Source organism: bacterium (Candidatus Blackallbacteria) CG13_big_fil_rev_8_21_14_2_50_49_14, from assembly GCA_002783405.1.
Taxonomy (GTDB): Bacteria; Cyanobacteriota; Sericytochromatia; order UBA7694; family UBA7694.
Genome location: PFGG01000064.1, coordinates 188,200 through 373,569 on the forward strand (window position 1 = coordinate 188,200; position 185,370 = coordinate 373,569).

General features: G+C 48.1%; 144 protein-coding genes, 1 tRNA gene, 3 pseudogenes and 1 CRISPR repeat array (1 of these 149 only partly in view). Of the genes and pseudogenes, 81 read left to right on the top strand and 67 right to left on the bottom strand.

All coding sequences use genetic code 11. From position 1 onward, the window contains the following. A pseudogene (gene kynU, locus COW20_16185) lies at positions 1–695 on the bottom strand (kynureninase); it reaches 494 nt to the left of the window's first position. 53 nt (positions 696–748) lie between these two features. Next, positions 749–943 (bottom strand): hypothetical protein, encoded by a 195-nt coding sequence (locus COW20_16190; GenBank protein ID PIW46458.1) that lies wholly within the window; start codon positions 941–943, stop codon positions 749–751. On the opposite strand from COW20_16190, the gene COW20_16195 reads away from it, so the two are divergent. The 10 genes from COW20_16195 (at position 942) to cas6f (ending at position 12,947) form a co-directional block, all read left to right on the top strand. Then, complete coding sequence (locus COW20_16195) at positions 942–1,577, top strand: hypothetical protein (GenBank protein ID PIW46459.1); 636 nt, start codon at positions 942–944, stop codon at positions 1,575–1,577. The genes COW20_16190 and COW20_16195 overlap by 2 nt on opposite strands. Then, the gene (locus tag COW20_16200; GenBank protein PIW46460.1) at positions 1,574–2,869 is read left to right on the top strand and encodes a hydroxymethylglutaryl-CoA reductase, degradative; all 1,296 of its coding nucleotides are present in this window, start codon (positions 1,574–1,576) and stop codon (positions 2,867–2,869) included. Before COW20_16195 ends, COW20_16200 begins: the two co-directional genes overlap by 4 nt. After that, positions 2,866–3,816 (top strand): mevalonate kinase, encoded by a 951-nt coding sequence (mvk, locus tag COW20_16205; protein PIW46461.1) that lies wholly within the window; start codon positions 2,866–2,868, stop codon positions 3,814–3,816. The genes COW20_16200 and mvk overlap by 4 nt, the downstream gene beginning before the upstream one ends. Next, positions 3,809–4,834 (top strand): type 2 isopentenyl-diphosphate Delta-isomerase, encoded by a 1,026-nt coding sequence (locus COW20_16210; protein ID PIW46462.1) that lies wholly within the window; start codon positions 3,809–3,811, stop codon positions 4,832–4,834. The genes mvk and COW20_16210 overlap by 8 nt, the downstream gene beginning before the upstream one ends. Before the next feature lie 35 nt (positions 4,835–4,869). After that, a complete protein-coding gene (locus COW20_16215) occupies positions 4,870–5,835 on the top strand; it encodes a subtype I-F CRISPR-associated endonuclease Cas1 (GenBank protein PIW46463.1) in 966 nt (321 codons plus the stop codon). Beyond that, a complete protein-coding gene (cas3f, locus tag COW20_16220; protein ID PIW46464.1) occupies positions 5,832–9,140 on the top strand; it encodes a type I-F CRISPR-associated helicase Cas3 in 3,309 nt (1,102 codons plus the stop codon). The genes COW20_16215 and cas3f overlap by 4 nt, the downstream gene beginning before the upstream one ends. A 65-nt stretch (positions 9,141–9,205) precedes the next feature. Further along, the gene (gene csy1 / locus COW20_16225; GenBank protein PIW46465.1) at positions 9,206–10,453 is read left to right on the top strand and encodes a type I-F CRISPR-associated protein Csy1; all 1,248 of its coding nucleotides are present in this window, start codon (positions 9,206–9,208) and stop codon (positions 10,451–10,453) included. Continuing rightward, entirely contained in the window at positions 10,450–11,340 is an 891-nt protein-coding gene (gene csy2, locus COW20_16230) for a type I-F CRISPR-associated protein Csy2 (GenBank protein ID PIW46466.1), read from the top strand. The genes csy1 and csy2 overlap by 4 nt, the downstream gene beginning before the upstream one ends. Positions 11,341–11,342: 2 nt before the next feature. After that, positions 11,343–12,365, top strand: coding sequence for a type I-F CRISPR-associated protein Csy3 (gene csy3, locus COW20_16235; GenBank protein ID PIW46467.1), 1,023 nt, complete (start codon positions 11,343–11,345; stop codon positions 12,363–12,365). A 3-nt stretch (positions 12,366–12,368) separates the two neighbouring features. Next, positions 12,369–12,947, top strand: coding sequence for a type I-F CRISPR-associated endoribonuclease Cas6/Csy4 (cas6f, locus tag COW20_16240; protein ID PIW46468.1), 579 nt, complete (start codon positions 12,369–12,371; stop codon positions 12,945–12,947). 130 nt (positions 12,948–13,077) lie between these two features. After that, a CRISPR array of direct repeats spans positions 13,078–16,768; the repeat unit is 28 nt; unit sequence GTTCACTGCCGCACAGGCAGCTTAGAAA. Between the two features lie 13 nt (positions 16,769–16,781). Here cas6f and COW20_16245 read toward each other — a convergent pair. From COW20_16245 to COW20_16255, 3 genes are all read right to left on the bottom strand, one after another. Then, positions 16,782–18,056 carry a glutamate-5-semialdehyde dehydrogenase gene (locus COW20_16245; protein ID PIW46469.1) on the bottom strand — a complete coding sequence of 425 codons (1,275 nt, stop codon included), beginning with the start codon at positions 18,054–18,056 and terminating at the stop codon, positions 16,782–16,784. A 118-nt stretch (positions 18,057–18,174) separates the two neighbouring features. Further along, the gene (locus COW20_16250) at positions 18,175–20,373 is read right to left on the bottom strand and encodes a hypothetical protein (GenBank protein PIW46470.1); all 2,199 of its coding nucleotides are present in this window, start codon (positions 20,371–20,373) and stop codon (positions 18,175–18,177) included. A 5-nt stretch (positions 20,374–20,378) separates the two neighbouring features. Then, positions 20,379–22,769 (bottom strand): hypothetical protein, encoded by a 2,391-nt coding sequence (locus COW20_16255; protein PIW46471.1) that lies wholly within the window; start codon positions 22,767–22,769, stop codon positions 20,379–20,381. Between the two features lie 183 nt (positions 22,770–22,952). Between COW20_16255 and COW20_16260 the strand changes: the two genes are divergently transcribed. The 3 genes and pseudogenes from COW20_16260 to COW20_16270 all read left to right on the top strand — a co-directional run bounded on the left by COW20_16260 (position 22,953) and on the right by COW20_16270 (position 25,795). Further along, on the top strand, positions 22,953–23,444 hold the full coding sequence (locus tag COW20_16260) for a hypothetical protein (protein ID PIW46472.1): 492 nt from the start codon (positions 22,953–22,955) through the stop codon (positions 23,442–23,444). 117 nt (positions 23,445–23,561) lie between these two features. Then, on the top strand, positions 23,562–24,794 hold the full coding sequence (locus tag COW20_16265; protein PIW46473.1) for a hypothetical protein: 1,233 nt from the start codon (positions 23,562–23,564) through the stop codon (positions 24,792–24,794). 680 nt (positions 24,795–25,474) lie between these two features. Then, positions 25,475–25,795, top strand: a pseudogene (locus COW20_16270) (histone). 497 nt (positions 25,796–26,292) lie between these two features. Here COW20_16270 and COW20_16275 read toward each other — a convergent pair. From COW20_16275 to rplU, 4 genes are all read right to left on the bottom strand, one after another. After that, positions 26,293–27,372, bottom strand: coding sequence for a hypothetical protein (locus COW20_16275; protein ID PIW46474.1), 1,080 nt, complete (start codon positions 27,370–27,372; stop codon positions 26,293–26,295). A 126-nt stretch (positions 27,373–27,498) separates the two neighbouring features. After that, on the bottom strand, positions 27,499–27,846 hold the full coding sequence (locus COW20_16280; GenBank protein ID PIW46475.1) for a 50S ribosomal protein L19: 348 nt from the start codon (positions 27,844–27,846) through the stop codon (positions 27,499–27,501). An 11-nt stretch (positions 27,847–27,857) separates the two neighbouring features. Continuing rightward, a complete protein-coding gene (locus COW20_16285; GenBank protein ID PIW46476.1) occupies positions 27,858–28,130 on the bottom strand; it encodes a 50S ribosomal protein L27 in 273 nt (90 codons plus the stop codon). Positions 28,131–28,145: 15 nt separating this feature from the next. Further along, entirely contained in the window at positions 28,146–28,460 is a 315-nt protein-coding gene (gene rplU / locus COW20_16290) for a 50S ribosomal protein L21 (protein PIW46477.1), read from the bottom strand. Positions 28,461–28,939: 479 nt separating this feature from the next. Here rplU and COW20_16295 point away from each other — a divergent pair, with 479 nt between their 5' ends. Then, positions 28,940–29,731 carry an alpha/beta hydrolase gene (locus COW20_16295; protein ID PIW46478.1) on the top strand — a complete coding sequence of 264 codons (792 nt, stop codon included), beginning with the start codon at positions 28,940–28,942 and terminating at the stop codon, positions 29,729–29,731. Here the strand turns inward: COW20_16295 and COW20_16300 are convergent. Next, positions 29,724–30,260, bottom strand: coding sequence for a hypothetical protein (locus tag COW20_16300; GenBank protein PIW46479.1), 537 nt, complete (start codon positions 30,258–30,260; stop codon positions 29,724–29,726). The two genes, COW20_16295 and COW20_16300, sit on opposite strands and share 8 nt — an antisense overlap. A 168-nt stretch (positions 30,261–30,428) precedes the next feature. On the opposite strand from COW20_16300, the gene COW20_16305 reads away from it, so the two are divergent. After that, positions 30,429–31,049 (top strand): hypothetical protein, encoded by a 621-nt coding sequence (locus tag COW20_16305; protein ID PIW46480.1) that lies wholly within the window; start codon positions 30,429–30,431, stop codon positions 31,047–31,049. A 388-nt stretch (positions 31,050–31,437) separates the two neighbouring features. Here the strand turns inward: COW20_16305 and COW20_16310 are convergent, their stop codons facing one another. The 7 genes from COW20_16310 to COW20_16340 form a co-directional block, all read right to left on the bottom strand. Continuing rightward, positions 31,438–32,406, bottom strand: coding sequence for a hypothetical protein (locus COW20_16310; protein ID PIW46481.1), 969 nt, complete (start codon positions 32,404–32,406; stop codon positions 31,438–31,440). 142 nt (positions 32,407–32,548) lie between these two features. Further along, entirely contained in the window at positions 32,549–32,731 is a 183-nt protein-coding gene (locus COW20_16315) for a hypothetical protein (protein ID PIW46482.1), read from the bottom strand. Positions 32,732–32,766: 35 nt separating this feature from the next. Beyond that, the gene (gene def / locus COW20_16320; GenBank protein ID PIW46483.1) at positions 32,767–33,276 is read right to left on the bottom strand and encodes a peptide deformylase; all 510 of its coding nucleotides are present in this window, start codon (positions 33,274–33,276) and stop codon (positions 32,767–32,769) included. Positions 33,277–33,278: 2 nt separating this feature from the next. After that, positions 33,279–33,824 carry a hypothetical protein gene (locus COW20_16325; GenBank protein ID PIW46484.1) on the bottom strand — a complete coding sequence of 182 codons (546 nt, stop codon included), beginning with the start codon at positions 33,822–33,824 and terminating at the stop codon, positions 33,279–33,281. An 87-nt stretch (positions 33,825–33,911) separates the two neighbouring features. Beyond that, positions 33,912–34,136, bottom strand: coding sequence for a hypothetical protein (locus COW20_16330; GenBank protein PIW46485.1), 225 nt, complete (start codon positions 34,134–34,136; stop codon positions 33,912–33,914). Positions 34,137–34,196: 60 nt separating this feature from the next. Continuing rightward, the gene (locus COW20_16335) at positions 34,197–35,024 is read right to left on the bottom strand and encodes a hypothetical protein (protein PIW46486.1); all 828 of its coding nucleotides are present in this window, start codon (positions 35,022–35,024) and stop codon (positions 34,197–34,199) included. Positions 35,025–35,072: 48 nt separating this feature from the next. Beyond that, positions 35,073–36,935, bottom strand: a complete 1,863-nt coding sequence (locus COW20_16340; GenBank protein ID PIW46487.1) for a molecular chaperone HtpG — start codon at positions 36,933–36,935, stop codon at positions 35,073–35,075. A gap of 190 nt (positions 36,936–37,125) precedes the next feature. Between COW20_16340 and COW20_16345 the strand changes: the two genes are divergently transcribed. Continuing rightward, positions 37,126–38,040, top strand: a complete 915-nt coding sequence (locus COW20_16345) for a hypothetical protein (protein PIW46488.1) — start codon at positions 37,126–37,128, stop codon at positions 38,038–38,040. A 139-nt stretch (positions 38,041–38,179) separates the two neighbouring features. After that, positions 38,180–38,698, top strand: a complete 519-nt coding sequence (locus COW20_16350; protein PIW46489.1) for a hypothetical protein — start codon at positions 38,180–38,182, stop codon at positions 38,696–38,698. A 16-nt stretch (positions 38,699–38,714) separates the two neighbouring features. Here the strand turns inward: COW20_16350 and COW20_16355 are convergent, their stop codons facing one another. From COW20_16355 to COW20_16365, 3 genes are all read right to left on the bottom strand, one after another. Then, complete coding sequence (locus COW20_16355; protein PIW46490.1) at positions 38,715–39,257, bottom strand: phosphohydrolase; 543 nt, start codon at positions 39,255–39,257, stop codon at positions 38,715–38,717. A 66-nt stretch (positions 39,258–39,323) separates the two neighbouring features. After that, positions 39,324–39,581 carry a hypothetical protein gene (locus tag COW20_16360; GenBank protein ID PIW46491.1) on the bottom strand — a complete coding sequence of 86 codons (258 nt, stop codon included), beginning with the start codon at positions 39,579–39,581 and terminating at the stop codon, positions 39,324–39,326. A gap of 141 nt (positions 39,582–39,722) precedes the next feature. Beyond that, complete coding sequence (locus tag COW20_16365) at positions 39,723–40,211, bottom strand: hypothetical protein (GenBank protein ID PIW46492.1); 489 nt, start codon at positions 40,209–40,211, stop codon at positions 39,723–39,725. A gap of 140 nt (positions 40,212–40,351) precedes the next feature. Between COW20_16365 and COW20_16370 the strand changes: the two genes are divergently transcribed. Continuing rightward, positions 40,352–44,041 (top strand): hypothetical protein, encoded by a 3,690-nt coding sequence (locus COW20_16370; GenBank protein PIW46493.1) that lies wholly within the window; start codon positions 40,352–40,354, stop codon positions 44,039–44,041. Positions 44,042–44,107: 66 nt separating this feature from the next. Beyond that, the gene (locus COW20_16375) at positions 44,108–45,499 is read left to right on the top strand and encodes a hypothetical protein (GenBank protein ID PIW46494.1); all 1,392 of its coding nucleotides are present in this window, start codon (positions 44,108–44,110) and stop codon (positions 45,497–45,499) included. Between the two features lie 8 nt (positions 45,500–45,507). Here COW20_16375 and COW20_16380 read toward each other — a convergent pair whose 3' ends face one another. From COW20_16380 to COW20_16405, 6 genes are all read right to left on the bottom strand, one after another. Next, positions 45,508–46,107 (bottom strand): hypothetical protein, encoded by a 600-nt coding sequence (locus COW20_16380; GenBank protein PIW46495.1) that lies wholly within the window; start codon positions 46,105–46,107, stop codon positions 45,508–45,510. A 20-nt stretch (positions 46,108–46,127) separates the two neighbouring features. Continuing rightward, the gene (locus COW20_16385) at positions 46,128–46,595 is read right to left on the bottom strand and encodes a DUF4920 domain-containing protein (GenBank protein ID PIW46496.1); all 468 of its coding nucleotides are present in this window, start codon (positions 46,593–46,595) and stop codon (positions 46,128–46,130) included. A gap of 104 nt (positions 46,596–46,699) precedes the next feature. Further along, positions 46,700–47,956, bottom strand: a complete 1,257-nt coding sequence (locus tag COW20_16390; protein PIW46497.1) for a pyridoxal phosphate-dependent aminotransferase — start codon at positions 47,954–47,956, stop codon at positions 46,700–46,702. Between the two features lie 3 nt (positions 47,957–47,959). Next, complete coding sequence (locus tag COW20_16395) at positions 47,960–49,714, bottom strand: amidohydrolase (GenBank protein ID PIW46498.1); 1,755 nt, start codon at positions 49,712–49,714, stop codon at positions 47,960–47,962. A gap of 31 nt (positions 49,715–49,745) precedes the next feature. Then, positions 49,746–51,443, bottom strand: coding sequence for a DUF885 domain-containing protein (locus tag COW20_16400; GenBank protein PIW46499.1), 1,698 nt, complete (start codon positions 51,441–51,443; stop codon positions 49,746–49,748). A 216-nt stretch (positions 51,444–51,659) separates the two neighbouring features. After that, positions 51,660–51,896 (bottom strand): hypothetical protein, encoded by a 237-nt coding sequence (locus COW20_16405; protein ID PIW46500.1) that lies wholly within the window; start codon positions 51,894–51,896, stop codon positions 51,660–51,662. A 145-nt stretch (positions 51,897–52,041) separates the two neighbouring features. Between COW20_16405 and COW20_16410 the strand changes: the two genes are divergently transcribed. Genes COW20_16410 through COW20_16425 form a run of 4 tightly spaced genes read left to right on the top strand, consistent with a single transcriptional unit; the run spans position 52,042 to position 57,159 of the window. Further along, positions 52,042–52,959, top strand: coding sequence for a hypothetical protein (locus tag COW20_16410; GenBank protein ID PIW46501.1), 918 nt, complete (start codon positions 52,042–52,044; stop codon positions 52,957–52,959). A gap of 51 nt (positions 52,960–53,010) precedes the next feature. After that, complete coding sequence (locus COW20_16415; GenBank protein PIW46502.1) at positions 53,011–53,805, top strand: hypothetical protein; 795 nt, start codon at positions 53,011–53,013, stop codon at positions 53,803–53,805. 22 nt (positions 53,806–53,827) lie between these two features. Continuing rightward, positions 53,828–56,047, top strand: a complete 2,220-nt coding sequence (locus tag COW20_16420) for a hypothetical protein (GenBank protein ID PIW46503.1) — start codon at positions 53,828–53,830, stop codon at positions 56,045–56,047. Continuing rightward, positions 56,044–57,159, top strand: coding sequence for a hypothetical protein (locus COW20_16425; protein ID PIW46504.1), 1,116 nt, complete (start codon positions 56,044–56,046; stop codon positions 57,157–57,159). The genes COW20_16420 and COW20_16425 overlap by 4 nt, the downstream gene beginning before the upstream one ends. Here COW20_16425 and COW20_16430 read toward each other — a convergent pair. After that, complete coding sequence (locus COW20_16430) at positions 57,153–58,244, bottom strand: ABC transporter substrate-binding protein (GenBank protein ID PIW46505.1); 1,092 nt, start codon at positions 58,242–58,244, stop codon at positions 57,153–57,155. The genes COW20_16425 and COW20_16430 overlap by 7 nt on opposite strands. Before the next feature lie 262 nt (positions 58,245–58,506). Further along, a complete protein-coding gene (locus tag COW20_16435; protein ID PIW46506.1) occupies positions 58,507–59,325 on the bottom strand; it encodes a site-2 protease family protein in 819 nt (272 codons plus the stop codon). A gap of 157 nt (positions 59,326–59,482) precedes the next feature. Between COW20_16435 and COW20_16440 the strand changes: the two genes are divergently transcribed. From COW20_16440 to COW20_16475, 8 genes are all read left to right on the top strand, one after another. Further along, complete coding sequence (locus tag COW20_16440) at positions 59,483–61,390, top strand: transketolase (GenBank protein ID PIW46507.1); 1,908 nt, start codon at positions 59,483–59,485, stop codon at positions 61,388–61,390. A gap of 3 nt (positions 61,391–61,393) precedes the next feature. Further along, positions 61,394–62,140 (top strand): chromosome partitioning protein ParA, encoded by a 747-nt coding sequence (locus tag COW20_16445; protein ID PIW46508.1) that lies wholly within the window; start codon positions 61,394–61,396, stop codon positions 62,138–62,140. Positions 62,141–62,263: 123 nt separating this feature from the next. Beyond that, positions 62,264–63,280, top strand: a complete 1,017-nt coding sequence (locus tag COW20_16450) for a hypothetical protein (GenBank protein ID PIW46509.1) — start codon at positions 62,264–62,266, stop codon at positions 63,278–63,280. Positions 63,281–63,282: 2 nt separating this feature from the next. Beyond that, a complete protein-coding gene (locus tag COW20_16455; GenBank protein PIW46510.1) occupies positions 63,283–65,562 on the top strand; it encodes a hypothetical protein in 2,280 nt (759 codons plus the stop codon). Beyond that, complete coding sequence (locus COW20_16460) at positions 65,559–66,056, top strand: hypothetical protein (protein PIW46511.1); 498 nt, start codon at positions 65,559–65,561, stop codon at positions 66,054–66,056. Before COW20_16455 ends, COW20_16460 begins: the two co-directional genes overlap by 4 nt. Further along, positions 66,053–66,862 carry a vacuolar transporter gene (locus COW20_16465; GenBank protein PIW46512.1) on the top strand — a complete coding sequence of 270 codons (810 nt, stop codon included), beginning with the start codon at positions 66,053–66,055 and terminating at the stop codon, positions 66,860–66,862. The genes COW20_16460 and COW20_16465 overlap by 4 nt, the downstream gene beginning before the upstream one ends. Then, positions 66,859–67,554, top strand: a complete 696-nt coding sequence (locus COW20_16470; GenBank protein ID PIW46513.1) for a DUF4956 domain-containing protein — start codon at positions 66,859–66,861, stop codon at positions 67,552–67,554. Before COW20_16465 ends, COW20_16470 begins: the two co-directional genes overlap by 4 nt. A 53-nt stretch (positions 67,555–67,607) precedes the next feature. Further along, on the top strand, positions 67,608–69,353 hold the full coding sequence (locus COW20_16475; GenBank protein ID PIW46514.1) for a hypothetical protein: 1,746 nt from the start codon (positions 67,608–67,610) through the stop codon (positions 69,351–69,353). A gap of 113 nt (positions 69,354–69,466) precedes the next feature. On the opposite strand, the gene COW20_16480 is transcribed toward COW20_16475, so the two are convergent. Next, positions 69,467–70,783 carry a hypothetical protein gene (locus tag COW20_16480; protein ID PIW46515.1) on the bottom strand — a complete coding sequence of 439 codons (1,317 nt, stop codon included), beginning with the start codon at positions 70,781–70,783 and terminating at the stop codon, positions 69,467–69,469. A 93-nt stretch (positions 70,784–70,876) separates the two neighbouring features. On the opposite strand from COW20_16480, the gene COW20_16485 reads away from it, so the two are divergent. Continuing rightward, entirely contained in the window at positions 70,877–73,162 is a 2,286-nt protein-coding gene (locus COW20_16485; protein PIW46516.1) for an ATP-dependent helicase, read from the top strand. Here the strand turns inward: COW20_16485 and COW20_16490 are convergent. Beyond that, on the bottom strand, positions 73,159–74,205 hold the full coding sequence (locus tag COW20_16490; GenBank protein ID PIW46517.1) for a hypothetical protein: 1,047 nt from the start codon (positions 74,203–74,205) through the stop codon (positions 73,159–73,161). The two genes, COW20_16485 and COW20_16490, sit on opposite strands and share 4 nt — an antisense overlap. Positions 74,206–74,318: 113 nt before the next feature. Between COW20_16490 and COW20_16495 the strand changes: the two genes are divergently transcribed. From COW20_16495 to COW20_16510, 4 genes are read left to right on the top strand one after another with little or no spacing between them, the layout of a single operon-like run. Further along, a complete protein-coding gene (locus COW20_16495) occupies positions 74,319–75,440 on the top strand; it encodes an erythromycin biosynthesis sensory transduction protein eryC1 (protein PIW46518.1) in 1,122 nt (373 codons plus the stop codon). Beyond that, positions 75,433–76,200: a macrocin-O-methyltransferase gene (locus COW20_16500; protein ID PIW46519.1), complete on the top strand. Its 768-nt coding sequence runs from the start codon at positions 75,433–75,435 to the stop codon at positions 76,198–76,200. Before COW20_16495 ends, COW20_16500 begins: the two co-directional genes overlap by 8 nt. A 1-nt stretch (position 76,201) precedes the next feature. After that, positions 76,202–76,981: a hypothetical protein gene (locus tag COW20_16505; GenBank protein PIW46520.1), complete on the top strand. Its 780-nt coding sequence runs from the start codon at positions 76,202–76,204 to the stop codon at positions 76,979–76,981. Next, positions 76,978–77,703, top strand: a complete 726-nt coding sequence (locus COW20_16510; GenBank protein PIW46521.1) for a hypothetical protein — start codon at positions 76,978–76,980, stop codon at positions 77,701–77,703. Before COW20_16505 ends, COW20_16510 begins: the two co-directional genes overlap by 4 nt. Here COW20_16510 and COW20_16515 read toward each other — a convergent pair. The 5 genes from COW20_16515 to COW20_16535 form a co-directional block, all read right to left on the bottom strand. Beyond that, positions 77,697–81,542, bottom strand: coding sequence for a hypothetical protein (locus COW20_16515; protein PIW46522.1), 3,846 nt, complete (start codon positions 81,540–81,542; stop codon positions 77,697–77,699). The genes COW20_16510 and COW20_16515 overlap by 7 nt on opposite strands. 64 nt (positions 81,543–81,606) lie before the next feature. Further along, positions 81,607–84,783 carry a hypothetical protein gene (locus COW20_16520; GenBank protein PIW46523.1) on the bottom strand — a complete coding sequence of 1,059 codons (3,177 nt, stop codon included), beginning with the start codon at positions 84,781–84,783 and terminating at the stop codon, positions 81,607–81,609. 77 nt (positions 84,784–84,860) lie between these two features. Then, entirely contained in the window at positions 84,861–87,437 is a 2,577-nt protein-coding gene (locus tag COW20_16525) for a hypothetical protein (GenBank protein PIW46524.1), read from the bottom strand. Then, a complete protein-coding gene (locus COW20_16530; GenBank protein PIW46525.1) occupies positions 87,434–89,080 on the bottom strand; it encodes a hypothetical protein in 1,647 nt (548 codons plus the stop codon). The genes COW20_16525 and COW20_16530 overlap by 4 nt, the downstream gene beginning before the upstream one ends. 146 nt (positions 89,081–89,226) lie before the next feature. Further along, entirely contained in the window at positions 89,227–90,564 is a 1,338-nt protein-coding gene (locus COW20_16535) for a hypothetical protein (GenBank protein PIW46526.1), read from the bottom strand. A 280-nt stretch (positions 90,565–90,844) separates the two neighbouring features. On the opposite strand from COW20_16535, the gene COW20_16540 reads away from it, so the two are divergent. Then, positions 90,845–92,128, top strand: coding sequence for a hypothetical protein (locus COW20_16540; GenBank protein PIW46527.1), 1,284 nt, complete (start codon positions 90,845–90,847; stop codon positions 92,126–92,128). A gap of 53 nt (positions 92,129–92,181) precedes the next feature. Here the strand turns inward: COW20_16540 and COW20_16545 are convergent, their stop codons facing one another. Then, on the bottom strand, positions 92,182–92,979 hold the full coding sequence (locus COW20_16545; GenBank protein PIW46528.1) for a hypothetical protein: 798 nt from the start codon (positions 92,977–92,979) through the stop codon (positions 92,182–92,184). Positions 92,980–93,274: 295 nt separating this feature from the next. Between COW20_16545 and COW20_16550 the strand changes: the two genes are divergently transcribed. Together COW20_16550 and COW20_16555 are read left to right on the top strand one after the other, a co-directional pair. Next, entirely contained in the window at positions 93,275–96,229 is a 2,955-nt protein-coding gene (locus COW20_16550; GenBank protein ID PIW46529.1) for a DNA polymerase I, read from the top strand. Positions 96,230–96,305: 76 nt separating this feature from the next. Further along, positions 96,306–99,233 (top strand): hypothetical protein, encoded by a 2,928-nt coding sequence (locus COW20_16555; protein PIW46530.1) that lies wholly within the window; start codon positions 96,306–96,308, stop codon positions 99,231–99,233. A gap of 54 nt (positions 99,234–99,287) precedes the next feature. Here COW20_16555 and COW20_16560 read toward each other — a convergent pair whose 3' ends face one another. Continuing rightward, a complete protein-coding gene (locus tag COW20_16560) occupies positions 99,288–99,605 on the bottom strand; it encodes a hypothetical protein (protein ID PIW46531.1) in 318 nt (105 codons plus the stop codon). 192 nt (positions 99,606–99,797) lie between these two features. Between COW20_16560 and COW20_16565 the strand changes: the two genes are divergently transcribed. The 8 genes from COW20_16565 (at position 99,798) to COW20_16600 (ending at position 108,452) form a co-directional block, all read left to right on the top strand. Further along, positions 99,798–100,784 (top strand): ATPase, encoded by a 987-nt coding sequence (locus tag COW20_16565; GenBank protein PIW46532.1) that lies wholly within the window; start codon positions 99,798–99,800, stop codon positions 100,782–100,784. Continuing rightward, on the top strand, positions 100,784–102,607 hold the full coding sequence (locus tag COW20_16570; protein PIW46533.1) for a hypothetical protein: 1,824 nt from the start codon (positions 100,784–100,786) through the stop codon (positions 102,605–102,607). The genes COW20_16565 and COW20_16570 overlap by 1 nt, the downstream gene beginning before the upstream one ends. Then, positions 102,594–103,880 carry a hypothetical protein gene (locus COW20_16575; GenBank protein ID PIW46534.1) on the top strand — a complete coding sequence of 429 codons (1,287 nt, stop codon included), beginning with the start codon at positions 102,594–102,596 and terminating at the stop codon, positions 103,878–103,880. Before COW20_16570 ends, COW20_16575 begins: the two co-directional genes overlap by 14 nt. Then, on the top strand, positions 103,880–105,079 hold the full coding sequence (locus tag COW20_16580) for a hypothetical protein (GenBank protein PIW46535.1): 1,200 nt from the start codon (positions 103,880–103,882) through the stop codon (positions 105,077–105,079). Before COW20_16575 ends, COW20_16580 begins: the two co-directional genes overlap by 1 nt. Next, positions 105,066–105,509 (top strand): hypothetical protein, encoded by a 444-nt coding sequence (locus COW20_16585; protein PIW46536.1) that lies wholly within the window; start codon positions 105,066–105,068, stop codon positions 105,507–105,509. Before COW20_16580 ends, COW20_16585 begins: the two co-directional genes overlap by 14 nt. A gap of 3 nt (positions 105,510–105,512) precedes the next feature. Further along, complete coding sequence (locus COW20_16590) at positions 105,513–106,430, top strand: hydroxymethylglutaryl-CoA lyase (protein PIW46537.1); 918 nt, start codon at positions 105,513–105,515, stop codon at positions 106,428–106,430. After that, a complete protein-coding gene (locus tag COW20_16595) occupies positions 106,427–107,302 on the top strand; it encodes a hypothetical protein (protein PIW46538.1) in 876 nt (291 codons plus the stop codon). The genes COW20_16590 and COW20_16595 overlap by 4 nt, the downstream gene beginning before the upstream one ends. Before the next feature lie 97 nt (positions 107,303–107,399). Continuing rightward, the gene (locus COW20_16600; GenBank protein ID PIW46539.1) at positions 107,400–108,452 is read left to right on the top strand and encodes a hypothetical protein; all 1,053 of its coding nucleotides are present in this window, start codon (positions 107,400–107,402) and stop codon (positions 108,450–108,452) included. A gap of 57 nt (positions 108,453–108,509) precedes the next feature. Here COW20_16600 and COW20_16605 read toward each other — a convergent pair whose 3' ends face one another. Both COW20_16605 and COW20_16610 read right to left on the bottom strand, forming a co-directional pair. Further along, positions 108,510–111,518, bottom strand: a complete 3,009-nt coding sequence (locus tag COW20_16605; GenBank protein PIW46540.1) for a hypothetical protein — start codon at positions 111,516–111,518, stop codon at positions 108,510–108,512. A gap of 121 nt (positions 111,519–111,639) precedes the next feature. Next, positions 111,640–112,398 (bottom strand): hypothetical protein, encoded by a 759-nt coding sequence (locus COW20_16610; GenBank protein ID PIW46541.1) that lies wholly within the window; start codon positions 112,396–112,398, stop codon positions 111,640–111,642. A gap of 1,008 nt (positions 112,399–113,406) precedes the next feature. Here COW20_16610 and COW20_16615 point away from each other — a divergent pair. The 5 genes from COW20_16615 to COW20_16635 all read left to right on the top strand — a co-directional run bounded on the left by COW20_16615 (position 113,407) and on the right by COW20_16635 (position 118,431). Beyond that, positions 113,407–113,994 carry a hypothetical protein gene (locus tag COW20_16615; GenBank protein ID PIW46604.1) on the top strand — a complete coding sequence of 196 codons (588 nt, stop codon included), beginning with the start codon at positions 113,407–113,409 and terminating at the stop codon, positions 113,992–113,994. A gap of 98 nt (positions 113,995–114,092) precedes the next feature. Next, a complete protein-coding gene (locus tag COW20_16620) occupies positions 114,093–114,560 on the top strand; it encodes a hypothetical protein (GenBank protein ID PIW46542.1) in 468 nt (155 codons plus the stop codon). Then, the gene (locus COW20_16625) at positions 114,499–115,836 is read left to right on the top strand and encodes a hypothetical protein (GenBank protein ID PIW46543.1); all 1,338 of its coding nucleotides are present in this window, start codon (positions 114,499–114,501) and stop codon (positions 115,834–115,836) included. The genes COW20_16620 and COW20_16625 overlap by 62 nt, the downstream gene beginning before the upstream one ends. A 1-nt stretch (position 115,837) precedes the next feature. After that, entirely contained in the window at positions 115,838–116,629 is a 792-nt protein-coding gene (locus COW20_16630) for a hypothetical protein (protein PIW46544.1), read from the top strand. Continuing rightward, positions 116,629–118,431 carry a hypothetical protein gene (locus tag COW20_16635; protein PIW46545.1) on the top strand — a complete coding sequence of 601 codons (1,803 nt, stop codon included), beginning with the start codon at positions 116,629–116,631 and terminating at the stop codon, positions 118,429–118,431. Before COW20_16630 ends, COW20_16635 begins: the two co-directional genes overlap by 1 nt. On the opposite strand, the gene COW20_16640 is transcribed toward COW20_16635, so the two are convergent. From COW20_16640 to COW20_16700, 13 genes are all read right to left on the bottom strand, one after another. Continuing rightward, the gene (locus COW20_16640; protein ID PIW46546.1) at positions 118,428–120,938 is read right to left on the bottom strand and encodes a hypothetical protein; all 2,511 of its coding nucleotides are present in this window, start codon (positions 120,936–120,938) and stop codon (positions 118,428–118,430) included. The genes COW20_16635 and COW20_16640 overlap by 4 nt on opposite strands. Before the next feature lie 57 nt (positions 120,939–120,995). Then, the gene (locus COW20_16645) at positions 120,996–121,832 is read right to left on the bottom strand and encodes a hydrolase (protein PIW46547.1); all 837 of its coding nucleotides are present in this window, start codon (positions 121,830–121,832) and stop codon (positions 120,996–120,998) included. Between the two features lie 32 nt (positions 121,833–121,864). Then, on the bottom strand, positions 121,865–122,743 hold the full coding sequence (locus COW20_16650; GenBank protein PIW46548.1) for a chemotaxis protein CheR: 879 nt from the start codon (positions 122,741–122,743) through the stop codon (positions 121,865–121,867). Continuing rightward, positions 122,733–123,464 (bottom strand): hypothetical protein, encoded by a 732-nt coding sequence (locus COW20_16655; GenBank protein ID PIW46549.1) that lies wholly within the window; start codon positions 123,462–123,464, stop codon positions 122,733–122,735. The genes COW20_16650 and COW20_16655 overlap by 11 nt, the downstream gene beginning before the upstream one ends. 36 nt (positions 123,465–123,500) lie before the next feature. Further along, positions 123,501–124,031, bottom strand: a complete 531-nt coding sequence (locus COW20_16660) for a hypothetical protein (protein ID PIW46550.1) — start codon at positions 124,029–124,031, stop codon at positions 123,501–123,503. A gap of 60 nt (positions 124,032–124,091) precedes the next feature. Next, positions 124,092–124,865, bottom strand: a complete 774-nt coding sequence (locus COW20_16665) for a glutathione S-transferase (GenBank protein ID PIW46551.1) — start codon at positions 124,863–124,865, stop codon at positions 124,092–124,094. Then, positions 124,841–126,349 carry a hypothetical protein gene (locus tag COW20_16670; GenBank protein PIW46552.1) on the bottom strand — a complete coding sequence of 503 codons (1,509 nt, stop codon included), beginning with the start codon at positions 126,347–126,349 and terminating at the stop codon, positions 124,841–124,843. The genes COW20_16665 and COW20_16670 overlap by 25 nt, the downstream gene beginning before the upstream one ends. Before the next feature lie 180 nt (positions 126,350–126,529). Beyond that, positions 126,530–126,847, bottom strand: a complete 318-nt coding sequence (locus COW20_16675) for a hypothetical protein (GenBank protein PIW46553.1) — start codon at positions 126,845–126,847, stop codon at positions 126,530–126,532. Between the two features lie 49 nt (positions 126,848–126,896). Continuing rightward, positions 126,897–127,748, bottom strand: coding sequence for a short-chain dehydrogenase (locus COW20_16680; GenBank protein PIW46554.1), 852 nt, complete (start codon positions 127,746–127,748; stop codon positions 126,897–126,899). Positions 127,749–127,852: 104 nt separating this feature from the next. Beyond that, on the bottom strand, positions 127,853–128,332 hold the full coding sequence (locus COW20_16685) for a hypothetical protein (GenBank protein ID PIW46555.1): 480 nt from the start codon (positions 128,330–128,332) through the stop codon (positions 127,853–127,855). A gap of 3 nt (positions 128,333–128,335) precedes the next feature. Next, a complete protein-coding gene (locus tag COW20_16690) occupies positions 128,336–130,252 on the bottom strand; it encodes a hypothetical protein (protein ID PIW46556.1) in 1,917 nt (638 codons plus the stop codon). A 7-nt stretch (positions 130,253–130,259) separates the two neighbouring features. Continuing rightward, complete coding sequence (locus COW20_16695) at positions 130,260–130,466, bottom strand: hypothetical protein (GenBank protein ID PIW46557.1); 207 nt, start codon at positions 130,464–130,466, stop codon at positions 130,260–130,262. A gap of 108 nt (positions 130,467–130,574) precedes the next feature. Continuing rightward, on the bottom strand, positions 130,575–130,934 hold the full coding sequence (locus COW20_16700) for a hypothetical protein (protein PIW46605.1): 360 nt from the start codon (positions 130,932–130,934) through the stop codon (positions 130,575–130,577). Positions 130,935–131,188: 254 nt separating this feature from the next. Between COW20_16700 and COW20_16705 the strand changes: the two genes are divergently transcribed. The 12 genes from COW20_16705 (at position 131,189) to COW20_16760 (ending at position 143,372) form a co-directional block, all read left to right on the top strand. Further along, positions 131,189–132,259 carry an RNA pseudouridine synthase gene (locus COW20_16705; protein ID PIW46558.1) on the top strand — a complete coding sequence of 357 codons (1,071 nt, stop codon included), beginning with the start codon at positions 131,189–131,191 and terminating at the stop codon, positions 132,257–132,259. A 78-nt stretch (positions 132,260–132,337) separates the two neighbouring features. After that, positions 132,338–133,663, top strand: a complete 1,326-nt coding sequence (locus COW20_16710) for a hypothetical protein (protein ID PIW46559.1) — start codon at positions 132,338–132,340, stop codon at positions 133,661–133,663. Continuing rightward, positions 133,660–134,694, top strand: coding sequence for a hypothetical protein (locus tag COW20_16715; protein ID PIW46560.1), 1,035 nt, complete (start codon positions 133,660–133,662; stop codon positions 134,692–134,694). The genes COW20_16710 and COW20_16715 overlap by 4 nt, the downstream gene beginning before the upstream one ends. A 29-nt stretch (positions 134,695–134,723) precedes the next feature. Next, entirely contained in the window at positions 134,724–138,332 is a 3,609-nt protein-coding gene (locus COW20_16720) for a hypothetical protein (protein ID PIW46561.1), read from the top strand. Further along, positions 138,332–139,159 carry a hypothetical protein gene (locus COW20_16725; GenBank protein ID PIW46562.1) on the top strand — a complete coding sequence of 276 codons (828 nt, stop codon included), beginning with the start codon at positions 138,332–138,334 and terminating at the stop codon, positions 139,157–139,159. Before COW20_16720 ends, COW20_16725 begins: the two co-directional genes overlap by 1 nt. Next, the gene (locus COW20_16730; GenBank protein ID PIW46563.1) at positions 139,156–139,911 is read left to right on the top strand and encodes a hypothetical protein; all 756 of its coding nucleotides are present in this window, start codon (positions 139,156–139,158) and stop codon (positions 139,909–139,911) included. Before COW20_16725 ends, COW20_16730 begins: the two co-directional genes overlap by 4 nt. Then, positions 139,912–140,367 carry a hypothetical protein gene (locus tag COW20_16735; protein ID PIW46564.1) on the top strand — a complete coding sequence of 152 codons (456 nt, stop codon included), beginning with the start codon at positions 139,912–139,914 and terminating at the stop codon, positions 140,365–140,367. Positions 140,368–140,456: 89 nt separating this feature from the next. Then, complete coding sequence (locus tag COW20_16740) at positions 140,457–140,852, top strand: hypothetical protein (GenBank protein ID PIW46565.1); 396 nt, start codon at positions 140,457–140,459, stop codon at positions 140,850–140,852. 133 nt (positions 140,853–140,985) lie between these two features. Then, positions 140,986–141,345: a hypothetical protein gene (locus tag COW20_16745; GenBank protein PIW46566.1), complete on the top strand. Its 360-nt coding sequence runs from the start codon at positions 140,986–140,988 to the stop codon at positions 141,343–141,345. Between the two features lie 83 nt (positions 141,346–141,428). After that, positions 141,429–141,500, top strand: a tRNA-Gly gene (locus COW20_16750). Between the two features lie 97 nt (positions 141,501–141,597). Beyond that, positions 141,598–142,875 carry a hypothetical protein gene (locus COW20_16755; protein ID PIW46567.1) on the top strand — a complete coding sequence of 426 codons (1,278 nt, stop codon included), beginning with the start codon at positions 141,598–141,600 and terminating at the stop codon, positions 142,873–142,875. A gap of 62 nt (positions 142,876–142,937) precedes the next feature. Beyond that, on the top strand, positions 142,938–143,372 hold the full coding sequence (locus COW20_16760; protein ID PIW46568.1) for a protoporphyrinogen oxidase HemJ: 435 nt from the start codon (positions 142,938–142,940) through the stop codon (positions 143,370–143,372). Between the two features lie 31 nt (positions 143,373–143,403). Here the strand turns inward: COW20_16760 and COW20_16765 are convergent, their stop codons facing one another. Continuing rightward, positions 143,404–144,090: a hypothetical protein gene (locus COW20_16765; protein PIW46569.1), complete on the bottom strand. Its 687-nt coding sequence runs from the start codon at positions 144,088–144,090 to the stop codon at positions 143,404–143,406. An 84-nt stretch (positions 144,091–144,174) separates the two neighbouring features. On the opposite strand from COW20_16765, the gene COW20_16770 reads away from it, so the two are divergent. From COW20_16770 to COW20_16780, 3 genes are read left to right on the top strand one after another with little or no spacing between them, the layout of a single operon-like run. Next, entirely contained in the window at positions 144,175–145,206 is a 1,032-nt protein-coding gene (locus COW20_16770; protein ID PIW46570.1) for a potassium channel protein, read from the top strand. Beyond that, complete coding sequence (locus COW20_16775) at positions 145,196–146,434, top strand: hypothetical protein (GenBank protein PIW46571.1); 1,239 nt, start codon at positions 145,196–145,198, stop codon at positions 146,432–146,434. The genes COW20_16770 and COW20_16775 overlap by 11 nt, the downstream gene beginning before the upstream one ends. Continuing rightward, on the top strand, positions 146,407–147,882 hold the full coding sequence (locus COW20_16780) for a hypothetical protein (GenBank protein ID PIW46572.1): 1,476 nt from the start codon (positions 146,407–146,409) through the stop codon (positions 147,880–147,882). Before COW20_16775 ends, COW20_16780 begins: the two co-directional genes overlap by 28 nt. A 56-nt stretch (positions 147,883–147,938) precedes the next feature. Here COW20_16780 and COW20_16785 read toward each other — a convergent pair whose 3' ends face one another. Beyond that, positions 147,939–148,658, bottom strand: coding sequence for a dienelactone hydrolase family protein (locus tag COW20_16785; protein PIW46573.1), 720 nt, complete (start codon positions 148,656–148,658; stop codon positions 147,939–147,941). Positions 148,659–148,835: 177 nt separating this feature from the next. Here COW20_16785 and COW20_16790 point away from each other — a divergent pair, with 177 nt between their 5' ends. Then, positions 148,836–149,285, top strand: coding sequence for a hypothetical protein (locus COW20_16790; GenBank protein PIW46574.1), 450 nt, complete (start codon positions 148,836–148,838; stop codon positions 149,283–149,285). A gap of 45 nt (positions 149,286–149,330) precedes the next feature. On the opposite strand, the gene COW20_16795 is transcribed toward COW20_16790, so the two are convergent. Both COW20_16795 and COW20_16800 read right to left on the bottom strand, forming a co-directional pair. Further along, positions 149,331–149,939 (bottom strand): CDP-alcohol phosphatidyltransferase, encoded by a 609-nt coding sequence (locus COW20_16795; protein ID PIW46575.1) that lies wholly within the window; start codon positions 149,937–149,939, stop codon positions 149,331–149,333. Between the two features lie 2 nt (positions 149,940–149,941). Beyond that, complete coding sequence (locus tag COW20_16800; GenBank protein PIW46576.1) at positions 149,942–153,676, bottom strand: hypothetical protein; 3,735 nt, start codon at positions 153,674–153,676, stop codon at positions 149,942–149,944. A 185-nt stretch (positions 153,677–153,861) separates the two neighbouring features. On the opposite strand from COW20_16800, the gene COW20_16805 reads away from it, so the two are divergent. After that, the gene (locus tag COW20_16805; GenBank protein PIW46577.1) at positions 153,862–154,794 is read left to right on the top strand and encodes a hypothetical protein; all 933 of its coding nucleotides are present in this window, start codon (positions 153,862–153,864) and stop codon (positions 154,792–154,794) included. A gap of 63 nt (positions 154,795–154,857) precedes the next feature. Here COW20_16805 and COW20_16810 read toward each other — a convergent pair whose 3' ends face one another. Then, positions 154,858–155,577 (bottom strand): hypothetical protein, encoded by a 720-nt coding sequence (locus COW20_16810; protein PIW46578.1) that lies wholly within the window; start codon positions 155,575–155,577, stop codon positions 154,858–154,860. Between the two features lie 226 nt (positions 155,578–155,803). Beyond that, positions 155,804–156,430: a hypothetical protein gene (locus COW20_16815; protein PIW46579.1), complete on the bottom strand. Its 627-nt coding sequence runs from the start codon at positions 156,428–156,430 to the stop codon at positions 155,804–155,806. Positions 156,431–156,636: 206 nt separating this feature from the next. Here COW20_16815 and COW20_16820 point away from each other — a divergent pair, with 206 nt between their 5' ends. Both COW20_16820 and COW20_16825 read left to right on the top strand, forming a co-directional pair. Next, positions 156,637–157,803, top strand: a complete 1,167-nt coding sequence (locus tag COW20_16820) for an IscS subfamily cysteine desulfurase (protein ID PIW46580.1) — start codon at positions 156,637–156,639, stop codon at positions 157,801–157,803. 11 nt (positions 157,804–157,814) lie between these two features. After that, entirely contained in the window at positions 157,815–158,411 is a 597-nt protein-coding gene (locus tag COW20_16825; protein PIW46581.1) for an SAM-dependent methyltransferase, read from the top strand. Positions 158,412–158,415: 4 nt separating this feature from the next. Here COW20_16825 and COW20_16830 read toward each other — a convergent pair whose 3' ends face one another. The 4 genes and pseudogenes from COW20_16830 to COW20_16845 form a co-directional block, all read right to left on the bottom strand. Continuing rightward, entirely contained in the window at positions 158,416–159,192 is a 777-nt protein-coding gene (locus COW20_16830) for a hypothetical protein (protein ID PIW46582.1), read from the bottom strand. Positions 159,193–159,240: 48 nt separating this feature from the next. After that, positions 159,241–159,948: a DNA-binding response regulator gene (locus tag COW20_16835; protein ID PIW46583.1), complete on the bottom strand. Its 708-nt coding sequence runs from the start codon at positions 159,946–159,948 to the stop codon at positions 159,241–159,243. A 99-nt stretch (positions 159,949–160,047) separates the two neighbouring features. Beyond that, positions 160,048–161,724, bottom strand: a complete 1,677-nt coding sequence (locus COW20_16840; protein PIW46584.1) for a hypothetical protein — start codon at positions 161,722–161,724, stop codon at positions 160,048–160,050. Between the two features lie 315 nt (positions 161,725–162,039). Then, a pseudogene (locus COW20_16845) lies at positions 162,040–163,140 on the bottom strand (transposase). A 171-nt stretch (positions 163,141–163,311) separates the two neighbouring features. Here COW20_16845 and COW20_16850 point away from each other — a divergent pair. Further along, positions 163,312–164,475, top strand: a complete 1,164-nt coding sequence (locus COW20_16850) for a hypothetical protein (GenBank protein PIW46585.1) — start codon at positions 163,312–163,314, stop codon at positions 164,473–164,475. Between the two features lie 20 nt (positions 164,476–164,495). Here COW20_16850 and COW20_16855 read toward each other — a convergent pair whose 3' ends face one another. Both COW20_16855 and COW20_16860 read right to left on the bottom strand, forming a co-directional pair. After that, on the bottom strand, positions 164,496–165,344 hold the full coding sequence (locus tag COW20_16855; GenBank protein ID PIW46586.1) for a hypothetical protein: 849 nt from the start codon (positions 165,342–165,344) through the stop codon (positions 164,496–164,498). Positions 165,345–165,434: 90 nt separating this feature from the next. Next, entirely contained in the window at positions 165,435–166,253 is an 819-nt protein-coding gene (locus COW20_16860) for a hypothetical protein (GenBank protein ID PIW46587.1), read from the bottom strand. Between the two features lie 184 nt (positions 166,254–166,437). On the opposite strand from COW20_16860, the gene COW20_16865 reads away from it, so the two are divergent. The 8 genes from COW20_16865 to COW20_16900 all read left to right on the top strand — a co-directional run bounded on the left by COW20_16865 (position 166,438) and on the right by COW20_16900 (position 177,741). Beyond that, the gene (locus tag COW20_16865; protein PIW46588.1) at positions 166,438–167,607 is read left to right on the top strand and encodes an aminoacetone oxidase family FAD-binding enzyme; all 1,170 of its coding nucleotides are present in this window, start codon (positions 166,438–166,440) and stop codon (positions 167,605–167,607) included. 60 nt (positions 167,608–167,667) lie between these two features. Continuing rightward, a complete protein-coding gene (locus tag COW20_16870; protein PIW46589.1) occupies positions 167,668–169,977 on the top strand; it encodes an alpha-glucosidase in 2,310 nt (769 codons plus the stop codon). A 2-nt stretch (positions 169,978–169,979) separates the two neighbouring features. Continuing rightward, complete coding sequence (locus COW20_16875; GenBank protein PIW46590.1) at positions 169,980–170,837, top strand: hypothetical protein; 858 nt, start codon at positions 169,980–169,982, stop codon at positions 170,835–170,837. Further along, on the top strand, positions 170,837–173,242 hold the full coding sequence (recJ, locus tag COW20_16880; protein ID PIW46591.1) for a single-stranded-DNA-specific exonuclease RecJ: 2,406 nt from the start codon (positions 170,837–170,839) through the stop codon (positions 173,240–173,242). The genes COW20_16875 and recJ overlap by 1 nt, the downstream gene beginning before the upstream one ends. Then, on the top strand, positions 173,220–173,768 hold the full coding sequence (locus tag COW20_16885) for an adenine phosphoribosyltransferase (GenBank protein ID PIW46592.1): 549 nt from the start codon (positions 173,220–173,222) through the stop codon (positions 173,766–173,768). The genes recJ and COW20_16885 overlap by 23 nt, the downstream gene beginning before the upstream one ends. Continuing rightward, complete coding sequence (locus COW20_16890) at positions 173,738–176,095, top strand: (p)ppGpp synthetase (GenBank protein ID PIW46593.1); 2,358 nt, start codon at positions 173,738–173,740, stop codon at positions 176,093–176,095. Before COW20_16885 ends, COW20_16890 begins: the two co-directional genes overlap by 31 nt. Positions 176,096–176,176: 81 nt before the next feature. After that, positions 176,177–176,584: a hypothetical protein gene (locus COW20_16895; protein PIW46594.1), complete on the top strand. Its 408-nt coding sequence runs from the start codon at positions 176,177–176,179 to the stop codon at positions 176,582–176,584. Beyond that, positions 176,581–177,741: a radical SAM protein gene (locus tag COW20_16900; GenBank protein ID PIW46595.1), complete on the top strand. Its 1,161-nt coding sequence runs from the start codon at positions 176,581–176,583 to the stop codon at positions 177,739–177,741. The genes COW20_16895 and COW20_16900 overlap by 4 nt, the downstream gene beginning before the upstream one ends. Here the strand turns inward: COW20_16900 and COW20_16905 are convergent. Then, positions 177,674–179,446, bottom strand: a complete 1,773-nt coding sequence (locus COW20_16905) for a cholesterol oxidase (GenBank protein ID PIW46596.1) — start codon at positions 179,444–179,446, stop codon at positions 177,674–177,676. The two genes, COW20_16900 and COW20_16905, sit on opposite strands and share 68 nt — an antisense overlap. A 278-nt stretch (positions 179,447–179,724) precedes the next feature. On the opposite strand from COW20_16905, the gene COW20_16910 reads away from it, so the two are divergent. Next, positions 179,725–183,402 (top strand): hypothetical protein, encoded by a 3,678-nt coding sequence (locus COW20_16910; GenBank protein ID PIW46597.1) that lies wholly within the window; start codon positions 179,725–179,727, stop codon positions 183,400–183,402. Between the two features lie 529 nt (positions 183,403–183,931). Here the strand turns inward: COW20_16910 and COW20_16915 are convergent. Both COW20_16915 and COW20_16920 read right to left on the bottom strand, forming a co-directional pair. Then, positions 183,932–184,111: a hypothetical protein gene (locus tag COW20_16915; protein ID PIW46598.1), complete on the bottom strand. Its 180-nt coding sequence runs from the start codon at positions 184,109–184,111 to the stop codon at positions 183,932–183,934. A 257-nt stretch (positions 184,112–184,368) separates the two neighbouring features. Next, positions 184,369–185,091, bottom strand: coding sequence for a hypothetical protein (locus tag COW20_16920; protein ID PIW46599.1), 723 nt, complete (start codon positions 185,089–185,091; stop codon positions 184,369–184,371). Positions 185,092–185,370 lie beyond the last annotated feature (279 nt).

Below are 185,370 nucleotides of genomic sequence, written 5' to 3' on the forward strand. Positions count from 1 at the left end.
TCATGCAGCTTGAGCACCACATTGCCAATGCTGTGCGCTAAATCCAAACCGACTTTGCAGCCTTTGGCCTGGGCCAGGCGGGTAATCGAACGGATATCCAGAAATATTCCGCTGGTATAGTTCACAGGGCTAAGCAGGATCAGGGCAATGTCTTCGCCATGCTCTTCCAGCGCGGCTAAGATCTGGGTGCTGCTGACGCGGCCCTGTGCATCAGGTTGAAGTTCAATCAGGCTTTCATCTGGGTCAAAGCCATGGTAGCGAATTTGGGAGTCGACGGCGTAGCGATCAGAGGGGAAGGCCGGGCCTTCGATCAGAATTTTATGGCGATCGAGGGTCGGGCGATAGAAGGAAACCATCATCAGATGCAGATTGGTGGTGAGAGAGTTCATGGCCACCACTTCAATCGGTTTGGCTCCCGTCAGACGGGCCAGAGAGTCTGTCACCAGTTCGTGGTAATACATCCAGGGATGTTGGCCCTCAAAATGTGCTTTTACGGCCAGATTGCGCCAGTCGGCAAGTTCTTCTTCGATACAGGTTTGGGTGGTGCGCGGCTGTAAACCCAGTGAGTGACCACAGAGGTAAATGCACTCAGCGCGGGTTTTACCAGGGGGCATATAAAATTTAGACCTGAAATCCCGCAGGGGATCGTTGGCGTCCATGGTCTGAGCAAAATCCTGTGTGGCTTTGTATCTCATTCCATTTCCTCCTCGAACCGGTCTTTGATGCCCCCGTCATGAGACTCGCTTCATTATAACACCCTCCTTCTGAGAAGGGTTTTGGGGTGGGCAATTTGGTCATTCATTGTCGGGTGGAGAAAAAAACCGATTTTTGCGGGAGTTTCAATCGAATCGAGTGTCTGCGAGACTTGCAAAAGCTCCACCCAAGGGCAGGGTTTTGCTGTGGTATAATTCCCTGCAAATCCATGCACAAGGACATACCGCATGATCGAACTGAGAACTTTCACCTATATTGATATCCTTCAACCCCAGGTAGCGGCTTTTCAGGCCACGATTTCCCAGGGGTATCTGCCGATTGAAGGGCAGGCTTCATTGTTTATTGAAATTGGCCCCGGGATTGAAATCAACCGCCTGACCGATGTGATTCTCAAACGCACCCGTGTCAAGCCCGGCATGCAAATTGTAGAACGCCAGTTTGGCATTCTTGAAGTACATGATTTTGATCAGGCCGAAGTCCGTTCGGCTGGCGATGTGGTGCTAGAAGAGTTGGGCATGACGATCAATGATCGGATCAAACCCCAAATCATGACCAATCAAATGATTACCGGCATCGATCCCCACCATTCCATGCTGATCAACCGCATGCGACACGGCGATATGATCAAAGCGGGTGAGACCCTCTTTGTACTTGAAACCTATCCTGCTGGATATGCCCTTTTGGCTGCCAACGAAGCTGAAAAAGCTGCGCCACTGAAAATTCTTGAAATCCGTTCCTTTGGTGCCTTTGGCCGTCTGCATCTGGCGGGTGGCGAAGACGAAATCAAAGAGGCTGTCAAGGCCTTGAAATACACCCTCGAAAAAATGGAGGGCCGGGTCGAGACAACGGCCGGAGACGCGTGAAAACATCCCGAATACCTGGCTTTTACCTGCTCTCAATTGAGCAGCGGATTGAAAAACTGGCAGAAGTCTATGAACTGGTCGTTGATGAAGTTGAGGCCCTGAGTTCTCAGGGGGCCTTAACGCTTGAACAGGCCGATAAAATGATCGAAAATGCTGTGGGTATTTACAGTTTGCCCATGGGCGTTGGCGCGAATTTTCTGATCAATGGCAAAGAATACTTGGTGCCGATGGCGATTGAAGAACCCTCTGTGGTTGCTGCTGCCAGTTTTGGCGCCAAGATCATTCGCGAAGCCGGTGGGTTTGTCGCCACCAGCACCGAACCCCTGATGATTGGTCAGATTCAGGTCGTAAACTGCCCTGATTTTGCTGCGGCAGAGGCCGCTGTTCTGGCCGCCAAAGAGGCCTTGATATCTGAAGGCAATAGCTATATCCCCAATCTGGTCGCCCGTGGTGGCGGCATGCGCGATATCGAAGTGCGGCAGCTGGGCAGCGAAAATTCACGCTATGGACGCATGATGGTCGTACATATTCTCGTGGATACCTGTGATGCCATGGGGGCGAATCTGATCAATACCACCGCCGAAGGGCTGGCCGCAAGCATCGAAAACCTGACCGGTGGCAAAGTCTATCTGCGTATTCTCTCCAATCTGGCTGACCGCCGTTTGGCCAAGGCCCGCGCTGTGATTCCTCCTCACTGTTTTGATACCAAAAATCTCAAGGGCGAAGAAGTGGTGGAAGGCATTGTGCAGGCCCAAAACTTTGCGGTTTTGGACCCCTACCGGGCCGTGACGCACAATAAAGGCGTTATGAATGGTGTCGATGCGGTGGTGATGGCGACTGGCAATGACTGGCGTTCTGTCGAAGCTGCTGCCCATGCCTATGCTGCCCGTGACGGACAATACCGCTCGATGACCGAATGGTACCGGGATGATGTCGGCAATCTTGTCGGCGAACTCGAATTGCCGATGGCCTTGGGCATTGTGGGTGCGGCGGTTTCCCTGCATCCGATGGCGAAAATCGCGCTTAAATTCGCACGGGTACGCAGTGCCCGTGAATTGGCTGAGGTCTGTGTCTGCGTGGGATTGGCTCAAAATCTTTCAGCCATTCGTGCGTTGGCGACCGATGGCATTCAAAAAGGCCATATGGCCCTGCATGCCCGTACCGTGGCCATGACCGCAGGGGCGACAGGGGAGCAGATAGATACGCTGGCAGCCCGTTTGGTCAGTCTGCGAGATGTCTCGGTGACACGTGCCCGTCAGTTGATCGAAGAAGAGCCTGCTTCCGCTTCATGAGTTTTGCCAGGGCGTGTGCCAAGCTGATTCTGATGGGCGAACATGCCGTGGTGTATCAGCAGCCGGCTCTGGCTTTGCCTTTGCCTCAACTCGAGGCCCAGGTCAGAATCGAAGCCTCTGAATCTGCGGGTATTTTACTTGAGGCCCCTGATCTCCCCGCGCTCTGGGATTTGCCCGAGCCGCCCCAGTCCTCCCCGGAGCCCTTAATTGAAACTTTGGTTCGCGCCCTGGATGCGCTTCAAGCGCCTTGGCCGGCCTGTACCGTACGGATAGAAAGCAAAATTCCGGTGGCACGGGGCTTGGGAAGTGGTACTGCAGTGACCACTGCGCTTTGGCGGGCCATGGCGAATTATTGCAATGTTTATCCGGGCTTGGAACAGAGCCTGGATTTTGTGCAGGGCATGGATCAGCTCTACCATGGTCGCCCCAGCGGGATTGATGCCCAGGTGATTGTGCGTGAAATGCCTTTGCGATTTATGCGTCCGGATCATTATTCAAGCCTGGATTTGGCCCAGCCGCTGTCTCTCTTGGTTGCAGATTCAGGTCAGCAGGCTGCTACCCGTACCCAGGTTGAAAAAGTAGCAGAATGGCGTTTGGCCCAACCGGAACGCAGTGAATGGGTTTTTCAGGAAATCGGCGCCTTGGTGGCGCGGGCTGAATCCTGCCTTGCCAAGGCTGAAATGGAGTCGCTGGGAATCTTGATGAACCGCAACCAGGAGCTTTTGATTGAAATGGGTGTTTCAACCGATGGCTTGAATCAACTTTGCTCTGTGGCCCGGCAGGCCGGGGCTTTGGGGGCCAAGCTTTCTGGGGCCGGGGGAGGCGGTGTGGTGGTCTGTCTGGTTTCCCCAGAAAGCCAGCATTCAGTCAGCGAAGCATTAAACGCAGCGGGAGCAGTGGCTGTTTATCAGGTGCGGGTTCCTGCAAGGGAGGAAATCAATGGCTGACGAGTCTTTACGCCAACGCAAACTGGATCATATCTCGATTGCCTTGGGGCCACGTTCACAATTTTCACAACCTGCGGGTTTTGAGTTTTACCAATTTATTCACCAGGGGCTGCCAGAACTAGACCTGGCTGAGATTGACCTGAGCTGTACGTTTTTAGGAAAAAACCTCAAAGCTCCCCTTTTGATTTCATCGATGACGGGGGGCCCGGCCCAGGGGGGGGAAATTAACCACCATTTGGCCTTGGCTGCACAAAATACAGGCATTGGCATGGGGGTGGGCTCTCAGCGAATTATGCTGGTCGATCCTTCAGCCCAAGCCAGTTTTCAGGTGCGTGATCGGGCTCCAGATATTCTGCTTTTGGGAAATTTAGGGGCTGTCCAATTGAACGACGGTTTTGATGTCAGCCATTGCCGTGCTGCCGTAGAGGGAATTGGGGCCGATGGTCTGTATCTTCACCTCAATCCCCTCCAGGAGGCGATTCAGCCTGAAGGGGACACCAATTTCAGCGGGCTTTGGCCTCAAATCGAAGCCCTTTGCCAGCACCTGCCTTTTCCTGTGCTTTTAAAAGAGTGTGGCTGTGGCCTTTCGGGAGATTTGGCGGCCAGGGCAGTACAGGCCGGAATTGCTGCCCTTGAAATCAGCGGTGCTGGAGGCACATCCTGGGCCTTGATTGAATCGCAACGCAGCCTGGAACCCATGCGCCGTCAATTGGGTGAAACCTTTGCCGATTGGGGCATTCCCACCCCGATTTCACTCCAGCTCTGTCGCGAGGCAGCACCCAGTATGCCTTTGATTGCTTCCGGTGGGGTTCGCAATGGCCTGGATGCCGCCAAAGCCTTGGCCATGGGGGCCGATCTGGTCAGTGTGGCCCGCCCTTTTTTACAGGCTGCAACAGAATCAGCTGCCGCTGTAGAGGCCCGCATTCAGCTCTTTTTAATGGAGCTGCGCGTGGCGATGTTTTGCGTGGGCGCTAAGAATTTGGCCGAGCTGCGGGGCAAGCCTCTTTTTCGGATTTAGGTTGCATTTTACCAGTACCTATTTAGGAGTGGGCAATGAAAAATCTGTTTGGTGAACAACGTGAACTAAAAGCTATTCTGACTTCTAAGCGTGCCAATCTCTTTTATTTAGAGCATTGTCGAGTAATGGTTAAAGGCGGTAAAGTTGTTTTCTTAACAGAAAATTCTGAAGAGAAGCAATATTGGAATATCCCAATAGCGAATACCTCGGTTGTACTTTTGGGAACAGGAACTTCGATTACGCAGGCTGCTGTTAGGTTAATGGCTTCTGCTGGGGTTATGTTGGGATTCAGTGGCAGTGGAGGAACTCCTTTGATCTCTGCAACTGAAATTGAGTGGTTATCGCCTCAGAGTGAATATCGACCGACAGAGTATATGCAGGCCTGGATGTCTTTTTGGTTCGATGAGCAAAAACGTCTGATTGCTGCACAGCTGTTTCAGAGGGCAAGATGTGATTTTATTGAAAACGTTTGGTCAAAGGATCGAGAATTACAGGGATATGGGTTTTATCTAGATGATAGGGACATCTCTTCTGCTTTAAGTCAATTTCGTAAGTGTATTCCTGACTCAGTTTCAACAACTGAGTTACTTCAGGCAGAGGCTCAATTCACCAAAGCACTTTATAAAATAGCTGCCAAAAGAACGAAATACGGTGGTAAGTTCGTTCGTGAGCGATATTCTGAGGACGGAGCTAATTCTTTTTTGGATCATGGCAATTATTTGGCTTACGGTTTAGCCGCAACCACACTTTGGGTATTAGGAATTCCGCATGGATTTGCCGTGATGCATGGAAAGACCCGGCGCGGAGCCTTGGTCTTTGATGTGGCTGATTTGATTAAAGACACCTTGATTTTGCCTTGGGCGTTTATTTGTGCTCAGGAAAATTTTAAAGATCAGGAGTTCAGGCAGCAATGTCTTGAAGGTTTCAGTAAGTATCAGGCATTGGACTTTTTATTTGAAAAAGTTAAATCAGTGGCTTTTGCTGTAGGGCATTCATCGTGATTGTGACCTTTGTTGCTCAGTGTGAAAAAAAAGCACTGGATAAAACCCGGATGATACTTGATTCCTATGCTTCTCGTATTGGGGATAGAACTTGGCAAACCGTGATTACCCAAGAGGGGTTAAATGCTGTGCGCCGTTTGCTGCGTAAATCAGCTTCAAAAAATACAGCCGTTGCCTGCCACTGGATTCGCAGTCATCGTCGGACTGAGCTGATTTGGATCGTGGGGAACCGTCATAAATTCAACGCTGAAGGCCATGTCCCCGTTCACACCACACGTGCTCAAGTGATCAATACTGAATGGGAAAATAACTGGCAGTATATGCCTGTTATTAATGCTCTGTCTGCTTTGGCTGCCCTTTTTCATGACTGGGGTAAGGCGACCTTGTGTTTTCAAAAGAAATTACAAGCATCAAAACCTATTGCGGATCCTTTGCGGCATGAATGGATTTCCTGTTTGCTCTTAAATGCTTTGGTTCGTCAGCATGATTCCCAGGATGCGTTATGGTTGAGTCAGCTTGTTCAAACAGGTGTTAGCCAAGACCTATTGAATTTTGATTTAAAAAGAATTCAAAAGCCATTGGCAAACCTACCCTCAGCAGCAAGTCTCATTGCTTGGTTGGTGCTTTCCCATCATCGTTTGCCTTTAACAAATAAAGACTTGCGTGGTCATGCTTTGGGATCTTTTCAAGAGTTTTTTGTTTTGGTTGCCGCTGATTATGGCTATGAGAATCGCTTAGAACCTCGAGAATTTGAGCAGCGATTACCTGACTGTTTTGTATTTCCCCAGGGGTTCCTCATTGAATCTGAAGCTTGGAATAAACAACTCAAAAAATGGGCTTCTCGATTGCTCAATTGTTTACCCCTTTTAGAAAAGGCAATTCAAGACGGTACTTGGCGACTGATTCTGCATTATTCCCGCTTATCCTTGATGTTGGCCGATCACCACTATTCATCTCAGGCTGCCGATCAGAATTGGGTATCCAGCATTCGTCTTTTCGCCAATACAGATCGCCTTACGGGCACATTTAAACAAAAACTAGATGAACATTTGGTGAGAGTTGCTGAAAATGCTTTAAAAATCAATCATTTTTTACCCGCTTTTGAAACCACACTTCCACTTGCACAGGATATTCGCCCGTTGAAAAAGAAAAGTCAGGGAATATATATCTGGCAGGATAAAGCTGTTGAGGCCATAAAAACATGGCGTAGAGAGACGCTTGAATCTTCAGTTTCAATCAGTCAAAGTGCTTTTTTTGCTGTTAATATGGCCAGTACAGGTTTAGGAAAAACGATGGCGAATGCCAAAATCATGCGTATCTTGTCTGAGGATGGAGACAGTTTACGTTATATTCTGGCCCTGGGGTTAAGAACGCTAACTCTGCAAACAGGGGATGAATACCGAAGTAGAATTGGTTTAGATGATACAGAATTAGCTGTTTTAATCGGTTCTTCAGCACTTCAGCAATTGCATTCTCTTGATAGACAGACATCACTTAAGCAGGACTTTTCAGAATCTGGTTCTGAATCTCAAGAACCCCTTCTGGAGGGGGAAATTTATTTTTCTGCGCCTGTTCTAGAGGAAAGGCTGAATACGGTTCTCAGAAGCGAGCGGGATCGTAAATTTCTCTATGCACCTGTATTGGTTTGCACTCTCGATCATATGATGGCTGCAACAGAAACTATTCGGGGAGGGCGATATATTTTGCCCTCCCTTCGCCTGATGTCTTCAGATTTAGTCATTGATGAGATAGATGATTTTGATGGCTCAGATTTGATCGCGATTGGACGACTGATTCATTTGGCTGGAATGTCTGGACGCAAAGTTATGATTTCTTCGGCAACGATCCCCCCCGACTTGGCTGAAGGTTATTTGCATGCTTATAGGCAGGGTTGGCTTCTGTATGCAAAAAGTCGAAATCTCAGCCAAAAAATTAATTGTGCCTGGGTAGATGAGTTTAAAACAGAGATTAAGGTTCTTGATGCAACTGAAAATGCTGTAGAACAGTACCATGGTTTTCATTCAGACTTTATTTTCAAACGCGTTAAAAAACTTTCAGATCCGCTCAAAACACCTGTTCGTAGGAAGGCGAAAATTATACTTTGTGATTCTCTTAAAACTGAAGAATCTGCTCTTTCGTTGACAGAAAGATACTTTGAGCTTATTCGAAAGAGTGCACTTGAGAAACACCGCCAGCATCATCTTGTAGATCCTGTTTCGGGTAAGCGTATTTCTTTTGGCTTGATTCGTGTCGCAAATATTTTACCTTGTATTGAATTGGTAAAGTTTTTACTTCAGGCCCCTTGGGAAGAAGGGGTCGATGCAAAAATAATGGCCTATCACAGCCAGCAAGTTTTGTTATTGCGCAGTGCTCAGGAAAAGCATTTAGATCAAGTTTTAAAGCGAAAGGATGAGGATGAACGGTCTCCTGCTATTTTTCAACATCCTGTGATTCGTGCTCACCTTGAAAACTCTGAAGCTGAAGATATGGTTTTTATTTTGGTGGCAACCCCTGTTGAGGAAATCGGAAGAGATCATGATTTTGATTGGGCTGTGGTGGAACCCTCTTCCTTTCGTTCGATTATTCAGTTGGCAGGTCGTGTTTTACGTCACCGTGACAAGCGAGTTGAATCTGAGAATATTGCCCTGATGCAATATAATCTAAAGGCACTTCAAGGAAAAACGCTTGCTTATCACAGGCCAGGATACGAAAGAAAAGCAGGAGAATTCAATGGAAAACTTCACTTATCAACCCATGATCTAAATATACTTTTACAGGGAAGTCAGATTGAAGAACAGATTACAGCCATTCCACGCATTCAGAAGCCAATTGAACTGCTTCCGCAGGAGCGTTTTGCTGATTTAGAACATGAAACCATGGCGTATCTCTTAAGCTCTTATCAAGCCTTGGGCTGCGAAACCCTTCAGGGCTGGTTGACCCAAAACTGGTGGTTATCTGCATTGCCACAAAAAGAAAATCCCTTTCGCAAAGGTCAAAATACCCTTTCTCTCACCTATATTTGGGAAGAGGGAAATCTGTGCTTTATGGAAAAACACAAGCAGGGTGATTTTCATCGTGTGGAGCAGATTTACAATATCCAAAATTTTATTCTGCCAGCAGAATTTGAAAACCGCCTTTGGTTGAAGCGTGATTATCTTGCTCTTTTAGAGGAAATGGCCACTGTTTTGAAAGAAAGTATGACCCGTGTCTCCCAGCGGTTTGGCGAGATTCAATTTGCTTTTTATGAGAACCAAAGGGGTTTGATTTACTCAGATCAATTTGGTTTATTCAGAAGCTCAGACTAAATTTATTTTCGGCCTTGCACGGCATTTAATTTTGGTGTATAAAGCTGTATTCCTTTTGAAGGAGAATAAAAGTGGATCCAGCTATTCAAAGTTTCCTTGACAAGCGTAAAGAGGACTGGTTAAAGGGCAGGCTAAAAAACAATCTGTCTGAAGAAGAACAATCTGCTTTGCTTCAAGAAGCAGGTGAAAAATTTTCATTGGTTGAATGGCTTCCTGATGCTGCCAAGCGTGCAGGCCAGTTATCGCTGGTCAGTCACCCCAGTAAATTCAGCCATCCTGGCTCTTCATGTACTGCGATTATTGCTGATGCCCCCTACGCACCTGATGGTTTTCTTCGATCGGGGAATCTTGTAACTGATTTGGATTGGTTTGGCAATGCAGCTGCATTAGATGTAAATAAATTTTTATCTCTTATTCTCATTGATGGAAAAACGATTTTAGAACATCTTGAAACAAATTCGGAGTATATTCAGAATGAATTTAGTATTTCAACTGAATCTTACCGAAATTTGGCTCAGGGATTTTTGAGTGTCAAAAAATCGAATTCAGATTTTTTGACACATGAAAGAATTAAACAGGTTTATTTTCCTGTTGAAGAAGATTACCATCTGCTCTCAGTGTTGACCCCTTCAGGAATTTTATTTGAGTTGACTCAACAAATTCGAGAACTGAAATTTTCTGAGGCCTCAAAACAAGCCAGAGAAGATAAAAAACACGATCGTTTGAATACCCAAGGTTATGATGATGTGTTTAATCTGACGCTTATAGGGTTTGGGGGCACCAAACCTCAAAATATTAGTGTGTTGAATAATCAAAATGGTGGCAAAGCCTATCTTCTACCCAGTTTACCTCCTGTGCTTGAACAACGGGAATTAAGGCTGCCAACACGAGACTTTTTTAGAGAAACTTTGTGGTATCGGCATTTTCAAGAATCTTTTCAACGCATGCATCGGCTTTTAATTGCAGATATTAATAATTTGAATATTCGTCAAGGTCGGGATCACTGGATTTTATCCATTCTGGATCAGGTTTTGCAAAAGGTCTGGGCATTTCGTGAGCAACCTCAAGGCTGGAGTGAGGGGCTCAATTATAAGGATTTACACAAATACCAAAAAATTTGGCTTGATGATCTTTATTTGGATGAACGCATATCCGAAACAGATTGGATAAGTCGCGTGATTGAAGATTTTTCCCGTTGGTTTATCTTTGCTTACGCCAAGAATTTAGGGGATTTGGCTTTGCCTTTGAAAGATGACGATTTTTACCAGCATTTAAAATCTTTACTGCACAAGCACGAAGAGGCTTTCCTATGAGACGCGTCTTTCTTATTCCACAGATTTCAATACAAAATGCCAATGCACTTTCGAGCCCCTATACGATTGGCTTTCCTGCCATGACTGCTTGGTTGGGAGCTGTTCATGCTTTGCAGCGTCAAATGAATCAAAATGGGTATGCCAAGCTTCGTTTTGAAAAGGTTGCGGTTTGTTGTCATGAGCTAAATTTGCAAACCTATAAGGGCTTGGGCGATTTTGATGCTTCGATTATAGGAACTGGCAATCCTTTGAATAGAGAGGGAAAACGTCCTTCGTTTATTGAAGAAGCTCGCTGTCATTTACGGGTTTCTTTGGTCGTGGAGTATTCGGGTTTAAGCTTGCTTGAGCAAGAAGATAACCAATGGCTGGACTTGCTTTCAGAACTATTGCATTCTGGTTTAAAACTGGCTGGTGGAGATATTCTCAATTTTAAGCCTCTTCATGCCATGACGATTCATACTGAAGAAGAACTGAGAAAATTAACCCGTCGCTTAATGCCCGGCTATATTTTGATGGAACGCCGAGAACTGATGCAAGAGGCTATGAATAGCGGCCAGGATGCTCTGACTGCGATGCTGGATTATCTGAAAATCCAAAACCGCAGCCAAGAAAACGATGCTGGGCAGGTTGTCTGGTCTGCTCAGAGAAAGCATTCAGGTTGGATTGTTCCCATTGCGGTGGGCTTTCATGGCTTAACTCCTTTGGCGCCAGCTAAACATCAGCGGGATTCGCATACCCCCCATCGCTTTGCTGAAAGTTTGGTCACCTTGGGAGAGTTTGTGATGCCCTATCGGATTCAGTCTCTGGATGAAATGTTTTGGTATTATCAGACCGATTTGGAACAGAATTTATATCTTTGTCAACAAACAAAAAGTGGGAGAGAATAACCATGGCAAAAAAAGAAGAAGTGGCTTCTGTATTGGCTTTTGAAAAAAAATTGGTACCCTCTGATGGCTATTTATATGGCACGTGTTGGGAGCAGCGAAATGAAAATGCGATGCCCTTAAGTGTTATGGAAAAATCTGTTCGGGGAACCATTTCGAATCGGTTGAAAAAGGAATTGAAAAGCGACCCCGCAAAATTGGATGCAGAAGTTGAAAAACCCAATCTGCAGACCGTAGATTACTGTGCATTGGGAGTGGAGCAAGATACGCTTAAATTGCAATTTACACTCAAAATTTTAGCGGGTGCTGAGATTCCCTCAGCTTGTAATAATAATGAATTTCAAAAAACTCTCACAGCAGCGGGTCAAAAATATATTGAGAGTGAAGGTTTTTCTGAGTTGGCCCGTCGCTATGCTGTGAATATTGCCAATGGACGTTTTTTCTGGCGAAATCGTGTAGGCGCTGAAAAAATGGAAATTCAGGTGAAGGATGTTCATTCACCTGAAAATACTTGGATTTTTGATGCCACAAAATTTAGTGTTCAAGATTTTGATTGTTCTAATGCTCAGATAGCTTCTCTGGCCCAGCAAATTGCTTTGGCCTTATCAGGTAAACGCAGTTTTCTGTTGCTGGAAATCAATGCCTATGCCTTGATAGGAACAGCTCAGGAAGTCTATCCCAGTGAAGAATTGGTGATGGATAAAGGCAAAGGCAAGAAAAGCAAAATTCTTTATTCAGTGAATAATATCGCGGGCATGCACTCTCAAAAAATTGGCAATGCGTTAAGAACCATCGATACTTGGTATCCCGAAAATGATGAAATGAATGGGAGGCCAATTGCCATTGAGCCTTATGGGGCAGTTACCAATCTTGGACGAGCATATCGTACTCCTAAAGACAAAGCTGATTTTTACACACTGTTTGATCGTTGGGCTCGTGGAGAGAGTTTGAGCAATAAGCAAGATGAGCATTTTGTCATGGCTGTGCTTGTTCGGGGTGGCGTTTTTGGTGAAAGTGGCAAGGAGTAATGAATGGAGGTTTTTCAACAACTTACCCTTCTTCCCACACCAGAGGCCGGTGTTTATTTTTTATGGGAAAAAATATTTCAACAGGTTCACTTGGCCTTGGTTGAGATCCAGAACCCTGATGGCCAGATTTCTGTTGGCATTTCTTTTCCTGATTACGATGGGCAATCTCATTTTTTGGGTGAGCGTTGCAGGTTCTTTGCAACTGAAAGAGATTTATTGGAAAAACTTAGAATGAAACAATGGCTCTCACGTTTCAATGACTATGTTGATTTATCCGGTATAAGAGATGTTCCTGATCGGATTGATACTTATGCTGTTTATCGGCGTCTACAACCAAAATCTAGCATTGAACGTTTGGCGCGTCGAAAGGCAAAGCGAGAGGGACTTTCTTTTGAGCAGGCAATGGCATTTCTGCAAAGTTTTAAACCTCAAGAAGTGAGAACGCCTTATATTCTGATGAATAGTCATAGCTCTGAACGTCGGTTTCAGCTGTTTATTCAAAAAGAAGTGGTTGAGAATCCTGTGTCTGGGTATTTCTCAACCTATGGTTTAAGTAGTCACTCAACCGTGCCAGAATTTTGACCAATATTTTTGAGGCTTTTTAGAAACTAGATGAGTATTGGCTTTTGGCTCATATAATAATTGATTCATTTTTTTGCTATTTAGTGGCTTAAAGTCAGTTCTGATCAACTTATTAAGCTTTTTTATTATGGTTCACTGCCGCACAGGCAGCTTAGAAATTGGTGCGAAAATCGCGCAGTAATATGCGTCAGTTCACTGCCGCACAGGCAGCTTAGAAAAAAAATTTGAGACGAGAAAGCGCTTTTCGATAGTTCACTGCCGCACAGGCAGCTTAGAAAATGATATTGCCGATACTGTTGATATCATGCTCGTTCACTGCCGCACAGGCAGCTTAGAAAAATTTGATGAACCCAATAACATTTTCTCCAACGTTCACTGCCGCACAGGCAGCTTAGAAAATAGAGAGGCATTTGGGGCTTTTTTATCAGCTGTTCACTGCCGCACAGGCAGCTTAGAAAGAAAAGAAACCACGCTGCCAGTGGCTTCAGTGGTTCACTGCCGCACAGGCAGCTTAGAAAAGAAAAATAATTCAGTTCAAAGAGCAACCAGAGTTCACTGCCGCACAGGCAGCTTAGAAAATGACGCAGCTTATTCCGCAATTGGTCACGACGTTCACTGCCGCACAGGCAGCTTAGAAAAAATGTCAGCCGCCGATTGTCCTGGGGCTCCAGTTCACTGCCGCACAGGCAGCTTAGAAATATGCAAATGGGGTTGCAGCAGACGCAGGGTTGTTCACTGCCGCACAGGCAGCTTAGAAATATGTTTCTCAATACGTTACAAGGTACACATTGTTCACTGCCGCACAGGCAGCTTAGAAAACAGAAAGCCGGGGGGTTTGTCCTGATTTGAGGTTCACTGCCGCACAGGCAGCTTAGAAATGCCATAACCTTATCTGAGCGTGCCAATGCGAGTTCACTGCCGCACAGGCAGCTTAGAAACAAAGTTTTGAAAGCGTTTGCCATCCCATAAGGTTCACTGCCGCACAGGCAGCTTAGAAATTAAAAAGGGCACTTCTGAAACTGAGATTATCGTTCACTGCCGCACAGGCAGCTTAGAAAAAACAATGCCCACGAAAATACAGAGTGGTGTAGTTCACTGCCGCACAGGCAGCTTAGAAATCTAAATTATTCGGACGCAGCCTGATCATTATGTTCACTGCCGCACAGGCAGCTTAGAAATGGAAGTGGAAACAGGGGCAAATACAACCGACGTTCACTGCCGCACAGGCAGCTTAGAAATGCGCAGGACTCACCTGCCCGGTAAAAGTCTGGTTCACTGCCGCACAGGCAGCTTAGAAAATGCCCTGCGCTGTAGCCAGGCTGGCCCGGTGGTTCACTGCCGCACAGGCAGCTTAGAAAAATTAGGATCGGTATAATCGTCAATGGAATCGGTTCACTGCCGCACAGGCAGCTTAGAAATCAATAAAGCCCCTGAACTCTGCTGATTCGTAGTTCACTGCCGCACAGGCAGCTTAGAAAAATATTTACAACGATTTGCGGGTTTTGGCCCTGTTCACTGCCGCACAGGCAGCTTAGAAAAAGGCACGATTCAAAACAGTCATCACAGATTCGTTCACTGCCGCACAGGCAGCTTAGAAATATCGGCAGAATTATGATTTCCCAGATTATTTAGTTCACTGCCGCACAGGCAGCTTAGAAATTACTGATGTTTACGATTCGATTATGTTGAATGTTCACTGCCGCACAGGCAGCTTAGAAACAGGATCAGCAGGAAGAGATTCCTTGCCAGTAAGTTCACTGCCGCACAGGCAGCTTAGAAAAGGCAGAACCTCACAACGAAAAAATGGTCTGTGTTCACTGCCGCACAGGCAGCTTAGAAAATTAAGCCAGGCGTGCTTGAGTTCATATATGGGTTCACTGCCGCACAGGCAGCTTAGAAATGGAAAGGGTTGGGGAAGCCAACAAAATAATTGTTCACTGCCGCACAGGCAGCTTAGAAAAACTGTATCAACCGATTTGCCTGCATGGGGCAGTTCACTGCCGCACAGGCAGCTTAGAAAAGAAACCGCATTCTGACAATCGATTCCCATTTGTTCACTGCCGCACAGGCAGCTTAGAAAGTGAGGCCCTGAGCCTATTGATTCTGGGAACCGTTCACTGCCGCACAGGCAGCTTAGAAACTCAATCGCCAGGTTTTTACGGTAAGAATTTTCGTTCACTGCCGCACAGGCAGCTTAGAAACCCAATAAAATCATCTTCTGCATGGGGAGAGAGTTCACTGCCGCACAGGCAGCTTAGAAATTTTCTCGATCATATGTTTTATATAATTTAGAGTTCACTGCCGCACAGGCAGCTTAGAAAAATAAGCTGGAAGTGTGGGTCAATGGTGTAGCGTTCACTGCCGCACAGGCAGCTTAGAAATACTCCAGAGCAGATTGAAGAAATAAATAATTGTTCACTGCCGCACAGGCAGCTTAGAAAGCAGTGGCGTTAACCACGGAAGGCAATTTCAAGTTCACTGCCGCACAGGCAGCTTAGAAATTCTGATCTTCCAAATCTGGCGGAACCACTTGGTTCACTGCCGCACAGGCAGCTTAGAAACAGGGCTTGAGATAACACTGAATCGGAGTGCCGTTCACTGCCGCACAGGCAGCTTAGAAATCAATCCCGAGAACAATGCGGATAATATTTACGTTCACTGCCGCACAGGCAGCTTAGAAAATCATCCAGCAAGAACCCGTCAGTATTGAAAGGTTCACTGCCGCACAGGCAGCTTAGAAAACCCTTAGGCCCTGGCGCTAAATCAAAAGGGTGTTCACTGCCGCACAGGCAGCTTAGAAAAATAACAACACCAGAATTGCCAGATGTAACATGTTCACTGCCGCACAGGCAGCTTAGAAATGAAATGCCGTAATAACCTCCCGAATGAATATGTTCACTGCCGCACAGGCAGCTTAGAAAATAACCCGGACGAATGCGGGAGCTGAATTAATGTTCACTGCCGCACAGGCAGCTTAGAAATTGAAAGGGAGGTATAACGCCATATTAGCACTGTTCACTGCCGCACAGGCAGCTTAGAAATTTATGGCGAAAAGGCATGCAAAGAATTTTTGGTTCACTGCCGCACAGGCAGCTTAGAAAATAGCCCCTCTGATGAGATGGATGAACTGAAGGTTCACTGCCGCACAGGCAGCTTAGAAAATATCAAGTCCAGTAAAAGTGCGCATTAATAGGTTCACTGCCGCACAGGCAGCTTAGAAAATTCAATCTGCTGACTATATAGAGCTTGATGGGTTCACTGCCGCACAGGCAGCTTAGAAATATGGAACGCAGGCACTGCTGATGTAGACCTGGTTCACTGCCGCACAGGCAGCTTAGAAATACACGATAGACTGGCAGGTTCTGCCGGTTGTGTTCACTGCCGCATAGGCAGCTTAGAAAATACAGTCAACGGCTCTATTTTGGCTCAAACTGTTCACTGCCGCATAGGCAGCTTAGAAAGACAATGGATGACGCTCAAACAGATTGGGTAAGTTCACTGCCGCACAGGCAGCTTAGAAATGCAAACCCATCCGAGCATGCAGGTCAACAGAGTTCACTGCCGCACAGGCAGCTTAGAAAAGGCTGAGGGCCTGCGGTATTCAGGTTGAAGAGTTCACTGCCGCACAGGCAGCTTAGAAAAGAGCAACCAGGTCAGGCCGTCAACGTCCAGAGTTCACTGCCGCACAGGCAGCTTAGAAATTTATTGTTTATAAAAAAGGTCAATTGATTTGGTTCACTGCCGCACAGGCAGCTTAGAAAGCTCACAGGCCGGTCGCCTGTGGCCCACATAGGTTCACTGCCGCACAGGCAGCTTTATGTAAACCAGAAACTTTTAAGGCCTGACACTCCAGCGCCCTTCTACCAACCATTTATAGGTGGTCAGACCCTCCAAGGCCATTGGGCCACGGGCATGCAATTTTTGGGTGCTGACAGCCACTTCTGCGCCCAGGCCAAATTGTGCCCCGTCAGTGAATCGCGTCGAGGCATTGACATAGACGGCCGCGCTGTCGACCTCATCTAAAAACCGCTCGGCATGTTCACTCTTGAGGGTGAGAATGGCTTCAGAATGGCCACTGGAATATTGCGCAATATGGTCCAAAGCTTCATCGAGATCTTCCACCATGCGCACTGAAAGCACCAGGTCTAAAAACTCTGTGCCCCAATCCTGGTGTGTGGCGTGTACCAGTTTGGGATAATTTTCAGCTTCAAACAGGGGATAAGACTGCACATCAGCACGAATTTCAACCCCTGCAGGGGCCAGGCTTTCACAGAGCAGGGGGATCAGGTCTGGGGCGATCAGATGGTGAACCAAAAGGGTATCCAGTGCGTTGCAAACCGTGGGGCGCTGCACTTTGGCATTGTAAATCACAGGCACAGCGGCATCGAGATCGAGAAAGGCATCGGCATAGAGATGGCAAACCCCAATGCCCCCCGTGATGACGGGAATGGTGCTGTTTTCTAGGCAGAAACGGTGGAGTTCTGCACCGCCACGGGGAATCAGCATATCGATATACTTGTCGAGATGCAGCATCTGTTTGACCAAGTCGCGATCTGGGCTGTCGATCAATTGAATACTCTTGGGGTTCAGTTGCGCTTCCTGAAGTGCGGTTTGAAGGATACGCACCAGCACCTTATTGGTGCGCAGGGTTTCTTTGCCACCGCGTAAAATAACCGCATTGCCTGTTTTAAAACAGAGCACGGCGACATCGACCGTGACATTGGGACGAGATTCATAAATAACGCCCACCACTCCCAAAGGGGTGCGCCGCCGTTTGATTTTTAAGCCATGGGGCAGCAAACGCTGATCAAATTCTTGCCCCACAGGGTCTTCAAGACGGGCGACGGCTTCAACTTCGCGGGCCATGCCCTCAATTCTCGCTGCATCGAGGCGCAGACGGTCGAGCATGGCTTCAGAAAGCCCCTGTTCTTTGGCTTCACTGTAGTCAAGAAAATTTGAGGCGAGAATTTCTTCCTGGTGTTGACGCAAGGCCTGTGCCAAATTGAGCAAAATCTGATTTTTGAATTCAGTCTTTAAGCGGGCCAATTCACGGGCCGCTTGTTTCGCTTGCCGACCCAAGGTTTCTAAATCAGGGGCTGTTGCTGTCATTGGGGCGCACCTCGAGATTTTTTTTTCAGATTAGCATACTTAAGGGCCTGAGCGAAATTTTGTCTGAGCCTAAGTCTGACAGAAATGAATGCTCCTTGTTTGAACGCTTCAAAGGGCTTTAAACTGCCTTGTTTTTCCAGGCGGCTTCAAGCTGAGACTGCTCTGTTTGAGACAGTTTTAATTGCGCATAAAAAATTTGCTGAAGTGTTTTTTCAAGCTTTAAGCTGGGGCGTTTTCCAGCTTTCAATTCCGCTAAAAGGCTTTTGAAAGCAGCATACTCATTCTTGGGTCTCAAAACTGGCATTTGTGCCAAAGGACGGTGGTAAAGCTCAAGCAGTTTGCCTTTGCGTTTGCCTTCACAACTCAGCCAAAGCCATGCCAAGGGGCTGTTTAGCCATGCCAAGAGCCAGGGCAGAATATTGTCTGCCGCCTGAGCGGTGATGAAATAGACATCGGCACTGGCATACCAGGGCGTTTCGTTCCACGCTGCCAATGCTGTTTGGCTGCGCTGCGGCAAAACAAGTTTGGGGCCCTCAAAAATCGAGGCTTGTCGAGGCCAATGCAATTGCCACCAGGGCATTCTTCCCAATTGAACTTCGCGCCGGGCTGCCAGAATTGGATAATAGTCTTCTAAATGTTGGTATAGCCTGTCTTGAGGGGTGAGAAGGGCTTGGCGATCTGTATAAATAATCAGGTTTTTTGATTGTGTCTGAGCTGTCCAGGGCTCAATATCTGAGTTTTTGAACCAAGGGCGTAAAAGCTGTCGCTCATGCTCTTTTATGGGCCAGGAATGAATTTTTTTTTGATCCAAAACAAAGATACCAGATCCGGGTGGCTGTTTGATTCCGAATTTTTTACAGTGACCAAGTGTCAGGCGATCTGCGCCACTGACCAACCCTTGATGCAGTTGAGCGAAATCTTCTAATCGCGTAGGTTGTTTGCGAATTTTTTCAAGAATGCCCTCTAGGGTCGTGTCGAGAATTTGCAAACGCACGGGCTGGGCCATGCTAAGCTCGGGGCCTCTGAAAATTTCATCTTGACGCATTTCTCTGCGTATAAAAGCTGAAGTTGTTTGATTCAGAAGGTTATCGAGTGCCGCTTCTTTGAATTGACCTTTGCGTATGCACAGATTTAAACTCACTGGTAGCTCGGGTGCGTATCCCCGTTCAAAGACGGTTACAAGATTGTGCTGGCCCAAGGCACCTGAAAAGAGTCTTAATTCATGAAAATCTGTTATTTTGTGAATAATTGCTCTTTCTTTTAAGTCTCCTCTGAGTTTTTGCCCCTGACTGGAGGTTAATAAATAGCTGGTGGTCAAAAATCCAGCAATGGCACCCGGTTTGCTCCAATCCAGCACGCGGTGAAAAAAATAATAACTGAGATCAGAGCGGGCTTGATAAAAACCTTTTAAACTTCCCTTTTTTAAGGCTTCAAAGGACTTTTGGTGTCCCTTTTCTCCCAGATAAGGAGGATTTGCCACCCAGAGGTCAAAGCGGATGTCTTTCCCCCAGGGAGAGCCTTCTGCCAGGGTATCGCCTATAACGATCTGAAGTTTGCAATTCTCTGCACTTTGGGCCGAAGTCTTGCTTGCTTTCCAGATGCGCCAGCGCGTGACAGAGACAGCCAGCGGGTCGATATCTATGCCATAGATATTTTGACTCCAATTATAGTCAGAATGGTTCGGCAATAATTGTTTTTCCAAGCTTTTAAGTTCGGCAAGCATTCCCAGCAGTAAATAGCCGCCACCACAGGCCGGGTCACAAATTTTAAGTTCTTTTAAAGCCGAAACAAGCGCTTGTTTTTGAGTTTTGTCAAGAGAGAGAGTTTGAGCTTTTAAGAGGGCTTCGCTGGTTTTGGGGCTGAGATTTTGGTGGCGCTTTAAAAATGTTGAAAGCGTTTCCCGGCAAAGAAAACGCACCACAGGCCGGGGCGTATAAAAAACACCGGCTTTGCGTCTTTGTGTTTTGTTGTTGATCAGTTCAGAAAAACTTCCGATCCAATTTTCGATCGGCTGAAACCCTGATTGCTGCTGCTCCCAAACATGCCATTCAGCCTGAAAGTCTTTGAGAAAGTTCTCAGGAAGTTTTTGCCAGTGAAGAAATAAGTTTGAGGGGGGGGGGAGGTTTTCAGGCAAATGGAGAGGGGTTCCTCTGGCTTGATTCAGCTGACTTTCAAAGCTTGCCCAGGAGATGGGGCTGAGACCTGAATCCTTCAAGAAGAGCAATTGCAAAAGCAAAGCCTGGGCTTCGAATTCTGTGATGAACGCCAAGGCTTTTTCCAGAAACAACGCACAGATTTTCTCTGGCCAATTTACCACGGAGCTTAATCCAGAAACAGACGGCCAAAACGGGCGGGGGTGTGGTAATTCTCAAAGGGTACAGACCAGGCCGCAAAGGGGGTTACTTCCTGAAAACGGTTGCGGAAAAAATTGCCAGCCAATTCAATCCCTTTTTGTGGATTGATACCCAGTTCTCTGAGGGGAATGGCCATTTCAACTTGCCAGCCTTCACCGTGTGGGGCCACCGCACTTTTCCAGGAGCCATTCCAACTGCTGTCTCCGACACGCGCATCATAGCGTGTATTTTTACTGTTCAGGGCAAAATGGAAATATTTTTGCTTTTGCTGATTGGGGGCCAGCATGATTTCAACGGCGTCATCGGCACTGAAAATACGTTTATCGTCGGCGGAATTTGCTTCTGCGCTGACCCTGTCAAGATTGGGTTCTTCATTATCAAAGGCAAGGTAAAGATTGTCTCTGTCATAGCTCAGAAAAACACTGGTATTGATGCCATTTTCAGAATAGCCGTTATACCAATACTTGATTTTTATCTCTGTGGCATCCTGCCACTCTCCGGCGTCCAAATGCCCATCAATAATGGGGGGGGCGGGCGTCCAGGGCACTTTTGCAGAGGGAATCTGGCGTGTTGCTGGAATGACCACGACAGAAGGCAGGGTTGAAGGGGTATAGCCTTTGGCGCTGATTTCCTGGCGGGCTTTGATTGCGATCAGTTTTTCAAGGTAGCTCAAACGATCTTTGATTTCTTGCTTAAATAAGGCTGGCAGCGGTTTTTTCTCTAATTCCTGAAGCAGCTCGTCAAGCGGGGTTTGCAGTTGCAGGGCAGAATAAGATTTGCCAGGGATTTTGTCGTAGGTTGTTTTTAAACTCAAAAGTTGTGAACGAAAACTATTCAGGGCTTCAGGGGCTGGGGCTTGAGGATCTTCACTGACCCGATAAAGCCATTGGCCCATATCTGTTAAGAGGGTTCGTAAATCCAAAAGTAAATCTTCATGCGGTACCAGGGCGGGTTTGCGGAAGGGGCCTTGTTTGAGATCGGGCAGACTTTCTTTTTTGAAGTGAGCCAAGGCGAAAATTGAAAGGCCTCCGGTATTTAAATCCTGTAGCACGCCAATTTGACCAAAGATATCTTCAGGACTTTCAAAGCGATGTGCTCCCAAGACAGGATAGAGCATGTCCTGCCGTTTGCCGCCATTGGTTTCCCAATCCAGCCACAGGTTCAAATCCTTTTTATCGGGGGTATAGAACATGGAAGAGGCAAAGTCGATCCAGTTATTATCTGCCCAATGGCGCCAATTTTGCATTTTGGTGAGACGGCTGTAGGATTCGCTGCGAAAGACCGATCCTCCCAGCAGAACACGTTCCTTGCGGTAACCACGCAGATTTTGTTTTAATTTTCTAACCGTGGCGTTGACTTGCTCTTCACGCCACAATTGCCATTCCTGGAAAAGTGGGGTACCTTTGGCTATTTTTAAAGGGGGGAATTCGCCATGTTTTTTGAAGTATTCCTGGCGAAACCGTGTGGCGCTGATTGCATCTTCAGGAATGGCCTCGTCATAGCGGATATAATCCAACAGAATACCTTGAACTGGGTAACGATCCAACATTTCCTGAAATAAGTTGAAAACATACTCGCGGGATTCTGGGGCCGCTGCGCTCAGGAAGCGCGGAACCGATTTTGTATCTTCCATATCTGCTGGCATGGATGCCAAGGCCGGAACCCGGTTGAGAATGGGGTTGCCAAAGCCTGGTGAACGTACCCGAAATGTCCAGACCCAGGGAATGACCCGTAAATTTCGCTTTTGACTTTCACGAATCAGTTCCCAGAGTGGATCAAAGCCCAGATTTTTGAGTTCAGGATCCTGGTCTGTAAACCGGCTGTTGGGGTAAATCGCATAGCCACGCCGAAAAACCTCAGGATAGAGGGTATTGAATCCCGTATCCTGCAATTGATCCAGCAGTTGAGAGATTCCTTCCTGGCTTTTGGGCAAAGAACCTGCGTCGAGAAACATTCCCCGCATTTCTACCGGACGTGAAAGGGTCAACGAGAGCTGGGCATTGCGCAGACGGGTCAAAGCCAGATCGAGATCTTTTGATGCGGCCTCAAGGTCTTGGCGATTGAGTAAAAATTCAGTATTGATCAAGGCCAATTGTGCAATGACCTGATCAATCTCTGCCCGTCCAAGCGGGGCATCACGCCAGCGATCTTGAGACTGTTTCAGACGGAGCGTGACATTATTGAAAAGATTTTTTGCTTGCAGATAGTCTTTGGTTAAATTTTCGGGGTTGAGAGGTTCGCTGCGGCGCACACGGTAAACCGATTGATCGACGGGTTCTTGGGCTGCCTGTGTTGAAATGGCGATCGGCCAAAGGATGACTGATAGCAATAGTTTTCGCCAATGTGAAAGTTTAGACACGCGTAAAAGCTCCACTCTGAGATGCAGGCAGGATTTGCTTATCCGTTCAGCTTAAACGATTCATTGCGCTTTGGCAATTGGTTTTCAAGCGGGGCTATCTGTTGACATTTGCCTCTGAAACGTATCACAATTAAGCCTGTCGAGTGTGATTACCTTATTCGCCTTTTCTATTGGAGTGGCTTCATGTTTACAGGTGTTGTGCCTGATTCTGCCCTAGGTGCGGAAAGTTTTCTGGATGATGAAATTGAATATCTGGAGTTCGAAAACCTGATTGAGTCAGTGGCCGAACGCCTGGATGCGACATGGTCCTATAATCTGGAAGACGAAACTTATCAGATTGAATTTGTTGATTCCGAAGGCACCCTGCACGAAGCGGTTTCAGTGAGTTCAGAATTTTGTGAAGAAGGCTTCAATGAGGGCCGGGATCTTCTGATCTGTAAGGTTTATCTTACCGAGTATAGCGATGCGCAGGCCCATGTTTTGCCTGAAATTTTGCAACTGGCTCAGCAGCTGGTCTTTACAAAAGTCAGCATGAATGAACATCGGCATTTATTTTTAGTGGGCAAAGCGCTTTATCACCAGGAATTTGTTTCTGATGTGGTGACAACCATGGTCGAAGAAATGAGTTCCTTGGCTGCAGATTTTCGTTTAAAGCTTGAATCTGCCTCAAAATAATCCGCTGCTTTTTTTCCTGACTTGAATTTTTTTTGCGTTTTATGACACGCTGCTTCATTTTGCCTGTATGCTGTAAATAGGGGATTCGCCCTAGGAACTCTTATAGGAGCAAATGCAATGGCAGTGCAGAAAATCAAGCGTAAACAACGGGTCGGATTTGTTGCCAGTGGTGGTGCCGCCAAAGCTGCCTGCTACCATATGGGAGTGGCGCTTGCCCTGCAACGGAAAGGCTTTGAGTTTCGTACCGGCCTGAAAACCAAGTCTCCCCCTTTGGCTGGAAATGGACGTGAAATTGAAGTCTTGGTAGGATCTTCTGCCGGTGCCTTTGCCTGTGCTTTGATCGCCAGTGGGCATCCGCTTGAAGAGATTTATCACAGCTTTTTAGGCCATCGCAATCCGCGTTTTCCCAGCTTATCCTATGGCCAGATGCTCTATCCCAACCTCTTGGATTCGCTGCTTAAGTTTTTTCCCCGCTTGCCCAAAGCACTTTCTGTACGCGGCCACAAAAGTCTCGAATCTTTATTGCAGGCCTTTTTCTGCAGCAATGGCTTTTATTCTACAGAAAAACTTGAAAACTATCTGCGACGTTCGATTCTTCCTTCAAACCGTTTTGATGAGTTGGATCCAGAACTGTATATTGTTACGACGCTTTTGGATAATCCGGGGCGCTTGATTTTGGGCCCTAAGGATTTGGACCTGATGCGTAAGAAAGTTCATTTTTACGAAGAGGAAACCCGCTATGATACGCATGTGGATGTTTCACATGCCGCAGCGGCGTCTATGAGTTTGCCCCCAATCTTTAAGCCTTATCAGTTGCATACGTCTCAAGGAGATGTCTATACCTTCGATGGTGAAATTCGCAAAACGCTCTCTACGCATATTGCCAAAGATGCAGGTTGTGATTTGATCCTTGTTTCTTATACCCATCAGCCTTACCGTTATCGTAAGGAAATTGGTTCTTTGGCAGACTTTGGAATCCCATCCATTCTGGTTCAGGCCATTTACCAATTGGTTGAGTCTCGGATAATGGGCGCTCGGGACTTGCATGAGCAAAAAACGCGTGTCATGAACGAAATCAATTATTTCTTTGATAAAAAAGGGCTTTCAGCTCAACTCAAGGAAGAGTTTCTGCAACATATGATGGTGAAACTTGATTACAATCCCAATGTGGATTATATCTTTATTCACCCTTCAGATCATGAAGAACAGCTCTTTTTTTCTGACCATTTCAACCTTTCTTCTGAAACCATGGAGCAAATTGCTGAGAGTGGTTTTAGGAGTGCTATTCGCGCTTTAAAGGATTATCATTTTAGCTTTTCTGAACCCTTCTCTTCTTCTCAAGCCAGCTAAAATTCTAAACAAGATCAATTTTAATTTTTTAGCATTTTCTGTGTCTTTTATTTGAAATTCAGTATTCCAGTTGAAATCGAATGGACAGAAATTGAATGTATTGCTTGGAATGTGTGATTTGAAACACCAACAATTCCCGCTTATTTCGTAAGTAACTTCAAATGAATGTAATTATCCAAACTCGTTTTCTATATTTGAATTGTTTGACTCTTTTTTGAATAATTCTGAGTTTACTTGCAAAAAAACAAAGCTTTTATTATACTAAATACACTTGAATTTAGAATGAATCATTATTCTAATCTGGAAAGAAGGTTTGAATTTTGGCGAAAAGCAGAGAAGTTACCCTACAGAAAGCGCAAAAAAGAAGAGAAAAGCTTTTATTAGTTCTAGCAAATAAGCTTGAATTTATGTATATAAAAGATATTGCAGATTTATGCTCTCTCAAAACAGAAGATATTACAAATGATCTTAAGACTCTTTCCAGTCAGGGAATCTTGTCCCGTCGGGAAGATAAATCAAGTCATCCCGCTCGCTTAATGTTTAAGTTGAAGCCGAGTAAGATTCCAAAGGAAATAAAAAATATGAACAAATCGAATCAGAAATCCGTTCTTGGATCGAAAAAAACAGCTCAATCCAAAGCTGCCCCTGAACAAAATGGTTCTACTTCAACTGAGAAAGTAGAAAAAGCCCCTGCCAAGGCCAAGGCCCCTGCTAAAGCAGCAGCACCCGCCAAAGCCCCTGCTAAAGCAGCAGCTCCCGCCAAGGCCAAAGCCCCTGCTAAAGCAGCAGCCCCTGCCAAGGCCAAAGCCCCTGCCAAAGCAGCAGCCCCTGCCAAGGCCAAAGCCCCTGCTAAAGCAGCAGCTCCTGCCAAGGCCAAGGCCCCTGCTAAAGCAGCAGCCCCTGCCAAGGCCAAAGCTCCTGCTAAAGCAGCAGCCCCTGCCAAGACCAAGGCCCCTGCTAAAGCAGCAGCTCCTGCCAAAGCAGATGCTCCCTCAAAAAAAAAACCCGGACCTAAGCCCAAAGTCAAAGTTGAAGCTGCAGAAAAAGGGTTAAAACCAGCACAGGAAGCCGTTCTTCAGGTTTCTTCTGAAAGTTCTGAGCGTCCGGCACGTCGTCGGCGTTCTCCTTCAGGAGAAACCCGGCGCGGTATTCTTCAGGTTTTGGCTGAAGGAAAAATGTTGTCAAATCCTGAATTATGCCAACGTCTGAATCAAAATGCAGCGAATATGTACAAGATGCTTGCCCTCTTACTGGAGCAAGGCTTGGTGGTGCGTGAAAGAAAAGGGCGTTCCTACTATTTCAGATTGGCTTCTGATTCTGCGGGTCAGCCGCTTGTCACTTCACAGGCCAAAGACAATGGCAAACAGAGCTTTAAGCAACAGGATCTTGCCAGTGTAGATCTGCTGGTCGATCGCCTAGCAGATGCGGCAAAGTCGTTTTTTAGACAATTGCTGAAATAATTGATATTTAATCTCAATCAGGCCCTGGGCAGTTTTGCTCAGGGCTTGTTGCGTTTCAGGCGTTCGTATTGGATTTGTACAGAAGTAATCAACTGATTCTGATCGCCTTCCCACTGGGGTTGCCATTTGAGCGAAAAACTTTTGATTTGCCCAGGATCATTGGGGGGATAATAATTGATATCCGTTTGCCTGAGTTCGGGTTGAACATCGGGGTCCCAGCGAGCTTGGAAACGCAGTTGATCATGATCAAAGCGTATATATTCAAAGCCCAAATTTCCGCTGCTGATATTGGTGGCAGGTTTGGGTGGGGGGAGGTGGGATATATCTAATTTTGCCAAATCACGCAGACGATCCCGGCTGGAATCCAGATCTTTTTCTGTGGCATTTGTATCAAAGTTTTGAGGCTGATCCTGCTCGCCAAAGAGTCTGTCTAGAAAGCCCAAGCGTGAGCCTTCGCGTCCACCTGTGTTTTCTCCAGGTGATCCTGAGGCAGGGGAAGAATTGGGTGAAGGGTTTCCAGAAGCGTTTTCAGAACCTGTGGTATTTTCAGGCAAGCGCATCATATCATTGGCTTTTTTCTCAAAACCTTCGCCATCGGTCAGGAATTTTTCGTAATCTTCCCAGGATTTAAAGCCCGGCGGCAATTCTTCGGGCATCTCAAGATCTTGGTCGGCAAAGTATTTTTGTACTGCCTGTTTTCTTTGGGCTTCTCCCTCAGGCAAGTTTGCAGTGGGAGAAGGTATTGGCGTCGGGCTGGCCTCAGGCGAAGGAGAGGGTTTGCTCAGTTCGCTGGCTGAAGGGCTGGGCGTCGGCATGGGGGTGGGGCTGGGTTTGGCCAAAGCAGGACTGGGTTTTGCGCTGGGGGTGGGCGTTGGCTTTGGTTTTTTTGCGATCAAGTCTTCACCCTTTTGTGTGGGGGGAGCGGGCTCTGTCTTTTGAGGTTCTGTTTCGGGAGGGGGAGGCGATTGGGGGGGCAAGTTGACCGTTTCAACCTGGATGGGATCTTGAGCTTCCATGGTTTTTGCTGAGATTTTATGAAATTTCATGCTCCCAGCAAAACTGACAAGAACGACTCCATGAACCAAAAATGAAAGAATGCAAAAAAGCAAAAAAAGCAACTTCTCCCGTCGACCTTCTGCTCTTTGACGCTTAATGCGAATTGGAACAGAAGGCTTGGGAGAAAAGCTCTTTTTGCCGAAAAGACGACCGAAAAACCTGCGTAAAATAGCCGGTCTCCGGTGAATCTATCTTTTTTCCCGGATACGTGCAGATTTTCCGCTACGACTCCGGAAGTAGTAGATGCGAGCACGACGCACAGCGCCTTTACGTTTCAGCACGAACTTGGCGACGCGGGGAGAATGAATCAGAAAAGTACGTTCAACGCCGATTCCCTGAAACATTTTGCGCACGGTAACAGTCTGGCTGATGCCGCTGCCCTGGAGTTTAATAACGACACCTTCGAAAACCTGAACGCGTTCTTTTCCGCCTTCAACGATTTTGGCATGAACGGCAACAGTGTCGCCGGAACTCATGGTAGGTACATCGTCTTTCAACTGGGACTGGGTAATTTCTCTCATCAGTTGTTGTGACATGTCTGAAATCCTTATCCTTCCTGGGCCACAGCTTGAGAATAAACGCTGATTTTGCGATCTCTCAAACCACGACGTTCGAATTTTACAACCCCATCAATCAGGGAGTAAATGGTAAAATCGCGGCCAATACCCACATTGTTGCCAGTATGGAAATGGGTTCCACGTTGACGTACAATGATGCTACCAGCGGTGACTTTTTCACCATCATAGCGCTTCACGCCCAGGTATTTGGGGTTACTGTCGCGCCCGTTTTTGGAACTGCCTACACCTTTTTTATGAGCCATGGTTCAGTTTCTCCTTTAACCTAAGCGAATTTCTTCGATCAGCACGCGGGTATACTTTTGACGGTGACCCACTTTGCGCTGATAGCCTTTTTTGGCACGGTACTTGAAGGAAACCACTTTTTTAGCTTTGACTTCCTCTTTGAGGATTTTACCAGTGACAGTGGCTGTTTCCACGTGGGGAGCGCCTACCACTGTTTTTTCACCATCAACAACCATCAGAGCAGGGAAGTTGACAGTATTGCCTTCGGTGCTATGAAGCAACTCAACTTCGAGCCAACGGCCCTGTTCAGCTTTATATTGCTTTCCACCGGTTTCAATAATTGCGTACATGATTGACCACCTAAAACGACTGCGAAAATAGTGTTCAGAATAAATATCAGATCTGACAGAGATGCAAAGCTTTGAGGGGGCTCTTCATCGGGCCGGATCCGACCGCAGGGGCGTTACTGGGATTTAAGAAGGGAGGGAAAAATTCCTTAACTTCAACGTTCTGACTGCTTTAATGTTTCATTCTCAGGAAACAGGGTTACAAAGACAGATCGCACCCGCAACGCACGTGAGAGTCAGCATAACACAGGCTGTGTTCTATTGACTAGTTTTTCCTGAAGCATTTGATAATGCGAATTTAACTGCTTATGTTGCTGCCATCAACCAGATGTCTTTACGCATTCCTGAGAATCTGCTCTGAGAGGTGGTTTCAATCAACTTTAAGCTAGACTTAAACTCAAGAATTTCCGGGTTTGGCTTCTTTCTTTCTCAAGAAATACAGACTGTGTTAACATTCCTGGATTCTTTTCGGGAAGTGGAATATGACTGAGATTGAATTGGCTTTTGAAAAACTGGGTTCAGGTCCCCCCTTGATTTGCCTGCATGGCCTCTATGGCGCTGGCCGCAATTGGCGGCAAATCGCACGGGCTTTGTCCTCTGACTTTGGTATTTATTTACCTGATGCCCGCAATCATGGCAAATCACCCTGGACAGAGGCTATTTCATATCCTTTGATGGCGAAAGATCTTTTCAATTTTATGCAAAGACAGGGGCTGGAGAAACCGATCCTCTTGGGCCATTCAATGGGGGGAAAAACGGTGATGCAGTTTGCCTTTGATTACCCTCAGGAAGCAGCGGGCCTGATTATTGTCGATGTGGCTGCCAGAGCCTATGAGAGTGAATTTCATGGCCATCTGCTTCAAAGTTTATTGAGACTGAATTTACAAACCCTCAGTTCCCGACAGGAAGCAGAATTTCTGCTCGAATCTGCCGTTCCTGATCGTGGGGTGCGGCAGTTTCTGCTTTCAAGCTTGCAGCGTGAAGATACAAATTGGCGATGGAAAATGAATTTATCGGGCTTGTTGAAGGACTTGCCCAAGATCATGGGGGCTGTTCCCTTGCCAGTGCATGCTTTGAGCAAAGAGATACCCGTTCTGGTGATGGCAGGAGCGTTGTCTTCTTATATACAGGCTTCAGATCAGTTGGATTTTCAGCAGCGTTTTGAGACGTTTGAATCTATTCAGATTCCGGGCTCAGGGCATTGGCTACATGTTGAACAACCCAAGCTTTTTTTGTCTGAGTTAAAGATATTTTTGAAGCGCTGGTTTATGTGAGCAGTACTTTGATGCCCAGACCAATCAAAACCAGGCCACCCATCATTTCTGCGCGTGAGCCCAAATGTTCTCCCAGACGTTTTCCGGAATAACCCCCGATCAGGGCCATTCCCAACGAGGTAAATCCTGTCATGAGTGTGGCCATCAGTACCGGAATATGCAGGGAGGGCAGTGAGATGCCAGCTGCCAAGGCGTCAATACTGGTAGCGATCGAGAGAATAAAATAATCTCGAATTTGATTGAGTTCAGGTTCTTCCTCTGATTCTTCTTCGCGGGATTCTTTGAGCATTTTAACCCCAATGCCAACCAGCAGAAGAGCTGCGAGCCAATCGATTGCGGGGCCCATGGCCTGCATTAATAAATTACCGCCAGCCCAACCGGCGAGCAGCATGCCCCCTTGAAAAATCCCAAAAAGCAGGGCCAGACGCAGCAGATGCTTGTGTCCTGAACCATTGCGCATACCTTGTGAAAGCGAAATGGCGAAACAATCCATGGCCAGGCTCATGCCCAGAAAAAAACTTTGAATCATCTAATCATATTACTCTGAACAGCTCATGATGGTGAGACGATAGTAAGATTAAAATCTGCTTACATTAAAATTAACTAATTGTTAATCAAATGATTGCTATTTGTTAAGAATATTTTTATCACTTTCTACGATAGATGCTTTATCAAGGCGAAAAGTAGGTTTCGATCAATGGTCAATACAGTTTCAAGCTCAAGTTATGTCGTTTCCCCCTATCATTATCCTGTTGCGACTTCTGCAACCGTTGCCTCTGCGCCTACTTCTGCAACGGTCAACCCCTATGGTGCTGATAGCTATACTTCCAGTAATTCGGGCTCTGCCCAATTGGATCCAAACCAGCAGGCGGGTACCATGAAACGCATGATGAATGGAATTGGCAATGCCTTTGGCCGTATGGCAGATTGGGTGGGATTGGGCACGATCTCACACTATGCCAAACAAAACTTTGAGCTATATGATGCAGATCGTTCCAACAGTTTGAATGCACAAGAGTTTTCAGCCGTTAGCTCTTTGATTGCGAAAAGTTTTCAGGAAGTAGACAGCAATGCCAACCAGCAGGTCAGCTTGGGTGAATTTAAGCGCATTGTCGGCGATCTGGTAGATGCAAATTTCAAAGCCTTGGATACCAGTCAAGACGGTTTTATAAACTTTAACGAAGCCTATGCCGGAGGCTATGTGGCAACCCAAGGCAATCAGAATACCTTTGCCAGCCACGATATCAACCAGGATGGTTTGCTTTCACGCAATGAATTTGCGGGATTGCTCAATGATATGAAGTTGAAGCATTTCTAAACAGAATATTTTATAAAAAGGGCCTCTTTTGAGGTCTTTTTTATTGGGAATTTTTCAGTCTGTTCAGAATAGGCCCAATACGTATAGTCTCAGACCCATGTTTATGCGAGCAAGACTCTCAGCCAGGGAATGCCAAAGTGGAGATTTGGCTGGCTTGAATTGCCTTCGCAATTCCGACCTTGCGTTTATTTTTTGAAGGACTTGCCAGCTTCTTGCGTGTTTGAGACCCGCTGGGCACTGATTTGAGCGCGGGTCATGAGTGGAAACAAACTGAGCAAGAGATAGGATTTTTGCATATTGAGCTACCTTTGGATGTGATTTCTCAATTGAAGCAGACAAAAAAATTAAAATCTGGTTCCCTGCTCACAGGAAACCAGATGCTTAGAAATTAAAATGAATCGATCAAGCCATTTTTGCGTAGCCAATCCTCGTTAAAGGCTTTGGAAATATAACCCCTGCCATTATCTGGTAGGATAATGACCATCACTGCATTTTCGTCCAATTGATGTTTCTCGGCATAACGCAAAGCGCCGACCACCGCTGAACCGCAGGAAATACCTACGAAAAGGCCTTCTTCCTGAGCCAGTCTGCGGGTCATATCATAGGATTCCCTGTCATAGACCGTAACAAATTCATGTACGCGGTCGAGATGGCAGGTGCCAGGGTAAAAATCTTCACCAATGCCTTCAATCAAATAGGGGTGTACATTTTCGGGCTCTGAATAGATCGAGCCTTGGGGATCTACCCCAATGATCTGAATTTCAGGGTTTTGTTCATTGAGATATTTGCCCACACCACTGATGGTTCCACCCGTCCCTACCCCTGCGACGAAATGGGTAATTTTGCCCTCGGTCTGCTTCCAGATCTCAGGGCCTGTGGTCTCATAGTGGGCCAAAGGATTGTTCTGATTTTGGTATTGATTGGGCTGGTAGCCGCCAGGAATTTCACTGGCCAGACGTGTGGCGACACTGTAATAACTGCGGGGGTCTTCTGGCTCCACGGCGGTGGGGCAGGGAATGACCTCTGCGCCAAGCGCCCGCAAGGTATTGATCTTATCGATGCTGACCTTGTCAGGGCAGGTAAAAATGCACTTATAGCCCCGCAGCGCGGCAACCAAAGCCAGGCCCATGCCGGTATTGCCTGAGGTGGGTTCGACAATGGTACCCCCTGGCTTGAGCAGGCCTTCTCGTTCTGCCGCATCGAGCATATACTGCCCAATTCTGTCTTTGACGCTTCCACCGGGATTAAAATATTCAACTTTGACGAGCATTAAGGGTTTTACACCCTTGTTGACTTGATTGAGACGTACCAGGGGGGTATTTCCCATCAGTTCAAGGATATTATTGGCGTATTGCATACTGTTTCCTGTCTAAATAGAGGAGAAAGGCAACTCTCTCGGATTTAGTCTTTAGTTTAGCAGATTTTTAATATTTCTTAAATATCTGCGGTGGAAACGTAGGCTTTGAAAGCCTTCTGAACATTCCTGCCAGGGCAGGGAATTAAAACAGACGTTTCCACCAGGAAGTACCCTCTGTGCTTTCCTGCGCAGTGCACCAATTCACGACTATTTTGCGTTCTTCTGCAGTCATGGTGAGTGTGCCTTGGGGCGGCATTTTCAGGCTGCTGACTTCCTTGCTGATATTGTCGTGGTTGCTTACCATTTTGGAATTTGAAGGGTTCAATTGAACTTTCTGGTTTTGCCCTGTAATTTTTAAACTCAGGCTTCAGGTTTCTGCATCTGTTCGCTGCGGCGGATCAGCTCTGTACGGGGGGAACTGACCCGGTCAATGAAAAGGATGCCATCGAGATGATCTATTTCGTGTTGTATCACCACGGCTTCAAATTTTGCAGCTTGAATTTCAATCGTCTGCCCTTCGCGATTTAATGCGCTAACTTTGATTCTGCGCGCCCGAGTCACCGGGCCCAGAAAATCAGGCAGTGACATGCAACCTTCGCGCATGGCATAGCTGTCTTCGCGCTGGAGGATGACAGGGTTGACCAGAACCAGAGGCCCCAGACTTTTTTTGACATGCTTCGTGCAATCAATCACAATGACTCTTTCCAAAACTCCGATTTGGGGGGCTGCAATGCCTACAGAATGACCCGAAGCGTGCATGGTATCCAACAAATCCTGAATTAATTCTTGAACCTCTGAAATATTTTGAACGGCTTTGCATTGCTGACGCAAGCGGGGATCAGGGGCTGTCAGTACTTCACGGATCGCCATGTTCAGATTTCAATCTGATCAAGGGCATGAAAGCGTGCATCAACACCCATTTCTTGAGCTAAAGTTTGAATTTTAGTATTCAGCTCTGCATCAGCGGCTTCAAGATAACATTCTATAATCATGGCATAGAGTGCGGGACTGCGGCTATCGAGCAGACGGGTGGTTACATCAGTAATATTAATACCTTGGGCATGCATCAGTTCTGAAAAACGATAAATCATGCCCGTCTGGTCACGCCCCAAGACAGAGAGGCTGTAATTGGGGATGCATTCGCTGCTTCCATGACAGGCCTCACGCTCGGAGAGCGGCCGTAGGAAGATGCTCAAACTTTCGCTATTGAGGGCCATGAGTTCGTTTTCAAAGGGAGAGGCCTGCTCCCCTGTTTCAATCACCATCATCATGGTGAATTCTGACCGCAAAGTGGTCATTGAAGAATCCATGATATTGATGCCATGTCGATAGAGTACTTCGGTGACCCGACTGACAATGCCCGTTTTATTCTGCCCTTGAATGGCCAGAATCTGATATTGAGGGAAATCTGCACACATGTTCAGACACTTTCTAGAGATAAGGGTGATTTTTAGTATATCAGGGCTGAACGGATATCTCTATTCGCTTTGAAATGGAGAGTGAATTTAGGCTTTATAGAATTTACAAACCTTCGGATCCTGATTTGACCAGGCCCAGGGACAGAGGCTGTCAAGGGGTGGCTTTGGGGCTTCTTCCCCCATACTGGCCCGACGTTGTGCTGTTGGTAAATCTTCTAAATAACGACAGATTTGCAGGGCCTGCATGCGTTTTTCACCGTCAGGCTGAGGGAAACACTGAACTCTTTTTTCGAGAAACTGGCACGCTGACATAAATGCTCCTTGCTCTTCAGGATCAGAGCGCCACAACCAAGCTGTGGCGCTCTGAAGGGATTAGAAGTCTGTTTTGACGGGTTTTTTCACGCCTGTGGCGATACTGCTCAAATCACTGGTATTGATTTTCCAAAGTCCCTTGGCATTTTGTTCAAGGGTGATGGGGGTGGGAAAATCTTTGCCCGCGCTCTGAATATAAACCCGGCCTTTGGTCGCACCTTCGGCTTCGATCGTATTGTCAACGCGCAGCCCGTTGATCATCGTACCATTCAGAGGGAAATTCAAAGGCAGGTTGACTTTGTCATAGTCAGCATAGTTTTTCTCGACGGTTCCTCCGATATAACTGCGTACGACTTCAGGTTTGTTTTTCATTTCGGTCAACATATAGCGGGTGGTGGAGCCGATATCATAGCCTGTGGGAGATTTTGCATCTTCGTACATTTGTTTGCCATTCAGACAAAGCGTTACCAGATGTTCTGCCAAGGCGGGATCTGTTTCAATCATGCTCAAAGCTTTGAAGAGCATTTTAATCGACCCTTGGTAGGTTTTTCCTGCGGTATCAAATTCAGTTCGGAAAGCATCAATGGCGGCTGCCATATCACTCAGCGGAACGGTTCCTGGGCCGGGTTGAGCACTGGGAACCGTGCTGGCAGGAGTACTGGGGCTTGAAGAAGCCGTGGGGGTTGTGGGTTTACTGCTGGCCAAGGCATCAACAACGGCATTGACACCGGCAGGACTGCAGGCGGTGGTCAAACTGAGAGCGAATAAAGTGGGAAGTAGATATTTTTTCATGGGAGGTTCCTTTTCTGCGCACTGAGTCGCACTTTCATGATAGATCAAATATTTGCCTGAAACAGATTTAATTTTAACGCTCTTGATACGAATCAAGAAAAAAGGGAACAGTCAGCGTCTGTTCCCTTTCTCGAAAATTAGATTCTAGAGCTTATTGCTTAAGGCCTGAAGGACTTTATTGGAATCGCTCAGGAAGCGGGTAAGCTTTTCTCCACGCAGCGGCTGATGCGCCATCATGGCCAGATCATAGACATGGCGGCAAATCAGATGCAGATTGTCTTTTTCAGACATTGTTCCGTGCAGTTTGCGCAGGCTCTGAATCAGGGGGTTATTGGCATTGATGATCAGCGTATGCTCTTCAAGCAGGCTGTCGACATGCTCATTCATGCCCGCCTGTTGCATAAATTGGCTCATTTCATGCAAGCGGCGTGCATTTTCTGGCAGCAGTACCACAGCGGGAATATCCTCGCTTTTAAGCGTTTCAACCTTGATATGCAGCTTGGGAACAGCCAGTTCTTGCTTGAAGACTTCCTCAATCAGTTCATCGCTGGTTTTATTGGTTTTGGGGTCGACAATCTTGGCTTTGTCTTTATCGACCAGCGATTCAGAAATATCTGAGTCAATACGTGCAAATTTCACTTCATGGTTTTTGTATTCCATGAACTGAATAAAATGGGTATCGATCAGGGTATTCATGCTGAGCACTTCCATGTCCTGCTGCTTGAAAAGCTCAAGGTAATGGGCCTGGCCGACTTCGTCGGAGGTATAGTAAACCTTTTTATCCAATTGTGGATTGCGCACCAGATATTCTTCTATCGTGGTGTAATCACCACGGGTGGATTTAAATACGACAATATCTTTGACTTTGTCATAGAATTTATCGTCTTCCATCATGCCGACCTTGATAAAGCTGTGAATATCCTGCCAGCTGCGCAGAAAGTCTTCGCGGTCTTTATTGTAAATTTCTTTAAGACGATCGGCGACTTTTTTGGTGATATGGGTCGAAACACGCTGAACATAGGGATCATTCTGAAGCATGCTGCGTGAAACATTGAGGGGGATATCCGGGCAATCAATCGCGCCTTGAAGCGTGACCAAAAAGCGGGGAATAAAATCCTCAACATGGTCTGAAACATAGACATCGTGGCAGTAGAGCTTGATATTGCCCTTGGCGGGATCCAATTCATGGCTCAATTTTGGGAAAAACAGAATGCCTTTGAGCACAAAAGGCACTTCTACATTCAAATGAATCCAAAAATAGGGTTCAGGTGAGAAAGGATAGAGATAGCGGTAAAATTCCAAGTACTCTTCTTTGCTGACTTCCTGGGGGCTGCGCTCCCAAAGCGGTTTTTGTCTGTTGGCCACATTGCCGTTGATTGTAATCGGAACGGGCAGAAAATCACAGTATTTTTTGACAAGGTGCTGAATACGGGCTTCTTCAGCAAATTCCATTTCTTCATCCAAAAGATAGAGGCGAATTTCTGTGCCACGCCCTTCTTTCTGACCCGCATGCAATTCAAAGCGGGGGCTGCCATCACAACTCCAGAGCACGGGCTCGGCCTCTGGCTGATAGGAACGGGTATGAATTTCAACCTTGCTGGCAACCGTAAAGGCAGAATAAAATCCCAAACCAAAATGGCCAATAATATCGTTGTTTTTATCGCCGAACTTGTTCATAAATTCAGCGGCACTGGAAAAAGCCACCTGGTTGATATACTTTTTGACTTCTTCGGTGGTCATACCAATGCCGTTGTCAATAATAGAAAGGGTTTTGGCTTCTTTGTCGATTTTAATATCAACTTTGAATTCCTCATCCGATTTTTCGGCTTGGCCCATCACGGTCAGGTGGCGGAGTTTGGCAATGGCGTCTACACCATTTGAAATCAATTCACGTAAAAAGATTTCTTTGTCGTTATACAGCCATTTCTTAATAATCGGGAAGATATTCTCCATTTGAACGGAGATAGTTCCTTCCTCAAGCGGAGAAATGGTTTCGGCAGTACTCATGTTTAAAAAACCTCCAGAACTTAAAGAGAATTGAATTGTGAAATTGAAATATCTTTATCTCTATCCGTAAATATTACCAGAAATCCAGGTTAAGATTGAATATGTTGGCCTATAGGTGATATCGCCTTTGCCTTTCCCCTAAAAGATTTTGGTACAATAGAGCCATCTTTCCGATGCAGGCAGGTCAGCCATGTTACGCAAATCCTTCACTTTTCTTTTGACCGTCGCTCTCTGGGCGGGCACTTCCTATGCCACACAGGCGGCAGATAACCGTGTCAAACTTATGCAGAATCTTGCGGCTGGGCCTGTAGCGGCGACCTGGTATAAACAGCGGCTTTTGTATGCGCAGCAGGGGCTGGATCAGATTATGATCTGGGACAAAATGCAGAGCAATTTGCTCTGGTCTGAAAAGGGCTGCCAACCCGATGCCCTGGTTTCGACCCGCGACAATCAATTTTTGGTGGCCTGTCAGGATGAACTCAAACTGATCAATGTCTATGGCCAGGAGACGGATTCGATTCTGAAAGATTCAGAGAACCGTGTTCTGGTGGGAGTTCAGGCTCTGGTTCAAGACAGTCGGGGAGGCACCTATCTGGCTGTTAGCAATGTCTCTGAACCCAGTCCTGCTGCTGCCCGCAAAGGCCAGATTTACTATCTCTCTCCCAGTCGTTCTTTGCTTACGCCTGTGGCCAGTCAATTGGATTATCCCCAGTCTTTGGCGCTTTCACCCGATGGCAAAACGCTCTATGTGGGTGAATTTCTCAGCCGCCAAATTCGCCAATTTGATGTCAACGAGACTCAATTGAGCAATGGTCGGGTGCTGAAAAAAATCAATGAAATTTATACCCCCTCAAGTGCAGCCTTGGAAGATCCAGCTCCTTCTGCGATTGCTGTGAATAGCAAGGGACAATTGTATATTTCACTCTGGGGAGAAGGCAAAATTCTGGTGACCAGTTCTGAAGGCCGTTTACTGGGTAGCATTTCTTTTCCCGAGGCCTATCTGAGCAGTTTTACCTTTGGCGCGACAGAGCGGGTTTTGTATGCCACCACGGTGAACAGTCCTGATGCTGGGGCCGCAGGCAAGCTCTACGAGATTCGCCTTTAAGAGCCCCTTATTTCACCAACCGCAGGCAGATGGGATAGCGATAAGCTTCTCCGCTGGCGGCCCGCAGGGTGGCATTGATTGAAATTTCAAATTGCATCGTGTCCCTGCTTTCTCGCATTTTTTTGTATTATAGAGAATCATGCCTAAAAATAAAAATCCCACGATACTGGTCTATGGATTTGGGCCCTTTCGCCATTACCGTCGTAATATTACCCAAACATTGCTTCTACGGCTGCCCAAGCGCGCCCAGCTTGAAACCTTGATTTTACCCGTGCGCTTTGAGCCTGAACTATTTTTGGAACCCGTAAAGACCCTTCAACCTGATTATATTCTGGGCTTGGGGCAATGCCCGCGTGGAAAATTTTTGCGACTTGAACGCAAAGCCTGGAATCTGATGCGGGACAAATCCCAAGGCTTAGAAGCCGTGATAGAGGCTGAGGGCCCTGTTTCTTTGCCTGTCACCTGGCATTTGCCCTTACGCAGTGATACACGTGTTTCCTATGATGCAGGACGCTATGTCTGTAATTTTTCAATGTATACCCTTAGCCGCTATGCACAGCAAAACCAGATACCCTACGCGTTTGTGCATATTCCACGCGGATTCAATTTGAACAGAGCCCATGCTTGGTTGGAAAATCTTTTGAACGGATTAGATTGAAATGGGCTGAAATAATTTAGCTTGATTCCTGTAATTGATTTGCTTGGGCCAGGGTCTTTTCAAAAATTGCTTCAAGTTTGGGATTGACACCCTTCAAGCCTTCTCCGACCGCTTCTGCCCACTTAAAATAGGCCTGTTTGCGCTCAAGGGGCCAATCTTGAGGGGATTGGTTGAGCAAATCACGCAGATTGCAAATTTTATCTGCCAATTTAATTTGCTTGGCTTCTGGGCTCAGGTTGGGGGCATGCGAGATTTGCAGGGCTTTGCGTTCTGCTTTGGGAAGACTTTTATTGTCACTGACTTCCTGTATCAAATGACAAACAGATTCGCCAAAAATGTGGATTAACTCTTCTGGGGTTGTTTCAGTGTCTTCAAGGGTGTCGTGCAGTACTGCGGCCAATAGAATATCTTCAGATTCCACCTGGCCTTCTTCAATTAAAACGGCCAATACTTGCAGAGGGTGGTTGATATAAGGGGTGCGCAAATCTTTGCGCAATTGAAATTTATGCTTTTCAGCGGCAAAACAAAGCGCTTGAGATAGTCGTGAGAGTTTGATCATGCAATGCATCCATGCGAATTTTGCTGGCATGATAACAGATCTTTGCGTTTGGTGTTTTAAAATAATTTATGCAGCCTGTAAATCCTGTTTGAGTTTGCGTCCGCCCAATAATTCAGTGAACGCTTCAGCGAGCAAAAGGTCTCCCGCTTCTCCATTGCGAATGGAGAGATTGTTTTCGGCGCAAAACCAACCAAAAAGCATTTCTGTGAGCTCAATCGGGTTGGGGGTTTCAAGCGTTTCAGGTACTTGATCTAGCCAAAACAGGGAGCGATTGCGTACAAAAAAACGAAATCCTTCCGGGGTAATAAAGACGTGGTGAGCCATTGTTTTCACTCCTTTTCTAACGCTGGCAAAATCACTGGAAGACCATCAATTAAAAAAATTATAGCATTGTCTGTTACATAAATGTTGCTTTTAAGAGTGTAAAATGTATTTAAATAACATTCGTGTTTCAAAGTTGACAAATCATGGGTTGCGCAGGGCTGCCAAAATATTTTGGACCTCTGTCCAGCGGTTTCGTAAATCTTCAAGAACCTCTTGATCGGAGGCGTGAAGATCGGTGGGAAGGGCCTCCAGGTCAAAATATTGTAAATCCAAAGTCTCTTCTGGATCCGGCGCTTGAACTTGCTGGGCAGAGACCGCCAGATAGGCGATATTCAAGCACCAGACCTGATCGCCATTGGGATATTCTACGAATTGCCTCTGGCCTCCATAGACCTGAAGCAGGTGCAAGGCTTCTACACGCATGCCCGTTTCTTCAAGAAATTCGCGACGGGCAGCTGATTCAGGGGGCTCACCGGGTTCAATCGCACCACCGTTCAGGCCCCAAAGCCGGTTGTCGGTGCGGTGTTGCAGGAGGAGTTGGTTTTCGGGGTTAAAGAGCAGGACGACTGCAGAGGGCATATGCAAGGGGCGTTTGCCGACTATTTTTCGTAATTCAAGAATATACGACATGATTTCTCGCTTTCGTAACTCACCCAAGCGTATCTTGAGGAGCACTTTGGGTTTTTCGTCAGGTTTTAGGGTTTTACTCCTATAATTAAAACACCGATACCCTGTAAACTGTTTAGTATGAATCCGGCTGGAGGCTTCACTTGACCCAGATTTCCTCGTCACAACAAGCTTTTTCACGTTTTTCTGCAGACCAAAAACTGACCCGTCAGGAACTGGTTCAACTGAAAGCCGTTTTTCAGCAGGAAAATCCCCAGGCGGCAGAAGCCCAGTTTGATTCCTGGCTGGAAGCCAATCTCGCCCACAAGATCGCAAATCCTCAGGATACCCATGCTGTTTTGGCTGACCTAAAAGCCGGTAAAAGCGATTCAGTATTGCTCTTTTTTGAAGATCAGGGCCCTCCCCCTGCGGCTCCGAAAGCTTCACCGGTTCAGGTGCATGTGGAAGGTCTGAACCTTGAAGATATCAACGGCTTTGAAAACCGTTCCCCGGATGATTTAAAGGGTTCGATACAAAAAATTGATCTGAAATTGTCTCAGGATTTTATTCGCCAAATTGCGCAGCAGACAGTACAGGGCCTGAGCCATGGTTTGGCCGCTGCCGAGGTGGAATACCAGGCCCCAGAAAATGGTGAGCCTGGCTATTATAAAATCAAAGCAGGGGGGCTTCACGTTGCCGATTTGCGCAGTGAAAACGGGCGCTTGTTTTTGGATTATGCTGCAAAACCTGATCCAAATGGGGTGGCTCCTCGCTTGGATCAAACCCCACCGGGTTGGGCAGACGCGGTGCTGGGCTGGACTTCTCAGCAAGTCAATGCCGGTTTTGATGCGGCTGTAGGCGCTTTGGGCTATGATCCCCAGCAAACCCGTCAGGCCATCAGCCAAGGGGTGAGCGATGCTGCGACTTGGGCGGGTGACAGGGCCACCGAGGGGCTGGCCTGGGTCACAGGCAATGATCCTGAGGTCATGAAGCAATTTTTCGCCGATGGCACCCTGAAAGTGGATGCCGGTTCTGGGATTCAGAGTGTCTTGGATCTCGATTGGGATCGTGAAAAAGGCCGGGTCTATATCCATCCAGGCACACTCAGTCTGAATGGTAAGGATCTGGCAGGCACAGGCAGTCTGGTCGATGGCAGCCGGGTGAGTTTGCAGCCGCAAAATCCACAGCTCAGTATTTTGCCCGATGGCCGTGTGCAGATCAGCAGTGAAAACGCGCAGATTACGGGCAGCAGTTCGACTGAAAAATCTGACAAGGGTGTTTTGGCTGAACCCCGCCAGGATCTTCCCCCCGATCAACTCAGCGTCAAACAGGCTGATCTTGAACTGCGGCAGGAAGGCGATAAAACCTCGCTTGAAATCAAAAATGCAGAAGGCCATCTGGAGGCCGCTGGGGTCTTAACCGATCAACGGATTCAAACCTTGAAAACCCAGATTGATCAGGTCTTAACCCAAATAGATTCAAGCCTCAAGAACTATGGCTTGGATCGCCAGAGCTTTGAAAAAATTTTGGCGCAGGTGCCCTCAGATTTATTGAAGTCTCTGCTCAGTTCGGCCAATCAGGGCGAGTTGGCACAGGCAGCCCAGAATTTGGGCCTTGACCCCGCTCAATTGGGGCAATTTGTCTCTTTTTTGAAAGAAGAACCTGTTCAAGCGCTTTTGGGAGATGTGCAGAAATTGACCCAATCACTGGCCTCTGACACCCGTTTACAGGGTAGTTTGGATTTTAAACTTGAGCGCTTGAATTTGGAGGCCGATCAAAAATCTTTGCTGACACAGATTCAAGGGCTGGATCTTCAGACCCATTTTCAGGCCCGTACTCCCACGGGGACAGAAACAGAGGGGCAAGTAAGTGCTCACCTTGCCTCGGCTGCTCTGGCTGCTGATGCACAGGGCACGCGGGTCAATGCGGGCCCGATCCAGGCCGATCTCAAGGCTGCGATCCGTGATTCAGGCCCAGACTTTTCCAGCCGTTTGGCTGCATTTAAACAGGAATTGCTCAGCCGGGATCCCAAGCAATTGCTCACCCCTCAGGGCATTACACCGGGCCGAACCGGTTTGAGTCACCAAACCGTACGCCAGCTTTTGGAAAAATTTAGCGATTCCGAATTGCATAGTCTGGCGCAAGCCGATGAGCAAACGCTTAAAAATCTGGCAAATCAGAAAAAACTGCCGCTTAATTATTTGGCCTATTTGCGTAAATATTTCCAAGACCAGGGTTTTGTGGGGCAAACACAAACCAAGCTCAATGCCAGCGCAGGTTTCCAGGCCTTTGAAAGCGATGGCCGCCAGCACCGGGTCGATGCACCTCAAGCCAGTGTGCGTGTAAGCACCGAAGCCGACGACAAAGTGCTTTCTGAAACGGGGGCCACTGTTTCAGCAGAACAGATCCGAGCCCATTCTGATCAGGGAGCGATTGAATCGGCAGCCCGACTCATGGGTTTTCGTCTCGGCTTGAAAGACAAACCTGCTCAGGCCTTGCTTACCCCTCAGGGCCTGACACCGGGCCGAACGGGATTGAGTTTTCAGACAGTAAAAGCGATCATGGCCCAAGTGACGGATCAGGAGTGGCGCCAGGTAGCGCAGATGAACCCTGCGGCCCGGAGTCAATTTGCAAAGGCCAAAGGCATTCAACCCAATTATCTGGAATATATGCTTCAGTATTTCAACCAGCAGGGTTTTTTACCCTCAGCTGCTGAAGCGACAGGTTTGAAACTTAAGGCGGATGCCACAGTCAATGGGCCCGAAGGCCAGACCCAAAGCAATCTGAAAGCCCAAGCTGAGGCTGTGCGTACCTCCCCGCAGGGACTGACGGTTCAAGGGGTGGATGCCCAGGCCGATTTAAAGACACCGGGGGCTCAGGTCAGCGCTGAGTTGCGTAAAGGATCGGTCATTGCCCGTGAGGATCGTCTGGCTTTGAATGGGACGCTAGAAAAAGCCAAAGTGACCAATGCCAATGGTCACTTTGAGGCCCAAGGTCAGCTTTCTGCGGTCGTTCAGCCCAACCAGGGACTGGCTGCTGATCTGCAATCCAGCTGGTCGCTCGATACGCAGGGCGATAAGGCCCATACCCGTCTGACAGGTCAAACAGATTTGGAGATTCAAGCGGGTAAGATTGTGGGCTCAGAAACCGACCAACTCAGGGGCGTTTCGACGATTCGCTCTGAAGAGTTGATGCGTTTGGCCCGGAACCATCCGGATTTACAACAGTTTTTAAATTTACTCGGCCAGCAGTTTAAAATCGAAAACCCCAGTGTGGCTGTCAAGGTTCAGGATGGCGCCCTGAGCAGTGATGCCCAAGCTCAACTTGATTGGGATTTAAAGCTGGGTGTGAATCAGGTACAAACCAGCCTGGGCAAACTGGATGTCAGCGTTCAGGCCGGGAACCAAGGGGTCAGCGGCAGTGTCACCCTCTCTCCCAGCCAGATGGCCATCAGTTGGCTGAATGATTTGGTGGCCCAGAAAACAGGGGAGAAAACGCAAACCCGTCTGAACCAGGGCCGAATCGAAGTGGGTTTTGATCATTCAGTGGTCAGCGATATTCTGGTGGGCGCGAAAATCAGCGGGGATACGGTTGAAATCAAGGTGGATCAGGCCAAGCTCTTTGGCTTTTTAGATCTTGACCTGATTCATGGCAGCGCACGGGATACGATTTTGGAGCAATTGCAAAAGCAGGGCATTACCAAGGCCTCTGCCCGAGGTTCTTCGACGATCAAAATTCCCGTACAGGATCTGATGCGCCAGATTTTGGGGCCCGAAGCCTCAAAACATACCCGACTCAACCCCAGTTTGGGCGCAGATAATAAGCTGCGGATTGATTTCGATTACCACGCTTAAATTCAAGCGGGGCTTTTCAAAGCCTGGAATTGGGCGTATCCTGAAAAAAAATCCTGGGGGCTTTTCATGAAACGCATGCTTTTGCTTTCACTTGTGAGTTTTTTGAGTCTGCAAACGGCAGGCTGGGCCAAGCCCGCACCTGAAGGCCTGCAAAAGGAAGCCTTGAAAACCTTTCAAGACTATCTGCGCCTGGATACCAGCAATCCACCTGGGCAGGAGCTGAAAACAGCCCGTTTTCTCAAACAGATTCTCGATCATGAGGGCATTGAAAACCAGATTTTTGACTTGGGAAATCACCGCGCCAATCTCTACGCGATTCTGCGCGGCGATGGCAGCAAGCCCCCGATTGCCTTTCTTCACCATATGGACGTGGTGCCTGCCGACCCCCAATTCTGGAGTGTGCCCCCTTTTTCAGGGCAAATCGAAAAGGGCTTTGTCTATGGGCGTGGCGCGATAGATATCAAAGGCAAGGGCATGGTGGATCTGTTTACCCTGATTCGGCTCAAGCGTGAAAAACAACCGCTCAAACGCGACCTGATTTTTCTGGCGGTGGCCGATGAAGAGGTCAATTCCCTCGGGGCGCGCCGTCTGATTCATGATCATCCTGAACTGCTCAAAAAAATAGAGTTTTTGATTGATGAGGGCAAAACTGTGACCGAAGACGCACAGGGCAAAGCGCTCTATGCCATGGTGGGCATGGGTGAAAAATCACCGCTTTGGTTGAAACTGACCTTTCAGGGCACGCCCGGCCATGCCTCGGTGCCCATGGCCGATAATGCTGTGAATCGGGCCTTGCAGGCCGCTGGCCGGATCATGCACTTTGCTGAGCAGCTTCCCTTTCAGGTTTTGCCTGGGCTTGAAGACAGTCTGCGCTTGCAATTTGGCGGAGACGTGACCCGTCTACCCGGTTATCAGAAAGATATGGCCACCTCGCTTAAAAATCCGCTATTTCTCAAGGGCTTGGCCCAAGTGCCAGAACTCAACGCCATGCTGCGCAATACGATTTCAATTACGGGCATGAAGGGCAGCGACAAAACCAATATTATCCCCAACCAGGCCAGTCTGACCCTGGATTGCCGCCTCTTGCCCGGTCAGAACAAAGAAGTGTTTTTAAAGCAGCTTAACGAAGCGATTGGCGATCCGAGTGTCAAAATTGAAGTTGAAGAATATTATCAATCGCTTTTTTCGCCCCCCGATTCGGGCTATATGCGCAGCCTGAAGCGGGTTTTACATCGCTATAGCCCTGGTTTGCCCGTGATTCCTACGATATTCACTTCTTCAACCGATAGCTCACTGTTTCGGGCCTTGGGCATAAACGTCTATGGTTTTGAGGCCTATCGGGTAGATGAAGCTACCTCGCAACGGGCCCATGGCAATGATGAACGTCTGGGCGTAGCTGGTTTTTTCTGGGGCCTGGATTTACTGCATGAACTGGTCTTGGATTTGAACCAGAACTGAACCTGTTTTTAGCGGTAATAGAGCAAAATCAAGAGAAAAGGCAAAACCATGCCTGCCAGGGTCCAGAGACCGGCTTCACCCCATATTCCTTTGCTGCCTTTTTTCATAAACAGCCCGGTCAGGGCGATCAGCAGCAGCGCAAAGGCGTAAAGATCGGCGTAGAGGGTCCAGAATTTTTTGGCATTGTTGAGATGTAAAAAATTAAACAGATGCAGAACGGGTCGACGCGTGACCACTTCATGTTCGGCCTGCCAGGTTTGGGTGTCGACGCGAATTTTTTCATTGGCGCTGATCAGCACTTCGACCGTGTCATCGTCAGGATAGAAGACATTTTTAGCCTGAAACTCTGCTTTGAGTTTAAACGCCTCAAACAGGGTTTGGGCTTCGCTTGCCTGCAAATCTTCAGGATTTTTCCAAGCCGCAATCTTGGCTTTTTGTTTGGCAATATTGAACTGGGGGTTCCAGTCTTCGATATGGTTGACCGCCAGCCCTGAGATGGCGTATACCACCGTGGTTCCCAAAAAGAAATAGCCCAGATAGCGATGCAGCAGAATAGTGTAAAACTGCAAGGGACGGCGTTTCTTGGGCCGGGGTGTTTCGCTGCTCATTTTGCTTCTGGGCTGGGGGCTCAGTCTTGAACGACCACGCCCGTGGGGTGGAACATATACATGGGGCGCGGGCCTTTAAACTGGCTGGGGTCAAAGGGCTTGCCTGCTTTTTTTGCGCGGGCTTCTTCAAGTTCGAGCACTTCTTTGAGGGGCATCATTTTTTTGATCAATTTGCCCTCAATCACCATGTTTTTGCCACGGGCCGACATGGGGAAAACCATTTCGCCATCATCCACTTTGATCAGCAGGCTCTCTTTTTTACGATCACTTTTGATTTTCATCCAGCAGCCACGGGTGGGGCAGACATCCATGGCGATGCCTTCAATTTTGATGGTTTTGCCGAGGTAGTTTTCAGGGTGATCGAGCAGGGTCGAAATTTTAATCACTTCTTTGAGGGCGGGGCGTTTGCCCAAGACTTGTTCTGCCTGGGCTGCCTGGCTGAGTACCAGGGTTGCGGCCATCAAGAGGCCAAAGATTTTACGTTTCATTTCGAAAAGCTCCTTCAGGTTACTGGATCGGCAGGGGCAGTTTAACACTTTTGCAGAATGAGCAGTAAGGGTTCTGAACTTTACGCTTTAAACCCTACCTAAATTCAACAGTGCTTGCGCACCACGCGTTCAATGGCATCCAAACCCTGCTGCACCTTGCTCATTTCTGGCCCAAAGCTGATACGGGTATAATTTCTGAATTTCTGAGAACGCCGGCGTTTGCCGGGGTTGACATCAAAGAATACCCCAGGCACGGTGATCACTTTTTCTAACAAGCCCGCTTCAAAGAATTTGATGCCATCATTGATGGCTTCGGGCAGGTTTTCAAGATTGGCCCAGACATAAAAACTGCCCTGGGGTTCCAGCGCAATTTCAATGCCCATCTCACGCAGACGTTTCAGCGCGTAGCTGCGTTTTTCCATAAAGCTGCGCTGAATGGCCTGGGTTTCCTGGCGGGAGAGGTCGGGGTCGAGCAGTTCCAGGGCTTTTTTCTGCAAGGGGTGATTGGCCCCGCCATCGAGAAAAGAGCCCGCGCTGGAAATCAGCTCCACCACTGATTTGGGGGCCAAAGTCCAACTCACACGCCAACCGGGGTAGCGCCAGTTTTTGGTCAGGCCATCGACTATCACCACGGGGTCTTTGTTCACGTCTTCAACACAAGCGGCGGCTGAAATCATGCGGGGTGTGTCGGGGTGGTAATCGTTGTAGAGATAATGAGAATAGAACTCATCGACGATACAGACCACCTCTTCTTCCCGGAAGAGTGCGACCCAGTCCTGCAATTCCTGGCCTTCAATGACCTGGCCGGTGGGGTTGCAGGGATTGCTGAAAAGCACAGCCCCCAGCCCCATGCCCTGAATCGCCTCTTTGAGCAATTTTTGCGAGAGTTTGAAACCTTCGCTTTCGGGAAGTTGAATCGGAATCGGAATAAAACCACGGAAGGTATGCAGCATTTCTTCGTAGGCCGTATAGTCGGGAATAAAATGCCCGATATTGATTTCTCCCAAAGCGGCCACGACACGGGTCAAGCCCTGGCGGCCTCCACCTGAGATACAGACATTTTCCCAGGTATACTGCGAGGATTTGCCCTGGCGATAGATGGCATTGTAGAAATCGGCGACCTTTTGGCGCAAGGCTTTCAAGCCTGCGACAGGTGTGTATTCTTGGGCCAGGGTATCGATGTGCACTTCGGTGATTCGGGGGGGAGCGCCGGGCAGTTCACCTGCTTCGGGGGCTCCCTGGCCCAGATTGGCCCATTCAGGGTGATCGTAGCTGAAACCCAATTGAGCCGCACGGTTCATGACATAAATTACCCCAGTGCGGGGTACATAGCGAAAACCAGGAAAAGGATTCTGTGGCATGCTTCAGTCCTTGAGCCTCACCAGGCGACCTGGGTAAGCCCCGGTTAATTCGCCATTTTCAGCAATGATTTCACCACTGACCAGGGTAGCCCGGTAGCCACTGGCTTTCTGCATCAGGCGTTTGCCTCCGGCAGGCAGATCGGCTACCAGATAGGGCGGGTGCAGACGCAGATTTTCAAATTCGATAATATTCAGATCTGCTTTTTTGCCCACTTCAAGTGTGCCCCGGTCTTTCAGACCGATAAACGCAGCCGTATCCTGGGTTTGCATTTTAATCACCTGTTCCAGAGTGAACTTGTCGCTCTGGCGATCACGGGCCCAGTGGCTGATCATAAAGGTCGGGAAACTGGCGTCGCAGATCGTGCCCACATGCGCGCCACCATCGCCCAGACCGGGCAAGGCCTGGGGGTGACTGAGCATGGTATAGGTATTGTCAAGATTGCCTGCGATATAGTTATAGAGCGGGAAATAAATCAGAGCATGGCCTTCGTTTTCGAGCATGGCATCGTAAATGCCACTGAGTACGCTCTCTCCCCTTTGTTTGGCTTTCATGCCAATACTGTGGGCCATTGAGGGCTCATAATCCGGGTTTTCGCCCAGGGTAAACATGCGCATGCCAATCATTTCCACCTGGGCCAAGAGCATATCCGCCAGCGGAGGAATGGGGCTGCCATCACCCGCTACCGGATCGTTTTTTTCTGTCAGCAATTGGGCTTTAAAAGCCGGGTCTGACATGGCTTTGACACGCTCTGCCAGCGGCAGGTGGCTGATTGCTTTGTAAGAGGGAAAGCCCATAAAGGGGTGAAAGGTGGTTTCAAGCCCGAGCAGAACGCCAATCGCACGGGCTCCGACCTGAAGCTTCACTTCCAAACCCTTGGCCTGAGCAGCTTCGGCCCGGCGCATGATCCAGCGCCATTGCTCAGGGGATTGGTCGCGCTGCATCAGCGAAATTGAAAGCGGGCGACCTGCGGCTTTTGCCATTTCTTCGAGCAGGTCAAATTCCCGCTCAAAATGTTGATCGCCATAGGGCATATCAAAATCGCTGACCGCTTGTACCACGCCATGCTGCAAACCCTCAAAGGCTTTGACAATGCCACTCAATTCGTTTTTCTGGGCTTCAGCAGCTGGGGTATGGGCCCCTGTGGCCGAGCGGTGATTGTCACTGCGGCCCGTTGAAAAACCGACTGCACCGGCTTCCAGCCCTTCACGCAAAAGCTGACGCATCTGGGCGATTTCTTCGGGGCTGGCGGGTTGGTTGTGCACGGCGCGATCGCCCATGACATAGACCCGCAGAGGATCGTGGGTCATTTGCAGACAAAAATCAATGCTGTGGGGTTGGGCATCCAGGGCGTTCATATACTCTGGAAAACTTTCCCAATTCCAGGTCAGGCCTTCGGCCAGTGCAGAGCCTGGAATATCTTCGACCCCCTCCATCAGGGCGATCAGTTTTTCCTGATCGCTTTTGCGGCAAGGGGCAAAACCCACCCCACAGGAGCCCAGTACAGCTGTGGTCACACCATGCAGAGAAGAGGGGGCCAGGCCGGCATCCCATGAAATTTGACCATCATAGTGGGTGTGAATATCCACAAAGCCCGGTGTGACAATCGCGCCGTGGGCATCCAGCACTTTTTCAGCTTCAGCTGCGATTTTTCCTATCGCAGCAATTTTTCCGTCGAGAATGGCGACATCAGCCGGGTAACCTGCTTTGCCCGTGCCATCGATCAGGGTGCCGCCCTGAATGATCAGATCATATTTCATAGTGCCTCTCCTCAGTGATTAGAAATTTTACTTAAACCTGGCTGGTCAGCCATTGATCCACTTTGTGTTCCAGCACGGCCAAAGGAATGGCTCCATTTTCAAGCACCACCTGATGAAAATCTTTGAGGTTGAAACGCTCTTTCAGAGCCTCTTCTGCACGTTTGCGCAGTGCTTTGATTTTCAGTTCGCCAATTTTATAGGCCAGGGCCTGACCCGGCAGAATCAGATAGCGATCGACTTCTGAGCGGATATCCAACTCAGTATTGGCCACATGTTTTTTCATAAAACTGACCGCTTCTTCACGGCTCCATTTTTTGTGGTGCAAACCGGTATCTACCACCAGACGGCAGGCCCGCCAGACTTCAAAGCTGAGTGCGCCATAATGCTGGTAGCGGTCACGGTACATATCCATTTCATAGCCCAAATGCTCGGCATAGAGCCCCCAGCCTTCGAGATAGGCGGTGACATGCAGACGGCGGCGGAAATAGGGCAAATGAGAGAGTTCCTGGGCCAGGGCCAATTGCAGATGGTGGCCGGGAATGGCTTCATGCAGGGTCAGGGCTGTGACGGCATAACTGGGCCGGGAAGGCAAATCATAGGTGTTGATATAGTAATAGCCGGGGCGGGAACCATCTTCTGGGGCTGGCATATAATAGGCCTGAGGGGCCGATTGTGATTTATACGCTTCTACAGCTTTCAGCTCACAGGGCGCTTTGGGCATGCGATGAAACAGGGCTGGTACTTTTTCGTAGGCTTCGGCCATGACTTTTTCATAGGCTTCCCAGAGTGCTTCCTGGGATTCAAAATAAAAGTCGCTGCTGGTGCGCAAATAATGGTTAAACTGTTCAACAGTTCCTTCAAAACCCAGTTGGTCTTTGAGCTTGGCTTTTTCAGCGTGAATCCGGTTGACCTCGGCCAGCCCGATTTCATGGATTTGATCGGCACTCAGGCCAGGGGCCGTGTATTTCTTAATCAGGTATTCATAATAGGCTTCGCCATTGGGCAAGTCCCAGACCCCTGCGGTTTCGCGGCAGGCAGGCAGATATTCATTTTGGGTAAAATCGTGAAGTTCCTGGTAAGCTGGCATGATCGAGGTGGTAATCACGTCTTTCAGCTCACTTGCCAATTTTTCTTTGCTGGCGCTGTCGAGCCCCTCGTTGGGACGCAACATGGGAATAAAGAAAACGCTTTCTTCAGGGTTTTCAGGAATCAGTTTTTGCATCTGGGGCAGGGTCTGCTCAATCACAAAGCGGGGCTGAACCCAACCCGTGGCCATGCCCTGACGCATATTTTCAATCACGTCTTTGACTTGGGCAGGAAAGGCCCGCAGTCGGGCAAAATAATCTGCATAGTGATCGGCTGTCTGAAGCGGTTGAATTTCAATCAATTGGGGCAAATAGAGGTGATAGCCCGTCATTTGGTTGAGGGGCATTAACTGTTCCTGAAACTGAGCCCCTTCGACTTCTTCTTCGAGCAGCAGTTCAAACATTTCATAGTTGAGCTGATCTTCACTGCTCAAGGCATCTTTGGGCAGGGCTCTCAATTCTTTGAGAAAGTCTTCGCGGGCTTTCACCTGCTGTTCATGGGCGGCAGCGCTGAGATCGCTGAGTTGATCATTAAAGCGGTGGTCGCCTTCATAGGTTGCAAACTCAGGGGAGGTTTGCATCCGAAATTCGTGGTGACGTTCAAATAAAGCGTGAAGGGTTTGGGCGGGGGATTGATCTTGCATGGGTTCGCATTTCCTGATCGGTATTCTGGCCAAAAAGCCAATACTACATCATACCAGTCTCAGCCCCTGGCTTGTATTGAATCTGGATTTGAAAAAGATTCAGTTTTTGAGGTGGAGGAAAGTCCATTTTTCCTTCTCCCAAACCCCAATTAGGCTGCTTGGCAGGGCAGCGCGTATACGCGTTTCGTTCTGAATAAAGGGGCTTCTTATTGCCTTTTAGCGCGCATGCGTTTCGTGTTCTGATTTTTTTGTGCGGTAGAATTGATCATAGAAACTGGCATCTTCAGCAGTAAAGTACAGTGTGGTGGTGTTGCCGGTTTTATCCAGCACTTCTCGGGGCTCTGTCATGGGTGAGGCTTGGAAGCTATTGGCATTCAATATCTGAACAGCATGCGTGTTGCCATCTGCGCGTGTTCCTCTGTTCAGGATAATTTGACAGTCACCTGTAAGCATTCAATCTATACCCTTATACCTATATGATAAAGGAATCATAAAACAATTAATTTGAAATCTCAAGCCGGGGAGGCTTTGTTTTTTTGCTCACCTCAGGTAAAAATGAAAAGAGACTCAGGCAGAATGACAAAAAGAAGGCCATAGGATGCATTTTTCAGTTGCTTCAGCTTTAAATCTCAGTCCTCAGGTCAGAGAACATCATCCTCTGGCTGAAACTGAAATTATAAAGGGTTTGCGGTGTCTGGCCTGGGCGCAGGAAGCAGGCTTTGACCCACCTGAATTGCTGACGGAAGCGGCACTCTGTTTTGCACAGGCCCTGCAAATGGAGGCTTCAAATTGTGTCGCGCTTGAGGGGCTGCTCTATACTTTTTTATTGGTTCAGGATTATCCTCGGGCTCAGGATATTTTGGATCAGATTACCGTACTTCAGCCTCAGCATCCGGATTTGAAGAACTGGATGAATTTTTTGTTGGAAACCCCTCAAGAGCTTGAAGAGACAGATTCTGAGCTGCAGGTTCAAGAGCTGGACAGTGAATGGCTCTATGATGAAACAGAACGCAGAATCGAAGCTGCATTTATCAGCTTTACACGCCTTTCTTTTGCACAACCCGTGCTCTCGACCCAAGCATTGGCAGAGATGGAAGCCTATGCGGTATCGCTTGAAGAAACCCGCTTTCATGTTCAGAATATGATCCTGCAATTGGAGCAGGAAATGGATACCACTGCTTTGTGTTTGAGACTGGAACCGCTGGATATTTGCTTTCATAATCTGGAAGAAATGCTCAAAGGTTCCTATGCTTTGATAGAATTGCGCAATCGGGTGTATTTACTTGAAGAATTTTTAAATCTTTTATTGGAACGGGCCGGTCGTATGCCTGGGCCTGTAGAAAGGGCTGAAATTGAGTTCCATTTGGAAGACGCCTTGGACCGCTCAGATCGGCTGCATGCCCAGCTTCAGGAGTGTCAACGCAGGCATTGGCCGGTGGACAGTCTTTTGGCCGTTTTGGATAAAACGCGTTTTCAGGTGGAGTTTCTACAGGAGCTTTTGGATGCCCAGCGTTAGGAAAGGTCAGACGTAAACGTGGAATTCAGTTCTGAATCAGGATGGTCAGAAATGACGGAAATGGCCCAGGCTTTGGGCCCCGAAGCTTTGCTGCGTATAGCCCGCAATAAACAGTTGCGAGCCGTGATGGCCGCTTCAGATTTGGGGGCCCTTCGACGCAGGATGCAGTTTCAGCAGAGTTATGCCGGGGCAAGAGGCCGTTTGTCTTACCATCCGATTCGAGGCCTTAAACTCTCAGCTTTGCCCGCTTTGGCCTATACCCCGACGCGGGATCTGGCAGTTTATTTAAGTTCTCCATTGGAAGGCAGAGCGGAGCAGGGGCGTATTGCTGCTGGCACAGACTGCCGGGTTAGAGAAACCGCGCACCCTTCATTGGTTCAGATTCAGGTAGGATCAGAACCTTCCGGCTATGCCTTTGGCCGCTATTTAAAACAGAAGGCGGGTTATGCGGGTTGGATTCAGCTTGAAATGGATGCCCCGCTGTTTACCCATGCACCTGTTTTGGAGGATTTGGAAGAAGGTCGGATTCAATCGCTGGCTTTGAAAAAACTCCTGAGTGAAAGCATCCGGGCAAACCCACTGGAGCCCGAAGCGTGGATCCGGGATCGGGGGGAAGGAACCGTCTTGTTTCGCTTTTATCACAAGAAAGCGGCAGGCTTGGAGCCCTTCTACCTGATTCTGCCCAAGCGCATTCCCCTGGCGCGCTACCGCATGCAGCCTTCCCAATTTCCGGCTTGGCCTCTGCTTGTGGAACTTGCCCTGTCGGTTGCCCTGGGCGAGGATTTTGACTGGCAGAATGTGGAACAAGCGTCAGCGGCTTTATCAGAATTATTGGGCCTTTGTTGAGCTTTGAAAGGAAAAAGAGCGAATGTTGCGTTTAAGCAAATTGAAGTGGATAGCACTTATCTGTGGCTGCAGCCTGTGGGGGGGAGCGCAGATCATGCCCCTGCGCCCTGTTTTGGCGGTCGAAAAACAAGCGACACTGCGCATGGTGGTTTTGCCCTTTCGCAATTTGAGCACGGGTGAGACCCAGGAATGGTTGGGAGAAAGTTTTGCAGAAAGTCTGACAACCGTTCTCAGCCAGCGTCCTCAACTTGCGCTGATCGAACGCAGTCAGTTGAATCAGATCCTGCGCGAGCAGGGCTTTGGTCAGTCGGCTCTTGCAGATGAAAAACAAGCCCCGCGTCTGGGCCGAATGCTGGGAGCGCGGAAGATTCTGGTGGGCAGTTATCAGAAAGAAGGTGAAAGGCTGCTGGTTCAGGCCCGTGTCGTGGATGCTGAAACCGGCCAAATTGAAGCGGGTCAGGCTGTGCGGGTGGAAGGTTCTCTGGATCAGATTTTCGCGCTTCAAACGGCTTTGGCGGAGCAATTTTTGGTGCGTTTGGGGATTGTTGCCAATGCGCAGGAGCGTCAGGAATTGGAAAAAAGTCTCCAGGTCTGCCACAGCTCCAAAGTGTATGCACAGTACCAGCAGGCTCAGATTTTATTGCGCCTGATGTCGGATAAACCGCTGCGGGAAGGGATTCGACTTTTAGAGTCGGCCCTGGCCCAGGAGCCAGATTTTGTCGAAGCCCATATTGCACTCTCAGAAGCCTATTCACAAAGAGCCCGCATGAAACGCTTTTTGGCCTCCGCCAGTGAAGATGATTTGCCCCGTGCCCTGTTTCATGCCCAAGAGGCACTCAAGCGGGGAAAACATCTGGATGCCGTTTACCGGGCGACGGCCCGTGCTTGGCAGGTAGAAAAAAAGGGGGCTGAGGCTTTGGCTGCGATTCGCAAATCGCTTCAACTTCAGCCTGGGGATACCGACAGTTTGATCGCCTATCTTGAAATTGCTTCAGGTCAGGATCTCTCCTTGGATCAGATTTTGGCTGAACTAAAACAGTACCAGACACGCGAAGATGACCCTTGGGTTCAATTTTCACTGGCATCGATTCTTTTTCGGCATTTACGCCAGCAGACAGACCCTGATTATAGCCAGGTACGCCTGATGTTCAACCAGATCCGCGCTCAATTGCCGCAATTGGCCTACGTGCCCCTGAAACAGGCTGAGGTTGCGCTTTTAAGCGGTGATCAGCCGGGGGGACTGGCTTTTCTGAAAGAAGCCCTGGCCTTAGAGCCTGATAATTATTTGCTCTATGCTTTTGCTGGAATTTCTTTGATCAAGACCAGCCAGTATCACCCTTTGGCAGAGTCTTGGTTGAAAAAAAGTGTAGAGTTGAATCCGGATTTTGGATTTAATCTGGCGTTTCTTGGGCTTTTGGCGCTGCAAGAAAAAAAATTGGATCTGGCACGTGAATATCTGCTCAAAGCACGTGAAATCGTACCTGAAAGTGCTGCCATTCCCACTTTCTTGGGCTTGGTAGCGATGCAGCAAGAGGCCTACCCAGAAGCCACAGCCTATTTGCTGACGGCACTGGAGAACCATGGAAAAATTCAAGGCGAAACAATCGAACGCGGCAGTATTTTAAACTCGCTTTCGGTTTTGGCCTTGATTCAAAAGAAACCAGATGAGGCCATTGCCTATGCCCGTGAGGCCTTGACCTCTCCCGACCTTGCACCGGGAAAAGCGCTCGAACATTTACTGAAAGTTTATCTGGATTTAGACCGGGTCAGTGAAGCCCGCGCTGCTTTTCAGGAAGCCACGTCTCAGCCTGGACATGCGCTCAGTGAAGCTGAAAAGCAATGGCATGCCTGGATTTATCTGCGGGAAGAATTGCAGAAAAGACCAAATGATATTGCTGTTTTGAACGATTTAGGCGGGCTTGCGCTGAAAGAGCAAGATTCAGAGGCTGCTGAGAAATATTTGAACCAAGCGAGATACTTAGCGCCTGAAAATGCGGCTGTCGCCTTTAATTTGGGACTTTTAAACATGCAGATGAAAAACTGGAGTGAAGCCCAAACGCTTTTAGAAGAAGTTCTCAAGCACGATCCTGACCATCGCAAAGCGGCTTATAATCTGGCGAAAGTTTATTTTAAACTGGGTCAGAATGAAACCTCACGCCAAATTCTTTTGAAACTTTTGGCGCAGGACCCCCACGATCAATTGGTGCTCAAGGCCTTGGAAGCACTGGAGAAAAAACCATGAAGCGTCTGTTTGCGTCTTGGGCTTTGCTCTCTCTGGTGGTATGGGGAGGGATCTTTCCTGCTCAGGCCCTGACCCGCCAGGAGCGTGAAGAACGTGTCTTGGCTCGTGCTTTGGTTGCGGGAGATTCAGCCGCTGTCGAAACCTGGCTGGCGCTGCACAAACAAAGCGCGCAGGAGCCTCTGTCTCTGAGTTCACAATTGAATTTACATCCGATCAGCATTGTGGTGACACGCACAGCGCCCAAATACCAGGAAGAAATTTTGGACTTGTTGCTGCGTTTGGGAGCGCATTTCAATTATCAGGAAGTGGATTTGGGCATGAAAACCCCGCTGCATCTGGTGATGGCTTTGGACTCAGAGCCCCAGGTCAGCGCCCTGGTGCGTTTTATTTTGAGCCACGAAGGTTGGCCCAGTCTTGGGCAGCCCGATCAATCGGGCCAGACTCCAGTCGAACTCGCCAAACTGCGCTACCCTGATTTGGCGAAAGCCCTCGAAAACTTTCATGCGGTTCAATTGAGCCCTATGAGCCTGGGGTATCAGGCGACGGCCTGGGCCAAAGGCGAAAAAAATCTGAAAAGTTATTTGCGTGAACAGGAATTATTTGAAGCTCTAGACGATCAGGATTTAAACCGCTTAAAAAAACTGCTGGAGCAGGGTGTGGATCCCACAGCCCATTCCTTGGAAATGCACTGGCAAACGCCCTTACATATTCTCTTGACTTGGCCTGCCGGGCAGATTAAACAAAACTTTTTAAAAATGCTGATGGCCTATGAGGTCTGTCGCGAAGCGGAGGATTGGCAAGGAAACCGACCGATGCATCTCGCAGCAGAAACAGGTCAAACAGGGGCGCTTTCAATCTTACAAGCCCATGATGCAGCGCTTGAAGCACGTAATCATTTAGGCCAGACTCCCCTGATGCTGGCTGCCTTGGCTGGAGAGAAAGAGGCCTTGCTCTGGTTGATCAATGCGGGAGCCAATCCACAACGTTTGGACAATACGGGCAAGACTCCCTTGCAAGCCGTCTCAGAGCGTTTAAAGGCAGCCGATATGGAGCTTGAACTGCGCGGAAAACTGCTCGTGATTCAGAAACTTTTGACTGAAAAGGCTCAGTGAAAATAGCTGTCCTGAATCTGTTGCCAGCGAGGGGTATCCAGAAAACGCAGCAGACTTTGATTCAGGGCCTCGCGCAAGGGGGAACCCTGGGGCAGGGCAAAGGCATAATTCTCAGAGTGCAGATTTTCTCCCAAGACCACCAGGTTGCGGCTGGCCTTTTGTGCCACCAGATAGCGCAAGATAGGCAGATCATGCACCACGGCATCCAATTCTCCTTTTTCAAGGGCTGTCAGCGCACTTTCAATATTCTCATAGCTTTTGTATTGAATTTTAAGATCTGAAAGAAAAAGACTGCCAGAGGTGCTGTGTGCCGCACCCACCCGCGTATGGCTCAATTCTCCGAGGCCCGTGACTTTGCTCTGTAAATTGCTGAGGGTAATACTTGAAGAAATTGCCGCTGTAAAGCCCGAAATGGTGATTACCGAGGCAAACATCCAGACCAGGGCCACACTGCGACCGAGAAAGGTGACGGGAGCTTTGTCACCATAGCCCACAGTGGTCATGGTGACGGCTGACCACCAGAAACCCTGTCCCATGCCTTTCAAAATTGAGCCGCCAAACTGGCTGGTATTTTTTCTGCGCTCGAAGGCCCAAATCAAGATCCCGAAGATAAAAATCACAGTGGCCAAGGCCCCCAGGGCACGCAGCAGATTGAGATTCATGATCGAGAGCAGACCATCCATGACCGAACCGGCTTTTTTTACGGTGGCAATGCCTTCTCCGCCTTGAAAGAAGGGTTGGCTAAAATCTAAAATGGCTTCACGTTGGGCTGATACTGAAATTGGGCCAATTGCCAAATCTGCCTGGCCTGTTTCAACGGCTTTCAGCACCTCGCCCATGGTGCGATAGGTCTTCATTTCATAATTCAGTTTGAGATCGCTGCTCACGGCTTTCCAGAGATCGATCACCATGCCTTGCATGTCTGATTCTGTAAGTATCACGAAAGGGGGGGCACTCTTGGTTGCGACTCTTAAGCGGGTGGGTGGTTCTGCCTGCGCCAAGGGCTGAACAAAAAACAGGCAGACAAGCAGGCCAAAGAATAAAGACAGGCCTTTGGGTGCTTTGAATGAGAGGGCTTCAGGCATTGTTTATTTCTCCTGCAGTCTAGGCTCGGGGAAAGCTGGAGTTTTTCCCAAAACAGAGGAACGCGGGTCATTCCGTTAGGGTATCAGCAGTATTCTTTTGAATCGACTTTTTCAGGGTACTTGAATTTTGCAGGAAAATCCAGCTTGAATTTAAGTTTTCACAAGTGGAAGGCTTCGCTTTTGAGTGAGCAAAGCATTTTTTGCTCTGTTTTGCAGCTTGTGATCAGAATTTTCTGTGAGGTTTGAGCCCGTGCGGAACAGGCTAATGTACGCCTCCCAATTGCGTGTAAAGTGAGGTGATGCCCAGCGTTAAAAGCGCAACCAAGCCAAAATAGCCAACTGCAAATTGCGTCCGTTTGGCCTGGCTGATTTCAAAATAGGCCCGATTTTCGCCTTTCCACCAGCCGTAAAACTCGCTGATTCCCAGCACCAGAATCAAAATCAGCAGGGGGCTGTGAAAGACGGTGAGGATTAAAAATAATAAAAAGACCAGCCCAGCTCCCCAAAGCCAAGGTGAAAGTGCGCCTGTGATCCGACCGCCGTCCAGGGGACGAACGGGGAGCAGATTGAAGAGATTGAGAAAAAATCCGATATAGGCCAAAGAAAGGAAGAGACGCTCCTGGCTGAGAGCATAGAAAACCAGGCAAAGAGCAGCCGCCAGGCTGCCCAAAATCGGACCGGCAATCGCGACCCAGGCTTCGATTTCGACATTCTCCGGGGTTTCTTTCATGCTGATAAAGGCCCCCACAAAGGGGATAAAAACGGGGGTGGAAACATCAAGGCCGAGATAGCGCGCCATGCCATAGTGGCCCAGTTCATGCAGCAGAAGCAGAATGACAAAGCCGACCCCAAAAGCAGGGCCAAAGCGCAAGCTTTCAAACCAGATCATGACCCCCATCGAAAGCAGGGTTTTAAATTTGAAGAGCGCAAGCAGAAATTGGGCTTTGGTTAAGATCAGCAAGAGCAGAGCCTTGCTCTTGAACAGAAAGATTCCCAAAATGCCAAGGGCTCCCCAGAGCGGTCCTCTGTTTGCCGATGCGGGTGGCTCTGGACTTGGACTGGGAGCATCTGATTCTGACATCTAAAATCCTTGCTTGAGCTTGATGCTATTTATCGTACTCCAAATCAGAGACTTTGCGAATCTCCAGAAGAAATGAAACCTGCTCTTTTCGCTTCGAAATTCAGATTTTAGTGCCTGAGAATTTGCTTACTGGCTTCAGCCGCTCAGAGTTTGAGAAATGGTATACTGCCTGCGTGAAAACGACTATCTAGGAGAAAACGTCATGCCTCTCGAAGCCCAACTCAAAGCGCAATTCCAATCCTTATCCAATTTGATTCGTCGCGACAGTATCGACCTGACCACCCGTTCTGGTTCAGGTCACCCCACCACCTGTCTCAGTGCTGCAGATCTGATGACATGGCTGTTTTTCCGTGAAATTCGCCTGGATGCGAGCAATCTCGATCACCCCCACGCAGATAAATATATTTTTTCCAAGGGCCATGCCGCTCCCTTGCTCTATTCCCTGATGTACCGCTTGGGCTATCTTGAAGCCGCAGAAATGGAAACCTTCCGCAAAATTGGTTCACGTTTGGAGGGCCACCCCACCCTGCGTTTGCCGGGTGTGGTCGCTGCTACAGGCTCTTTGGGGCAGGGCCTCTCAATTGGCGTGGGCATGGCTGAAGTGTATAAACGCGAAGGCCGTGATCAACGCGTCTACGTGCTGCTTGGCGATGGTGAAATCAACGAAGGCCAGGTTTGGGAAGCTGCCATGCTGGCCGGTTCACTCAAAGTAGATAATTTGGTAGCAATTGTCGATCGCAATAAAATTCAACAAAGCAATTTTTGCGACAGCATCGTCAATGCCGAACCCCTGCATGATAAATTTACAGCTTTCGGCTGGGAAGTGGCCCGTATCAATGGCCATGACCTTGATGCCGTTGCTGAAGTCTTTGCCCAGGCCCGTAGCAACAGGGGCAAACCCTTTGCGATCATTGCCGATACTGAAAAAGGTTTTCCCGTTTCTTTCCTCTCAGGCAAACTCAAACGTCATGGCGTGGCGCTCAAAGCCGATGAACGCGATTTGGCCTATGGCGAATTGCCTGTTGGAGATGATTTGGATATTGCGGCGTTTACCGTTTCAAAACAGAATTTTGCGCCCCTTGAAAAAACCGCTGTTAAAATTGACTATCTCATGAATGGCAGTGAATTTGATGCCAGTAAAGAACAGGCCGCCCGTGCCGCCTATGGCGATGCTCTCAAATTGATGGGCGGGCTTTCAGACAAGGTCTGGGTGGTAGATGGCGATGTCAGCAATTCCACCTACAGTGAGCGTTTTGCCCAGGCCTATCCCGATCGGCATATCGAGTGCGGCATTGCCGAGCAGAATATGATCAGCGTGGGCGTTGGCGTGGCTGCTACGGGCAAGGTTGCTTTGGCCAATTCGTTTGCCCGTTTCTTTGAGCGTGCCTTTGACCAGATTGAAATGGGAGCTTATTCTCAGGCCAATCTGAAAGTGGTGGGCTCGCATATCGGGGTTTCAATTGGGGAAGATGGAGCCTCTCAGATGGCCATGGCCGATTGTGGTTTTATGCGTGCCATTCCTGGTTCTGTTGTGCTTTGCCCTGCCGATTATGTCAGCACCTTTTATCTGACCCGTGAAATTCTGAACCACGATGGTTTCTGCTATATGCGTACCTTCCGTGGCAATCGTCCGGTGCTCTATCCGATCGATGAAAGCTTCCCGATTGGCGGTTGCAAAGTGCTGAAGGCCAGTGATGCTGACAAAGCTGTGGTGGTTGCTAGCGGTTATGTGGTGCATGAGGCGCTGAAAGCCGCCGAAGAACTGGCTGAAAAAGGCTTGAATCTGCGCGTGATCGACGCCTATTCTCTCAAGCCTTTTCCGGCTGAAGAAATTCGCCAGATCTGTGAAGAAGTGGGCGGCCCTGCCGTTTTTACCCTCGAAGATCATTACGCCACAGGCGGCGTGGGCGATGCTGTGCTTGAAGCCTTGAATGGCAGTGGCATTCGGGTTGAAAAACTGGCGGTTACAGCTTTCCCTGAATCAGGAAAACCCGAAGACCTGCTCGCAAAATATGGTGTAGACGCTGCCGCTTTGGTGAAGCGTGTACAGGAAGTTTTGGGCTAAGCCATGGCAGAAAAACAAGCCCCTAAAAAAACAACGAAACGTGCGACAGCTTCAAAAAATGTGCTCTCGATTGATATTGGGGGCAGTGGCCTGAAGTTGCGCGTTTTGGATCCCCAAGGGCAGCCCCTGAGCGAGCGTTTGCGCACTGAGACACCGCAACCCGCAGATCCTGAAGCCGTATTGAACGCCTTGGCCTATCTGATTGATCAGGTCACGCAGCCCTATGGTTATGTTTCAGTTGGCTTTCCGGGTGTGGTTCGCCACGGCGTTATTTATACGGCAGTCAACTTGAACCCCGCCTGGGAAGGCTTCAATCTGGCTGAAGTGCTTGAAATTCGCCTGAAATGTCCAGTCAGGGTTGCCAACGATGCCGATATTCAGGGGTATGGTGCGATTCAGGGCAAGGGCCTTGAAATGGTCTTGACCTTGGGTACGGGCATGGGCGCTGCGTTGTTTACCAATGGCCATCTGGTTCCCAATCTGGAATTGGGCCATCACCCTTTTCGCAAAGGGCAGACCTATGAAGAGCAATTGGGTCGGGCCGCGCTCGATCTGGTGGGCAAAAAAACCTGGAACAAGCGCTTGCTCAAAGCGATTGACCTGCTTCAGCGCATTTTTAATTTCGACACCCTTTATATTGGCGGGGGCAATGCCAAACGGATTGACCCCGGTCAATTGCCGCCTGGTGTAGAGATTATCAGCAACGAAGCCGGTATATTGGGTGGCGCTGTGCTTTGGCGCGATCATTAGTGGGTCTGAAACAATTCATTTACAATTGAGCACAAAAGCTTTACAACACGCGTAAATTCACTTTACGCCCGGTCTTTAAACTGAGATCATCATCGATGAACTTGACTCAGAAAGGACACGGGCATGCGAAAACAGCTACAGAGGCTTGGGCCTCTGTTTTTCTTTTTTGTTTTAACCTTGCCACTTGCCGCCAAAGAAGACGAAACCTTTCGCATTCGGGGCCGAATTCAAACCGGCTGGGAATTGCTTGCCGATAACAATACGGGCGCTTGGAGTGACGAACTTTATGTGCGCCGGGCCCGTCTGGATGGCCGCTGGAAACCCTTTGATTGGGTCAAACTCGTCTTGGAACTTGAGTTTGCCAAAAACGTAGCGTCTCGGGATGTCTATGCCGAGTTTAAACTCAATCCAGATCTTGAATTGACAGTTGGGCGCTTTAAAAAGCCCTTTTCCCGCCTGCGCATGATGTCTCCCTGGGATATGTTGATTCCTGAGCGGGGTCTGCTCGATCAACACGCCATCGACGATACCAAGTATGGGGGCTTTGGCGCACGTGACTATGGGGTGATGCTGGCGGGTGATCTTTGGGGGCCAACTTTCTGGCAGGATCCGCTCAAATTCAGCTGGAATCTGGGGGCCTTTAACAGTCTGCCTGGAGATACGGGTTATCACCGTGATTTTGTGGCCCGTGGACAATTGCGTCTTTTCAAGGGGCTTTTGCTGGCCGTGGATGGTTCTGTCAAACTCTATGAAGAATCTGCACAGCTTAAAACGGCAAGCCTCTGGGGGGCCGACCTGAAATGGGAATGGGATCCCTTCAGGCTGCAGATTGAGGGGGCCCTTGGCGATAATGTCAACCAGGGCAGCAAGCTTTGGGGGGCGCACAGCATCGTTTCTTGGGAATTTCCATTGAGCGAAAATCTGAAGCTGATTCCCGCTTTGATGTTTGAAGTCTTTGACCCCGATCTCTCTCGCAATCAAGATTTTGCCTGCCGGTTTGCAGGGGCTTTGAACCTCGATATCTATGAAAATATACGTGTGCTGCTTTCAGTCGATAAAACCTGGCAGGAACTGGGGGCGGCAGAGAGTTCCTTGCCCGATCCCCTGCAGGTGCTGCTGCAGACCAATCTGAAGTTTTAGCCATGAACGCTTTCCGTTTGCCCGTCCTGCGTTGGAAAACGGGTGTTCTGCTGGTTTTGCCTTTGCTGCTCTTGGCGGGTGGAATCAGTTGGAGTGCCTGGCAGAGCTTATGCCAGTTTCAAGTCTGGATGGGGGTTTCAGAACCCATTTCCTCTGAACTCCTGCGCATACATCTTCGCGATCAGTTGCAAGGCCAATGGCGCCGCACCCGACCCGTGGGGAATCAGGCCTTGGATTTGCCCCTCTTGGAGCTGAACGTGGCTGACAATAATCTTGCGGTGCTGATCCAAGCTGGAAAGCATCCCTTTGTGGCTGTTCAGGGATTTTTCCAAGGGCAGCCGCTCAAGGGCGAATTGCGATTGCGGGGCTATAAACCCTGGCATGTGGCCGAAGCAAAGAAATCCCTGCGTGTGAAATTGAAAAAGGGTCAGTTTATCTGGGGCCAGCGGGAATTCAATCTGTTCAATCCTGATCGGCCAGTTTTATTTGAAAATACCCTTGTTTTGGAGCTGGCACGCAAATATGGTCTTTTGGCGTTGGATTCACAGTTTTTGCGTTTGCATTTGAACGGAATGGATCTGGGGGTTTTTGAAATGGGGGCTCCTCTGGATGAAATGGTTTTGCGTCGGGCCCGCTTGATTCCAGGAGATATCTATACGCTTGAAAACCGGCTGCGCGGCTGGGAGAATGCTTTGCATTGGAAATATGCAAGTTGGCATAATAAAAACGCCCGCCAATATTTGAATCTCAAAAATTTGCTTGGGCATCTTCACCGTGACAGCCCTGCGGCTTTTGCAGATTTCGTTGCCCAGGAAGTTAATCTCAAAGCCTTTGTGGTGCTTGATTTGCTGCTTCAGATATTCAGTGAACGCAATGCGGATTCTGAACTGAATTATGCCTTGCACTATGACCCCTATCTGGGGCGTTGGCAGCCCGTGCTGCTTGAAAGTCAGGGCTTTGGAGAAGGCCCTGCTCCTCAGCGGGATCCCCTGATGGAAAAGCTCTCTTCCCTGCCCGCTTTTCAGGCCGAGCAACAGGCCCTTTTGCGGCAAGGGCTGAAAAACGAAATCGCGCCTGAACACATGAGCCAACGCAGTTTGGTTTATCTGAACGCGCTCCGCGCCGATTTGAGCGCTGATCCTTTCTGGCGGGCCCGCAATCGCCTGCCAGCCTTCGATCCACTCAGTGAAAATTTGATGCGGCCCATGACCCTGACTGTGCTTGAGCAGATTTTGGCTGCCCGTCTGGCTGAAATTCAGTTGCGGGTACAGTCTCTTGAGCGATCAATCAACCATTCCAAGATGAAGCCTCAGCCTGTCGTTGTTTTTCCAAGCGTTACGCTGGGGCCAGGACGCGTTGTGATTCCCCAAACACGGATTTTTGAAAAGGGACGCAGGGTTCGAATCCTGGCGGGAACCACCCTGCTGATGGGGCCGGGGGCTTCCTTGATTTTTCAGGGCCCGCTTGAGATTTTGGGGGCTGAGGGTGCGCCTGTTGTGATTCGTCCGGCACAGTCTGACCCTTGGGGAGGGCTGGTTTTACAGGGGCCGCTCAGTGCAGGCTCACGTTTGCTGAATCTTCAGGTATCAGGGGGCAGCTTTCCGCGTTGGGGCCAGCGGATTTATACCGCGATGGTAAACCTGCATGAAACCCAGGATTTGCTTTTGGAAGATTGTTTTTTCAGTGATAATCGCGGGGGGGATGACCTGCTGCATACGGTCTATGTTCAGAATTTAAAGGCCCACCGGATCTCTATTCGCCGGGCCTTTTCAGATGCCTGGGATTTGGAATTTACGCGGGCCGAGATTGAAGAGCTGAAAATTGAGGGGGCTGGTGATGATGGCCTGGATCTGATGGGAACAGAGCTGAGTTTAAAAAAGGCAGCAATACGGCAATGCTTGGGCAATGGCGTCTCGGCCGGAGAAGAAACCCAGGTGCAGCTTGAACAGACCTTGATTGCTGCCGGTGGGGTGGGGTTGCTGGCTAAAAATGCCTCTGTGATCCATATTGACTCCAGTCTGCTCTATGGCAACCGCACCGGCCTGAAAATCTACCAGGCTTCACCCCATTATGGTGGGCTGAGCCGGATCTTCAGCCGGAATCTTTTTCTTGCAGGTTCTCTGCGGCCCCTTCAATTGGATTCCACCTCGCTGAAAGCTTTTCCTGCTCCCCGTTTTCAAAGCCGTTTTGAACAGGCTGCTGTTTTGAAGCCCTTAAAAGACTGGTTGGGCAAGCAAGGGAATTGGCAACTTTGGTTGAGTCGCACGGGAGGCCTGCCATGAAAGAACGCGGAGGTTGGCTGCTGATTCTCAGCCTGTTGGGGCTTCTGGGGCTTTGGGGAGCCTGGGTTTTTGTGCCTGCCCAGACCGAACAGATTGCTGAGCAATATCTGCTTTTGCTCGCCAGTCAGGGGCAGGCCATGCGTCCTGAACAAGCAGAAAACTGGCAGAAACAGATGGCCCTTCGCCCTGAACTCTTGTCGGCCCTTTTGCACCAACGCAGTGAACTGATTTTGGGACTGAATGCCCAAGAGCAGAATCTGGGTAAGTTTCTCCTGCTGCGAACGCCCACATCGGGAATGCAGAGGCTGGTCATTTACAGCAGGGTGGCTCAAAGCTTGGAAATTCATACCTATCAAGGGGTTCTACGCCTGGTATTCCATGCGGGGCAGCTTGTTTCGCTTCCCTTGCCCGAGGTTCAGACCGGTGGTGATTTGCTCTGGGGGCAAGCCCCAGAGCAGACACTGGAGATTCATTTAAAAGGAGTTTCGCCATGATCCGCCGTTTTAACCGTTTTGAACTGAAATACCTGATTACCTCGGCCCAGGCCGAAAGATTGAAGCAGGCATTGATCGGCCATGTTGAAGCCGATAGTTTCAGTGGGAGCAGGGGCTATCCTGTTCTGAGTCTTTATTATGACAGTCCGAACCATGATTTCTTCTGGGATAAAATTGAAGGCCTGAAGTTTCGGCGCAAACTCAGAATTCGGGCCTATCCCCAGGCCGATCAGAGCGGCGTAACCCAGGCCATGGTGGAAATCAAGCAGCGAATCAATAAAACCGTACAGAAACGCCGTCTGAAACTTCCCTTGGAGAAGGCCTATGAGCTCTGTTCAGGAAAACTCGAGGGGGTTGAACTCGATCCCCTGGATGCGGCAGTGGTTTCAGAGGTGAAGTATTTGGTAAATGCCAAGAATTTGCGCCCCAGTTGCCTGATCAGCTACCATCGCCAGGCCTATCAGGGCAATCAGTGGAATTCTGGTTTGCGGATTACCTTTGATACGGAACTAAAGACAAGTGTGCGCGATCTCAAGCTCGATTCCTCAGCGCAGAACAGCTATTTTATTCCTCCCGATTGGTGCATCCTCGAAATCAAGGTGGATGAACGGGTGCCCGATTGGCTGGCTTCACTGCTTTCCAGCCAGGAGCTTGAATTGCGCAGAATCAGCAAATACTGTGCCGGTTTGGCCCATGCCCATCAAATTCAGATCCAGAACCAGGAGCTTTCGCCCTTTCAGGCTCAAGATTTTCCTGAACCCCTGCCCGTTTTTAAAATTTTGACGCCGAGGAGCGCACCCTTATGAATACGCATTTACCTACCGTCTTGACCTTGGGAGATGCTTCCGGGGTCTTTACCCAATTGGACATTCTCTTGGTCATGTTCTTGGCCTTTCTACTCAGCCTGATTCTGGGCTTTGTGTATCGGGCCACCCATACCGGGGTTTCTTATTCCCAGAGTTATGTGCAAACCCTGGTGATTATGGGAACTGTGGTGGCCTTGATCATGTTGATTATTGGTTCCAATATTGCCCGGGCTTTTGCAATGGTGGGGGCGCTCTCGATTGTGCGCTTTCGCAATGCCATGAAAGAGACCCGTGATGTGGGATTTATTTTTATGATTATGGCGATTGGCATGGCCGTGGGCACCCGATTTTATTTGCTCGCCATTCTGGCGACGACTCTGCTTTCGATTTTTATTCTCTTGATGCAGAAGACCAATCTCTTTGCCCGTGAAATGCAGGAACGGATTCTGCGTCTGCGCGTTCCCCTGGAGATCAGTTCAGAAGAACATTTCCGGGCAATTTTTGAACAGCATCTTGATTCTTGGCGCATGATTTCACTCGAAACCGTACATGCAGGGGTTTTGCAGGAGCTTGTTTATTCTGTGGTCTTGCGTAGCAAGTCAGAACCTCAGCAATTGCTCGAAGCCTTGCGACAGTTCAATGGCAACCAGAAAGTGACCCTGGTGATGGGCCAGCAGGAGGTGGATCTCTGAGCCAGAGGGGCCTGAATTTCAAGTTTAAAAAATGATCAACAGAGGTAAACGATATGAAACGGATGGGACTTATTTTTCTTGCGGGCAGCCTGACACTCAGTGCCATGAGCTGTTCTAGCTATTCTCTGCTGGGAAAAAGCTCTGTGGTGGGCCGCCCGGCTGGATGGAGCGAAAATTCTCATGGCAAAGATACACTCCCTGATTATGCACGGGTTTTTCCCCAAGATCAGGTCAAAAAAATGGAAATTACCCTTTCTGCGGCTGATTGGAAATTGATGCAGGAGAATATGACCCAACTCTTTGGCGATCCTTCAAGCCAAACAGGCCCAGGAGGGATGCGGACGCCAGGTAATTTTCAACCCCCCGATGGTTTTCAGCCTCCAGTATTTCCTGGCGCTCCAGGAGCGACACCCGCTCCTTCTGTTTCGCCTGCTCCTGGTTCCAGCACTTCACCCAGTGCCCGCCCGACGCCTCCTGCTGGCGCCTTTCCCGGTGCGCCGCCTGGTGGGGGAGGCGGCCCCATGCTCGAAAACGGTGAAGATCCGATTTACCGGCCCTGCACGGTCAAAGTGGATGGCGTAAGCTGGAATTATGTAGGTATCCGCTATAAGGGAAATTCTTCGCTGCGTTCTTCCTGGGGACGTTCTCTCAAAATGCCCTTTCGGATTGATATGGATGAATTTGAATCCGAACACCCAGAAATCAAGAACCAGCGGATGTATGGTTTCAAGCGTCTGACGTTTTCAAGTGGCTTCAGTGACAATTCGCTGATCCGCGAAAAAGTCACTGCGGACATCTTTCTCAAGGCCGGAATTCCCTCTGCTCAAACTGCTTTTTATAGGATTTACGTGGATTATGGTGAGGGTCAGAAGTATTTTGGGCTTTACACGATGGTCGAAGCCCCCGATGCCCCGATGCTGGCTACCCAGTTCAAGAATCCAAGTGGCAATCTTTACAAGCCTTCGGGCAATGGCGCAAAACTTGCCACCTTTGATCAGGCTTCTTTTCCCAAAAAAACCAATGAAACCACTTCTGATTGGAAGGACATTCAAGCCTTGTTTGCTGCATTGAATGCCGACCGCTCAGATCCTGCCCGCTGGCGGGCTGGACTGGAACAGGTCTTGGATGTGGAAGGTTTTCTCAATTGGCTGGCGGTCAATACCCTGATACAGAACTGGGATACCTATGGCCGCATGGCGCATAATTATTACCTTTACAATGATCCAACAGATCAGCGTTTGCATTGGATTCCCTGGGATAATAATATGGCCCTGGCCTCTTCAATGGGCGGCCCTGGCGGTGCCTTTCCAGGCCTGCCCCGTCCTGGCGCGACCCCAACGCCATCCCCTGAGAGCAGTCCGTCTCCCCGTTCAAGCAGCAGTCCTGTTTCCACGCCTTCGGCCCAACCGACCCCGCCAGCCAATTTTCAGCGTCCAGGGGGCCCCGGTGGGGGAGCGCCTTCACTTGAGTTGAGCAAAGATGAAATCAATGCGTCTTGGCCTTTGATTCGCTTTTTGATCGATGATCCGGTTTACCATGCCCGCTATACTTACTATCTTGCCAAGGCCTTGGAAACAGCTTTTGCGCCAGCACCTACCCGTATGCTGTATCAGCAGGCACATAGTCTGATTCGGCCCTATGTGGTGGGCAGTGAGGGGGAACAGTCAGATGCCACGATGCTGAGCAGTCCTGAAGCCTTTGAATCGGCCTTGGATACGCTCAATACGCATCTTGAGGAGCGTCACAAGGCGGCTCAGGAATTTTTGACGAAATACGCAGCAGAGCTAAAAATGCCATAAGTTGATTGCTATACTGCTCCCCAGAAATCGGACAGCAAGAGCGTGAATTTAAGTTCCTGATCTGAGAGGAAAAAGGGCTGTCTTTTGAGGCAGCTCCTTTTTCTTATAATTTTTTAAGGTTTGATCCAGACCGGGGCGGTCCAGGCATCATCAAAACTGCCATCGGCATTGGTTTGGGTAATTTTGACAAAGGCATAGTTTTCCTGGCCTACTTCTGGGCGCCAGACGAACTGAAACTGTTTCTGGCCAGGATTCAGGGTCTGTTGAACAATGGGCTTTGCCGTATTCTGGCCGGGAGTATCTGTGAAAATTTGCAGCAGATACTGGGCCTGGGGCTCATCTTTGTCTTCGATCTGAATTTCAAGTTGAACTTCTCCAGCGGCAGGCAGGTCTTCGCCCATCCAATGGCCATTGGCGGTAAAATAAACGGCCATGTTTTTGTCTTCTGTGGCAAAAATTCTGCGGGCCCGCAGACCTTCGTAAATGCCTTCAGGCGTCAGTTCGCTTGCCAAAACGCCGCTGCGCCCTGGATGCAAACTGCCCCAGTGGGCATAGTGATTGTCTTGATCGGCCGTTGGCCCCAATTTAAAGCCCTGGTTGAGATAAAAGAAATAATCTTCTTCCATATAGGCTTCAGCTTTGGCTATCGGTTTGGGATTGGTGCCGGGGCCATTGAGAATTTCAATGCTGCGCACCCAGGGATTGGCTGCTTTTGCCAAGGCTTGAAAATCACGGTTATAGTCATCATAGCCATAGTCGTTGAAAAGATTTGAGCGCATCATGCCAATCGGCAGGAGCCGGGCTTCCATTTGCTGGTGGCCCTGCTGATCGGTTTTGAAGATTTGAGGTTGGGGGGTATTTTCAGCCAGACCTAAATCGCGCTTGAAATTGGGGTGATTAAATTGAACAAAAGCGATCTCAGGGTGTGCGGGCAGATACTTTTCAAACAGGGTTTTAAAATCACCATTGCCGACATCGACAATATTGGCGGCATTGAAAATATTCATATGGTTGCCACTGGAGATGGTTGAAAATTCCTGACCATAGAGGGCTGCAAATTTGCCTGGAGTGGTGAATTCCCGCGCGTTTTTCTTGAGATCTTCGTAGAGCTGGGGGGTGAGATAAATGCCATCACTGCCCCCGGCAGCTTCGTGATTGTGTTCTGTCACGGCCATAAAGTCAAGACCATTGCCAATGGCCATGCGATAGGCTTCACGGGGGTTGAGAATACCATCAGAATAAGAGGTATGTGAGTGCAGATTGCCAAAATAGGCGCGCATGGCTTTGGCAGGAGTGCGATTGGCGCTGAAACGGGTAAGATTGGAAGACTGGCGATTGAGCGGTTGCAGGCTGATCGGCTTCAGTGCCGCAGAACAGGCACTCAGTAATACAAGCGAGGCAAGGGTCAGCAAGCGCGGGGAAAAGGTCATTGAATCATCCTTTTCAGACTGGAATTAACCATTTGTTAAGTTTAGTTTATCATTTTTGGAGCCCGGCTTCAAACGTCCGATCTTTCCAATTCTTTGCTGAAATCTGAGGATGTCTGGTTTTATATCGGGATATCTGAAAATATCACAAAATGGAATTATTTCAAAAAATCAATACCATACAGTCAAACTGTCAATATCGGGTACAATGAAAACCTGCAAGGGGGCATTTCAGCAATCATGGAACGTATTTCGCGCGACGATCTGATTCGCTCTTTTCTCAATTTTTATGCCGATACGGGGCCCCCTGAAAAAACGCAGGCCGTGCAAACTTCCCAGAATTTTTATCTCGAGCCTGAAATTGATTCAAATATGCAGGCCCGTCTGGCCCGTTTTGAAAAACTGCGCCAGGAAGTGGAACGCCGACACCTACTTGAGCCTGTGGCCGATTTAAAACCCGGTCTCAAGCTCGATTACGCCCACGAACTCAATGCCCGTCAACTGGCTGCTGTTACAACCACCTCGGGCCCACTTTTAATTTTGGCAGGGGCAGGCAGTGGCAAAACCCGTACCTTGGTTTACCGCCTGAACTATCTGCTTGAAACAGGCACGCCCCCTGAACGGATTCTCTTGCTGACCTTTACCCGCAAGGCTTCTGCAGAAATGCTGCAGCGCTCCCGTGGGCTACTGCAGTCGGAACGCGCCGAAAAGGTCATGGGGGGAACCTTTCACTCTTTTGCCAGCCATTTACTGCGCCGTTACGCCAAACTCTTGAATCTCGACCCCCATTTCAGTATTATCGACACGGTCGATGCTGAAGATATCATTGATTTGATTCGTCAGGAATTGAAGTTTGACAAGCAGAGCAGGGCCTTTCCCAAAAAGAGCCGAATTCAGGAATTGATTTCCCGGTCCCGCAATTGTCAGATGACGATTGCCGAGGTTGTGGCACGTGATTTTAAGGGGCTTGAAACCTATCTTGAAGAACTTGAAACCCTGGAGTCTGTTTTTCAGGAGTACAAACGGCGGCATTTTTTGCTCGATTATGATGATTTGCTCGATCAGGTCAATCTTGGTCTGCGGGAAAACCCGGCTTTCAAACGCTCGGTGCAGAATCTTTTTGACCATATCATGGTGGATGAATACCAGGATACCAACAAGGTGCAGAAAGAGCTTGCCGATCATCTGGCTGAGAAGCACCGCAACCTGATGGTGGTGGGTGACGATGCCCAAAGTATTTATGCTTTTCGGGGGGCAGAACTTGAGAATATCCTGCTTTTCCCAGAGTCCTGGCCCGATTGTAAAATTGTGCGACTTGAACAGAACTACCGCAGCAGTCAACCCCTGCTGGATTTCAGCAATGCCTTGCTGAAACAAGCCCGCTTGGGCTATCCCAAACATCTTTTCAGCGAGCGCAAACAGGGCATCACGCCTGAAGTTTGCAAGCACTTTAGCACGGAGGATGAAGCGATTTGGGTGGTCGATCAGATTCTGGCCCTGCGCGAACAGGGGCTTGAACTTTCAGAGATGGCAGTGCTCTATCGGTCTGGCTTTCACAGCAATTATATTCAAGCGGAGCTGCTGCGCCGCAGCATCCCCTATGTGGTGTATGGGGGAATTCGCTTCACTGAGCGCCGCCATGTGAAAGATTTGGTAGCCCTGGCGCGTCTTTTGCTCAATGGCTTTGATGCGGTGGCCTGGCACCGGATTCTCAAACTGATTCCAGGGGTGGGGCAGGTCACTGCCCGCAAGATTATTGAAAGCGTGCGCACGCACCAGGGGCAGTTTGTTCTCAATGGTTTGGGCAAGAAAAAATTTGCACCGGATCTTCAAACCCTTTATACCACGCTGGAAGCAGCCCGCCAGGCCCCGAGTGTGGTGGCCCAACTGGAATGTCTGCAAAGCTATTATGCGCCTTTGCTGCGCGAAGTAGAAAGCGATTGGTCTCAACGCTTACCTGATTTAGAGATTTTGCTGCAATTGGCACGCAAATACAAAAAACTTGAAACTTTTCTTTCAGATTTTGCATTGGATCCCCCCTCCCAAAAATACCAGGATGGCACCACGCCATTGATTGATGAGCGTGAAGAAAAACCGGTGGTCCTTTCGACGATTCACTCTGCCAAGGGCTTGGAATGGTCGGCTGTTTTTATTCCCCACCTGCTCGATGGACTCTTGCCCTCGGCCCGTTCACTCAAACGCCTTGATGAATTGGAAGAGGAACGCCGACTGTTTTATGTGGCCTGTACCCGTGCCCGTGAGTATCTGTTTTTGAGTTATCCGGCCTGGCACCAAAGCTATGATGCGGTTTTTACCCAGGTCTCACGTTTTTTAGACGGCCATCAGGGTTTGACCCATGCTTTTTCAGAGACCCAGGTTTAAGGGCTGATTTGAATTGGGCTGCCTCCGGCGTTCAGAGAGGCGCGAATGGCGTCTAAGACTTTTACCACCCCGGTTCCAAAATTCCCGTCAGAAAAAGGTGGGGTTTGGCTGTGAATCGCGTTTAAAAATTCCTGCACTTCGGCCTTGAGGGGTTCTGACATTTGCAGGCGGGGAATATGTGTATCCCCCTGCTTGGGCAAAAGCTGGTACTGGCCAAAATCCTGGTAATAGGGTTCCTGCATGACGCCGGCTTCATAAATTCGAATCGGTTCAGTGGTATTGATATCGTCCCAAGTGACCATTTTTTGACTGCCGACCAGGGTCATTTGCCTTACCTTGACGGGATTCAGCCAGCTGACATGCACATGCGCTGCAATTTTGTCAGGGTAGCTGAGGGTGATAAAGGCGATATCTTCGTGCGGGTGGGGCAGACAGGAATGGGCCCGTGCTGAAACTTCAAGCGGAAGGCTGTCGAGCAGATAGTTAAAGATCGAGATATCGTGGCTGGCAAGATCCTCAATCGCCCCCACATCACTGCGAATCGGGCCAAGATTGGTGCGGGTGGAATGCAGGTAATAAAGTTCACCGAGCAGGTTTTGCGTTAAATAGCTTTTGAGCTGGCGAATGCCGGTATTGAAGAGAAAAGTATGGCCTACCATCAGGATTTTTGCTTGGGCAGCAGCCAATTGTGTGAGTGCTTGGCCTTCTTCTATGCGCAGGGTCAAAGGTTTTTCACAGAGCACGTGCTTGCCAGCTCTTAGGGCCTGTGAGACCAATTCAAAATGGCTGGTGGCGGGGGTTGCGATCACCACAGCATCAATTTGCGGATTCTTAAAAATCTCTGAGGCGTTTTCACAGAATTCAACAGCGGAGAATTGGCTTTTCAGGCTTTCCCGACGTTGGGGATTGAGATCTGCCGCTTGCAGAATCTCGGTGCCTGTCAATTGCTGAAAAACACGCAGGTAATTGGGGCCCCAATGGCCACAGCCGATCAGACCCGTAGCGAGCACTTTTTGTTGATTTTGTTGAAGATGTGCAGACATGAAAACAGTATACCGCTCGCCAAGCCTGAGTGGTTTGACTGGCTGGTCACAAGGCAAATAAAAAAACAGGAGTGATATACTGAACTATCCCAATCAAGCAGGTAGTATCTCCCATGTCCCGACTCGCGATTACCGACCTCAAACGGCAGTACGAAGCCCTGGCAGCAGAAATCCGTCCGGCGGTTGAGGCCGTTTTTGCCTCGGGCTGGTATATCAAGGGGCCAGTGCTTCAGGCCTGTGAGCAGGAATTGGCTGCTTATTTGGGTGTGAAATATGCAGTGGGTGTCAATTCGGGCACCGATGCCCTGATTCTGGCCTTGCTGGCAGCGGGGATTGGGCCGGGTGACAAGGTGATCACCTCGGCCATGAGTTTTACCGCCACAGCCGAAGCGATTAGCCGAACCGGGGCTGAACCTGTTTTTGTAGATATCTTGCCCGGAAATGATTGTCTCAATCCGGCTTTGCTGGAAGGCGCGCTGGTTCCGGGGGTCAAAGCGGTTTTGCCAATTCATTTACATGGCTATCCCTGTGATATGCAAGCCATCCTGGCTTTTGCCCGAAATCATGGGCTCAAGGTGATTGAAGACTGTGCCCAGGCGATTGGGGCCAGTTATCACGGGCAAAAAGTGGGAGCCTTGGGTGATGCGGGCTGTTTCAGCTTTTTTCCGACCAAAAATCTGGGCTGTTATGGCGATGGCGGCCTGATCACCACCGATTCAGAACCACTCTATGCCAAGCTACAGGGGTTGCGGGAACATGGCATGCCCCGTAAAAATATCCAAGATTATACCGGCTTCAATTCCCGTTTGGATGCAGTTCAAGCCGCGATTCTGCGAGTAAAATTGCCCTATCTTGAGGGCTGGAACAGCCGCCGCCGGGAACTGGCCCGCCATTATCACACGCTTTTAGAGGGCGTGAATGTGCAGCGCCCCCCGCTTGAAATTTCTGAAGCAACCACCAGTGTTTTTCACCATTACGCCTTGCGGGTACCCGCAAAGCGCGACGTCCTGCAGAAAGCCATGGCCGAAGCTGGGTTTGAATGTCTTGCCTATTATCCAGTGGCTCAGCACCGCCAGGCAGTTTATGCTGACCGCTGGCCTGAAAACAGTTGCCCTGAAGCCGAGTTGGCGGCCGAAACCACCCTGGCCATTCCGCTTTTTCCTGAATTGCTGGCGTCTGAGCAGGAGGCCGTGGTATCTGCTCTTAAACAAAATTTGGAAGTTCTATATGGCTGATTTACCCTTTGATGGCTTTAAAAAAACAGGCCCGGATCAAGCACTTGAGCAGCGCTTGGCTGCGCATTGCGAGCGCTTTCAGATCTCCCCCTTGGAGGCGATCCAGCTCTTTCCCGTTTTGGCGCGGCGACAGTGGTTGAAACGTTTTTTGGCGCATAGCCAGTTTTTTCAGCAAACCCTTGAAGTGCCGGGGGATATTGTCGAATTGGGTGTTTTTCGTGGTCTGGGGCTGATGACCTGGGCCAATCTCTTGGAAACCTTCTGTGTCGGGGATCGTACCAAAACCGTCTATGGCTTTGATAATTGGCAGGGGTTTGTTGAGATTGCACCCGAAGATGGCGCAAACCATGAGCAGACCCACAAAGAAGTGGGGGGCTTTTCTCCCGCCGAATTTTATGCCGAGTTGAAGGCCGCAATCGAGATTTTTGATGCCGATCGTTTTGTGCCCTGGAAAGATCGGATCAAATTGGTAGAAGGCAATATCGAAGAGACGGTTCCTGCTTTTGTGCAGGCCCATCCAGGTGTTCGTTTTTCGCTGGTTCATTTTGACTGCGATCTGTACCGCCCGACTTGGGCGGCACTTGAAGCGATTTGGCCGAAGCTTTCACGGGGGGGTATTCTGCTCTTTGATGAATACGCGATCAAAGAATGGCCGGGTGAAACCCAAGCGGTTGACGAGTTTCTGGCAGATAAACCTGATCTCAGTATCAAAACCCTGCCCTGGACCAATGTGCCTGCGGGCTATTTGGTAAAACCCTGAAATGCGCTTTGATCTTAGCCATTTTCAAACCCAGGGTTATCAGGTACTGCCCGACTTGATTCCCGCAGAAACAGTGAGTACGGTTGGCAATTTTTTAAGTGAAGCCTATGCGCAGTTGATGGATTTTCTGAAGGCCGAGCTTCGCATTGAAAGCCCTGAAGATTTACTCGCTTTTATGGTCAAAAGTGAGCAGGAACCTTCGCTTTTTGCGGATTTATCAGCTGATCTGCGTCAAATTTTGGTGGGGCATTTTCAATTAAAAACCCGTTTGGATCCTATGCTGTGGGCAATACCGCGCAGCCCCCGAGTGAAAGCGCTTTTGGCGCAACTCTATCCTGAGCAATCTGTTCATATGCACATGCCCCCCACAGCCCGCTTTGTTTTGCCGGAAAACCGCTGGGCGGGAGTGCCTGCCCATCAGGATATCAGCTACAATCGCCATATGCGAGACTTCGTAACGCTTTGGACACCCTTTGTCCCGATTGACAGCTTGTGTGGCGGCGTGATTTTTTACAAGGGAACAGGCCATTTGCCAGAACAACCCCAAGCGGAACCTGAGAAGCTTTTTTGGCAGGGAGCAGTCTCTGATACGGGCTGGGTGAAAGAACAACCTGTATTAAAGCCAGGAGATGGCCTTATTTTAAATCCCTGGGTGATTCATGAATCGGCTCCCAATCTGTCGCAAACGCTGCGTATCAGCATCGATTCGCGCTATTTTGTGGGGCCGCTTGAAAAACACGCTCTAAACCTTGATACCTGGGAAGTTGAGGGGGGCAAGTGAGCTTGGCCTACTTGTTTTATGATCTTGTTTTGCTCTTTCTTTTTACTTTGACACATGGCTTTGCCCTGGGGCTTGTTTTCAGTTTTTATGCACTTTTGGCATCGGTTTTGGCTCCCCTTTGGCTGGGGCTTTTGTTTCCCTGTTTTGCGCTGATCTATCTCGGGCTGATGCTTGTTTTGGTCTGCGGCATCCGCTGTTTACTGCCTGTTTTAAAGGCTGGCGATTATCTGGTTCCCAAGAGTTCAGGCTTTTATCTCTGGACGCTCTATTTCAGTTTGAACCGCTTGGTGTGGCTGCATCCCATCAAGAACCTGATTCTCTATTCTGCAGGGTTGCGCTGGCTGGCCTTTCGCGCTTTGGGGGCTAAAATTGCCTATTCCACTTCGATTTCTGCGGATGTGGATTTTGTCGATTTGTCTTTGATTTCGATTGGGCCCGATTCGATGATCGGCTCGGGTTCGATTTTAACGGGGCATTTTATGAGCACAGACAAGCTTCATTTGGGCCCGATTGAAATTGGCAAAAATGTCAATATCGGGGGCAATTGTCAGATTGGCCCGAATGTCTCAATCGGAGACGGCACGTGGATCGGTACCGGCTGCAGTTTTGCACCCTTGGTAACGGTCGGCAAGAATTGCCGGATCGAACCGCTTTCGGTCTTGCCCCCCGGAACGACCTTGGAAGATGGCGAATACTGGCCTGTACCAGAAGAAGCCTACTGACCCTTTAATTTTAACGCTGCCTGCAGAATATCGATGGACCATTGGCTTTCGGCATCCAGGTGCAGGGCATTGCCATCTCTGAAGGCATCATCGGTCCAGTCGATTAGGGTACGCAGGGTTTCTGCTGAGAGTTTATCTGCCAGTTTTTTGGCTGCGTCGGGTTCCAGGCTTTTGAGCATATTGTGAATAAAATCATCTGATTTGATGCTCGTGCGGTTCCAACGCCCCAGGATGTCGTTGATGGCTTTGTCTGTGCCTGGGCCATAATGCTCTACGACAGAACCCATAATCCGTCCCAGTTCGCCGCGATCTTCGAGTTCCTCTGAAAGGCGTTGTGCGCCATTCAGGCTGGAAGTTCCCAGGCGGTCAACCAAAGGCTTGAAATCCCCGGTTTTTGCCGAATCGCGCAGGATATCGTGGATCAGGGTTTCAGACTGGGCAGGGGTCCAATAATCCATCAAATCACGCATGATTGCGGCTTTGGCATCGCGGTTGCCCAGTTCTGCCAAGGCCCGGATATTCTGAACATTTTTATTAAAATCGCCCAGCCCGAGGGTTTCTCTGACAAACTGAGGGGCCTTTGCGCCCACTTTGGAACTGAAATTATTCAGGGATCCTGCCATATACTGAATCGTATCCAGGGAGAGTTTGCCCCGCAGACGATCTTTGCCCAGGGTCATGGCTGCATTGACCATTTCACCTTTGCGGGGGCCAAACCAGGAATCCTGATTCACATTGCGGAAAGCGCGTTCAATTTGGGTGCGCTTGCCCCCTTCGAGAATCCAACTCAGGGCTTGGCCTGCTTTTTGCGGGTCACGGGTTTTGGTGATTTGGGCTGAAAGCGTATCCAGCATGCGGTTGCGGCTTTCTCCCCCCGCAGCTTCTAAGCCCATACCGCCCTGAAAGAGGGTTTTGCTGGCTTCAAAATCACCGGCGGCAGCAAAGCGGGCCAGCAAGGCTTCTCGCGTTTCATTGCCGAGTTCCAACTTGCCGTCACGGGCCAGGCTATTCCAGCTTTCACGCAGTTTTTCCATCGGCAGGGCTTTGATCAGTGCATTCAAATTGCTCTGCAATGCCGCTCTGTCGCCAGGGGCCATTTGAGCTGACGGGCGTTCCAGGCGCTCAAGGGTTTCAGCAAACTGGCCTGGGTTGCTGTTAAAAGCCGCCCTGAGTTTATTCTGATCAGCACTGGAAAGGATGGCTGCCAAATCCTGATCCGATGAGCCTTTCATGATTTCAAGGGCATTGCGGTAATCGCCAAGATTCAACAATTGCTGTACCTGGGCGTTGCCCATTTGCGTTCCGGCTGCAGCGGAGAGTTTCAGCATAAACTCACGATCTTTGGCTGTGACCCAACCGCGATCCAGATTTTCAGTCAATTGCTTGACCAAATCCTGACCCAAATGATCTTTGATGATGCCCAGACCTTTTTCTTGATTGCCGGGGCGACCTGCAAAATCCTGCATTTCACGCATAAATGCGCGGGTGATATTGTCATCCTGAACCATGTATTTTGAAAGCTCACGCACGGTTTGGCTGATCTGAGCGGCGTTCTGACGATCCTGGCCTTCGCTGGTCACCATCCAGGCCAAAACTTTTCCAGCATCGTCATTCGAAAGCTGGCGAGGAATTTCTGCGCTCATATCCTGGCCATCCTTGCGCAGATGGGCCATCAACTCGGGCAGGTTTCCTTCTTCTTTGGCTTGTTTGAACAGGCTGAGTGCAAGGTCGGGACGTGTGCCCTTGCCCAGCAATTGGGCAGCCATTTCACCTCTGCTGGCTGCAGGCAGAGTATGTAAGCGTGGCATCAGGGCTTCAAGGGCCTGCTTGGCTTCCTGTTTACCAGGCACTTCTAAAGTTTCTGAACTGCCATCGGGTTTTTGGAAGTCGCCATCTGCACTCTCATCCAGCAAACGCACCAGTTTAACCTGATCTTCGTTGTTGAGATCTTTCAGCAGTTCTTCCAGATTTTGGTTTTCGCGATAGCGCTGCATGCGCTCTAAGAAGTTCTGGGTCGAAAAATCTTTAACCTCAGGGGGTGTTTCTTCTGGGGGAGACACCACGGCAGGGCTGTCTCCATCGCCCGTGGGGGGCGGTACGACCACGGGTTGAGGTTGGGTTGCCGGTTTTTCTAACACGGGCGGTTTTTCGGGTTGTGGTTTGGGTTGGGGCACAACGCCAGGATTTGTGCCATTTTCATCTTTCATCAACCAATCAATGATTTTGATAATCCGGTTGGCCCGCTCAAAATCGGCGGGGTTGATCGTGGTATTGGTAACGCTGCTGGGGCCATTGGCTCCCCCACCGACCTGAACGCCTCCGATCATGGTGCCGTGATTGTTTTGCAGAGCATTTGATTGTTGTTGCGCATACTCGCTGACCAGATTGGAGGCCAGATTACGAATCGCCCGTAAATCGGCATGGTTATTTTCTTTGTTTTTAAGCGCTTCCAAAAGCGGGCGCAGCGTGGCCAATTGATGCGGGGGGGTATTGAAGTCGGCATCAGGGGGAGATTTGTCTTCAATTTTCATCAGAATGTCAAAGCGCACCTGGTTGGCATTGGGGCCACCCAGGGTTGCGAAATGTGTTTTGGCCAGAATCGGCATGACTGGGGTTTTGAGTTTGAGTTTCTGGGCTCCCTGTGCGGCTGCGTTATACAGCTGGGTCAAGGCTTTGGCGTCGTTATCATGGGGGCGTAAAAGTTTATCGATGGCCTGTTTCTGTTGTTCTGGGCTTCCATCGGCCAGAATCATGGCCAGCATTTCACCCTGTTTGGGGTCACTGGCTTTGCCGGGATCCAATTTGGAGAGCAGGTCCGTAAGCAGGGCCTGTTTCTGATCTGCAGGGGTGGCACTGGATTCCAATTTGGCTGCAATTTCAGCCAGGGGATCTGTACCTGCTTCAGCGGCAGGTTGACTTTCCGCAGGGCTTTCTCCTGCGCCGGTCTCTGTCACCGCAGGAGCATCCGTATTCGCTCCCCCTTCAGGGGTTTCGCTGCGCTCAGGTATTTCACCGCCGGGTTCAAAATTTTCTTCAACGACCGGGGCTGAGGGAGCGATATCCGCTTGAGGATCTGTGCCCAGTTGATCGACTAAATTGCTCAAACTATCAAGGGCCTGCGGATCTTCTGGCTTGCTTTCAAGCGTCTCCAGAGCTTTTTTCAGGCTGGCCTTGCTGCCTTCGGGGATCGCTTGTTTTTCAAGCAGGGCTTTGGCTTGATTTGTGGCGGCCAATTGAACTTTGGCGGTCTCACTCTGGCGGTGTTCTCTTACCAGTTTCAAAAGCTCATTCATTTCACTGGCGGGAATATCTTGGGGTTTAACCAGCAGACGATCGAGCATTTTATCTGCCAGGGTATTTTTATCTGCGGCATAGAGGTTTTGAATCATGCCCGTTTGACTCAGCTTGGTGGCTGTCATTCGAGCCGCTGGGGAGGGGGTTTCTGAACCCTGGGGTTTGGTGGGCATTTTTAATTGAAAGCCCACGGGATCAAACTCGCTGTTTTCTTGGGCGCCTTTGGCCAATTCACTGACGATGCTTTCACTGTCTTGCAGGTCATTTTTGCCGTCCAATTGCCCATCGAGGGCATCGGCAACCAGTTTTTCAACCGCATTCAACTGTTCTGGGGTCGCTTTGGCAGGATCGGTGACCCCCATTTTGTTCAAAAATTCTGTTTGCAGTTGTTTGTATTTTTCGCTGTCGATGACCCCTGGGGTGCCTGACTTTTGTACCTTGTCATTGACTTGTGTTTCGAGATTCTGCTTCAGTGTAGCGTCGCCTTGAAGTCGGCTGCGAAATTCTGTCAAAATCGGATTGTTACTGGGGCCTAAGCTTTGCATCTGAAATCCTGCTTTCGTGGGTGTCCGAAATTCATTGTAACCTGTCTCAATCTGATCGCTAACTTCATGGTTGAGTCTCTGCCAAAAAGCGGCGTAAAATCTGCTCGATATGCTGGGGGCTGGTGTCATTGCCGGCTTGAGATAAAATCATGCGGGCAAATTCTTCTTTGCTGGGCACAGGCAAGGGAATTCCCATGGTATGCGCAACGGTTTCCATGGTTTTTCCATACAATTGCCAGGCCCGTGTAAAATTTGAATTTGAACTCAATTGCTGAATACGCGATGCTTGTGAAACGGCAGTGATAGATGAGTCAGTGGCGCTACTGATGCGATCTTGTAAGCTCTCTGATTGAAGGGGGCTGGTCAGCATTTGAACGGCACCGCTGACCCAATTGGAAATCATGGGAACCTGCGACATCATGCGTTTTGCGGCTTGATCCAGTCGGTGGGACTCTGAAAGTGCGTGGGTGGTTACGCTGGTGGGGCTGACACTGCGCCCCTGGTTCTGACCATAGGTCAGAGAGGCGAGATAGTCCTGGTTTTGAAGCATGCCTTGAAAACCCAAGGGCAAATAATCTTTCAGACGGGGTTCCTGGTTCAAATCCAAATATCCTTGGGCTCGGATTTTGGCGAGCGCCAATAAAATGGCCCTTCCCTGGAGGGCCTGATTGCCTGTGTATTCCTGGCTGTTGAGTGCCTGATCCAGGGCCGATTTTGCTTCCGCAGGAATTTTGTCGTCCTGCAGACCTTCTAGCCCCTGGCTCAAAAAGGTTTCTTCAAATTGGGCAATTTCGGCCTGAACGCTTCTGCGTTCTTCTTGAGAAAGTTGCGGATTGTTCAAGCGATTGATTGCGCTGTTATAGCGTTCCTGTAAATAATCAAGGCTCCAACCACTTTCATTTTCGGGTACACGCAAATCATTGGCAGGAGCCAGACCTGTGTCGGGTGAGGTTCTTTCAATCCCATGTTCGCTGTCCCCTGTTGGCGAATCCGGAGCGTGGGGAGCGGCTTCATGATGTGGTATCTCTGGCTCAGTTCTTTGCAAGGCTTGACGCAGCGGGGCATAATCCTGATCCAGACGGCTCGCGAGTGTAGGAGTAAACCGGATCGGGTTTTGGCCATAGCCCAGCACAGTATTGAGTCCGGCTTGAACCTGTTCTCGGGTATAGCCGCTGGCCTCTGCCATGCGCAGAATCTCGCTTGAATTGTGGGGGTTGCCCTGGAGTGAATTCATCACCAAAAATTTAAGCAGCGATCGACGCAAGAGCCGCTGGGGATCATAGGTGAAAACGCGACTGGCCTCAGCAAAGTCCTCACTGGGGCTGATGGAGCCATAATCACTGGATGCTGTCCGGTCATTGTGGGTCTGATCATGATAATCCTGACTGCTCATGTGAAAAACGCCAAAGTCTTCTCGCGAATCACTGCCTTCAAAAAAGCGGCCCCAATTATCCAGTACCTGTAAATTGCTTTCCTGATCCAGTTGGTGTTCCCAAAGATGGCTCACTTCATGTGAAACCAGTTGTTCCGCCATGTCCAGGCCACTGCCAGAGTCCATGACATTGAACCAACTGCTCACCAGATGGGAGGCGGTACTGGTATCAAAAATACCGTCGGCCAATTTGCTCATGAAGCTTAAATCAGTCTGCAATAATTGGGCTGTATCTTCCGAAACCTGAGGGGGGGGGGCCAATAATCCCTGCATCCGTGTATTCACATCCCGCATAATTTGTTTGAATTGATTGGGATGATCTTCTAATTTGTGGAATTGGCTCTCAAAAAAGTGCAGCATTTCCATGCGCTGGGGCTCAGACAGTTTTTTATCATCTTCAAGCCGTTCCTTGAAGGTATTGAGAGCCAGGGTCATTTGAAACTGGCGCACTGAGGCCGTGGTTTGGGCCCCATAAATGCCATCACTTGAGAGATTTGCGCGTTGACCATAGGGGCTGGATTCCCGCATAAACCCTTGGAGTTGAGAAACGGCATGGGTCTGCTCCATGCGGGCGGCCACCTGACGCAAGAGCACGGGTCCCATTCTCCCGAGCAATTGGTGCATATCGCGGGACATGGCATTGCCATCTTCAGGAATCATGGCAAAGGGCGTGCTGCCTGCCCTTACGTTTTCAGGCCGATCCAAAGCCCGGTAGCGGGTAATAAAATTGATCGCCTTTTGAAGATTTTCGACCCCGCCATATTTATCCACATATTCTGTCAGGAGAACGCGCTGTAATTCAGTGGTGTTGTTACCATCAAGGTGGCGTTCGGCAAGTTCCTGAGGGGTATATTCAGGGCTGGGGGTGCCATCCTGCAAAAGATTGCGTGTCAGCAGATCCAATTTGCCGGTAATATGGCGAACGACTTCATTCTGATCGGCCTGAACCGCTGTATCACTGAGTGTGATTTCGCCCCTTTCCTGATTGGCATGGGCCAGGTACATGGCCTGATTCATGCTATCGAGAAAATTATCTGTTGTGCTGACTGGGGGAGCCGGTGCCCGGTTAAAGCTCAGAGGCAGTTGATCGCCATTTTTATTCTGCCCCGCTGAACGGGCAATGACCTCTAGCTTTCCTGGCGATGTTTCTCGGATTTCACTGAGGGCATTGTAAACAGAAGCCAAGGAGGCACTGTCCCAATGGCTGCCACTTTCTTTAAATTCTGGGGCGGGATAGCCATCCTGGGTAAACAGTTGGCTGATTTCTGTACGCAAATGTGTTTCAAAGACTTCTGAGAGCTTGCTTTGTAAAACCGCAGGCTCTACTTTGCCATTGCTGCCTTTGGGAAGCGCATTCAGGCCAGCCTTGAGGGTCTGCATCAAATTTTGAACCTGTTCAGGACCGAGATTTCGCAATTGTTGCTGCAGCATGCGGCAATTGCGGAAGCCTAAACTTTGTGCAAGTGCGTCCAGGTTTTCCCGTTTGTCTGCAGGAATAGGTGTCAGGCTGCTGGGATCATTGCTGACTTGGTGGCTAAGAATCGATTCTAAATCCTCCAAATCCGCTTCCATTTTTTGCAGATTGGAATCGGGGGGCAGCGTTTCCGGCGCATTGAAGGCGATGGGATCAAATTCTGTCTCGGCATAGCGGCCGGTTTGATCTTGGCTGGGCAAGGCTTCGCTTTCTGTTGGGGAAGCCGGAGGGGGGGGATTGATGCCTGTTGGACAGGGTGGGTTGGGGCGTGGCGGCGGGCTGAGAGGGGCCACGGGTTGAATGATGGGATTGTTCAGCGGGCCTGTGGTGCTCATACCTCACTCCTTTAGAAAAGACACTGGGTACAATATACCCATTTTGCCAAATATTTTATCGTTCTTATAAGAAAAAATCAGCTGAGTTTCTTTTCAAGCCGTTTATAAAGCATTTCCAGTTCTTCGGGGGGAGGGGTTTCCCATTTCCGTGCAAAGGCTTCTTCCATTTGGTGGTAAATACGTTTGAGGCGTCCCAAGCTTTTTCGGAAGGTCGCGATTTCAAGCAAGGCTGCAAAACTGGTTTCATTACAGGGATCAATGCTGAGCATGCGATCGGCAATTTCTTCTGCCTCTTCTGGACGGTTTTGCTGGCAGAGCCAGGCCACGCTCCAACTCACCAAATCACTGATTTTTCTTTCAAGCCCTTCCCGTTCAGCCAGCCAATAATCTGCAAAATCCAATTCTGGCAACAAAGGCCCTTGATACAGTTTTAAGGCTTTTGCGGCTGATAGATAAGCCTGATCGGGTGTGTTTTCTCGCAGTTTCAGCCATTCCTGACTGGCTTCGTTTAAGCTTTGGTAATCCCAGAAAAAATCTGCCTGCCAGTTAAAACTGTAACAGGCATCGTGAAAGTGAATAAATTCAGAGGCCTGTTTGCCTTTGCGATCGGGCTCAAGCACTTTGCGCAGGGAGTGAATATGCACATCGAGCTGGCGCAGGGCCTGTTCTAAATCATCGCTGCCTGAAAGCCAGTCGGCAAGACTTTCACGGTGCATACCGTGGGGGTGAAAGAGCAACTGTATCAAGATATGCTTGGCTTTCTTGCGGGGCCAATGCGTGAGCGGGGCTTCCCCCACTTCAATCTGAAATCCGCCAAGCAATCGGATCGACAGATGAGAGCTGGTTTGAGGCGTTTGGATCAGGGTTTTGGGGCGGTTGGGCGTTATTTTGCTTTGGGCGCTTTCTGGGCACAATTCCTGTAGGGCAACACGTGCTTCACGCAAAAGGCTGAACGAGCCGCTCTGTTCAGCTTCTTTTACCACTTCTTCAAGGGTTTGAATTGCACGCTGTTTGTCGTCAAGGCGAGAACAGGTCAAGGCCAGATTGAGCCGTGCGTGCAGCGACTCAAAGGTGTTTTCGGGCAAAAGCGCAAGGGCCTGCTCATGCAAACGCAAGGCACTGTCATAGGATTTGTGAAAACGCCAGAGACGGGCTTCGACATCCGCAATCAAAGGGGTCATAAAATTCCAGTTGAGCGCTTTAGAGGTTTCTCTCACTTTTTCAAGTATTTCACGGCCCAGTTTCAGATCGAGATGCTCACCTAAAATTCTTAAAAAGGTTAGGTTCAACCACATCATGGGTTGGGCTGCGAGCGGTTCCTGGGCCACCTGTTCAAGAATGGTCTCTGGAAGTTGGTTTTCCTGACCCTGCAAGGCATCCAAAAAGGCCAGCATGATTTCAAGTTCCAGCAGCATTTGCGAGTTTTGTTCGGTTTGAGCCAGCACCTGGGCCTGCTGATAGGAACGTCGGGTTTGTGCATATTCCCCCTGCTGGTAGGCACTCAAACCTTGCAGGATATAGCCTCGGGCCTGAAGATTCAGTGCCGCCCCTGAATCGGCTCGCAAATCAAACAGGGCTTTTAGATGTTGTGCGACTTCCTGGTATTGGCAGAGCTGGCGGGCTCGGTTGGCTTTTTGGTAATACCAGGCGGCTTTGTCGACGGCATAGCCTTCGCTCAGCAGCGGCTCTGCTTCTGCTAGGGCCTGATCCAGATCAGACCAGCGTGCTTCAAGCGAAGCAAAATGAGCAAGGCGGGTTAGCATTGAAAGGCGCAGTGGCGCTTCAGCTGGCTTACAGAGTGCCAGCCCTCTTTCCAAAAGCACCTGACTTTCAAAGGGCGATTTGTCAGTTTGCAGGGCTCGCATTAGCCAGGCTTGTGCGCTGAGCAGCAGATGTGAGAAGAGCCGTTTGCGCCAGAGCGGCAGCCATTGATCCGGTGCCAATTGCCAACGGCGCAATTCGGGTAAACGGGCTGGATTCATGAATTCTTGCCAGTCTTGGCTGAGATCTTTGAAAAGCTGATCTATGGCTTGATTGAGCAGGGTTTCATAGGCCGATTCCCCGAGTTGGCCTGTTTCATAGCGAATTTCTAGTGCACAACCCAAGGGCCAGCCCGCCTGTTTTTGCCAGCGCTGGAGGGCTGAATCAGACCATTCCAGACCCGCTTTTCGCCATTCCTGTTCCGCCTGTGCTTGCGACCATTTTAGATCCTCTTGGTCTAAGTAGTGGGCATTTCCCGAAGCACAGCTGGCTGCAATCGGTAAATCAGGCCGTCTGCGACTGCAGAGCGTGAAATTAAAAGGAACTTGAGGGCAACGCAGAATTTCTTGCACCCATTCAAGACAGCTGCTCTGGTTTTCAAGTCGATGCCAATCGTCGATCTGAACCCAAACTGCAGCCTTGCTGAAGTGCTTGATCCAGGCTTCCGCTGTGTTTTCGCTTGGGCTTTCCAGACCCAGGGCGTCCAGCTCTTGGCTGAGCAGTGCCCAGAGGCCTGCTTTTTCAATTTCAGGCAGACGGTGGCTGTCCAATCGAATGCGGTTTCCCCCAAGACGCGCAGCCTGGGCTGTTAACCACCAGGTTTTTCCGTAGCCACCCGGAGCCACAAGAAAATTCAGCTGAGGCGAGGTTTGGGGGGGGGCTTGGGCCTTCACGCCTGGTAAAGTTGCTCCAACTCGTTGCCGTAACGCTCATAAATGGCTTTGCGACGTGCCTTGAATGAAGCGGTCAGTAGATTGTCTTCAACCGTCAGCGGTTTGGGACAAATCCAGATTTTTTTCAGAGTTTCATAGGAGGCAAGTTCCTGATTCACGGTCTGGATCTGTTCCATGGCCAGGGTATATGCCTTTTCTGAAGTGCAGAGGGCTTCCCAGGGGCTTTCAGAATCGTTTAAAGCTTTGCGCAAGGCTGTTTCTTCAAGCGTGACCAAAGCCGTCAGGTATTTTTTTCCGTCTCCATAGACAATCAAATGCTGAATCAGGGGGTTGTCCTGAAATTTGCGTTCAATATTTTGGGGCGGAACATTTTTGCCGCCACTGGTTACGAGAATTTCTTTTTTGCGATCAATGATCTTCAGAAATCCGCCCTCAAGCCATTGGCCGACATCTCCGGTTTTGAACCATCCCGCTTGATCGAAGGCACCAGCTGTTGCTTCGGCGTCTTTATAATAGCCCTTAAACACATTGGGGCCTTTTGCCAGAATTTCACCATCTTCAGCCAATTTAAGGGTCACACTGGGATAGGCTACGCCGACAGAATCAAAATTAAAGGCTTCAAAACGGTTCATGGTCAGGGTGGGAGAACATTCTGTCAGTCCGTAGCCTTCAATCACGAGCAGGCCCAGGTTATAAAAACCCTCTTTGATTTCTTTTTTGAGCCCGGCACCGCCTGAAAGCCCAAAAACCAGGCGCCCTCCCGTCACTTTTTCAAAGGCTGCTTTGTCTCCCCCTGCCGCTTGAATCTGCAGGTAGAGTTTTTCCCAATAGGCAGGCACTGAAAGAAAGGTATGGGGTTTTACACTGGCAAAGCGATCCAGTACATCCTTGGGGGAGGCAAACCAGCTCTGCCAGCCCAGCCGGTTACCGAGCATAATCGCACCAATGCCAAAGGCGTGGGAGAGGGGCAGCCAGTGGATATCGACTGCATTTTGGGGAATATGGGGGCCATTGAGTTGAATCCAGTCGTGGGAACTGGCTTCGAGATTGCTGTGGCTGAGCATGACCCCTTTGGGCAGGCCGGTGGTGCCAGAGGTATAAATAATCGTGGCGAGATCTTCACTGGCGACGGTACTCAAACGGCTTTCAAAGCTTGCGCCCTGGCCCAGACCTTCTTCTAGGGCCTGTGCAAATGAAAGCACGGGAACAGGCAGGTTGTGCGTGTCTGCATCACCTTCCAAGAGGATGATTTTTTCAATTTTTCCCAATGAAATGGTGGCCAAGGTTTTTAGAAAACTGGCGTCACAGAACAGGATTCGGGATTCGGAGTGATCGAGAAAATATTCGATTAAATCGCCTTTGCTGGCAGGGTAAATGGGCACGACAATGCCGCGTACACTTTGAATCGCACTGTAAGCCACTATCCAGGCATAGCTGGTATTTCCGAGTACCGCCACTTTTTCCTGGGTTTCCAGGCCTCCTGTCAGATAGCCTCCCAAGGCCCTGACATCTTTGCCATATTGGTTCCAGGTAATACTTTGCCAGTTTTCACCTGCCGGAATCATAAACCGGGGCTGATCCTGCCATTTTTCAATCGCTGCGAAAAGGTCTTTGGATTGGTGGGGGGCGCTGTTCAGATCCATGCTTGCAATCTTCTCCTCGAAGGATGGATAGTATTTAAGTGCATACTAGCACAGAATCAGAATCGCTCACAGAGCGAGATTCTAAATCGTGATGCAGAGTTCTTTTCAACTGTTCAGTCAACGATTCAAGCCTGAAGCTTTGGCCCTTATTTTTTGAGCTGAGTGACAACCCAATCCATGGCTTTGGGTTCAAAAACCAGGGCGATATGGTGGTAAGGCATGATCGTCTGATCCAGTAATTTAGCGCCAGCTGCCGTTAAGTCTTCAGCAGCAGCTGTACTTTTAACCAATGCCAAGCCATCACTGGGGCCATCGGTTTCATTGAGAATGCCTGGAATGCTGGGGCTGTTGCCAGCCAAGAGTCCGACTTGAATTTCAGGACGCACAGGAGAATGTTTCATCTTTTCGACGATATTGCCAGAGGCATTGATCACCGCGTCAATGCCGGGGCTTTCACTGACAAAGCCTTTGCCTCCGTTATAGGTGGTATACCAATCGGGATTGGTGGGCATCAGGGGATAGGTTTTGTCCCAACGGGCCAACATTTGCGCTTGACCTCTGAAATAGGGGCTGGCAAAGCTTGAGCGGGAAGAATCACGCCAACTGCCATAAATCAGGGCTTTGGTCCAGGCTACAGGTGCGTATTTGACGGGATCGTCATCCTCAGGAATCAAGGCCCAATGCACCACTGAGTGACGGAAGGTATAATCCAGACCCCGGTGCGGTGAGCCAATAAACAGGGCTTTGCGGATACTTTTGTGATAGGGTTTCATGCCGGGAGCCAGAATATCTGAGGTATACATGCGCAGGCTGAACCCGCCCTTGCTATGGGCCACAGCATCGACCTGAGGGGCGCCTGTGACTTGGCGAATGCGGTTGATGGCATTGTGAATATGGTTGACCCAGACGAAATTATCGCCGTGTTTATTGGCAAAGGTGACTGCGAAAACGCGAAAACCCTGACTTTTTAAATGCTGCATCAAGCCACTTTTACGGGAGGTATAGGGGGGCAGCGCCCAATTGGAAGTGGCATTGACATTGGCCCCGTGAATCAAGAGCACGGGAATTTGCGAACTCAGCCGGGCAGGAGCCCCCGCATCATGTAAACAGACATCGGTAGAGGGAGGGAGTTCGGTGCCAAAACAGCTGACCACTTCAGGATCCCGTTGGCGGCCACGATCCTGCATGGGCTCTTGAGGCAAGCCTGGGGTACGCAGCAATTCCATGTTAGCCCAGATTTGGCCTTTGGTTTCTTTGACGACCTGAAATTTTTCAAAGCCGGTTTGGGCCGGTTGAAGATTGGGAACGGTTGTTGACTGCGCACTAAAGCGGGCAGGTGCGCCTGTAGTAGTGGGTGAAAGCGTATTTCCCTGGCAGGCTGTGAAAACACTGAGTAAAACGGCGATGCCAGTGAGGCGACGGACTGAAGTGAGTAAATGCATTTTTGGAAGGCTCCCTGAAAAATCCCGATTGATCCCAAACATCAGATAACTTTAACTCTTACTTAATATTAACTAAATAATATTCAACTTACAAGTCACTTACAAAATGAAGAGAATCGAAAGATAGGTTTGAATTTGATAACGCACTTACATTCTCCCCTGGTATTATAGCGAAATTAAGTCTAAACTTAGCGAAGAATTTGTGGCAAGTTCTTAACTTGGGAAATGAGTCTTGGGGGTAAAACCCGTTTTAGAGCGGCTTGTAAGTAAGTTGTAATTCAAAGATATTAAAATCAGGTTAAATTTCAAGGAGGCAAGCACCGTGGCGCAAGCAGTTCAATCACCCCAGCAGGCCCTTTTGCCCGCTCAAAAAAAATGGGGCATTGCATTTATTCTTTTTGGTATGTATGTAACCTTTGGCATGAGCTGGTTGGGAATTGTTCCTGTCCTTCCTGAGGTGCTCAAGGCCTTGCAAATTGACGTATCGCAAGGCTCTTCTCTGTATTCAATTGTTTCTCTGGCTAAAAGTATTGTGCCGATCATGGCGGGCATTCTCGCTGCACGTTGGGGCTTGACCAATACCTTGCGTTTAAGTGGGGGCCTGATACTCATTGGCCTTTTGATTCCCTTCTTACCCGCCTATGCCCTGTGGATTGCCGGACGCTTTGTCTTTGGCGTGGGGGGGGCGATTTGGGTGGCCTTGATGGGGGCGGTGACCATGCAGATTTTTCCTCCGGGTCAGCGTCCAATCGTGAATGCTTTCAATGGAGTCGCTGTCAATATCGGTATTATTCTGGCGCTTCAGCTTACCAATCCTCTCAGTGCAGCTTTGGGTTGGAAGTATACCCTGGCGATTTACAGTCTTTTAAGCGGTTTGTTTTATCTTGGACTTTTGTCTGTGGGCTCTTTGGCCCCTTCACCGGCGAAACAGGCCCCTGTTTCAGGTACCGGCCAACTGAAAGTTGAATCTCAAGGGCCAGGTTATCTCGATACCTTGAAAATGCCTGTGACCTGGATTGTTTCCTTGTCCTTTGCGGGCCCTTTGGCGCTTTACCTTGTATTAAATTATTGGCTGCCGATCTATTTTCAGGAAGTGACCTGGTTGGTTCCGGTGACTGAAGGCATGACCGAAGTGGCGCGTAAAAAGATCATCAAGGGTGAAATCAACCAATTGATGAGTTGGTTGAATCTGTGGGGCTGTGTCAGTTCGATTGCCACAGGCTTTTTACTGCAAAGCTTTAAAAAGACCAAGCCCTTTATTCTGGTGGCTTCAGTGCTCTTACCCGTCGCTTCTTTGATGGCTTTGCAAAGCAGTGACAAAGGGGTCTTGACCCTGATGCTGGCCTTGACGGGAGTGGGCATGTTTCTGAGTGTCGCTCCCTTGGTAACCCTTTTACAGAGTCAGCCCAAGATGAATCCTGTTGTGATTGGCATGATTATGGGCACCATGTTCAGTGTGACCTATATTCTCTCTGCCATGGCGCCAGAATTGGTGAGCATGGGCTATAAAGCCAAAATCCCCCTGCAAACACTCCTGATGATTTGCTGTGGAATGACGCTTTCTCCGGCCTTTGCATTGCTCTTGCCCGAGCGAACAGACATCTAAAAAAACAGCGGCCCTCGGGCCGCTGTTTTTTTAGAAAATATTTTAAAAAGTCTTTAAGAGTTTACAACCTGACGCCAGATATCCAGGCGCATTTTTTGTTCATCGGTATGGGCCAAAAGTTGAAGAATGCCTGTGCATTTTCCAATATGCATGGCAGCATTGGTTTTATCTCCCGCGAAATTATTTTCTGCGAGAAAATCGACGTGTTCTCCAAACAGAATAAAAACGCGCTCATCGGAGGCGGGTTTGGTATGCACATGTTCTGCATTGCGGAAATAGTTCACGTAAATTTCAAGTGCTTTTTGAATTTTGGCAAAATCTACTTGGGCAACATTTTCTACCTTGATCACGGATTCAATTGCCTTGAGTACCTTGACCATGCCCTGGGTGGCTTCCTGCTCACGCTCAAGTTCTGCGAGCATCTGCTCCTGCTCAGTTTTGATCTTCTTTTTACTGTTCATCATATAAACAGAAGATTTGATTGAGTTATAGGTCAGGCCAATAATGAAATATTCACCGTGCTTAAGGGCTTCAAGCACAACTTCTTTATTGCGTTCGATTTCAGTTTCAAAGAGTTTAAAGGTCATGGTGTCCAATGAATTTTGAATGACACCATAGCGCTGGAGTTGCTCCATCGACATCGAAAAACTATATTCCGCAAATTGCATTTCAGCATCGGCAGTGGCTTCACTTAAGTGGCGGGTAATATCGCCAATGCCAATTTCATTGCGCATATATTGATCGCAATAATAACCAAATTCAACACATTTCTGGCTGAATTCAGACAAAAACTTATCAACCGCAGCCGGATCCGCCGGCTGAGGCATTCCAGGTAAGCCTTCCATCATCATGTCTTATTTGTGCCTGCAGCTCTTGTTTAGCATGAGCAAATTTACTGAATTTTAGTGTACCTTAAGTTGCTTCAGATCCCCAAATAAGGGAAGCAAAAAACTCACTAAAATTATCCCCCAGACCTTGAAAATTTCAGCTTCGAATTTATCGTAACCAGATCCCTATGCATCTGTAAATCATTCCCTATTGAACCAAGCTTTAGAAAAGAGTCTAACCAAGTTCCTCAGACAGTGTCTGTGATCGATTCTTTTATACTTTAGAATGGCATTTTAACAGGATTTTTTGCTTGTGGGGATGGTTCAGATCAAGTATACTGGTGTATTCACCCCGAACAATCATGGTTTTTTAGCGCATGATTGTTTTCTTGGATTGTTTTCACACGAAGCTCTGTTTGAGCCCTCGCGAAAGATTTCACGATATTCTGAAAGGAGCGTTTTGGTCGGGCGATGCCTAGACCAAGACTGGATTTTTCCAAGCATGAATGCACACCCCCTCTTTTTTCTTCTGGATGGTCATGCGATTAGTTACCGTGCCTATTTTGGCATGATGAAGCAAGGAAAACCCCTGCGAACCCGTGCGGGTCTTCCCACCGGTGCTGTTTTTGGCTTTACCCGTATTTTGTTTGAACTGATACGTTCTTACCAACCCCATTTGCTCGCCGTCTGTTTTGATCGACCCGATCCGACCCACCGCCATGCCCAATACGATCAATACAAAATTCACCGCCAACCGCCGCCTGATGACCTGATCCTTCAGTTTCCCTATATTGAGAAAATGGTTCAAGGCTTGGGAATTCCCGTTTTTTTTCAGCCGGGTTATGAGGCCGATGATATGATTGGTTCTTTGGCGCTTCAAGCTGCCGCCCAGGATTTTCAGGTCAGAATCGTGACCGGCGACCGTGACTTGTTTCAATTGGTGAATGAAAAAATTCAAGTGCTTCTGCCGGGTAAAAATCCGGGTGAATTTCGGGAATATACCCCTGAAAAAGTATGTGAAGACTATGGCTATACCCCTGAACAGGTGATTGACTATAAAGCGCTGGCAGGGGATACCTCAGACAATATTCCCGGTGTGCGTGGGATTGGCGAGAAATCTGCGCTTAAACTGCTTCAGAAACATGGCACCCTCGAAGAGATCTACGCCCAGTTAGATACGGTCGACAGCAAATTCCAAGCCAAGCTGCGCGAAGGGCGAGACAGCGCTTTTATGAGCCAGACCCTGGCCCGAATAGATACCCAGGCGCCCGTTTTGTTTCAGGTTGAAGAATGCGAACTTTCGCAGCCCCGTTTGCCTGAATTGACCGCCCTTTTGCAAGAACTTGAATTTAACAGTATTCAACGTGAATTGCCTGAAATTTTTAAATTTTTTAAAGAGTCTGAGGGCGATATTGCCCAGGTAGAATCTGAACGCAAAAAGCTTGAGCCCGAAGTCAAAATTCTCACCACTTTGGCTGAAGTGGAAAGTCTGGCACAAACACTGTCACAATCGCTTTTTGCCTTTGATACCGAAACCACAGGCTTGACCTGTTTGAATACCGGTCTGGTAGGCATTTCCTTTGCCCAGGGCGAAAAACCGCTTGAAAATGGAACCTGTTGGTATTTGCCTGTTGGGCATGCGTTGACGCTTGAGAATCAGAATATGCTGCCCCAGGCTGCAACACTGGAACTGCTCAAGCCTGTTTTTGAAAATCCAAATTTTCCCAAGGTGGCGCACAATGCCAAGTTTGACATGAATGTCTTGAGCCAGTTCGGAATTCAGGTTCGCGGCCTGGCAGATGATACGATGGTCATGGATTATGTGCTTCAGCCCGACAGTCGGCATGGACTGAAGGAGTTGTCTCAAAGTTATCTGGGGCTTGAGATGCAACCGATCGAAGATCTGATTGGGACGGGCCGGAAACAAATCACCATGGATCAGGTGGCGATTGCCGATGCTGCCCGTTATGCCGGTGCAGATTCCTTGGCCTGTCTGGCCTTGCAAAAAATGCTGATTGAAAAATTGGCAAGTGATGGGAATTTTAAACTTTACCGTGAGATTGATGCGCCCTTGGTTCAGGTTTTGGCTCAGATTGAACAAAATGGCGTGAAATTGGATACTGCATTTTTGACGCAGCTTTCACAGCGTTTGGATTTTCAATTGCGGGAGCTTGAACGGGAAATTTATGCCATGGCAGGAGAGTCTTTTAATCTCAATTCTCCTAAACAAATGAGCGTGATTTTATTTGAAAATCTTCAGTTGCCCGTTAAAGGTTTAAAAAAGAACAAGACAGGCTCTTTTTCAACCGATGTCAGCACGCTTGAGAAATTAAAGCTCTATCACCCGGTGATTGATAAGATTTTGGAATACCGACAATTGACCAAGTTGAAATCGACCTATGTGGATACCTTGCCTGCCCTTGTCAATTCCAGAACCGGACGCTTACATACGACTTACCACCAGGCTGTGGTGGCAACAGGCCGTCTTTCCTCAACAGACCCCAATCTTCAGAATATTCCGATTCGCACTGAACTGGGGCGTGAAATTCGCAGGGCCTTTGTGGCAACAGATGCTGAACACTGTTTGGTCAGTTGCGATTATTCGCAGATTGAACTGCGTCTTCTGGCGCATTACTCTGAAGATGCCCGTTTTATGGAGGCCTTTCACGCCGATCGGGATATTCACTCTCAAACCGCCATGGATATTTTTGGACTCTCGGCACTTGAAGACGTCAGCTCTGAAATGCGCCGGATTGCCAAAACAACCAATTTTGGCATTGTCTATGGGCAAACCGTGTATGGCCTGGCCAATACCCTGAATATTCCCAATAAGGAAGCCGCTCGAATCATAGACCAATTTAAACTGCGCTATCCTGGCGTTGAAAGTTATATGCACAAGACGCTTGAGTTTGCGCGTGAGAAGGGCTATGTTGAAACACTTTTTGGCCGCAGACGGCCGCTTGCGGATATTCATCATCCCACCCGCAATCTGCGCGAATTTGCCGAGCGAATCGCGATCAATTCTCCGCTTCAGGGAACGGCTTCTGATCTGATTAAACTGGCGATGATCCGCATTCAAAATTGGATTGATCGTGAGCAACTTCCGATTTCAATTTTATTGCAGGTGCACGATGAATTGTTATTTGAAATTCCCTTGGCTGTTTATGAGCAGGTCATTCCGCAAATTCGTGCCCAAATGGAAGAGGTCTGGCCTTTAAAAGTTCCCTTGAAGGTGGATATCCATGCCGGTGCAAACTGGATGGAAGCCAAATAGACAGAGGCTTGGGTTTGCCATTGACTGAAGCCTGGGCCTAAAATACTTACACTTTAAAGCTTACGAGGAGATCCTGATGAAAACATTCCTGCATTCCGTTTTGGCCAGCAGTTTGGTCTTGGCCAGTATCAGCGTTTTGCCCACCATGAATCCAGCCAGGGCTGCGGCTGTTACCGAATCTGTTTCTGCCATGCAGGTAGAACAATTTGTGCTGCCCAATGGATTAAAAGTCTATTTGAACCGCAAAACGGATAAGCCGCGTTTTTACGCGCAGGTCGTGATCAATGCGGGAAGCAAACAGGACCCTTCGGATGCCACAGGCATCGCACACTATCTTGAGCATATGCTGTTTAAGGGCAGCGATGAACTGGGTACCCAGAATTTTGCCAAAGAGAAGGTTTTACTGGATAAAATTACTGAACTGTATGAAAAGCATTTTCAGAGCAAAGATGAGAAACAAAGACAGGATATTCTCAAGCAAATCAATCAGTTGACGATTGAGGCCAGTCAGTACGCCATTCCTGGAGAATTGGACAGCCTTTACTCCCGTTTGGGTGCTGAAGGCTTGAATGCCTATACCTCCAATGAAGAAACCGTTTATTTGGTGGATATGCCCTCCAACCGGATTGAGCAGTGGGCGAAAGTAGAAAGCGAACGCTTCAAGGATCCGGTTTTCAGACTTTTTCAATCTGAATTGGAAACGGTGTATGAAGAAAAGAATATTTCCATGGATGACAAAGATGACATTCTTTGGGAAGCGGTCGCAGAAAAACTGTATAAAAAACATCCCTATGGGCAGCAGACTACCTTGGGAACCGTTGAACACCTTAAGAATCCCTCTTTGAAAAAAATGTATGCTTTTTATCATCGCTATTATGTTCCCAACAATATGGCGTTGGTGATTACGGGAGATATTGATCTGGCAGCCACGCGCAAGCTGATTGAAAAGTATTTTGGTACATGGAAATCTGCTGCTGTTGCGCCTTTTCAGGTGCCGTCGGAAACGCCTATCAAGGGGCGTGAACAGATCGATGTCAATTACAAGGGCGAAGAAAAAGTCATGTTGGCTTTTCGAACCGTTCCCTATGGTCACCCCGATAAAGATGCCTTGGCGATGGTGGACATGTTGCTGGATTCTGGAGACTTTGGCCTGATCAAACTCAATCTGGTGCAAACGCAGAAATTGCGCGCGGCAGGGTCTTCACCCTGGATGAACCGTGATTATGGCTCTGAGCATCTCTACGCTGTTCCCCGTGAAGGACAAAGCCTTGAGGAAGCAGAAAAAATGCTGCTTGAACAACTTGAGCTTTTAAAACAGGGCCATTTTGATGAAAAGCAGATGACGGGAGTCGCCCTTGATTTTGAAATGGCGCAGAAACGCCGTTTGCAAACCAATCAAGGAAGGGCCTCTTTAATGACTGAAAGTTTTCTCAAGGGCCAATCTCTTGCCGATTTAATGAAGGCTCCCCAGCGCATGCGTCAACTCACCAAACAACAGGTGATGGAGGTGGCCCGCCGTTATTTTGGCAAAGACTATGTGGTGGGCTATCGCCACGATCAGGAATACAGTTTTCCGAAGATTCAAAAGCCCCAATTGGGAAAAATGAAACTGAGCCCCAACCAGCGCAGTGCTTTTGTCACTGCTGTTGAGGCCGTCAAACCGGCCCCGATCCAACCCCGCTGGGTAGATTATAGCCGTGATTTTAAAATCTCCTCATTTGCACCTGGGGTCTTGTTTTATACTGCCCAGAACCCCTTCAATGATCTCTTTCAATTGAGTTTTTCCTATGACTATGGCGACAAACACCAGCCAGGTTTCTGCCAGGTGATGGATGAACTGAATTTTGCTGGCGCAGGCTCGCTGAAAGCCCCTGAAATTGCCAGACGCTTTTTTGAAATGGGCGTTAAAGCCAGTTTCAGCTGTGGTGATTATGGTTTCTCCATGAACCTGACAGGCTTGGATGAAAAACTTGAAGAGGCTGTAAAGCTTGGCGAACAGGTGCTTTGGAACGCCCAACTCGACCCCCAGCATTTTCAGGCCAAACTTGAAAATCTGATTGCCGATCGTGCCGATCAGAAAAAAGACCCCAAAGTTTTGCGCCAGGCCTTGCGCAATTATGTCCGCTTTGCTGAGCGTTCAGGCTATTTGGATCGCATGAGCGAGGCCGAGCTGAAACAACTCAGTGTTCAACGCTATCCTTTTTTCCGTGACCAATTGCGCAAACAGAATTTTAAGCTTTTCTATCTGGGGCAGTTGCCCCGTGAACAGGTCGAGCGCGTTCTGCATCAGCACCATCAGCCCCAACAGATTCAGGTCCCCCTTTTGAACCCCCGTCAGGCCCCTGAATTGAAGCTGGAAGCGCGCCATAAGCAACCCGTTAAAATTTACTTTCTGAACAACCCCAGTGTCCAGAGCCAAATTGATCTGATTATTCCTGGGGGCATGGTCAAGCCAGAAGAAATGCTGATGACCAGTTTTTATAATGAATATATGGATGGCGGCATGGGCGCTGTGATGTTTCAAGAGGTAAGAGAATCCCGTGCCCTTGCCTATTCTACTTGGTCTTATTTCCTGCATGGCAATCGTTTGGGCGATCAGGATCAAATGCTGGGATATATTGGAACCCAAGCCGATAAATCTGTAGAGGCCTTGAAGCTCTTTATCGAGCTGATCAAAAATCCGCCGCAATCGGCCAGCCATTTTGAACGTGCTTACCGTGCACTTGAAAATCGTTACCGCACGGAAGTGATTGACTATACTACTGTTTTGGGGCGCTTTCAATATTGGTCAGATTTGGGCCTGGATAAGGATCCCCGACCCGAAGAGTTTGCCCGTCTCAGCAAGGTGAAACTGGAGGATCTTTTCTCCTTTGTCAAAACCAAGATTGCCTCACAGCCCCTGACGTTCACGCTGGTGGGTGATAAATCCAAAATCGATATGGCGGCCCTGCAAAAATTGGCTGAAATTGAAGAAGTGCAAGTGAGCCAAATCTTCAAAGATTAATTGAATGGACTCAAGAAAGGTGAAGGCTTTGGCTTTCACCTTTTTTTAATGTCTTTAGGTATCTTCAGATTGACGGGGATCGACGGCCGGTACATCGAGATAGAGATGTTCAAGCCGTGAGCGCCAGAGTTCGATTTCCTCATTGGCGGTTTGGGGCAGAATATTCGCTTTTTGTTCAATGGCAGGCAGGTCGTCTTCGTAAATTTCAATGATGGTTTCCTGTTTGCGGTAGCGTCCGGTGATCAGCCAAGTAAATCCTGCCACCAGGCTCATGGTAATCAGAAAAGCGAAAAAATTTAACCAACCAGTATGCCCGGCAGGTGTTGAGGACAGAGTTTGAGAAGCTACCTGTGAAGACAGAGATTCGACCATTGTCGTATGACTCCAGGGGAGGATACAAACCATTATATGTGATGGAAGTACTTTTGCGTATACTGGAAACGAAAAAAAGCTTGAAATCTCAGGCCTGTTCTGAGCCTACTTGGGGCAATTGATGGAAAATTCAGCTTGGCTGATTGGCTTAAGGTATAATACCTGCACGATCTTGCCCAAGGATACTGCCAAATGGAAACCATGAAGATTCAGGGAGTCGAATTACTGCTCTCCCAAGCAACCACCATGAACCTGAGCTGGGTGGGAAATCAAGAAGTAAAACGCCAATTGGAAGCTGCCTGGCTCATTCTTTCGAACCAGGATTTGCCCATGAGTCCCCGAATTATTGGGAAACCGGGAATTGGCAAAACCACGCTGGCCTACTGTGTGGCCCAGGAAATGGCTGATGAAGTTTATATTTTTCAGTGCACAGTGGATACCCGGCCTGAAGATCTGTTGATTACCCCTGTGATTGCAGAAAACCAAAAGATTCGTTACCATGCCAGCCCTTTGGTAACTGCCATGTTACGGGGCGGGATCTGCATTTTGGATGAAGGCAATCGTATGGGGGAAAAGTCCTGGGCTTCCCTGGCCCCCTTGCTGGACATGCGCCGCTATGTGGAGAGTATTATTGCAGGCATTAAAATTCCTGCGCATCCGGAATTTCGTCTGGCTGTGACCATGAATGAGGATGCGAGCACCTTTGATGTGCCTGATTATATCCAATCCCGACTTCAACCCCAGATCGAAGTGGGTTTTCCCTCTCGCGATGAAGAAATGGCGATCCTGGAATCGAACTTGCCTGAAGCGCCCACCGATGTGCTGACGGTCATCAGTGAGTTTTTGCAGCGTTCTCATCAACAAAACAAACCCTATACCACCCGCGATGGGGTCAATATGGCCCGCTATGCGCTCAAGCTTTTGCACTTGGGTCAAATTTCTCAAACAGAAGCGATTCAGCAGGCTGTCGTACAAACCTTGGATGCCGCCGCACTTTCCTTTTTTCTTGAAAAAAAAGCAGAAGCCAACGAATCGGTGATCAACCGCTTGCAGGAAATTTTGCTTTTGGGGTCTCCGCTGGCTTCTAGCCAAGAGGATTTTTCCCCGCTCGATGAATTTGATGATGATGTTGACCTCGCGGATTTTGCCGACGAGGAAGATGATCTTGAAGAGAGCTGATGTCCTTACTTCAGTTCGGCAATATTACCTGTATACCCTCTTTTCATAACAGCTTGCAGTTTGCGAGGGAAGTCAGAAAGGCGTTTCAAACCCTTTTGCCGGATATTGTCGCGATTGAACTGCCTGATATCTATACTTCAGACATTCTTCAGGCGGTAGAACGCCTGCCACGCCTTTCGCTGCTTTGCATCAGCCAACAGGAGGGGATTTACAGTTATTTGCCTGTTTTTCCCAATGATTCGATGATTGAAGGTATTCGTCTGGCCCGCGAAAATCATTTGCCTTTGGCCCTGATCGATCTGGCTGTTGAAAATTATACGCCGGCAATGATTCCCTTTGCGGCTCCCGATGATGAGGCTATTGGGCCTCTGGGGCTGGAAAGCTATTATCAGACGGTCTTGCCCTATCTTCCTGTTTCTGGCCCAGCAGGCCCTGATTATCTGCGTGAAGAACATATGGCTGCCCGTTTGCACCATCTTTCCACCCGCTATCAAAAAATTCTGTTTATCTGTGGTATGAACCATTGGGAGTCGATCAAAAGCCTGCTTGCGAAAAATCACCGCAAGTTTCATGCCCATCAACTGGAAGGGGTGGCTTCACCGTTTTTGGCGAAATTGGGCCCGAAAGCCCGCTATGCCCTGCTTGAAGAAATTCCCTATCTGGTCTTGCATTTCGAACTTTCCCGTCGCTTTGGCCTGCCCTATGTCCGCAACAGCCTATTGCGTAAATTGCTATTAGAAGCCCGTGAGGCACCCGTTTTTGAGGAAGAGGGGTATACCCTGCGGGAATTGCAGAATATTCTGCGTTATGCCTCTCGTTTGGCTTTAACAGATAAACGTATCAGCCCAGACCTATACAATTTACTTTTGGCCTGTAAACAAACCTTGGGAGATGATTTTGCGATTGAGGTCATGGATCGCGCCTTGGCTTATCCCTATGAAGACGATGCCGAATTGCCTGAAATAGAATTTGATCCTGAAACTGCAAGTTTCTTAATGGGCATGCGCAGTATTACCTTGCAGAGACGCTTGCCTCCTCCGATTGCTTCCCCAAAGGGCAAAGACTGGATTGACCTTAAAATTGTGCGCAAAAAAACAGCTGAACTGCCCCAAGGCTATCAGCCCTTTTGGTTTTTCTTCGGATTTTTCTCGCATATACCTGAAGATATGATTCTGGAGGGCTTTATTGAGCGTTTGGGCGATAAACTGGCCTCTCAGGATGCCTCTACAGAGGTGCGGGTTCAAGAATTTAAAGGCAGTTTTTTAGATGGCATTGCCATGCGGGAAACGATTCGAGCCCACCATTTGGGCAAACTCTACGTCAAGGAAGAAAAAACGCGCTTGCTGCCCTTGGGGGCTTGGATTATGGTCTTTGATGAGGATTTGAGTGAAGAAAAATATCCTTGGATGATGTCGCTGTCTGCAGAACATCACAATGAATCTGATATTGCTTTTTATGCCAGCAATCCAGCCCTGCATCCTGTCACACGTGAAATTATCCGGGCCAAATATGGGGCCATGCTGGCATTTAAACCAGCTTTGCCCGCTGAGCAGAAATTGGGGTGGGATGCGCTGGATGTAGATGAGCAATTGCGCAAAGAGCAGTTGTTGCGTTTGGCGATAACACATAGCCCACGGCCTGGGGTGCTCTATTTGGCAAATCAGCCCCCCGATGATTATTTTTATGAATTGGCGCGCTACCGGGGAAAAGAACTCTATTTTTTACCCATCAGCCGTATTTCACAGCGACATTTAAAGCGTATTCAGCAGTTTCATTTGCTCAGTCGTCGGGAGGTTCGTAAAATTGCCGATGACTATATCTAAAAAATGGAAGCGGGCTGGGCTGTTTTTCTTGAGTTTGAATCTCTTGATTCAACCTGTGCAGGCCCAATCCGCCCAAGTTATTCTGGATGAAATGCAAAAAGCGCTTGAACTCTCTCAACCGCAACTGCAATTTACACGCAATGCCCCTGCCCCTGTTCAGAGTTTTGTGCCTGAAGGCAAAATTCTAAAGGCCTATACGCTGGGGGCAGGGGATGGACTTGAAATATCACTTTGGAATCACCATCTCCAGTTACAGTACAGTTTAACCGTCTCGCCCCAGGGGCAATTGATGATTCCTAAATTGGGAGTTCTACAGGTTCAGGGCTTATCACCCGAACAGGTTGCTGCCAAAATTCAAACGCTTTTACGCCATAATTACAAGGATGCTGTTCAGGTCTCTGTGGTTTTAAGTCGGGTCAGAACCGTTCAGGTTTTGGTCACAGGCTATGTTCAAAATCCAGGTTTTTACCAGATTCCCTGGGGCACCCGTTTAATTGAGGTTTTGCGCCGCGCTGGCGGCGTGCAGGATCAGGGCTCGATACGCCATGTGCGCTTCCGACACGGCGAGCAGGAGCGCGAATTGGATTTGTTTCGCTTTCATTTTGATGGGCTTTTGGCGGATAATCCCCTTTTAGAAGGCCAAGAAAGCATCCATATCCCTGTCGTAAAAAATCGAATTGCTTTAACAGGACAGTTTTACCGGCCGGGTCAATATGAATTGATGCCCGGTGAAAATCTTCAGGATTTGGTGCTGTTGGCTGGAGGGGCCAAGCCGGGGGGCGATCCGCAGGGTTTGTTACGCTGGCCCAAGGGCTTGGCGGGTTCGAAACTTCCGCTTGAAACCCTGAGCCTGGAACAGGTTTATACGCCGCAGAATGGCGATATCCTACACTTGCCCTTGCGCAAATTGCCCCAAGAGGAAAAGAACCTCACGATTTATGGGCAGGTGCAACAACCGGGTGTTCAGGCCTACCGTCGCGGCATGAATGTGCAGGATTGTCTGCGTTTGGCAGGCGGGCCGCTGCCTACAGCAAATCTCAGTGGGGTGCAAATCAGCCGTATGACCCCCCAAGGTCGAACCGTGCTGACCTTGGACCTTCAGGCCTGGATGCAAGGGCAGAATCATGATGGCGAGACTGAGATTCTGCCAGGAGATATTCTCTTCATTCCTGAAGCCTTTCTTTCGGTGCGGAATATTATGGAATTGACCACCCTGGTGGTAGGGGCCTTGGGGATTGTCAGCGTGGTGATGAACTTGAGCAGGGGCCAGTAATGCGAAAGCTGAGTTTTCTGACGTTTCTGCGACGTTACCTGCTGTTTATTGTGTTGACAGGGCTGATGGGGACAGTTTTCAGCTTTTTTGCCGTGCGCTGGGCTGTTGTGCCGATTTATCAGGCCCGCACCAGTCTGCTGATTCTGCCTGCTCAGCAAAGTGGCAATCTGAGCCCCATGCTCTCTCAATTGGAATCTCAATTGGAATATTTAGGCCCTTTACAGTCTGTGCTTTCTGGAAAACGTTTCAATTCTTCCTTAAAAGACATGATCAGTATTCTGCGGAGCCGAACCCTGGCTGAGCAGGTGGCAGCAGAAATTCCACTCAAGGATTTGCCCGAAGTTAAAAAAGAAATGCGCAAACACAAAAAGGCAGATCCGCATCGCACCTTGATCAACTGGCTGATTAAACAACTTGAAATTCAACCGCCAGACAGCAAAGAGGGAACCTTGCGACTTCAGATCAAACTCAGTGATCCCCAATTGGTGGCGAAACTAACCAATACCTATATCCAAAAATTGGAAATTTATTTGTTTCAGTTGCTGGGGCAGGATTCAGATTTACATCAAAAATACCTTGCCAAACAGCTCAGCCGTATGGGGCAAGATTTACAAACCATAGAAGATGAAATGTTGCGTTTTCAGAAAAAAAACCGCCTGGTCTCCTTAAATGATGAAGTCAAGCAAATGATTACCCAATTGGCAGAATTGGAAGCCGAAGAGCTGACTGCGCAATCTGCTTTGAAAGAAAGTCAGGCCAAACTGGCCCGGCTCAGTTCTCAATCCACAGAATTAAACAGCAATTGGTCAGAAGTCGCCAATCAATTGGAATTGAGTGCTGCAGGCCTGAGAGAACGAAAGGCAGAAATCCATCGCTCCCGCCAGCGCTACGAAAGACTTTTAAGTGCCTTGCCGCTTCAGGCGCTTGAATTGGCCCGTTTAGAAAGGCGTTTGGCTTTGAAAAATCAACTTTTTGTTTTGCTCAGCCAGCAACAGCAAGCTGCCCAACTTGAAGCCGCCCGCCAATCTCCCTTGTTTAAGATTTTAGACCCGGCTTTACCCGCAGATGAACCGATTTTTCCGGTCATGCCAGTGGTTCTTGCCATATCTGGTATCATATCTATAAGCATGGGGGGAATCCTCTCTCTGTTGCATTATGCTGCGAACGCATCCAAGGAGCTAAATCATGCTGAAACGTAGACTGTTCCTGGCGATTTTACTTGCCCTTCTGATGATTGGCTGCGCCCAAAAAGGCAAAGGTCTTTCCCCTGAAGAGCAAAAATATTATCAGGAACTGAATCAGGCGCAAGAACAGTTGGAATTGGTTCATTCCTTTGTGGATTCAAGTAAAATCAGCAAAGCACGCTATGTGATGAAGTTGGATGAAGTCCGCCCAGTAACCCAACGGGTTTTGGCGAAATATCAATCTTCTCCCTTGGCTGAGCGCGAGTCCTATCGTGCGCTTTTGCGTGCCTATGAAAGCTATTTGGTGGCACGAAAAATGTGGGAAGAAGACAAAGGCATGGCGCTTGTCAATGAACGCATGGCAGAAGGTGCTTTGTGGCTCAAAAAAGCGGATACTTTTCTGAAGCAGGAAAAGAAAGGCCTTGAACCTGGAGAAGAAAAATAGTCAATGAGCTATCCTGAAAAGGTTCTGATTTATGAAGTGGGGCCACGTGATGGCCTACAAAATGAAGCCAAATTACTTTCAACCGAAACCAAACTGGGCTTGATCTCTGGCCTGGTTCAGAGTGGTCTGCGTGAGATTGAAATCGGTTCCTTTGTTCGGCCTGACCGTATTCCCCCCTTGGCAGATACCGATCCCCTGGCCCGTGCACTGCCGCTTACGCCGGGCGTCCATTATTCGGCTTTGGTTCCCAATGCGAAGGGCTTAGAGCGGGCTATTTCTGCAGGGCTTCGCAAGGTTGCCATTTTTATGTCAGCGACCGAAAGTCACAATCAAAGCAATACCAACCGCAGTACCGCAGAAGCCCTGCAGCTTTACCGTGAGGTTGCCAAAGAGGCGCTGGCCCAGGGTATTCAGGTAAGGGCCTATTTATCGACGGTATTCGGCTGCCCTTACGAGGGCAAAGTGGAGGTTGAACAGGTTTTGCCCTTGCTTGAAGCGCTACTCGAAATGGGCGTTTATCAAATATCTTTGGGCGATACGATTGGCATTTCCAATCCTCGGGCCATGGAAGAAATGCTTTCGGCTATTCTTGCACGCTATTCCCTTCAGAGTTTTGCTTTGCATTTACACGATACACGCGGCACGGCTTTAGCAAACGCTTTGATTGGCTTGCAGATGGGTTTTACGACCTTTGATTCCGCGATCGGAGGATTGGGGGGGTGCCCCTATGCACCGGGAGCTTCGGGCAATCTGGCGACAGAGGATTTGGTCTATATGCTCCAGGAAATGGGGATTGAAACGGGGGTGCATTTGGGTAAACTGGTCGCAGTGAATCATTATTTACAAAAGAATTTGGGCAAAAAACTCAACAGCAAGTATGTCCAAACCATTCCATTTTCTGTTTCTGAGGCAAATTCATGAAAAATTGGTTTTCTAAACTCGCGCTTTCTGTTTTAGCTGGCTGTTCATTTTTATCAGCGATCAGTTCCCCTGCCTATGCCTGGTGGGATACCGGGCATATGATCACGGCCTGGATTGCTTACCAGGAATTGCGACCAGCGGTTCGCACAGAAGCAGATCGTCTGATTCAATTGCTTGATTTTGCAGATGATCTCCCCCAGAAACGCCATTTCGTGCCTGTTTCAGTTTGGATGGATGAAACCAAAGCCCGAGGTTTGAAAACCTTTGACAATTGGCATTATGCAAATATTCCCTATAATCCAGAGGGCTTATTGGCTCTCAATGCAGTGCCTGAAAGCAATATTATCAAGCAGATAGACAGCCTCAGTAAAACCTTGGAAAATCCCAAAGCCACAGATTTCGAGCGGGCCTTTGCTCTGCGAATTCTGATCCATTTGGTGGGGGATATTCATCAGCCTTTCCATGCGGTCAGCCGCTCTGACCATGCGCACCCTGATGGAGATCAAGGGGGCAATCTGGTCAAGCTTGAAGGCGTTCCCCAGAATAACCTTCACTTTTTTTGGGACAGTACTGCAAATTACTTTCCCTCTGTCAAATCTGAGACCTGGGCAGGAAAAATTCCCAGCATGGCTGAAGAAGTTTTAAAAAAATATCCGCTTCAAGGTTTCAGCCAAAACTTGAGCTATGATCCCCAAGCCTGGGCCCAGGAGAGTTATAAATTAGCTGTTCAAGCAGGCTATGAAGCTCTGCCTCTGCATGGCCCTTTGTCTGAAAAATATATTCGCCAGGCCCAGGAAATCTGTTTGGTTCGTCTGGCTTTGGGGGGACATCGCTTGGCCGAATTATTAAATCAACGTATTATCAGAAAGTAAAATTCGGATTAAATCATTACAAAGACTCTTGAGCCCCGATCGCTGACATGCTTAAATAATTACATCAGGTCATTATCCAGAGGAGAGAAATTCCCAAATGAAACGTCCATTACTCGCAGCCGGAACCCTTGCTTTTGCCGCCTTACTGACTTCTTGTTCCTCCTTTTCTCCCACACTTTCCCCCCTTGCCAACCGCGCAGGCATTCCTTCACAAGTTCAAAGTTTTGGCGCGCCTTCACAATTTCAGCGTTTTTCAGCTGTTCCCCGCAATGCCGATTGGTATTCAGGCCTTTCTCCTCAACTTCAGCAATATTATGCAGCTGCCCGTGGCAAGACGGGTCTTGACCTCTTTAAAACCTTAAGCCAGATTATTGCCCAGAACCACCGTGCGATGGGATACCAGGATGCCAAATCCTATATGTATGCAGCCGTTGATCAGGTGGCTGCCCCTCTGCGCAATGCCCCTGGTGGTGTGATGGATCATTATTCCAATGTTTTTGTGGCTGGCCAGGGTGGCAATGGCAATATCTACCTTGAAAATGGCGACGAAAACCGCGATGGTCAAGCCCGTGATTTTATCAACTGTGAACATACTTGGCCGCAATCCTTCTTTAATAAAGTTGATCCCATGGTCTCTGATCTTCACCATATGTTCCCCACGCTTTCCAAGCCCAATGCCATGCGCAGCAATTATCCCTTTGGCATGAGCACCGGGCGCCAGGTGGTTTATTCTACCAGTGGCGGCTCGAAACTGGCTGTGATTGATAAAACTGGGAAAATGAGCCCTGCTGAAATTACCCGGATTATGAATCTGCCCTATGAGAAACAACCCCATGATGTGATCAACCGCAATTTTGATATTGTGTTTGAGCCCATGAATGCACAAAAAGGCAATACTGCACGTGCCATGATGTATTTCTATCTGCGTTACTATAACCAGAATATTCGCGCAGGTGCTTTTGATGAAAAAGCCTTCTGGGATTCAAAAGTTCCGATGTTTATTGAATGGGCTGAAAAAGTGGATCCGATTGATGCCCAAGAACAACATCGCCATGAGCTGGCCTTTCAGAAACAGGGCAACCGCAATCCCTTTATTGATATTCCCAATCTGGGCAGCTTGATTGGTGCACAGGTCATGCAGACGATTTAGTGAAAAGCTTTAAAAAGGGCGAAGAGAACTTCTCTTCGCCCTTTTTATTTGGCGATTTTAAAAGATGTTGGCAAAACCGCCATAAAATTCAGGCCCCCGATCATAGGGGCCGATATCTTTGCCCAGCAGGGCTTTGCCCATGCCGATATAGAGATTAAAGCTGTTGCGGTGATTGAGCACGGCTTCGGAGCGAAGTTCAATCCCTGTGGCAATATGGGGATAGGGGGTTCGTTTGGAGGGAAACCAGGCATCACCAGCATCGACAAACGCTGCGGCGGTTAGATTTTCAAGATAATGACCGCCCAGATTAAAATTCCAGTCTTTTATCAAGGGAAAGCGGTATTCCAGGCTGGCGGCAGCCATCATAGAACCTTGTAATTCTGCAATTTTGAAGCCGCGCAGGGGAATAATATTCTGAAAATTCAAGACCAGTAAATTGCTGAGGGGGGGGCCACCCAGCAGGGCCGGGCGTGTATCGCCTGTCATGGCAGTGGCATCCAGGCGATAGGCCAGGGTATGATCACCAAAGACGGGGATATAGTGGCGGAAATTTCCATTGGCAGCTAGAAAACTGTACTGACTGCCCAGCCAGGGGCCACCGGCGGATAGATTGAGATTGTAGCGGATGCCATCATTGTTGCGAATACTTTCATTGGCATTCCAACTGAGGTTGATGCTGTTATTCCAGCCCTGACGCAAGAGTTTATCGTCAATCAAGCCGCCCAGTTCAGAGCGCAGATTGGTTTGATGGGAAGCTGAAATTTCCAGGCTGGCAAAACGGCGGATACGGGTGGCGTAAGTATCGCCTGTGCCTGGATTAAAAAGCGGGCGGGTGATTGAAAAGGCGACCTGTTGATCGCGGGTAATAAAATAGGCACTGCCATCGGTGGCAAAGGACAAGAGGGGAGAATCACTGACTTCGAGCGCGAAGCTTGTATCAAACATGTGATTGACATAGGCCGTACTAAAGCCAATTCTGGAACTGACCAGGCCATAGAGGGCCAAAACGTTCAGACTGTGTCTTTGAAGCAGGTCTGAGGCTTGGGCCAGAAAACCCACTTGATCCCCTTTTTCGTCTAGGCTTAAAACAGGTACCACCACTTCCAAACCAATCCAGGGAAGATAGGCCTGGGCAGGTGAAGTCTCACCTGTTGGGGTCAGGTCTTTGTCAAGATCTGCCAAATAGGGCATGTCTGTGGCTTCTTTTTCGGCCTTACCTGGCTTGAGATCCTGTAACGCCACCCTTTCTAAACTGGTGCCTTGCGCGTGGTGCCGGATAAAATAAAGACTGTCTTGGCCCAATGCGGGGACTTCTAAGCCCGTATAGACATCGCTGAGAGGCTCCGTTTGCCTAGATTCAAGCTTATGTCGGTAGAGATTGGCAAAACCATTGCGCGTGGAGATGAAATACAGACTTTGACTGTCAGGGGCCCAAATGGCTTGTTTGTCGGCGTAGAGGGTGCTGGATTCTGTGAGCTGGCGGGAAGGGGCTTGCCCTTCAGCATCCAAAAGCAGTAGATTTTGACCTTCGCCAGGCAAATAGACTTCCACGACAATTTTTTGACCATCGGGTGACCACTGCAGCGCTTGGTATTGTCGGAGGTCAGGCGCTGTGACCAAGGTCTTTTCAATTTTTTGGTTTAAAAGATCAAAAATGATGATCGAATCCCGTTGATTTTCTTCAAGTACCAGCGCCAATTTATCCCCTGCAGGTGACCAGGTGGGAGAGTGAAGGGTTTTTCCGGGAAGAAGGGTTTCTGCTTCCCCCAGCGCTTTGAGCTGATCTTTTTCTGTTTGCAGGGGTAAGATCTGGACGGTGCGTGTGGTATTTCCAAATTGATCGGGGATCAAAAGGGTATAGGCCAGATGCTGACTGTCAGGGGCCCAGGCATAATCTGTGACCCGATCCACCAATTTGTTTTGAATTTTATCCAGTTCCAATTTCTCAGGGGGGTTGGCAGGGGTTTTGAAACCTGGCTCCTGAATTTCAGGGGGTTGGGTGGGCTCTGGTTGCGGTGATTTTTTTTGATTTTCTTTTTGGCGTTCCTGTTCGCCATAGGCTTTGAGCTGATTGAGATTGGCAATCATCAAAGGTTGAACAGGATAAATTTGCCCGCGAATCAGAGGATAACCCCCTGTGCTCTGATAAGCCAGCCATTTTCCATCGGGAGAGGGTTTGGGTAGATACCAGGTGCGGTTTGTACGAAAGGGTATCAGAGCCTGTGCCTGGGAAAGGGTTTCGCTGCGCGCTTCAATTTGTTCACGCGTGCGTTCTTCCAGGGCTTGACGCCAGTCGGCTTCAATTTGCAAAAGCGGTTTACCAAAGGTTAGCTGAATGGCTTGATAAAAGTCGCCACTGAGGTTGCGGTAGGTTTGCAGCAATTCAGGCAGTTTTTCCCGCCCATAACTTTCAAATATAAATTTGACGAGTGCATAGCCTTCGTTATAACCTTCTGAGCCTTTTCCTGAGAGGGCCGTAAAGGCATTGCGTTCTGCTGGGGTCAGCAGAGAGCGGTTCAAGAGGTGCAGGCGCAGCATGCGATCATTTTCTGAGGCCCAGTATTCGGCTTCGTACTGCGCCAATCCTTCGGCAAACCAGGCTGGTAATCCGGCAGATTTGAACAGGTTTGAACCAAAGAGCCCTCTTTGCACGGCTAAAAAATTAAAAATATGCGTCATCTCATGCAGCAGGAATCGGTTGATCCCGATTGGGGCTTCAAGGGCAAAGCGGGGGTCGAGTACGATGCGGTTACGCGCAGGTTCTGCAAAACCATTCCAGAATTCGTCTTCATTGATGATCAATGAAATTTTCTCCTGTGGAGCCACACCCAAATCAGCTGTGATTTTTTCAAACCCCTCTTCTGCCACACGTGCAGCGAGCTTGGCCAATTGATCAAAGCCTTGGTAATAGTGAATTTTGAAATGGGGAGTTGAAATTTCCTGCCAATGGCGTTCTGGGTGGTTGACGCTTGGGCCGAGAAAAGCATGGGCTGGGAAACTCGCAAAAAAACTCAAAGCGGCGCATAAGGCCATGAGACGACGATGGAGATGGGGAGTTTTGCTCATGCAGAGTATTATACCAGGGAGAGCAAACCAAGCGAGAGCCCTGCCATAACTTATTCAATTTAAACCTTACTCAAAGCAAAAAAAACCTGAACCGAAGTTCAGGTTTCTGATTGAAAGTGGCTTAAAAGCTAGGGATAGGAACCTGTTTCATGGTGATCATGAAATAGCTTGCAAAGAGGAAAATCAGACAGCCTGCCCCGAAAAAGCTCCAACGGATTTTTGTTTTAAAGACCAAGGCCAGACCTGCAAAGAATAGGGCAATGGTATAAACCACGCTGACCAGATTGAAGCGATCCCCTCGCGTATTGTAGTCTTTACCGGACTCAAAGGATACATCTGCTTTTTTGAAGAGATCATTTGCGCCTTTGACCATGCCTTCTTCATACATATTGCCTTCGTCATCAAGGTCATTTTTAAGCGCAAGCGTAAACAATTCAGTTTCGCTTAAGTCTTCGGTATCTTCTTTGGCTTGGGTGGCGTGTTTGGTCATCGGCAGGCCCAAGCTTTCGTAGGCATCCGCGCTCATTTGCCACGTATAGAGGTATCGCGCCATATCCATCAAACGCTCTTTGTTTTCAGGATTTTTGGTGACTTTTGCTTCAGACAGAATCTGTTTCCCCAAAATATCTATTTGATAATCTTGGGCAATATTGATCATCGCGTCTGTTTTATCAGTGGCTGCTTTAATGGCAATCGTCGCCGCTTCAGCATAGGCCGTGGCTTGATTACCCCCCCACAAACTGGATTGAAAGCCAGCCCAAGCCGATCCCGTTGCTGCAAGACCCAACAGAAGGGCTACAAACAACTCAAAAAGATCAAAGGGAAGATTTTTATCTTCACTTGAATCCGTTTTTTCTGTGAACTCAGAAATCTCAGACATAAATTACTCCTTAAAAATAGTTGTTTTGTGTTCATATATTCTCAAAATGGATATATTACTGAACATTTTGGGCGTGAATAAATTTATAAATGAACACAGCACGTGATCACGCAAATTTCAAGGGTCAATTATATGTGGTGCTTATTTGATTGTCAAATAAATGTTGAAAAAAATATAAATATTTGTTTTGTAAATTTAATATTTTCTTTATTGATTATTTTATGAGTGCGCAACAGCGCTTGGTTTGCACCTCCTGAGATAAACTTGGCCCCTCTCTTAGGCTCTGATACAATGGCTCAAGATATCCAATTTTTTTTCATAGAGGTTGCCATGCAAACCCTTTTTCTTGAAAAACTGAAAATTTCAGCAAAAATGTCCTTTCTGAGCTCTTGTCTTTTGCTGTGCTCAAGCCTGTCTGCTTGGGCGATGCCTTCAGAAGTGAATCAACTGGCTCAGGAACTCTCCCCTAAACTTGAACGCTTTTTAAGCCAAGAACTTCACCGTGAAAAAATTGGGGTTGAGATTACTCCCACTGAATTGTCTCAAAAGGATGCCGTCTATCGTTTGGGCGTTTCGAACCATGTTTTGCGAGATACCGTTTTTGATTTGCGTGTGCGCTTTGATAAAGAGCTGGCTGTGATTGAAGGGCGGGTTTTTTCTGCCGCAGAATATAAGCTTTTGGTAGAGACCGCTGAAAAGGTGTTTTCCAAAGGGGTACGCATTCATGTTGAACATTTTCCCTATGCTGCTGTTGAACCTGATTATGCCATTACCACCCAACCGGGCAGCAGTCTTTATGTAAAACCTATTGCGCAGGCCGGAGACAATCTTGCAACTCAGGTGCGTTTGGGAACTCCTCTTGAAATCTTGGAATACAGTGGCGATAAGCAGTTTGCACTTGTCAGAATCCTGGATGATGGCTATATTGCCTGGATTCAACGCAGTCATTTGCTTGAGACAGGGCAAGCTGCTTTTGAAGCTTGGCAAAAAAACCGCCAGGTGCTCATCATGCGCACTCTGAATGCGCCCCAATTGCTCTATTTCGGAACCCGCCTGCGTTTGATTCAGCAGAACCGGGATCATGTCTTGGCTGCCTTGCCAGGGGGCAAGCAAATTAAGTTGGCAAGTGATGATGTCGTGATTGAAAAGGGCCCCCCCCAATCCCCTGACCTTTCAGCTGTGATCAAAACGGCCCATCAGTATCTTCCCAAATCCCCACAAGGAGGCGGAGCCTATCTTTGGGGGGGTACGTTTGGTAAGACCCTGGATTGCAGCGGTTTTATGCAAACGATTTTTAGGGTGAACCATGTCTATTTACCGCGCGATGCCGATCAACAGATGGGATTTACGCAGAGAGTGGGCAATACCCTGGCTCAACTCAGTGAACTCAAGCCCGGTGATCTTGTCTTTTTTAGTGGCAATCGCAAATATCCCACCCATGTGGGACTCTATTTGGGCAAAGGCAAAATCATTCATTCTTCACCCAAAGGACCCTATAGCGGGATTAAAATCAGCACCCTTCAAGGGGGGGGGGAATATGATAAATTTCTTCAAAGTATCTATTTCGGTGGCGGTCGTGTCACCCGATCACTTTAAGTTGCCCTGCAGCCATTTGTTGCAGGGGGGCTTGTTTCATCTGGCTGGCTACATACCGTGAGGGCTATGCTTGAAGCAAGAACGAAAGGAGCATTTTTATGCAGAAACTTGTCACAGCGGTGTCACTATTTTTTAGTCTGAGTCTTGGCGCTTTTGCTGCTCCGTTTCAAATGGCGCAGGAACACCGCAATTTTCCTAAAGTCAATGAAGCTGAGCGTGAAAATCGTTCTCAGTTGACAGACAATAAACACTATCGCGTCATTTATACGCCTTTGCCTGATCCCATTCCTTTGAATCAACATTTTCGTCTGAAATTGACGGTTCAAGATGCGCAAAATAAAGTCGTTGAGAACGCTAAAATCTATGTGGATGCAGATATGCCGACCCACAATCATGGCATGACTGTAAAACCGAAAGTGAAAGATTTGGGCAAAGGGATTTTTGAAGTTCGCGGTATGCTCTTTCATATGCCCGGTTTTTGGGAAATTTATGTATTGGTAGACCATGCTGGAAAGAAAGAGAAGGCGGTTTTTGGTGTCACGGTTAAAATGTCTGCTCAAGATTAGTTTGATTGGGTTGGTGCTTGGTGCCTGTCAGCCACCTCAAAACAATCGGGAAGGCCCCCCCGATTTTACCCCCTCAGAGAAGCTCATCATTCAAAGCCTGACAGGACACCCCGAACTGACCAGCAATCCATCCAATCGTTGGGCGGATCAGCCACGTGCTGCACATTTTGGGCAATATCTGTTTTTTGATAAGCGCCTGTCTCAGAATGGAAAATTGAACTGTGCCTCCTGCCACAATCCTGGCTTGGGTTGGAGCGATGGAAAAGCCTTGGCACAAGGCTTAAAGACCACCGCACGCAACAGTCCCAGCCTTTGGAATGTGTCACATCAGCGTTGGTTTTTTTGGGATGGTCGTACTGATTCTGCTTGGGCCCAAGCCATTCAGCCTTTAGAAAGTTTGGCTGAAATGGGCATGGATCGTGTTCGGCTTTTGCATGTTTTTCATCAAAATTCAGATTTAAGACAGGGTTATGAAGCACTCTTTGGCACCTTGCCAAGTGTCACCGGCTTGCCTTCTAGTGGGCGTCCAGTGGCTGAGCAAGCCGATCACCCTTTGCAAAAAAATTGGAACCTCTTGAGTGAAGCTCAGAAGCAGCAGGTGAATATTTTTCTCACCAATCTTACCAAAACCCTCGAAGCATTTGAACGAAGATTTCAAACCGGTGAAAATGCCTTTGACCGGTTTGCAAAAGGCCTGCGTACCCACCAACCCGAATTGCAAAACGCCCTTTCAATCGAAGCCCAAAAAGGCCTGAGGCTTTTTATTGGACGGGCTCAATGTGTGCTTTGTCATACGGGGCCACTTTTCAGTGATTTGGAGTTTCACAATACGGGTTTGTCTGCTCTTCCGGGGCAAGCGATCGATCAGGGGCGCTATTTGGGGATTCCCGCTTTGATGTCTGATGCTTTCAATGGTTTGGGGCCCTATACGGATCTCGCCTCGAAAGAAGATGCCTGGAATGATAAACTGATCTATTTGCAACGCAAAGCAACCAACCAAGGTGAATTTAAAACTCCGGGGCTGAGAGAAATCAGTCGAACGGCTCCCTATATGCATGACGGCCGGTTTAAAACCCTGGAAGAGGTGGTCCGTTTCTATTCTCAGCCCTTAAGTGAACCCCCAGCAACTGGTCGACGAGAAGACACGATCCAAGTCTTGGATCTGAAGCCCGAAGAAATCAAGTATCTCGTGGCATTTTTAGAGTCCTTGACTGGGCCTGAGCCCCCATTGGATTGGGTTGGACAACCCAAATCGGCTGTTTACAGTCAACCCTGAGATGAAGACCCGGCCTGAATTTCAATCCCAAGCACCGCTTTGTGCACTGCTGGATGCGTTTCAGGAACAGGGTTATTTGCTTTGGCGAAACTGTCTTCCAGCCGATCGTTTAAACCCTTTGCTGTGGAAAGCGCGTCAGGCCTATGCACGTGCTGATAGCCTGTTTGCTCAAGGTCAATTGCCAGCTGCTGAAGCGCTTTTGTTTCGCTATGGGCATGTGCCACCTGAAGCCTGCTATCCTCCCCACGATCCTTTTTTGGCTTTGGCCCGATTATTGGAACCCTGTCTTGTGTTTTTGAATGCTGTTTTGGAGGCTCCGGTTTTACTGTATCAGAACAGTTTATTCCGTCGCCAGATGCCGGAAAAAAGCCCCTCTCCACCTTTGCCTTGGCATCAGGATGCGCTTTTTTTAGGCGATTTAAGCCCCGTTCTCAATCTTTGGTGCCCTTTGATGGCCTGCGGACAGGATGCGCCTGGGCTTGAAATATTTGAGGTCAATCTCAAGGAATCCTTGCGGCTCGAGCGTTTCCCAAGACGGGGTGTTCAGGCCGGGGATGCCTATGCTGATTTTTCGTTCTTGCCAGAAGAACTTGAAAGCCTGTTTCCCGGTGCTTCAAGTTGGACTCCCACCCTCAACCCCGGCGATCTGTTGGTTTTTCATGAGAAAATCCTGCACCGAACCCATTTGCAGAAAGGCATGACGCAAACGCGGATCAGCCTTGAAATGCGCTGTATCTCACACAATAAAGCCCCTCAACTTGATAGTTTGACCCTTCCCTTGAATCTGTCCTGATGCAGAATTTAGGGCGTATTTCCAAGCGTATTTTGGTGGGACCGCTTGTCAACCCTGAGCAAATGGGGGCTTGGCTTTCTCAACCTGATTTCAGAGTCTTGTATGATCCCAAATTGCTGAACCGACCGGCAGCTTGGGAGGGGCTGATTCCAGAACTTCAGCTTGAGAACTACCCCTGGCTTGCCTATCGGTATGGTCAGTGTCTCTCAGAAATTCTCACCCAGCTCGAACCCTGGCAACCAGAACTGATTCTCTGGTGGGGGTTTGCCACCTCTGTTCTGCCCCAGGGTTTAGACGCTGCGCCTTGCCCGGTTGTTTTAATTGCCTCGGACTGGCAAAGCGCTGGGGCTTTGCTCTGGGAGTGGAGAGAGCATTTTGATTTGATTCTGGGGGATCAGGCCCTGGTCAACTGGTTGCAATCCAGAGGCTTTACACGTTGCGCCTGGTGGCCTTCCTATGGGTTTTCTCCAGCGCGTTTTTATCCAGGAGCAGAGACCAAGTGCTGGGATTTGACCTATGTCGGAAGCCTTAACCCAGACAGTCATCCCGAACGTTTGCTCTATCTGAAAACATTGAGTGTACTCTCCAGGCAATACCGTGTTTGTTTTCGCAATCAGATTGTGGGTGAAGACTACCGTCGCTTGCTTTCGCAAAGCCGTCTGGTCTTTAATCATGCCTTGCGGGGAGAAATGAATCTCAGGGCCTATGAAGCTTCAGCCTGTGGAGCCGTGGTTTTGCAAGAAGCTGGTAATTTAGAGATCCGTCGCTTTTTAACGCCTGGAGAGAGTTGTTTGCTCTATGAGCCCTCACAATTGCTTGCACAGGTAAAGGGCTGGCTCCAACAACCTGAACTTTTGGATTCAATCTCCAAACGGGCTGCCCAGGCCATTCTCAACCATACATACGAGCAGCAATTTGAACGTCTTTTGAATCTCTTGCCGAATTATTTGAAACAGCATCGGCGTGCTCCTCTGCGTTTAGCAAGCAATTTACAGGGCCAACTTGAACTCTTACAGGCTTTTCAGCCTGCTGTGGTTGCACAGCAGCCCGAGCTGATCCGCGAAAAGTTAAAGCTTCAGGCTCAGCCCTTGCCGCCGATCTTGGCCTGTTTAGGCTTAAGTTTAGGAACCGATCGGGATGCTGCCTATTCTGCACTTGAAATGGCAGCTCTACAGAACCCTCAGGATCTGATCTTGCAGCATAATTTGGCATGGGCTGCTCGTTTTGTGCAAAAACCCAAAGCCTCGATCTTTGAGCTGATACATCACGCTCTGCAAACAAAACTTCAGCTTCCTGCTGCCGATCGGCTCGATGAATTTGTGGTATTGCCCTGCTTAGGCTCCCACCGCTTTCAGTTGGTTTGGGAACAAGCGCATCAAGCTGAAGATCGAAATCGCTTAGAACAACTTGTGTACTGGAACCTTCTGCGACTGAAAGCGGAAGTGGCGCTTGAAAACGAAGACTGGGTAACCTCACTCCAGGCTTTGGAACAAGCCCAAGAAAGGCCTCAGATGCCTGAAACTCTTTGCTTTCCCATGGCCATGATTTACTTGCGCCTTCAGGAGCATGCACGTGCCTTGCAAGCATTCGCAAGAAGTGTCAGTCTGAATCCTTCCTCAAGAATAGCCTGGAAATATTTGATTCAACTCAGTTTAAAACTTGAGCCCGTCAATGCCCGTCGTGAAAAGTTGGCAGAACTGATTGATTGGGCGGAAGCGGTTGCCTGGAGAGATGGGCTGCCACAATGGCATGCTCTGTATGAACAATTGAAAATAGAAACGGTCACTGAACCAGGAAATTAAACTTGAGCAAAAATTTGAGCTGTATCCAGCAGCAAAGCCACTTCTCCATTGGCCAGTACGGTGGCGCCTGAAAACATATCCGCTCCCCTGCGCTTGTCATGGTTGTTGCTAAAGGGTTTTAAGACCAATTCTTCTTGCCCCAGGAGTTCATCTACGAGAATACCCAGACGTTGACTTCCCCGTTTGATGACGATCATCCAAAAATCTTCTTTTTCAAAGCCAAGCGCTTTGACCTGATCCCCTTGGGGATTGATAAAATCAGCAAGAATAACCAAGGGAATATAATGCCCGTTAAAATAATAAACTTCTTTACCCGCTTGGGTTTCAATTTCTGAGGTGTAAATTTCTGTTACGGTATCTACTTGATCCTGTCCAATTGCAAAGAAGTCGCCTCTGTCGCTGACCAGAAAGGCATTCAACATGGTCATTTGAGAGGGAATCCGAATCGAATAGGTGGTTCCCTGACCGCGGGTGGATTGAATGCGAATTTCGCCACCGAGACTCTCAATCTGGGTGCGAACAGCATCCATACCTACGCCTCGCCCTGAAATATCAGTCGCAGTATCCTGGGTCGATAATCCAGGGGCAAAAACAAGGCGCAGAGCTTGTTCCTGAGACATTTGCAGTGCAGACTGTTCAGAGACGATTCCCCGCTCAACAGCTTTATAGCGTAATTTATCGGTATCAATGCCTTTTCCATCGTCTCGTACGTCAACGCGCAAAACGTCATTTTCATAACTGGCCTGTAAGGCGATCAGGCCCTTGGCAGGTTTGCCTCTGCGCAAACGCTCTTCGGGCTTTTCAAGACCATGATCGGCTGCGTTGCGAATCATATGCATCAAGGCATTACCCAGTTCATCAATCAGGGTACGATCCATTTCCAGCTCCCGGCCATCCATGGTGAGTTCAATCTCTTTGCCCAATGAGCGTGAAAGATCGCGAATCATACGTGGAAAGCGATTAAAGACCTGTTCAACAGACACCATTTGAAGTTGAATACTGAGGGAGTGTAAGGCGGTGGCTACTGAGCCCAAACTAAAGAGATGGGTGTCCATATTGGCAATATTTTGGCTGCGAATGGCATGTGAAAACTCGGCACGACACAGCACCAGTTCATCAACCAATTGCATGAGTTGTTCAAGTTTTCCAGCATCGACTCTGACCAAAGGTGAGGTTCTGGTTCCTGCCTGGCGAGTTTGGGCGGGTGACTGTTCTGTAACGAAGTGTTCCGGCGGACGGGTGGGTAAATCAATCACTGAATGACTGCTTTGGGCCATGGGTTTGGTTAGCGGGGTTTTGTCTCTGGGCAGCTCAATGATATTATTGACCTGGGTTTTGGGGGCTAAAAGCTCGTCTGCCACATAAAGGGCCTGAATTTCGAGAGAGTCTTTTATTTCAGGTATTTCAAGAATGGCAGAACGAATTTCATCGGCTTCATGTTGGCTTACCAAAATCAGACTGAAAAAATTGCCAAACCGTTCTTCTTCAAGCTCAATCACGGGGGGATCGGCTTTAATGATTTCACCGTATTTTTCGAGTGAACGAAAAATTAAAGTTGCGCGTGCAGCTTTTAAAACGACATTTGGAAAGAGTTTTATCCCGAATAAAATTGCACCGTAGCCGAGTTTTTTTGCTTCCCGTAAGACATTGAGCTCAAACTCATTTAATTCGGGCATCGCGAAGGGATCTTGGCTTTCCAATTTAGGGGGGGATTGGGCTGTATAGATGGTTTCTCCCAATAAATTCACGGTGCGAAGTGCTTCCACTTCAGAGACTGAGTTTACTTCGTTTTCAATATATTCATTGTCATGGGGGGTGACCAGGCTGATAATAAAACAGTTCTGAAAATTTCCTGCCAGCAAATCGTTGAGTTCAGGAATGGTTTTGATCACTTCGCTGTTTTGCTTGAGTTTATGCAGGATCAGTTGTGTGCGCACAGATTTCATTTGGCAGTTTTCAGCCAGTTGAATACGCAACTCAAAGCAGTTTTTTCCATATTTTGAAGCTTGAAGAATTTTTTCGCTTTCGCTGTCGGTATAGGCATGTTGCCAATCTTTAGACCAGTAAGGATCCTCTTCCTCTCCTGTTCCAGTTAGGGAAGGCTGTGATTGGCCTTGGGCAGAACATTCAGCCAGATGCGCGAAGAGATAGCTGAGATCTTGGGGGGTCGCTTGCTCTGGTTGACTGACATTGCCAATCAGCAGATCCAAACCATCGACACAGGCAAAGAGCAAGTCCATGATGCGGTCATTCAAGCGAATCGTGTGATTTCTTAGCTCGTCGAGCAGGCTTTCCATTTCATGGCTTAATTGTGAAATTTCTTCAAAATAGGGAAACTCCACCAGGGTGGCGGCCATGCCCTTAATCGTATGAATGCTTCTGAAGATCTCATTTAAGACAGCCGAATTATCCGGCGAGTTTTCCAAAACCAGCAAGGAATCACTGCATTGCTGGAGATGCAAACGCGCCTCATCGATAAATAATCCTACGTATTGAGAAAGATCCATGTTACCAACGGTTTAATGTGTCCATCATAGCATGCAAAGCAAATCCTATTTTTTTCATTAAGTCACTAAAAGCGCCAATTGACGCGTCTCTTCGACTTTTTTTTGTAAATTGGGCAGCAATCTTTCCAGGTGGGATTCCTGAATACCCAAGACCTTATGAATGATGTTTGCATGCTCACGAAAGGTGACAAGGGCTTGATTTTTTTTATCCTCTCTTAACATCGCTGCCAAAAGATTCGCGGTCGCAACCAAAGTCGGAAGCAAGGCGGGTATTTCATTTTCAAGTAAAGCTTCAAAACTGTGGTGTCTTTTGATCGATTCTACCAAGAGCGGGGGGAAGTTCCAACGCTCAGCCAAGGCAGCCCCAATCTCAGCATGGTTAAACCCCAAGATTTTATTTTCGGCCTCATACAAGTGAATTTTGGTGTTGAGATGAAGATTGGTGGCCTTATACACTTCAGGTAAAGCGTATTGGTTCAGTACAATTTTGCCAATATCGTGAATCAAGCCTGCAATAAAGCATTCTTCGGGTTCATGGTGTTTGAGATTTAAGGCCAGAGAGCGTGAAATTTCGGCACTTGCGATTGAATGTTCCCAAAACTCACCTGCGTTTAGTTTATAGCCCAAGAGGCCTTTGTTCAGTGTGCTCTGCGTAGTAATCATCAGAACCAGACTTTTGACGGAGCTAAACCCTACAATCATCACGGCCTCAGAAATCGTTGTCACTTTGCGTGACAGACCATAAAAGGCTGAATTACAGAGTCGCAGGACCTTTGCTGTCAGGGCTTGATCAGAGCTGATGACTTCGGCGAGTTTACCTACATCTGTATCGGGATCATTCAACAATTGAATGGCGCGCATGGCCGTTTGAGGAACCTCGGGCAATTCATCCACCCGATTCAAAATATTCCTGATAGAGAGTTCTCTCACGGTTTGCCCATCTTTTGCTTTTGGTAAAAATATGAAGATAAACGATTGTAACCAATCTCATGGGCCTGAATCAACTGTTCAGCCCCGCCCACAAAAAGCACGCCACCCTCACGAAGGGATGAGTAAAACTGTTGATAAACGCGGGTTTTTGCTTCTTTGGTAAAGTATATCATTACATTGCGGCAGGCGATGAGATCAAATTGTAGGGGATAATCATCTGTTAAAAGATCGTGGTGAATAAAGTGAACTTTTTCCCGCCACTTTTGTTTAAAAACATAGGCATTGGCTTTGTTTTCATCCAGGCAAGGATCAAAAAAAGTGGAGAGGTCTTTTTTGCTCACATGTTGAAGCAAATCGGGTAAAAATACGCCTTTCCGCGCACGTTCTAAAGCATCCCGATCGATATCGCTTGCAAGAAAATGGCAGTGATCGGCTGCTCCCAGATGTTCGAGGATCATCAAGAGGGAATAAATTTCTGCCCCGATCGAACTGCCTGCACTCCAAATTCTGAGCCGGGGCCTTCGTGAAAGCAGTTCAGGTAAAATTTTGTTTTGAATTTCCTGAAAACGTTCGGCATTTCTAAAAAACTCTGAAACATTGATCGAGAGTCCATCTAAAAATTTGCGCAATTCATTTGAATTTTGTTTGAAATATATCAGCAGTTCAGCTAAATTTTGGGAATGGGTTGTGTGTAAGATTTCCTGAAGTCGCCGATCAATTTGGATATGTTGGTAATTATCCAGATTATAACCAGAAAGCTGATGAAACTCACGTTTAAAATGCGTCAACTCGGGATCAGAATGTGGCTGCATGCCCCGGCCCTTTCCTTGAGCACTTTTGGACCGGGTAAAAAACAAGCAGGCTTCATCGTGCAACTCGACTGAAAAGCAGAATCTCTTCTTTGATATCACTCAGTTTGAGTGCCAGGCCGATTTTGAATGTTTCGGCTTCATTTTGGGCATCTTTGACCCAAAGTGCATGGGATTTAAGATAGAAATCTGGGGTCTGAATATTTGCTGGGATATGTAGGAAATCCCGCACGGATTGAGGACTGAGTTGATAGGCTTGATTGAGATCCAGCAAGGCACGGTTTGTGCATTCTTTGAGCTGAATCAAGGCACACCCGCGCTGTAATAAAGCCATGGCTTGAAAATCAGGATCGCGTGTCATATACAGGCTGAGCGTCAAATCTTCAACTGCTTCTGGGAACCGTTCCTGAACTCTTCTCAAGGTTCCCCTCAGATGATAGAGCGCAGAGAGAAAAGTCAGATAGCCTGTATCTTCTGCAATTTCCTGATCCCAGTCAATTTCATGTGCGGTCAGATCATTCACTTCGGCCTTTACCAATTTTAACAAGCGCGAAATATCATCAATGGCATCAGAAGGTTTTTTCCACAGACTGTAGGCATAGCCTCGAAAACTCAGACAGCGCAATTGTTCCATCAGCGTAAGGCCTGCTGCCAAAGTTTGGTTGAGCAGGGCAATGGCCTGTCGATAGCGAGCCTGTTGGATGAAATCCTGTGCCTTTGTAAAGGTTTCTTTCAATTCTTCAACAGAGACATGGTGGATCAATGGGGGGGTATTTTTTGACTTCATTCTCAAATCGGCCTCAACTCAATCACGACAATTTACTTAACCACCTTCTGCTGTCTGAAAACCGCTGCGCAGCGGAGTCGGTCTCAGATTATAAACTTCTTCAGGAACCAGGCCCGCAAGATATTCGACAATGTCTTTGACGGATACAATCCCGGTTAAATGGCCTTTTTCATCCACCACAGGCAAATGTCTAAAGCCCCCCAGGGTCATCTGATTCAAAGCAAAGGCAATTTTATCTTCGATAAACAAAGTGACGGGATCGGGAGTCATGTATTCTCTCAGTTTTGCCTGATTTAAATCGGGGTTCGTTTTTAAAACTTTAAAAAGCAGATCCCGTTCTGTGAAAATGCCAACCGGAACCTTTTTTTCTGCAATAATCACTGCGCCGATGCGCTTGTCTTGCATCAAATGGATAGCTTCCTGAAGGGTGTGCTCAGGGCTTAAGCTGATGGGCTTGCGGGGAGAAAGTCGCCGGATGGTTTCTTTGCTGACCACTGTAAATGCTTTTTCCTGGTCTTGCAAATGACTTAGATCATCATGGTCCAGATATTCATCGATTAAGCTCAATGGCGTGCCCCTCCTTTTTTCATAGCCTATATTTTCATTTTATCACGGGCCTTCGCCTTGTTAAAATCTGACTTGCTCTTCTTTAAACCACTTTAGAATTTTCTGGCCTGAAGGTCTTTGCCTGAATTCGCGCATGGTTTCAGCCAGGGCGGGTGGCAATTCATCAAGTTCAGGCAGTTTGACAGAATATTCAGCAGGCCCCACGATCGGGGCTCCAAGGGCTGCAAAACTCAGATCCGCAGCACTGAAACGGTCTCCACACAAATAGGGGCGGCCATCTGAAAGCCGTTGATCGACAAAATCAAATTCAGATTTCATTTTCATCAGCGAAATCTGGCTGGCCTCATAGGTAATATTCATGGATTGCCGCATGATAGCTGTCAGAGCGGGCCAAACAAAGGGCAACATGTTTTTTTCGTGTGCGGGACCTTTTTGTCGCAATAGCTTAAGACACAAAGGCTTGTCCTGAAGCAGATAGAAGTAAACGTAGCGCCGTGTATGCGGGCCCAGGTTGAGATCAAACCGGTTTTCCAAGGCCTCAACCTGTTCACGGGTTTGATCGTCTGGAAAAAGTCGCTTTTCAGGTTCTACCTGTCGATCCAGCCAATGGAGAATATCCGTAGAGTCTGGAATGATGCCCTCAGAGGTGAAGAGGCACGGGGTTGTGCGCCCGCCCCCGCGTGCCAGATTGGCTGCGAGGTGAAATCCAGGCAGATGATTTTCTTCACTATAGGAAATATTCAAGCGCCGAAACGCCCAACGGACTTTTTCGCAGTAATGACTGAGATTGATACTGTGAAGATGCGGAATTACAGGGGTATATTGGGAAGCCATTTGGGGGGAATATCCAATTGTCGTTTATTTGAAAAGCGTTGTAAAGAGCGGATCAGAATCGGTCGGGTTTGGGCGGGTTCAATAATATCATCGACAAAACCGCCAGCGGCTGGAATAAAGGGATCATCTGAGCGGCTGCCTTGGGCATGCAAATGATCCAAGCGTTGTTTAAGTTGGGGATTGTGGCCTGCAAAGCTGGCCATGGCCTGATCACTCATAATGCCTATACGCGCACCAGGCCAGGCGTAGACCAGATCTCCGCCGCCAATGCGGGGGTTGAGCATAAAATAGGCCCCTCCAAAACAGCGCCTGACCACCACCCCAATTTTGAGTCCCTTTAAATGGCCAATGGCCATCAAGGCCTGAGAACCATAGCTGAGAATCCCCTCTTTGTGCGCGCTGGCATTGGGCATAAGGCCTGGTACATCGACAAAGCTGATCAACGCGTAATTATAGGCGCTGAGGAAATTGAGAAAACGTGATAATTTCCGCAGGGCGCGGGTATCCAATGCTCCCGCCAGAACCAGAGATTGATTGGCTATCACGCCGACTGTTTGCCCTGCCAGACGCATAAATCCTGTCACCAGATTGGGTGCAAAATCAGGCTGCACTTCCATGAAACTGCCTTGATCGGCAACTGAATGAAGAACTTGTCTGATTTCAAACGGGCTTTCAGGGTTTTCTGGCAGGAGCTGATTCAATTGGGGATCGGTTCGCTCGCAGCTATCTTGAAAACTGAGCTGAGGGGGGGGCTCTGCATTGGTTTGGGGCAAATAGCCGAATAGCTTTCTGACCCTTGCAATCGCTGCTGCTTCGTCGGGTTCGACAAAATGGACAGCCCCAGAGTGACGGGTATGCACATCGGGCCCTCCCAATTCCTTTTCACTTAAATTTTCGCCCGTTGCCGCCAGATTGACCCCGGCTCCTGCCACACAGAGTGTGGAATTTTGATCCATGATAATAAAATCTGTTAAGGTGGCGACAAAGGCGGGGGCACCGATACAGTGGCCCAAAACACAGGTGATTTGAGGGACAACGCCTGAAAGGTATACTGCTTCTTTGAGTACTTCAGCATAGCCTTCCATAATCAAGACGCCATCGGTCACGCGTGCGCCCCCTGATTCCACCAAAGCGATCACGGGCAGACCGGATTGGCGCGCCAAACGATACAGTTCACAGATTTGGCGGGTTTGGAGGGCACCGATACTGCCTCCACGGGAATCAAATTCACTGGCCCAGGCCAAAACCGGGCGTCCCTCAATTTCGCCACTGGCACAGACTATGCCATCCTTAAAACTGGGTTTTTCAGGGTGATTGCGGGTAAACCTAAACAGCTCTTGAGCACTGTCAGGATCCAGCAATGCTTTCAATCTTTGTCTCGCATTGGGCCTGTCTGAATTTGATATTGATTTTTTGTCTTCTGACTCAATCAGCGCTTCGGCTTGTTTTAAACGCAAAAGATCGTGTGATAATGGGGTGTCCATGCTTACCTCATGCTTTTTTCAAGGCCAGAAAAAACAGTATATTGGCAGAGATAAAAAAGGTGGCGGCCATGATCAAGGCCCACGTCCAAGAGACCTGAATCCCAATCACCAGACTGAGTATGAGTCCGATGATGAGTTCTGCCACGCCTGCCAGCATAAAATAGTTTGAATTTGAGCGCTTCATAGATCAAACTTCTGCCCAGGTTTACATTCTCCTCTGTAATAACTCCATTCTTCACAGTAGGATCGATCTGTGAAGATGCAATAGCCTGCTTCACCCAGCGTTTCCCTGCGAATTTCAAGCCGACCGTTATTGCTTGTGCAGAAAACAGAGGCTGGGTTGGCGATGCCTGCTGTATTGGCGGGGGGGGTATTTGACTTCCCACTGGGACCAATCACGATCACCGGTGTGCAACCGATGATGAGGGCGAGAGAGAGCCCAAAGGGGTTCAAGAATGGCTTGACAAAAGGAAGCATGGGCCGGTAAATAGGCAGCATATCAGCCTCAATCTCAGATTTTGAATTAAGCCTATTTTACACCAAAGGGCTAGGACATGCTGGGAACGTAAAGCCCTGTCATGCGTTTACTCAAAATCCAGAGACGTTCCTGAAGATTTTCGTTGAGCGAAATTTTCGAAGAGGGCACGATTTTTTTTCGCTCAAAATATTTGCCTGTAATATGCTCAACTTCAGGGCTGGTTGCCAGATAGAGAATGGTTTCTGCACCCTTTTCGGGTGAGATCATGAATTTTTGACCAAACTTCAAAACCGGACGGGTCCAGGCAGGGGCCAAACTCCAGATATCTGTTGCAACTACCCCCGGATGTAGGCAGTTTACTGTGACGTCTGTATTCTCCAAGCGTCTGGCCAAAGCAAAAGTAAATAAAACATTGGCAAGTTTGGATTGGCCGTAGGCAGTGAGAATATCATAGCGTTGTTCGCCTTGAAGATTGGGGAAGTCGATCACGGCCCCAAAATGACCAGTAGAAGCCACATTGATAATCCGGGAGGGAGCACTGGATTTCAGCAGATCCAGCAGCAGATGGGTCAAGAGAAAATAGGCAAGGTGGTTGAGAGCCCAGGTCATTTCATAACCATCAACGCTCAGTTCGCGTCTTGCAAAAACGGCACCTGCGTTATTGACTAAAATATCAAGATGATCAGTGCGCTTTTGAACTTCTTCGGCTAGGTTGCGGATTTCAGACTGAATGGAAAGATCTGCAATGATAAATTCAACTTGCCCATCGGTTTGGGCTTGAATTTCTTGGGTGACGGCAGCTGTTTTATCTGGGTTGCGTCCCACCAGAATGACATGGGCGCCCCGTGCAGCCAATTCTCGGGCGGTAACTTTGCCAATCCCGGAAGTGGCTCCCGTGATCAGACAGACTTTTCCCTCCATTACTGTGCCTCCTCGCTTCACCTATGCTCAACAATAACACGATTTAATCATGACCCTTTGTTAAAAGATGAATATTTTTTGAGTAAGTTCCCAATTCCTTATAATCAGGGCGTAGGATAATAATCCTTTTGCATTTCAAACCAATTCCGAGTGTCTTTGGGATAACGCTGAAGCTCATAACTTAGATGGCGCAAGCCATTTTGAATTTGATTTCGATCCTGAGTTTGGAAACAGAGGAAAAAGCGAATTCCGAGTTGCAGATAATTTAATAGTGATTTACCTGAGGCAATTTCGGGTTTGAGTGATAATTGCTCACAAATCAAAGCCACCTTGCCATGAGCTAGTTTTTCCTGGTGACGGTCGTAATGCAGAACCAACCAGTTTAAGGCGTCTGCAAATGCGGGATCAGGTTTGGGGTTATCATTCGCTGGTGCAAACAGGGAGCGCAGAGCAGGCAGCCTGAATTTTTCTTGGGCAGTGAGAAAATGCACAGCTTCTACTTCGCTCAAAAAGCGAACGGGCAATTTGCCTGATACCAGATCCTGCCAATTCCAGCGTTTTTCAGCTGCTTGGAGCCAATCCACGTTTTATTCCAAAAACAGGTTGAGTCGTGTATTCCAGCCACCGAAGCCATCAGGCTCGATATTCTCGCATTCAGGATCGGGAATCCAATTTTTGCCATCAATGACAAATTTATAGGCATAGAGCCCTTTGAAAGGAAATTCCTTTTCAAGCTTCCAGGTCGAAGTATTTGGAATCCGGGTCAGAAATTCGCGATCGGCTTTCCAGTCTGTAAATTCTCCAGCCAGTGCGATGCTCTGGGCTTCGGCATGTTCAAAATAAAAGGTGACTTTGCGCCCCTCTACAAAAGGAGAAGAGAAACGTTTTAAACCCCGTCTATAACGGTCATTGACGGCCTCTTTGACACATTTTCGTGGATGAATCAGCCCAAAACCCTGTCTTTCCAAGGGGATATTAAAGATTTTGTCTGTTGTTGAGGTGAGAATTTCTTTGACGCGACGGGGGCCGAGTTCTGGATTGGCTTCCAGCATCTGGGCAATGATCGAACAGACGATCGGGGCTGAGAAAGAGGTCCCATCGACATGTTGGTAGTGGATGCCGACAATTTTTTGTTCGCGCAGTTTGTGTTGAATTCGGGCACGTATTTCTTCTGTGCTGAGTTTCAGAATATCTGAACCGAAGGGCAAATCCTCAAGTTGTTCAGCCACTGCCTCGGGCAATGCTGAATCAGAGAGACGGGCCAGTTTGCTGAGTGCCTCTGCTTCTTTATAGAGTTGGGTTTCTGGCAAAATTGGCGCAGCGACCCAGATGCCCGGCGCAATCAGTTCGGGTTTCATCAAACCATCGATGGTGGGGCCATAACTGGAATGGTACATATCATAGTAATGGCGACTGAGTTTGTTTTTATCGTCAAACCCCCCAACGGTCACGACAGAAGGGGCGTTGGCCGGTGGGGTAATCGCATTATCAGGGGAATTGCCATCGTTGCCCGCTGCCACAACCACCACCACACCTGCTTGCCAAAGCGCTTCTGCCATTTGGTTGAGTGCATTGTCTAGATACGATTCTTCGCGACCTTCGCCCAGTGAAATATTGAGAATGCGAATATTGTATTCTTTGTGGTGTTCGAGCACCCATTTCAAACCACGAATCATATATTCCGTTTTAATACAGCCTTGGCGATCGGTTGCTTTTAAGAGCACGATATTGGCATTGCTGGCGATGCCCTTGTAAAGACCATTTGAAAGGTAACCATTGCCAGTTGCAGAGACAGACGTTTGCATCCCATGCCAGCAATTGTCTTGGGGTTTACCAAAATCATCATCCTCGGGGTCTGGAATATTGACATAGGCCAAAACCCGGTTATTGGGCATGATCAGATCGGGGTGAGGGAAAAATCCCGAATCGAGAAAAGCAATCGTGACTCCTTTGCCGGTATAACGTGTCACCGCATTGAGTCTTAAAGGGGTAGGAATAATTTCATAATCGCTTTGACTGTAAATCGGAAAAAAACCACTCAGTTCAGAGACCAGACCTTCATTCGGGTATTTATTTGAGAGCAGGAAAATATCCTGGGGGGTTAATTTTTGGTTGTTTTCGTTTCTAAACAATTCAATTTGAGTGGGTTCTGTCAGCGATAAATATTCATCTAGAATTTCAGCTGTTTCTTCATCGATCAAAATATAACGATCAGGATCCGGGCCGTGTTGATAGATTTTGAGTTGAATTTTTCCATCATAGCGACGGATCACGTCTTCAATGATCAGGTCACACAAGGCCTGGGCATGAATGGAGGTTCCATAATAGAGCATTAAGATACACAAATCATGCAAAACATGCCATTGTTCCTGGCGCTTGATTTTCTCAAGCAGTTCCAGTTTGTGTTGTTTCCAGTGTTTGTCCAGCGGTTTATACTGTCTGGAATGTAAGGTGGCTATATAGGCGCCAATATAAGCTTTGATCAGATGTTGTAATGTATCCATAAGAAACCTACTTAATCACTTTGTGGGCAATCAAGGCCTGATAGTATTCAATGGCCTTGGGGCATGAACCATCTGATTCGATCCATCGGGGGTTGTGACTGGTGATCACTTCCAGGATCTGTTTTTCTACGTTTTTGTGAAAGGGGATAATGGCGTCATCCACCTCCCGTTCACAAACCGGGCAGACGTAGCGATTGTCCAGATGGGGGTCCATGGTGGGCTCCTTGGGCATTTTTATCGTTCTATATTAACACAGGCCTCTATGAAAAACCGGCAGAATCCAAGAGATTTGGTTCCTGCCGGTTGAGTCAATATTCAAGTACTAGCCTTTGTTATAGTAAAAACGCTCATGAACGATTTGATCGTTTGTCCAGGTTTGAACAGAAACCTGCTCCATTTTGGCTCTAAAACCATTTTTAAAGCTTACATCCATCCAATTTTCGATCATGACAATGCCTGTTTCATCATTCCAGGCTAAATTCGTAACGCCGCCATCGTGAAAGGCTTCGATACTTTCTAAAAATGCAATTTCACGTTCGCGGTTCGCGCTTTTGCCCTGGGTGGGCTCCTCAGCGTTTTCCTGCATGACGACATCTTCTGCGTAGTATTTATCAAAGGCTTCGAGCAGTTTTCCGCTAAAAATCATTTGGTAAAGATCGCTGGCTTTTTCTTTGATACTCATATTTTGGGTCTCCTTGTGATTAAAAACAGGCTTGGGTTCATGTTTTTCCATTCAGCGAAGCTCATCGGCAGCAAGAAAATATGAATACAGTGAATATTTTGCTGTCATGATTTATCTCTGAATAGTCATTATCATAACTGTTTTGATTATATAGTTCAATATCAAATAGTTTATTTTTAAATTAATTTTTTGAAGTCTTCAGCTTCCTGTGGATCTGCTCTGGGTTGAGACTGGAATTATGCTATGATGGCGCCATGCAAGACTGGGAATATGACGAAGATTGGGCTGAAGATGATGAGCCGGAACTGCTGCCTGATGAGCCTGCAGCAGTTGAATTGGCGCGTTTGCAGTTTGAAATTCCCCATTTTTCTCAAAGAACCCGAATCGATAGTTTTCTAACCCGCCATTTGCGCTATGCAACCCGCAATCGGATTCAAAAAGCGATTGCGGAAGGGCGAGTCACCGTCAACGGCAAAAATGTCAAAAATTCTTGCCCTTTGCATCGGGGCGATCTGGTTGAAATTACCCTGAAGCGACCTGCAGCTACAGATATGGTCGCTCAGGAAATTCCCTTGGACATTCTCTATGAGGATGAAGATTTGATTGTCTTGAATAAACCCCCCGGTATTGCTGTGCATCCGACCTATCAGCATTGGGATGGCACGCTGGCCAATGGATTACTCTGGCATTATCGACAGCAGGTAGGGGATATGAGCGCCCCCTTTAAGCCGGGCCTGATTCACCGTCTGGATAAAAACACTTCAGGTGTATTGGTGGTGGGCAAAACTTTATTGGCCAAACGCAAACTCAGCCGCCAGTTTGAGGAGCGTTTAACTGGCAAAATCTATTGGGCCTTGGTTTGGGGAGTACCCCGTCATCAGAAGGGGATTCTTGAAACCAATTTAGGGGTTAGTAAAAAAAATCGCATGCAAATTGATGTTTTCCCGCTGCATGGCCCCGATGGAAAACCTGCCAAAACGGGCTGGGAGGTATTGGAGAAAGCAGGGGGATTTTCACTCTTGCGCGTGGTTTTATTTACAGGTCGAACGCACCAGATCCGATCGCATCTGCGACATTTGGGACATCCGATCGTCGGAGACGCAACCTATGGGGGTCTTCATGGAGAAGGCTTTGACTATCCAGAGAAAGACACCTGGCTGCCTCAATTGCAGGCGATTATTTCGAGACAGGCTTTGCACGCGGGGCATCTTGAGGTCAATCATCCGGCCACGGGTCAACGCATGGCTTTTCAAGCTCCCTTGCCTGCAGATATTCTGGCTGCATTGGAGTGGCTGCGTCAATTCACCCAAGCTCAACCTGAATGACCAGACTGAATAGATTTGTAGCTGCTGATTTTCTAAGCTAAAATAAGACTCAGACTGAGAGAGAAAAGGCTAAACCTGATGTTACGTGCTGAAAACCATATTGATTTGGATGCCGTTCGCAAATGGACGCAGACCTGGGATGAAAGCCAGTATATAGAGTATTTTGAAAGCCAAATTGCAGACCGTCAGAAACGTCTGAAAGTTCGCTCCTCGATGGAGGAAAATATCGTCAAGATAAAAAAAATCTGTCGAGACCTGGGAGATGAACTTACGTTCTACTCCTATTTACAGCTTTTGAACAGAATCGTCTTCAATTGTTATTTTAAACGGGGCAATTCAGCCTTGCAGATTGCCAATTTTTATGAAGAGATCATTCTGCCTGCAGATCAGGAAACCCGCATGAAAATGTTTGCCTACGACGCTGGCAAACGTGAAGTGGGCGAGCTTCAAATCGAAATTCAGGATCAACAGGTCGGTCAATTGGGGGAACAGAGTGATATGTTCCACCTGGTCTATGATGCTTGTTTTCTGACAGAAGATGAGCTCTTTGATGAAGGGCAGTCTGTTTTGACAGAAAAACCCAACCATCCCTCGTTTTCAGTGACCTCAGTCGATGATGATTATCTGACCCTTAAAATTTGGAATCCAGAAGCTTTGGATTTACCTCTGCATCAGTTTATTGATCTGTTTCTCTACCACTGTTCAACCCGTTTGAATCTAAATTTCAAGCGCACGCTCTTTGATTTGCCCTTCGAGAAAAAAGGCAAAGCGATGAAACTGACCTTGCCCTTACAACCCAAGCCTTTGGATGCCTTGCCTTTGCTTTATTTCAATGCGGCGGCTCACCATTTGCCGCCACGAATTCGCTACCTGTCTTTTTATCATGCGGTATCGCACTTTTTTAAACGCGCAACGCATATCGTGATTCGTGAAAAAATGCAGAATATGTTTTCAACAGGCAATAGCCAGGATCCCCGTCAATTAAAAAAAATGTCGCGCTCGATCAATACCCTGAAAGAAACTTTCAGTGAGAAAGAATCGCTTGAACTGGTCTTGCGTGGGGCACTCAGCTTTGAAAAATTAGGCACCTGGCTCGAAGAAGATTTTCGCCGCAAAGAGTGGTTTGCTCAACCCCATGAGCGTTACCGGGATTTACCGCCTTTGATCGGTGTTTCTGAAAAAGAAATGCTGCGGGCTTTGGTGGAACGTATTTATGCCTTGAAATGTAGCATTGAAGATTTGCGTGATGAGCATGATAATTTTATTTGGTTGGGAAGTCTCGATGATGAGCTCTTGCGGCGTGAGCTTCCCTTGATTCGTTACCTGGCTGCTCAGGTGATTGAGCATTGGAGTGTTTCCGCTCTGGCAGAGGAATCTGATGCAATCCCAGAGGATGGGTTATGATGCTTAAGCTTTTAACCCGACTGGTAGGGGGGGCTTTGTGCTTGCTGTTGGCGGGAACTGAAGCTCAAGCCTTTGAAAAAGTCAAATTTATTAACTTCAGTGATATGCATCTTTCCCTCAAGGGCAAAAATGCAATGAAAATGGGATCCTCCAGTGAGGAAATTGTCAAAACCTGTGTTCAGGTGGCCAATCAGACCCCAGAGCTTGATTTTGTTTTGCTGACGGGCGATCTTCTTCAAGATGGCGAACCCTATAACCTGGATATGATTCGCTATTATCTTGATCAGTTAAAAGTGCCTTATTATGTCGTTCCAGGCAACCATGATATGAGTCCTGTGCATGCCCATGATGCCCAAGCCCCCATTTTTCCAGGTATTTCAAAAACTGTTTTTGTCTGGGCCTTTCAAGGCCATGGTTTTCAAGGCCCAGAATATCACTGGAGTGCCGATCCTGTTCCCGGCTTGCATTTGGTCGGAATTGACACCACCCTCCCCGGTACCTGGGGAGGGCAGGTGCCTGAAAAAGAAATGCGTTGGTTGGAACAGGATTTAAAAAAGAATCAGGGGAAATTGATTCTTCCCCTTTCGCACCATAATTTTATTGAGCAAACCCCCGATGATCATGACAAGACCCAGAACTTTGTCGTAGCAAATGCCAAGGCTGTACGTTCTGTTTTTGAAAAATACCGACCCCAGGTACAATTTGTGATTTCAGGGCACCATCATTTGGTTGGCTTGCGCCAACATCAGGGGATTGCCTATTTTTCAAACCCGAGCACCACGACTTGGCCCATGATGTATACCGAATATGAGTTAACGCCAAAGCAATTGCATTATGCTTCAAAATTTTTGCCTTTGGCTCCTGCCTTGCAGGAAGAGGCCCATCGCAATCTTTTGACTGATACTTGGTGGCGACCCAGTCAGGCTGCACCTGGCAAAGCGGGGGATGCCCTCTTAGAAGCGCAATTTTTGGGAGAAGCACATGAGCGTCAGGGAATACTTGCGCTTCAGCCTTGGAATCAAGCCCCTTGAGTGGGAATTTGTCGAGGGGAGAAGAGAAAATGGAAAATTCACAATTTGCCCATATCAAAGATCAAGCACTTATTCAGGCCTTGACTTCGCGAGAATGGGTGAAACAGGAGACCATCAGCAAAGTTCTGCTTGAGCAAAATGCTGGTTTTCAGTCTGCAACCTATGAATTGCAGGGACTTTTTTACGAATTGCACTTGCGGGAGCGCTGTTTGCGTGTGAAAGAGTCAGTTAGCCTGACGTCCTTGGGTGAGATTGAGCTGGCTCCCAATGAAAAAACACCTTTTCATGCGCAAGATTGGAAACCCTGGGGGGAAGGGGTTGTCCTGATTGACCCCGCCCAGCCCCACATCGTGGACTGGTTAAAAGAATCTGAATGGCCTTCCCGTGGTTTGGTCTTGAGTTCCAAACGCAGCTATATTTACAGTCCTGAACTGGTGCATCAGCCCTGGTTGGGGCTTGCTTCCTATAGTTTAGATCCCCGGAGTTCTGTGGCCGAGCAGCAAGCTTCTACAGGCCCTTATGATTTATATGTTTCAACCGGACAGGATCGGGTTTGTTTGGTCGATCGGGCAGCCGGCGAATTGAGCCTGATTTCCACTCAAAACCATACCTTGAGTGAAAAATATTCATTGCGGGATCCGGGTTCTCGCTTTAGTTTGAATCTGGTTTTTGATGAGAAAAAGCATCAAATCTATTTTACCGATCAGGAAGCACCCTATCTTTCGGTTTTGGATATTCAGGGGGGATCGCTGGAACAATATACCCTGGATCCTGAAATTCCAGGCAATTTGTGGTTAGATGCAAAGAATGAGCGCCTCTATCTGTTAATCAAATCGCCCCAGATTTTGATCCGCTGTTTAAAGCTCTCTACCCTGGAAACCTTGTATGAAGCCCCTTTGCCAGGGGAGCTGTGGAGCCGGGTCTCTCAGGCGCCAACAGATTTGCTTTTGCTCACGCCCCAGGCTTTGGTGGTGATGATGCGCCATGCCGAGACAGGCCGACCCTGGCTGATCTTTCTCAACCCCAACGATTTAAGTCAGATCTCTGAAATCCAATTGGAATCCCCCCTTCCCCCCACACTCCTGGCCTTGGCGGATCAGAATCCGCTGCGGAGACAAACGCGCAAATTGGCAGATCTGCTGGTGGATGGGGGTTATATTGAGGCTGAGAAGATCCTTGAACTTTTTCCATCTCAGCTTCCGCAGCCGGTAGATTCAGAGGAGACAGTCCTGGAGATTATCACACCTGAAAATCGCGTGGTTGAAGTTTTGGATGGCGAGGGAGAGCTGATCTCCCGATCGGTTGAAGATTTGCCTGCTCGGGTTGTTGCCACGCCATCTCCTGTTCTCGCCAAGATCCCCAGACTGCCAGCCTTGCTTTCTCTTTCTCCGATAGAATCGATGGCCCGTCAGGCAAAGCCCAGAAAAACCGACAATCTTCCTCTGCCAGAAGAAGTGGTGGGCATGATTCTTCAAATACTTAGTGCATCTTTCTTTGCGCAAACAGGTCTGGATTTGAGTCAAGATTCAGAGGCTTTAGAAAAATTACGTGATCAGGCTCATTATGTGCGCATTCGTCTTCAGGATTATGATGCCGCCCGTGTATTTTTGCCTGATCTGTATCAGGGAAAATCTTTGCAGACGGTTGTTTTGCGAGACTCCGTTTTGACCATGCAGGAATTGGTTCAGCACTCACTGCGCAAACCCTTTGAAACCCCCCCTACCCATTGTCCTGCTTGTCGCACCCCGCTCTTGGGAATTTGGGATTGTCCAAGTTGTGGCTTGGAGTTATTAAGCCCCGAGCGTGCAATGAAACGCAGCATGGGCTCTGTGCTTGCGCAAACTTGGTTGCCTCCGGGTTATTTTGTGATTCCCGATGTCAATGAGGGGCGTTTGCTGCTGATCAATACGCAGCGTTTCAATTATGTAACCTGGCAAATGAATTTTAAAGTTTTGCCTGGAACCAAACAGCCATGGGATATGCTTTGGCTCGAAAATTTCCATGTTTTGGTAACGGATCGCATGTCCAACCGGGTTTTTGAATGCGATGCCGGTGGGCGTGAGGTTTGGCATCTTGAAATTGAAAAACATCCAGAATTGCGCCTTTTGGAGCCTGTCAAAGCGACGCGCTATCAACGAGATGGGGGAACGCATCGCACCCTGATTGTCGATCGGGGCCATCACCGCATTCTGGAGGTCAGCCCGGATCAGAAAATTACCTGGGAATGGGGGCACAGAAGCCGCCGTGGCAGCTCAGATGTTTTACTGGATTTGCCCAGCGATGTGCAGTATACCCATGAACTCAGTTATCTGATTACGGATACAGGCAATGACAGGGTATTGGAGATTCGAGAAGGTCGGGTTTTCAGAAGGTTCGGAGATTACCTTGAATTGAAGCGCCCTGTGGCTGCACAGCGGTTGCTCAATGGAGAAACCTTGATTGCCGATGCCGGACATTATCGGCTTTTGATTGTAGGCTCCGATGGTTTACCCGAGCAGGAAGTGGTTTATTACCGACCCGGTTTAGACGAACGTTTTCGCATGGATGAACCCTTGCATATGGTGCGACGTGAAAATCAGAATGTGGTGTTGATTGATCGGAACCGGGTAATGGAGATCAATGTATTAGAGAAAAAGATTGTCTGGTTTAGCTTTTTACATGAATTGCATATGGAAATTCTGCCTGCAGAATTGCCTGAAGAATTTCCACATCGGATGGATACCAGCAAAGGTTTTGAACAATTCAAAGAACCCACACCGCCTTCGGTTATTACCCTGCAGGCCATGCTCAAGCAAATTCCTTTGTTTGCAGGGGCTCCCTGGCATTTTTTCGAGAAGCTTGAAAAAATTCTGCACCTGCATACCTACCGCAAAGGTGAAAGGGTGCTTGAAAAAGGAAAAATCGGCCGCTCGATGTTTTTTCTCTTGAGTGGGAGTATTGAAATTCTCAATGAAGGTGATGGCGAAGCGGGCATGATTCTGCATGCTGGGGATAGCTTTGGTTATATGGGGATTATTTTCTCTGAACCCAGAAAATCTACCTTGCGGGTCTGTGAAAACGCTTCGATTTATGAGCTTGAGAAACGCGAATTGGATCGCCTTTTGGAACACTACCCTGAGATTGATCAGCGCAGACAGGGAATTGCACAGGAACGCATGGTGGTCTCTAAACTCAAACAGACGCCTTCAAGTGCCGGAGCTGCTTTACGCCTGCAAAGTCTGATTGCCCAGCACAAAGCCCGGGCTCAGCAGCATCTGCACAGTTCAACACCCGCACGGGCTGTGCAAGTAAACTCAGCCACAAAGACACTCCAGCCCTTGCAATACAATGAGATTGAACGTCGCTTGCTGGCTCAAGGAGCCTCTGAAGGGCTGAATTGTCTTGAGCTGCATCTTTGTTTGAGTCGCAGTACACGCATGAAAGCTGCCCGTGTTTCCTTGATTGCACATGTGCTCGATAAATTGGGGACGCTGATCAAAACCTATCCCAGCCCTGAAGAAATTCTCGAAGAAAAGTTGGGAACAGATGTCGTCTTCACGCTTTTGACAGAACACCCTCCCGAACTCGTTATGGAAGATTTAAACGCGATTGTTGAAGTGGATGGGGTCACTGTATTGCCTATCCAAACCGAAAACTGATGTTTGAGCCCAGCCCTGTTCAATCTTCTGCGCTTCGTTTAGAAGTGGATGCGCTGGAGCAAAAAGCGGGTGGCAAAATGATCCTCTCTGGTGGCTTGAGTTTTCAACTACCTGCTGGTGCTTTTGTGGGGTTGCTGGGGCCTTCTGGTTCAGGCAAATCGACCCTGCTCAAGGCCTGTTGTGGGTTGCAACGACCCACTCGGGGAAAAGTACTTTTGAATGGGGAAGATTTTTACCGCAACCCAAAGCCTTGGCGAAAGCGGATTGGCTATGTTCCTCAGGATGATATTATTCACCAGGAACTGAGCGTTGAAAAAGCGATTCAGTATGCTGCCCGCTTGCGATTGCCGGCCGATATGACCGAGGAGCGGCGCAAAGCGCTTGTTACTCGGGTGATTGCTGAGGTTGGACTGCAAGAGCGTGCAAAACTAAGAATTCGTAAACTTTCAGGGGGCCAACGCAAACGGGCCAGTGTGGCCGTTGAACTTTTAAACCGGCCCGGCATTCTGTTTTTGGATGAACCGACCTCCGGCCAGGATCCCAAGCTCGAAGAAGATATGATGCGTTTGTTTAAAGGTTTATCTCGCGAGGGTTCTACCGTGATTGTCACCACCCATGCCATGGCCAGTATTGAACTTCTGGATTTGGTCGTGCTGCTTCAGGGAGGGTGGTTGGTGTATATGGGGCCTCCAGAGCATTTGCTTGATTTTTTTGAATCCAAATCCTACGAAGGTATCTTTCGGATTTTGGCCCAGGGCAATCCGGCCCAGTGGGCAACACGTTACCGCAGCAGTGCTTTTTCCCGTTATTTAAGAGGGTTTAAATGATGGCAACGAAAACAGAACGGTCTGGATGGATTGATTTCTATCAGGCAGGTGTGCTGTCTGAGCGGTATCTGGATGTTTTTCTCAGCGATTTTCCCAGTCTTTTTCTGCTGATTTTTCAACCGCTGGCTGTTGCGATCTGTGCGGGTCTGGTTTGGCGGGGGGGGCAGGGCACAGCAAACCTCTATTTTGTAATGGTTTTTTCTTCGGTCTTTTTTGGCTGTGTAAACGCCTGTCGGGAAATTGTCAAAGAGCGGATTATTTTTTCACGTGAGCGTTTGGTGGGCTTGCAGATTCCTGCGTATATTGCCTCTAAATTTTGGGTTTTGTCTATTTTTGCCTTGGGACAAAGCCTTTTGTTTTATCTGGGCCTGCGTTATTTCTTGGTTTTAGAAGGCAATCCACTGTTTGTTTTGCTGACCCTCTACTTTTCAATTGTGGCAGGAACAGCTCTGGGGCTTTGTATTTCTGCCTTTGTCAGTGCAGATGTTATGGCCATGACCTTGGTGCCTGTGGCCTTAATTCCACAATTGCTGTTTTCAAAAATTGTTATGCCGAATAAAAGCCTGACAGGTGCCGTGCTCTGGATGGAAAAACTGACTCTGGTAAAATGGAGCTATCTGAGCATTGAGGAACTGGTAAAACCAACTCCGGCCTGGAATCTTGTTTTGCAGGGTTGGGGCGTACTTTGGCTGATGAGTTTGGCATTTGTTCTGTTGAGTGCCTTGATCTTGAAATTGAAAGAAAGTTTTTAAATGCGAATTTTACTTGTCTTGGTTGCTTTCTTGGCTCTGGCAGGGGGCGCTGTGTATTTTTTCCAATCTTCTCCGGTGGCGAAGGCTCCCATGGGTGCAATTTTTAATGGGGATGCCCAAAAAATAATTCAAATGGGTCAAAAATTCATGGAAAGTATTCAATACAAGGATTTTAAGGCAGCAGCCCAAGACAGCTTGCCCGAGCAAAAAAAAGACTTAAATATCCCTGTGTTGATTGAACGACTTTTCCAGATCAAGCCTGAACTTTTGGATATCAACAATATTGCTGTTGTTTCGCATGATTTTGATTCTACAGGTGATCGGGCCCGTCTCAAAATGCAGGCCGATGTCAAAGTGTTGAATACCCAAGAATTGCGTAAACCTGAGATTATTCTGTATTTTAAAAAACTTCCTGATGGTAAGTGGTATATGGATTTCGCCTCCTCAATCAAATAGTCAGGTTTTAAAACGCAGAGCTGTTTGGTTGAAATCTTGAGGGGCCGTGGTTTAGAATAAACATATCGCCAAACAGGTGGGAGAGAAAAATGTCCCATTTTACTTCTGTTCAGACCCGGATTATGGATCTTGAATGTCTTGAGCTTTCTTTGAATCAATTGGATTATAAAGTGATTCACAAGGCAAGAATGCGGGGATGGCAAAACCAGCAAAAAGAAGTGAGCCTTGTGGCTCAATTTAAAAATTCCTGTCCCTATGATATTGGTTTTGTCAAAAATCAAAAGACCGGGGCTTACGCGATTGAAGCAGATTGGTGGGCGATCCACGAACATCTGGGCCTTGAAGAGGAATTTCTGGTACATCAGATCAGCCAGAGCTATGCTTACCATAAGGTTGTCAAAGAAGTGAAACAACGTGGTTTTGTCATTGCCCAGGAAAAAAAGGATGCCGATCAGAGCATTCGACTTCTGGTGCGTAAGTGGTAATGACCAGAGCAGCTCAATCTACTCTTTAACAGGCTATAATACGTTTCAATTCACCAAGATGAAAATGTGAGAGCTGTGTATTTGCATGACAAAAAAAACGATTTCTTCACAGGTATCTGCTGCTTCCCAGAGCATGGATCCCCTTCCTGAGAGTACTTCGCTCTTTGTTTTGTTTGATCAAAAATTAGAGAACTTACGGGGACGTACTGACGAGATTTTAAGCCAGGTTCATTTGGGGCGACTGGATACTCAAAATCAGGAAAATCGCTTGAATCAAACTTTGCAGAAACATACGCTTGAATTAAAAGAACTTGAATCTCAATTACAATATCTCTCCCATAAAACGGCCTTACAGCTTAAGGAAATTGAAAATGCCAATAGCCAGTTTAAACGGGATGTTGAAGCGCGGATGCAAGATATTCATTTCTCTACCCGTGAGGAGTTGAGCAGCTTGTCACGCCGTTTAGAAGTTCTTGAAAAATTAATTCTCTAAAAAATTTTTAAAAACTCTGCACGAATCCTAGTGACGTTCAAAACACTCTCCGTTATAATGAAATTGTTCTGAGGAACGCACTCGCGGGAGTAGTTCAGTGGTAGAACATTTCCTTGCCAAGGAAAGGGTCGAGAGTTCGAGTCTCTTCTCCCGCTCTTCTTAAAGCCGGTCAAATTTTGACCGGCTTTATGTTTTTCTGGATTATTTTAAGCAAACGGTATCCAAAGAATTTTTATGAGAGAGACGTCTTAGATGCGTTGGAAAGACAATGGCCGATTTAATGAGGTCTACGGTAAAACCCTCTTGGGGTCTCATCTGATCAATGGGACTGAATGCAGAGGGGAACTTTCGTTTGAGGTTCGAAATCCTGCCCATGCTGGGGATTGTGTCGGCAACTTTCCACAAGCCAGCTCTGAATTCATAGAACAGGCCTGCCGTGCAGCTCAAGGGGCAAGAGCCTCCTGGCAGGGTCTGAGCGAAGCAGAAAGGTCTCTTTCCTTTCGACATCTTGCAGATTTGCTTTCAGGTCAACAAAGATTTTTAGCCCAGTTACTGGCCCGTGAATTGGGACAAGCTTTTCCTGAATGTTTGAGTGAAGTTCAGACTTGGATTGATTGCGCGCAGCGCTGTGCCAGACAAGAGCGCACCTCCCTGCTTTTGCCAACTGAAGTTCGGGAGGCTTTACAGGGTGTCTCACTCTATCTTCAGGAATCAAGGGCGGGAATGGCTGTGATTCCCCATTTGATTTCAAATCTTTACTTGGGGCATCCTTGGGTTTGGCTGGCTCCCTCTGCGCTTTCTGCAACGGCCTATGTCTTGGGTCGCTTGTTTTGGCAGTCGGGTTTTCCGGCTGGGGTATGTAACCTTGTCTTGGGAGCCGATAAGGACTTCAGTGAGTATTTTCCACTGTATCAGCAGGGCCTGGTTCAGGCCTTTTATCTGCTCGGCAAAGCGGATACGCTTGCAAAATACTCTACACTTGCTTTACCAATACAGACTCTTGTTTTGCCAGAAAAGCCTTCTGTGCTGGTTCTTCGCGTTGAAACGCCCTTTCACAGGGCCCTTGAAACATCCTTTAAAGCCTGTTTTGAAAAAAACAACAATAGGTTTTTAAAGCTGCGGCGGATTTTTGTGCCCCAATCGATTGCTTTGGCTTTTAAGCAAGGGTTTTTAAAGGCTATCCAGTCCTTGAAAATAGGCGACCCGAGCCTAAATCATCAAGTTGATTTCGGTCCCCTGCGGATGGCTGACGATCTTGCACTGTATTTGAAACACCTTCAAGCGGGGAAAGCAGAGGGGGCTGAATTAATTTATGGCAAGGGACGGCTTTCCCGCGCCAGTAAACCTGAGCCCTTTATCGGCGATCCAGATGCTGGAAACTATGTTTGGCCCAGTCTTTGGGACAAGGTCAGTCCTGAAATGAAATTTGCCCAAGCTGATCTGAAGGGGCCCGCAGTGGCTTTGATTGAAATTGAAAATCACGAGCAGGCTTTGGATTATTTGCAGGGAAGCCCGTTTCAATTGATTTGATCTGCTTGTGTGAGAAACCCTGCAAGGGGGATACTGAGTGAAAATCTGCAATGGAGCATTCAATGTCGCAACTCTATCTTTGGCTCAAAGCTTTGCATTTGATCGCTGTCGTGGCGTGGTTTGCAGGCTTGTTTTATATTTTCAGACTCTATGTCTACCATATTGAAGCCAGTTCTGATGAGGTTAAAAAAACCTTGGAAGTAATGGAACGTAAACTGCTCAGAATCATTATGAATCCTGCCATGATCGCTGTACTTCTTTTGGGCTCAGGTCTGATCGCCGTGCGCTGGCCGGAGATTATGAAATCAGGCTGGTTTCATGCCAAGCTTTTATTTGTGACTCTGCTTTTTGGTTACCATCATTATGCAGGAGTGGTACGCAAACAATTGGCTGCAGGAACCTGTAAACTGACTTCTAAACAGGCCCGTTTGATCAATGAAATACCGACACTTTGTCTCTTTGTGATCATTATTCTGGTGGTGATTAAACCTTTTTAAGTCGTTCTTATCTGAAATTTGAGCAGGCAGTTCAGGAGGTTCCCTGGCGGTCTGCTCTTAATTTTTGTAAGTATTGACTTCGTTTACCCGGCTCCATGAGTGTATCGTAGGCTTCATTTAACATGCGTGCAATCGTCGCAAACCGATCGGGATGGTAAAACTTCATTTTGCTGCGATAGGCATCTTTGATTTCATCTGGCTTGCTTTCCAGGCTGATTCCCAGAAGCGTAAAATAATCCATTTGCGCCAAAAGTGTGGGATCAAAAAAACGAACCTGTGCGACAGATTGTTTCAGATTTTCATTGTCTTCACGGGCCTGATTCAGCTGCTCGCTCATAAAGATATTCTGGGTTTGTAGGGAGGCGATCATTTGATCTTTCTGAATCATTTGCAGTTTGAGTTTCTTAATCTCTTCCTGTTCCGCACTGCTGCCTCGGCTGGCTGGCGGTCTGATCAAATCGTAATCTTCATCTTGGCTGGGGGGGTGCATGGTTAAGGGGCGCTCATGTGTGAACTGCGCTTCTTTGGGGCGCCAGTTATGGCAGGCTTCACGCTGTATATGCATGCGGGAGACCGCTGAGGTGGTATTGTAGCGGTCTGGTTTGCGGTGACGGTTTTCTATTTCTTTGATTTCACAAATCACGAAAGCCTCGTCTTCCTCACCATAACGGGTATAAGCTGTGCCACCATAAGCACAGTTTCCGCATAGCCTTTCCATACTTGACTCCTGTTTATCCTGCTGATCCTATTCTATCAAAGGGCAAGCCTGCTTCAGGTTATAATGCCCAAGGAGTTTGAGTAAATGCGTTCACGACTGACCAAAACACGCCTATTTGTTTCTCTCGCCCTATTTTTAGGGCTGATTTGTTTTGGCACTTTGGGCTATATCCTGCTCACAGGCAGCGATCTGTTTGAAGCCTTGTATATGACGATTATTTCCATTACCACCACGGGATATGGCGAAACGATTGATATTCTTCACAATAAGCCAGCCCGTGTCTTTACTATGTTTTTGCTGCTCTGTGGCATGGGAATTACGGTATACTTCGCTTCATACCTTACAGCTTTTTTAGTTGAAGGGGAATTAAAAAACTTTTTATCCCATCGGCGTATGTTTCGCGAAATTGAAAAATTGAATTCTCACTTAATTATTGCAGGGGGTGGCCAAACTGCTTTTTATGCCGTTGAAGAACTTCTTACGGCGAGAAGGCCCTTTGTCGTGATTGAAAAAGATCCTGCTGCCTTTGAATATATGCGAGAGCATTTTCATAACTATAATCTGCTGGGCTTGATTGGCGATGCCACAGACGATGAAATATTAAAACAAGCAGGCATTGAACAGGCTGTGGGCTTAATTACGACCCTGCCTGAGGATCGTGACAATCTCTTTGTGACGATTACAGCCCGGGGCTTAAATCCAGGCATTCGTATCATCGCTAAAATCGTACATCAAAGTTCTGCTCGCAAAATGCGTATGGCAGGGGCCGATGAGGTCGTCTGTCCGGATTCAATTGGGGGCTTGCGCATGGTCAGTCAGATGATCCATCCCCATGTGGTGCAGTTTCTCGACACCATGATGCGCATCAAAAGTGAAAGTATCCGTATTGAAGAAATCAAGATTACAGGTCAGATCTGCAATGGCTGTTCCTTAAAAAATTTGCGCTTGCCTGAACAATTTGGCAATTTATTGGTTTTGGCGCTTCTGCCAGCTAATGACCACGAAGCCCCGCTTTATAATCCCGTGGCGGATACCTTGACCCATACGGGTGACACGCTGGTCGTGTTGGGAAATATTGATTGGATTGGAAAGGCCAGGAGCTATTTTGCGAGTTAGTTCTGTTCTGCAACTTCTCGTTCAGACAGCCTGTCTCTTTTCGCTATTTTCCTGTATGGGTCGGCCGGGGGGCATTCATTGGATTCTTCATTCCCGCTATTGGGATCCCCGCATCACACTGGTAGATATCAATCACGATGGCACCCAGGATCTGCTGCTTTCAGGTTATCAGAAACAGGAACGCAAAGATGAGCAGGACAAAGTGATTACTGACAGCGTCGTCGCCCTGGATGGACGCAATCACAAGATCATGTGGGGCTTTCAAACCGGAGGGAATGTTCAGGGCTATCCTACGGTTTATCAGAATACTGTCTATTTTGGCAGTACCGACCATAACCTCTATGCCTTGGATCTCGAAAACGGGCGTCTACTTTGGCAGTTTAGAACCGAAGGACCGATTCTCGGTACAGTTGCCGGTGGCTATGGCCGTGTCTATTTTGGTTGTCGGGATCGCAATCTCTATGCTTTAGATGCCAAAACAGGCATTTTGGATTGGAAATACCCCATTTCGCACCCAATTGACGGCTCTCCGGCTTTGGGCTATGGCAAAGTTTTTTTTGGTGGCTGGGATCAGATGGTACATGCTCTGGACAGTAAAACCGGAAAATTGATCTGGCGTTACCGTGGAGAAGGCTATTTTTCGCAATCTTCTCCTGTCTTGCATGCCGGCACCTTGTATATTGGCTCTTGGGATCGTCATCTCTATGCCTTAAAAGCTGAATCAGGTCGTTTGCGCTGGCGCTATGAAACGCGTGGCTATATTGAAGAATCCAGCCCGGTGGTGTATGGCGATAAGGTTTATGTCGGCAGCAATGATAAGAGCTTTTATGCTATTGATCGCAAAACAGGGCGTCTGCGCTGGAAATACAGGGCCAAAGACGCCATTTATTCAACACCCGCCATCTCTTCGCGTGCGGTTTATTTTTCGTCACGGGATGGGTATGTCTATTCTCTCAGTCACCGTGGGATTCCTCGCTGGAAGTTTCATGCAGGACATCCGATCCATGGTTCTCCGGCGATTGCGGGAAATCAACTCTATTTGGGGTCTGAGAACAATCAGTTTTTTGCTCTGAATGACGGAGGCATGGGCAGTATTTATTGGGGAATGTATGGCGGGGCCCCTGATCACCGCCATCTCTTGGCAGGGGCTGAAGAAACAGGGGATGAACTTTCACGCAGTGGCAAATGGTGGTTACCGGTATGGGAATGGTTACAGGATCAATTATAAAATTTTTATTTCAATCACCCAAATGGCTGCGTGCTTTTTTGGTGATTCATTGGGTGGCATTGATTGCCCTTGCCATTTTTGTAACGGCATTTTGTGTCAATGCCGCGTTTTTACCCTTGGAACGCCAATGGCCCCTTTCGCTCTGGGATTTGGTTCTGGCCGTTGCCGGGCTCAAACTCTTTTCTGTCTTTCTTTCCAGTTTGCACGAATTACGCATGCGTCAATTGGCTGGGGGCTTGCCGGGATTGGCTTTGACACATCTTCAATGGGCTTTGCGATTTACCCCAGGAAATCCTGAACTCTATTATGCCTGGGGACACTTGCTCTACCTCCAGGGGGATTTAAGTGGGGCACGGGAAAAATACAAGCAGGTCACACAAATTTTTCCTTTAGACAGTGCGGCAGAAGTCTATCTGGGTCGGCTTGAACTCTCTGTGGGACATTGGCAGGAGGCCCATGGGCATTTTGCACGGGCTTATCGTTTGGCCCGTGGCATTGCCTGGAATGATTTGCGTGAATGGATGCCCGAAGCTGTGAATGAAGCCGTTCCTCATCGCTTTCGCACCTCTTGGAGCAAACTCAATTTTGACCAGGAACAATTGGATTTTTTAATTCAAGGGCATTATTTATCCGGGCATTTTAAGCTGATTCTACAAAATTACCAAGATCTTCTGCGTGACTTGGCCAGCCAGAATAAGACAGCCTATCCGATTGTTTTATCTGCAGAGCAACATGCCAAGGTTTTGCCCGTATTGGGGCGCAATATTCATATTTCACCTGTGCCTGAATTTCCTTCAGAGCTTGTTCGAATTGAAGATACAGAGCGTTTAGAGGCGAGCTTTCAAAAAGATGGAATTTTGGTTTTGGATTCACTTCTTGCGCCTGATGCCTGTGAAGCACTCCTGCATTTTTGCCAAAAATCGACGATCTGGCATGATGATCATAAATCAGGGGGGTATTTGGGCAGTTATATGGACGATGGCTTTAACTGCCCTTTGCTCTATCAGGTTGCGCGTGAGCTCAAAGAGAAATTACCTGGCATTTTAGGTGCCTGGTCGCTCTTGCAAATGTGGGGTTATAACCATGACAGTCAATGTGAGGGGATCGGTCTGCACGCTGACGCTGCGCATGTGAATATCAATCTCTGGCTGACCCCAGAGAGCGCCAATCAGGATCCTGAACATGGTGGGCTTTTGGTCTTTCCTTTGGAAGCGCCACAGGATTGGTCGTTTCAGACTCTCAATACTGAAACTGAGCGCATGCAGGCCTTGATCCAAGCAGAGCAGATCTCTCCTGTTAAAATTGCCTACCGCCAGAACCGGGCTGTGATTTTTCGCTCGCGGTTTTTTCATGCCACTGATCAGGTGAATTTTAAACCGGGTTATTTGAACCGCCGTATCAATATCACTTTTTTGTATGGGCGCTATCAGCCAGATTTGAAGCCTTGAGATTTTTGTTCAGAATGTGGATACACCCTGTTAAGGGAGCTCTCTCAGCTTTAAGCTCAGTATTTTTTTAGATAAGAATCTAAAAAAGATAAGCTCAGCGACCAGGCTTGTCTTGCTGCGTTAAAATCATAGTTGCTGCGTGCATCGCAGGCAAAGCCATGATCCACATTTGCAAATTCAACCGTGACGAAGTCCTTTTTCAATTCACGGAGTTTTTGGGTGAGTTTTTGATGGCTTTCGGGTTGAATCCAGGGATCTTGTCCTGCCCAGAAAAAGAGTTGAGGGGCATGGAGATATTCACAGAGTTCCAGATGATTTTCAGCAATGCCTGCCCCATAAAATGAAACTGCTGCTTTGAGCGGAATCCAGGCATTTGCAAGAAAACTGAGTCTCCCTCCCAGGCAAAAACCCATGCTGCCAATTCGATCGCCAGCGACATGGGGATGGTGTTGTAACCATTCATAGCAGGCCTTAATATCTGCTTTGAGGCCCTCAGGGGTAAGGGCTGCTGCTTGGGTTCTGCCAGGCTGAAGATCCTCATAACCACTTTCGAAACCCGGGCTGCTGCGATGAAAAATATCTGGAGCCACGACCATATAGCCTTCTGCTGCAAGCCGATCGGCCACTTGCCGGATATGCTCATTGACGCCAAAAATTTCCTGAAAAAGTAATAGTGCAGGGTAAAGCCCTTCTTGTTCGGGGCTGGCTACATATGCCACCATTTCGGTCTCGTCTGAAATAGCAATTGTTTCATGAAATGTGCGAATTTCTGCCATGAAGTCTCCCGTGTTTTGAGAAAATTTGTGCTGAGAATTATAACAGAACTGTCTTGAGAGCGATATCTCTCAAATTTCACTGAAGATGAGGGCGTTGGGGGGATTGATTTAAAATTTTTATTATGTTATGGTTAAGTATAGGTTAAATCAGTTTGGGCAATTTTAAGGAGTTTTTGTATGGTTTCGATCAGTTCTTTAAGCAGTCAAATTATTCGCAATTATGATACCAACAATGATGGCGTGATTTCTCTGCGCGGTCAGCGCCCTGAAACGGAGCGCTTTGTACGTGATTTTATTCCCGGTCAGAATTATGACACCATCACCTTGACCCGTTATGATCACGATAAGCTTTTTGCGAAGGCCGATATTGATGGCGATGGACAAGTCACCCGTGATGAATTAACAGGTGTATTAAAATTATTTGATACCAACAATGATGGTGAGCTGAAGAACAGCGGCCCTTTCTGGAATCGCAAAGGTGAATTGCGCAATTATGAAAAAGCCTATGGCGAGCATGGCGTGATTGTCGATCAGCATCTGATCCATCATCCCCAGCCTCCCATGCCTCCTGTTCCCCATTACCCCAGAGCGGTAGCGGGTTCCAGTGTCGGCATTCGTATCGCTTAAATTTACCCTTTTTAAGCCCCTGGAAGCGAGCTTCCAGGGGCTTTTTCATGGGCTCTGAAAACTATGCCAGGCACTGAGCATTCTCGAAAAAGTCGTTAAGAGACACATGGCGCTAAAGATCAAGGCCAGCAGTTTAAACTGTTCGGGAATGAGGAACAGGATACAAAAAAAGATCAGGGTTTCACTCCCCTCTGTCAAACCGCCAAGATAGTAAAAGGCCTTGGGGCCTCGTGCCTGGGTATGCAGATTGCGTTTTGCGGCCAGAATGGCATAGGCCAGGAAGGTGGTTGAGGTTCCCATAAAACTGAATAAAAGGAGACTGGCGTGCAGGGCCGAATCGGGTTGGGCCAATGCCATAGCAAAAACCAGCAGGGCATACACTAAAAAATCAGAAACAATATCTAGATAGCCACCAAAATCTGTAGGGCCCAGGCGTCTGGCCAAGGCACCATCGAGACCATCCAGCAAGCGGTTCAACAAAAAAAATCCCAGCCCCCAGCCAAATTGGCGCCAAGCCAAGGCCGAAGCTGCAGCCAGCCCCAGACAGAACCCGATCAAAGTCACGGCATTGGCATGGAGCCCCACTTTTTCAAGCTGTTCGGCAATGGCTTGCAAAGGGCGATCGATATGGGGACGAAGCCAGGCATCCAACATTTTCAGGCGGGTTGGGTCTGTTCGCACAAGCGATCAGAAATTTGAAGCGCCTTGAGAACTTCTTCATTGTCTGGTTCGAGTTGGTAGGCCAATAGAAAGGCATTGCGGGCATCTATAAACTTTTCCTGCTCAAGAAAGATCAAGCCAATGCCATTGTACAGCGCGATCGTTTGTGGGCCGATATTGAGGGCCCTTTCAAAAAGTTGCAGGGCCTGGCTGTATTCCTGAATACCGATTAAGAGATAGCCCAATTGAATGAGAGCTTCACTGTGCCGTGGATTTTTTTCAAGAATATCCATATACAAGGCACTGGCTTCACCAGTTTCTCCTTGTGAACTTTTTAGGCCTGCCAAGAGCATCAAGGTATCTGCGTGGTGCGGTTCCTTTAAGAGAATTTCACGCAGATAGGCCTCAGCTTGTTCGTTATGCCCTTCGTTCAATTCAATGCTGGCTAGATCCAAGCTGCTCAGTACAAAATCTGGGAATTTGGCGCGGACGGTTAAAAAATAGTTTTTGGCCAAAGCATAATCTCCCTGTTGCAAAGCAATCACTCCCAGATTGTGGAGTGAATCTGGATCCTTTGCATCCAGACTGAGGGCTTTTTCAAAATCGGCCTGGGCTTCGCGATGTCTGCCTTCTTCAAGCCAAATAATTCCTCGGTGTCTGAAGTCTGATGCCCCTGCCAGGTCTTTGGCGATCAGATCGTTATAGATCGCTTTGACTTTTTCAAGCGCGCCCGTTTTAAAATGAAAACGGGCAATATTTTGAAGTAAGGCGTGGGTGGGCTCTAAATTTTCTAAGAGCGCACGGGCTTTGTCTATTTGGTTCTCACGTAGGTAGAGATTGCCCAACTCTACCCGTGCAGCCTGACCCAGGGCATCGGTGGCATCAAAATTTTCTACAAGTTTTTCGAGCAGGGTCAGGGCCGCTGGGGTATTCTTTTCAAGCATCTCACAGCGCGCCAATTCCAGTTGAAAGGCGCCTGCCTGTTGGGGGGGCAGATGGCTATCGTCGAGATATTTACGGGCCTCATCAGGTTTTTGTCTGAACAAAGCCAGTCGGGCCAAGCCCAGGCGGATCTCTGGGTTTTCAGGGTTTTCACGCAGGGCGCGTCTGAAATAATGATCTGCATTTTCGAGATCCCCTTGCATCAGATAGGTATTGCCGATTCCTGCATAGGGCTTCCAGGTGGTGGCCGCTCTGTCTGAAACGAGCGAAGTAAAGGCTTCTAATCTCAATGCCATGGCTTTTTGAAAGGCTTCAATTGATTTTGTATATTCTCCTGCTTGACTCCAGGCAGTGCCAAAATTCACCCAATAATCGGGATTGCTTTGACAAATTTCAGGCGCATTTTGGAGGGTATCAAGTGCTTTTTCATTCTGATTCAATTGCAGATAAATAGACGCGATATAAGACCAACAGGCGCTCATATAGGTGGGAAGGTTTTCACGTTTTTTTGATTTCTCAACGGCGTCTAAAAAGGCTGAAAGTGCCGCTTCATTTTCTTCCTGGACGCGGTAGGTCAGGCCCAGATTAAAGGAATGGAAAGGGTTCTCTGGATCCTGACGAAGTGAGGTTTGAACCAATTCGAGGTTGCGCTGATATTTATCACGTTCCTGCATTAAACTGCCTGTATAGCCGTAGTGCAGAATCAAGACATCGGGTGTGGCGAGCCTTTCAAAAGGATAACCTGGGGTACGCGGCTCCAATTGTTCATGAATAAACCCGGTATAGTGCAGTTCAGAATGTCTGGGAAACAGGCGCAGCATATAATGCTCAACCGTATCGATTTCATTTCCCTCTTTGCTGAAATTTCTGATTTTGAGTTGATACCCAGTTAGTTGGGACTGGGGTGTTTTGATCAGTTCATGAATATTGTGGAGAGTTTCAGGTGCAATGACCTCATCCGCATCCAGGATTAAGATCCAGTCGCCGCTGGCATGTTGAATGGCCTGATTACGCGCTTCTGAAAAACTACCTGTCCATTTAAAATGAAAAACCTGGGCCCCCATCTCTTCAGCAATTTTCACCGTTTGATCCGTAGAACCTGTATCGACAATGATCATCTCATCGACTATTTCTCGAACACTTTCCAGGCAGTTGCGTAAAAAGCGCTCTTCATTTTTGACGATCATACAGAGCGATAAGCTCTGCTTGTGTTTGGCTTGAGGGGCACTTTCCAAGAGTTTTTCCCATTCTGCAAACTCAGCTGGGATTTCGCTTGGCTCAAGTGATTGAGAAAAAGCTTTGAGACTTTCACGCGCACCTTGGTGCTCTGGATTCAGTTGCAAAGCCTGTTGAAAGGATTTTTGCGCAAGCGAAAGAGCGCCTGAATGATAAAGTGCGATGCCAGCAACAGAATACAAATTTGCATTGTTGGGGCTTTGTTTGAGAGCCGTCTGAAAGTGATTTAAGGCTTCTGAATAGTGTTTCAATTGCAATTGCAGGGTGCCGATATCCAGATGCAGAACCGGATTCCCGCTGTCTTCAAGCAACACTTCTTCTAAGAGTTCGAGGGCTTCCTGTGCATAGCCCGCATGAAGTTTTTCTAAGGCCTGTAGGGTTTTGGCCTGCAAACGGTTTTGTTCCTGACGAAAGATAGGCTTCTCATTCAGATTCTTGATGCGATTGAGCGCTATCTCCAGTGTCTGTTCCCAACTGAAATTTTGGTGTACATATTGGCTGGCTTTCGAGCCCATTGCTTGAAATTTTGAGGGGTTCTCAAAGAGATGCCGCATATGGTAACGGATTTCAGCCAGGTTGTTTTCATGCCAGGAGGGGTAATGGAGAGTAGGAATTCCCCCGATTTGTTTTTCTGTCGATTTGACGGGGCGGCTTTTGAGCCAAATATTCAAGTCACTTTCTTCTATGCCCAAACGATGCTCGGTTTGGGTCAGAATCACTGGCAAACCACAGGCCATGGCTTCAAAAATTGAAAACCCAAAGGCTTCAGCGCGAAAAGGTGAAACCAAGGCTTGGCAAGCTGTATAGAGAGAGGCCTCTTCCTGAGCGTTCATTTGATGTTCAAGCAAAACGATGCTGGGATTATCTGGGTTGGCTTGAAAATTTTGAATCATTTGCAAAATGCCCTTTTGCTCTGTGGAGTGGGTTGCACCTTGCACTTTGATGATCAGACTGACCTCTTCATCAGGGAGAAACTCATTTACGAAGGCCTGAAGCAAGAGATCCAGACCTGAATACCATAGCAATTCTCCTGAAAATAAGAAGCAGAATTTTTTTCGACCGGGTATCCGCATGGGGGGCGCGGAGGGGTTGAATAGTTTAGCATCAACGCCTATCGGCACAAGCGCCAGGCGATCAGGATGAATGCCCTCTTTTTGGTAAAGTTCATAGTTTTCACGGGTATGTACCCAAACCTCGTCACTTGAATAGAGCAGCAATTGATGCCAATCGATAGGGCTTGAACCATATTCCCAAGGCAGGCAATGGATCCATTTTGCTGAAGTGGTTTCTAATTCTGGCGGCAGGCCTTGGTGGATCAACTCAAATTGCAAATGGCTAGGCTTGCGCGAGATTTTTGCTTCCAGTTCTGCTGGCAAGCTCAGAGCATGGGAACTGTTCAGGTCTTCGGCAGCAAGACAGAGATCGTAGTGTCCGTTTTGAATGAGTCTGGAAGACAATTCTCGGTTAAAGCGAGCGAAGGGAGTCGTTTGATACAGCGGACCCGTCAGGCGAATACCGGGTTTGTGTTTTATTTTTCCTATTTTTAAGGCCATTGTGCTTTTCTCCTGTAGGGTGCGAACCCAGAGCTATTCCTGTGGGTGGGAAGTTTGTCTATATACTATTCTATCGGTCTTGTTCCTTTTCGGATTAAGTTTCTTTGATTTGCAATTTTTTTTTATTTTTGGGTATATAGTATATGTGAGAATTATCTAAGAGTTTATATGCGAGAGGTTTTTATATGCTAACGCCTTCATTTCAGCCTGGTCCTGGTCCGGTCACACCCTTACGTCCAGCAGCAACCCCCCCCGTTCAACCTCAAGCACCTGCTGCACCCACTCCTCCTCAGGCGCCTGCAACTGAGGCTTCCCCCGCAGCCCCCAGCTCTCCAGGTTCTGTGAATATCAAAAATGGAATTACCCAAGATTCAGGTTTTAATCCTGTGGCAGGTGGGATTTTTGAAAAGAAATTAAACCGAATGGCTGAAAAGCTCAATCAGAATTCTGCCAAACCCGATTCAGAATTCCTCGCTTCCTTCAAACAATTGGCAGCAGCCATACAAGAACTAAATCCTCCTCCCGATTCTCAACTGGCGCGAATTGTGAACCAATTCAAAGCTGTACTGGATAAAACCGCTGAAAAACTGGGTTTAAATAAATCTTCTGAAGAGACAGGCTCTGCCGAAGCACCCGCTACCCCGGCCGCTCCTTCTGAAGCAGCAGTTGCGCCTGCAGAGCCAGCTGAGTCGGCATCTCCCGAAGCCCCTGCTGAGCCAAATCAAACTGAGGCGCCTGCAGAGCCAGCTGAATCGGCATCTTCTGAAGCCCCTGCTGAGCCTACCGAAACTGAGGCGGCTGAAGCCCCTGCCGAGTCGGCATCTTCTGAAGCTTCTGCTGAGCCAAATCAAACTGAGGCTGCCGAAGCGCCGTCTGAACCATCAGAAGGCTCAGACGCTCCTGCCACTGCTCCATCCACCGCAGGGGACGAAGCTCTGAATAATCCAATTACCAATTCCCCACATCAAGATTTGAAAGAGTCCATTGATAAGTTATTGGATATGTTGAAACAAAAACGTTTGAAACAGGATTTGGGGCAGTTTTCTGAAACCAAGCTTCAAGAACGCATGCGAGAAATGATGCTAAATGTTTCAGAGTTTATGAAAACACAAAAATAAACTCTCAACAAACCAAAAGTACCGCTCTGCGGTGCTTTTTTTATGAAGAGGCTTCGCTTTTGCTTAGGCGTATTGGGTTTTATTGCTCACATGGCTGACATAGTTTTGAGCAATGGCCAGGCTTTTACTGGTTTGTGGGTCGTGGCCCAAATTATAAGAGGCAACAGTGCGATCCCAATCTCCCAAGCCCAATCCAAGATCTCCTTTGATTTTCTGACGCTGACGCGCCAGAAAACTTAAGCCATAATCAATATTGAATTCAAGATCATATTTTGCCCGTGGAAAAACCCGCGCTGAACCGTGGGCTTTGTCATTGATCTGCATGACGCCCCAATCCGTGGATTTCAATTCACCATCGCGAATATTTTTACCTTGGATCACAGTGCCTTTCTCAAGATTGCTCCACATTTTCCAGCCACTTTCATTGCCGGCTATTCCCAAAGCCACTTTTTCAGGAATACCATGTTCCCGCGCTTTGACCCGGATCACAGCTTTGATGACCTCTGTTTGAAACTGGCTGAGGGAGCCCGTTTGAACAACGCCATATTTTTGACCCAGGTATTGGAGTTGCTGTGTGGGAGAGGAAAAACTGACAGGTGGAACGGAGATGGGCGTTGCTGAGCGTTGCATCAGCAAACTGGGGTGCATCAATTGGAATTGGTCTCTGCTACCCGTCCCTGTATTTTGAGATTGAACAGAGGCAGAGACACCCAGCATCCGGCTAACGGATTGCGTTTGAATCATTGCGAGACCCGGTTGGGGAATCTGAAGCGGTCTTAACATGGTGCCTGCCAAAGATAGTCTTGACTTTATTATATGGTCTTAAGGGGGTTAAATTGCCTGTTGGGTTTGGAATTTGCATGGATTTTTACGAAAATTTAATCCTTTGCTGAGATTTTTCGACCTGAATTTAGCGAATCTGGATAAAAAAAAGCCTGTCCAATAAGGACAGGCCAAGGTTATCCAGATGTTTGGCAGAAAAGACTGCCAAATTTTTGCTTAAAACTGATTAAATCCGCTGGTATTTTAGGGGCATCAATGCAACAGGTTTGGAGAGGTTTGCATTGAAGGGGCGGATAATGCCTTTCATTCTGATACGACTCCGGGTTTCAATTCCAGGAAGCGTTTCCAGTACGCGACTCTCTTGTGAAACGAGAGTCAGTTCTTCGCCTTCTGCCAACATCAGGGAGGCTCCTTGATGATCTGAGGTATAAATACCTTCTAATTCGACCTGTTTACCAATCAAAGTGAGAAATCGAGAAGGTTGACCCGCCAAGGTAAAGCCAGGATTTCGAGACAAGGCTGAATTGGATTCAACATAACTCAAACGTTGATCTGCTTTTAATTTTTCCAATAAGGAAAGGGGAGCAGATGGCGGGACGAGCACCACGTAAACATTAATCGCGTCAAGGTTTTGCTTCAGGCTTAAATTATATTCAGAAAGTAAAAGGGATTTTTCATTGCGGCTGATTTCGGGTTTGAATTTGAGCAATAAACTAACACTGGCGACAGGCTGTACCATACGAATCGGTTGAGCCGGAATTCTGACCGCTGTCGGCTGAAGTGACTGGCCACAGGCACTCAGAGTCAGGGTTGCCAGGAAGAGGGGAAGAGTTGATTTTAAGACCGAAAACATTGCAGAGAGACCTAAACTTTCTTAACCTAATCTTTAACCATAATTAACTTGTAATTCATTCTATTCCAAATATGCTGATTGTGTCAATTAAATCGAAAAAAAATTCCAAAATAAATATATTATATAGTTTAGGTAATATATATAAAATTGACACAGAAGCATGGTCTGTGCTAGTTTTCATCAGATTTTCAAAGGTTTAAACTCTTATGCAAAAGCCCATTTATCTTGATTACTGCGCAACAACTCCCCTGGATCCGAGAATTTTACCAGAGATGCTTCCCTGGTTTTCTGAGCAGTTTGGCAATCCTGCCAATTTAACCCACGCCTATGGTCGCGAAGCCTTGCTTGCTGTTCATCGGGCCAGAGAACGTATTGCTGCCCTGATCGGTGCAAAGGCCACCGAGATATTTTTTACCAGTGGTGCTTCAGAAAGCAATAATCTGGTTTTTAAGGGCTTGGCCCATCTTGCGCCAGAGAAAAACCAAGTGATGACGGTTGCCACTGAACACAAGTCTGTTTTGTGCTCGGCCCAAGCCATGGCCGAGAGGGGCTTTGACGTTGAAATCCTGCCTGTAGATTCGCAAGGCCGTGTGAATCTTGAGCGCTTAAGCGCTCAAATTTCTGAGAAGACTGCACTTGTCTCGGTGATGGCTGTCAATAATGAAGTGGGTACGCTCCAGCCGATTGAAGAAATTGGCAAAATCTGCACTGAAAGGCAAGTGCTTTTTCATTGTGATGCTGTGCAAGCAGGGGGCAAATTGCCCATCAATGTTGATGACCTGAAGATTGATCTGCTCTCGCTCAGTGCCCATAAGATGTATGGCCCCAAAGGGGTGGGTTGTTTGTATCTGCGTCAAAAATCACCTGCGATTCCTTTAAGAGCTTGCATTGAAGGCGGTGGACAGGAGTTTGGCCTGAGAGCAGGAACTTTGAATGTGCCTGCAATTGTCGGCTTTGGTCTGGCTGCAGAATGGGCGAGATCTGAGCAGACAGAAGAACTCGCTCGCTTAAAACTTCTTCGGCAGCGCCTTTGGGAGGGGATTCAAGCAGGGGTTTCCGAGGTAAAACTCAGCTGTGACTTGGATAAGAGTTCTCCTGCTATCCTGCATCTCTGTTTTGGGGGGCTCAAAAAAGGCAAACTGGTGGGGCAATTAAAAGACTTGGCTGTCAGTACAGGATCTGCCTGTTCTTCTGGTTCTGGCAAGGCCTCGTATGTTTTGGATGCGATGGGGCTGCCTGAAAGCCAAATGGACAACCCGGTTCGTTTTTCTCTGGGCCGTTTTACCCAGGAAGAAGAAATTGAAATGGCGATTCAAGCCGTGATCCGAACCATTCAAACCCTGCGGGAAAACCCTTCCCGTATCCCCTTTTAGAGGTAAGTAGTATGCAAAATTTTTGGAACCAACGATTTTCTGAACCTGAATTTGTCTATGGCAGAGAACCCAATGCCTTTTTTAAAGAAATGCTAGAGGGCTTAACGCCCGGAAAGCTTCTCTTGCCTGCTGAAGGACAGGGGCGAAATGCTGTTTATGCTGCACAAAAGGGCTGGGCAGTCACTGCTTTTGATAACGCTGAAGTGGGGCGTGAAAGAGCGCTGGCTTGGGCAGCTGAAAATGAGGTATCCATTGAATACCTGCATGTGGGGTATGAAGATTCTGCCTTTGACGGCGAACAGTTTGATGCAATTGCTTTGATCTACGCCCATATGCCTGCAGCCTTAAGAACAGCCTTCCATCAAAAGCTTCAAGCTTGGTTAAAGCCTGGCGGACACTTGATTGTGGAGTGTTTTTCACCGCATCAGTTAAACTATCCTTCGGGTGGACCGAAGCAGGCTGAAATGCTGGTGCATGCCCATGAGCTGCGCGAAGATTTTAATTGTTTCAATTTCCTCAGTTTAGTTGAGGGGGAAATTGAACTGAAAGAAGGGGCTTACCACCAGGGGGCTGCACATGTGGTGCGTTGTCTGGCACGTAAGCCCTAAAAGCTTAAATTCCGAAGAAGAGAACGTTGACGCCTGCGCTGACCCCGTGTACCAATGAACTTCCGTTGGTGAAGCTGCTGCTCAAACGTAAATCATTGGGCAGAAAAAATCCACGGTAGCCAAGATAAATACTGGCAAGATCCAGAATGGGCAAATGCCAGGCTGCACCTGCGCCAAACTCAGGTAAAACCATGCCATTGGTCTGAATCGGTGTTCCACCACTGCCCTGATCCAGGCTGCCACTGAGCAAAGATGAGGCTGCTAAATAGCCATAGCCTGAAAAACCCAGCGGAAGCCCAATTTTTAAACGTGCGCCATAGTTCACGCCCATTAACTGGGAATTGGTGGGAGAGGCACTGAGTGATCCGGTTGATGTGAACATATGCCGGTAACCGAGGTAGGGTGTCACCGTGGCTGCGACTTTGCCAATGCCCAAATCGAGATTGACAAAATTGAAGTTATAGCCCAGATTCAGCTGCAAATCTGTTAAAGCATCCCATTTAATTTGAGAAAGGGCCTGGGAAAGTAAATCTGAGCCGGCAGCATTGCCTGAACCTGGGGAAAGAGGTGAAACAAAGGAGGAAAGATCGTTGGTAAAACCCAAGGAACCTGCGATATTCAAGTTAAAAGGCAAATCATAGTCGCCCCGGAAATCAAAATAAGGAGCCACCCTCTGGGTTTTATCTGAATAGGTAAACGTCAGCGCTTGGGCTTGAAGGCCAAAGGAGCTGGCCATGAGCAAGGCGAAACTCAAACCAATTATTTTGCTGCGTTTTTTCATGTGAGTGACTCCATCTTTGAAATTTTGTGAGGCCAGTATATCACAGCCTTAATCAGCTGTCTGCTCACGCGTAAACTTGTATCCCACCCCTCTGATGGCATGAAAATGGCGGGGGTGAGCGGGATCTGTTTCAAAAATTTTCCGCAGCCGCATGACAAAATTGTCAACGGTGCGTGGGCTGCTGCCATCGTGAATGTCCCAAACCTGCTCTAAAAGCTCGTCACGGGAAAGAACCAAACCTTCCTGTTCTGCAAAAACACGAATCAGTTTCAGTTCCAAAGGGGTTAGTTTGATCGCCTGGCCATTTTGAAGCACTTCAAATCTTTCAAAATCGATTTGCACATTTCCAAAGCTTAAGGTGGTCAATTTTTCTTGCTGCTGATGCCATTCCTGGCGGCGCAGCAAAACCTGAATCCGGGTTAAAAGCTCTTCAAGATTAAAGGGCTTGGTAAGATAGTCGTCAGCGCCCAGCCGCAATCCTTTGATCTTATCTGATTCAAAGTTTCGTGCCGTCAGAATTAATATGGGCGTATAGTTTTTCTGTTTGCGCAGGGCATGGCAGAGATCAAATCCACTGTAGTGGGGCAGCATGATGTCCAAAAGGATCAGATCATAGTTTAATTTTTCATCAAATAACCAAGTGCGCGCCTGTTTGCCATCACTTGCGTGGCTGACTTCGTAGCCCTCAAGTTCGAGATTAAACTTGAGGCCATTGGCAATATGGGCATCATCTTCAACCAAAAGCAGACGGGTCATGCTCACTCCTATCAAGCAGAATGAATTCAGATTAACAGAAACAGGTTCCTACAAAAAAGCAAAATGGCCCGGAATTTCCGGGCCATTTTGAAAATTTGACTATTTGATCAGGGTCTCAATCCGGGTTCTGACTTCGGCGGGAACCTGTTCCCAGGTTCCTTGATTTTCGTGGTGGGACTTGAGACGCACGAAGGGGGCTTCGCGATCCTTAAACCGTCCAGAAAAAGCATCGGCTGTCTCTTTCAGCAGACGCGCAGTTTCGGGCTCGCCTGTGGTGGCGACATTCGAAAGTGAGATCAAGAGCAGGGTTGCGCGGTTATCGTCCACCCCTGCCATGAATTCTTTGGTTGGGAAACCTGGCTGCGCCATGAGTTGAGCCACTTCAAGGTCAGAAACACCCATATTGGACATGATTCTTCCCAATTCTGGGGCCTGTCCGTTTTTAACAAGGGTTTGCGCCAATTCCAGCCGGTGTCCAATTTCAGTGGCTCCGACCCAGATTTGTTCACTCAATTGACTTACTGCTTCAGGATTGGTGATTTTGCCATAGCCAAAATAGGCTTTTTGCCCCAGGGTTTCGTTGAGTTTTTTCATGGCTTCAGCACGGGCCGTGGCGGGATCATTTGCAACAGGCTGCAAATTTTCGGCAGGGGTTGCTTCACTGGCCGCTGCTGCTTGTGCGGGAGTTGTTACTTCAGCAGGAGCAGCGCTTGGTGCCGCAACTGTTGCCGCATTGGGAGAGGCCGCTTGAGTGGGAACTGCTGTCTCACTCGGTTGAGAGGGGGCTGGCTTTTGCGCAGGAGCCGGCTCTTGTTTACTGTTGCTGCGGTTATAGAGATAATAACCGCCTGCCGCCACGCCAGCGACCACTGCACCGACTGCCAAGGCTGTCACGGCACCGGCCATTTTGGGGCCCCCCACCTTCGAAACGATCTTGGTCAAGGCGGGCCCAGTGGGAACGTGCAAGCCCACTTTGCCGACCACCGAATTGACGCTTTTGGCGACCACTTGAGCGGTGGCATAGCCCCCCAGGTTGGACAGGGGGGGAGCCAGACTTTTGGTGACGCCGATCAAAACGGCACCTGTTGCGACGGTACCAAAGGCGCCGCCGACCAAAGCGGCTTTGCCGACGCCTGAGCTTTTGTGTTCTGCGACGGGAGGATGACCAATCACGCCGGTCGGTGGAGCGACAGGTGCTTCTGTTACAGGCTCACAGATGGGTTGCTCTGCCACGGGCTCAACGACGGGAGGGGTGGGTTGAACCGGAGTCTCTGGGGCTGGCTCAGGCAATTCAGAGGGCGGTTTAAGCGTGACAGGTGTTTCTGCGCTGGGCGGTTCAGGCGGTGTTTCCTGAACGGGAGCGGGGGGGGCACTTGGAACGGCCACAACTGGTTCTTCCTGAACAGGTGCAGGCGTGTAATCAACGGGCGAAGGCAGTTCAGGTTTGGGGGCCGGAGGGGCCACCTCTACTTTTTCGGGGACTGTTAATACCTGTCCAGGGTAAATCAAATCTGGATTTTTGATCTTGTCTTGATTCAAGGCAAAGAGCAGGGGCCATTTTTTATTGTCTCCCAATTTAACGCCAGCAATATCCCAAAGGGTATCACCACGTTTGACAGTATAGGAGCCCATTTTGACCTGTTCACCTGTCGAAAGACTTTCTGCCTTTTGAATGGCAGGGGTTTCGATGACAGGTGCGCTGGTTTGCGTCCTGGGGGCCTCGTTAATCAGAGGCGCACTGGCAATCTGAGCGGGATTGGAATTGATATTCGGCATATGGACAGTCTCCCGGTTGTTAAATTCTCATCTTCCTTATAGTCAAAAAAACTTAAACATTGCTTATTATTTTTATTATTTGAATTTAATCTCTCAGATTCTTTGATTCAGATTCAAGCAAAAGAAGTCTATAATTGAGTTACTTCTATTCTAACAGCTGACATCCTTCCCGCTATAATTGACGGGGGTTCCTGATTCACTGAGCAAACTTACTAAAGTCTGTTTCCAGATTCAAGCAGCGGTTTGTCTCTCCTCAGGCGTTTCAACATCTCTAGGATGTCCGGTTCCTGTGTGCCCCACAGTACCGATTAAACCTAATCCTTTGCTGAGTATATTGCGTGCAGCATTGTGGTCACGGTCTAACTCTAAACTGCATGTATCACAGTGATGCACCCGTTCACTCAGGCTTTTGGCAACCCTCTCCCCACAGCTACTACAATCTTGGCTGGTATGATGAGGTGAGACAATGACAAAACCCTTGGAAAATACACGGCTAAAATACTCTAACCACCGCTTAATCTGATGCCAGCTTGCATCTGAGATAGCCTTTGCTAGATTGTGGTTTTTCAGCATGTTTTTCACCTGAAGGTTTTCAATAACCACCAAGTCATGAGACTGGTATAACGCCCTCGCAGCCTTGATTGCGAAGTCTTTACGTTGTCTTTGCACTTTCAGATGTTTTTTTGCCAAACGCTTGATTTGTTTCCTTCTATTAGAGGAGCCCTTCTGTTTGCGTGACAGCCTACGCTGTACCCGTTTCAGGGCTTTTTCCGCACGTTTCAGCGTTCTGGGATTTTCAAGGGTATTTCCATTACTGTCTGTCCAAAGATAGCTAATCCCCATATCCAAGCCTACAATTGAGCCTGTGCTGGTCAAATGCTCTTTGCGCTCAATGTCCAGACAGAATTGGGCATAGTACCCATCCGCACGGCGCACCAAACGTACCCGTTTAATCTTGTCTTGAAATTGATTCAGACATTGTTTTCCAATCAGTTTGAGCGTGCCAATACCGCACTTATCTGAAAAATGGATGCGTTTGCAGCCATCCACCAGTTTCCAACCGGATTGTTTGTATTCAACAGAACGGTTGTCCTTTTGAAATTTGGGATACCCTTTTTTACCGGGAATCTTTTTCTTACAGTTTTCAAAAAACTTAGAAATAGCACTCCAAGCCCTTTCTGTGGCTTGCTGTCGGGCTGTTGAGTTCAACTTATCTGAGAATTCAAACTCTTTAGGGAGTGAAGCAGCCAGTTTGTAGAGGTCATTCTTGCCTGAGCCTCGATTATCCATCCAATAACGTACAGCTTTGTTTCTAATAAACTGCACGACACGAATGGCTTCATCTATCGCTTGATACTGATGAGACTTGCCTTTGAGTTTAAATTCATACACTAACATAAGGGTATTATACTGCATATTACGCCAATCATTTGAGTATAAAAGTAAATATTATTGAAAGGTATTATGACCCAGCGTAGCTGGGTCTGCCTCATATACCCATGCGAGCAGAACTCCCCCACCTAACCTTGAACTGTTCGTGAACGCTACAGATCTGGACAGCTATAGATAAGGAAGGGGCTTTACGGCATGTCCGGTAAAAAGAAACTTCCGATTCAAGCGGATCAGCATCTGAGCTGTGGAATTGAAACAGAAGCATCTGCTTTGAGTCATGTGGGGTTTTTGAGCGAGGCCCCCGTTCGCGGAGCGAAAAAGTTTGAAGATCTGGCCATTCAACAGGATGCCTGGAGCAAAATTCAAACGCATTTTAAAACCATCTACTCAGGCAAAAAATCGGATCGACAGGCTGATATTGAGCATATGGCCCAGCGATTAGGGGTCGAAGCTTCTGAACTTCAGCCCTTGGTGAATCAGCTCTATGAAAATCAGCTGATTTCTCCCTTGATGATCGATCTTGGCGTGACAGAATTGTTTTTTCGCAGAGAGGGCTTTGCGAAGGCTAAGAATCACCTCAAGAGCTTGGACGCATTTTTGAAAAACCCAGATTCGCGCTTGACCCCGTTTGAGAGAAATAAAATTGCGAGTTCCGTTTTTCGGGATCTGGCGGTCCCCGCCATGATTGGTCAGGGGGGGAAAGGTTCCTGCGCCGCTGCTTCTTTACAGGTTTTGACCGCCAGTGCACATCCCAATCAATACCTCAAAATGGTATTGAATTTGGCGGAGGGCAAACCCGTTGCTTTGCCTGACGGCCAGACTTTGCAACCCAATGATGATTGGCGTGATGCCCAGAAAGAAGATCGACAATTGTCAGAAGCAGTGCTTCAGAACGCCTATATGGATCTCATGTTGGGAAAAGGCAAATACCATTCAAACTTGGATGAAGGCGCCAACCAAACGGCACCGAGTGCAGGTCAACAGCGCAAAGGGCTTGAAAAGCTGGCTGGCCCTGGGGTTGATTATGATGATACGGCGACAATCATGTGCTGGCCTTTGAGTACCCTGAGCGCCAGCAGCGGGATGGGGTATCTTGAAGATGAAATTGCACGCGGCCGACCGGTTCTGGTCAATGTTTGGGGACATGCCATGGCTGTCGTCGGTATTGATAAAACACAAAGAGACCCCAAAGTCTTGGTCTGTACTTATGGTGCTCAAATTGAAATGCCTTCAGAAGGACTTGAAAAATACCTGATGCATACCCTCACGATTGATGATCCTGGCCCAGACAATCTGCGCGTCCAACCTGGGCAGCGTGTTGTGATTGGCACGGATTTGGGGCGCTTGCCCCCCAAGTAAAACTTTGGCTTGTTCACAATCTAAAGATTAGAATAGCTTGGAAAGCCCTGTCTTTCGCCTTCAGTAATTGGCATTAGCCAGTTAAAAAGCCCTGTTGGAAAAAAGCTTTTTTCAATTGCTTCGCGATTTAAAGGTCCGAAATGTCCAGGATAAAAGGTTTGAATCTTCTGGTGTTTAAGCAATTGCCAGAGTTGCCATTGGGTTTGTGGGCGCGCTTCATGAAAAAAATGTAAACGGGGCTCTTCAGTTTGAAAAACACCCCCCCGGATCAAATCGCCGACAATCGCGCTGTGACTGTCGTTTAAAATCAGGGCCAGCGAACCTTGGGTGTGCCCAGGCAAAGGTATAATCTGTCCATTGATCCCATAGGGGGCAAGATCCACCGCTGATGAAATTTCGCGATCGGCCGTATAAGCAGGATAAGGGCTATCGACAAAGATTCCGAGCAAGCCGGCAATAAAACTGGTCGCGAGCAAAGGGCGTGACTTGCCTTGTTTCAGCATGCCATGATCTTGAGCGCCGACCCAAACGGGGACTCCCTGCTTTTTACCCAATTCCATTGCGCCGCCTGCATGATCCCCATGTCCATGGGTCAAAATAATGGCTTCGAGGCTTTTCAAGGGAGTGCCTTGCTTTTGCAGCCAAGCTTCAATTTCTTTTTCATGGCCGTGTGAACTGGTATCTATCAAAAACGATTTTTTGCCTTTGAGCAGGTAAACATTGGCAATCCCCGTATCCAGGCAATGAATTTCTGTGGCTTGGGCAACGAATGGAAACAGGCTTACAAGTGCCATCGCTAAAGACCATGGGTAGAATTTCATTTCAAACTTCACTCCTGGGGTGTCAAAAATTCGGCTGTCTTCGCTCATGATTTTGCTGGCATGGTTCAGGCAGAAGCGACTTCAGCAAAAAACGAAAGAAAGTCAAAGACGCTCTTTCGTTTGATGGTTGCAAGCAGCTTAGAGATACTGGCGCTGAATCAGTTCTAAACCGGTTTCAAAAATTTCGTTGAAGAGTTCGTTCTGGCCTTTTCCCGTTTTACGAGACAGCTCAAGCAGTTCTTTGCGCAGATCTTTGTTTAATTTTAAACTCGGTGATTTGAGAAATTTTCTTCTGCCTTTGCGGCCCGTACTTTCATCGAGTTGATCCTGTTCGTCCTGGCGAATGGCATCAAAAACCGTTGCCGCAAGACCCTGTTCAAGGCGTTCCAACAAGCGCAACTGAATACTCTCCTCATATTTGGCAAGGGCCAGCAATTGGGGGGTAGAATTGCTTAATTCCTGTTGAGTTAAGGTTTTGATACGTTCTCTGACTTCTTGGCTGAGTCGTTCCGCAATTGCGCGTAAATTGAAAAAAGTACGCCTGGAAATATCCAAGGTCTTAAAAATAACCGTTGTTTTATGGCGTTCCTGGCCATATTTGAGTGAGTCAAAATAGGCTTTGAAGGCTTCTGCTTTTTCAAGGATGCTTAAATCGGTGCGAAAAAGTTTTTCAGTGGTTTCAAGTTGTTGAAGCTGTTGGCAGTCTGCTTCATTCAAGATTCTAACCGGAATTTGGCCATAGGTCTGGGGATCTTTTTCAGCCAGTTTTTTAAAGGCCATAAAACGATGAAAGCCCGCAATTAGATGATGATCACTGTTAAGCGTAACTGGACTGACCAGACCTTTCTCCTGAATGCTTTCGATCAGATGCTCTAATTTTGCGCTATCTAGGGGTTTTTCTTCATGTATTAAAATTTCATCGAGCTTGAGTTCGTGTTTGTTTAAGGTGTCTATCATATTATTACCTGTCTACAATTTGGGCAAAGTCACAATCCAAACAGTTTGAGAGCAGTAACCGTCTTTCTGTGTTTTGAGCCTCTTGATCAGTTTAACCAATGCGCGATCCATTTTTCCAGCCTGAAGCATAAAAAACTTCCTTCCTCTGTATTTTTTGCTCGGGAATAGAGTAAAATTCGTCTTTATGCAATGGGATGTGATTATTATTGGCGCGGGTGCAGCAGGTCTGATGGCTGCGATCACGGCAGCACGTCGTGGCAGGCGTGTGCTTTTGCTTGAACACCAGGCCAAACCTGGACGTAAAATCCTGATTTCAGGGGGCGGGCGCTGCAATTTCACCAATCTGTATGCCAGCCCAGAAAATTATCTTTCCCAAAACCCTCATTTTTGTAAATCAGCCTTGGCGCGTTATACCCCTGGAGATTTTATCGCCTGGATTGAAGCGCACGGGATTCCCTACCACGAAAAAAAACTGGGTCAGTTGTTTTGTGACCGTTCCGCCTCAGATATCCTTGAGATGTTGCTTTCTGAAGCCGCTCAAGCAGGTGTAAAAATACACACCGGGGTTCGGGTTCACAGTTTGCGAAAAACTGAAGTTTTTGTACTTGAAACAGCGCATGAAACTTTGTTGGCAGACAAGGTGATCCTGGCAACGGGAGGGCTCTCGATCCCCAAAGTGGGAGCCAGTGATTTGGGCTATCGCCTGGCGAAGTTTTTTGGACATCGCATGGTCTCACCTGAACCAGGACTGGTTCCGCTGATATTTTCAGAAGCCCAAATGGCCTTTGCTGAACTGCGTGGCCTGGCGCTTGATACCCGCGTTACGCTCCCTGAGATCAATTTTCGGGAAAATGCACTGTTTACCCACCAGGGTCTAAGTGGCCCTGCGATTCTGCAAATTTCTTCCTATTGGAAAGCTGGCGAAGTGCTTGAAATTAATTTTTTGCCAGATCTGGATCTTGCACATCTCTTTGAGGCTTGGGTTCAAGAAAAACAGCCTGCCCAGGTGACCAGTCTTTTGGATGCTTATCTCCCCCGCCGCTTTGTGCGCTTTTGGTCTGAAAAATACTTTCCTGCCAAACCCGCTTTCCGTTTTGATCCTGCTGAAAAACAGGCCTTGTTTCAAGCTTTACAGGCCTGGCAGATGCTGCCTGCCAAAACAGCGGGCTATAGCAAAGCCGAAGTGACTACGGGTGGGCTCGACACCGCTCAAGTGTCGTCAAAGACCCTCGAGTCACGTTTGGTGCCTGGATTGTATTTCGTAGGTGAGCTTCTGGATGTGACTGGGTGGTTGGGGGGGTATAATTTTCAATGGGCTTGGGCTTCCGGACACGCGGCTGGCCAGGCGGTTTGATTCTTTTCAGAAGGCTGATGGCGGGGGAAGTGCATTTCATTTCAGGAGGTTGAATATCCCATGAGTCAAATTCAATTCAGAGAGCTGCGCGGGGGAGAAAAAGGGCTTGAGCTGCACGGCAGTCGTTATCAGGCACGGCTTGAGGCCCATCCCTTGGGAATTTGGCGCGTCCTGGTCTGGCACCGCCCTGAAGATCAGCACAAACCAAGTTGGATCGTCAGCCCCTTTGAATCCCAAAAAATTGAGTTTCAGCTTTCAGAGCAAGGGGCTCAAATTGACTCTGAGACGATCGGGACGATGGATCTCAAGCGTTCTCCCTTCGGCTGGAGCTGGTCTTTTTTAAGGGCCTTGGGCGTCAGCAGCGATTCTCCCTTTTTGCGCCAGGATGATTTGCCTCCTGCGGGAATGCGACACCCGGCCCTGGATCTGAGTGATGGTTTGCCGCGTGGTTCGGGTTTAACCCTGCATTTTGATCTTCAGGAAGCAGACGCCTTTTATGGATTGGGAGAACGCACAGGTTTTCTCAATAAACGGGGCCGACTCTGGAAGAATTGGACCACCGATGAGTTTTTTCACACCCCACAAGCTGATCCGCTTTACCAGTCGCATCCTTTTGTGATCGTTCGCAGAGGCAAGGAGTATCTGGGGGTTTTTCTGGATGAAAGCTGGTACAGCTCCTTTGACCTGGGTTATACGGATCAGGATACCTGGAGTATTTATACTGCAGGCCCCACCCTCGATCTCTATCTGATTCCAGGGCCCACACCCGAGGCGATTCTTGAACGATATTCAGCCTTGACGGGGCGGGCTCCACTTCCTCCTCTCTGGGCCTTGGGGGTTCATCAATGTCGCTGGTCTTACCCGGATCAGGAAAGTGTGCTGGCGGTGGCCGAAGCCTATCAGAGACACAACTTGCCTTTGGATGCCCTCTGGCTGGATATTGACCATATGCAGGGATACCGGGTTTTCAGTTTTTCAAGTCAACGCTTTCCTGAACCTTTGCAGATGACGCGACAGCTCGAAAAGATGGGCTATAAAACGGTTGTGATTGTGGATCCGGGGGTTAAACAGGAAAATAATTATGTGGTTTATGAGGCCGGACGTAAAATTCAGGCCTATATCCGCAATGAGCAGGATCAGGAATTGGTAGGAGAAGTTTGGCCCAAACCTGTGGTTTGGCCTGACTTTTCCCGTTCAGATGTGCGCAGTTGGTGGGGGAAGAATCAGGAGTTCTATCTTCAAGAAGGAATAGCGGGTCTCTGGATTGATATGAATGAGCCTTCCGCCTTCAATTGGAAAGGAAAAACCCTTCCCCTGAACGCACGACAGGGGAAATCGACACATGCTGAAATGCACAATTTGTATGGCTATCAGATGGCACAGGCCACAGCCGAGGGGCTTCTGGCCCTGCAACCTGAGAAAAGACCCTTTGTTCTAACCCGTTCAGGTGGGCCGGGTATTCAAAAATTTGCCTTTGTCTGGACAGGCGACAACAGCAGTTATTGGGAACATCTTGAAAATTCCCTGCCGATGTTGATGAATTTAGGTTTATCAGGGGTGCCTTTTGTGGGGGCAGATATTGGCGGATTTTCAGGAGACAGTGATGGTGAGCTTTTGACGCGTTGGACTTGGTTGGGAGCCCTCTATCCCTTTATGCGCAACCATGCAGGCAAAGGCAGCCGACGTCAGGAACCCTGGCAGTTTGGGGAGCCTTGGCTCAGTCATATTCGCAAAGCCCTGCAGTTTCGCTATCAAATCATGCCCTATTTATACAGCCAGGCGAAATTGAGTTCAGTTTCAGGGCAGCCGATACTTCGCCCTTTGCTCTTTGATTATCCTGAAGACTCTGAAACCTGGGCTTTGCATGACCAATGTCTTTTGGGGTCGGATCTGCTGGCTGCACCGGCTTTGCGTCCGGAGCAAACCAAGCGAGCGGTCTACCTGCCTGCCGGTCATTGGCAGGATTTTTGGACCACCAAGCGGTATTCGGGGGGCGAATGGATTTTGGTCGATACCCCCTTGGATCGTCTGCCTTTATTTCAAAAATCGGGTACTGCCTTGCCTTTGCTGCCCCCAGGTCAAAAATCTGCCCACGCACACTGGGATGAACTGTATTGGTCCGTTGCGCCTGAAGATACCTTTGCCGGACGGGTCTGGCAAGATGCTGGAGAGGGGTTTGAGCCTGGTTATTGGCGTGAGCTTTCAGGCTCTTGGGATGGGGACTGTTTGCAGATAATTCAGACCCCAGCCGTTTCCTGCAAAGTGGTTTTCCCGATTTTAAGCCAACCGCTCAGGGCCAATTTAAGCTTTGAATACGATGCCGGGCAACTCATTCTGCAGCTCAGTGATCGGGCAGAGGTCAATTGGTAAGAATGCGCAATCAGTCTCGACCCAGCCCTGAAGAATTACTGGCAGAATTAAATCGCCCTGCTGCGACTTCTTTTTGGAAATCGCCATCGTTTCGCTTGAGCAGTGTGGCGCTTGTGATGTTGCTTTTGATGACCTTTCTGCGCTCAAAGGGGCCTGAAACGCATTCGAAAACCGCAAAAAAAATTTCGGCTGAGCATGTTGTTTTGAACCATATAGAGGATTATTTCCTGCGGGCAGAATCTTTCAAGCAAGAAGGGCGACTCGAGGATGCTCTGATCGATTATTCCGAAATCCTCAAAAAAGATCCCCGTTCCTTAAAAGCTTTGACTTTACGTGCAGAAGCCTGGCACCTGATCGGCAAGCCTGAAAAAGCTGAAAGCGATTGGACAGCGTTTTTAAACCTTTCTCCCCAAAATTTGACAGCATTAAATCAGCGCGGCTTGAGTCGGCTGTTGCTGGGCAAATACGAAGCTGCTCGGCAGGATTTTGATCTTGCCTTGAAAAAAAATCCAGGTTTGGCTGCACTTTGGGCCAATCGCGGATTGAGCTGGCTTGAAGAAAAAAAATGGGACTTGGCTGAAAAAGATTTGTTGAAAGCGCTTTATCTTGAGCCTGATCTCGCCGAAGTTCACTTTTTTCTTGGGCGGCTGGCCCTTGCACAAAAAGAGAAAAACGGAGCACGTCGGGCCTTTGATCAGGCTTTGCGGCTCAATCCTCAATTGGCAGGGGCCTATTATCAACGGGGGCTTTTAAATCAAGGGGATAAACACTGTCAAGCTGCGCGGGAAGATTTAAAACAGGCGTGTAAATTGGGCCATTCAGTAGCTTGTAAGCCTGCTCCCTGCAAGGAAAACAGCTGATGGGAAGTGAGTGGTCAGATCCCCAGGTGCCAAGTTACCATGCCGCGGGCGAAAAATTGGCGCAGGATTTGAATATTTCACCTTTTTTGGCGCAGCTCTTGCTGAACAGAGGCTTGGCGACTGAGTCTGAAATCAAGGCTTTTATTCAGCCTGAGCCTTGCTTAGAGTGGGTGAATGCCCCTTTCCATGCGGCTTTGGTCGAGCTGTTTCAAGCTGTTTTAGCGCAAGAGCAGCTGGTGGTTATCCATGGGGATTATGACGCGGATGGCCTGACGGGCACAGCGATTCTGACGGAGTTTCTACGCGCTTGCGGATTTCAGGTCGAACCTTTTCTGCCGACCCGTTCGTTGGGCTATGGTCTCAATGCGCAAACGATTGAGCGTTTTATCGAATCGGGTGCCAAACTCTTGATCACAGTGGATTGTGGGGTCAGCAATCTGAATGAGATTGCACAGGCCAAAGCGGCGGGAATGCATACCCTGATTACAGATCACCATGGCTTGGGTGAAACCCTGCCCCCTGCAGATTTTATTCTGCATCCTCAGGTTTTGGGGTTTAAAGAATTGGAAAACCTTTCGGGTGTAGGCATGGCCTATTGGTTGATGCAAGCATTGCATCCCCATTTTCAATGCCCTTATCCCCCTGAACATTGGTTGGAACTGGCGGGGATTGGCACACTGGCCGATATGACTCCCCTGTTGGGATTTAACCGGAATTTGGTCAAGCAATCGCTGGCGTCGATTCGAAAAACCCGACGCCCCGGTCTTTTGGCGCTTTTGCAACGAAAAAATCTTCGCCCTCAGGATTTGGATGAAACCCAGTTGGCTTTTAAATTGATTCCAGTTTTAAATGCCGCAGGCAGATTGCAGAGCCCCATGCTTTCGCTGGATTTACTGCTGGCAGAAGATCAGGAAGAAGCCGATGCGCTTGCCGAAACTCTGGACCATATCAATGATGCCCGCAAAACCATGTGTCAGGAGCTTTTTGCTGAAATTCAAGCTGAAGTTTCAGAAAACTTGCCCTCAGGCCCTTTGATTTTGGCGCATGAGAACTGGCCCTTTGGGATTTTAGGCATTCTTTGTTCGCAATTGGTAGAAGCCTATGGCGTGCCCGTTTTTCTGATTTCGATTGAAAAAGGCATTGGCAAAGCCTCTGTGCGCGCCCCTGAAGGCTTTCATGTGCTGCAAGCACTGCAGACCTGCCCTGAACTCTTTCTGAAATTTGGAGGACATGCCCAAGCGGGAGGCTTTAGCCTTTTGCCTGAAAATATTTCCGCCCTGCGCGTACAGATGCAAACGCTTTATTTGGCTGCAGGTGCGCCGGTCTCTCAGCTTCAGGCTGAAATGGAGCTGAACCCACTTTTAATCAAACCAGGTCTTTGGCAGGACCTGACAAAATTGGCTCCCTTTGGGGCCGGAAATCCCATGCCCGCCTTTTTAAGTTTGAATGCAAGGCTGGAGCAAATCAAACCCGATAAAAATCGCAAACACCTCTTCGCTGAAATTGCGCCAGGTGTACGTATCAAAGCCTGGAATGCCTGGCAGGAGGATTTAGCCGGTTATCAGCATTTTGATCTGTATTATCAGCTTGAAGAAAATCTCTGGAATGGGCGTTCCCGCCTGGAGTTAAATGTTCAAAAAATCAGACCCCGCAAGTCTGTACCTGCGAATTTAACTGTTCCAGCGCAAAAACCTACGCAAAGGCTTTTAAGCGGACATGCCCTTCAAGCTTTTTCACTGACGCCGCCCGGTGCAGAATGGGCCTTGAATTTTGAACTGCCCCCCTTGGATGGCAAGTTGCCTGAGCTAATTTGGCATGATTGGCGAAATCTGAAAAAACAAAGTCAGGCTTTAAATAAACTTTTAGCTCACTCAGAGACGCTCGTGCTCTCATTGCCTCCAGATTTGCGGGACCAGGATATCTGCGCTGAAAAAACAAGCCCTGTCTGCAAAGCGCTCGTTTTGCGTTTTTGGCCTGAGAAACCTGCTGAATTGCGTGCACTCTTAATCATCACCGGGGCAAATGCGCTGTATTTACTCGGTCCTGAACAGGGGGTTCAGGCTCCTGATTTTAATCTTTTACTCAGCGCTCGGGAATTGCTTCGAGAGTGTCCGATTGAAAGGGTTGAAATGCGGCTGATGGAGGCCCTCAAAATCTCGTATTTCAGGGCGACTTTGATTATTTCCTGCTTGTGTGATCTTGGTATGATGGCATATGATAAGGAACGGGTTAAAATAGAAAAGCTCGCGCAATGCTTGAGTTTAAATACCAGTCCCCATTATCGGGCCTATTTATCTCGTTCAGAGCAATTGCTTGCTTGGAATCAAACTTGGTGCCAAAGACCACTGGCAGCGCTTCAGAAGCTGCTGCACACAGAAAAGGATGACTATGAATCTCATACCTGACAATGAGCTCGAAGAACTCTTAAAACCTCATATTCGCGATATCCCTGATTTCCCCAAGCCGGGCATTTTGTTTAAGGATATTACGACGCTCTTGCGGGAACCTGAGATGCTCCGCATCAGCCTTGAGCAAATGGCTCTACGTTTTCAGAATATGGATATCCAGCACGTTGTCGGGATTGAATCACGTGGCTTTATTTTGGGTACCCCTCTGGCCTATCTGCTAAAAGCAGGATTTGTGCCCGTTCGCAAAGCCGGTAAATTGCCTGGGGCCACCTATCGCAAAGAATATGCCTTGGAATATGGCAGCGATGTGCTTGAAATTCACCAGGATGCCATTCAACCGGGCGAAAAGGTTTTGCTCTGTGATGATCTGCTCGCGACGGGGGGCACCGCACGGGCGACCCTTGAAATGCTTGAGGAATTGGGCGCAAACGTTGTCGGTAGCGTTTTCGCGATCGAACTTTTATTTCTGAACGGTAGGGAGAAATTGTCCAATTGCAAGACAGTCAGTCTGATCAAGTACTGAAGAAAAAACTGCCTTTACCTGGAGAAATTCCAATCAGCTCCTATCCGCCTTATGTAGCCAGCTTGCTGGAGCATTTGGTGAAGAAAATGTCTTATGCTACGCCTGAGGATATCAATTTTGCCGAACGCGCTTTTTTTGCTGCCTATGAACTGCACAAAGAGCAAAAGCGCAAATCAGGTGAACCCTATATTATTCACCCCTATGAAGTCGCTTTGATTCTGACAGAGCTGAACGCCAGCGGAGAAATGCTGGCTGCCGGTTTTTTACACGATATTCTTGAAGACACCGATTTTACCCATGCAGAAATGAAAGAAGCTTTTGGTGAAACGGTTACCGCCCTGGTGGAAGGGGTTACCAAACTCAGCAAATTTTCTTTTTCTTCAAAAGAAGAACGCCAAGCTGAAAATTTCAGGCGCATGTTTATGGCCATGGCCCAGGATATCCGTGTGGTGATTATCAAATTGGCTGACCGCTTGCACAATATGCGCACCCTGGATCATATGTCAGAAGACAAGCAGCGAAAAATCGCCCAAGAAACGCTCGATATCTTTGCTCCTTTGGCCCACCGTTTGGGGATTGGGCGTTTGAAATGGGAATTGGAAGATCTCTGCTTAAGGTACCTTTATCCAGACTATTATTGGAGCATTGCCCAGTATATTGCCCAAAAACGCCAGGAGCGGGAAGAAGTCATGACGCGTACTTTAACCCAACTCAAGCAAGGGCTTGTCGAAGCGCATACCGATTTCTATATTGAGGGAGATCCTGTTCCCCCTGTTGTGGACGGGAGAAAGCGCACGAAAAAAGTTCAAATCTTTGGTCGACCTAAAAATTTTTATAGTATTTATAATAAAATATCTAAAAAACAAAAAGATTTCAAAGATATTTACGATTATTTTGGAATTCGGGTATTGGTAGAGAGTGAAGCGGATTGCTATGCGGTTTTGGGGCAGGTGCATGCACTTTGGAAACCCATTCCGGGCCGTTTCAAAGATTATATTGCCATGCCCAAACAAAATATGTACCAATCCCTGCACACCACCGTGATCAGCGAAACCGGTCACCCGTTGGAGGTACAGATTCGTACCTTCGATATGGATGGGGTTGCTGAGTTTGGGATTGCTGCGCATTGGAAATACAAGCAAGGCACTGCGAATTTACCCAAGCGCAATAAAAATGATCTTCAGCTCACCTGGTTACGCCAATTGTTGGATTGGCAGAATGACCTCAAAGATGCTGAAGAGTTTATGGCCAACGTCAAAGACGATCTCTTTGAAGAAGATATCTATATTTTTACCCCGCGCGGGGATGTTCATGTCTTGCCCAAAGGGTCAACACCGATTGATTTCGCTTATCGGATTCATACCCAGGTAGGGAATACCTGTGTGGGTTCGAAAATGAATGGTCGCATGATCAGCCTGTCGACTCCCCTTGAAAACGGGGCCCAGGTTGAAATTATGACCTCTAAAAATGGGCAACCCAGTCTGGATTGGATCAACTTCGTAGTTTCGAACCAGGCCAAAAATAATATTCGCAAGTGGTTTAAAAAAGAACGCCGCGAAGACAGTTTGAAACGTGGGAAAGAACTTTTGGAAGCGGAATTCGGCAAAGAAAATTTTGAGCACTATATCCGTTCCAAAACCTTTGAAGAAATGGCCCAGAAATTCAACCGCAACAGCGTTGAGGATTTAATTGCGACGGTCGGTTATGGTGAAATCACGCCCAAGCAATTGCTCAACCGGATTAAAACAGGCCCTTTGAATCCTGCGCTACTTGACGAGGCGATCATTGGCCAAACCGTTTCTCCTGAACGCAAACGCCGCGAAGCCAAAGGCAAAGGGATCATGATTGGCGGAGAGGCGGGGGTCTTGGTCTTTTTCCCGAATTGTTGCCTGCCTGTTCCTGGCGAGCCGATCGTGGGGGTCGTAACCCGCAATAAAGGGGTCGCCGTACATTCCAAAGAATGTCCGAACTTGGGGCAGGTCAATCCGCGCCGCTGTTTGCCCGCCAGTTGGGGCGAAGTTGAGAAAAGTTTTTATCCTGTTGAATTGCAAATTTATACGATTGACAGGCGGGGGCTGCTCAAAGATATTGTGGCGCGTATGTCGGATAATAAGATCAATATTTTAGCTGCCAATGTAATTACGCACCGCGATAAGACGGCAACGATTGATTTGGTGGTTGAAGTTGTGGATATCAAGCAATTACAGGCTATTATTCAAAAAATAAGGGCGATGAGTGATGTTTTGAATGTGGTTAGAATTGTCAAAACATCCAAGGCGATCAAACAGATGACATCCAAAAATGAACAGAAGAAAACCGGAAAATAACCAGCAAAGCGCGATTCTCTGACGTAAAGTGCTGCCCGGATAGTATACTAAGACCAGGAAACTCCCGGAGGACAGGTGCTGATGAGTCAGATTTCAAAAAATGAACGGCATGAGCTTGAGATTGAAGAAGTCGAAAAAGACAAATTGAGCAGCCGGGTTCGCAAGGTCCGCTCGCAGGGCAAACCCCTTGAGAATTTTGAACAGGTGGTTGAAAAAGCGCAGGAAATCGCGCGCAAAGTGAGCTATCTGGATGAAGATTTGCGCTTGGTTGAACAGGATCAGGCGCATGAAGTGGTTACCCTGCGCAGTGATGAGCCCCAAACGGCTCCGGGGGAATTGGAATATTACCAGGTTGAAGTCAGCAAAGATGGAGCAACCCAGTTGGAGCGTAAGCGCTATAAAAGTGAAGAAACCGAAACTGAAAATGTTGATTTCGTGATCTCAGAGAAGAATCTTGAGCGTTTGGGCAAAGATCTCAAGGGAAAATGAATCAAACCTTCCTGAAGCAGCACAGTTCAGGTTTTCAATTTAAGCTTCATCCTAAAAATACCGGCTATTCGATCAGTTTGGGGCCAGATACCGTTTATTCATTTGATCCCGAAGACCGTTTGATTTGGGTTTACCAATCTGGAACAGGTTATCAAAGGGGCTTAAGCGGCGCTGTTTTGGCAAAGACCCGCAATAGTCAGGGGAAAAAACGCTGGCTGCTGAATCTTGAAGAGCAGGCCAGGCTCTTTCAAAAGGTTTTGGCTGATCTGAATACCCTCCATGCTCTGATCGAACCGCATGAGCAGGCTGTTATTGAAAAATTGCTTGCAAAAAATGGCGAGGCTCTGGCGTCTGAGAGTTTAAGCTTCCAAGCGATCTACCGTCCGATCAGTATTCTTCCTCCCGATCAGTATTCAGCGATTGTGGTTCAGGCTGCAGAAGGCTGTTCCTGGAACCGCTGCCATTTTTGTAATTTTTACAAGGATCGTCGCTTTCGGATTAAATCAGAAACCGAATTTATTGAGCATTTGCAGGCGGTTTCGAATTATCTGGGAAAAAGTGCTCTCACCCGCAAAGGCCTGTTTTTGGCAGATGGGGATGCCTTGATGATCCCACAGCCCCACCTGCTCAAACTAATCGCTGATATGCAACAGGTTTTTCCAGGAAGGCCTTGGTATAGTTTCATGGATGCTTTTCGCCCTCAAGCCAAGCAGATTTCAGATTATCAAAGGCTGGCTGAAACAGGATTGAAACGGGTTTATCTGGGCATTGAAAGTGGCTATGGCCCCTTGTTATCGCTTTTAAACAAACCAGGAGATCCCGAGCTGATGTTGACTGAAGTTTTACGTTTGAAAGAAGCGGGGCTTCAGGTCGGCTTGATTCTGATGATCGGCATAGGCGGCAGGCAGATGGCCGCAGAGCATCTCAGTGAAAGCTTAAAGTTTTTAGACGCCTTGCCCTTGGACAAAGGGGATATTGTTTATCTTTCTGAATTCATTGAACACCCGGATCAACCCTATCACCAGCAAGCACTGGAACAGGGGATCACGCCCCTCTCAGAACAAGAAATTCAAACTCAAATCCAGGCTTTTAAGCAGGGGTTGCGGCATAGTTTGGCCCAGGTTTCTCCCTATCATTTGATGGAATATATTTACTGAAACTAAACTGTTTGGACCAACTGATCGTGTCTTGTGAGGGCTCAATCGCCTGATGAGGATCCCGCAGCAAGAGATTTTCGACCCCCCAGGTTTTTTCAACTTTGAATGCTTGAAAGTTTTGGCCGGGTTTAACGGGGATTTGGCTCATGGCGTATTCAGTCAGACTGGTGATCGTCAGACTGGGATTGACCCCCAAATTGACGGGGATCATCGAACCATCGCAGACCCACATATTCTGGTAACCATAAACGCGACAGCTTAAATCAACCACTCCTTCCTGGGGAGATTGTCCAATGGCGCATCCGCCCAGGATATGGGCGGTGGTGGGAATATCCAAAAGCACTTCGTTGATGGCGGAGCCGGGTATGGCATTCATTTTTTCTGCCATGGTACGGGCAAATTGATTGGCCAAGGGGATATACGAAGGGGCTTTTTCTCCTTGCTCGGGTGCTGAGGTAAGATGCGCGCCAAAGGGCCATTTCCAACGGGCTTTGAGTTTTACCTTGAGAGAATTATCAAGGGTTTGCATAAAGAGTAGAATAATGCTTTGGCGGGCAAAGCCCACAGGGGAAAGAATCTGAAGAAAATCGCGGGGGTGTTTGAGGATATTCTGCAGAAATCTGATCTGTCGGGGCAGTTTTCCTCCGCCATCGGTCAGAAGGGTTGCGAGCAGGCCCATGGCATCAGAACCAGCAGGGTAGCGAACAGGTTCAATATGGCTGTGTGCGTCAGGATAAACGCTGGAGGTGATCGCCACCCCCTGGGAAAAATCGGCTTCAGGGTCGCGGGAGGTGACCCCCAAAATGGCTTCTGAATTGGTGCGCACCGTGTGCCCCAATTGCTCAGAGAGTCTGGGCAAATGCCCTTGGGTTTTCATTTTGAGCAAGAGTTTGAGCGTTCCCAAGACACCGGCCGACAAGACCAAATTTTTTGTTTGATAAGCTTTTCTCGGCGTACCCAGGGGATGGGTACTGCAGCGGGTGCGTAAGCTATAGCCCAGCGAGCCATCGCCTGAAAGAGGGATGATTTCTTCAACCCGGGTTTCAGGGATAATTTCGACCCCCAGTTTTTCAGCCAGAAAGAGATAGTTTTTTACCAGGGTATTTTTGGCGCCGACCCGACAGCCCACCATACAGGCTCCGCAATGGGTGCAGCCTGTTCTTTCGGGGCCATCCCCCTCGAAATAGGGATCCGGATGGGTTTTTCCTTCTTCACCGAAATACACCCCGACGGGAGTGGTTTGAAAGCTCTCTCCTGCCTGAAATTCTTCGGCGCTTTTGCGCAAAAAATCATCAGCAGGCCAAAGACGAGGGTTGGGGGTCACACCCAACATTTTTTTTGCGAGTTCGAAAAAAGGCAATAAACCTTCTTTTCCACCCAAAGCTTGGATCAATGGGTTCTCAAAGAATGAATCGGGGGGAATATACAGGGTATTGGCATAGACCAGGCTGCCGCCCCCTACACCCGCCCCACTGAGAATCAAAACATCTTTTAAAAGATTCAATCTTTGGATGCCGTAGAGACCCAGACGTGGCATCCAAAGAAACTTTTTCAAAGTCCAGTTGGTTTTGGGAAAGTCTTGATCCTGCCACCGTTTGCCACTTTCAAGCAGGGCCACTTTATAGCCTTTTTGGGCCAGCCTTAAGGCCGAAACACTGCCGCCGAAACCTGATCCAATGATCATAAAATCATATTGAGGGGCCATATTTCAATTTCCTGAAAATTTAGTTTTCATTTTAGCACCCGACTGGCTCTAAAAAAACGCAACAATCTATTGAAATGCTTTAAAGCTGAATTAAAACTCTGTTTTTAAGCGCATATTTAGCGCTTGAATTGGGTAAGTAAAAACTAGAGGCTGAGCTATGTCAATTTTTTGCTGTTTGATATGAATAGAAAAAAGCCAGAGTCGTAAGTTAAAATAAGAGTGTAAGAGAATATTAGTTTGACCGTGATAAAAACGGTTTGCAGTGGAGGAAATTTTTTTTGAAACGCAGCTCATTGGCGTTGGCATTATTGATGATTTCGTGTACGGTTTTACCTCCTGGCACAGGCCAAAAGGGGGCTGGTATACCTGGGAATTCCCCTCTGCAGCCCGCGACTTTGCCAGTCCAATCGCCTGCTTCTCAAACAGTATTTCCCCATCAACCCTTGATTGATTCAGCAGAGGCAAAGATTAGTGGCAGTGCGCAGGGAGATCATCTCAGCCTGAAAGTGATTATTCCCAGAGCCTCCTCGGGCATGCGGGTTCAAGCCTTGGAGTTGGATAAAATTTCCCATTTGCGCTCCTGGGTCTCCAGCAATGACTTGAGTGCACCTATTTTTAATTTGGATAATTATGTCGCTGTGCGTTCTGATGGTCAGAATACCGCCTTGAGTATCAAGACCGTACCTCGCGGAAAGAACCGTGTGGTCAGTGTTCAAGGCTATGACAATACGACCAACCACGCGCCGATTGAAGGGGCTTTGCTCAAAGCCGTTTACAGTTCTCCTGAAAACAGCACTGAAATTGTCTTGACCTTTACCTGGCGCTCGACGGCCACAGCTTCTGTGCTTGAATCCCTGATTAAAAAAGATCCTGCAGTCGTTGGCAACTTAAATGCAGAACAGGTCAATCAGCTGATTGAAAATCTGAACATGACCCAACTCAATGCCTTGCTTGACAAGGTGATTTATGGAAACAACCCTGTGGGGGGAACGACCTATGCACTTCATCCGTCGCGACTGAATGCAGATGTACTGGCCAAGGCGATTGTAGATGCCAATGGAACTGTGCCGGTTCTCAATGCAGGGGATCCAACCCCAGCGAATTGGATCAAGAACATGGGCGATATTACCCTTGTCGTTAAAACTCCCAATCAAAATAATTTTAACAGCCAGATTCAGGTTCAGATTACCGATCCTGCGTCTCCCGCCGTGATTATTTCAGCGGGTCAGAATTCTGCTTCTCTTCCCCAGATCATTCCCGGAACCTGGCAAGCAATTGTCAAGTTAGAGGGGCTGAATGGGGGCGTTTCAACACGCGCAAATCTCAGTGTCGATGCCAATGGCGTGGTGCAGCTCACAGAGGGAACCCAAGGCAATCCAATTATTTTACCGCCGGTGATCAAGGCTATAACGGCCACTCAAGGAGCCAGTGGCACCCAAATTACCTTAACAGGGGATGGCTTTAATCCTGCCGGTGGCAATACCGTCAAGTTTGGGACAGTGACCGCCACCGTAGACGTGACCTCAGCAACTTCTTTGGTGGTGACCGTTCCACCGGGCATTTCGGGAACGGTTCCGATTCAGGTTACCAACAATGGCAAAACCAGTAATCAGGTTAACTTTAATGTTGAAAGCAAAATTGTCTCTTTGAGCAAGCCCGGTGGCAAAGCTGGAGATACGCTGACACTTCAGGTTTCAGGTTTTGATGCGAGCAGCTCAAATCCCACCGTGACGTTTGCTGGGGGGGCCAATGCCACCGTTACCGGTACCACGGCGGGTTCGATTACGGTAACGGTTCCTGCAGGAGCGACCACAGGGGCGATAAGCGTTACTCCTCAGGGAGGAACGGCTTTACAGAGCCCAACCTATACCCTCAATACCCCTGTGATTACCAGTTTAAACCCCGAGTCTGGCAGCGTGGGTGCGACAGTTACTGTCAAAGGTGCGAATTTTACGGGCGCAACAGGTGCCACTGTTAATGGACAGGCGGTGACTGATCTGACGGTGGTAGATGACAATACCCTTACCTTTAAAGTGCCCGTGGGGGCAACCTCAGGTGCAGTGCAAGTTACCACCAATCAAGGAACAGGAACATCTCAAACCCCATTGACAGTTCCTCAGCAAATTGTGGCGTTGAGTTCTCCCGGTGGGAAGGCTGGCGATTCTGTTACGATTACGGTATCTGGTTTTAATCCCCAGACCTCAAACCCAACGGTTACGTTTGCGGGGGGAGCAACCGCAACGATTACGGGCAGCACCAACAGTACGCTTACGGTGACGGTTCCTGCGGGGGCTACTACGGGTGCGATTACTGTCACTCCTCAGGGGGGAACGGCTTTACAGAGTTCAACCTATACCCTCAATACCCCTGTGATCAGCAGCTTTAACTCGAATGTGGCGATTGGCCAACAGGTGGTGCTGAGTGGCGCCAATTTCACCAATGCAACCCAGGTTACTTTTAATGGCGTTGCGGCCCCCACCTATACGGTCAATAATGATGGGACGATCACGGTGACCGTTCCGCCGGGGGCGACCGATGGTCCGATTCGCGTCACCACCCCCAGTGGCACAGGCACTTCAGCTACCAATTTTGTGCTCTTGAAACCTCCCACCATCACCCATGTGAATTATAATCCGCTTCAACCGCTTGCGCCGATTGTTTTAACGGGAACCAATTACGTGCCGGGCAGTACCCTGATGATTGGCACGACTTCTATCAATCCCAATACCTATACGATTGACAGTACTACACAAATTACGATTCATACGCCGCCCCAGAACCTTGCAATGGATTCGGTAACGGTTTTGAATGCCTCTGGAAGCGCTGTTTCTTCTTTGATTTACAAGGACGTGATCAATTTCGTAGGCGATGCGACCAAAGTCGTGAGAACAGACGTGAATTTTGCAATCGATTCCCCCCATGGGATCAATGTGGATCACGATACCAATATCTATATCGCCTCGCTTTTGCATAAGGTTTATAAATTCAATTCGGCAGGTCAGAATCAATACGTTTCCGGAGACGGTATTTCCGGTTGGCGGAAAGACGAAGTTACAAATCCAACGGCTAAATTTTTCGAAACGACCCTGGCCAATGCCCGTTTCAATGGGCCTGAAGATTTGGCCAATGATGCTGCGGGCAATATTTATGTTGCCGATACCACCAATCATGCGATCCGAAAAATAACAACGGATGGAAAAGTTCAGGTCCTTGCCCGCTTGCCTGGGCCCGAGGGGATTGAGATCAGTTCCAATGGTATCTTATATGTGACAGGCAATGATCCGCCCAATGGCAATGCCACCACTTCCTATGTGATGAAAATTACGGATCTGAATACTTTGCCCAGCGATGCGCAAATCAGAGCCTATGATGCAGATGCCAACAGTGATGGCAAAGCTGATCACACCATGACAACGAATGTTACGGTGATTGCAGGTGGGGCGACCAGTGGCCCAGCGACGGCAACCCCGGTAAGCCCCATTTCGGCTGCACGGTTTTTGCATCTAGAAGGCTTGGGCATTGATGGCCAAGGCAATGTATTTGTTGCCGACGTCGACAATTTCCAAATTCGCAAAATTGATTTGCAGAACAATTCTGTCAGCGTCTTTGCGACTTTGTCCTGGAGTTATCCTGTATTAAATTCTGATACCAAGCCTTATATTGAAATGCATGAAATCAGAGTAGATCCACAGGGCAATGTTTTTGTTCCAGCCGCCTGTTGTAATTGGCTGTTTAACAATGCTGCTAAAATCTACAAAATTTCGCCCACGGGGCAGATTTCAAAAATTGCGGGCACGGGTACTTTCAGTGTGCTGGAAGGAAAACCCTTGACTGAGGCCACGTTCAGCAGTCCTCGTGGGGTCGACTTTGCGCCCAATGGTACCCTCTATATTTCAGATACCGGTTGGGGCATTCGCAGAATTGATCGGTTTCAACCCTTAGCAGTCAACCCATGAAACAGATTTCACGGCTTTTGGGCGTTCTTCTGTTGGGAGCCTTGAGCTTCAGTTGCAGTGATGTGCAACTGAATTATGGCGGGCCCTTGAACGGCTTGGTCAGTTTAAGTGATCGCAATCGCAATGCAAATATTCCCAACACCCAGGAAAATTTTGAGCCGCAAAGGGTGCCGATTCCATCACCAACGCCCAATGACCGGGGACGGGGGGATGGGGGGGGGCCCCAAGACTCACAGAGCACTCCTAATGATCAAACGGCTGTCTCTCCTGCGAATTTAGACCAAAAGAATGAAGCTACGGATCAAAAAGGGGTGGGAGATCCTGTTCCTTCGCTTAAATTGCGTGCAATTCCAGGGATTGTCAATCTTTCTGGCTTTGGCAGTGAACAAACCATGACTTTGTTATTGCAGGATAAAGATGGCAATACCTTGGATTTAAGCCGGTTTGAGTTTAATTGGGAGTCACTCTCTCCAAATTTAATTGAGGTCACTCAAAAAGGAGTGATTCGTTCTAAAACCAGCTCAGGTACCTATAAGGTCGTGGTCAGTTTAAAGTCTGATCCCTCCATCAAAGCTGAAATCGAAGTAATCATCGGTGCAGCCAGCTCCTCAGGGGGGGGCGGCGGCGGCGGTGGCGGAGGTGGTGGGGCTGCTCCGCCACCTGCGGCAGGTGGTGGGGGTGGCGGGGCTACCCCATCGGTCCAAGTCACAGCTCTCAGTGCCACACAAGGCAGTGTAGGGGAGTCAGTTACCCTCACGGTCAGTGGATTTAATCCCCAAACCAGTACGCCGACTGTTACCTTTAGCAACAATCTTCAAGCGACTGTCACTGCAACTTCAGCAAACACGATTACGGTGACGGTTCCCCAAGGGGCAGTCACTGGATCCATCACGGTAAGCTCTGCAGAGGGAACAGCCAACAGTTCAAACTTTACGATTGTCTTGAAGGACAATATTACGGGTATTGTTATCTTTCAGTAGCTTTTTTCAGTTTTTGTTGATTTAAAGCCTGTGCGACTGCATCCTTGGATGCATATCCCAACTGTACCAAAAGGGTTCCCAATCCCTTCTGATTATGTTTTGGATCCATCTGCAGGGAGAGAGCATGTTGTAATTGCCATTCCTTGATAATATTGGCTTGTAGCAGAAGATCTCCAAGCCGAAGGTGTTGTTTATCCTCATGGGTTTGGATTTGAGCAGGTTTTCTGGCCTTGACTTGAAGCGATAAGGCTTTGGCCACCTGCTCTTTTCCTGCGTAGCCCAATTGCACCAGCAGGGTCCCCAGTGGGGTTTTTACTTCTTGTTCTTTTTGGCTGCAGAGGGCGTGTACCAATTGCCATTCATGGATCAGGTTATTCTCAAGCATGATTTGCCCCAACATTTTGCCAAGCTGAGCAGAGGCCGGCAGAGCTGTCTGCTGGGGGGGGGGATCTTGATGCAGATCCGGTGAATCAAGCTTATTGAGCAAATTATTTACAGAAACTTCTGAATCAATTTGATCTTTCCCTTTGTTTTGAAAAGAAATTAACTCTGATTCGGTAATATACTCAAATGAAACTAAAATTTCTTCGATATCCATCATTTGTGAGCTGGGCAGGCGGCATTGATATTCTAGGGCTTCCGTCAGTTGCTCGTGGGTAAGTTTTCCTGCCTGAACCAATCTCTGGCCCAAATTATGATCATTGCTCATGTTTAAAGTTCCTTTGAATTACACACTAAACATATTACATTGAATTTACCGGACATGCTGTAAAGCCCCTTCCTTATCTATGCTGATCTGTAGCGTTCGCTCGCGTTTACGAACAGCTCAAGGCTAGGTGGGGGCTTTACAGCAGGGGTATATGAGGCATACCCAGCTTCGCTGGGTCATAATACCTTTCAATTGTTATTATTTTATACTCAAATTATTGGCGTAATATGCAGTATAATACCCTTATGTTAGTGTATGAATTTAAACTCAAAGGCAAGC

Bases quoted from the DNA above. Each gene is read 5' to 3' on its own strand.
- COW20_16760 (PIW46568.1), top strand. From the start codon at position 142,938: ATGTCGCAACTCTATCTTTGGCTCAAAGCTTTGCATTTGATCGCTGTC.
- COW20_16755 (PIW46567.1), top strand. From the start codon at position 141,598: ATGCGTTGGAAAGACAATGGCCGATTTAATGAGGTCTACGGTAAAACC.
- COW20_16195 (PIW46459.1), top strand. From the start codon at position 942: ATGATCGAACTGAGAACTTTCACCTATATTGATATCCTTCAACCCCAG.
- COW20_16705 (PIW46558.1), top strand. From the start codon at position 131,189: ATGCAAGACTGGGAATATGACGAAGATTGGGCTGAAGATGATGAGCCG.
- COW20_16835 (PIW46583.1), bottom strand. From the start codon at position 159,948: ATGACCCGTCTGCTTTTGGTTGAAGATGATGCCCATATTGCCAATGGC.
- COW20_16900 (PIW46595.1), top strand. From the start codon at position 176,581: ATGAATCAAACCTTCCTGAAGCAGCACAGTTCAGGTTTTCAATTTAAG.
- COW20_16715 (PIW46560.1), top strand. From the start codon at position 133,660: ATGATGCTTAAGCTTTTAACCCGACTGGTAGGGGGGGCTTTGTGCTTG.
- COW20_16640 (PIW46546.1), bottom strand. From the start codon at position 120,938: ATGGATCTTTCTCAATACGTAGGATTATTTATCGATGAGGCGCGTTTG.
- COW20_16825 (PIW46581.1), top strand. From the start codon at position 157,815: ATGCAAAATTTTTGGAACCAACGATTTTCTGAACCTGAATTTGTCTAT.
- COW20_16550 (PIW46529.1), top strand. From the start codon at position 93,275: ATGGTTCAGATCAAGTATACTGGTGTATTCACCCCGAACAATCATGGT.
- COW20_16800 (PIW46576.1), bottom strand. From the start codon at position 153,676: ATGGCCTTAAAAATAGGAAAAATAAAACACAAACCCGGTATTCGCCTG.
- COW20_16285 (PIW46476.1), bottom strand. From the start codon at position 28,130: ATGGCTCATAAAAAAGGTGTAGGCAGTTCCAAAAACGGGCGCGACAGT.
- COW20_16795 (PIW46575.1), bottom strand. From the start codon at position 149,939: ATGTTGGATGCCTGGCTTCGTCCCCATATCGATCGCCCTTTGCAAGCC.
- COW20_16350 (PIW46489.1), top strand. From the start codon at position 38,180: ATGCCTAAAAATAAAAATCCCACGATACTGGTCTATGGATTTGGGCCC.
- COW20_16210 (PIW46462.1), top strand. From the start codon at position 3,809: ATGGCTGACGAGTCTTTACGCCAACGCAAACTGGATCATATCTCGATT.
- COW20_16480 (PIW46515.1), bottom strand. From the start codon at position 70,783: ATGACCTTTTCCCCGCGCTTGCTGACCCTTGCCTCGCTTGTATTACTG.
- COW20_16385 (PIW46496.1), bottom strand. From the start codon at position 46,595: ATGAAACGTAAAATCTTTGGCCTCTTGATGGCCGCAACCCTGGTACTC.
- COW20_16615 (PIW46604.1), top strand. From the start codon at position 113,407: ATGCGCACTCTGAATGCGCCCCAATTGCTCTATTTCGGAACCCGCCTG.
- COW20_16265 (PIW46473.1), top strand. From the start codon at position 23,562: ATGGCAGTGCAGAAAATCAAGCGTAAACAACGGGTCGGATTTGTTGCC.
- COW20_16300 (PIW46479.1), bottom strand. From the start codon at position 30,260: ATGATTCAAAGTTTTTTTCTGGGCATGAGCCTGGCCATGGATTGTTTC.
- COW20_16770 (PIW46570.1), top strand. From the start codon at position 144,175: ATGCGTTCACGACTGACCAAAACACGCCTATTTGTTTCTCTCGCCCTA.
- cas6f (PIW46468.1), top strand. From the start codon at position 12,369: ATGGAGGTTTTTCAACAACTTACCCTTCTTCCCACACCAGAGGCCGGT.
- COW20_16690 (PIW46556.1), bottom strand. From the start codon at position 130,252: ATGGATACATTACAACATCTGATCAAAGCTTATATTGGCGCCTATATA.
- COW20_16560 (PIW46531.1), bottom strand. From the start codon at position 99,605: ATGGTCGAATCTCTGTCTTCACAGGTAGCTTCTCAAACTCTGTCCTCA.
- COW20_16400 (PIW46499.1), bottom strand. From the start codon at position 51,443: ATGCAAGATCAATCCCCCGCCCAAACCCTTCACGCTTTATTTGAACGT.
- COW20_16490 (PIW46517.1), bottom strand. From the start codon at position 74,205: ATGTCTGCACATCTTCAACAAAATCAACAAAAAGTGCTCGCTACGGGT.
- COW20_16245 (PIW46469.1), bottom strand. From the start codon at position 18,056: ATGACAGCAACAGCCCCTGATTTAGAAACCTTGGGTCGGCAAGCGAAA.
- COW20_16625 (PIW46543.1), top strand. From the start codon at position 114,499: ATGCTGGAAAGAAAGAGAAGGCGGTTTTTGGTGTCACGGTTAAAATGT.
- COW20_16850 (PIW46585.1), top strand. From the start codon at position 163,312: ATGTCCGGTAAAAAGAAACTTCCGATTCAAGCGGATCAGCATCTGAGC.
- COW20_16390 (PIW46497.1), bottom strand. From the start codon at position 47,956: ATGCCACAGAATCCTTTTCCTGGTTTTCGCTATGTACCCCGCACTGGG.
- COW20_16545 (PIW46528.1), bottom strand. From the start codon at position 92,979: ATGATGATGGAAGGCTTACCTGGAATGCCTCAGCCGGCGGATCCGGCT.
- COW20_16340 (PIW46487.1), bottom strand. From the start codon at position 36,935: ATGAGTACTGCCGAAACCATTTCTCCGCTTGAGGAAGGAACTATCTCC.
- COW20_16905 (PIW46596.1), bottom strand. From the start codon at position 179,446: ATGGCCCCTCAATATGATTTTATGATCATTGGATCAGGTTTCGGCGGC.
- COW20_16580 (PIW46535.1), top strand. From the start codon at position 103,880: ATGCGAAAGCTGAGTTTTCTGACGTTTCTGCGACGTTACCTGCTGTTT.
- COW20_16870 (PIW46589.1), top strand. From the start codon at position 167,668: ATGAGTCAAATTCAATTCAGAGAGCTGCGCGGGGGAGAAAAAGGGCTT.
- COW20_16820 (PIW46580.1), top strand. From the start codon at position 156,637: ATGCAAAAGCCCATTTATCTTGATTACTGCGCAACAACTCCCCTGGAT.
- COW20_16860 (PIW46587.1), bottom strand. From the start codon at position 166,253: ATGATAGACACCTTAAACAAACACGAACTCAAGCTCGATGAAATTTTA.
- COW20_16310 (PIW46481.1), bottom strand. From the start codon at position 32,406: ATGCAATACGCCAATAATATCCTTGAACTGATGGGAAATACCCCCCTG.
- COW20_16440 (PIW46507.1), top strand. From the start codon at position 59,483: ATGGTATACTGCCTGCGTGAAAACGACTATCTAGGAGAAAACGTCATG.
- COW20_16395 (PIW46498.1), bottom strand. From the start codon at position 49,714: ATGAAATATGATCTGATCATTCAGGGCGGCACCCTGATCGATGGCACG.
- COW20_16425 (PIW46504.1), top strand. From the start codon at position 56,044: ATGAAGCGTCTGTTTGCGTCTTGGGCTTTGCTCTCTCTGGTGGTATGG.
- COW20_16605 (PIW46540.1), bottom strand. From the start codon at position 111,518: ATGAGCAAAACTCCCCATCTCCATCGTCGTCTCATGGCCTTATGCGCC.
- recJ (PIW46591.1), top strand. From the start codon at position 170,837: ATGGGAAGTGAGTGGTCAGATCCCCAGGTGCCAAGTTACCATGCCGCG.
- COW20_16575 (PIW46534.1), top strand. From the start codon at position 102,594: ATGACTATATCTAAAAAATGGAAGCGGGCTGGGCTGTTTTTCTTGAGT.
- COW20_16785 (PIW46573.1), bottom strand. From the start codon at position 148,658: ATGGCAGAAATTCGCACATTTCATGAAACAATTGCTATTTCAGACGAG.
- COW20_16720 (PIW46561.1), top strand. From the start codon at position 134,724: ATGGAAAATTCACAATTTGCCCATATCAAAGATCAAGCACTTATTCAG.
- COW20_16495 (PIW46518.1), top strand. From the start codon at position 74,319: ATGTCCCGACTCGCGATTACCGACCTCAAACGGCAGTACGAAGCCCTG.
- COW20_16730 (PIW46563.1), top strand. From the start codon at position 139,156: ATGATGGCAACGAAAACAGAACGGTCTGGATGGATTGATTTCTATCAG.
- COW20_16780 (PIW46572.1), top strand. From the start codon at position 146,407: ATGGGAATGGTTACAGGATCAATTATAAAATTTTTATTTCAATCACCC.
- COW20_16305 (PIW46480.1), top strand. From the start codon at position 30,429: ATGGTCAATACAGTTTCAAGCTCAAGTTATGTCGTTTCCCCCTATCAT.
- COW20_16830 (PIW46582.1), bottom strand. From the start codon at position 159,192: ATGAAAAAACGCAGCAAAATAATTGGTTTGAGTTTCGCCTTGCTCATG.
- COW20_16790 (PIW46574.1), top strand. From the start codon at position 148,836: ATGGTTTCGATCAGTTCTTTAAGCAGTCAAATTATTCGCAATTATGAT.
- COW20_16840 (PIW46584.1), bottom strand. From the start codon at position 161,724: ATGCCGAATATCAATTCCAATCCCGCTCAGATTGCCAGTGCGCCTCTG.
- COW20_16630 (PIW46544.1), top strand. From the start codon at position 115,838: ATGAAGACCCGGCCTGAATTTCAATCCCAAGCACCGCTTTGTGCACTG.
- COW20_16810 (PIW46578.1), bottom strand. From the start codon at position 155,577: ATGTTAAGACCGCTTCAGATTCCCCAACCGGGTCTCGCAATGATTCAA.
- COW20_16405 (PIW46500.1), bottom strand. From the start codon at position 51,896: ATGCTTACAGGTGACTGTCAAATTATCCTGAACAGAGGAACACGCGCA.
- COW20_16515 (PIW46522.1), bottom strand. From the start codon at position 81,542: ATGCAAAGCTTAGGCCCCAGTAACAATCCGATTTTGACAGAATTTCGC.
- COW20_16600 (PIW46539.1), top strand. From the start codon at position 107,400: ATGAAACGTCCATTACTCGCAGCCGGAACCCTTGCTTTTGCCGCCTTA.
- COW20_16260 (PIW46472.1), top strand. From the start codon at position 22,953: ATGTTTACAGGTGTTGTGCCTGATTCTGCCCTAGGTGCGGAAAGTTTT.
- COW20_16700 (PIW46605.1), bottom strand. From the start codon at position 130,934: ATGAGTATCAAAGAAAAAGCCAGCGATCTTTACCAAATGATTTTTAGC.
- COW20_16610 (PIW46541.1), bottom strand. From the start codon at position 112,398: ATGTCTGAGATTTCTGAGTTCACAGAAAAAACGGATTCAAGTGAAGAT.
- csy3 (PIW46467.1), top strand. From the start codon at position 11,343: ATGGCAAAAAAAGAAGAAGTGGCTTCTGTATTGGCTTTTGAAAAAAAA.
- COW20_16355 (PIW46490.1), bottom strand. From the start codon at position 39,257: ATGATCAAACTCTCACGACTATCTCAAGCGCTTTGTTTTGCCGCTGAA.
- COW20_16445 (PIW46508.1), top strand. From the start codon at position 61,394: ATGGCAGAAAAACAAGCCCCTAAAAAAACAACGAAACGTGCGACAGCT.
- COW20_16865 (PIW46588.1), top strand. From the start codon at position 166,438: ATGCAATGGGATGTGATTATTATTGGCGCGGGTGCAGCAGGTCTGATG.
- COW20_16190 (PIW46458.1), bottom strand. From the start codon at position 943: ATGCGGTATGTCCTTGTGCATGGATTTGCAGGGAATTATACCACAGCA.
- COW20_16455 (PIW46510.1), top strand. From the start codon at position 63,283: ATGAACGCTTTCCGTTTGCCCGTCCTGCGTTGGAAAACGGGTGTTCTG.
- rplU (PIW46477.1), bottom strand. From the start codon at position 28,460: ATGTACGCAATTATTGAAACCGGTGGAAAGCAATATAAAGCTGAACAG.
- COW20_16805 (PIW46577.1), top strand. From the start codon at position 153,862: ATGCTAACGCCTTCATTTCAGCCTGGTCCTGGTCCGGTCACACCCTTA.
- COW20_16765 (PIW46569.1), bottom strand. From the start codon at position 144,090: ATGGAAAGGCTATGCGGAAACTGTGCTTATGGTGGCACAGCTTATACC.
- COW20_16595 (PIW46538.1), top strand. From the start codon at position 106,427: ATGAAAAATTGGTTTTCTAAACTCGCGCTTTCTGTTTTAGCTGGCTGT.
- COW20_16675 (PIW46553.1), bottom strand. From the start codon at position 126,847: ATGCTGCCTATTTACCGGCCCATGCTTCCTTTTGTCAAGCCATTCTTG.
- COW20_16710 (PIW46559.1), top strand. From the start codon at position 132,338: ATGTTACGTGCTGAAAACCATATTGATTTGGATGCCGTTCGCAAATGG.
- COW20_16680 (PIW46554.1), bottom strand. From the start codon at position 127,748: ATGGAGGGAAAAGTCTGTCTGATCACGGGAGCCACTTCCGGGATTGGC.
- COW20_16505 (PIW46520.1), top strand. From the start codon at position 76,202: ATGCGCTTTGATCTTAGCCATTTTCAAACCCAGGGTTATCAGGTACTG.
- COW20_16415 (PIW46502.1), top strand. From the start codon at position 53,011: ATGACGGAAATGGCCCAGGCTTTGGGCCCCGAAGCTTTGCTGCGTATA.
- COW20_16920 (PIW46599.1), bottom strand. From the start codon at position 185,091: ATGAGCAATGATCATAATTTGGGCCAGAGATTGGTTCAGGCAGGAAAA.
- COW20_16215 (PIW46463.1), top strand. From the start codon at position 4,870: ATGAAAAATCTGTTTGGTGAACAACGTGAACTAAAAGCTATTCTGACT.
- COW20_16470 (PIW46513.1), top strand. From the start codon at position 66,859: ATGAATACGCATTTACCTACCGTCTTGACCTTGGGAGATGCTTCCGGG.
- COW20_16475 (PIW46514.1), top strand. From the start codon at position 67,608: ATGAAACGGATGGGACTTATTTTTCTTGCGGGCAGCCTGACACTCAGT.
- COW20_16670 (PIW46552.1), bottom strand. From the start codon at position 126,349: ATGGACACCCCATTATCACACGATCTTTTGCGTTTAAAACAAGCCGAA.
- COW20_16815 (PIW46579.1), bottom strand. From the start codon at position 156,430: ATGTTTTCGGTCTTAAAATCAACTCTTCCCCTCTTCCTGGCAACCCTG.
- COW20_16360 (PIW46491.1), bottom strand. From the start codon at position 39,581: ATGGCTCACCACGTCTTTATTACCCCGGAAGGATTTCGTTTTTTTGTA.
- COW20_16380 (PIW46495.1), bottom strand. From the start codon at position 46,107: ATGAGCAGCGAAACACCCCGGCCCAAGAAACGCCGTCCCTTGCAGTTT.
- COW20_16695 (PIW46557.1), bottom strand. From the start codon at position 130,466: ATGGACCCCCATCTGGACAATCGCTACGTCTGCCCGGTTTGTGAACGG.
- COW20_16585 (PIW46536.1), top strand. From the start codon at position 105,066: ATGCTGAAACGTAGACTGTTCCTGGCGATTTTACTTGCCCTTCTGATG.
- COW20_16325 (PIW46484.1), bottom strand. From the start codon at position 33,824: ATGTGTGCAGATTTCCCTCAATATCAGATTCTGGCCATTCAAGGGCAG.
- COW20_16655 (PIW46549.1), bottom strand. From the start codon at position 123,464: ATGAAGTCAAAAAATACCCCCCCATTGATCCACCATGTCTCTGTTGAA.
- COW20_16885 (PIW46592.1), top strand. From the start codon at position 173,220: ATGACTATGAATCTCATACCTGACAATGAGCTCGAAGAACTCTTAAAA.
- COW20_16565 (PIW46532.1), top strand. From the start codon at position 99,798: ATGGAAACCATGAAGATTCAGGGAGTCGAATTACTGCTCTCCCAAGCA.
- COW20_16590 (PIW46537.1), top strand. From the start codon at position 105,513: ATGAGCTATCCTGAAAAGGTTCTGATTTATGAAGTGGGGCCACGTGAT.
- def (PIW46483.1), bottom strand. From the start codon at position 33,276: ATGGCGATCCGTGAAGTACTGACAGCCCCTGATCCCCGCTTGCGTCAG.
- COW20_16855 (PIW46586.1), bottom strand. From the start codon at position 165,344: ATGAGCGAAGACAGCCGAATTTTTGACACCCCAGGAGTGAAGTTTGAA.
- COW20_16500 (PIW46519.1), top strand. From the start codon at position 75,433: ATGGCTGATTTACCCTTTGATGGCTTTAAAAAAACAGGCCCGGATCAA.
- COW20_16345 (PIW46488.1), top strand. From the start codon at position 37,126: ATGTTACGCAAATCCTTCACTTTTCTTTTGACCGTCGCTCTCTGGGCG.
- COW20_16435 (PIW46506.1), bottom strand. From the start codon at position 59,325: ATGTCAGAATCAGATGCTCCCAGTCCAAGTCCAGAGCCACCCGCATCG.
- COW20_16330 (PIW46485.1), bottom strand. From the start codon at position 34,136: ATGTCAGCGTGCCAGTTTCTCGAAAAAAGAGTTCAGTGTTTCCCTCAG.
- COW20_16745 (PIW46566.1), top strand. From the start codon at position 140,986: ATGGATCCCCTTCCTGAGAGTACTTCGCTCTTTGTTTTGTTTGATCAA.
- COW20_16735 (PIW46564.1), top strand. From the start codon at position 139,912: ATGCGAATTTTACTTGTCTTGGTTGCTTTCTTGGCTCTGGCAGGGGGC.
- COW20_16635 (PIW46545.1), top strand. From the start codon at position 116,629: ATGCAGAATTTAGGGCGTATTTCCAAGCGTATTTTGGTGGGACCGCTT.
- COW20_16620 (PIW46542.1), top strand. From the start codon at position 114,093: ATGCAGAAACTTGTCACAGCGGTGTCACTATTTTTTAGTCTGAGTCTT.
- COW20_16520 (PIW46523.1), bottom strand. From the start codon at position 84,783: ATGAGCACCACAGGCCCGCTGAACAATCCCATCATTCAACCCGTGGCC.
- mvk (PIW46461.1), top strand. From the start codon at position 2,866: ATGAGTTTTGCCAGGGCGTGTGCCAAGCTGATTCTGATGGGCGAACAT.
- COW20_16725 (PIW46562.1), top strand. From the start codon at position 138,332: ATGTTTGAGCCCAGCCCTGTTCAATCTTCTGCGCTTCGTTTAGAAGTG.
- COW20_16875 (PIW46590.1), top strand. From the start codon at position 169,980: ATGCGCAATCAGTCTCGACCCAGCCCTGAAGAATTACTGGCAGAATTA.
- COW20_16295 (PIW46478.1), top strand. From the start codon at position 28,940: ATGACTGAGATTGAATTGGCTTTTGAAAAACTGGGTTCAGGTCCCCCC.
- COW20_16555 (PIW46530.1), top strand. From the start codon at position 96,306: ATGAAAACATTCCTGCATTCCGTTTTGGCCAGCAGTTTGGTCTTGGCC.
- COW20_16420 (PIW46503.1), top strand. From the start codon at position 53,828: ATGTTGCGTTTAAGCAAATTGAAGTGGATAGCACTTATCTGTGGCTGC.
- COW20_16570 (PIW46533.1), top strand. From the start codon at position 100,784: ATGTCCTTACTTCAGTTCGGCAATATTACCTGTATACCCTCTTTTCAT.
- COW20_16450 (PIW46509.1), top strand. From the start codon at position 62,264: ATGCGAAAACAGCTACAGAGGCTTGGGCCTCTGTTTTTCTTTTTTGTT.
- COW20_16375 (PIW46494.1), top strand. From the start codon at position 44,108: ATGAAACGCATGCTTTTGCTTTCACTTGTGAGTTTTTTGAGTCTGCAA.
- COW20_16430 (PIW46505.1), bottom strand. From the start codon at position 58,244: ATGCCTGAAGCCCTCTCATTCAAAGCACCCAAAGGCCTGTCTTTATTC.
- COW20_16535 (PIW46526.1), bottom strand. From the start codon at position 90,564: ATGTTTGGGATCAATCGGGATTTTTCAGGGAGCCTTCCAAAAATGCAT.
- COW20_16740 (PIW46565.1), top strand. From the start codon at position 140,457: ATGTCCCATTTTACTTCTGTTCAGACCCGGATTATGGATCTTGAATGT.
- COW20_16665 (PIW46551.1), bottom strand. From the start codon at position 124,865: ATGGCTTCCCAATATACCCCTGTAATTCCGCATCTTCACAGTATCAAT.
- COW20_16465 (PIW46512.1), top strand. From the start codon at position 66,053: ATGATCCGCCGTTTTAACCGTTTTGAACTGAAATACCTGATTACCTCG.
- COW20_16410 (PIW46501.1), top strand. From the start codon at position 52,042: ATGCATTTTTCAGTTGCTTCAGCTTTAAATCTCAGTCCTCAGGTCAGA.
- COW20_16895 (PIW46594.1), top strand. From the start codon at position 176,177: ATGAGTCAGATTTCAAAAAATGAACGGCATGAGCTTGAGATTGAAGAA.
- COW20_16280 (PIW46475.1), bottom strand. From the start codon at position 27,846: ATGTCACAACAACTGATGAGAGAAATTACCCAGTCCCAGTTGAAAGAC.
- COW20_16365 (PIW46492.1), bottom strand. From the start codon at position 40,211: ATGTCGTATATTCTTGAATTACGAAAAATAGTCGGCAAACGCCCCTTG.
- COW20_16460 (PIW46511.1), top strand. From the start codon at position 65,559: ATGAAAGAACGCGGAGGTTGGCTGCTGATTCTCAGCCTGTTGGGGCTT.
- COW20_16530 (PIW46525.1), bottom strand. From the start codon at position 89,080: ATGGATCTGAACAGCGCCCCCCACCAATCCAAAGACCTTTTCGCAGCG.
- csy2 (PIW46466.1), top strand. From the start codon at position 10,450: ATGAGACGCGTCTTTCTTATTCCACAGATTTCAATACAAAATGCCAAT.